The sequence below is a fragment of the Rhodococcus sp. 06-418-5 genome, from assembly GCF_002258285.1.
Lineage (GTDB): Bacteria > Actinomycetota > Actinomycetes > Mycobacteriales > Mycobacteriaceae > Rhodococcoides.
On sequence record NZ_NOYE01000016.1, the window covers coordinates 115,343 to 337,139 of the forward strand.

Consider the following 221,797-nt stretch of genomic DNA (forward strand, 5'->3'; position numbering starts at 1 on the left):
CAATGACCGACCACGTCCACAGGTCGCCGATGCGTCGCCCCTGAGGGGTGACGCCCGAGGCGAAACCGAAATTGAGTACGTTGTCGCTGCTGATGGAACAGCCCGACAGCATCAACGCGGCTACACCGAGAAATGCTGTCAGCCCCGCTCGCCGAAGGATCCGACTCTGCGCCACGTTCACGCCTTCCTGATTGCCCACCACTGAAGAATAAGGGCTTCCACATGGAGATGCCCGAGTACTACGCAGCGTAGACCAAAGCCGGAGGAGAACCACCCTTGGGTCGTTACCTACGTCCGAGCGTGTCTGCGGCATACTCGGATCCTGATCTACAGTCCCGCTGACGACGCTCGCGGAGACCAGGACCCCTGCACTGTCCCCAACTGCGAGAAGAGGTAGCAGACGCCGTGTGTGGACTGCTCGGAGTACTCACGTCTCACGGAACGACCGCCGCCGGAGTCGAACTCGTCGCTTCGGCGACCCATTGCATGCGACACCGCGGCCCGGACGAGCCCGGTGGCACCTGGCACGACGACGACGTCGTCTTTGGCTTCAATCGGTTGTCCTTCATCGATATCGAACACTCGCATCAGCCGATGCGTTGGGGTCCGCCGGAGTCGCCGAACCGGTATGCGCTCGTCTTCAACGGCGAGATCTACAACTATCTGGAACTGCGCGCAGAACTGGCACGCGACCACGGTGCCGAGTTCAGCACCGAGGGCGACAGCGAGTCCATCGTCGCAGCGTTTCACTACTGGGGTGCTGCCGCTGTGGAGCGGCTTCGGGGCATGTTCGCATTCGCCGTCTGGGACACCGAGACCCGTGAGATGTTCGTCGCTCGCGATCCGTTCGGCATCAAGCCGCTGTTCCTGGCCACCGGTCCGGGTGGCACCGCGTTCGGTAGTGAGAAGAAGAGCGTGCTCGAGCTGATGGAGTTGCTCGGTGTCGACACCGATCTCGACCCGCGCGCCATCGAGCACTACACCGTTCTGCAGTACGTCCCCGAGCCCGAGACCCTGCACGCAGGCGTTCGGCGGCTCGAGTCCGGTTGCTACGCCACCCTGTCCCCCGGTACGACGCCGAAGATCACCCGCTACTTCACACCGAAGTTCCCGGTGCAGCCGTTCACGCCGGGCACCGAGAAGGCGCGGTACCAGGAAATCGCCGAGGCACTCGAAGATTCGGTGGCCAAACACATGCGCGCCGACGTCACCGTCGGCTCGTTCCTGTCCGGCGGCATCGATTCGACGGCCATCGCAGCTCTGGCGATTCGCCACAATCCCGACCTGATCACGTTCACCACCGGATTCGAGCGCGAGGGCTACTCCGAGGTCGACGTGGCGGCGGAGTCCGCGGCCGCCATCGGAGCGAAGCACATCGTGAAGGTCGTGGGGCCCGAAGAATTTGCGGCATCCATTCCCGAGATCGTCTGGTATCTGGACGATCCTGTGGCCGACCCCGCCTTGGTGCCGCTGTACTTCGTCGCCAAGGAAGCACGCAAGCACGTGAAGGTCGTGCTGTCCGGTGAAGGTGCGGACGAATTGTTCGGCGGATACACCATCTACCGCGAACCGCTGTCGTTGAAGCCGTTCGAGTCGCTGCCCGCCTTCCTTCGACGAGCGGCCGGCTCGTTGTCCGAGCGAATCCCGGAGGGCACGCGCGGCAAGAGCCTGCTCAACCGCGGATCGATGACCCTCGAAGAGCGGTACTACGGCAACGCTCGCAGTTTCAACGACGCGCAGTTGCGCTCGGTGTTGCGCGAGTTCCGGTCCGAATGGACCCATCAGGACGTCACCGCCCCGATCTACGCACAGTCGCAGGGATGGGATCCGGTGGCTCGTATGCAGCATCTGGATCTGTTCACCTGGTTGCGTGGCGACATTCTGGTCAAGGCCGACAAGATCACCATGGCGAACTCACTCGAGCTGCGAGTCCCGTTCCTGGACTCCGAGGTCTACAAGGTTGCCGAAAAGCTCCCACTCGAGCAGAAGATCACCAAGAGCACCACCAAGTACGCTCTGCGTCAGGCGCTCGAGGGAATCGTTCCCGGTCATGTCCTGCACCGTGCCAAGCTGGGATTCCCGGTGCCACTGCGCCATTGGCTCCGCGGCACGGAACTCTTCGACTGGGCGCACCAGCAGATCGCCGATTCGCAGACCGATCACCTGCTGAACAAGGCAGCCGTCGTTGCAATGCTCGACGACCACCGCGCCGGCCGGTCCGATCACAGCCGTCGACTGTGGACCCTGCTGATCTTCATGGTGTGGCACGGGATCTTCGTGGAAAAACGCATCGTGCCGCAGATCGCCGAACCGGAGTACCCGGTCAACGTCTGATCGAGGTCACCTCGCCGCCCCGATGGCTCGGGGCGGCGAGATCGGCATCAGACGGGGAGCAATGCCCCGATCTCCTCGCCCGCGTCGGCACCGTACGCCGCGGTCAGACGTTTGATCGCGTCGTCGCGATTGAGCTCCCACTCCTGAGTGCCGGTGGTCTCCAGCACCAGCACGGCAACGAGCGAACCGAGTTGCGCTGCGCGTTCGATACTGGCTCCGGCCATGTGTGCCGTGAGAAAACCTGCCCGGAAGCCATCGCCGACGCCGGTCGGGTCGACCTTGCTCGTCTCGGGCACGACGCCGATGTGGGTGTGTTCGCCGCCCTTGGCCACGATGTCGACGCCGCGCTTACCCAGGGTGGTGACACGCAGCTCCACCTTCGCAGCGATGTCCGCGTCGGACATGCCGGTCTTCTGCTTCAGCAGTGCCCATTCGTACTCGTTGGTGAACAGGTACGCGGCACCGTCGATCAAGTCGGTCGCCTGCGCTGCGTCGAGCCGGGCGAGCTGCTGCGACGGGTCGGCCGCGAACGGGATACCCGCAGCGCGGCACTGGGACGTGTGCGCTGTCATGGTGTCGGGGTCGTTCGCGCCGATCAGAACCAGGTCCATCTCGTGCTGCGCCGCGAGCGTCTCGATGGAAATATCACGGGCCTCGCTCATCGCTCCGGGGTAGAAGGACGCGATCTGCGCCATGTCCTCGTCCGTGGTGCAGACGAAGCGGGCGGTGTGCGCGGTAGCGGACACGCTCACACCACTGCAGTCGACGCCGTGCTCCTCGAGCCAGGTCCGGTATTCGGCGAAGTCCGGTCCCACGGCCCCGACGAGAAGAGGCGCACCGCCGAGAACTCCGAGTGCGTACGCGATGTTTCCGCCGACGCCTCCCTTGCGAATCACCAGATCGTCGACCAGGAAGCTGAGCGAGATGTTCGAGAGCTGGTCGGCGACTATCTGCTCGGCGAACCGTCCGGAGAATCGCATCAGATGGTCGGTCGCTATCGAGCCGGATACCGCGAGAGTCACGAAGGAGGGCCTTTCGGTTCTTGAGTGCTGGAGAGCTGCTGGGCAGACACGGCTGTGACCGATACACGCACGCGTGTACCGGTCACAGTCGAGTACGAGTCAGCTCAGTTGAACGAGTCGCCGCACGCGCACGATCCCGTGGCGTTCGGGTTGTCGATCGTGAAGCCCTGCTTCTCGATCGTGTCCACGAAGTCGATGGATGCACCCTCCACGTACGGGGCGCTCATCCGGTCCACTGCGAGCGTGACGCCGTTGAAGTCGACCGCGAGGTCGCCGTCGAGGCTTCGGTCGTCGAAGAAGAGCTGGTAGCGCAGTCCTGCGCAACCACCTGGCTGCACCGCGATGCGCAGCGCGAGGTCGTCGCGGCCTTCTTGGTCCAGCAACGCCTTGGCCTTGGTCGACGCGGTCTCCGTCATGGTGACCTTGTGCGCTGTGGTTTCGGTCGTTGTGGCCTCGTTCGAGACGGTCATGGGCTCTCCCTATCAGTCGTACAAACCCGTGAACTACTCAACCGTACTCCCGGTGGCTCTATTCCTCACGCTCGCCGCCTCGGTTGTACGGCAGTGTCGTCCACGTCGGCCGCTACGCGCGCGGCCAGCTGTTCGAGCTGGTTCGCCGCGTCGGACATCGCCAGCTCCACCGATCCTGCGAACTCACTGATCGAGTGCGCAGCGGAGATACCCGCCGATTCCAGTTCGTCCTCGGACAATGTGACCTGTCCCGCGAGCACGATCGTGTCGATACCGGTCGCGCCGCCCGCGGCAGCGATTCTCGTCACCAGCTTGCCCCGCAGCGATTGCGAGTCGAATTTGCCCTCACCGGTGAGCACCAGGTCGACGGAGTCCAACAGTTCTTGCTGGCCGGTCCGCTCGGCCACGACAGCCGCCCCGGGCTGCTGCCTGCCGCCCAGTGCGAACAACGCCGCCCCGAGACCACCGGCGGCCCCGGCACCCGGCCGGTCCGCCACGTCGTGACCCGCGGCGGACAGGACCGCCGCCCAGTCGGCGTTCAGCTCCTCGAGCCGAGCAACGGTCTCTGCGTCGGCGCCCTTCTGTGGACCGAAGACTCGGGCTGCACCGGCGTCGCCCAGCAGCGGATTCTCCACGTCCGACGCGGCGACGAGGTCGATGTCGGACAACCGGGCGACTGCCGATCCGAGTCCGCCCAGCGCACGAATCATCGCGCGGCCACCGTCGCTGCAGCTACTTCCGCCGAGTCCGACGAATATCGTTTCGGCTCCGCTGTCCAGTGCCGCGCCGAGCAACTGACCGACGCCGTAGCTGCTCGCCTTCGATGCGGACAGTGGGGTGGGCGGTCCGTCGAGCAGATGCAGTCCGCAGGCCTGAGCCGATTCGATGTATGCCGCCGTGCCGTCGAGCAGCCATTCGGCTCGGACCGGGTTACCGAGCGGCCCGTCCACATCCGCGAACTGCGCGGTGCCGATGCGGGAAGCCAGTACTTCGACGAAGCCGGGGCCACCGTCGGATTGAGGGGCGAGTTCGAGCTCGTCGGTCTCCCGAACCGACGCCCATCCCCTGGCGATGGCGTCGGCCGCGGCCGCGGCAGTCAGGGTGTCTCCGAACGAATCCGGCGCAATCATCACTCGCATCGTCGGAAGTCTAGGGCTGCAGCGACGGAACGGCATCCGCTGTTTCGTCGCTGACCTGGCCGGTGTTCGAATCCGACGAGCCATCCCATACTCTGAGTGCGTGAAGCTGCTACGCCGTGGAAACTCTGACAATTCGGACGGAAACGACTCGAACGAATCCGAGTCGACGACGGCCGGGAGCGACGCGACCTCTTCGGTGTCTCTCGGTAAGGGCCGACCGACCCCCAAGCGTCGTGACGCCGAGGCGCGGCGTCGTGGACCGGTTGCTCCTGCTCCGCTGACGAGCAAAGAGGCACGCGAGCGCCGCAAGGCGAACAAGGGCAGCAAGGAAGACCGCAAGGCCGCCTCCAACGAGCGACGCGCCGCCGCAGCCGAGCGTCGCGCACGCATGCTCGCGGGCGACGACAAGTACCTGCTCCCCCGCGACAAGGGTCCGGTCCGCGCATACGTGCGCGACATCGTCGACGCGCGGCGCAACCTCGTCGGACTGTTCATGCCGCTCGCGTTGATCTTGATCTTCGCGTTGTTCCTGCAGCCTCAGGTGCAGCAGTACGTCACCCTCGGCATGTTCGTGATGATGCTCTTCATGGTCGGTGAGGGCATCTACCTCGGCAAGATGATCAACAACAAGATCCGGGTGCGGTTCCCCGAGACCACCGACGGTGGTTTCAAGATCGGGTGGTACGCATTCGTCCGCGCGTCCCAGATCCGCAAGATGCGCGCCCCCAAGCCGCGAGTCAGCGCCGGCGAGGCCGTCTGACGTCGGTGGGCGTACCGACTCGAACTCTCGTGCTCGGTGGGGCCAGATCCGGCAAGTCCGGGCACGCCGAATCGCTTGCCGTTCTCGAGCCGGTTCGCTACCTCGCCACCGGTAGGCGGGACGCCACCGACGAGGACTGGCAACGCCGTATCGACCTTCATCGCGCGTCGAGACCCAATCACTGGTCCACCGTCGAAACCGTCACGTCACTGGCCGGTGTCATCGCGCAGCCGTGGGACGGCACCACCGTCGTCGACGACCTCGGAACGTGGCTGACGGGAATGCTCGACGACGCGCAGGCCTGGGAGCTCCCCCGCGGCACCGTCGCACCGGCAGTCGACGACCTGGTCGGGGCGATCGCGCGATGCGCGTCGCCTCTCGTACTCGTCAGCCCCGAGGTCGGCCTGTCCGTGGTGCCCGAATCCCGTTCCGGTCGCCTCTTCCGAGACGAGCTGGGCTTGCTCAATTCTCGGCTCGCGACAGTGTGTGACAGGGTTCTGCTGGTCGTTGCGGGACTCGCGCTGACCCTCAAGGAACCTCCGGCGGACTTCACAACCGCGAAAGGCACAGTGTGACAATTCTTTCGGAAGAGGATTCGGCGACGCCGTTTCGTCCGGTGACGGCTCCGTCGGACTCGGCTCGATCGGCTGCGGCGGACCGGCAACGGGAATTGACCAAGCCCGCCGGCAGCCTCGGTCGCCTCGAGACGCTCGGTGAGTGGATCGCGGCCTGCCAGGACGCCTGCCCGCCGCGGTCTCTCGAACGAGTGCGTGTCGTCGTCTTCGCCGGCGATCACGGCGTCGCTGCGCACGGGGTCTCCGCCTACCCTCCCGAGGTCACGGCCCAGATGGTCGAGAACATCCGCGCCGGCGGTGCCGCGGTGACTGTGCTCGCCGATATCGCCGGTGCGGCGGTTCGGGTCGTCGACATCGCAGTCGACGCCGATACCGATTCTTCCGTGTCCGCGTTCAAGATTCGACGGTCCAGCGGATCCATCGACCGCGAGGACGCGCTGACCGAGGACGAGGTTCGGGCCGCCGTCGCTGCCGGAGCCGCCATCGCCGACGAGGAAGTCGACGCCGGCGCGGATCTTCTCATCGCAGGCGACATGGGCATCGGAAACACCACTCCTGCAACGGTTTTGATCGCCACCCTGACCGACACCGAACCGGTTGCCGCTGTCGGCCGCGGCACCGGAATCGACGATGCGGGGTGGATCAGGAAGACCGCGGCGATCCGGGATGCGATGCGTAGGGCTCGTCCGGTCGCGAAGAACCCCACCGACCTGCTCCGGGTCGCGGGCGGTGCCGACATCGCGGCTCTCGCCGGCTTTCTCGCCCAGGCTGCGCATCGGCGAACCCCGGTGATTCTGGACGGCCTCGTGGTGACCGCGGCCGCTCTGGTGGCCGAGGATGCAGCGGCCGGAGCGCGCAACTGGTGGGTGGCCGGACATCGTTCGGCCGAGCCTGCCCATTCACTTGCGTTGCGGCACTTGCGTCTCGAACCGCTCGTGGAGCTCGAGATGCGTCTCGGCGAGGGCTCGGGTGCGCTGGCGGCGTTGCCTCTGGTTCGTGCGGGTGTCGGCACCCTGAATTCGATGGCGACCTTCGCCGACGCCGGGGTCAGCACCGGCGACAGCGAAGGCCACAGCAGTACCGAAAATCCCTGACCGTGAGCAGGCGCGCCGATGGAGTATTGCTCGCGTTCTCCTGGCTGACGGTACTGCCCGTGCGCGGCCCGGAGAACGTCGACAGACACTCCGCGGGCCGCGCGATCGCGTTCGCGCCGCTCGTCGGCCTCGCCCTCGGTGGCATCTCCGCCGCGCTGCTGTGGGTGTCGATCGCGGCCGGACTGTCGCCGCTGCTCGGCGGACTGATCGCCGTCGGCGCCTCGGCATTGCTCACCCGGGGTATGCATCTCGACGGCTTGGCCGACACCGCAGACGGACTTGGCTGCTACGGGCCTCCCGAGCGCGCGCGAGAAGTCATGAAATCCGGCAGTGCAGGCCCGTTCGGTGTGGCAGCACTCGTTCTGGTGTTGGGGATACAGGCCGCAAGCCTGGGCCAGCTCGCGCAGTTGCACATGTGGTGGGCCATCGTGTGCGTCTCGGTGATCGCACGGGTGTCGGCAGTGGTCGCGTGCCGCCGAGGGATCGACGCGGCGACACCGAGCGGCTTCGGCGCGCTGGTGGCAGGCACTCAGTCGACCGCGGTGGTGGCGTTGTGGACAGGCGTGGCAACGGCCATGTTCACGTACATTTTGCCCGACCGACCGTGGCAGGGAGCGCTGGTGGTGATCGCCGCACTCGCCGTCGCGGTGATTCTCACTCGTCACTGCGTCCGACGCTTCGGCGGGCTCTCCGGCGACGTGCTCGGAGCCGGAATCGAGACCACCACCGCACTGGCCGCGGTCGGCCTGCTCCTGGGGAGCTAGCGGAGCGTGGTCATCCAGCCGTGAGTATCGGCGAACGTTCCGCGCTGAATGCCGGTGAGCGTGTCACGTAGTGCGAGAGTGATCTCGCCGGGCTCACCGCCTGCGATCTCGAACGTGCCCTCGGTGGACTTGACGCTGCCCACCGGTGTGATGACGGCTGCTGTGCCGCAGGCGAACACCTCGGTGATCTCGCCGGAGTCGGCACCCTTGCGCCACTCCTCGGTGGAGATCCGCCGCTCTTCGACGGGGATGCCTGCGTCGGTCGCCAGGGCCAGCAGCGAGTCGCGGGTGATGCCGGGCAGAAGCGATCCGGACAGCGACGGGGTCACCAGGCGTGCATCGGAGCCCGAGCCGAAGACGAAGAACAGGTTCATACCGCCCATTTCCTCGACGTAGCGGCGCTCGGTGGCGTCGAGCCAGACCACCTGATCGCATCCCTCGTCGCTGGCCTGTGCTTGCGCCAGAAGCGATGCGGCGTAGTTGCCGGCGAATTTCGCCGCACCGGTCCCGCCCGGCGCCGCCCGGACGTATTCGGTGGACAGCCAGACGCTCACCGGCTTGACGCCTCGAGGGAAGTACGCGCCGGCGGGCGAGGCGATCAACATGTAGCGGTACGAGTCGGCGGGGCGCACGCCCAGCCCGGCCTCGGTGGAGAACATGTACGGCCGGACGTACAGCGCGTCTTCGCCGCCTGCTGCGGGGACCCACTCGTGGTCGAATTCGAGAAGCTTCTCGATCGATCCGATGAACAGCTCGTCCGGCAACTCCGGCATCGCCAGGCGGCGGGCGGACGAGCGGAAGCGCTCGGCGTTGGAGTGCACCCGGAAGGTCGAGAGGTCGCCGTTCGGCTGACGGTAGATCTTGAGTCCCTCGAAGATGGCCTGGCCGTAGTGCAGCACCATCGCGGCCGGGTCGAGCTCGATCGGTCCGTAGGGCGCGATCGTCGCATCGTGCCATCCGCCGTCACGGGTGTAGTCGATGTACACCATGTGGTCGGTGAAGTGCTTTCCGAAACCGGGTGCAGCGAGCACCGCGTCGCGCTCCACCGGAGTGGCGGGAGAAGGATGCTGCACGTACGCGAACTCGGAAACACCTGTCATGCCGGAGATACTATCGTCAAGGTCGCTGCGCTCTCGCGCGGTCACCTGGTCTTCGCTGCGACGAACGGCAGCGCGACCACTTCGCAGCGCAACGCTCGCCCACGAACGTCGACCTCGACCTCCGTGCCCACCTCCGGAGCGGCTTGCGCGTCGAGCAGGGCGAGGGCGATTCCGATCTTCAGCGACGGCGAGAACGTTCCGGAGGTCGTCGTCCCGATGTCCTGCCCCGACACACGCACGGTGAGACCGGGGCGCAGAACACCGCGGTCGAGGGCCTTCAGTCCGCGCAGTACGCGCGCCGGCCCGCTCGCCTTCTCGGCGGACAGTGCTTCCTTGCCCCAGAACGCATCCTTCTTCCACCCGATCGCCCAGCCGCAGCGCGCCTCGAGCGGCGAGATGTCCAGTGCCAGTTCGTGTCCGTGCAGCGGGTACCCCATCTCGGTGCGCAACGTATCGCGTGCGCCGAGCCCGCACACCTGCCCTCCGCGCGATCGCACTGCAGCAACGAGTGCCCGAAAGAGAGGTTCCACATCTCCGGCGGGGGGAACGAGCTCGTAGCCGTGTTCGCCGGTGTATCCGGTCCGGCAGACCCGCACCGCCACCGAATTCCAGGTGGCGTCCTCGAACGCCATGTAGTCCATGTCGGTCGGCAGGCCCAGCTCCTGCAGGACCTCGCTCGATTTCGGTCCCTGCACGGCCAGCACTCCGAAGTCTCGGTGCTGGTTCACCACCGACACGCCTTCGGGTGCCTGCTCGGCCATCGCCGCGACGACGGCCGCAGTGTTGGCTGCGTTCGGCACCAGAAAGACGTTCTCGTCCGAGACGTAGTACGCGATCAGGTCGTCGACGACACCGCCGGATTCGGTGCAGCACAACGTGTACTGCGCCTTGCCCGGTTCGATTCGGTCCAGATCGTTGGTGAGCACGGAGTTCACGAACGCGGCGGCTCCGGGCCCGGTCACCGACGCCTTGCCGAGATGCCCCACATCGAACAGGCCGACGGCTTCTCGCACCGCCGTGTGCTCGACGACGACTCCGGCGTACGACACCGGCATCGTCCAGCCGCCGAAAGGTGCGAACGTCGCGCCCAATTCGGTGTGCACGGCGTGAAGTGGTCCCTCGATCAGCTCGGTGTCGGTCATGGCGGTCACGCTAGCTCACATCGCGGCCGTAGCGGGCCCGGCAGACCGACTGCGTCCCTCGACGCGTCGTCACTAGGATCGAGGTACGTACACGTCAACCCCTACAGGAGCAGCCACGTGCCTTCACCCTCGACGCCTTCCCGCACTCTCGGACCCGACCTGGTCCTCGCGGGCAAGCTCGGCAAGAAAGTCGACGTTCTCGTAGTCGCGCTGAGCACCAGTGACGACGGCCTCGAACTCGCCATCACCGACGACATTTCCGACGACGCCGTCGCCGCTGCGCTACTCGACGCCTTCGAATCCGTCGGTGCCACCGGAAAGGCCGACGAGCTGGTGCGCATTCCGGCGCCGTCCGGCCTGTCGGTGGACAGCGTGCTGGCGGTCGGCCTCGGCAGCGCCGCCGACATCGACAGCGAGCGGATCCGGCAGTCGGCCGGTACCGCGGCACGCTCGCTCAAGGGGGTCGACACTGCAGCGACCACGTTGTCGGCGCTCGATCTCGGTGCCGCCGCAGAAGGGTTCTTTCTCGGCGCGTATCAGTTCACCGAGTTCAAATCGGCACTCTCGGCACCGAAGTCCGACGCGCTCCCACTCGCGCGCGTCGAGTTGCTCGTTCCCGACACCCGCTCCAAGGACGCCAAGAACGAGCTGGCACGATCGCTCGCCATCGCCGAATCCGTCGCCGTAGCACGCGATTTCGTCAACACCCCGCCGAGCCACCTCTACCCCGAGGAGTTCGCCGCGCAGGCCAAGGCCCTCGGCACGGCAGCGGGCCTGAAGGTCGAGATCATGGACGACAAGGCACTGGAGAAGGACGGCTACGGCGGCATTCACGGCGTCGGCAAGGGTTCTTCGCGCCTGCCGCGGCTTGTTCGCCTGACGCACTCGGGTGGGAAGCGGGGCGCGAAGAAGGTCGCCCTGGTGGGCAAGGGAATCACGTTCGACACCGGCGGCATCTCCATCAAACCCGCTGCGGGCATGGAGAACATGACCTCCGACATGGGCGGTGCCGCTGCGGTCATCGCGACGGTGATCCTGGCCGCGAAGGTCGATCTGCCACTGGACGTCATCGCGACGGTGCCGATGGCCGAGAACATGCCGTCGGGCACTGCGCAGCGTCCGGGCGATGTACTGACCCAGTACGGCGGCATCACCGTCGAGGTCATCAACACCGACGCCGAAGGCCGCCTGGTACTCGCCGACGCGATCGTGCGGGCCTGCGAGGACGATCCGGATTACCTCATCGACACCGCGACTCTGACCGGAGCTCAGGTGGTCGCGCTCGGCAATCGAACGCCGGGAGTCATGGGCACCGAGGACTTCCGCGACCGCGTCGCGGAGATCTCCCAAGCCATCGGCGAAAACGCGTGGGCGATGCCGTTGCCGAAGGAGATTCGACGCGAACTCGATTCCAAGGTGGCCGATCTGGCGAACGTCACCAACGGCCGGGCCGGTGGAATGCTCGCTGCCGCTTTGTTCTTGAAAGAATTCGTCGCCGACGGCGTCGAATGGGCTCACATCGACGTCGCGGGCCCGGCGTACAACACCGGTGGCCCCTTCGGGTACACCGGCAAGGGCGGCACCGGCGTTCCCGTACGGACGATGTTCGCGGTCCTGGAGGACATCGTCGAGAACGGCTGATCACGAGAGTCCGTGCGTGCGGATTCGGCGTCCGCACGCACGGGCCAGGTCAGAGATCGCGTTGCTGCTGTTCGCGCTTCCTGATGACCTTCTGGCGGGCGTCGTGATCGCGCATGCGCTGGGGGTAGCCGGTCTTGCGCACGTCGTACACCGGGATCTTCAGGTCGGATCCGATCTTTCGTACATATTTTTCATCGAGCGGCCGACGGGTCCATTCGCCGTCGTTCGCGACCAGTACGACGGTCAGCGGGGTCACGGTCGTCTTCGGCTCGACGTAGGCCTCGACACCGATTCGCGCGTCGGTCCAATCGGCCAGGTACTGGGCAACCGACCCTTCCGGAGCCCGTTTCGCGCCCCCACCGCTTCGCTTGAGTCGATCGAACAATCCCACGAGAACATCCTTTTCGTACGGCCGATGGGTCACCGGTTCTGGTACCGGAATTTTGTTACCCGCCAGTTTGCCAGGCGTGTTGCACGCCCTAGGGGAACGGCGAGGCGATAACAATGGAAGGATGACATTAGAGGGTTCAGCTCTCTTGATAGTGAACCAAGGCTCGTGAAGTGAGTAAGTGAATTGCCGAGAGGGAGTGTCTACGTGGGCGCTGTGTCGAGCCGAGCACGCTCGATCGGTGCCGTGTGCACCGGCGCCCCCGTCGAACCGAATCACGCAACTCTCGTCCATGAACCCTGTTCCGCCAGCACAATGGTCTGCGACCACGAGTCGTCGAACTACATCACCCGCACACAACTGTCGAGGAGTCAACAGACATGGCCTTCTCCGTCCAGATGCCAGCTCTTGGTGAGAGCGTCACCGAGGGAACTGTCACGAGGTGGCTCAAACAAGAAGGCGACACCGTCGAAGTCGACGAGCCATTGCTCGAAGTCTCCACGGACAAGGTCGATACCGAGATCCCGTCGCCTGCAGCCGGTGTTCTGACCAAGATCGTCGCTCAGGAAGACGACACCGTCGAGATCGGTGGCGAGCTCGCCCAGATCGGTGACGCAGGCGAGGCCCCCTCGTCCGACGCACCGGCCGAGGACTCCGCGCCCGCCGAGGAAGCTGCGCCCGAGGAAGCTGCCGAGGAGCCCACTCCCGCTGCCGAACCAGAGCCGCAGGCCGAGGAGGAGGCACCCGCAGCGAGTGCATCGTCCGACTCGTCCGGATCCGGCACGCCGGTCACGATGCCCGAGCTGGGCGAGTCCGTCACCGAAGGCACCGTGACTCGATGGCTCAAGGCCGTCGGTGACGAGGTTGCTGTCGACGAGCCGCTGCTCGAGGTCTCCACCGACAAGGTCGACACCGAGATCCCGTCTCCGGTCGCCGGAACTCTGCTCGAGATCTCCGCAGAGGAAGACGACACGGTCGCCGTCGGTGGCCAGCTCGCCGTCATCGGTTCGGGATCGCCCGCCGAGAAGGCCCCCGAGCCCGAGGCCACCCCGGAGCCCGAGGCCCCGAAGGCCGAAGAGCCGAAGAAGGAAGAGCCGAAGAAGGAGGCTCCCAAGCAGGAAGCCCCGAAGGCCGAGCCGAAGCCGGAGCCCAAGCAGGAGGCACCCAAGGCTGCTCCCGCCAAGGAGTCGGCACCGTCGGGTGATTCCAGCCCGTACGTCACTCCCCTGGTGCGCAAGCTGGCGTCGGACAACGACGTCGATCTGTCGACCGTGAAGGGCACCGGTGTCGGTGGCCGCATCCGCAAGCAGGACGTGCTCGCCGCAGCCGAGGCCAAGAAGGCTCCGGCAGCACCGGCCGCCGCTGCTGCACCCGCCGCCGAATCCAAGCCCGCTGCCCCGGCGACCGCTGGTGTTCGCCCCGAGCTCGCGCATCTTCGCGGAACCACGCAGAAGATCAACCGGATTCGTCAGATCACCGCGAAGAAGACGCGTGAGTCCCTGCAGACTTCCGCACAGCTGACGCAGACCTTCGAGGTCGACGTGACGAAGATCGCCGGTCTGCGTACCAAGGCGAAGGCGAAGTTCGCCGAGAACGAGGGCGTCAACCTGACGTACCTGCCGTTCTTCGCCAAGGCCGTCGTCGAGGCTCTCAAGGCGCACCCCAACGTCAACGCGAGCATCAACGAGGACGCCAAGGAGATCACCTACCACGCCGACGTCCACCTCGGTATCGCCGTGGACACCGAGCAGGGTCTGCTCTCCCCCGTCATCCACAATGCGGGCGACCTGTCGCTCGCCGGACTGGCTCGGGCGATCAACGACATCGCCACTCGTGCACGCTCGGGTGGACTCAAGCCCGACGAGCTGTCCGGTGGAACGTTCACCATCACCAACATCGGCAGCCAGGGCGCGTTGTTCGACACCCCGATCCTGGTTCCGCCACAGGCGGCCATGCTGGGCACCGGAGCGATCGTCAAGCGTCCGGTCGTCGTCAAGGACGACTCGGGCAACGAGTCGATCGGTGTTCGCTCGATGTGCTACCTGCCGCTGACGTACGACCACCGTCTGGTGGACGGGGCCGACGCGGGTCGCTTCCTCACGACGATCAAGCAGCGTCTCGAAGTTGCGTCGTTCGAGGCCGATCTCGGCCTGTAGGCAACCGGCGAATCGCGCCGCTCACGTATTCTGGTGAGAGCGCGAAACATTCGCATCGGAGTCTCGAAAAGAGGGGCACGAACCGTGCATCCGGGGCATCATTCGTTCGCGAATGATGCCCCGTTTGCGTCAAGGAGGCTTTCGTTCACATGCGCGTAGTCATTGCAGGTTCATCAGGATTGATCGGCACCGCTCTCGTCGCAGCACTGCGGGGTCGTAGCCACGACGTCACCCGGCTCGTTCGACGCACGCCTGCCGGACCGGACGAGTCCCAGTGGGATCCGTCGCGCGGCAGCATCGACGCGGCCACGCTCGACGGTGCCGACGCCATCGTCAACCTCTGCGGCGTCGGTATCGGCGACAAGAGATGGTCCGGTGCATACAAGCAGTTGGTACGAGACAGTCGCATCGCCCCGACCGAGGTACTCGCTGCGGCTGCGGCCGACGCCGGGGTCCCCACCTTGATCAATGCCAGCGGCGTCAATTTCTACGGCGACACCGGCGACCGGGTGGTCGACGAGAGCGCACCGGTCGGTGAGGGATTTCTGGCCGAGGTCTGTCGCGACTGGGAGAACGCAACGTCGAAGGCGTCGGAGGCCGGTGTCCGAACCATCCTTCTGCGCAGCGGTGTGGTGCTGTCGCAGCGCGGCGGCATGCTGGGCAAGCTTCGACCGCTGTACCTGTTCGCCCTCGGCGGGCGGTTGGGCAGCGGCCGTCAGTATTTCCCGTGGATTTCGTTGGAGGACGAGATCGGGGCCATCGTGCACGGCATCGAAAACGACGCACTCCGGGGACCGGTCAACATGGTCGGCCCCACTCCGGTGACCAACGCCCAGTTCAACAGTGCGATGTCGCGAGCGGTACATCGACCGGCCCCATGGGTTGTGCCCGGCTTCGCGTTGAAGGCCGTGATCGGAGAGTTCGCCGAGGAGGCGATCCTGACCGGGCCGAGGGCGATCCCGAAGGCATTGGAGGACGCCGGGTACGCCTTCGAGCACAACACGATCGGGGAGGCACTGCGGGTAGCTGTCGGTAAGTGACTCGGCGTACCGTTTCGATTCATGAGTGACGCGAACTCTCCCACGGTCCAGGTTCCGGTATCGGCGCGCGCGAGCACCGAGCCGGTCGTGGTGCGCGAGTTGGGCACCGTCGAGTACACCGAGGCCTGGGCGCTGCAGCGCGAACTGGCCGGTGCCCGAGCGGACGACATCGGGTCCGACACCCTGTTGTTGCTCGAACATCCGTCGGTCTACACCGCGGGTCGACGCACGTCCGAGGAGGACATGCCGCGAGACGGTACGCCCGTCGTCGAGGTGGACCGTGGCGGCAAGATCACCTGGCACGGCCCCGGTCAATTGGTGGGCTATCCCATCGTCAAGCTGGCGCAGCCCATCGACGTCGTCAGATACGTACGTCGCATCGAAGAGGCGCTGATCTCCGTGGTGTCTGCCTACGGTATTTCCTGCGGCCGCGTGGACGGTAGATCCGGGGTATGGCTCGCCGCCGAGACCCGCGACGGAACGTGGCTGCCCGAACGCAAGATCGCTGCAATCGGGGTCCGCGTGCAACGCGGGGTCACCCTGCACGGCTTCTCACTGAACTGCAACGCGGCCATGACCGGTTTCGACGCGATCGTGCCGTGTGGCATCGCCGATGCCGGTGTGACGTCGCTGTCGCTGGAGCTCGGCCGAGAGGTCGGCACAGGTGAGGTCATCGCTGCGGTCACCGAGGCCGTTCTTGCCGCGCTGGACGGATCGTTGTCCGTACAGGATCACGAGATCGAGCATCCGTCGCCGAACGGCGCGTCTGTCAACCCGCAGTTCACCACGGTTCGCTTCGGCGCGTAGCATCGTTTCTGTGACTGTGGCCCCAGAAGGACGCAAGCTGCTCCGCCTCGAGATCCGAAACGCGGAGACCCCCATCGAACGCAAACCCAATTGGATCAAGACCAAAGCCAAGATGGGCCCGGAGTACACCGAGCTCAAAGGTCTTGTGAAGCGTGAAGGTCTGCACACGGTGTGCGAGGAAGCCGGCTGCCCCAATATCTACGAGTGCTGGGAGGATCGCGAAGCGACCTTCCTCATCGGCGGTGAGCAATGCACCCGCCGGTGCGATTTCTGTCAGATCGACACCGGCAAGCCGGAGGATCTCGATCGTGACGAGCCCCGCCGGGTCGCCGAGAGCGTGCAGGCCATGGGTCTGCGTTACTCCACGATCACCGGCGTGGCTCGGGACGATCTCGAGGACGGCGGCGCGTGGCTGTACGCCGAAACGGTTCGATACATCAAGAAGCTCAATCCGAACACCGGCGTCGAACTTCTGATCCCGGATTTCAACGCCAAGCCCGATCAGTTGGCCGAGGTGTTCTCGTCGCGTCCCGAGGTGCTGGCCCACAACGTCGAGACGGTGCCGCGCATCTTCAAGCGCATCCGTCCCGCGTTCCGATACCAGCGGTCGATGGACGTCATCACCGCGGCCCGCGACGACGGTCTTGTCACCAAGTCCAACCTGATCCTCGGCATGGGTGAGACGCCCGAAGAGGTGCAGGAAGCCATTCGCGACCTGCACGAGGCCGGTTGCGACATCCTGACCATCACCCAGTACCTGCGCCCGTCGCCGCGCCACCATCCGGTCGAGCGTTGGGTCAAGCCGGAGGAGTTCGTCGAGCACTCCGATTACGCAACCGAAATCGGTTTCGCGGGTGTGCTGGCCGGGCCGTTGGTCCGCTCCTCCTACCGCGCCGGACGCCTCTACGCGCAGGCCATGGCTCATCACGGCCGTGAACTTCCCGAGAGCATGAGTCACCTGACCGACGGTGGCGAAGCCTCTCAGGAGGCCAGTTCGCTGATGGCGCGTCTGGCGGCTCGCTGATCCTTTCTGCCAACCCGGCGCGGTGCACGTGAGCGTCGGCACAGCACGTATCCTGTGAGGTATGGCGAACGGCAGTAAGGCTGGCAAAGCAGCAAAGCCCAGCAAGGAAGCAAAGGCGGCTGCGAAAGCGGCGCGCAAGCAGGCATCGAGGGAACGGCGCAAGCAGCTCTGGCAGGCGTTTCAGATGCAGCGCAAGGACGACAAGGCACTCCTTCCGCTGATGATCGGGTCGGTGGTCGGGCTCGGACTCCTCGGGTTCCTCATCGGCCTGGCCTTCGGTTTCCAGTGGTTCCTGCTCCCCATCGGACTGCTCCTGGGCGTCCTGGTTGCGTTCATCATCTTCGGTCGCCGTGTGCAGAAGTCGGTGTACAAGAAGGCAGACGGGCAGGCAGGCGCGGCTGCATGGGCGCTGGACAACCTGCAGGGGTCGTGGCGGGTGACCAATGCGATCGCCGGAACCACCCACCTCGACGCCGTGCATCGTGTTATCGGCAAGCCCGGTGTCATTCTCGTTGCCGAGGGTGCACCGCATCGCGTGAAGTCACTGTTGGCTCAGGAGAAGAAGAAGACCGCCCGCCTGGTGGGCGACACTCCGATCTACGACATCATCGTCGGAAACGAAGAGAACCAGATTCCGCTCTCGGGTCTGCAGAAGTACCTGTCGAAGTTGCCGAAGAACATCGACGGCAAGCGCATGGACACCATCGAGTCGCGACTCTCGGCTCTGGGCACCAAGGGTGGACCTGCCATGCCGAAGGGACCCATTCCCGGCGGAGCCAAGATGAAGGGCGTTCAGCGGACCATGAAGCGCCGCTGACAACTCACGACCGCTCGAACAGCCCTGGTGCGCAGACCCTCAGCGGGTTCGCAGCAGGGCTGTTCCCGTTGCACGATCATGCATTCCCCGGCCGTCCATGTCGGTGACGACGGCCGGCACCACGAACAGCAGGATGAGCTGCCGAACGAGCGCGCGCACGAAGCCGACCCGCGCGGGTGCGTCGATGCGTGCCACCTGGATACCGGCGATGAATTGCCCCGGGGTGAACGAGAACAGCGAGACGCTCACCAGTCCGACGCCGAACCACACGGCCAGCACGATCGTCGAGATCAGTCCGCTCGTGGTGTATCCACCGAGAACGAGCGATGCCACGCCGGTGGCCATCGTCCAATCGAGCACCAACGCGAGAACCCGGCGTCCGGTACCTGCCAACGCGCCGACACCCTGCTGCGGTAGGCCCAACTCCTCCCCGCGGAAGTTCTGGGGTTCACGTGGGTTCGCGGAGGCCGGTCCGGACAACCAGGACCCTGTCATTCGTGCCATGATTTCCAGGATAGGCGCGGTCGGGCACACGGGAAAACACCTGGACGTACTGTTGTCCGTGCCAGTCGTGAGCCAGGACGCGTAACACGGGCGAAACACGAGCTTGACGGGCGGGCAACACCAAGTCCATACCGTCAGGTTGACGGACTCAACAAAGGAGCAAAAGCGTGGCGTTTTCCACGGCCCAAGAGGTCATCAAGTTCATCGCAGATGAAGGAATCGAATACGTCGACATCCGGTTCACGGATTTGCCGGGTGCACAGCAGCACTTCTCGATCGCCGCCAAGGCGTTCACGGCAGACACGCTCGAGGACGGCCTCGCGTTCGACGGTTCGTCGGTCCGCGGCTTCCAGTCGATCCACGAGTCCGACATGATTCTGCTTCCGGACTACGCCACCGCTCAGGTCGATCCCTTCCGCAATGCCAAGACGCTGAACATCGACTTCTTCGTTCACGATCCGTTCACGCGTGAGGCCTACAGCCGCGACCCGCGCAACGTTGCCCGTAAGGCCGAGGAGTACCTGGCCAGCACCGGCATCGCAGACACCGCGTACTTCGGTGCCGAGGCAGAGTTCTACATCTTCGATTCCGTGCGCTTCGATTCGCAGGCGAACGGTGCGTTCTACGAGGTCGATTCGTCCTCGGGTTGGTGGAACACCGGAGCCGAGACCGAGGCCGACGGCAGCCCGAACCTCGGGTACAAGGTGCGTTTCAAGGGTGGCTACTTCCCCGTCGCTCCGTACGACCACTACGTCGACCTGCGCGACCAGATCTCCACCAACCTGCAGAACGCCGGCTTCGAGCTCGAGCGTGCGCACCACGAGGTGGGCACCGGCGGCCAGCAGGAGATCAACTACAAGTTCAACACGCTGCTTCGTGCGGCAGACGACCTGCAGCTGTTCAAGTACATCGTCAAGAACACCGCATGGCAGAACGGCAAGTCGGCAACGTTCATGCCGAAGCCGCTCTTCGGCGACAACGGCTCGGGTATGCACGTGCACCAGTCGCTGTGGAAGGACGGCAAGCCTCTCTTCCACGACGAGGCCGGATACGCCGGACTGTCGGATCTCGCGCGCCACTACATCGGCGGCATCCTGCACCACGCACCGTCGCTGTTGGCGTTCACCAACCCGACGATCAACTCGTACCACCGTCTGGTGCCGGGCTACGAAGCCCCCATCAACTTGGTCTACAGCCAGCGCAACCGCTCCGCCGCGGTTCGTATCCCGATCACCGGCAACAACCCGAAGGCCAAGCGCCTCGAGTTCCGTGCGCCGGACTCCTCGGGCAACCCGTACCTGAACTTCGCCGCTCAGATGATGGCCGGTCTGGACGGAATCAAGAACAAGATCGAGCCGATGGCACCGGTCGACAAGGATCTCTACGAGTTGCCGCCCGAGGAAGCCAAGAACATTCCTCAGGCACCGACCTCGCTGAACGCGGTCATCGACCGTCTCGAGGCCGATCACGACTACCTCACCGAGGGTGGCGTGTTCACGACCGACCTGATCGAGACCTGGATCTCGCTCAAGCGTGAGCAGGAAATCGCTCCGGTGAACCTGCGTCCGCACCCGTACGAGTTCTCGCTGTACTACGACGTGTGATCGTCTGATTTCTCATCGACAACGCCCGGCCGAATCTTTTCGGCCGGGCGTTTCGCGTTCTTCGCCGCCGAATTCTCGTGCAGATCGGCAAAAAATCCGGACCGGTCGGCGTTTGATAGTTGGCACGGAGGGTAAAGGTATTTATCCGCTCACGGCGAACAGAGGACGACAACTGCATGGATGCACTGTGGGAATTCATCGTCGGACGGCGAAGACAGTTGGCGATCGACTCCTATCTGCATGTCTCGGCCGTCGTGCAGTGCGTCGTCATAGCGACGGTCATCGGCGTCGCGATAGGAGTTCTCGTCTACCGCAGCCCCGCTGGATCGGCGATCGCGACGGCTCTCGCGAGCACGATCCTGACCATCCCCTCGTTCGCGCTGCTGGGTGTCCTCATCCCCATCATGGGATTGGGCGTTCGACCCACGGTGACCGCGTTGGTCCTCTATTCCCTGCTGCCGATCATCCGCAACACCGTGGTTGGCCTGGCGGCCGTCGATCCCGCCGTCTCCGACGCCGCCCACGGAATCGGAATGAGCCGCACCCTGGTGCTTCGGCGCATCGAGATCCCACTCGCCTGGCCGTCCATTCTCACCGGAATGCGCATCAGCACTCAGATGGCCATGGGCATTCTCGCCATCGCCGCGTACGCCAAAGGACCGGGTCTGGGCAATCTGCTCTTCTCCGGTCTCGCTCGAGTCGGTAGCCCCACTGCGCTACCGCAGGCCCTCACCGGCACTGTCCTGATCGTCCTGCTGGCGTTGATCCTGGACGGGATCTACGTGTTGATCGGCAAACTGACCACCTCGAGGGGTATTCGTGAGTGACTCGACCCGTACATCGAACGTCTCCGGCGCGGAAATCGTGCTCGAGAACGTCACCAAGAGCTACCCGGGGCAAAAGCTCGCGGCCGTGGACAACGTGTCCATGACGATTCCGGCCGGCGAGGTCGTCGTATTGGTCGGGCCCTCGGGCTGCGGCAAGACGACGACGATGCGCATGATCAACCGGCTCATCGAGCCGACATCGGGCCGCATCACCATCGGTGGCAAGGACGCGCTCTCGATCGACCCCAACGAGCTGCGCCGCACCATCGGCTACTCCATCCAGCAGGCGGGCCTGTTTCCCCACATGACGATCGCGCAGAACGTCGGAATGGTGCCCGGGCTGATCGGGTGGGACAAGAAACGCATCAACTATCGCACCGACGAGATGCTCGATCTCGTCGGGCTCGATCCGGCGGTCTACCGCGAGCGCTATCCGCGTCAGCTCTCGGGTGGCCAGCAGCAGCGTGTCGGCGTCGCCCGCGCACTTGCCGCCGATCCCCCGGTGCTGTTGATGGACGAGCCCTTCGGCGCGGTCGATCCGATCACCCGAGGACTGCTGCAGGACGAATTGATGCGCCTGCAAGCCGAGCTGGGTAAGACCATCGTCTTCGTGACCCACGACTTCGACGAGGCCGTCAAGCTCGGTGACCGAATCGCAGTACTCGGGAACCAGTCCACGATCCTCCAGTACGACACTCCCGAGGCCGTCCTCGCCAACCCCGCGGACGACACCGTGGCGGGATTCGTCGGGGCCGGAGCCGCGTTGAAGCAGCTGACGCTGATGCGAGTTCGCGACATCGAGTTGTCCGATGTGCCGGTGTTCGGCGAGGACGACTCGGTGGAGTCGATGAACTCGGCACTCGGCTCCGATCCCGAGGCGTGGGGAATCATCCTCGACTCGCGCAAGCGCCCGCTTCGGTGGACCGATCGACGCCACCTCGTCGGAGTCGGGAGCCTGCGCGACGTCGGTGTGCCGATGGGCGAGATGGTCTCGACGCAATCGACCCTCCAGGACGCACTCGAAGCTCTGCTCTCCGAGGGCAACGCGACGGCCACCGTCACCGGTAATCGCGGCGAATACGTCGGCACCGTGACGATCGACGTACTGATCGACACCATCAAATCTCTGCGATCGCAGCACGCCAACGATCACGACGAGGCGCGCACAGACGTCGGGACTCCGTCGTGACGACCCTCGCCGATACCGGCGACGAGACCAAGGACGTTGCGCGCGCAGCCAAACGCGCAGAGCGAATTCGTCTGCTCATCCAACCGGCCGTCGTGCTGCTCATCGTGGCAATTCTGTTGGTCTATGCGTTGACCCGAGATCTCACCGCGACACAGGCCGAGACGATCAACATCAACACGATCTCCACCCGGGTTCTCGAGCACGTACTGATCACCTTCGTGGTTACGACGCTGGTACTCGTCATCGCCGTACCGCTGGGAATTCTGTTGACTCGCAACGGGTATCGCAAGGCCGCGCCGCTGTTCATCGGTATCGCGAACATCGGGCAGGCCGCGCCCGCCGTCGGACTTCTAGTGTTGTTGTTCCTCTGGACGGGCGCAACGGGCTTCTGGACCGGCGTGCTCCCTATCGCGTTCTATTCGCTGCTCCCGGTTCTGCGCAATACGATGTTGGGCTTCCAGACCGTCGAACCGACCTACATCGATGCAGCTCGTGGTCAGGGCATGTCGAACATGGGCATTCTGCGCCGCATCGAGTTTCCGCTTGCGGTGCCGTTCATACTGGCAGGCCTGCGTACCTCTCTGGTTCTCGCCGTCGGCACGGCGACGCTGAGCTTCCTTGTCGGTGCGGGTGGCCTCGGCGTCCTGATCGACACCGGCTACAAGCTCAACCAGCCACTCATTCTCGTGGTGGGTGCCGTTCTCGCGGTCGCACTCGCGCTGCTGGTGGATTGGCTGGGCGCACTCGCCGAGGCTTACCTCGGACCGAAAGGACTCCGCTGATGCGACGCACCACTCGACGACTCGCTGCGCTGTGCGCCACCACTGCTCTCGCGCTGACGGGGTGCGGGTTGCAGTCCGGCGGCGCTATGCCGTTGTCGGTCGAGGCCGGCAGCATCACACCGCTCCCCGGGCTGGAGGGTGCCGAGTTCACCGTCGGATCGAAGGACTTCACCGAGCAAATCATCCTCGGCTACATCCTCGAATTCGCTCTCAGTGCAGCCGGTGCCGACGTTCGGGACCTCACCAATATCGTCGGCTCGCAGAGCGTCCGGCTGGCCATGCAAAGCGGCCAGGTCGACCTTGCCTACGAGTACACCGGAACCGGGTGGATCAACTACCTGGGCAACGAGACACCCATTCCCGATGCCACCGAACAGTTCGAAGCAGTGCGTGACGCCGACAAGGCCAACGGTATCGACTGGGTCAATCCGGCGCCGATGGACAACACGTACGCCCTGGCCATGAATCAGCAGGTAGCACAGGAGACCGGCGTACGCACGCTCTCGGATTACGCCGCTCTGGTGAACCGCGATCCAGCCGCTGCCGCTCTGTGCGTCGAAACCGAGTTCAACAGTCGCCAGGACGGGCTCCCCGGCCTCGCCGCCACCTACGGTTTCGACGCCAACGCCATCCCGGTGCAGATCCTGCAGACCGGCGTCATCTATCAGGCGACCGCGGACGGTTCGCAGTGCCGGTTCGGCGAGGTGTTCACCACCGACGGCCGTATCAAGGGGCTGAATCTGACCGTGCTCGAAGACGACAAGTCGTTCTTCCCGCGCTACAACGCGACGGTCATCATCCGTCAGGAGGTCGCCGATCAGTACCCCGAGATCGCCGAGGTGACCGCCCCGATCTCGGCGGCACTGACCAACGAGGCCATTTCCGAGTTGAACAAGCAGGTGGACATCGACGGCCGCGAGCCCGCGGACGTCGCACGGGACTGGATGGTTCAGCAGGGGTTCGTCACCGTCGGAAGTGACTAGAGACGGGGACTAGCTTCCGCCGAAGGTCCGCTCCACCACTGCCTTCGCTCGACGTGTCACGCGCAGGTAGTTGTCGAGGAACGCTCCGGCGTCGCCGTTCTCCCAGCCCGCCACCTGCGCTACTGCGGAGAGCACAGCTCCCGGTCGCGGCAGCTGATCGGTGGGCTTGCCGCGGACCAGCACCAGCGCGTTGCGTGCCTTCGTCGCCAGGATCCAGGCTTCCCTGAGCAGTTCGACGTCGGTTTCGCTCATGAGCTCGGCCGCACCGATGGCGTCGAGTGACTGCAGGGTCGAGGTGTTGTGCAGCGCGAGGACCTTGTGCGCGTACCTGAGCTGGATCAGCTGAACGGTCCACTCGATGTCTGCCAGTCCCCCACGTCCGAGCTTGGTGTGGGTGGAGGGGTCGGCTCCCTTGGGCAGACGCTCGGAATCGATGCGCGCCTTGATGCGTCGAATCTCGCGGACCGCATCGGCGGACACACCGCCCTCGGGGTAGCGCACCTTGTCGGCCATCAGTAGGAATCGGATGCCGAGATCCTGGTCGCCGGCCACCTGGTGTGCGCGCAGGAGAGCCTGCACTTCCCAGGCCTGAGCCCACTGCGAGTAGTACGCGGCATAGGACGCCAGGGTGCGCACCACCGGGCCGTTGCGGCCTTCCGGCCGCAGACCGGTGTCGACCTCGAGCGGCGGATCGGTGCTGGGCGCGCCGAGCAGTTTGCGGATGCGATCGGCAATGGTGTTGGCCCACTTGACCGCAACGGTCTCGTCGACGCCGTCCACCGGTTCGCAGACGAACAGCACGTCTGCGTCGCTGCCGTAGCCGAGCTCACCGCCGCCCAGGCGTCCCATACCGATGACGGCGAGAGTTGCCGGTGCAGGTTCTCCGCGTTCCTTCTCGCTGGCTCGCACTGCAGCGGCGAGCGCTGCGTTGATCACTGCGGCCCAGACCGAGGACAGCGCGCGGCACACCTGAGGTACGTCGAGCATGCCGAGAATGTCTGCCGAGGCCACCCGGGCCAGTTCGTGGCGTCGTAAAGCCCTGGCGGCGTTGATCGCTCGTACCGGGTCCTCGTACCTGGCCGAGGACGACAGGATCGCGCGGTACGTCTCCTCCGGCTCGACGTCGAGCAGCCGAGGGCCGGTGGGTCCGTCCGCGAACAACCGAATGACCTCGGGGGCCTTGATCAGCAGGTCCGGCACGTACGCCGAGGAGCCGAGCACGATCATGAGCCGCTGAGCAACTGCGCCTTCGTCGCGCAGCACGCGCAGGAACCACGTCTGCTCCCCCGCCGATTCCGACAGCCTGCGGTAGTTGAGCAGTCCGGCGTCGGGATCGGGTGTGTCGGCAAGCCACTCCAGCAGCGTCGGCAGCAACACGGCCTGGATCTGACCACGACGGGTACCCGAGCCGACGAGCGCACGAAGGTGGCCCAATGCGTTCTGGGGAGTCGCGTAGCCGAGCGCTGCGAGCTGACGCGTCGCGGCGTCCGGCGTCAACCGCACTGTCTCCGAGTCGAACTTGACCACCGAGTCCAACAGCGGCCGGTAGAAGAGCTTGGCGTGCAACCGTCTGATGCGTTGTGCGTTGCGCTTGATCTCGGCGTTCAGCACCCCGAGGGAGTCGCGGTTGCCGTCCGGTCGCATGTGCGCCGACCGAGCCAGCCACCGCAGGGCTTCCTCGTCGTCCTGCGGAGGCAGGGTGTGCGTGCGCCGCATTCGCTGCAGCTGCAGGCGGTGCTCGATCAGCCGAAGAAACTCGTAGGAGGCCGTCAGATTCGCGGCGTCGTCACGTCCGACGTAGCCGCCCTCGGTGAGTGCGGTCAGTGCGTCGGTCGTGCCGAGTACGCGCAGCGACTCGTCGGTTCGACCGTGCACCAATTGCAGGAGCTGGACCGCGAATTCGACATCCCGCAGGCTTCCGCGGCCGAGTTTGATCTCGCGCTCGCGGAGCTCCGGCGGCACCATCTCCTCGACTCGACGCCGCATCGCGCGCACCTCGGGCACGAAGTCCTCGCGCTGGCTGGCCAACCACACCATCGGGTTGACCGCGTCGACGTAATCGTTGCCGAGCGCGATGTCGCCGGTCATCGGGCGTGCTTTGAGCAACGCCTGGAACTCCCAGGTCTTGGCCCAGCGCTTGTAGTAGGCCACGTGCGAGTCGAGGGTGCGGACCAACTCGCCGCGCTTGCCCTCGGGACGCAGCGCCGCGTCGACCTCGAAGAAGGCCGAGGATCCGATGCGCATCATCTCGCCGGCGATGCGACTCGCCTGCGAGTCGGCAGGCTCGGCGACGAACACGACATCGACGTCGGAGACGTAATTGAGTTCGCGCGCACCGCATTTGCCCATCGCAACGACGGCCAAGCGCGTGGGGCACGGGGCGTCGGGGCACACGGTCGCGACGGCGACGGCGAGTGCCGCAGTGAGCGCTGCATCGGCCATGTCGGACAGTTGCGATCCGACCACCGTGTACGGCAGGACGGGTTCGTTCTCGACGGTTGCGGCGAGGTCGTACGCCGCCAGGACCATGATCTGGTCGCGGTACTTCTTGCGCAGGGCGATCACGGCTGGCGGTCCGGTGGTCGACGCCCGGTACAGGTCGGGCGCGGCATTGGGTCCGGTCTCCGGCTCGGCCCCGACCACCTCGAGGAGTTCCGCGACCAATGTCGCCTTGCTGGGGAGTTCGATCTTCGCCGAGACCCCGGTGCCCTGACCTTCCTTGGTCAGCAGCAGACGCCACGTGCTGTCGTCGGCCACGAGGTGATCGGCGAGCGCACTCGAGGCACCGACGAGCCCGAGGATGCGCCCGCGGAATCCCTTGTCCGTGCGCAGCGCCGTGTCGAACTCCGACCAACCGGAACCGAGCAACTCGTACAACCGCACGAGGGTGCGGAGCGCGAGATCGGCATTGGGCGCACGCGAGAGCGACCAGAGCAGCTCGAGGCTGTCCTCGTCCGTCCAACCGAGAGTGCGCAGATCGGACGGCGCAGTTTCTTCGACCAGTCCGAGTCGGCCCGGTCCGGGAACGACGGATCTGGAAGTAGGAGGACGCACCATCTAGAATCCACCTCGCCGTGCCACAGTTTTACCCCGTCGTCAGAAATGCGACGCGAGGGTGCCCGCGCCGGCATCGGAACTACCATTCACGATCGACTAGAACGTAGCCCATGACGACGCCGTGCTGTTAAAGACCCAGGTAGGCCTTCAACTCGTACGGCGTGACGTGGCTGCGGTATTCCTCCCACTCGCGACGCTTGTTGCGGAGGAAGAAGTCGAAGACGTGCTCGCCCAGTGCCTCGGCGACCAGTTCGGAGCCTTCCATCGCGTTCAGTGCCTGATCGAGATTGCCCGGCAATTCCTTGTATCCCATGGCGCGACGTTCCGCGGAGGTCAGTGCCCACACGTCTTCCTCGGCCTCGGGCGGCAGGGTGTAGCCCTTCTCGATTCCACGCAGACCTGCGGCCAGCAGAACCGCGAAGGCGAGGTACGGGTTGCAGGCCGAATCAGGGCTGCGGATCTCGACTCGGCGTGAGGATGCCTTGTTCGGGGTGTACATCGGCACGCGGATCAGTGCCGAGCGGTTCGCCGGTCCCCACGACGCCGCCGTCGGTGCCTCGCCGCCGCGCACGAGCCGCTTGTAGGAGTTGACCCACTGGTTGGTCACGGCGCTGATCTCGTTGGCGTGTTCGAGGATGCCTGCGATGAAGGACTTGCCGGTCTCCGAGAGCTGCATCGGGTCGTCCGGGTTGTGGAAGGCGTTGGCGTCGCCCTCGAACAGGCTCATGTGCGTGTGCATCGCCGAGCCGGCCTGATCGCTGAACGGCTTGGGCATGAACGTCGCGCGCACGCCTTCTTCGATCGCGACTTCCTTGACCACGTAGCGGAAGGTCATGATGTTGTCGGCCATCGACAGTGCGTCGGCGTAGCGGAGGTCGATCTCCTGCTGGCCCGGTGCGGCCTCGTGGTGGCTGAACTCGACCGAGATTCCCATCGACTCGAGCGCGTCGATGGCGTGCCTGCGGAAGTTCGGGGCCGAGTCGTGTACGGCCTGATCGAAGTAGCCGCCGTTGTCGGCCGGGGTCGGCGGTGAGCCGTCCTGCGGAGCGTCCTTGAGCAGGAAGAATTCGATCTCGGGGTGCACGTAGCAGCTGAATCCCAGGTCCGCGGCCTTGCTGAGCTGGCGACGCAGCACGTGGCGTGAGTCGGCCCAGGACGGCGAGCCGTCGGGCATGGCGATGTCGCAGAACATCCGCGCCGAGTGCTGGTGCCCCTTGCTGGTGGACCACGGCAGAATCTGGAACGTCGACGGATCGGGCTTGGCCACGGTGTCGGCCTCGGACACGCGGGCGAATCCTTCGATGGCGCTACCGTCGAAACCGATCCCCTCGTCGAAAGCCCCTTCGAGCTCGGCGGGGGCGATGGCCACCGACTTGAGGTACCCGAGAACGTCGGTGAACCAGAGGCGGACGAAACGAATGTCGCGCTCTTCGAGGGTCCGGAGCACGAATTCCTTTTGACGATCCATGAACGCGAGAGTAAGCAAACGGAGTTAAATCTGTGTTACATCGTGAATTCGGTCTCACTTCGTGAAACTCTCTGCGCACTTCGCGGGACGTGAGCTAGCACGTCAACACCGCAGTCCGTCCTCCGGCGGCACCAGCTCGACGAGGTAGTTCACCAAAGGCTCGTCGATGCAGTCGACGCCGGAGAAGGCGACCGTGTGCTGCGTACCGTCGTACGTCACCAGATCCGCGCGCAGCTGCGCCGCCAGCTCGACACCTGCCTGGTAGGGCGTGGCCGGATCGTTGGTCGTCGAGACGACCACCAGCGTCGGCAGTCCCTCGACGTCGACGATGTGCGGATCACTCGTGTTCGGCACCGGCCAGAAGGCGCACAGGTCCAATGGCGCGCTGCCCGTCGCCCGACCGTCGTCCAGGTACGGCGCGGCGGCACGGAACCGGGCGTCCGCCTCGTCGGCCGCTGCGCGATCGGTGGTCGGTGGGCCGTCGACGCAACGCACCGCATTGAATGCGTCGTCGATGTTGGTGTAGCTACCGTCCTCGAGCCTGCCGGAGTAGGTGTCGGCGAGCCGGAGCAGCGTGTCGCCCCGACCATCGCGCAATTCGTTCAACCCGGCCCGGAGCAGACGCCACAGCTGCTGTGAATACAGCGCTTGCTGGGCTCCGGTGATCGCGTCGTCGTAGCTGAGGCCACGGGGATCGGTCGTGTCGGCGGGTCGGTCGATCAGTGGGTCCACCAGGGACCGGAACTGCGCGACGGCCTGCGCCGGGTCGGTTCCGAGCGGGCAGGTCTCGGTCTGTGCGCAGTCCGCGGCGAATGCGTCGAACGCGGTCTGGAATGCCGCCCCTTGGGCAACGGCCTCGTCGACGGGTGACTGGTCGGGATCGAGCGCACCGTCGAGCACCATCGCGCGCACGTTCGACGGGAACTCCTCGGCGTACGCGGTCCCGATTCGCGTGCCGTAGGAGTACCCGATGTAGGTCAGCTTCTCGTCGCCCAGAACTGCGCGGATGACGTCCATGTCCCGCACCACCTCGCGGGTGCCGACGTGCTCGAGCACGTCCGCCCCGGTCCGCTCCACACACTGCGCGGCGTAGTCCCGATGTTCGGCCTCGGTCGCTGCGATGCCTTCGGGGCTGACGTCCACATCGGGTTCGCGACGCTCCTGGTCGACCTCATCGGACGTCAGACAACGGACCTCCGGCTCGGATGCTCCGATCCCGCGTGGGTCGAAGCCGATGCGGTCGAAGCGTTCGGCGACGGCGGTGCCTTCGGCCTGCCCGGCGAGGTAGAGGCCCGACGATCCGGGCCCGCCCGGGTTCATCAGTACCGATCCGATCTTCTCGCCCGTCGCCTTCGTCCGTGAGATGGCGACCTCGATCGTCCTGCCCTCGGGGTCGGCGTAGTCCAACGGCACGGTCACCATCGCGCATTCGACGGCACTTCCCAGTTCGCCGCCGTCGGTGTTGTACCGGTCGCAGCTTTCCCACTCCAGCGTTTGGGTGTAGAACGTTTCGAGCCCCGAGGGGATCGGGCCGACGGCGGATGCCGATGAGGAGCTGTCCGACGCACCGGAGTTCTCGGGAGTGGCTGTCGGCTCGGACGTGGAGCAGCCGACGGCCAACACGGCGACCGCGGACAGTGCCACGGCCGTGCTCCTGGTGCGCGTTCTCATGGCACGATCGTGCCAGGTCTTTCGGGCCCTCCGCTCCCGCTGCCCGGCGGGGACGTCGTGCGAGCACTAGCGTGGATGCCGTGCAGGCACTTCGACTCGCCCTCGCCCAGATCAACTCCGTGGTCGGCGATCTTGCAGCGAATTCCGCAGCGATCGTCGAGTGGACGGTCCGCGCAGCTCACGACGGTGCCAACGTGGTGGTGTTTCCCGAGATGGCGCTGACGGGATACCCCGTCGAGGATCTGGCTCTGCGACCGTCGTTCGCCGCCGCGTCGGCGCACTGCCTCACCGAGTTGGCGACAGCCCTCGACGCTGCCGGGTGTGGCGATCGCATCGTCGTGGTCGGCTACCTCGATCGCGACGCCGAGGGCTCGCGGAACAGCGCGGCAGTGATCACCGACGGACGGGTGACGACTCGGTACGACAAGCACTCGCTCCCCACCTACCGAGTGTTCGACGAGGCACGCTACTTCGCTCCGGGATCCGGCCTGAGCATCACGACGGTGAACGGCCTGCGGCTCGGCGTCGTTGTCTGCGAGGACATCTGGCAACCGGGCGGGTCCGTGCCCGCCTATGCCACGGCCGGGGTGGACATGCTGCTCTGCCTCAACGCCAGCCCCTTCGAGCAGGGAAAGGACGAGGTGCGTCGCTCCATCGCCCTGCGACGGGCCACCGAGATCGGCGCTCCGATCGCCTACGTCAACGTCGTCGGCGGCCAGGACGAGTTGGTGTTCGACGGGGCGAGTTTCGTCGTCGGTCCGGACGGCTCCACCTGGGGCCGCTCCCCGCAATTCGTCGAGCATCTGCTGATCGTCGACGTCGATGCTCCGACGGCACCACATCCGGATGCCGCCGAGGTACCCGGCTGGACCATCGATCGGGTCACGCTCCCCGACGTGGCGGTCACCGGCTGGCAGCGAGCCGAGCCGTTCCTCGCAGAGATCGTGAGCACCGAGGAACAGGTGTGGGGCGCACTGGTGACGGGTCTACGAGACTACGTGCACAAGAACGGTTTTCGTTCGGTGGCTCTCGGATTGTCCGGCGGTATCGATTCGGCGGTGGTCGCCGCGATCGCCGTCGACGCCCTGGGCCACGATGCGGTACACGCAGTGTCGATGCCCTCGACGTACTCGTCGACTCACTCTCGCACCGACGCAGAGGATTTCGCGTCGCGCACGGGTGTTCATTTCCGCGTCGAGCCGATTGCCGACATGGTCGCCCGCTACGTCGACCAGCTGCATCTGACCGGGCTCGCCGAGGAGAACATCCAGGCGCGGTGCCGGGGCATGGTGCTGATGGCACTGTCGAACAGCTTCGGCCATCTGGTGTTGGCCACCGGCAACAAATCCGAACTGGCCGTTGGCTATTCGACGATCTACGGGGATGCCGTCGGCGGCTTCGCGCCGATCAAGGACGTGCCGAAGTCGCTCGTGTGGGATCTGGCGCGGTGGCGAAACAAGTCCGCGGCCGACCGTGGGGACATTCCTCCGATCCCCGAGTCGAGCATCGACAAGCCGCCGTCCGCAGAGCTCAGGCCGGGGCAACTCGACACCGACTCGTTGCCCGATTACGACGAGCTCGACGCCATCCTGTTCAGGTACGTCGACCACGACCAGGGCTTCGAGGACATCGTGGCGGCCGGATTCGAGGCCGCGGTGGTCGCGGACATCCTGCGCAAGGTCGACGCGTCGGAGTACAAGCGGCGTCAGTATCCGATCGGCACCAAGGTCACCTCTCGTGCGTTCGGACGTGACCGCCGCATGCCGATCACCAACGGCTGGCGGAACTACGCGGCGCGCGGCGGGGTGTGACGAATTGCACTGCCGGTAGCGGTCCGGCAGGTCGTGAGCAGTGGCAGACTTGCCCACGTCATCACACCCCATCCCGGGGACCCGCCGAGCGGGCCTCGAGGACCAGAAAGGGACAAAGATGTCCGAAACTGCTGTGTACGGCGGATCCGCTCAGGAAGCACCCTCCACCGCGCTGACCCGCAAGACCCGCACCCACCACCTTCTGCAGATGAAGGCCGACGGTGAGCGCTGGGGAATGCTCACCGCCTACGACTACTCCAGTGCCCGCATCTTCGAGGAAGCCGGAGTTCCGGTTCTCCTCGTCGGCGACTCGGCGGCAAACGTTGTCTACGGCTACGACACCACCGTGCCGATCACCGTCGACGAGCTCCTTCCGCTGGTCCGCGGGGTGGTCCGCGGCGCACCGCACGCCCTCGTCGTCGCAGATCTGCCCTTCGGCACCTACGAGGCCTCGCCGCAGCAGGCACTGGAAACCGCTGTCCGGTTCATGAAGGAAGGTCTCGCGGGCGCAGTCAAGCTCGAAGGCGGCGAGCGCGTGGCCGCTCAGATCGCCGCGATCACTGCCGCGGGCATCCCGGTGATGGCCCACGTCGGCTTCACCCCGCAGAGTGTCAACACCCTCGGTGGCTTCCGCGTTCAGGGTCGCGGAGACGCGTCCGAGCAGCTGGTGGCCGACGCCATCGCAGTCCAGGAAGCGGGAGCATTCGCCGTCGTCATGGAGATGGTTCCCGCCGACATTGCCGGCCAGGTCACCCGCAAGCTGACCATTCCCACGGTCGGCATCGGTGCGGGCAACGAATGCGACGCGCAGGTTCTGGTGTGGCAGGACATGGCCGGATACACCAACGGTAAGACCGCGAAGTTCGTGAAGAAGTTCGCCGACGTCGGCGATTCCTTGCGGACCGCGGCAACGACGTACCTGTCCGAGGTGCGGTCGGGTGTCTTCCCCGGGCCCGAACACAGCTACTGATCGTTACCGTCTCCGTCGGGTGCGGATGGCACACTCGGACCATGAAACTCAGACGAGGTTCGACCTTCGAGGCACGGAGAAGCGCAGTCGCAGTAGTCGGCGCGGCTGCGCTCCTCACGCTGATCGGTGCGTGCAGCACGGATACGACCAACACCGGTTCGTCGTCGTCGACGACGACTGTCGTGCCGACCACCACGGTCACCGCACCGCCGGCGGAAGCAGTGATCACCGATGCCCAGAAGCAACAGCTGTGCACCGATCTCGAGGCGCAGCTGTCCAATTGGCGCGTCCAGGGGCCGACGCTCGGCCGGGGCGGGCTCAACATACTGGTGCAGACCTGGGCGGCGCAGAGCGGCGTCATCAACCTGCAGGTGGTGCAGAACCGAGCGATCGTCGACGACATCACGACGGAGACGTGCTCGGACGTGCGGGACGAGGCCATCCGCTCGCTGGACATTCCGGACCTCGCATCCGGTCTGGTGGGCTTCTAGGATGCGTTCTCTATACCCCGAGATCGATCCTGTCGACACCGGACACCTCGATGTCGGCGACGGACAGCAGATCTACTGGGAAGTCTCCGGTAATCCCGACGGCGCTCCGGTGGTGTTCGTACACGGCGGTCCGGGCGGGGCCACCAATCCGTTGCAACGGCGGTATTTCGACCCGCAGGCCTATCGAATCGTGTTGTTCGATCAGCGGGGCTGCGGGCAGTCGACCCCGCACATCGCCGACGGCGCCGATCTGTCGGTCAACAGCACCGACCGGCTGATCTCGGACATGGAGAAGCTGCGGGAACATCTGAGCATCGACGCGTGGTTGGTGTTCGGCGGTTCCTGGGGCTCGACGCTGTCGCTGGCGTACGCACAGTCGCACCGGGATCGCGTGCGAGGACTGATTCTGCGGGGGATTTTCCTGGTGCGGCCGTCGGAGATCGACTGGTACTACGGCGGCGGGGCAGGCCACATCTTCCCCGATCTGTGGGAGAAGTTTCTCGAACCTGTTCCGGAGGACGAGCGCGGCGGCAATCTCGTCGAGGCATACCACCGGCAGTTGACGTCCGACGACCGCGAAGCCGCGACGAAAGCCGCGGTTGCGTGGTCCACCTGGGAGGCGGCGACGAGTTACCTGTTGCCCAAATCGGATGCAGTGCAAGACAACTCGGACCCGCGGTTCGCCCTGGCATTTGCCGGTATCGAGAACCACTACTTCCGTAACAACTGCTTTCTCGAAGAGAATCAACTGCTACGTGATGCCCACTTGCTCGACGGCATTCCGGGTGTCATCGTGCAGGGCCGCTACGACGTCGTGTGCCCGGCGACGAGCGCGTGGGCGCTGCACAAGGCCTGGCCCTCGGCAGATCTGGTGATCGTCGACGACGCCGGGCACTCTGCAGCCGAACCCGGCATCGTGCATCACCTCGTCGAGGCGACGGATCGTTTCAGGCAGTGACGGCCGGGTAGTCGAACCGGACTGTGCGCGAGTCGGTGTCGGCCCGGGTCAACCGGACCTTCACCGACTCCCCTGCGGGCGGTTCTCCGTCGCACTTGCCGAGAACTATCGGCTGCGACACCAACACCTCGGCGTCCCGCTTCCCCTCGGCACCGCGCAGCACGACGGCCGAGAAATGCTCGCCCACTCTGTTTTTCAGTACGTGCGCCTCGGTGAGGTCGATGCAAGCGCGGTCCACCTTCGACGCCGCGGAATCCGATCCGCGCATGATGGCGGGCAACTCCGGCAGCGCCTGCGCCACCCAGTCCGGTACCGGCACTTCGGCCACGACGGCCAGGCACACCTCGGTGGCGAAGCGATCGGACAGCCGCCGCAGTGGTGCCGTCACGTGCGCGTACGGCGCGCCGATTCCCGAATGCTCGACCGATGTATCACTGTCCACAGGGTTCGTCGTGCGGTCGAACGCGAGGTAGTCCGCACCGCGCAGCAAACCGGTCGCCTGTGTCATCATCGCCAGTGTCGACGGCTCGTCGGTGGGCAGACCCGCCAGCACAGACCCGGAGGATGCGCCTGCGGGCCAGTCGATCCCGAGGGCTGCTGCCGTCTTCTTCAGTGTGTCCACGGATTCGGACGAGGCAGGCGGGAGGGTGCGCACGATACCGATTCCGGCGTCGAGCATGATTCTGGCGGCGCACATTCCCGTCAGCAGCGATATTTCGGCGTTCCACCCGTCCACTGCGGTGCGTGGTTGCAGGACGATGCGCCAGCCTCGCCCGTCCGGCACCACTTCCTGCTCGGGCAGGGTGATGTCGACGGCTCCGCGCCGTCTCGCTGCAGCTGCGCGCTGTCTCCCGAATTCGGCCAACGCTGCGATGGACGGATGCGGTGTCCCCGCGTCCACATCGGCCTGCACTGCGGCGTAATCGAGCCGGGCGGTCGATCGAACGAGCGCGCGGGTGACGGTCCACGCGGCCGCCTCGCCGACGTCGTCGAGTTCGATGGTCCACAGCGCGGCGCAACGCGTCTGTCCCTCGAGCAGGCTGCCCGAGCCCTCCGACAGCTCTCGTGGATGCAACGGTACGGATCCGTCGGGAAGGTAGAACGTCTGACCGCGTCGACGGGTTTCGGTGTCGAGCGCTCCCCCTGGCGTCACCAGTGCGCCCACGTCGGCGATCGCGTAGTGCACCACCAATCCGTTGGACGTCTTCTCGATGTGTACGGCTTGGTCGAGGTCCTTCGAGCCGGGCGGGTCGATGGTGACGAACGGGATGTCGGTGCGGTCGATTCTGCTGTCGGCGTGCAGGTCTCGGGCTTCGACCGCCTCGCGCATCACGTCTGCGTCGAACGCTTCGTTCAGTGCGAACTCGGATCTGATGGCCTCGAAGTCGAAGCCCGGGGCCCTCAGCCGGGTGAGCAGCACCGTCAGTTGTTCCAGTCGTCGTCGGAATCGGCGGCCTTGTTGCGCGCCGCGGCGATCTTCAGCGCCTGCTCCGCGGTGGCCTTGTCCGGATACGGGCCCATGCGGTCGAGGGCATTGGTCTGCTTGCCCTGTACGACCTGCTTGGTGCTGATGTCGTAGTACCAGGAGGTGTCGTCGTCGGTCATGACTTCCAGTGTGCCCCATGGAGCGACACCGCAGGAGAACTGCGGAAGAAATAGTGAGTGCGAACGAGTCGGCCTGTAAGCCGGATCCTGTCTGCCGTTCCTGCTTTCGCGGGTTCGACGTCGACGACCATCCATCTGGGCACACCGTTGCCGGGTACCTCGAGCAGTCCACCCGCAGGCTCGGGCGAGCAGCCCTCGAGCACCTGCGCAGCTGCACCACTTTCGGGGTGCAGCCTTCGACCTTGCTCCGGGCGGGGTTTACCTAGCCATCCCAGTCACCTGGGATGCTGGTGCGCTCTTACCGCACCGTTTCACCCTGACCTGCCGTTCGATTCCGAAGAACCGATCCGCAGGCGGTCTGTTTTCTGTGGCACTGTCCCGCGAGTCACCTCGGGTTGCCGTTAACAACCGCCCTGCTCTGTGGAGTCCGGACTTTCCTCGGCTCGAAGCGCGACGACACTCGTCCGCCCGTCCTTCGAGCCGCAGCCGTCCGGCCAACTCGTTCGCGGTTGCGTACTCTACTCGGCGCTCCGTGGTCGCCGGAAACCGAACTACAGTTCCCTTCATGAGTGAGTGGGTCGTGTTGCTGCGTGGCATCAATGTCGGTGGCATCAACATCAAGATGGCCGATCTTCGTGCGGCCCTGACGTCGGCCGGCTTCACCGATGTCCGCACTGTTCTCGCGACCGGCAATGTCCTGCTGAACTCCCCGCTGACTTCCGTCGTCGTGAAGGAACAGGTGGAGAACACGCTTGCCCAGGCGTTCGGCTATCAGGCCTGGGTTGTCGTTCTGGACGTGCCGACACTTCGGGCGATCGTGGAGTGCTACCCGTTCGACGCCGAACGGCAAGGGTGGCATCCTTACGTGGTGTTCGGAACCGACCCCACCCATCTGACCGAATTGTCCGCTCTCGCAGACGAACTCGATGTCGAGCTCGAACGTGTCGCTGCCGGACGTGATGTCGTGTACTGGGAGGTCCGCGCGGGGAGCACGACGACGAGTCGCTTCGGGAAAGCGACGGCCAAGGCGAAATTCAAGCCGACGACCACCACTCGAAATCTGCGCACTCTCGTGAAGATTCTCGCGTGACCGTTCTCGCCGCGGCACTGGTCGCAGCTGTGCTCGTTTTCGCGATCGTCCGACCCCGGGGTCTGCCCGAGATCGTCGCCGCGCTGCCGGCTGCCGCGATCGTCCTGGTCGTCGGCCTCGTCAGCCTCGACGCCGCACGCGAGCAGGTACTCGAACTCGCTCCGACCGTCGTGTTTCTGGCGTTCATCCTGATCCTGGCGCATCTGTCGGACGCGCTCGGAGTGTTCACCTGGATCGCGGCGAAGCTGCGACGAGGTGCGAAGGGCAGCCCCCGCAGACTGTTGACACTCGTGTTCGCAGCAGCCGCATCGACCACGGCAGTACTGAGCCTCGACGCCACCGTGGTGCTGTTGACGCCGGCCATCATCGGTGCTGCTCGCGTTCTGAGAATGTCGCCGCGTCCACACAGTTACGCCACGGCGCACCTGTCCAATTCGGCGTCGACGCTGCTGCCGGTATCGAACCTGACCAACCTGCTCGCCTTCGCCGCGACCGGACTCACCTTCCTGCACTTCACCGCTCTGATGGCATTGCCCTGGATATTCGCGGTGGCCATCGAGTTGGCGGTGTTCCTGATCTTCTTCCGCAAGGATCTGACTCGCACCGCCACACCGCCGAAGAGCTCGACCCTGCAGAGCGCCGAGAACGTCCCTGCACCCCGGACCACGCTGGTCATCCTCGCCGCGACACTCGTCGGTTTCGCCGTGGCAGGGCTGTTCGACGTCGAACCGTTCTGGGTGGCCGCGGTGGGATCGGTGGCACTGGCCATCCCCGCACTTCGAGGACGCCACACCAGTGCTCGCGCCATTCTGCGCGGTGCCGATCTACCGTTCTGTGGCTTCGTCTTCTTGCTCGGCATCGTCGTTCTCGGTGTCACCACAGGCCCGATCGGCGACTGGCTGACCCGAATTCTGCCGTCCGACACCAGCTTCGCCTCGCTGCTGGCCGCGGCCGCCATCGCGGCGGTGGCGTCGAACATCGTCAACAACCTGCCCGCGACGCTGCTGCTGCTGGCCGCATTCGGGGCCGACGCTCCCCCGGCACTGTTGTTGGCCATGGTGATCGGGGTGAACCTCGGCCCCAACCTCACCTACGTCGGGTCGCTTGCGATCATGCTGTGGCGACGCGTCGCATCGGCCAACGACGAGCCGGCAGATCTGCGAACCTTCACCGTGTTGGGCGTCATCACGACGCCGCTGACGATCGTCGGTGCGGTGGCGGGCCTGTGGCTTGCACTGCAGGTTTGAGCCTCGGTCAGATCGAGCGCCGTACGCGGAGTGTCGTGACCGCCAGGCCCACAGCGAAGACCACGGTACCGACCACCGCCCCCACCACCGGCAACAGCAGCCCGGCATGCACGGTGTCGAACAGCGGCGGTCCACCGTAGATCTCCTGGCGTGCAGCGCCGGTCGGCCCGAGGTCATCGAAGTATGGATCCGCGACCATCCTGATGCGGATCTCGGGAGGTCGACGTCGTGCCCACCATGCTGCCCCCGCGCCTACGAGGCCACCCGCCACGAGTGGGGCTGCCATATGCAGTGCCCGGCCGTGAGATCGGCCGCGCAGAATCCATCCGACCGTGATCGAGACGACGGTCCCGACCAGAAGTGCCGCGACTGGAGCGACCAACGTGATCGGCCACCACGGCGGTCCCGACACGTATTGCACGTAGTCGTACACGCGAAAGTACCCGGATGTCCCGGCAGCCATCGGTGGTGGGACATCGGCATCGATCCACATCCGGGGCGCGCAGTATCGCCAGGTGAAGGCAACTGCCAGCCCGGCGGCGGCCGATGCCGGCAATGCGATTGCCATCCAGCGCGCCGCCGTGGGCTCGCGCTCGGCGTCAGTGAACACGCAACGCATCATCCCCCACTCGACCCGAGCGACACGCCGGTCCGACGCCTCGCCTGCCGGAAGGCGCACAGTGTCTTCTCGGTCGATGACTCACCAGCGAAGCAGACCCTGACTGTTTCCTACGGTGCCGGTCGGTCCGTCCTCGGCATTCGAAGCGAGTCGAACGATCTCGTCGGTGCCCTGCGTGACGTCGTGTGCACCCTTGCCGCCGTTCAGATCGGTACGGGTGTAGCCGGGGTCGGCAGCATTCACTCGCATCGTGGGGAGTGCGTGCGCGTACTTCACCGTGAGCATGTTGAGTGCCGTCTTGGACGACGCGTAGATCGGCGGCACCACCTGCCAGTCGAACCAGCCCTGCTCGATGGTGTCGTGGATGGATCCGACACCCGAGGAGACGTTGACGATTCGTGCGTTCTTCGAGATCTGCAGCAGTGGCACGAATGCGTTGGTCACTCGAATGACGCCGAAGACGTTGGTGTCGAAAACATCTCGGGCGTCGTCCGCCGATCCTTCCTCGAGCGGCACGAAGGCCCCGGTGATGCCGGCGTTGTTGATCAGGACGTCGAGCCGTCCGTGGTCCAGACGCACCTGGTGTGCGGCAGCGTCGACGCTGCCCTGATCGGTGACGTCGAGTTGGACGAAGGTGACGCCGAGGTCGGCGGCAGCGGCACGACCGAGCTCACGGTTGCGGGCACCGATGATCACGGTGTGGCCGGCACGCTGCAGGCGCCGTGCTGTCTCGTGGCCGATTCCCTTGTTGCCGCCGGTGATCATCGTGATTGTGCTCATGACGTCGACGCTAGGGCTCGGCGATCCGATCGAGAAGATGCCGATTGTCGGTAGGTCTGCCGGTACCACCCACGTCGTCGTCGAGGAGACGAAGTGGCCGAGTGGCACAGTGGGGAGATGACCGTAGAGCAGCAGGGACGCCGACCGGCGGGTTTCTCGTCGGTGCTCCGTGGCTGGCGTGACCGCAGCGCACCCGTTCCGTCCGACTCGACCGTCAGACCTCGGCGTTCGTCGGGTCTGCGCCGCGAAGAACTCGCCACCCTCGCCGGAATCTCCGTGGACTATCTGGTTCAACTCGAGCAGGGCCGTGCGTCGAATCCGTCGGCGGCGGTGGTCGCTGCTCTGGCTCGGGCCTTGGGTCTCGACCTCGCCGATGCCGGGGTGTTGTATCGAGCTGCCGGACTCGCGGCACCGTCGTCCGCTGTCGATCGATCGGTACCGGACAGTGTCGATCGACTGCTGGCCCGAGCCGACCACTGGCCTTCGGCGGTGTACGCGGCGGATTGGTGGCTGCTGAGATGGAACGCGGCGTGGTCCGCGCTGATGGGCGATCCGATGGACCTGTCCGGACATTCACGCAACCAGGTCTGGTTCGAGATGACCGAGGACACGTCGTCGATGTGGGTCGATCCCGCACAACGAGAGCAGTATCGGGACGCGCTGGTCGGGGACCTCCGTGTGGCACAGATATCGCATCCCGACGACGCCGAGCTCGACAGTCTGGTCCGTGACCTTCGGGCCCGCAGCAACGAATTCTCCGATCGTTGGCGCTCTGCACGTCCGACCGTCTACCGGGGAGCACGCAAGAGCATCGACCATCCCCTGGTTGGGTCGATGGTCCTCGATGGGGACGTGTTTGAGCCTGCCGGCTCCGACGTGCGAGTGATCGTCTACACCGCAGCACCCGGCTCGCGAGACGAGTCGAGACTGTTGTCGCTGTTGTCGCCCGGATCCCGTTAACGGAACCTAGCCGCGCTTCAGGCCGACGAGGCCAGGTGCGAGGTGTCGTTCACCAAGCGCACCGAAGCCCCGCCGTCGGGGTAGAACTCGGCGATGCTCAGCGACGCGAGATCCAAGTGCAGTCGGTACAGCAGCGACGGGCCGACGTCGAGTGCGAGTTGCAACAGCATCTTGATCGGTGTCACGTGGGTGACCACCAGAACGGTCTTCCCGGCGTACTCGGCGAGCAATCGATCGCGGGTCGCTTCGATGCGCGTGCGTACTGCGTCGAAGCTCTCACCGTTCGGCGGTGCAACGGAGGTGTCGCCTCGCCACGCCTTGTGGACCTCGGGGTGACGTTCCATGGCCTCGGTGAAGGTGAGCCCTTCCCAGTCGCCGAAGTCGGTTTCGATGAGACCGTCGACCGTGGTGACAGGCAAACCGAGACGGTCGGCTGTCGCCGCAGCAGTCTGTTGGGCGCGCGCGAGCGGCGAGGCAACGATGGCGTCGATATCCGTCCGTGCACCGAGAACCGTTGCGGCAGAATCTGCTTGGCGTCGACCCAGTTCGGTCAGGTCGGGATTGCCCCGGCCGGAGTATCGACGGTCGACCGACATGGGGGTCTGGCCGTGTCGCAACAGCAGCAGGCGGGTCGGCTCCCCCATCGCACCGGTCCATCCAGGCGACGCGGGCTTCGCTGCTACCGACTCGGCGTCGGGCCGATCCGACAGGTCCACGCCCTTGGCCGCCGCGTCCATCGCCTCGTTGGCCAGCGCATCCGCGTGCGAGTTCTGTGCACGCGGAATCCACTCGTAGGTGACGGAATCGAAGCCGCGGGCGAGTTCGGCCGCTTGTCGCTGAAGCGGAATCATGTCCGGGTGCTTCACTTTCCAGCGTCCGGACATCTGTTCGACGACGAGTTTGGAGTCCATCCGGACGGCAACCTCACGGGCACCGACATCGCGGGCCGCGGTCAGTGCGGCGATCAGTCCGTTGTACTCGGCCACGTTGTTGGTCGCCACGCCCAGCGACGCCCGACGCTCGGCGAGCACCTGCGAGCGATCTGCACTGAGCACCACCGCGCCGTAGCCGGCGGGCCCAGGATTTCCACGCGATCCACCGTCGGCCTCGGCAATGACCCTCGACACCTGACTCAAATTCCGGATTCCTTGGTGCGCACCAGGATTGCGTTGCACTCGGAGCAACGAATCAGAGCATCCGCGGGCTTGTTGGCGATGCTCGCGATCTCGTTGCGATCGAGTTCGATCCGGCACGCTCCACATCGACGAGCCTGCAGCAGTGCCGCACCGCGGCCGGTGAGCGCTCGCTGCTTCTCGTAGAGCGCAAGCAGATCCGCGGGCAATCCCGAGGCCAATGATTCGCGGCGCTCGGCGCTGCGCTTCTCGGCGACATCGAGGTCTGCGACGGCGTCGTCACGGCGGCGGCCGGCGTCGACCAACTCGTCCTCGATCTGCGTCAGTTGCGCACCGGCGTGCTGGTAGTCACGTTCGCTGGCCTCACGCTGCTCCATGACCTCGAGCAGTTCCTCTTCGAGGATGCCCTGACGACGTTCGAGGCTGCCGAGCTCGTGCTGCAATTCGGTCATCTGCTTCGGTGCGATGGTGCCGCTCTCGAGCATCTTCTTGTCGCGGGCTTCGCGTTGCCGAACCGCGTCGACCTCGCCTTCGAGTTTGCGAATGTCCCGGTCGAGGTCGTCCATCGAGATCTGCACCGTCACCGCGGCATCCTTGCGCGTGGTGCGCTCGGTCTCGAGCTTGTCCACCTCCTGCTGTTCGGGGAGGCTCTTGCGGCGGTGGGCGATCTGCGAGAGTTCGGTATCCACACCGGCCAATTCGAGCAGCGAGGCCTGGACTTTGGGATCGACGTTCACGCTTGATGACTCCTGCGACTATGGAAGTTGATTCGGATTACCCTACCGGCTGCAGGAAAATGAGTGAGCCGGATCCACTCGATGGCAGGTCGTGGGTTCGATGATCACAGTGTCCACGGGTCGGTACGCACCTCGGTGACCCAGCTGTTCCATCCCTCGGTGTCACCGAACGCGGCGTCGACGATGCCTCGCGCCTGTGCGCACCACGGGAACTCAGAGGCCCAGTGTGCGGTGTCGATCACCGCGGGGCCGCCGGCGCGCAGGTGCTCGTCGACCGGGTGGTGCCGCAGATCGGAGGTGACGTACACATCGGCGTCGGTGCGCGCCACCGCGGAGAGGAACGAGTCACCCGCTCCCCCGCACATCGCAACCACCGAAACCATGGCGGCGGGGTTTCCCGCTGCGCGTACTCCCCACGTCGTGGCGGGCAACGCCTCGCGGACGACCTCGGTGAACTCGGCCACTGTCATCGGATTCGGTAGTTTTCCGATGCGGCCCAGGCCGGTGCACGACGGTAGAGCCGCGGATTCGAATACGTCGAACGCGGGCTCCTCGTACGGGTGTGCCCGACGCATCGCCGAAAGTACCTGAGCACGTAGCCCTTTGGGGGCCACGACCTCGATGCGATCCTCCGCCTCGGTGTGCACCTCGCCGAGAACGCCGAGCGTCGGGTGTGCGTTCGGGCCCGGACGGAATCGGCCGAGACCCGCACTCTGCCAGCTCGCTTCGCTGTACTCGCCGATCTGCCCGGCTCCGGCGTCGAACAGGGCCTGTCGCACCGCCGCCGAGTCGGCGGTGGGCACGAAGACCACCCACTTGTCGTGTGCGGGAGACGGAATGGGATCGAGTGGCCGGGTGTCGATCACCCCGAGCGCGAATGCGAGTGCGTCGGAGACTCCGGGATCTGCGGAGTCGGCGTTGGTGTGGGCGGTGAACAGCGCGCAGTCGGCCTTGATCAGACGGTGGATCACCGATCCTTTCGCGGTGTCGGCCGCGACGGTGTCGACGCCTTTGAGCAGCAACGGATGGTGGGCGACGATGAGATCGGCACCGCGGGCGATGGCGTCGTCGACCACGGCGTCGGTGACGTCGACCGTGTACACGACCTGCTGCACAACAGCTTTCGGATCTCCGCACACCAGGCCCACCGAGTCCCAGCTCTCCGCAAGACGGGGTGGGTACGCGTCGTCGAGCACCTCGATGACGTCGGCCAGTGTCACTGCCATGTTCGCTGCTCTCCTCACAGAACGGTCTTCAACGCGTCCACCAGTATGTCGACCCGCTGCGAGTCCCGTACCGCGACGCGCAGGTGGTGCCGGTCGAGCCCCGGGAACGTGTCCGCGCGCCGCACCGCGATACCCATCGTGCGCAGACGTTCTCGAACAACATCGGCTCCGTCGACGCGCAGCAGCAGAAACGGCGCACGGGCCGGGCCGGTGATGTCCAGGCCCAAGGCCTTGAGGCGCTGGGTCATCGCGGTGCGTTCGCGGTGGATGCGCTCCGATTCGACGCGTGCCCGATCGACGGCGAACGGTTCGGTGCAGGCGCGTATCGCTTCGATCTGCAGACTCCCCAGGGGCCAGTGCGCACGGCCGTACTGCAGTCGCGCGAGGACGTCGGGGTGCCCCAGTGCGTATCCACACCGCAATCCCGCCAACGCCCACGTCTTGGTCAGACTGCGCAGAACCAGCACATCGTCCAGGCTCTGTGACGCCACCGATTCCCCCTCCCCGAGCACTGCGTCGGCGAAGGCCTCGTCGATCACCAGCATGCGTCCGGATCCACGCAGACTCAGGACCGCCTCACGGGGGTGCAGAACCGATGTGGGGTTGGTCGGGTTGCCGAGGATCACCATGTCGGCGGTGTCGGGTACGAGCGTCGGGTCGAGCTCGAAGGGTGGCGGCAGGATCACTCGGTGCACCGCAATGCCTGCCTGCTCCAGCACCCAGTCGGGCTCGGTGAACGACGGGTGGATCGTCGCCACGAGCTGGGGCCGAAGCCGCGGCAGCATCGAGAAACCCTCGGCCCCGCCGCTGAGCAGCAGTACCTCGTCCGGTGAGCGGCCGTGGTGTTCGGCCACCTGTTCTCGCGCGGCCGTCTCGGCGGCCGCGCTCGGGTACGAACCCAACGAACTCAGTGCCGCGCCGAGCCGATCGCGAAGCCATGCCGGCGGTCCGTCGCCGCGTACGTTGACGGCGAAGTCGACGAATCCGGAATCGACCTCGACGTCTCCGTGGTGACGGAGGAGCGCATCGGGATCGGCAGCTGTGTCGGACATCGCGACGAGCGTAGCCGCGCCGTCACCGAACAGCCCGCACCGATAGGCTCCGACCATGTCTGTCGATGCTCCCGCGTCCGTTGTCCTGTTCGATCTCGATGGGACGTTGACCGATTCCGCACCGGGAATTCACGCCGGTTTTCGCCACGCACTGGCGTCGGTGGATGCCCCCGAACCGACCGAGGAACAGCTGTCGATGGTCGTCGGACCACCGCTGATCGACACGTTGCGCGGCCTCGGCCTGAACGAGGATGCGGCGCAGCGTGCCCTGGCGGCGTACTTCCAACGTTACGACGAGCGGGGCTGGGCCGAGAACACCGCGTTCGACGGCATCGAGTCGGTGTTGACGCGATTGCAGGATCGCGGCGTCCGGCTCGGTGTGGCGACGTCGAAGTCGGAGCGATTCGCGGTCCGGATTCTGGACCACTTCGGTCTGTCGCGGTACTTCGAGTTCATCGGCGGTGCCAGCAACGACGGCACCCGACGGGCGAAGTCCGACGTGATCGCGCATTCGCTGACCAACCTCGGCATCGACCCGGTGGAGTCCGCCGACGGCGGCACCGCCGGGGTGATCATGATCGGTGATCGTGATCACGATGTGCACGGTGCCGCTCGATTCGGCATTCCCACGGTGTACGTCGAGTGGGGCTACGGCGTCGACGGCGAGAGCGACGACGCCGCGTTCACCGCGTCGAGCATGGACGAGCTGGCCACCGTGCTCGAGCAGAACACGGCGGCCGTGCGATGACCGAGCCACTGCACGTGACGTTCGTGTGCACCGGCAACATCTGCCGATCGCCGATGGCCGAGAAGGTCTTCGCCGGTCATCTACGCGACGCCGGTCTGAGCGAGGCGGTGCGCGTCTCGAGCGCCGGGACCGGCGGTTGGCATGTGGGCGACGGCGCGGATCCTCGAACCGTCGCCGAGCTCGATGCCCACGGATACGACAGCGAGCATGTGGCGGCGCAGGTCGGGCCGGATCATCTGGCAGCGGATCTGATCGTCGCACTCGATACCGGCCATGCTCGCGCCCTGTTGCAGCTCGGTGCTCCGGCCGATCGTGTCGCCTTGCTGCGGTCGTTCGACCCCGATGCCGAGGACTCGTCGGTGGCCGATCCGTACTACGCATCCGATTCGGCATTCACCGAGGTGCGCGAGCAGATCGAAGGTGCCGTGCCCGGCTTGCTGGACTGGGCACGGTCTCGGCTCCCTCGCTGACCCGGCTACCGTGGTGGCGTGGACAAGTTAGCGTTCTTGCTGCGACCCAAGTGGTTGGTGCTGGCTGCGGTGGTGCTGGCCTTCGCGTTCCTGTGCTTCAGCGTGCTCGCTCCGTGGCAGTTGGGAAAGAACACCTCGACGTCCGAGCGCAACGATCTGATCACCCGATCCGTCGACGCGGATCCGGTACCGATCTCGGACGTTCTCACCGCCGACGGGTTTCCGGCCGAGGACGAGTGGCGTCGGGTCATCGCCCCCGGGTCCTACGTCGCAGATTCCGACGTGCTGGTGCGGCTGCGCAGCATCCGTGATCAGCCCGCATACGAGGTCATCACCCCGTTCGTGATCGACGGCGGGCCCACCGTGCTCGTCAACCGCGGATACGTACTGCCGGTGGAAGGAACCAGAGCGCCCGAGTTCGAGGCGGCCCCCACCGGTGACGTGACACTGAACGCACGGGTACGACAAGCAGAGGGCACCTCGCGCGAGCCCGTCGAGGACGACGGTCGACTGCAGGTCTACAACATCAACCCGGAACAGATCGGCGCGGCGGTAGGAGTCGACGCCATCGACGGATACCTCCAGCTCGACGACGGTCAGCCGGGCGGTCTCGGCTTGATCGAACTGCCGCAGACCGACGCAGGCCCCTATCTGTCCTACGGTCTGCAGTGGCTGGCGTTCGGCATCATGGCACCGTTGGGTCTGGCGTATTTCGCTCGCGCGGAGATACGGGAACGCCGCAATGCGCGTGCACAACTCGCGGACGCGATCCCCGGCGAGCCGGATACCGAGCCCGAGGGCGAGAACGAGGCCGGTCCGGATCAGGCCGGTCCGGACGAGGAAGAAGAGTTCACCTTGCCCACGCGTCGCGAGAAGCGAGCCAGGGCGCGAGCGGCGTCACGCCAGACGACGCCGTCGGATCCTCGCCTGGCCGATCGCTACGGCAAGAATCGCTGACACGAAACCCGACAGTTCTTGTACTCGGCTCGACAGTGCGACCGATCGGCGAAGATCACGTGCGGTCGGCGCGTGTCCGTCACCGAGTGTCGGCCTGATCTCGACGCCGTGTCGGTACTGCGTTCTGCCACCCAGTTGCAGCCCCAGTGCCCCGGCAGCCGACGCCTCCGCGACACCTGCGTTGGGGCTGGGGTGCTGCGCGGCGTCGCGTCGCCACATCTTCAGGGCTCGGGCGGGCGAACCCTGCACCGACGGAGCTGCGACGACTGTCGCCAAGCCGGTGACGCGGGCCGGCAGCAGGTTCAGAGCGTCGTCGATTCGTGCTGCGGCCCAACCGAAGCGCAGATACTTCGGCGAGCGGTAGCCGACCATCGCGTCGAGCGTGTTGCTCGCTCGGTAGGCCAGAATTCCCGGCACCCCGGCCAGCGCTCCCCACACCAACACGCCGACCGTCGCATCGGAGGTGTTCTCCGCGATGGACTCGAGTGCGGCGCGTGCGAGACCGTCGGAGTCGAGTGGTTCCGGATCTCGACCGCACAGTGACGGCAGCAGTGCGCGTGCGCTCTCGAGGTCGTCGTTGTCGAGATGGTCGGCCATCTGCCGGCCCACCTTCGACAGTGACGTGCCTCCGAGCGCGGCCCAGGTAGCCGCCGCGACCAGAGCGACTTCAGCAGGTGCACCCACACGGGCGGCCACGCGACTCGACGCGACGCCGAGTGCGGTCATCGAGCCGATCAGCGCGGCCGCATGGACGACGCCCGAGGCTCGACTGTCGCGGTAGAGGGCGTGTTCGACGCGCAGTGCCGTGGTCCCGAATCCTGCGACCGGGTGCCAGCGTCTCGGGTCTGCGAACACTCGATCGAGGCCGTAGCCGACCAGTAAGCCGATCGCTCGGGGGTGTGTCCACATCTCACGAATCTTGCCAACTGCACACCGGGCTCAGGACACCGGACTGTCAGGCCCAGCGGTGACGGTACGCACCTGCCAGTTGACGGTTGCGGAAGTCGATGTCGCTTCCGTCGTTGAGCAAGGCGATTGCCATACCTACGAAGCCGACTGCTGCCATTACGAACATCGTCATGATTCCCCCAGAATCTCGTGTGGATCCGCCGAGCGGATGTGGGCGTAACAGATTGTTACCCGTGAGTAAGGCGATTCCCACGCCTTTGAGGTCGGCGTCACGTGTGTCCGTGGTCACGAGACGTCGGTCTCATCGGATCGTCCAAATATCAACGGCCACCGACACTCTCGGGATGTGCGTTTGTCCCGTCGTTACTGCGGCACAGGAAACAGATGCTGTTCGTCGGTCACGACCGACCGGAGAAATTCGTCGACGGCCTTCACCCGCGCGAGTCCGGTCAGCTCTCTCGGTACCACCGTCCAATACGTCCGCTCGACCGAGACGACACCGGGCAGGACCGACACGAGGGCCCCGTCCGGCTCACCGATATAGCTGGGCAGGGGCGCAATCCCCACACCGGATCTCGCCGCGATCCACTGCCCGGTGATGTTGTTGGTCTGAATCTGCGCGCGGCCCTCCGGCAGGATTGCATCCAGGATGCGCAGCGGTGCCACATCGAGTAGCGCGTCCACGTACGAGATCAGTGTGTGTTCACGCAGATCGTCGACGGTCCTGATCGGTGCCATCGCGGCAAGGTACTCGGCGGACGCATAGAGCTCGAGGGAGTACGTCGCCAACCTGCGGGTAGTGACGAACCTCGGTGACGGCCGCTCCAACGTGATTGCGATGTCGAACTCCCTGGTGGCCAGCGAGTTGTGCTCGGTGGCGGTGACCAGTTCGATGTCGAGATCGGGGTGCTTGTCTCGGAGTACTCCCAGTTTCGGTGTCAGCACGAACGCTCCGAAACCGTCCGGGGCCGCGATCCGCACGGTTCCTCGCAGGGAGCCGGTGTCCGAGGTCTGATCCTCGAACGCCGCGATGAGTGTCGACTCGACGGTCTCGGCGTATGCGACGAGGCGTCGACCCGCCTCGGTCAGTCGCCAACCCGACGGCGTTCTGTCGAACAGGCGCTGCCCGGCCGACTTCTCGAGAGCCGTGATGCGCCGACCGACGGTGGTGTGGTCGACACCGAGAGTGTGCGAGGCGTCGGTCAAACGCCCGGTCCTCGACACTTCGAGGAAGTAGCGGAGATGGTCTGCGTTGAACACCTACCGAGACTATCCCCGGTGTGCATTTCTGCACAGCGATCTGCGGTTTTGGCCTTTGACATGTGCATCCGTACAAGTGAGACTCGAGACACACCGATGGAAGGATCGAACGTGACCGACGTCATCACGCACTGGCTCGATGGAAAGACCTATTCCGGCGTCTCCGACCGGACCGCCCCCGTCACCAACCCCGCCACCGGCGAGGTCACCGGAACGCTCACCCTGGCCGACACAGACGATGCCCGTGCGGTCATCGACGCCGCCGCAGCCGCATTCCCGGCGTGGCGCGACACCTCACTCGCCAAGCGCACCTCCATCCTGTTCTCCTTCCGAGAGCTGTTGAACGCCAAGAAGAACGAGCTCGCCGCGATCATCACCGCCGAACACGGCAAGGTTCTCTCCGACGCCCTGGGTGAGATCGGCCGCGGCCAGGAGGTCGTCGAATTCGCCTGCGGCATGGCACATCTGCTCAAGGGCGGATACACCGAGAATGCGTCGACCGGCGTCGACGTCTATTCCATCCGTCAACCGCTCGGACCGGTCGGCATCATCTCGCCCTTCAACTTCCCCGCCATGGTCCCGATGTGGTTCTTCCCCATCGCCATCGCGGCAGGCAACACCGTCGTCCTCAAACCGTCCGAAAAAGACCCGAGCGCCAGTATCTGGCTCGCCGAGCTCTGGGCCGAGGCGGGCCTACCCGATGGCGTCTTCAACGTCCTGCAGGGCGACAAGGTTGCCGTCGACGAGCTCCTCGAGAACAAGAAGATCAAGTCGATCTCCTTCGTCGGCTCCACCCCCATCGCCCAGTACGTCTACGCCACCGGCACCGCCCACGGAAAACGCGTCCAGGCCCTGGGCGGTGCCAAGAATCACGCCGTCGTCCTCCCCGATGCAGATCTCGACCTCGCCGCCGACGCCATGGTCAACGCGGGCTTCGGTTCCGCAGGCGAACGCTGCATGGCCATCTCCGCCCTCGTCGCCGTCGGCAGCATCGCCGACGAACTCGTCGCCAAGATCGCCGAGCGGACAACACCGTTGGTCACCGGCGACGGCACCCGAGGGGCGGACATGGGTCCGCTCGTCACCAAGGCACACCGTGACAAGGTCGCCTCGTACGTCGATGCAGGCGAGGCGGCAGGCGCCACCCTCGTCGTCGACGGCCGCACCGTCCAGCCCGACGGTGGCACCGACGGATTCTGGCTCGGCCCCACCCTGATCGACCACGTGACTCCCGACATGAGCACCTACACCGACGAGATCTTCGGACCCGTCCTGTCGGTCGTTCGCGTCGACACCTACGACGACGCGCTGCAGCTGATCAACGACAATCCCTACGGCAACGGCACCGCCATCTTCACCAACGACGGCGGCGCGGCTCGACGCTTCCAGAACGAGGTCGAGGTCGGCATGATCGGCATCAACGTCCCCATCCCGGTTCCGATGTCCTACTACAGCTTCGGCGGTTGGAAGAACTCGCTCTTCGGCGATAGCCACGCCCACGGGACCGAGGGAGTGCACTTCTTCACCCGAGGAAAGGCCGTCACCAGCCGCTGGCTCGACCCGAGCCACGGCGGCATCAACCTCGGCTTCCCTGAGAACAGCTGAGCCCTGAGAACAGCTGAGCCCCGAAAACAGCCAGCCCATGTGCGCGGAACTTCGTAGCAGGTTACGAAGTTCCGCGCACATGGTCACCTCGCGAAGGAGCACACCATGGTTTCCAACATCTCGTTTCCTCGGTTCCTCAAGCTGGGCGGCGGTGCCGTCGAAGAGCTGGGCACGGTGCTGACAGATCTCGACGTGTCACGGCCGTTGCTCGTCACCGATGCGTTCATGGCCGGTAACGGCTCGGCGGATCGTTTGATGAAGATCGTGACCGAGGCCGGGAAGACCCCGGCTCTGTTCTCGGGCACCGTTCCGGATCCGACGACCGATTCGTTGGTCGCGGGCCTCGACGCGGTGCAGCAGCATTCGGCCGATTCGATCATCGGGTTCGGCGGCGGCAGTCCGATGGACACGGCCAAGGCGCTGGCCATTCTCGCGGTGCAGGGCGGCACGATGCGGGACTTCAAGGCTCCGGTGCTGTCGACCGGCCCCGCGCTTCCGATCATCGCTATCCCTACCACTGCCGGAAGTGGTTCGGAGGCAACTCAGTTCACCATCATCACCGACGTGGCCTCGGACGAGAAGATGCTGTGCCCGGGGCTGTCGTTTCTGCCGATCGCCTCGATCATCGACTTCGAGTTGACGATGTCGATGCCGGCGCGCTTGACGGCCGATACCGGCGTCGATGCGCTCACTCATGCCATCGAGGCGTACGTGAGCAAGAAGGCCAACCCCATTTCCGACGGTTTGGCGCTCAGTGCGATTCGTACGATCGGGACGTCGTTGCTGCGGGCCTATCGGGACGGCGACGACCGGCAGGCGCGCGAGGCGATGATGCATGCCTCGACGCAGGCGGGAATGGCGTTCTCCAATGCGAGCGTCTGTTTGGTGCACGGTATGAGTCGACCGATCGGCGCGCATTTCCATGTGGCACACGGGCTTTCCAACGCGATGCTGTTGCCTGCCGTCACGGCATTCTCGATCGACGGGGCCCAGGCGCGTTACGCCGATTGCGCCCGCGCACTGGGCGCGGCGTCGGAAAGTGACTCGGATCGGCTTGCCGGTGGCAAATTGCAGGACGCAATCGTCACACTGTGCCGTGAGGTGGAGGTTCCGACGCCGGAGACCTTCGGGATCGAGAAGGCGAAGTGGGACCAGCTGTTGCCGCTGATGGCCGAGCAGGCGCTCGCCTCGGGTAGCCCCGGCAACAATCCGGTGGTGCCTACAGCCGAGCAGATCGTCGACCTGTACCGGCAGGTGTACGCGGGAATCTAGTCGGGAGAACCGGATGCGCGGGCGGCCACGGTGTCGCGCCGCGCATTTCGGCGTTGCACCGCAATTCCACCGATCACGGTCACGGCCGCCAGCACTGCCGACAGCAGAATGGACGACCGCTGCTCCGGCCGCACCACCATCATCACCAGCACGAAGACGATGAACCCGATGGCAAGGTACGTCAGCCACGGGTAGAGCCACATCCGAACGGCGGGGCGTTCGCCGTCGCGGTCGAGGTGACGCCGCAGCACCAGCTGGCTACTGGCGATGGCCAGGTAGACGAACAGCGCGACGGCACCGGTGGTCGCCAGCAGGTAGGTGAAGAGCTTCTCGGGCAGGATGTAGTTTCCGACCACCGCGAGGAACCCGAGCACCATCGAGGCGATCACCGCAACCCACGGCACCCCGTTCGTCGTGATCTTCTTGACCGCCCTCGGTGCGTCACCTCGATCGCCGAGCGAATACAGCATGCGCGACGCGGTGTAGAGCGCCGAATTCAGGCACGACGCGACCGCGGTCAGAATGACGATGTCCATGATGGTCTCGGCGTGCGGGATCCCCATCTTGGACAGGACGAATTGGTACGAGCCCGTGTTGGGATCCAGTTCGTTCCAGGGCACCAATGCGACGATGACGAAGATGGAACCGAAGTAGAAGATCGAGATTCGCCAGATCACCGAGTTGGTGGCGCGGGTGATTCCCTTGGCCGGATCCTTGGATTCGGCAGCGGCGATGGTGACGATCTCCGAGCCCATGAACGAGAACATCGTCGTCAGCATGGCCGCGATCACCGCGCCGAAGCCCAGCGGCATGAAACCACCCGAGGCCCAGAGTTGGTCGACACCACTGACTTCCGAGTCGGGTAGCAACCCGAAGATCGCCGCGATCCCGAGGCCGATGAACGCGATGATGGCCACGACCTTCACCAGGGCGAACCAGAACTCGAACTCGCCGTAGTTGCCGACGCTGATCAGGTTGGTCGCGGTGAGGGCAACGACGATGAGCAGTGCCCACATCCATTGCGCGCCGCCGAGCCAGTTCGTGAGAATGGATGCAGCCGCGGTGGCTTCGACCGGGATCACCAACACCCAGAACCACCAGTACAGCCATCCGACCGAGAATCCGGCCCAATGCCCCAGGGCGCGAGTGGCATAGGTGGAGAACGAGCCGGTGTCGGGATTGGCCGTCGCCATCTCCCCCAGCATGCGCATCACCAGGATCACGAGTGTTCCCGCGAACAGGTACGCCAGCAGCACCGCTGGGCCTGCCGTCGCGATGGCGTTGGCCGAACCCACGAACAGACCTGCGCCGATGACTCCGGCTATCGAGATCATCGTCACGTGCCGTGGCTTGAGGCTGGTGCCGAGTCCGTTCTCGCCGGTATCCGGCTTCTCCGTAATGGCCATCCCTGTAGTCGAACACAAAGTGAACGCAGACGCAGCGGGTGACCGATATGTCCAGACAGCCGGTGGTACAGAGATATTCGGACGAATCCCGGCATACTGGACGGATGAACTCCGAAGCGGGCATCATCTCCGATCCGGTCACCATCATCGGTGCCGGCATAGCAGGCGCGGCCTGCGCGCGGGTTCTCCGCGACGCGGACGTACCGTTTCGCATCGTCGACCGAGGCCGCGCTCCGGGTGGGCGGATGTCCTCGCCCGAGTTGCACGGCCGTCGCGTCGATCTGGGAGCGGGCTACTTCACCGTCCGAGATCAAGAATTTGCGACGGTCGTGGCCGACTGGGAGTCGGGTGGATTGGCGCGTCAGTGGGCCAACACGTTCGGCATTCTCAAACCCGAAACGGTTCCGTGCACGACGACCGGCCCGGTTCGCTGGGCGACCCCGAACGGGCTTCGATCGTTGGTGCGAAACATGCTCGACGGCTTCGACATCGAACATTCCACGGAGCTGACCGACCTTCCCGACGGCCATGTCGTGGTGGCGATGCCGGATCCGCAGGCGACGCGACTGACCGCCGTTCCCGATGCCGTCGACTACGACCCGGTCATCGCGGTGGCGTGTGGATTCGACGGACTCGACATTCCCTTTCGAGACGCGGCGTTCGTCAACGATCATCCCGATATCGACTTCGTCGTCGACGACGGTGCCCGGCGCGGCGACGGCGCTCCGGTTCTCGTGGTGCACACGACGTCGGGGCGCGCGCAGCAGCATCTGGACAACCCCGACGGGGCGATCGCCCCGGTTCTCGACGCGCTACGCGAATTGTCCGTCGTCTCGGCGGACCCCGCGTGGACCCACGCCCACAGGTGGACATTCGCCAAGCCTGCGGCGCAACACGATTCCAACTTCGAGCTTCAGCACCGGGACGGACGCTTCGTCGGACTGGCCGGCGATCAGTGGTGCGAGTCCGGAGTGCCCCGGGTCGAGAGCGCCTGGCGTTCGGGGACGGACGTGGGCAGAGAACTCGTGCGCCGCCTTTCGCACTGACGTTTGCCCGGCGTCGGACCACGAGCCGGATTAGGATCGCCCGCGTGCTGTCCGTGAAGTCGTACTCCCGCGAATACATCGACGCCTGCCGTGCGCGCCTCGATTCTCAGCTCGCCGCATACCGTGCGGTCGCGTCGAATCGAACGACGACGACTGCCGTGGACGAGGCATTCGACGTCGCTTTCTTCAACAATCTCGTCCTGACGCTCGAGGTCTATTTTTTTGCACCGCATGCGCGGCCAGGAGAAGAAGAACGGCAATCCACTCAACGAGGTCCGAGTCCTGGCGGCGTCGATGACGACTGCCGACGACATCATGACCAGCGATCCGACCATAAATCTCGATCCTGCGAAAAGCATTCTCGGATACGCCGTCGGCGATCGAATCGCGCTCGACGAGAAGCAGTTCGTCGCATTGGCCGATGCGTTCTTCGCCGAGATCGAGACGAAGTTCGGCCCGCAGCTCGCTCCCTAGCTGCTGACGAATGTCACCGTCTCGTCCAGAGGCGCTCGGCTGGTACGGAATCCGTTGATCGGATGTGTGTCGTCGGGGTAACCGAAGGAGATGCCGGCCACCACTTTTCGGGTGTCCGGGATGTCGAACCATTCGTGCAGAAACGGTGAGTACGCCGCCAATGCTGCCTGCGCGATGGCCCCGAGACCGAGACTCTGCGCAGCAAGCAGGAAGGTTTGGAGGTACAACCCGCAGTCGACGGCCCCGTACACGCCCAGATCGGCGTCGGTGGTGATGATGGCCGCGTGCGGTGCGTCGAACAGCTCGTAGTTGCGGATGAACTGACGCGTCGTTGCCTCGGTGTCGGATTTGACCACCCCGATGCTCTCGTAGAGTGCGCCACCGCATTCGCGTCGTCTGGCTCGGTGCAGAGCGTTGTAGTTCGCCGGGAACGAGAAGTCCGGTTGCGGTGCCCCGGACGCCACGTGCTCGACCAAGGCCTCGGAGAACTTTCGGGTGGCATCGCCCTCGGTGACGATGATCTGCCACGACTGGGTGTTGGACCAGGAGGGAGTTCGCTGGGCGGCCGTGAGTAGCTGCTCGAGGACCTCGTGAGGGACCGGCTTCGGCAGGAACTGCCGGCACGAGTACCGCTCGTCGAGTAGTTCTGTCAGCGCGTCGTACCGGGTCACGTCGTCCGCCTCGTGTCAGTGCTGTCGGGTGCGGGTCGAAGGTAACACCACGGCTGCGCCCGACGGTCATGTGCTGGACCGTCGGGCGCAGCCCGGTCTACTGGAGAGGAAGCAGGATGTCCTTCACACGCGGGTCGGTCGCCAGGAATTCCTGCACCGCCGGGTCCTTGAATGCGGCGACGAGATTCTTGATGTTGTCCGTATCTGCCCACCGGCTACCGATGGTCAGCTGGCCTGCGAACTCGTCCGGTGCCGGCGGGGCGAAGATCTGCTTTTCGACGGGAATGCCTGCGGCGAGGTAGTACTCGGTGTAGCCCACCGCCGCATCGAGATCCGGCAGTGCCCTCGATTGCGCAGCGAAGTCCAGCAGCGTGAACTTCAGATTCTTCGGGTTTCCGACGATGTCCTTCTGCGTGGCCGTCGACTTGTCGACAGCGGGATCGAGCGTGATCAGGCCGGCTCGCTCGAGTACCCACAGGCCTTGGGCCTCGTTGGCCGGGTCGGAGTACAGCGAAACCGTTGCGCCGTCCGGCAATTGAGCTGGGTCCGAGTACTTGTCGGACCACAGGCCGAATCCCCACCGGAACACCGGCGTTGCGGCCTCCTCCTGGAAGTCGGGGTTCGCTTCGAGGACCTGACCGAGCCACAGCTTGTGTTGGTAGACGGTTGCGGCCACCTCACCTTCGCTGACGGCGCGGTTGATGGTGTTGCTGTCTGCGAGTCCGCGGAATGCGACCGTGATGCCGTATTTGGGGGCAACCTGGTCTGCGACGAATTCGACGAGCGCCTGTTCGGACGCATTGCCCTCTGCTGTGGCGACGACGAGTGTTGCTCCCTCGGTGTCGTTGGCCGATGCGGTGTCGCCGAAGAACGCGATGCGGACGATCACGGCGAGGGCGATCAGAACTACGACGGCAGCGATGATCCAGGGCGCTTTCCGGCGGTTCTTCAGCTCGAAGCCGTGCGCTTCGGTGGACGTTGTCATGGTGGATGGAACCTTTCGGGTGTGGTTCAGGCAGTGCGCACAGCGCGCTGATGAGGTGTGGTGAAGCGAACGAGTGCATCGCCGACGAGCTGTACGACGGCGACGGTGAGAATCAGGATGACGATCGTGGCGATCATGACGGTGTGATCGAATCGCTGGTATCCGTATGTAACTGCGACATAACCGATTCCGCCTGCGCCGATGGTGCCGGCGATGGCCGAGTATTCGATCATGGCAATGACGTTGATGGTCAGCCCGCCGATGATCGACGGAACCGCCTCGGACAGCTGCGTGGTGGTGACCTGCAGTGTGGAACCACCGGATGCCCGAGCGACGTCGACCACCGACGTCGGAACCGAGCGCAGAGAGTTCTCCACGATGCGGGTGAAGAAGGCGATGCCTGCCAACGACATCGGTACCACTGCCGCTGCGATGCCGATGTTGGTTCCGGTGATCCATCGGGTCACCGGAACCAGCGCGGCCATCAGGATCAGGAACGGCAACGATCGTCCGATGCTGACGATCCAGCTGACCGGCGTGTGCAGCACCGGGTTCTCGAACAGTCCGCCGGGACCGAGGTTGAACAGCACCGCTCCGAGTGGAACACCGACGATCACCACGATGGACATCACGATCCCGACCATCGTGAGGGTGTCGCCCAACGCGGGCGACAGTAGAGCCGGCAGTTCGTCGACCGGAACCTTGTTTCCTGCCGCGAGTACCGCGATCACGACGCGACTTCCAATACCGGATGATTCCCGTCGACGGAGCCGGACAACCCCAGCGCCGTGAGTGCATCAGGGACGCGTGCACTCAGGTGGCCACCGACGCCGATCGACGCGCTGCCGACCGTCACTCCGGCCACAACCTGCACGGACGCGCCCAACAACGCGACCTGCACGCCCAGATCCTGACCCAGCCTCCCGATCCAGTCCTGCGGAACATCGGGCGAATCGTAGGTGACCTTCCAGTGCACGTCGCCGGCTGCAGCCTGTGCGTCGTCACGCCGAGGGCGCAGCTCGTTGCCGAGCCGCGAGCGGTGGTCGGTCAACAGATCGACCAGCTTCCCCGATTCGACGATACGACCGTGATCGAGCCTGGCCACCGAATCCGCAGCTCGCAGAACGGTATCCATTTCGTGGGTGATGAACACGATGGCGAGGTCGAGATCACGACGCAGTTCACGCAGCAACTCGACCACCGATTCGGTGGTCTGCGGATCCAAGCCGGATGTCGCCTCGTCGGACAGCAACACCGACGGCCTGAGCGCCAGTGCGCGCGCGATTCCCACTCTTTGGCGTTGCCCGCCCGAGAGTTGAAACGGATAGCGAGCGGCTTTGTCGGACAGCCCTACTCGGTCGAGAAGCTCACCCACCCTTCGGGCCGTCTCGGCTTTAGTCGCCCCCAGGAAGTCGAGGGGCAATGCGACGTTCTCGGCCACGGTTCGGCGCGAGAGCAGACTCGACGACTGAAACACGGTGCCGATGCGCCGGCGCGCAACCCGAAGCTGCTTGGCGTTCAACTGCGCGAGATCGTCCCCGTTGACGATCACCGAGCCCGAGGTGGGCCGCGTCAAGAGGTTGATACATTGGGCCAGCGTGCTTTTGCCGGCACCACTGGGGCCGACGACGGCCAGGATCTCGCCGGACTGCACCGTGAAATCCAGCCGGTCGAGGACGACGGTCGTGTTCTCCCCCGTCCCGTACGTCTTGGTCAATTGCGCTATTTCGATCATGCTCCGACGCTCTTTTCGCTGATGTGACGGCGCAACGATGAGCTACCGGCGACTCGATGACCAGCTATCGACTCATCACGATCCGAACTGTTCCCACCGGCCTAGGTCGTCGGTAGCGTCGCACCGCTGTCGATATCGAAGACAGATCGTCCCGCCGAAGGAGTTCCCCCGTGTCACGCGAGATCCGTTTCAATGCCTTCGACATGAACTGCGTCGCGCATCAGTCCCCCGGTCTCTGGCGTCATCCGCTGGATCAATCGTGGCGATACAAGGAACTCGGCTACTGGACCGATCTGGCGAAGCTGTTGGAGCGCGGCCTGTTCGACGGTCTGTTCGTCGCCGACGTCCTCGGCACGTACGACGTGTACGGCGGTAATCACGACGCCGCCATTCGGCACGGCGCGCAGATTCCGGTGTCGGACCCACTATTGCTCGTCAGTGCGCAGGCCGCGGTCACCGAGCATCTGGGCTTCGGGATCACTGCGGGTACCGGATTCGAGCATCCGTATCCGTTCGCGCGACGGCTCTCCACGCTCGATCACCTCACCAACGGCCGGATCGGATGGAACGTGGTGACCGGCTATCTACCGTCGGCGGCGCAGAACATGGGACACGACGATCAGCTGAAGCACGACGATCGGTACGACCACGCCGACGAATATCTCGAGGTGCTCTACAAGCTGTGGGAGGCGTCGTGGGACGACGACGCGGTGGTCCGCGATCGTGAGACCGGTGTATTCACCGATCCCACCAAGGTGCATCGAATCAAACACCGCGGCAAGCACTTCACGGTGCCGGGCATTCATCTGGCCGAGCCGTCGCCGCAGCGGACGCCGGTGATCTTCCAGGCCGGCGCGTCGCCGCGTGGCGTACGGTTCGCGGCGCAGAACGCCGAAGCGATCTTCGTCGGTGCACCCACCAAGGAGATTCTGGCGCAGACGGTTTCGAATGTTCGTCGAGCATTGCGAGATGCCGGCCGCGATCCGTACTCGGCGCGCATCTATCAGCTACTCACCATCGTCACCGATGAGACATCCGAACTCGCCCATGCCAAGCACGACGAGTATCGGTCGTATGCCAGTGCCGAGGGTGCGTTGGTGTTCATGTCGGGCTGGATGGGCGTCGACCTGTCGCGGTACGCGCTCGACGAGCCGCTCGGCAATGTCGAGAGCAATGCGATTCAGTCGTTCGTCGCGTCGTTCCAGTCCATCGGTGCCGATGGCAAGGAGTGGACGGTGCGCGATATCGCCGAGTGGGGCGGCATCGGTGGTGCCGGTCCGCGCATCGTCGGCTCCCCCGGCGAAGTCGCGGATCAACTGCAGGAGTGGGTGGACGAGACCGACGTCGACGGCTTCAATCTCGCGTACGCCATCACCCCGGGAACGTTCGAGGACGTCGTTCGATTCGTCGTCCCCGAATTGCAGCGGCGGGGTGTCTATCGCACCGAATACACGCCGGGCACGTTGCGTCACAAGCTCTTCGGTAACGGTAATCGACTGCCCGAGGAGCATCGGGCGCAGCAGATCGTACGGGGAGTCAGGAGTCGTCGCGCGCAGGCGTGACCCACGACCGGACTCGTCGGGATGTGTGCGCATCCGTACCAGAACATCTGCACGCTCGTTCGATGCTGTTCGCCGATCTCGCGCTTGGATGAATTCTGTCGCCCCACTCGGACGAGAACGACTCTCGCTCGTGGGGGTACCTCGCGAGGTCACTGTCGCCCTCCGAGTCTCAGTGCCGCCGCGCATCGGCGGCTCAGCCATTTCGACAGGAGCGCCATGACCGTTTCATCGGTAGAAGACGTGCACGCCATCCAAGAACTGAACGCTCGGTACAACTTTGCGGTGGACGAAACCGACGGTCCTGCCTGGGCAGACTGTTTCACCGCCACGGGCGTGTTCAACGCCCTCCTTCCGGGCCAGACCCCCACTGGCACGGAGGAATTGCTCGGTTTCATGCCGATCGTCACCGAGGCATTCGGACGAATGCACCACCTCACGACCAACGAGATCATCACGGTGAACGGCAACGAAGCCACTCAGAAGTGCTATCTCCTCTTCTTCTCGGCGAAAGACGGACGCACCGAAGGGACGATCTGCGAGTACAACGACGCACTGGAAAAGACGGACAGCGGGTGGAAGTACTCGCGCAGAGACGTCACCGCGCACACCAAGATCGCTGACTTCACCGCCGTCACAGAAAACGTCTGACCACTCGCGAAACGAAGAAGGACAATCATGGATTTCGAAGACAAGGTCGTTCTGATCACCGGTGCAGCCGGCGGCATCGGCCATGCTGCGACAAAGGCGTTCGCCGAACAGGGCGCGACGCTGGTGTTGGTGGATCTGTCACTGTCGGCGCTGGAGCAGATCGCCGCCGATCTGGGCCTCCCCGAGAACCGATTGCTACTCGTGGCAGCCGATGTCAGGAGCGAAAAAGAGGTCGAAGGTTACGTCGCCAGTGCCATGACGCGGTTCGGCAGGATCGACGTCTTCTTCAACAATGCGGGCGTGGAAGGCAAGACCGGAGCCTTGGTCGATACCGACGCCGAGACCGTGGACACGATCCTCGACGTGAACGTGAAGGGATCTTTCTTCGGCATCAAACACGTCCTGTCGACGATGATCACACAGAAGTCGGGTGCCATCGTCAATACGTCCTCGATGGCAGGGTTGATCGGCTTTCCCGCCCTCGGCGTCTACACCGCCTCGAAGCACGCTGTCATCGGCCTGACGCGAGTGGCCGCGTTGGAAGCGGCAGACAGCGGTGTCCGAGTGAACGCAGTGTGTCCCGGTCCGGTTAACACTCGGATGATGCGAGGAATCGAAAACGGCATGTCGGCCGGCAACCCCGAGGCAGCGAAGTCTCAGTTCGCCGACAGCACCGCGATCAAGCGGTACGCCGAGCCCGAGGAGATCGCACATGTCGTGCTCTTCCTGGCCTCGAACAAGGCGTCGTATGTCACCGGCAGCATCTTCACTGCGGATGGCGGCATGACCGGGATGTAGCCGACGGACGCTCACCGCCCTGCAGGGCATGCTGTACCGGGCGGTGAGCACGTCCGCCGACGTCAGGACGACGCAGACGTGATCCTTCGACCGAGGTATTCCGAAGGCAGGCAACCTTTCTGCGTTCTGAAGACGCGATTGAGATGCGACAGGTCTGCGAAACCCCACCGAGCTGCAAGGGTGGACATCGACGTCGGCCGGGTCGCCGAGTCGAGATCTGCTGCGCACGCCTCGACTCGCGACTTCATGACGGTTCGGGCGTACGAGAGTTCGGTCTCCTCGTACAGCTGGTGGAGTTTGCGTACGGAGATGGAAAAACGCCGCGCAGTTTGCTCGGCAGGCACCGAACCACATCGAATCTGTTCTGCCACATAGGCGTTGATCGCGGCTCTCATCTCGGCCCGGAGGCTTCGGCTGTCGCAGCTCCGTTCGTTCTCGCTCGATCCGGCCGCTGATGCGATCAGTGTGAGCAAGGCCGAATTGGTGGCCAGGACATCCGCGCGCTCCATTCGATCGGCCCGTTGCCACACTGCACTCATCGCGGCACTGGCAACATGCGCGGACGCATTGGTCGGCGAGAACGATACTGCGGTTCTCCCGTCCGAATCCGTGATCAGTGGCGTCAACATGCCGTTGGGGACCTTCATCGACAGCACTCGCCACGTGCTCCGGTAATCGAGTCCGAACGGTCGAGTCGCATCGAACAACGCGAAGTCGCCCGCGTTCACGACACACGTCCGGCCTGCCTGCCGCCCGACGCAGGTGCCTTCGAGGACCAAGTTCACGAACGTCACGTCCTCCGTGGTTCTTGCTACCTCCGATCGGCCGTGAAGATGGAGCTGGGGCTCCGACGCGATTTCCGCGAGCCGGATGGAACCCACCGGTGCAGCGCGAACCCATCCGGTCATCCCGCCCGGTGACGACGACGCCGTGGCGTGTGCGGCGGGGCGGCGGGGAAACAACGGTGTGAACGCGTCGCAGATCGCGTCGCGCCAGTAGCCGAATTGATCCGGCACCGGCAGATCTTCGGTCGTCCAATGCTCCATGGTCAAGCCCCGCCGGTATCGAAGTTCGTGCTGGTCCCACCGATGATGCTGCGCAGTCGTTTCCGGACCGTTGCACGTGAGGCGTCGACGCGTAACCGTCACCTCACGGCGATGACGAACGGGCTGTGAACCATCGCGAGAGTGGACGGGCAACGCAGAAGAGCGCATGCCGAACACGGACGAAATTCACCGTTACCGATGATGACCGGCCGGCCGAATCAGGGCACCAAGACACCTGTGGCAGTCGAATCGAGGGTGGGCGCAGAGGGGTTCGAACTCTCTGCACCCACTTTCACCACCAGCACGGACTAGTCCGACTGCACCGCTGACCTGGTCGATTATCGGTTTCAGTGGGTGCTAGTCCGTGCTATTCCGTGGGTATATGTGGGCAGATTGTGGGCACCATACCCACTTCGACGTCGCTGGCCGACGTCCGGTTCCGGGAGAACCCATGTCCATATCGACAGCTCTGACGACGGCACGCCGAGGCACCGTCTTCCTGTCCCTCGTCTGCTTCGCGATCTCCTACATCGCCCTCGCAGACCTTGCTCGAATCGCCGGGCTCGGCCCAGAGGCGTACCTGTGGCCGATCATGGTCGACGGCACCATAGTCATCGGGACGGTCTCAGTCGTCGCGCTCAGTCAGAGCCGCGGCGCGTGGTCGCTGCTCATCGCCGGCGCGATCGTCTCCATCGCCGGGAATGCTGTCCACGCCTGGATCACCCACCACTCCTGGATCTCCGTCGGGGTCGCGCTGACTCCCCCGATCTTCCTGCTGTGGACCACCTCTGTGACCGTGGAGCTCGGGCGACGAGCGGAAGATACCGACCAAAAAGCCGACCAGGACGAACACCCTGAAATCCCGGATCCGCCGGATACATCCCAAATGGAGATCGACCCCCGTTCCCGGGCGCTCGAGCTCATCGCAGCAGGTGGCGTCCCGTTCCGTGAGATCGCCCGCCGCGTCGGCGTCGACGACCGCACTGTCCGACGGTGGCGAGACGACGCCAAACAGGAGACCGAACCTGAAAGTCTGGTAGGAGTAGCCACATGAAACGGACACTGATCGCTGCCACTGCACTCGTAGCCCTGACTGCGTGCACCACCGACAGCGCCGAACCGGAAGACTTGACGGCGGCAACCATCACCACCACATCCGCGGAGTCCACCACGACTACCGCGGCGACCGAGCCCGCGCCCGCCGGCGATCTGTACGAGGTCACCCCCGACGGCCTCACGACAGCAGTGAACGTGCCGACCACCCTGACCGACGACGAGTTTGCGGCCGGATGCGCGGAGGCGAAGGCAGCGCTCGAGACGTTCGGTAACAATGACCCTCAGGTTCTGCTGGCACTGATGCAGGCCGGGCCTGAGGATGCGTCGGGAAACGTGTCGGTCGACGACAGCGGGAGCTGGGCCAGTGAGACGCCAGAGGATCAGGCGAATCTGATTGCAACGGTCAAGGCCGCGGCCGCTGGTGAGTGCTGAATCAGGACATCAGATAGTTAGTTAGCGCAGCGATCTTGCCGAGCAGGGCGACGGACCAGTCCCCACTAGTGCGCTAGTATCGCCGCATGGACGAGACCGATATTCGTAGCACCCTCCGCCGCCTTCGTGACAAGCGCGAGCAGCTGACGGCCCGGATCGCCGAGCTGGACGTCGAGCGCGCCGAGGCAGTTGCTGCCGGATTCGACGCGGGCCTGTCCGCCTCAGCGATGATCGAGGATTCGGGACTCTCACAGCAGCGTCTGTCGCAGCTCAAGCGCGGCGGCGCTAAGGGTCGACGGTAGGAATCGTTAGTTCGCACAACGACTGAATTGTGCGAGACGGACTCAATCGCTGAATTCTCCTCTCCCCCAGGGGTTGTGCGCAGATTACTAGCGTGCTAGTATTAGGTACACCACAACGGAGGAGAAGAAAATGAACACCACCCACCAGATCATCACCAACCACCTCGAGGCCGCCATCGAGATGCACCAGAACCACACCGGAGACGCATGGGCCCAGGCAATCACCGCCCTCGCCCTCGCCTCCGCCGCCGAACTCCCCCTCCTCATCGAAGAAGCCGAAGGCATCATGGGCCGGATTGAGCACGACTCCAACTGCAAGTGGTGCGGCGGCGACCTGGACGCCGGCACCCCGCCCGAGAGCTGGTACTGCACCAACTGAGCCCGAAGGGGCCGGGGAAACCCGGCCCCTCGGCTGGCCGTGGCTCAAACGTCTAGTTCGCACGCGCAACGAACTATCTGCCCACCGACCCCAGAGCGGTCTATCCACCGAGTTGTGTTGACTCAGTTCGATGCTTCGCCTAACGAAAAATTTACCCTTTCGGCCCGACGAGCGAAGGTTTCGAAACGCGAAATGCTCCCCACCACCCGAGGGTGATGGGGAGCATTCCCGTGCGGTTGAGCTACGCGCCAGACAGGTCAGGCGGTGGGCTCTTCCGTGGTGACAGTCCCGTCGACGACCGGCCCTGTTGTGCGAGCTCGGCGACTCCGGGTGGTGTGCCGAGTTGCCGCCATATCCATTCGCGGATCATGGCGTGCCCCCTTTCGGTTGGGGATCTGTGAGCCCATTCGGGCATAGAAAAACACCCGCACTGTTCGCACGGGTGTTCGAGTTCTGTTAGCGTGATGGCAGCGGGACGCGGCCAGGAAGGGAAGCCTGGATCGCGTCCCGCACTCACGTTCGGGAGGCATGGTGGAGCTGTACCGGATCGGTGACAGATGGGCCGAGCCCGCACCTACACGCTGCCCGCGAGGGCATCGGCTGACCGGCGGCCGGGTGCTCGTCGGGTCGCAGGTCTGCTCCTGCGAGATCCACCACCACAGGACGCACGCATGCCGTGAGTGTGGCGCTGTCGTCTACACACCGCCGATAACGGAAGAGTGCACAGACAGCAGCTTCGACGGCCGTGGCCGCTAGGTCAGCGCGTTACCGCGAACCCCGCTGCAGTCAGGCACCGACCTATGAATCGAGCCATCTCTTTCGAGTCGTTGCCACCGGCTCCAAGGTATGTATTGCCGTCCAAGTGGAAGAGGCAGGCTTGCATGTAATGCTCGATTGCATCCTGAATAAGCCCGCGCGAGTCAGGACCTGTCGCGTAACGCGCGCCCAGCTCACGCTCCGACACCGCCAAGGCCTCATGCCAATCGCCCATTAGCTACTACTCCCCCGCGGATTCCTTGTGGATGATCACGTCGTCCGACCCCTCGTAGCGGTAAGCGCGGCGTCCGTCCGGGAGCAGTACCCACCCGGCCTGCCCCTCGTCGGCGGCCGGGGTGAACGTCGTGTCGTCGGCCACAGCTACTCGCCCTCGTCGAATGTCAGGTCAGCCAGGGAGATAGGTGCCCAGTCGTCGCGGCAAAACTCGACCCCTGGTTTGCCGCCGAACACGCGATGCGCCTCGGCGACATGCACGGCGATCTCAGGCAACTCGAAGTGATCCCCCGGCTGCGCGCCGGTCATGTCCTTCACGACAGTGAAGTCGCATCCCGTGTGACCACAGGACCACGTCACGCTGCGGCGGCCGGCGCGCGATTGCTGTACGAGCATGCCGGTCATGCTACCGACCCGAGGTACGCGGCCAGGCCGTGCGAAGCGTGGGTATCAAGATTGAGTCGGCCGCGGTCGTAGATCCGGATGGTCGTCGAGATGTCGCGATGCCGGGCCGCGAGCTGCACTTCCCGCAATGGGATACCCGCGTCGATGGCGTTGGCGATCGCACCGTGCCGCAGCGTGTGCGGCGAGACCACCATGTCGTTGATCGCTGCCTTGTTGGCGATCCGTTTCACAACCCTGTCTGCGGAACGGCGAGTCATCCTCGTGCCGTCGCGGCGGATGAACAGCGGCCCTTGCTTGTCCTCAAGGGACTCGATCACCGTGTCGAGTGCTCGCATGATGACCGGTGCCTGCGGAAGCGTGGCAGGGTCGCCGTTCTTGCCAACGAACGTCACCACACGGTGCCCTTTCGAGTATTGCAGGACATCTGGGACGTTCAGCTCGCACACTTCGCTCACTCGCATTCCGAGGTATGCCATCAGGGTGCACATCGCGTAGTCGGATGGCGAGCTGTCGTAGGCGGCCCGGAGGAACCTCTGCGTCTCCTCGCGATTGAGATGGACCTTCTTCGACAGATCGAGTTTCGGTCGAGCCATTCGCACATTGCGGCACGGGTTCTTCATCACGTAGTCGTCGTCGAGTGCGTACTCGAAAAACTGACGCAGTGAGATAAGCCGGCGGTTGACGCTGCGGGCAGCATTGCCCCGTTCGTCGGACAGGTAGCGGACGTACGCCTCGATCGTCATGCGGCGAGCATGGAACGGGTGGACGCCGTCGGCGTGCGTCTCGCACCACTGTCGAAACATGGCGATGTCGCGGCCGTACTCGTTGCGGGTCGATGTCCCATAACGGGAGAGGAAGGCGTCGATCAGCATCTCGAACTCGGTGTCATCCGGGATGGTGACGTTCGCGGGTAGACGGGTACCGTAATCGGCAGTCATGATCCAGGTCCATTCTGGTTGTGGCGAGGCCCCGGCTTACGGTGTTCCAGCACCTAGTCGGGGTCGACTTATCTCCAAGTCGCACACCAGCATACCTCTGAACTCGACCATTCGGTCCGAGAAATTGTGACCTGACGATTGGTGTTATGGGCGGGTACCGGGAGCGAGCAATCCGGTCTGGGAGGACCGATAGTCGTACGCCTTGCGTAGCGCCACACCCATCGCCAACCACAACGGAATCGTTCCGTTCAGCGCGCCGGCCGATTCGGAGAACAGGGCGGCGACGATCATCCCGATTCCGACCGCGGCCTCCCAGTTGCCACCCTGGCTGATCGTCAGGAACAGCTTCGCCAACAGCGCCGCGACGATCAGAACGGCCACGATGCCACCTGCCGCGAACGCGATACCGAGCAAACTCTCACTGGACCACGTCCGCCGCAGCGCCTTCAGGGCGTTGCCGGTGACCCCGAATCCCATACCGAACCCGTAGCTCTCGACGCTGAACCGCAGGCCGTCGATCAGGCCCTTCGCGTGGATCGAACTGTTACCGTCGTCGGCGAGCTGCGTGCCGATGAGATACGCGACAGGGCTCGCGATGACGATCGTCCAGAACTTCCCGAGCCCTCGGATCATTGCAGGCAGTGCGATAGCGCAGGCGGCGACGAGGATGCCGCCGCGGCCGAATGTGAAGGCCGTACTCACGGCCAGCAGGAGCATGAACAGTTTCCGGTTCCGGAAGTCCTTGGTCCACCACAGCAGCGCGAGCGCGCCACCAGTCACGAGGCCTGCGATGGGAGGGTTGAGCACCATCCCGCCCGCACGGAAGAACGGCTCGCTGCCGGTGAACTCGGAGTAGTAGAAGTAGTACGTCGGGACGCCGTCACGGATCGGCAGGTGGCTGCGGTCGTACGTCGCCAGAGTCACCGGGTCCAGGATGCGCACGCCGAGCAGCTCAACAATCATGTAGACCGCGTTCACGATGCCAATCCATATCGCGATGCGCACTATCCTGCGCCACTCGTACTGCGTGAGCGTGAGACCCACCAGCACGAGCAGCGCAGGGATGGTGACCTGCCGAAACAAGATGAACGTGATACCTGGTTCGACGAGGGACCGCACCGCGCCGAACACCATGAACATCATCCAGACGGCCACTACATAGGCCGTCCAGCCGGGAGCATGGGCCAACCGGAAGAAGATGCTAACTACCAGGACGACGACCACCGCATCATCCATCAGGGTCAGCCCAGGCACGCCCGGTTGTAGCGCGATCGCGATCGTTTGGAGCACAGCCGCGAACATCGCAGCCACCGCGAGGAGCCCTGTCAAACCCAGCTTTTCGCTGGTTTCCCGGCTGTCCGCTGAGATGATCATCCGTGGAGTGTAGGACGTAACGGCTGGTCTCTCAGATGGATGCATTCGTTTGAATGAACGCGCCGGTTATGCGGGAGTGAGCTGCACCCACGGATAGGTCGTCACTGCGAACGAGGCGACGCCTCCCAGGGTGGTCGGCAGCGGGCTCGCGGTCGTGACGTAGCCCGCCAACAGAAGATCGTCTGTCGTACCGGGAAGACTCGCGGCTGACGCCAATGCGAAGCTGCCTGCGTGCACCGAGAGCGTTCCCGCCGTCACGAACTGCACGGCCAACAGGTACCGCTTGCGCAGCAACGGTGTGAGCGTGAGTGTGGGCAGTGTCTTCACCCCGACGACGTCGAGTCCGACCTGAGGCCCGGTCGTGGCCAGTCGGTTTCGAGCAAGGTCGTAGACGGCGACTTCGACCGAGTCCGCCGCACCTCCTGCGATACCGACGAGGATCTTCGGCACGAACGACGTCCACGGCTGATCGTCCCGAATCTCCAACGGCGCGAGGTACACGCGCGTGGTTGTCGGCACCAGCGCAGACCGAACCGTGCTGGCTGCTGGTGTTTCGATGCGACGCGGCGAGAGGGCGTCGCTGAGTAGGTGCACATCGCCCACCACGCGAGATGTCGCATCGTTGCGGAGTGGTGACACCCGAACATCGGTGACGGTGGCTGCGGCCTTGATCCCGACCGCCGCCGACTCGATGGAAACACCGCGGTCGATCCGGTGGTTCGTCGACGTCCCCTGGTAGTCGATCGCGACGTTGGTGTCCGCGTTCGCGCGCTTGCCTGCGGTGAACGACCCCGACTTGATGCGCGAGCGGTTCGCAGCCGTCGCCACCAGAACGGCCTGGTCATCGCAGTCGATCCGTGGATCTCCGCTGATCACCACGTCATCGGCCTCGATCGAGACGCCGACCCCGGGGGAACCCTCGGACAGGTATCGGATGTCGCGGAGTTCACCGCCATGAAGAGAGCCGCCGAATGCAGTGGGTGCGAACCGGACACCGAGGCCGAGGCAGTTTCGGACCACGGGCTCGATCACCGACGAGTTCGGGGCGCGGTGCTTGATCGAACCGTTGCGGCAACCGAACGCCGTGACACCGCGGAAGTTGATGTACTCACCCTCCTCGTGGGTGTCCCATGCAGTGTTCGTGGTTCCCTCCGCGATGCCGTACACATCGATGTGTCGAGGGACTCCCGCGGTTGTCGCGCCCGATGTGGTGGTGAACGCGTGACGGCCACCGACCATGTCGACGTGTGCGCGGCCGTGGCAGGAAACGCCGAATGCTTCGACGCCGTAACCGAAGTTCCCGTTCGCCTCGTCGTTCAGAGATCCCCGGATTCGGGCGCGCACATCGAACAGGGTGTCCGCAGACAAGGTGATGCCTGGACCGCCTGCGTCCCTGATGGAGACGTCGACAGCGAGGTCGGCACATGCCGTGAACCGGAGCATCGGGAGCTTCATCGTTGCGCCGATGGTGTTGATGAACTCGCCGGAGCCGAGAAGCCGAACACCTTCGAGCATTCCGAACTTCACGACGCTCGAGGTAGTGATGGCGTAGGAGTGGTCGAGGTTGCTGATCGTCCGGAACTGAGTGGTGCCGTCGACCTGACGGACGCGGTGGAGTTCACCGATCTTGCTGCCCGCGGTCGAACCGGGGAACACCGCAGCGGATCGGATCAGCACCCAATCGCCAGCTACGAGGCCCACCGCGTTGCAGTTGATGATGTTCTGCCCTGCCGCTGCCGCCGACTGCAGGCCACGCGAGGTCTCCGAGCCTGTACCTGTCAGCTCGATCGCAGGCAGGTTCACGGTCTGCAAGATGCGGGCACCGGGCGCGAAGGTCAGGTTCACCTTGCCGGTGAGAGAACCGTCGAACAGGTAGTCACCTGGCGGGACGAACAGGGGCTTTCCGTTTGCGGCCGTGACCGCAGCCTGGAATGCCGAGAGAGCTGGGGTGACACCGTTGGTCGGCGCTTTCACAACCCCGGCGAATTGAGCCGTAACCACGGACGGAAGGTTGTTGCTGTCATCGAGGGTGACGAATCCTACTGCCATGTCAGGCCCCCATCAGGTAGATACCGGGACGGGTGGAGTCCTCGGTGAAAGTCGCGCCACCGCCGCCTGAGACCACGACGTTTCCGGCCCCGTCTGGAGCTGATCCGTTGACGGTTTTGACCACCTCGCCATCGAGACCAATGGGGGCATAACGAGTGTCGAGACCCTCCTCGAGCTTCGACCGCACCGCCTCCGGCAGCGTCGACGACTCGTCGACCGTGACAATCGCGTCAGCCATGTCAGGCACCTACTTTCATGTAGTCGAGTAGCAGATCAGCCATGGCGTCTTCGCCGGCTTCGTTGAAGTGGACGCCGTCCGCGACGTACAGCGACGAACTCGACAGTTGGCCCCGCAGATCGAGCGAGCGGACACCCAGAGTGGCCGCGGTCGAGATGATGTTGTTGCCGTACGCGGTCCACGCGGTATCGGGGTCCGGGCGGACGATGAAGACGATCTCCATCTGCGCGGACGCCGAGCGGAGTCGCTCGACGATCGTGGTCATCGCGGACGACATCTGCGCCTGTGTCCGACCGGTCGACTTGTCGTTCGAGCCGAGAGTGATCAGAGCAACGTGCGGGTCGTACGCATCGATGAGAGGCAACGTCGACTTGTCCGACTCCGACAGCCATCCCGCCACCTCGAACGCGCGGATCGAGGCCTGCGACAGATTGACCTGCGTGACCCCCGCGCCGTCGTCGCCGACATGCTCGATGATGCCGAGGATCGCAAGACCGACCCCGACATCACCGCGAATCGACACCGTCGCACCAGGATCGGTGATCCTGGTGACGATCCGGTCACCGACCGAGGACTTCGTGATCGACGACCCGGCATTGGCCGCGGTGATGATCATGTTGCCGCTGTAGCCGGTGGTGAGAACGTCGACCGCCGTCACACCCGGCGAGAGGGTGTAGAGCACCTCGTCGGCGTTGCTCGCATGTCCACGCTGCAGCCACAGCGAGCCCGGAATGCCCGTTTGAAAAGTCGGCACATTCAGCGTGTCGAGCGTGCGGCCGGCGGGCAACTGCTGCGCGGTGTTGAACGAATAGCTCCCCGGCCCGACCGGCGGCGACGGCGGAATCCAGCCCCGCCCACCGGCAGGACGACCGAGCTGAGACCGCAGGAGTTCGGCGAGTCGCTGCGGCCACACCTTCGCCCACGAACTCGGTCCACCCGGCGAGCCGAACCCGTCGTTCGTCGAGTCCCCCAACGTGAGCAGCTTGAGCCGAGTGGAACCCGACGCGAGCGCTGCGGACTTGTAGTAGCTGCTCGCGGCCGCCAACGCACCATCCGTCGCGACCGCACCGCTAAAAAAATAGAGACCGGGCCGAGACGAATCCGCAGTCAGCACCGGGGTGTAGCTATTTGCAAGTACCTGTCCGAGGGCTGTCTCGGCGTCCCCTGCTGCAGCTGCAATCTGCTCGACCGTCAGCCCTCCGCCAGCAGGAAGCAGAGCGCGTCCCGCTTCGAGCCACGCATCTGGGTCGTCCTGCGGTCCGGCGAAGAACACCAACTCGTCGGCCTCGGTCTGAACGTCGACGACACCGAAACCCCTCGGGCCCCGGGTGATCTGCACCGCCGTCGACGACGGTGCCGTGTTCACCTGATCGGCGAGATCGATGTCGACCCCGGCAACAGCCCAGAAAAAAATGTCGTTGATCTGGACGATCTTGTTGCCGTACTTCGGGTTCACGAAAATCGCCTGCCACTGCAGGGCTGCGATGTTCGTGTTCGACGCGTCCGGTGCCGGCACGGTGACGAAGTCGACTGCCCCGTTGACGATGTCACCGAAGGGCCCGATCTCGATGTTCTCGAGAGCCGTCAGCACCTTGAGCTTCTTCCGCCCGCCGTCGTCGTACTGCAGCGGTGTGCCGGGCTTGACCATCGGCACCAGCTTCAACTGCCCGGACAGTGCCTGCTCGTCGGGGGCGATATCGGAATCGTTCCCGTCCTTGACCAACGCGGTGATGTTCACCCGCACCTTGCAATATCCCAGCGGCATAGCTCAGACCTCACTTTCGATGTGCTCGGGTTCTTCACCGGCGTCGGCCTCGGGTTCGGGTTCGGGAATCGGCTCGGTCTGCAGCAGATCGAGTACCTCGGGTTCGAGCGGCTCGACGAACGCCGAGCTGATGGCACCGGTTGCCGTGCCGATGCTGAGCGTCCCCTCGTGGTAGGTGACGTACAGCTCCTCGGGAAAATCGTCGAACTGGATTGTCTTAACCTGCATGTCGGTCGCTCCCCTCTACTCCGGGTCGGGAATGTCCTGTGCGCGGAAGTACGTCCAGCCGCCCGAATTGACGCCAGGGAAGGCCCGGCTCGCAGACAACTGGACGAGTCTGTTGCTCGAGCCCTTCGGTATCGCGTTCGCGGTATCGACGTACTGGCAGAGCGTCGCGACCACGGTCTCACCGTTCATCTTGTTGACGGTGAAGACGTTTCCGTTCGCGATCAGACGCAGTACGTCACCGACTGCAGGGACAACGGCCGCAGTCGCGAGTACGGTCCCCGAGCTGCCACGTTGAATCGAGACGCCCGTGTTGTTCACCTTCAACGCCACACCGCTACGGACGTAGAGCCGCTGCGGCTGGGCAGTGACCGGGATCGCGATACCCGCCTCGACGAAGTGGTTGTCGCGATTCATCGTCGTGGTCGCTGTGTAGAGCGCTTCGCCGTCCGTGGTCCCGGAGAACACGAAGTTGCCGTCGACGATCCGTGCCGGCTGCCCGAAGAAGCTCTTCTGCAGAGTGGGCGGAATGACGTTGTCGTCGAACGGCTCGAAGATCACGACCAATCCCGGCAGCGGGATGTTGAGCGAAGGTCCGATACCGAGCCACGGCTTAAACGTGGTGTCGAACAACAGCGCGCCCGCCTCGAACGTGTTGCCTTCGACGAGCTTGCTCGAGTATCCGAATCGCCCCATCGACTTCGCCGGATACAGCAGACCCTGGCGGTCCGGGCCGCCGATGTTAATCCCCCACACCTGCCGGGCATTGCCCGTGCCGTACTGGTGAATCGCGAGAAACAGGTCGGTACGATCGGGCAGGATGAGCCCCTCGGGGATGTCCGGAGTGAACTCCCCCGGAGTGTTTCCGATGATGGGCGTCTGATCAGGTGAGGCCCACAGACAGGTGATCTGGCCCGCGGTCCCTTCCTCCCTGCTCATCTGGAAAACGACAACCTCAAGCGAGCAGGGGCTGCTGCCAGCACCGACCGCGTAGGTGAACGATTCCCTCAGCCCACCCCACGACGTACGGATGAACCCGCCGTACACGGTGTCCTTCGGTACCGTCTGCAGTTGCCCGATGGAAAAGGTGTGCGCGTGTATTCGCGAACCGATCGTGTGCGTGTGATTTTCGACTGCGCTCGTATTCGGTTGACCCGTGGTAGACGAGACGGTTCCGTTTGCGGTAGCCGTAGTCTCGACGATGAACATGTCCCGGTCGAACGTCATCTCCGAGTTCGTCATCGAGTGCGAGAACTTCTGCAGCGGCAGTCCATCCTGGATGCTGATCATCGACGCCTTCACGGCCTCGACCTTGACGCCCTGCGCACCGACAGCCGCGAGAGCGAGAGCCTGTGACGCTGCGATCTTCTCGTTGACGACACCGATGCTCGTCAGCTGTCCAGTCGGATTGAGTATGTTCTGGATGAAATCCGTTGCCGCACCGACGAGATCAAGTCCAGGCGTGGCGGCCTGAGATTTCGACAGACCGAGCAAGCTCAGGATGTTGTTGACCCACGAACCGATATCGTTGAGGTCACTGTCGGGGTTGCCGGTGAAGATCTCGGCGAGGTCGCCGAGAATCGGCACGTCTTCGATGAAGCTCTGCAAAGAATCGAGGCTGCCGCCGAACATGTCCAGCATCGTCGCGGGCAGCGAGGTCTTCCCCGCGGTTCCCTCGAAGATCGCACCGAAGACCAGATCAGCGGCCTCCTGCGTCGACTTGAGGTCGCCGCGGTTGCCGTAGGCGTCGAGTGCTTCACCTGAGGAGTAGAACGTGGGTAGGTTCTGTTCGTACCGATCCGAGGGATACTGCTCGTAGCTTTCGTTCCCGCCCCACGGATCGACCTCGAGCGACACCTACACCACCCGGGTCAGACGGATCCGCAGCTGCGCGAGGTCCGGGCGCACACCCCAGCCGAGCAGGTTGCCGACCTTCTTGACAGCGGTGACGTACAGCGTCGTCGCAGTGTTCACGGGAACCACTCCTTCCGTCGAGCCGGGCTGGATCGCAACGTCGGAGTGCGCGCGCAACGCGACCTCTCGCCAGCCCTCGCCGTCCTGTCCCTTGCCGTAGCCGACGATCTCGCCGGATGTCGCGTTGTCTCTGCGGATCTCGATGTCGATTTGGTGACCGGTCTTCGCCTGGACGTCGACGCCGCCGGCGAAGTCGAACCGGTATGCGTACGTCTTCGCCGGGATGGTGATCGCGACGAGCTGCGCACGCGTGTCCGTCGAGGCCTTGGTGAACGCGGCCGGGAAACCGTTCGGCGGCACCACATATTCTTCGATCGCCGTCGGAGGGTTGTACCAATGGAGCTTGTTGTCGGAAGTCTGGTGCCGCAGCGACTGGCCCTCCGTCGGCGTGCCCACCACATCGACGGAGGTGTAGATCGGACCCGACGGACCGGGATCGCCCTGCTCACCCTGCGGCGGCTCAGGCAGATCGAGGTGGATCGCATACGGGCCACCGTCCGGTCCGGTGACCTCCATGACCGCATCGCCCTCGACGACGCCGTCGTACTTCACCGTGCCAGGCTGGAGCACAGGCGCAGGTCCGACAAGACCTCGAGCTCCGTACGCGTTCTGGTACACGACGAACGTGGAGCCGTCCCATACGTACTGAGAGTTGTTGTCCACGTTGCGGTAAGACCAGTTCAGCTGATCCACACCGAGCGTCGACTGCAGCGCCACAAGCTGCGAGGTGGACCTGTCACCCTTGTGTATGGCACCCGGAATCCCCGCTGGACCGGGCCCACCCTGGTACGCAGGCAGGCCGAGTTTCGCCTGCTGCGCCGAACCGTCCTGACGACGCCGAACATGCAGATACGTGTCCGTCATCGGCGGCATGCCTGCTGCCTGCGGAATCCCGATGATCTCGAGATCGACGTTGATCGTCTCGATCGGGTCAGTCGCCATCGGAATCCCCCTTCACACGCGCATGAGCGCGAACCTTTTCCTTCAATGACCGCCACGCCATGTCGCGGGTTTCCTCGAGCGCGACGATTCCGGTGGCACGGTGCATCAGGCGATACGCCTCGTCCTGCCCGATCGTGCGGACCTCGACCTCACCGAAGTCGGGTGTGTTCTCGACGTCTTGACGTGAGACCCACTCCCCCTGGTCATAGACCACATTGGCCTGCCAATTCAGGATGGCCTGCGCCAGAACGTTCGTGACGCCGTTCTGTCCGCCGGGCAGGTTCGCAACGGTCCCGTTCGACAGAGGGGCCGCCTCAAGGAACTTTCCGAGATCGATTACTGCTGGATCAGTCGCCTTGAACTTCGGTTCCGGCATGCCACTTCCTATCGTGAATCGAAGAGATCAGAACCGCGGTCGGGTCGGAGGTGGCGGAAGTATCGGTCCGCCGGCGTCGCGACACGTCTGCACGACGAGAAGTTCCCAATCGACCTGCAAGTCGATGAACTCTTCCATCCGCTTGACCGTCGCCACGAGGTCGTTCACTTGATCCTTGTATGGAGAAATTAGGGTCAGCGCAGCAGCGGAAAGTGTTGCTGCACCTGATGCCTCACTGTTGCCTGCGTCAGCATTGACCTTCCGTTTCTGCGACGAAATCATCCACAGCTGCGCAGCTAACACTGCGACCGCAAGTGGAGTGATCACCGAGAAGACTTTCAGGACAGTGTCGAGCCATGTCATCGATCACCCTCACCCTCTGCCAACGCCGGCGGATCTGCGGGTCGGGGAATCATCAAGGCGCGGTTCATTCTGCGACGGTCTCGGACGATGTTCCAGATCCGTAGCCCCGCAGCGACGGTGATCGTCGCGCCCATGCTCCCGGCGGTCATCGCGCGGGTCCCCAACGCGAACGCGGCGATCCCGTACCCGAACCACAGGACTCCGATGATCGCCAGCGATGTGATCTCCGCTGACGTCTCCTGGCGGATCTGATGGGGTGTACGTGACCGGCTCGAGTTCCACGTCGCGATCAACCCGCCGAGACCACCTAACCCCATAATGGCGAAGTAGAAGTTCGATCCCGTCGGCCATGCTCGGTCGAGTGCCGACGAAATCTCGAATGGTGTTGCGACAGCGAGTATGCCGATCCACATCGAGAGCCCGAAAGTGGCCTTCTCGAAGGAGCCCGCTCTACGTACGACGAGCGGCTGCATCTGAGTCCCTTCGATCGGGAAAGTGGAGTAGAGCCGCCACCCGGTTGTGAAGGGCGAGGAGTGCGAATGCGAGGCGGCCGCGACTGTTCGCGGCGGCAGCGAGGATGTGAATCCATGCAACCCAGGTGTAGACGACGATGCCGGTCAGTCCACCCGTTTCGAGTTGCCGCGCAGCATCCAGCACTGCGAGTGCGAAGAGTGCATACCCTGTTGCCGCGGCCATGTACGCGTGAAACAGGACCCGAGCCGAGAACCTGGACGCCGCGAGGAGGATGACCGCGACCATGAGGAAGCCGATGCCCCAGATGATCTCGCCACCAAATTGGCGAAGTGTTGCGTAGGAAGGACCTGAAATTCGGTCGGGTCCACCGACGATGAAGGCGGTACCGAGGAAGAACGCGAGTACGGCGGCGCGGAACGGTGGCAGATATACGTCCGCTTCGCCCTGCCCCGGCACTATTGCACCTTCGGCGGTTTGATCGCCAACTTGTTCTGCAGATACGAACTCGCCGCGGTGCCTACCGCGCCGAGACCGAGGCCGATCGCGATTTTCCAGTCACTGAACTCGGTGAAGTCGAAGTTCGGGTCGGCGACCTGCTGGACTACCGCGGTCACGAATGCGATGACGACCGCTGCGAGACCACCCTGAACGAGAGTCCGGAGTGCCCTCGACTTCGCCTGCGACTTGATCCACCCGACTGGGTCGAAGTCACCGTCTTCGGTTATGACGGCGGCGGTAGGGATTTTCGAGAAGAGCTCGTCCATTCGGCGCTGCCCTTCGACCTCGAGGCGTGCAAACAGGGCGTCAGCTCTGGCCTGAGCCGCGACCACTTCTGCATCGAACTGGGCCACCGCGCCCTCGAACCGTGCGGTGATCTCGGCCGTGACGTTCCGGGTGATGATGTCGATCGCGTTATCGGCCATCACTTCCCCACCTTCGTAAGTGCGGCCTTCGCCCCGGCATCGCCCTTGTCCGCCTCGCGGCGAACCAGGTCGATCGCCCACTGCTGGCCCTTGGCCGCCTCGCGCTCGACGAACTCCTCGTGTATCCGGGCGTCGGTGTTGAGCACGAAGCCCGCGAGGGTATCGATGGGATCTTCGGTGGTGCGGTACTTGGAGCGGCTCGCGAACTTCTTGGTCAGTTCGTCGTCGGCGTACGACATGGTGGTGATCCTCTCGGGTAGGAGTGCGTCTCCCATGGAGTCGCAGAGGGCGTAGCGGCGCTGACGGTCGTCGAGTCCGTTGGTGCCGCCGTTGATGGCCCGAGTCGCGCCGATCAGGTCGCGGCGGTCGGACAGGCCGTTGAGTTCTCGTTGGGTCGTCCAGTACCAGACGGCCGGGAGGAAGACGTACTCGTCACGCTCGGCGGCCGCGGGGTCGTCGAGGAAGTACGTCGGCGTCGGGACAGCACCGCGGGCGTGCGCCCACTTCGAGCACTCGCGGTAGTTGTTCTTGCCGGTCATCTGGATGGCACCGCGGCCGCGATAGCGGAATCCGTCCCCCGGCTGGTCGTTGCCCATGCGGCCGTCGTACGTGCGCTGATCGGGGGTCGGGTCCCACAGCTCACGGAACGCCGACAGCCCGATCGACTCGTGGCCGAGTTGGGCAAACCACATCACCGCGCGGTTGCGGGTGGTGATCTCGGCCAGCAGCATTGCTTCGTTGAACGACGGAGCGAGGGCTGCGTACCGGCCTACCGAATTCGCCCCGTCGAACGCGCGATGCATCGCTGCTGCGGTGACCACTACTGCTCTCCGCGCTGACGCTCGACGGATCGCTCGTGGATTCGGCCGTCGGTGTTGAGGATGAACCCTGCGAGGGTGTCGATCGCGTCGTCGTTCGTGCGGTACTTCGACCGTGACTGGAATCGCTTCGAGAGTTCGATGTCAGCTGGCGAGCGCGTATCCACCGGCGGTGCCGGCTGCACGGGCTTCTCGTTCGGTGTTGCCGTGTAGCCCTTGCCCGCGATGCACGATGCGAGCTGGTCGACGGACATCCAGTACTCGAACGGGCGGAACCCGGAGTCGGCGACCAGGACCTCACGGGTGTCGGGATTGCACCCGACCACGGTGAAGTAGTGGTACACCGTCCCACCTGCGTAGGCCGGTTTCTCACCGCGGGTACCGCGCGGGTAGTTCGACGGCGGCACGACGACGTTGCAGACGACGCCGTACCCGCCGAGGATCGAGGCCTGCACGTCCTTCCACAGCAGATCCTTCTGCGCCTGCGTAGCGTCGTTTCCGGGGATCTGACGGGTGATGTAGTCCGCGGGAACGTTTCGGTTCAGCAGGTCGGTGATCAGACCGATGTGGCTGGTGCCGTTGCGCGTGGTGCCGAGCTGGCGTGCGAGGTCGGCTTCGGTGGAGTTGATACCGCGGATGTCGAATGCGACCTGGCACGATGCAGGCCCACACCAGTAGCTCGTCTCCTGCGGGATGATCGAAACATTGTGAGGCAGAATGATGTCGGCCATATCTTCTCCTTCGTTCGATTGGTTCTATGCGCCGAGCGCGACGCGTGTGAGCCAGCTACCGATCTTGCGGATTTTTCCGAGGGCCAACTGGCCCGGTTCGCGTTCTGCCTCACCGGATCCGATCTGCAACGTGAAGCGGCCACGGACAGTTCGGGAGTACTCGTAACTGATCTCGGTGAGCTTCTCGACGCGGATCTTCCCTGACGGGGTCTCGTACCCGCAGGGCTTGCCCTTCTTCAGGTCGCGGCCGACGTAATACGGTGCGCCGTTTGACACTTCGACCGACTGCGACACGTACCCGCGGTGATCGAACAGAGTGGTCTTCATTGACGCGTACGCGTTCAGTGACAGCCCGGTGACCGAAGATTCTCCGAACGCCTCCCGGAATCGCCACGGCCCAGCCTCTTTCGCGAGCCGCAGGTCTTCCTGGGAGTGGAACGCCATGACGACGTCCTTGACTTGATCCTCGAAGATGCCGAGCTGGAGCACCGGGAACCCGGGGATGATCGACGATGCGGCAGAGGAGATTACGCCCAACAAAAGGTTAGCGCCGGTAACAATCGCTTGATTTAGCCAGTCGGGAGATTTTCCACCTACGGTCGCCCTCGTGGCGAGGGGAATGTGGGTGACCTCTTCGCCGTGATCGATCGTCGAATGTTGACCGTTCCGATAGACCGGGATCCCCTCGAGCTCCGGGTCGGGATCGTTCGGATTCAGGATCGGGTACGTGATCCACTCGATCGCGTCCTTCGCCATCGCAATGCCGGTGCGGATGAGACCGCCGACAGCGTTGCCCTCGAACGCAAGCGGATCACCCATCGGCACGAAGTCGACGACCATCGTCGGACGAGTCAGAGTGACGAACTCGGGGAACGGTTGCGGATGCTCGCCCGGGTTGAACCATGTCATCGTCATCTCGAGGTTCTCGGTCTTACACACGTCCTGTGCAAAGTCCATGAACTTGTCCATCCGCGCGACACCCGCGGTCCACGGTGTGCCGTCGAACAGCCCCTTCTTGCGAGGGTTGACCATCAGAGGCCACATCGCATTGCGGAACAGGTTGTACGTCTGCGGGTCGAGAAGATCCCCCGAAGGGATCGACCAGAGGGGGGCCTGTAGCCGAATCAGGTTCGGCGTCAGGGCCATCGACAGCAAAGTTGCCGCCGGTGCGAAACCGCTCCATTCCTTCGGCCACTGGAACTCCGGGGGGAACCAAGCGTTGGGGAAAATCCGTACCCAATTCAAGAACTCAAGCGGTGAAACCGCGACGATCTGGATGAACTTCTTACGGGTACGCCGGTCCTGGACCCGCGCGAACGTCGTTGTGAACCAGACTGTCTGATACCCGGGAAGGTCGACGACGATCGGGCGGACCGCATACTGCGACTGCCCGTAGAAGTACTCCTCCCAGACTTCGTTGTCCGGCACCGTCATGGTCAGCGATCCCGGCACGTTCGACTTGTCGTTGAACTTGATCTCGCGGAAGTCACCGCAGCGCGCGAACAGCTCCATGTACTTGGACATGAACCGGATTCCCGGCTTCGGGTTTCCGTATAGCTCTTTGTCCTCGTCTGCCTCGGATTGGAACTGTGCGTAAGCCTCGCGGCTCACAGCAATCCCTCATGACGCTGAGGGACCGTCGCCCACAGTTTCGTCTGAGTCGATGCCCCCGCGACCTGGAATCGGATACGTGAGACCACCCCTCTCGGAATGGGATTCGGGAAGTGTTGCGCCTTCATCAACCCCCACAGATTCCGCCCACGATCAGCTGAGGTCGATGCGCGTTCACGGATCGTCTGAACGCGCTCGTCGGTGTCGATGAAGATTTCCCGGCCGGCAGCCAAGGTCACGGGGATGGTGACGTCCATGCCCTCGTACATCAGTCGGAGACGACCTGGTCCGGTGAACACGAACTTCGGCCACCCCGGCGCTTCAGGACCTGGATAGAGGTAGAGCACCCCCGACCCGGCACCGGTCTTGTTCTGCCACGAGTCCTCGTCGTCTTTGGTTCGCGAGTGCGGCTTGTCGGCGATGAACACCGTGTCGTACGTCGCGCCCCGTGCGATTGCCGGGTCGGATCCGAACGCGGGCTTGAAAGAACCGCGCCGGGTAGCGAGCATTCGCCACCCGGTCGACTCCGTGAACGCACAGAGCCAGCCCTGCCGGTCGCGAGGAATCAGCGCCTTGAAGAACTCCTTGCGCCGCTGAAAGTCCGCGTTCGACTCCCCGAGGATGTGGATCGGGATATCGAGTTCGGCGTGGTCGACGACTCCGCCGACGTAGTCCTCACCCTCATCGAGCGCACCTGAATCGAACAATGAGTCGACATCGATATGGCCGAGACCGTCCGGGCCGTTGCCGATCCAGAATCCCGGCTCGCCGATGACACCGTGTCCCGAGAGCGGGATGACGATGCCACCGGGCGAGACGTAATGGATGATCGACTTGCTCGGGCCGATCATCCGCCCCACCCGGAGGTCGAGACAGCGTCGGAACGAACCAGCCGATTCGCTTCCTGCCGCAACATCGCGAGGAACTCCTCGAGGTTGAAGGTGGTGACATCGCCGAACTGCATCAACGGACCCCCTCCTCCACCTGCTGGGAGCGACTCGCTGCCATCACTGCCGCCTACCGCGGTCGGTTGCGCAGCCAGATCCGGAGAGGGCTGTGCGACCGGGATGATGGGGAGGTCGGCGAGCTTGCCGAACCCGAAGAAATCGAGCGTGTCCTTGACCGTGCCGCTGGCGAAGTCCGACGCCGTCTGACCGGCGTAGTCCGACAACGACATCGACGACGCACCCGAACCCGAGGACGCCGACGATGACGGAACAGATGCTGCAGCCGACGCTGCTCCGGACGACGCCGACCCCGCTGCTTCAAGTCCGGCATCGGCCGTGCCCGAGGCGCTGGCCGGGAGTTCCTCCGGTGCCGGATTGCCGCCCGTGAAAGCGGACGCCGGCAGGTGCCAGAAATCGGTGAACTGCGAATCGTTGCCACCCACGGTGCCGCCGAACTTGCCCTGGCCGTATGCGCCGCCCATCTCGAAGTTCTCACCCGTCGGCAGAGTGGCCGCGGTGTGGCCGCCACCTGGTCCGCCGTTCTTGAATCCGACGAGCAGATCCCCAGCGCTGCCCTTGCCCTGGACGAATCCGCGAGCCGCAAGTTCCTCGGCTTCGTTGCCTGTGGCGAACCGAGATCCGAACGGATCGCGGCCGGTCGCGAAGTTCGCGATCGCCGAGACAGCGCCGGAGCAGTCACCCCAGTTGACGCCGCCCCACTCGTAGGGCTTGCCATCGACACCACGGGCAAAGTCCCGCAGCGCCTCGGTGGAGATCAGGCCGCCCTCGGCGAACCCGAGAAGTTCACGGCCACGCAGGATCGCGTCGACGAGAGCCGAGTCTTCCTCCTGGCCGAGGACGTTTCCGGTGTAATCGCCGGATCCGATCAGTGAACCGAATCCGCCGACCATCGAATGCAGGAAGTCAGCCGAAGGAACCCATCCGTCGTTGATTGCCTCGAGGATCGGCAAGGTCTCCGGGGTCACCGAGCTGGCGCGGGTCATGAACTCGCCGTTCGACGCGCGGATGAGCATCGAATCGGATGTTCCAGTTCCCGCACCGCGAAGCTTGCCGCCGTCCCGGAACATCGGAATGTTCGGTGTGCCGAGGGTGATCTGGGGGATGTCGACACCGAGCACAGTTCCGCCGCCGATCACCAGCTGGAAGTCGTTCCACTTGCGGATGATCCAGTTGATGGCGGCTTTGAAACTCTCTGTGATGCCGTCCCACATTCCCGACACCGCTGAGGTGATGCGTCCGGGAAGTTCGGTCACGAATCCGACGAGCTCTCCGAACTTGCCGACAACCCAGTCCTTGGCCTGGCCGGCCTTCTCGCCGATCCACCCGAGGGCAGTTCCGAACGCGGTGATGCCGGTCGAGACGAGATTCCACATGTAGTCCCAGCCGGCGCGGATTGCATCCCACGCGGCGGAGACGATCTTCTGCCCGATCTCCGTTTGGGTGAAGAACCAGATCAAGCCGGCGACGAGTGCTGTGACACCGGCGATGATCAGCCCGATCGGGTTCGCGGAGAGCGCGACGTTCAGCAGCCACTGTGCGGCGGTAGCCGCCGCGGTCGCGACCGTACTCGCTACGAGAGCAACCTTCTGTGCGACATACGAGATACCGGCGCGCGCCGCAGCTGCACCGTTCGCCGCCCACGCAGCGGTGTTCGAGGCGAGGGCTGCAGTACCGGACGCCACCGCGGTTGCCGCAGACTTCGCCGACGTAGCGGCAGTGGAGACAGCGGTTTTCGCCGCGCCGAATCCATCCTTGATGGCAGATGCGCCGGACTTCACGGAATCGATCGCGCCGGTGACGGTTTCCTTCGCCGACAGGAATCCGTCCTTGACGGAGGTGACCCCTTCGCCGACGGAATCAAACACGCCCTTGGCGGTCTCGAATCCAGCGACCGCGCCTCCGAGCCCGGTCATACCTGCGACTGCCCCGATCAGGGAGCCCTCGTTCTCGTCGAGCGCGCCGGTGAAGTCGCCGACCAGCGGCAGGACGTTGTCGCCGAGCAGGTTGACGAACGTCGATTCCATTCCGCGCTTGAAGGTTTCGAGCTTCGACGAAGCGTTGTCATTCAGTGTCGCGCCCATGGCGTCGGCCGAGCCCTCGAACCCGGCCATGGCGTTCTCGGCACCGGTGAGTCCGGACAGGAACGCAGGGATCTGGTCGATCGACAGATCCTCGAGCGGTGTGCCGAACAGGGCAATGGCGGCGTTCGCGCGCGCCGACGGGTCTTCGATGGCCAGAAGGCCGTTGGCAGTCTGCGTGAGGGCGTCCTTGGCGACGGCACCGCCGGTGGCGATAGCATTCGACATCGTTTGTGCATCGAGACCGATCGAGGCGTAGGCGTCGGCAGAGGCCTTGGACATGTCCGATCCGCGGATGGTGAATTCTTTGAGTGCGTCACCGGTCTTGTCGAGAGCGAACTTGCCGTTGCCCGCGGCGGCAACGAGCATGTTGAAGGCGTCCGGGCCCTCGATACCGAGTGCCCGGAAGTTGGTGCCGTACTCCTGCAGGATCTCCGGCAGTTCCTCACGCATCGCCTTCGGAACGCGCTGGAAGCTGGTCGTCATCAGATCGAACGCCTGCGTCGAGTCGACGGCGAGTCCGTTCTGCACGAGCTGGGCTGCGGTCTGAATCGCCGAGTCGACATCGGTGTCGAAGGTCTTCCCGAAATTGACGGCCCGGGTTGTGACCTGCTCGAGGCTGGCTTCGCCCTCGTATCCGAGTGTGGCGAACGAGGACTGCGCGGCGTCGATCGCGGAGGTGACGTCGGCCATCGAGTCGCCGAGTCCGGAGGCGTACAGCTTGCCCGCACGGACGCCGTACTCCTTGGCCAGCTCTGGTGATGCGCCCTGCGCGGCTGCGAGTTTGGAGTAGTCGGCCTGGTTGGCCATCGCCTTGCCGACACCGGCCATCGCCCCGGAGACGCCCGCTGCGCCAGCTGCGAGACCCGCCAGTTGCTTGATGCCGCCACCGAGTCCGCCGAACATGTTCTTGAGACCGCCGCCGGTCCGCTCGACGCTGACACCGAGATCATCGGTCGCCGACTCCGCTGCGGTCTCCGCAGCGGTGAGCTGGTCAGTAGCGGTCTGTGCGGCGCGGGTCGCGGCCGACACACCACGGTTCGCGCGTGAGACAGCTTCGAGAGCCGCCGCGTACCGGCCACCGCGGGTTATGCCGCGTTCCTGCATTTCGATCAGCTTCGCCTGCGCGACAGTCTGTTTGCCCGTTGCGTCGGCGACGCGGTCCTGTGCCTTCGCGACCAGAGCCGAGGCCTTCTCCACCGCAGCACGCGAAGAGGCGATCCCGCCTGCGATGCCCTCGCCGACGGCACGGCCGGCGCGCTCCCCCGCGCCGGCCGTGCCCCGGGTCAATGCTCCCGCGAAATCACGAAAGCTCGGGAGGATGGGAAGCCAGACCGTATCGCCGTCGTCAGCCATGCGGGCCACCACCCTTCGATTTCTTCGGGGGAGCAATCGATTCGAGATATCGGATCGCTGCTTCGTTCGATGCGCTGCCGCGGTCGCCGATCACAGCGCCGGACTTGGCCCACGGGAACGCCTTGAATTTCGGCCATTTCGGCTTCATACGTTTGGTCCACACGAGCCGCTGATCGAGCCAGTCGAGCTTGTGCCACAACCCCCAGAGCAACGCCTCGTTGTTGGTCCAGTACTGGCCGTCGAGCCCTGCCCGGTGCACGGCACTGCCATCGGGCAGATGCTCTTTCAGGACGCGTACCTGTCGGATCGAGATCTCGCCCTGCCAGAACGCGGCGATGACGTCGAAGTGGTACTCGGCGATCAGCGCCGCTTCGAGCGCCTCTGCATGCGGTTGGAGGACGGTGTACGTCGTGTAGGCCCCGACTCGTCGGTGTTGTGCTCGACCCACAAACGCTGCGCGTTCGCGACCTGAGCCGAACCGCCGCCCATCTCCCAGAACTTCTGGGCCTGGTCCTCACCGAGGAAGAACAGGACGTATCCCTCGAGGTCGTCGTTGTCGAGTTCCTGCAGCTCTGCCTTCAGATCGTCTGTCAGGATCAGCGGGTCGAGGCACTGCCAGGTTTCACCTTTGAAGACGAACGGGAATCGGTCCGTGGATCCGATCTCCTCTTCACGCTTGGCGGCGATTGCATCGAGGTCGATTTCGAAAGCCATGGTGGGCCTTTCTTTTTCAGCGAAGTGGTGGGTCTAGGGATGATGAAAGACAGCGGCGCGGGTGAAGACCCACCACGGACAACCCGCGCCGCCGTCGACTACGCGGGAAGTTCCCAGTTCTCCTTGAACAGGCGCTTGACCGACCAGCCCTCGGCACCGGGGTACGCGGTGATGGTGACCGGGTAGCCGATCAGCTCGCCCTTGGTGTACGTCTGCGAACCACGCTCGGTGACCTCACCGAGAGGCACGAGGAATCGGCGGGCGTAAACGCCGTCGATGATGTCGATGCCGAAGGCCCGCAGGTCCTGGTCCTTGATGTCGCCGTCGACGAACGAGACGACACCGTCGGTCTCGACCATGTCTTCGGCCTTGACCTTGTAGAACAGGCTGATCGTGTCGAAACTCGTTGTCCAGATGACGGTTTCCCACGAGATGGTCTCGGAGGTCGTCGCCACTCGGATCGGCGAGTTGGACTGCCATGGCACGAACGGTGTGGTGTCGGCGTCACGGTTCTCGGTGATGCCTTCGTCGGAGATCCAGCCTGCGTCGGCGAACGTGCTCGTCCACGCAGACATGAGGGTCGGGAAGACGGCACCCTTCGCGCCGAAACGCAGTGCACCGGTAACACCGATACGGGCAACGTCGCTGCCGTACGGAGAGGGAGATGTCATTACAAGCCCCTTTCATGGGCATGACGAAGTTGCCCTGAACCTGTTGGTGCAGAGCTGTTTACGTGGTGGATGTCAGATCGGCTTGCAGACGAAGTCGACGACCCCGCCGTACCTCAGGAACTTCGGGTTGTAGTCCGGACGACGGACCGGACGCGTTCTCTCGTCGACGGTGATCCCGTTGGGCTGCCAAGCATTGAGCCAACCGCTGCCTCGCTCGGCAAGCGCCCTGAGATGGGCCAACGGATCCGGACCGGACTTCGATCCGAAGTACAGGACGTCGACCGAGACGGTGGTGCGCAAATGCCTACCGTTGAACGGCTTGTCCCGCGGAATGTCGTCGATGGTGACGACCTGGATGATCGGCGGCGTGAAATCGGGGGGCAGGTCGGTGACTGTGCGTACCCCGAGTTCCGCAGACATGCTCTCGCAGAGCAATGCCAGTACGTCGGGGAACGCCATCTAGCTGCCCGACAGTTTCGGCTTCGCCCCTGCTGCTGGCTTCGCGTCTGCTCCCTGGCCGGGCTTGGACAGTGAGTTCGGGCCGTCCAGTACAGGCGCACCGGCGTCAGTGTCCGGGGCCCTGACGTCGGCCTTCGCGTCTGGAAGATCAACATCGGTGGAGTCAGCCGAGGGGGCGTCCGGTTCCACCCCTGGCTTCGGGTCGTCGACGTAGGTCGCCATGCCGGTGTCGACGTAACGCGCCGCAGCATGCTCGTCCTCGAAGTCCTCGGTCTTGTTGATCTTCGAGTCATCGCGGTGGAGCGACCATCGGATTGTCTTCATGCTGTGTGCCTTCCTATTTCGTCGCCCGCGCGGCGCGGCCGATCGCCCTGATTCGGGGAGTGGTTTCGGTTCCGTACTCTTCGTCTCTGCTGGACGAGACGACCTGCGCGAACGCGCGGCCGCCGGGCCTGATACCGGAGACGACGGTGATGCGGGCCGACCCGCCCTCGGAGTTGGTGATCGCCTGAGCCGTCGCCGCGATACGGCGGGCTTTCGCGATACCACGCTGCTGCAGGGCAGGCATACGGTTGATCTGCTTGTACATTTTCGGGGTCATGCGCACCATCAGCCGGTCACCTTCTCCAGTTGAATCTCGATGTGGTGCACTCCATTCAGAATCATGGGATGCGGCCACCGTGCGATCTGTGTGACGTCGTACGACTGCCCAGCCCACCGGATTCGGTCGGTGTCGAGCACATCAATATCGACACCCGCCTGCGAGATCACCCGAAACCCGGTGGTGACCGTCTGCCGGAATTCGTTGTCACCGGACTCCGTCTGGGACAGAGGCTGCATGGACACCGGCAATGGCACGGGTATGAGTTCGGCGTTGTCCCAGTCGAACGTGTCGTTGCCGTACGAATCCCTCGTGATCACAGGCCGTTCGATCTCGATCATGCTGGTATATCCGGCGACCATCAGCAATCACCGAAGTACCAGGCGGGGGCCGTCGCCGGCCCGATCCCGAACAGTGCCTTGTGGGCATCCGTGAAGAACAGGGTCGCCGACGGATTCAGCAACGTAGCGGAATCGGCGATACTCCCCACTGTCGTGGCGTACGACGACTTGCCGAACTGGTCATCGGTGACCGACAGCGCCGACTTCACCATGTCGATCGACACAGCACGGGCGATGAGCTCGCGGTCGTCGTTCATGTCGAGATCGGACATGTCGACGTTCCGACGAATCAGGATCGCAGCGAGCTCGAGTGCGGATATTGCCCGCACTCTCTGCTGATCGGTGAGGGGACGCCACTGCTCAATTAGTTGATCTACGGTCGCGTATACGACTGCCATGAACGTCCCCTCCCCCGCATCAGCTCAGTGCCGCGATGAGGTCGCTTTTCGACATCTTCTCGGCTTCCTTGCGGTCGAAGCCCTTCTCGACGGCGTAGTCCTTCCACACCTTCACCAGGTCGGTCGGCTTCGGCTTGGCCGGATCCGACTTCGGGGCAGGTGCAGGCTCGACCTCGGTGGCGACCGGTTGAGTCTCCGAGACAGGCTCCGGAACAACCGGTTCCGCAGCCGGTGTGACGGCGAGGGCACTGTCGAGTGCAGCCAGGATCGAATCCTGGTCGGCGTCTGAACCGAGGCCGAGGCGTTCGGCCAGCGCACCAGACAGCATGACGTCCTCGGGCTCGACGCCCTCCTCGACGTCGGGCGCGAACGCACCGTGGCGCTCGAACTTCTCGACCACAGCATCCGGAAAGTCGACCACGTCGCCGAGCAGGGATTCGCGGCGCACGCCGTTGATGTCAGTCCACCGGATGACGCTGTGCGCAACGGTTCGGATCGGCATGGTCAGCCCGCCAATCCGGTGACCTTGCGGATGGCGTAGGGGTTGGTGACGCCCATGACCGGCTGCACGTACGACTGGACCCAGTTCTTGCGGGTCTTCTGTTCGCGCCACGTTTCCGTGGTGAGACCGACCTCGTAGTCGAGGAAGCCGACCTGTCCGGTAGCTACCGCGTAAGCGGTTCCGGCGGGGATCTCGTTGGATGCGAACAGCGTGATGCCGTTCGTTGCGAGAATCTGTGCCAGCGCTGCACCGTAGGCGATCTCGATGTTCGTCTTCTCGATCGGGTTCAGCAGCCACAGGTCGTACTTGACGCCGAGCTCCTCCTGCGTTGCGAAGCGCTGCGCGAACGCAAGGTCCGCGTGCGGCAGGTCTTGGTTCGGAGTCGGGTTCGTGCCGCCGAGCTGAGCCGTGGCCCAGTTGTTTCCGACGAACGTCGTCGCGCCACCGAGTGCAGCGATCGCGGAGTCGAGAGTTGCGACGGCGCGGGTGTTCACCTTCTTGACGATGGTGTTCGACAGCTGAGTCGTCTGGATGTCGAAGTACGCAGCATCGTTGCGCTTGACCGCGTTGTCCGAGACCCAGAACTTGCCGCCCCAGTCCTCGACCAGCGCGACCTTCTCGTCCAGTCGTTCGGACCCGACGATCGGGTACTCGTCGGAGTCTCCGCGCTGTTCCACGTCATTGGCGAGGTACAGCTCGTTCTTGATGGCCTGCTGGTAGCGCATCGCGCCGCCGACCACCGGGACACCCGACGTCGCGAAGATTTTGTCGACGATGAACGAATGCAGGGTGATGTCCGCGATGCGGCGGCTGATGCGGTTGGGCTGCTTCAGTGCGGTATCGACGGTCAGCTGGTTGTTGACGATGGCGGGCGCGCCGAGCGGAAACGCCACCGGTGCCTGAGTCGGCATGGGTACCCCTTTCAGAGGTGGTTATGAGCGAGGTTCGCTCGACACGCGCCCGGGTGCGGGCATGAAAAAACCACCGGACCAAGGGGTCTCGGTGGTTGCGCGTTCGGAGTGGAGGTGGGTCAGTACAGGCTGATCTGGGCGTCGCTACCGGAGGTAGCTGCGGTGACGGCGTAGCCGACTGCAACTCCGGACGTCTTGGTCACTGCCTGACCGGCAGCACCGACCTCGACCTCCGCGAACGCAGCGATCGCGCCGGCCGCAGTCACGTACGTGACCCGGTCCTTTCCGCGGGCGATGCCGACGACGGCCCCGGAGGCCGCGTCGTACTTGGAGACTCCGCAGACGCGTCCGGCCGCGGTGGCATGCGCGACGGCGATGTTGCCGTTGCTGCGGTTGCCCGAGATCGCGAGGAACCGCTTGCCGGTGACCGCAGCGGTCGCCCGTCCGGTCAGATCCGTACCCGGGTAGTAGACGTCGATGTTTTCGTTCGCCATGATCAAACCTCCTTCGAGCGAGTGTTGAACCAGCCGAGGTCTTCCTCAGCGGAGTTCTCGATCGACTGACCGTGGCCAACCGCTTCGAGTGGAACGAGACCCTTCGGGAGCTGGTTGATCAGCGTCCGTGTGCCCTCGGGGTTGTCGGTGAGCAGATTCAGGAAGTGCTCGCGGTTCGCGGGTGCGATGCGTCCGTCCTTGATCGCGTCATCGAGGAACGAATCGTTCGAGTCGCTGATCTGCTTCTCGTACGCCTTGCGGCCCAGGCTTGCTTCCTGGACTGCGTTCTCGTACTGAACCTTGTCGACGATGAGCAGGCCGGCCTTGTTCGCGTAGGCGGCGATCTGCTCGGGTGTCGGCTCGGCAGGTTCGACCGTGGGTGCGACCGCAGGCACGACGGGCTCCACGGCCTGCTCGGCCAATGCTTCGTCGAGTGCGGCCAGGGCGGTGTCCTCGTCGGCGTCGGCGGGAATGCCGAGGCGCTCAGCGAGGGCTTCTTGCAAGGTAGCCATGTGGCTCTCCTTCTTGTCGGCCTCCGCCTCGGCGGCAGAGGGAGTAACACCCGAATCGAAGATCGGGGGCGTGGGGGCGGCCTGACGGCCGGCGTAATTGAAGATCGACAGATCGAACTTGTTCTTCGGGTCAGCAGCTTTCGACCCGGCATCGATCCGGTCGACGAGGCCAGCGTCGAGCGCTTCCTTGTCCGAGTACCAGGTCTCCGCGGTCATCGCGGTCCGCCACTTTGCGACGCCACCACCTGCACGATCGTTGTAGATCGATGCGATGTTGTCGCTGACCTGGTCGAGACGGTCAGCGAGTTCGCGCATGTCGGATGCGTTGCCGATGGCCACGGTCGACGCGTCGTGAATCATCAACTCCGCGTTGCGCTTCATCACGATCTCGTCGCCGCCCATCGCGATGAAACTCGCGGCGGATGCTGCGATGCCTTCGATGACGGTGGTGATCTTCGCCTTGTGTCCGCGGAGGGCATTGAGGATTGCGAGCCCGTCGAAGTAATCGCCGCCAGGACTGTTGATCCTCACGGTGATTGCGTCGGCGGTGATGTCATTGAGCTCGTTCACCAGGTTCTGGGCGGTGACACTGTCATCCCAGAAGCTGAATCCGATCTCGCCGTAGATCATCAACTCGGCGGTGGTTCCATCGGCTGCATTGCGGATCGTGTACCAATCGCGCGGCGCGGTCTTCAGCGCTGCACGGACCCGCTGACGGGGATCGCTCACGGTTCTCCTTCGGTCAGAACAGCGTCAGTGCGCCGTCGGGTTCGATGCGTGCCCTCGGTGGAGGCTTGTTCGATTGGTTCTCGGTCGCCGGTGGTGGCGGGAAGTCCTTCGCGGGGAGCCCGCTGGATTCACGGACGTACTCCTCGAGGCCACGATCCGGGAACAAGATCTTCGCGTCGACGAGGGTCTTCAACGCTGCCGCGGTCGCGTCCTGCCGAGATCCGATCTCGTCGAACACAATCCGAGGCGCAGGTGCATCCTCGCCGAAATTGATGTCGACGAGGTCCTCGACAATGTGAGCATTCGCCGTGTCCGCGATCTGCTCCGCAAGGGACTGAACCGACTGGGCGAACGTGTCGTTCAGAACCGAAGCGAGGGAGTAACTTCCACCGCGGTCCAAGTTCAAGAAATGCGCGAGGCCGGCGAGGGCGATCTGCTTGTCGTGGTACTCGATCGCCAACTGCATGTCCGGCAAGTTGCCCTGCACACCGAGCAGTTTCAGATCAGCACCGAATGGCAGACCGACACCGGAATTCGCGCCGCCTTTGTACGCCGACGCCATCTTCTGCAGCTTGACGATGTCTTCTTCGCTGGCACCCTCGGCACCAGTCGCGACGGGAACACCCATACCGTTACGGCGTGCCGTCCCGGCTTGGATCTTCATAAGCTCGTCTTTCAACAGCCAATGCTTGTACGCCGGGCGGAGAAGAGAATTGCCCGACCACTGACCAGGTTCCGGATCGCGAACGTACGCCACCAGACGAGATACCCCGATCTCGATGCCACCCGCCAGCATTCGCTCCAGGGTCAGTGCACCTTGGGGGGCGCGCTGCACGATCGAGTCCAGGCCGCCATCGAGCGCCACGTTGATCTTGCTGATCGTCTTTTGAGGGCGTGGTGCCAACTTGCGGAGGTGCGCACGAATGTTCGTGCCCTCACCCTCGATGCGATAGACCTGCTCGAAAAACGAGTGACCGTACGTCAACATCAGCAGAGCAGTCTGCAGATGCTGGTTCCACGAGAACCGACCTTTCGTCCGCGGCAAGGACAGCGCCGTCTCCGCGCCCTTGATCTTCAAACCCAAGTTGCGGGCAACGAACTCGGCCACCTCATCCGAGGCACCGTTCTGGTCGATCCGCCACGCCGTCTGCCGGATTGGGAGACCGATAGCCGAAATGACAGAGGACACGCGGCCGTCCTCACGCAACATCCGCGAGTACACGTCGATGCACTGGGGCCATTGCAGTTCCGGCAGCCGCTCGCTCTCATCCCATTGCTGGTAGTTCAACCCATCAGGGTTGACGTAGCCGGACTCCTCGAACGCGGGAGGAGGCGGCGGTTTCGTATCGACCATCAGCTACTCCTCCTCTCTCTCAAAATGCGCCCATGATGTCGAGCTCGTCGACGTCCATGAGGTCGGTGTCCATCGCCGGTGATGCAGGCGGCACCACGACTCGGCTACCGAAAGTCAGCAACCCGTAATGCGCCAGAGACGCAGCGACAAGCGGTGAAATCTGCGCCTGCCCTTTGCGGTTCCACGCCCGACCGCCCGCAAGATCGCGCCAGTGTGCGGCCTCGATCGCGCCGTACAGCAACGGGTCGCCGGTGTGCGACAGCTTCGCGTTGACGGCATCGTCGTAGAAGTTTCCGCAGGCCTGCACGAACTCGGTGGTGGTCGTGGTCTCAGCCTCGATACCGGCCTGCAACAGTGGATTCACCAACGTCATTGCGGGCGACTGCTTGTCGATCACCAGCGCGCACGGTTCCCACCGTTCGATCAGCCGGATGATGAACGGCACCACCTCGTCGGACGGTGCCTGATGGAACCCGACCTCGACATGCACAGCACCATCGGCCACGCGTTGCGCCGCGGCGATCGAACACCACTTGCGGTCCGGGGTCATGTCCACGGCAAGAGCAATCGAACCCGTCAACGCAGGTGCCGCTTTCCCCATGTCCGACCACTGCTCCAAGTCGATGACATGCTCGGTGTCGTCCGCATCTGTATCCGGCGGCCAGATCCCCATCGCCTCACGACGCCACGAATCCTCGTCCGGTATGTTCTCCCGCATTCGCAGCATCGCGTCGAGCGGAGTGCGGTGCGGATACGACGGATTGAACGTGTGGAACTTGGACTGATCGTCAGGCTCAGTATCGGGATCAGCCGAGATCTCGCAATACACCTGATGCAAGGTGAGACCGGCCAGCGCCTTCTTACGCTTCGACGTGAACGCATCACCGTCATCGGTTGGCCGCGGCGGCGTGCCGATGAAAAACACCAGACCGCCGTGCTCATGCCGAGCAGCGTTCGTCGCCGGCACCATATCCTCAAGCGCCTTCACACCAAGGATCTGTGCCTCGTCAAACACCTCGACGTCGATCGCATCCATACCGCGACCGAACCCCTGCTCACGCGCACCGAACATGATGATCGACCCATTGGCGAATCGAATCTCCTGCTCGCCGTTCGCAGTACGAATACCGTTCGGAGCGATGTGCGGCCACAGCTTCTCTCGTCGCACCATCGACTGCATCGAACGAAACGTGTTCGTCGTCGTGCGGTTATGGTGCGAAGTCCAGATCGCTCGCAGGTTCGGGAACTCCAAGCACAACCCGATGATGAGGTTGCCTACCGTGTAGGTCTTGCCGACCTGCCGGGGAATCGATGCAACAACACCACCGATGGACGCCGCATACTTCCCCGACTCACGGCACCCCAACGCGACAGTTCCAAACCCCTGCTGCCACTGGTCGAATGACACTCCGACGTCGAGCAGCCTGCGGTAGACCCGCGGAAACTGGGAGGTGACAATCCCCTCGGGAATGACAAGGTGGCGCGCGACATCAGATAGCCGACGCGTCGAACCGGTCATTGATCATTCCCATCAGCAGCTCATGCTCCGGGGCCACCTCACGAAGGGCGGACTCCAAAGCACGCACTCGACCGGGCACATCATCATCACGCGCGTCGATCGCCTCGATCTCGTTCGCGATGTCCTGCAACCGCTTCGTCAACGACGCCAGATCACGCGGCGGACAATTGGGATTCGACACCGCCCCAGCAATCCGATCCCGCATCGCCACCAGCAAAGCGCGATGAGAGCCGCTCATAGCCGCCACATCCACCGACTGTCCCTCAGTGAGGGCCGGAGCCGTCTCGTCAACGGACACAGCACGTAGAGGCTTCGCAGCGGTCATCAGGGACACCTCCTAGAGAGAAGCCGTGTGGAAAAGCAGTAGAGAGAGATGGTGACTAGCCGAAGCGTTGGGAGTCATACCCCCACCCCCCTCAGCAATCCTGGGGCTCTGACCTGCGGTTATACCCCCATAGCCGGTTAGGGCTCTGACCAGGCGTTATGCGGTCAGTGGTTGGTGGATCGGAAGTCGACTACGCCGGTGTCGTCGCCCCTCAGCGCTTCGACCAGTTCGGTGTTGGTGAATGGCATCAGTTCGAGTTGCACTGTGTGGCCGAGTACCGCGAGGTTGGCTTGAGGTGACGTCAGTTGGTCCATGACCCATCGGACGTCGTTGAGGTCGTCTGGGGTGCACATGAGGTTGAGGTCGGTGAGCCCGTCGAACGGGATTGCCTCGATGGTGATGCTGTGTCCGGCCTGCATCAGGGGTGTGGCTGCTGCGACGAGTTTCATCATCACGTCGTTGCGGTGATTGTCGTCGACTTGGAGTGCTGAGAGGGATACCGCGATCTGCTCAGTCATTGGTGTCCTATCGGTCGACGATGTCACCAGGCCATGGCGCACCATTGGCTGCGGTCGTCGACCTCGGTGTCGAGTGGTGCATCAGGTGGGTTGCCTGTGACCGCTGGACGTAGGTGGTCTTTGAGTCCAGCGCCGCGGCGTTTGTTGCAGATGCCGTGCAAGAGGCGGTCGGCCTTCGTGCCGGTATGCAGTGCGCGGGAACGGGAATGGTCACCGGCGAGTGTCTGCCCATCCCAGTTGCGTGCGTCGTCGAGCCACATCGGGAGTCCGCACCACCAGCACGGTGAACCGTCAATGTGCCGGGCCTTGAGGGACTTGACCTGTTGGCGGTGCGCGTGGCCAAGTCCGCGTTGGGTGGTGGTCTTCTTGGCGGCCATCAGAACTGGGTGGGTCTGGGTACGCGTTCGAGGAGTGCATCGACTCGGTCTCGGTGGATCTGGGCGGTGACCTCGTCGCCTCGTTCTTCAGCGCCGCGGGCGAGGAGGCGAGCGTCGGTGATCTGCTCGTGCAGGGTGGGGAGCATGCCTGCACCTCGCTTACCCGCCGGTGGCGGTAGTTGCCTTTGCACTGGTCAGCGAGTTGGCCTACTCATCACCCAACGGACGATGGAGGCGATGATCTCGGCCCACAGTTCGCCGATCATGGGCAGTGCCGAGTCAGTACGACGCAGCCACTCTTGCCATGGACCCGGCAGTCCGGCACACCCAGGAGCCGTACCAACCCCGTGCGCCAGTGCATCAGAACAGGGACAGCAGCGGGATGATCAGGCCAGCGATGCCGATGATCGCCTTGCCGACAGCGAGGTACGTCGAGAACGGGTATCCGAACAGCATGACAAGTGCCCTTCTGTCAGTGGGAAGTTGAGCCCTCGATGTGGGGCTGCAGCGTTGACCTAGCGCGGGAACGCATCACAGGGCGCTTTACCGGTGAGAAGTCGCGAAGAGCCGGCGTTCACAGCGGCATCGAGGGAGTTTGGTTGGCCGCGCTCCGTGTTGACACGGACACCGCCCGGATTCCGGGTGATGCTGGGGAAGTCGCGGCCAAGAATGTGGGCGTTATTCGACGGATGTTTCCGGAAACGCGTACACGTCTGTTACCTGCGGATCAGTGTGACATAGCGTTGTTAGCTATGCAAACCTTTGCGGTGGCGTGTCGCCTGAGCGATTCGTTCGACGTCGTAGAGGTTGACGAGATGACCCCAAGGCTGGCGGGTTACAACCGGTTTGAGCAGTCCCCTGCTGATCCACTTCCGCAGCACTACCTCTGTGCGTCCCACGTGCGAGGCAGCCAGTTTCAGCGTGAGCAGTTCCGGTTCCTCGAAGTCGATCGACGGCGGATTGAGTACATATCCGGATGATTGCCTGATTGGTGCCTCTACGTCCACGGAACCCTCTTCCACCACCGCAAGGAATGAGACCCGATTATCTTAGCAACGCTAATCGTCCGTTGCTGGTCGCTATGGACGAGGACCACTCGGAAAGCGGGCTGCCAGCTCATCCCGGAACTTGTCGCTGCTGTCCTTGATCCAATCCATCAGTTGCCTCATCCGCTGCTGTTGCCCGACTGCCACCGGACGTCGTTCATGTGGCTTGAACTGAAATTGCGGCACCTTCTGCTCGCCGTCCCAATTGTCGAACTTAGTTGCGAGGCGGTCGAGGAAAGTTGCAGCTCGCGCGGTATTCGAGTTGACGACGAAGCTTCGGTGTCGGCGGACAGTCCCAGGCGTAGAGCGCACATCTGAGAGGTCCTCCTTGAAACGGTCTAGCACTCGCACTCTGTTACGAATGACGGCTATCGCGTCACGGGTCTCAATGGACCAAACCCCTCGTCCCACTTGGGCTGCCAACGTATCTACAGCGCGTCGAGCATCGTTGAGCAGTTCGCGTGATCGTGCGATGTACAGGCCAACGTCGTCGACGCTTCGCCCACCATTGAATTCGTGGTCGAGGTCGCGCAGGTTGTAGGCGATCCGGCGCGCCTCCAGTGCGAATGCTGATGCGAACCCGATCTTGCGTTCGCGGGCGCGCTCTTTCCGGTCACGATCGGCCTGCTGTTTGTCGAGTTCGCGATCATGGGCCAGCTGATCAGTGAAGAACTTGTAGGCGATAGCGAGGCCCACGATGGTTATTGCTGTCGGCACTCCCGTGTCCGCCGCCCACTCTGCGCTCCACAGTTCCGACCAGAATCTCTGCCACCCATTCATGCGGGATAGTGGACCACATCGCAATCAGTGGGTGCCCGGACTTGCGACTTCTCCTCCGTCATTCGAGTGCTGCCACAGGTATTCGGCATCGGGGTAAGGGGTCTCCTGATAGTCGGGATGATTCGAGTACACCGATGCCAGGTGCCGCAATGCTTCCTCGGCGATGCCGTCCCATCCTGGCTCAGTGCAACCGTCGGCGATCTGCTGTAGACACTCGACGGCTTTCCGTTTGGCTGCGATATCCCGCAGTATCCGAGACGGATCATGTCGGGCGATGTGCTGCACGTCCGGTTCGTCGCTCATCCACTCCGCCGATGCCGGGAACTGGCCCTGATCGAAGACACACACAGCGATCTCCTCGTGCGGCCCGCCCCGGATTGTCAGGGAGTGGCCCCGGTCTACCAGTGCCCATGGTCCCGGTGTGGCCTTCCGTGCCTCAGCTTCGTCCTCGTCGAGTCGGCGGATGATGAACTCGAATCCCGTACTTCTTCTCTGCTCGTTCACTACTCGTCCTTGATGTCGTCGAGGCTGAACACGGTGGTGTTGGCCTTCGGCGGGTCCACGACGTAGATGGCGTCGGCGGGCACCAGGGTCGAGACGGTGACGGTCACATCGGCGACCATGTCGATGGACTCGAGCATGCTCCGCACCTTCGGTTCCATGCTCCGTGAGCAGATGATCGTTTTCGGTGTGGTGGTGAGTGCTCGCCGCCACCGTTCTGTGGAGCAGTTCAGGATGAACGCCGACATCGCGGCGGCACCGTCGTTGAGCATGTCTACGGTTTCCTGCGACACCTGACCGTGTGTGTTTCCTGTCATTGCGCTGCCCGCCGTGTCTTCGCCGGCCAACGCCAGGTGCCGTGCTCGTCGCGGCGGAGACCGACTCGCCGCAGCATCGCCGCCGTGTTCTCTTCTACGACCACCCGGGCGAATTCGTATACGGCTGGTAGCTGCTCGTCAGTGATCCCCACAGCCCGGAGCTTCCTATATTCGTTCTCGGCGTGGGCTTCCCGTTCCGCCGCACGGAACCGTTGCAGCTTCATCTGTTCGTCGAACATGGCTTGCAGTTCGTCTGGCGGGCTTGAGGGCTCAGTCATGCTGTTGCCCCTTCCGTGTTGGCGGCAATGATGTCGGCGATCTCGTCGAGATGCACAAGGCGGTTCCATGCATCCCATCCGACGTGGACATGTCTGCACCGAGGAGAGCTGGAGACGAGTTCCGCTCCCCGCCATGTTTCGACCGGAGCGGCCGAGGGCGCGAACGCTTCAGGACTGTGAGTGTGCCCGTGCAGGAGCCACTCCCCCTGATCCCGCAGGCGGTACTGGACACCACGGTCGTTCTCGCTGTGGTCGCCCTCGTAGGGGAAGTGGGACAGCAGGACTGGTTGTCCTGCGATCTTCCGGCGGGCGAACAGCTGCACCGACGCGATGTAGTCCAGGAACACGCGTTGCCGAGTGTGGCTGTTCCTGTTGGCCATCGGGTGGCATGAATCGTGGTTGCCTGCGATGAGATGTATCTCGAAGCCGCCCTGTTCACCGAGTGACGCCAGGCGGGTCAGCGCGACGCCTTCAGCTGCCGTACCCCCGGCCGTCAGATCACCCAGGATCCACAATTGGTCACCAGGCTTCACGGTCTCCTCGATCGACTCGAAGATCACCGCATCGTGCTCTGCCGTCCTGTCGAACCCACGAGACTCGGCGACCTTAAGATGCCCGAAATGGGTATCAGCCGTAAACCAGACGCTCATGCGATTCCCTGCCTGTTCGGTTGGTTGCGGTTCTTTCGGGGACGGCGTGATCGATTGACGTCGTTAGCCCACATCGGTGGAGTGGTGGACGGTTTCGGAATCCGCGGTTGCGATGTGCAGTCAGGCTCGCAATTGATCCACCCGCGGCCTGGAAATGGGTCGTCCGGGATGGGCCACACCGGCGCTGCGGGAGTGAACTCACGAATGAAATCGCATTCGTCCATCAGGGCGGCACGTGTAACGGGATCGAGTCCAAGGGCGTCGAGGCTGCCCTGTTCATCGAAATCAAATGCAGGGTATGCCACCTTCTGCCACACGAAGAATCGATGCTGCCTGATCGGATCCCGCACGGGGATCGGGTCGCGAGGGAACTCGTAAGGACCGACCGGTGCACCCGGGAGATAAGTAGTTGGGGCGGTCAGGCGCTGGATTAACATGAATATCGCTTGCCGTTCGCGGGCCCACTGTCGGCTGCCCATGCCCTCGCGTATGCGATGTCCAGAGCGTGATCGGCCTCGAGGAACGCAACATAGCGCCTGTTGCATTCGGCGACACCGTTCGCGATCCGGTTTGCGCACTCCCGGATCGCCTGCTCCACAGTCACAGGATTGAAGACGTCAGGCATCGGGTCCCCAATCCCCAACGTTGCGGCGGCGGACAGGATCGGTCGAAGGTGAGGGAAGGTGATACCCGACTGCGGGGGTGTAGTCGGCGATGCGTTCCGCCTCCAACTTGTCCGCCAACTCCTTCGCCTCCGCCGCCAGCTTCGCCAAGTGTTGCCGTTCCATACGCGACAACCCTCGCCCCTCCCGGACAGCACGCTGCCGGATACGTAACTCCTCGATATGGATGTCGTACGCCCGATCGGTCACAATACCTCCAACATTCGACGTTCAGGACTACCTGGTGCGTAACCTTGCGCACGGTCTGCATCCGACTCCTGCAACGCGTGGCGCAGGAGGTAGCAGGCAGCTGCGATGACTGTGGCACCGACTGCGGCGATAGTGATGAGGTGAAGGGTCACGGTATTGCCTCGCCGACTGCTGTTCGGTGCCAGCGCTCGTGGTGGTCTAGGTGCTCTCCCATGACCATTGCAACGCATCGGGGGCACATCCACAGCACGAGCGGAGGCATTGCCACGCCGTGATCGTCGACACCGCCGGCGATCGTCAGGCGGCGGGCCCACGGCAGGTCGAGTTCACTCATGGGCTCTCCCCTCCCCCTGGTCGAGGGCACTGCGGAGCTTCTGCGCGTAGAACCACCCGTTGGAGCCAATCGGCGCACATGCGGCCATCTCCGTAAGCACTGCCCGAACTGTCGCGATAGTTCCTTTCGCTTCTTCTAGTTCGCGGTACACCGGGAAGTCAGTGCGGGTGATGATGTCGATACGGCCAGGAATCGTGACGGTGGTGAATCCTGTTGCGGCCCCGGCTGTTCCTTCTGGGTGGATGGTCATGTCGGTGACGTGTTTGGCGGCGTCCTGGAGCCGGGTGATGGTCGTGTCCCGATCCCGCAACGCAAAGATGAGGCCGTCAACAACATCAGGCGACACAGCGCCCACGAAATCCCCGACAGGTCCGCCGAGCAACCCCACGAGATTCTCTGTCCACTCACCTGTGCCACCGAATGGCCAGCCTGGACGGAACGTGTCTTCCCTCGCCAATGCTGCTAGTGCTGCGATGCGGTCGTACTCGTCGGGGGTCATGATTCGACTACCGATAGACCCGGAGTGTGCCCTGCGCAGAAAACCGAGCAGGGCTGACCGTGTGGCTCAGCGTTGTACCCGTACGGCTCGATCTCGCACGTGTTTTTCCCGCGGAAGTTGCCGGGGTGGAACCATGCTTGCCCGTTCGCGTGCGGTGCGATCTCGATACCACAGTGCTTGCATTTCAACCCGCGCTCGGTGGGGCTCATCGCATGTTCTTTCCGTCGCAGAGTCCGGTGACGTGTCGGTGGAACAGATGAATAGGGGAGAACCGGAAACGAATGCAGGCGGGGCAGACCATCCAGTCCTGCAGTAACCGCGGCTTCAGCACCCCGACATTCCTCGTGCTGTGCTCGTAATCCCACTCGGCCGCGGTCTTGGCTTTCGGGTCGAACTCACCGCAGCGGAAAAACGCAATCAGGATGAAGATTGCGAGATTGCCTGCGCTCATTTGACGGACCGCCCTTTGCACCCGCATCGGATCGGTTCAAGCGGTGGATCGTTGATGACGGCATGTAGATATCTCATGGCTTCTCCCCCTCAGCGGCAGCAGGATTGGGTCGGTGTTCTCGACCGAGCCGGTTGGCGGTGGCCAGCAGTAGCGAGTTCTCGACGATGCTGTAGCCGGCGTCCGTCAGCACCTCGGCCAGTGCGTCGAATGCGAGTGAAACGCCTTCCCGGAAGTCCTCAGAGTGGTAAATCCCTCTACCTGCAACTGCCTCGAATGCCGCGCGTTTGGCCAGTACCAACACGTTGTCGGGGATGATGTGTGTGGGGTTCACTGCGCTCACAACACCACCCCCGAAACGAGTAGCGGGCAGTTGCGGTGCGGCGAAGCGTGATAGTCCGCTGTGCAGTAATCCGGCTCGACATCCTCGTGACGGACCTTCGCCCAAGTGCCCTGGCCCTTTTCGTTCGTGCGGCGCACTTCGAGCCAGCCGTTCTTGAACACGCGCGATAACCGCATCGGGAACATGCCACCCCACATCACGCCCTCTTTCAGGCGCACATCGTGACCTTGCTCAGGGGTGTAGCTCATAGTGTCTCCTGTGGGTCGAGGGCAGCGCGGAGGCCGCGTAGGCAGAGTTGGAACGCCGAGCGCATGTCGTCGCCCAACGGTTCTCGCGAGAGACCGTCGATGGCGTCGACTTCGGCTCGTACTCGTGCGATGGTGTTGTCCCGTTCCCGCAACACAGCCAACAACGCCGGAATGTCTACGCGGGCATGAGCAATGAACTCGCCGTCAGCGTGATCCTCTTCGATACGTGCGAGGCCTGTTGCCGTGATGTCGAAGCGGTCCAGGTCGAACTCAGGCCTCCCGCAGCGCGAGCAGCGGCGAGGAAAATGGCACCCTGGCGAGCGACATCAGCGACGGAAACCGAATGCTCGAAGTCGTCACGCAGGATGATTTCGTTCGCCTCGGGCCACGTCTGTACCGTTTGAAGCGGCCCGTCCCATACCTGCGTCTGAGTGCCGTCTGCCCACTCGAAGAACTCGCCCGTCTCCAAAGGCACGATGGCGATGTCGGGGAGGGCAGCAACCACAGACGCCACATGCGCCGGGTACGGCGAACCGTTCGCCCAAGGTCGCCGCGATTTCCACCCACAGCCGCAGTCGAACTCCAAGACCTCCGTATCGGGGCCAGTGCTCACGATGCGCGCGCCACCTTCGCAATGCTCTGCGAGTGCGGCCGCGATACGGGACTCCACCGCGCTCACGATTCACCCCGAGCTGCACGCCCCAGGGCAGCGAATGCGGCAATCATCTTTCGGCCCGCGATGACCGCACGCATACCCACAACCGCTATCCGCACATCGGGCAGACCCAACAGCTTCCGCTGCTCGTCGTACGTCATCGCCGCGTAGGTCTTCACTTGACATCCACATCAGGGATGAGCGTCGACGGGTTCACAACGACCCGGTACTGATCGACACTCACCGTCGCGGGGTCGAGCTGATCAACCTTGTACGTGGTGACCGCGTTCAACCCAACGAAGTTCTTGACGATGCCCATCGGGCTCTGGCAGGTGACCTCGAGCTGTGCGGGTTCGGCTTCGATGTTGCATCGGCCGGTGATGACTTGGAGGAAGTCGCCGGTGACGTTGTTGATTGTGGTTATCTCCCGGGCAATCTCGAAGTTGGCGGCGGCGGTCGAGATGTTCTCCGACGCGACGTCGGCGGTGTTCTGACTGCCGCAACCGGCGAGCACGATGGCTGCGGCGACGGTGGCGATAGCAATTCTCTTGGCGGTCATGATTCTCCTGATGTCCGGGTGGTGGTGCCGGTGGTCTTGTCCGTGTAGCTGTCGGTGATGGTGTACACGGCGGTGGTGCCGTCCAAGTCCTGAAATCCGACCTTGTCGCCCTTGTTCAGGTCGAGAAGGTCGCCGTATGGCCTACCGGAAACAGTTGCGTAACTGCCTGTTTCCTTCATGCGCGTCTCTTCATCTTATCGTTAGATTGTCTCACGAGTCGACCCCATTCCGCATCGGAAACCGTTGCGCGGCAGGAAGAATCACGACATTGCACCAACAACGGTGGCGCATAGTTCAACCGTTGGACGGTCGCCAACACCGGAGACCCATCCGCGTACCGTTTCGTCCGCTCCACCAGCTTCGACGAACGCGACACCGACCCATCCGAATTGATCACCCGCTCGTAGACATTCACTGTCTCCGTGACCTCGACAGGCTTGCCGTTCTTCAGCAACGGTTCCGTCGAGTACTTCGGGGCGAACGCCGGCGTGAACACCACAAGTGTGGTGTGACCACATTCGGGGCATTCGATGCCCTTCGCTGGTTTCGGGCGTTCCTCGTACGGCCACCGCGCCAGATTCGTTGCCCTTTGATCGCACAGTTCCGACGTGAAATCCTCGACCCAGTCGTGGGTGGCGATGACATCGATGCGCTCAAGCATCCACCGGGAGACCGAATCGACGGTGGCGATACCGTCCGATCGCATCCCCTGTACTCGCATCTCACCATCCGTCGAGTCGGCTGACGCCAACACCTTCCACGTGTTCGACATATCCGGTGCCGGCTGACCAATGGACTCCGCTGTGTACTCGGCCCACGAACACAGAAGACCGAGGGTTTCGTCGGCGGCGTCGACGGCGGCCGCGGAGATCGGCAACTTCGATGCGGCCTTCATCGGCGCGGTCTTCTCGAAATCACCCTTCACGGGTTCGAGTTGCTCCCGCATCCATGCGACAGCTTTCGGTGTTGTCGCGACGATCTCCCGCAACCTGGCGAGGTGGCCGTGGCACAGGTAGCTGGTGCCATCGTTCGCGCCCCTGCGTGGCTCCGTGTAATCCCACACCACATTGCCGTTGTCCAGAGTGTGGCGGTGCGGCAGCAAGCAATTTCGGTCAGCCATTCGTGTCCCCCTCCACAACAGGCGCGGCGGTGAACCATGGCGGTATGTCGCCGGTCCGATGCATGTACTGCCCGGCCGTTTCGTTCACATCCACCGGCTCCTCATGGGTAGCCGAAACAGCACCAGCGACTGGCGGGTTGGGCCACGGCATCAGTTCGAGATCGAGATTGCAGGTCTCGCAGTACGCCCGCCACGAATACCGGCGGTCGTCGTTGTCACGCATGTCGTAATCGTTCCGCTCCCATGCGACCGTCTCCTTGCACTGAGGGCAATCGTCGACTTCCCGGCTCGGGCCGATCATCTCGCGGATCTCGGCGTTCGAGACGATGCTGTGTCCGTGGGCAGCCAATGCTTCAACGACATGCGCAGCGTGGAGTTCGATGGACTGCTTGTGTGTCCCAACGAGGTGCTCGGACCAACCGCAGTAGCAGTACGCCCGATCCCAAACAGTGCTGTGATCCTGGCCCCGATACCGATGCTCCGCAATGATGGTTTCGGGCTTCGCAATATCAGACATCACTTACCCCACCCTCTATTCAGTTCCGCTGCGGCCCAATCGGTCCAGGTGACGTTGGTGCCGGGCACATGCTCGACGGCGTAGGCGGTGTGCTGTGTGCGGGGCGGGTTGCCGTAGGGCACGAGATACCCGAGCAATCCGGCGGCGGCCGCGGTGTAAGAACCGCCGCGGAGGCGTGCGAGCCAGTCCGTCGACCGCAACCCGTCGAGCCTCTTGAACGGATCAGATTCGTTGAGCTCGAGCGCTGCGTACGGCGACACTCCCGCTGCAATGCGGCGGGCCGGGCTGAACCGGTCAGCGCAGCAGATGATGTCCCGCGGATTCGCGAGCTCGTACACGACTGTGTTCGCCGGCCACTTCCCATGCGACGAATGCAGCCCGAAGCCCGGGGCGGGCACGATCGAATCTCCCGCAGCACGAGCCGGATTGGCGATGTTCACCACGAACGCGATGTCGAGCTTCGACCCGTTCCTGTTCAGCCACTCTCCCCGCTCGACCCGCTCGAGGAAACGGGACGCGACGATGCCACCGAGACTGTACGAGATGATGCCGGCGCGGTTCGGTGAGTTCAGGACCTGCCTCGCGAGGTCCTGGACGCCGATCTCGACGCACTGGTCCATCGGCACCCCGCGACCGTCCGATGCACCGATACGACCAATGGTGGCCGGGTAGTTCACATCGAACAGTCGAAACTTCTCAGGGTTCAGCTTGCGGGTGACAAGCCCGCACATGTCGTTCCGAGGGCCGGGCGCATTTCCGGTGCCGCGGGCGACGTACGTGTCGATGACGACGCTCATAATGCCTCTTCCATTGCCGCGTAGATGTCGTCGATCAGGACCGTTCTGGGGCTGTGCACCGTTCCGTCGATCACCTCGGCGTTGTCGCACAATGCCCGCACCCGAGCGAGCGCCAACCGCGTCAACGCCAACTCGTGTTTCAGACCGTCGATCTCATGCACCGTCGTGACAATGGTGCGTTCGCATCGCTGTTCGTGTTCGATGCTCATGCTGGTCGCACCGCAATCGACGCTAGGGCTTTGATCTTGTTTTCGCGGTGGTCACTCCACCGGTCCACACCGTCGGGCAGTTCGACTTCCACGACGGGTGTCGACTTGAAGCCGAGGGTCTTGAGGTGTTCCGCGGCCGTCGCGTCTTCTGAGACGTCGATGTCGGTGAACGGGACGTTCGCTTTCGTCAGTGCACGTTTCGTGGCTCGGCACGGCATGCAGTGCGGTGACGAGTAGACGGTGACCTTCATTCGGGTAGCTCCCTCGGGGAATCGAGAACAGTGATTTCGAGCCACATTCCGGGATTCCCGGACTTGTGGAGCACTACTTCGGGTTTCGACATCAGCTCGGGGATGTCGTCGGCGACTAGGCCGTGGTCCTGAGCCAATGAGTCGTAAATCGGCTTTGCGGTTGCTGCAACGTTGTCCGAGTCGCGGCGGCCCCTGTCTGCGGGCCGGTAGTGGACTTCGACGACTGCGTGCGGGACACCCGTCGGTAGCTTCGCGGCTTTCGCGAGCCACGCCACCGTCTGCCGGATCTCCCTGATGGTTCGGGCCTTTGCATACATCGCTCCCGCACTGGCACCGGAGTCGTTCAGGGACAGTGGAGGTCTCGCCCACGGCAGCTTCATGACGATCGAACTCATGGCTGAGCTACCGCAGTGGGTGTGCCGCCCCGCCACCCGCATTCAGTGAGAGCACCGATAATGTCCGGGCCCTGCCAGCCCTGCTCGATGGGCTTCATGATCTTCGACGCGAACGGACGCCCCGACCACAAGATGGGTCCATGCTTGCCGTTGACCTTGTCCAGGTTCGAGCGGGTCACCTCAGCAGCAGTGGTCTTCGAGCCGTCACTGCCCGCGGTCTCCAACGCCCCACCGTGCGCGACGACCGTGATGTCATGGAACGCGTCGATAGCTTCCGGAAGGTCGAAGGTACCGGCATCGATTGCGTCCTGAATGACGATGTCGGCTTCGTCGCCGTGTGCGCATTCCATGTAGTCGTACAGGTCCTTGAATCCGGCGGCCTGCACGAGCTCGGTCACTTCCTCGACCAGCAGCTTCAGGCGTTGAGTGACGACGGCAGCCGGCGGGATTGTCGGGACCACGGGAATGGGATGTCTCGCGGCCCGCAGGAACTGCTCGGTGCCGTCCAGCAGGTTGGTCATCGCTTCACCACCGCGGTGACGAACGCGACGACGGCAACGAACATGATCACGATGAGGAACAGCGCGAACGCGCCCCACAGTGGTGCAGTGACGGCCCACCATGACCACGTGATGACCCCCGTCAGCTTCAAGACGAGGAACACCAGGAACAGTGCCCCGGTGAAGCCGATACCTGTTGAGCGTGAACTGGACTGAGATGTAGTGCTCATGAAATCTCCTTTGAGTTAGTGGGATTTAAATGTGGGGCGAGCGGACGCGGGTACGGACTGAGCCGAGGAGGTCATCGCTCTCCTGCGATGGATGCGAGGCGCGCTCGCGCCTTCTCGAGTTCCCATTCGGCGTTCCGGATGGATGCCTCCGCTTTGCGGGCCTCAGCGATTGCCGCACCCTCATCAGTCCCCCGAACAGGCACGACGCCGTTCAGTGCGTTGACGCATCGAGCCACGAACTCGGCATCGTCCCGGGACCGTAGGTTCGATGCGAATGGATGACCGTGGTCGTCGACCACGCACCAGCCGTTGCCGCACGGCGACGAAACCCGGACCTCGTCTGGTCCCGTGAAGATCCGCTCGCCGCCCGATGTGAATCGCGGCTGATCATCGGAGACGAATGCGGTCAGGTCGACGGTCAGAGTTTTCTTCTCGGTCATTTCCCCTCCTCGGGGTGTAGCAGTTGAGGCTGAATTCGATTGGTGGCGTTCGGGCCCGGCTCGCAATGGCGGGGCCGTGGGACGCAGCAGCCGGAGCAGATCGACCACAGCCGATGCCGTGCGGTTGGTCCCGGGCAATCACCCTCGCGACTGCACTCGTACGTCCCGTCGCCGTGATTGACGAGATCACCGCCGCAGTGAAAGCGAAGTGGCCGGTCCGGATACTCGCGTGACCACTTCTGCTCGTACTCGTACGCGCCCCAGAAGCATTTGCTACGGAGGTGGAACGTGACGGGTGGCCCGAGGATCGCGACGACGTTCTCCTGCCACGTCACTGACTGCTGACGATGAGTGACGACTTCTTCGCAGGCCGGGCACACGCCGACCGTCTCGAAACGAGTCGCATTCTCGGCCGACTTCGCTGCCGTCTCCGTCGCGACGATCTCCCGGCACGGCGTGAGATCACCGCACTTCACGCAGATCGGGTAATGCTCACCAAGGATCGGCCACCGCATACCGACGACCCGGCCGTGGATGTCTTCGTCCATCGCGGTCCGCCACGTATCGAGATGGGCGGGGCGAAGGTGGAGCATGTAGGGCTTGTGCCAGGTCGATTCACCTTCTCGGAGTGGTGAGTCTCGGATTTCCATGACGCGCCACGGCTTGAAGTCGTGGCCGATGATGTCGCCGACATCCGGCCGGGCCTTCGCAGCACCGTGCTTGGCTCCGTCCGGCCACCATGTTCTGCTCATTGGTCCTCCATCGGATGAAGTGGTTCGGTGATGTCGCGCTCGGATACGTCGGAATCGAGCTGTGTGAGGCCGTCGCTGACGAACGACCCCATCCCGGTATCCGAGTGACAATCGGCTGCGTCGTAACGTTCAGCGGCCTTCATGCGAGCAAGGCACGGGAGCCGCCTCCGCTCCCCCGTAGACCACACACACGGCGTACGGGCCGCGGCATGGCATGTCGGGCAGGGAACGATCTCGGCGTCACGCCGAGCCGCCGTCACGGCTTTGCCTCGAACAGCGAGCACGCTGGCCACCACGAACGCATATCCGGTCCTGTCGACTGCACGTCGATCCGGATCGCCGCCTTCTTGCACTTGAGGAACGAGCCCTGAAAGTCCCCGGTCTTCGAGTACAGGTGAGCGCAGTCCCTGCAACGCAGGCCCTCACCGTCACGGTTCTCCGCAGCATCCCTGTGCAGTCGCATCCGAGTCCCCGGATTCATCCCAGCAGCGATGAGTTCGAGATTCTTCGCCGTCCGTTTCGCATCGTGACCCATGCCCGCATACCGATCTTCGACAGGAACGACTGCAGCAGGATCGACATCGAACAGACCTGGTTCGCTCATCGCTCCCACCCCGGCAGAGAAATTCTTGCTACGCGGGTGCGCACGTTGCTGAAGTGAGACGAAGAGATTTTCGGTGAGTGGCTCTTACGTAAAGTCCCGTTCCGTCCCGTGCACACCACGACAGCACCGCCCAAGCACCTGCTTGTAAGCACTGCCAGGTAAGCACTGCTCAAGCACTCACTCGTCTTTCCAACAGCCACAGTTGATTCCATGATTTTTGATGCACCCGCCCTTCCTCGCTCGTTGCCTTCGCTTCTGCCGTTCCTCGTCGTCGAGCTGGTATTCCTCCCAGCCGTGAATTCGCCAACCCGCTGCATCGATGTGCCACAGTTCGGCCTTGACGAGATCGGTCACGTCCATCGCGCGACCAGGAAGGACACGTAAAGCGACCTTCGGAATGTGCCCACCGGTGCCGTGTTTCCCCGCGTAACACATCGCCGCAAGGTGCAGAACGACCGCCTGATGCTTCTTCTCCGACAACATTTCGAGGATCTTCGGGTGCGAAAACGTGTCGGTATCGAGTCGAATCCATGGAAGTCCGGCCATCAGTCGGCCTCCTTCGGTGGCGACTCGATGCCACCGTGCTTCGTGAAAAACATGAACCGGCCCCCGACCCACACCGCCACGTCTTCCGGATTGTGCTGCTGCCGAACCAGATAGCCGAGGCGATACGACTCGTCGCGGTTGCTCTCGACGGTCGCGTGACACGGCGAGCACAGGGCCAGTCCGTTCGACGGGTACGCGGTCTCAGGGCGGCGAGTACCTCCACTGCCCCGCGGCCGCCGGTGGTGGAACTGCTGGATCGGTGCGTTTCCGCAGATCTCGCAGACCCCCATTGCTCGGGCTTCGATGATGAGACGGGTGTCGTTGGTGAACGCGCCGGGCCTCATGACACGAACCTGTTGGCGTAGTCGAGCAGCACGTCTGCATGGCAGGACTGGTTGGCGCTGCACCAGCAGGCGAGATTTCGACCCCGCAGCGGTTCCAACCATGCTGTGAGCCGGTCGCCTTCATCGCGTGCCCTGACCTGCATCAGTGTCTCGAAACGACGCACCACCTCTGACTGTTCGATCGGATGACTCGACGAGACGTACAGCGCGATCGGTACATCGGACCCGATGTGGCCCCACGTACCGCGGGCTACCGACCACGGCGGACCGACGAGGCTCCTTCCATCCATCACCCGAAATGGGTTGCCCCACCGGCTCGGACGACCGACATAGAATGTGTTTTCGGGCATCGTCCAGCCCTTCGTACGCTTACGTTGGATCCGCTGCGGGCTCACTGGATACCTCCGAAGTCGAACCCGACCTCGATCGGCTTGGACAAGCGAGCAACAATCAGCGGCAGATAGTCCGCCTCCCGCTCGATCGCGATACAGCGCATGTGCTCGTGCACGCACGCCTCAGCCGTCGTCCCCGAACCTGCGAACGGCTCCAGCACAACACCATTCGGAGGTGTTACGAGTCGGACCAGCCAACGCATCAGGTCGAGCGGCTTCACTGTCGGATGCTGAACGTCGTCGACAGACGGACGCTCACTGGCGGGTGCTTTCGCCTCGTAGCGGAAGGTGGGGAAGAACCTTGATGCGCCGCCGGTGTCGCCGTAGCCGGACCAGGCGGCCCGGTCGTAGTGCCCATAGATGCCGTTGTCACCAGTAGCTGATTGCTCGTCACCACTAACGTTCCCGCCGGCCGCGCGAGTGCCACTCTGCCGATCAAGCTCGTCTACTTGCGATTCATCGAGAGTGACATTCATAGGCCAGCGACCGGACACCTCCGATTCGACACCCACTGACGACGTGAGCGTTTCGCGATAGCCCTGTTCGACACGTGATACCCGGTGCAGAGAGCTTGCGGACCCGGCCGGATTCGTGCGCTGTTCGGTACCCACCCGACACGCATCAATGTTGAGAGCACCAGTGCCGTGTGCCAACACGTTCATCGCTACGGTTCCCGCAAGCTTTTTGCGGCCAACAACGATCGGCTCGAAGGCAGGCTTGAGTGCGGTCCCCAAACCTCCTGGCAGGTTCAATGACTTTGGGAACCCGGAGCCGTAGAGCCACGCGATCGAGTCCCGAATCTCGAAACCTGAGTCCTCGACGGCGGCGGCGAGGCGATGCCAGGTTCGCGAGCCACCGAAGGACACGAGATGTCCGCCGGGCTTGAGAACGCGTAGGCATTCGGTCGCCCACCCCTCGCACCACTCTTGAAACTCTCGCCCACCGCGAACCGGACCCGCGATGATGGCTTCATTTCCGTAAGCGGACGACGAGCGGGCTTTGGTTCGCCCAGGTCGAGATGCACTTTCTGGGCCCAGTGATCGACGTGTTTCACGATCACGCAACGCCGCCTCCCGAATGGCTGCACCGTCCCACTCCTTGCCCATGAACGAGATCCCGTATGGCGGATCCGTCACAACGGAGTCGACCGAGCAATCTTCGAGCGTGCGCAGAACATCAAGACAGTCGCCGTGATGCAGAGTGACTACGTCGTCGACATAGTGGATCGTCATGGGCGGACCTTCCGGAACAGTTCCCGGAAGCGTGGGAACGGCTTACCGCAGTCCGCACACACGGCACGGCCACTGACCGACTGTGCGACCATCGCCGTCCACGCCTTGTGGCCGGCGACGACGTGATCGACGCACACACGCACCCGGATCCACTCGCGTTCCGACTGATCGAGCAGGCAGCCGTGGATGTCGGCGACGTGCTCGGCTGGTTTCGTGCAGCGCGGGGTGCCGACCATGCCCTGAGGGAGCTCGCACGTTGGAGGAACGGACTTAGTCATGCCGCCACCGCCTGAGCGAGGAGTGATAAATACGCGGCGACGGCTTGCGGTGGGCAGACACCGTTACCGATCGCCTTGAGCTGATGCGCTCGCGAAATCGGCACGCTGGTGACATGGCCGGCCGGGACGCCCATCATCCATTCAGCGAACGCAGCATTCAGTCGCGCTCGTCCGTTCGAGTTCAGCTCGGTCGGGCTCGGCGCGGGTCGAGTTAGCCGTTCCCAACGCCGAACAGCGGGGGCATAGTTTCCCCACTCAACTCCGACACTGCATCGAGCAGCGTCGTCCCCGAGTGATGCTTCGAGTTCGGATTGCTCCGGTTCGCTGTCCGGTTCCTTGTGTCCTTCGAGTCCGTCGAAACCGGGGTTGGGAAGTGAACGGATACAGCTGAAATCGGAGGACTCTTCCTGCGCGCTTGAGCAGGGTTGTCCCGTTCCTTGTCTGCGTCGCTCGCCGTGGGCGTCGGTAGTGCCTTCAGTTCCTTCGTCAGGTTCCGGGCGTGTCCATTCCCGGTATCCGGCTGCGTCACCGGGGTTGGTAACAAGGATGAAGACACGCTCTCGGTGATGAGGGGCACCGATGTCGGAAGCTCGAATGCTTGTCCATCGGACATGCATCCCGTCCTCGGCCAAGTCTCCGAGTACTCGATCGAACCCCAAAGTCCGATGCCCGGCCACATTTTCCAGGAGTGTGAACCGTGGTCGTAGGTGGCGAATTGCCTCCCGGACATACGGCCAGAGGTGTCGTTCATCGTCGGCCCCTTTGCGTTGTCCCGCTGTAGAGAATGGCTGGCACGGGTAGCCACCGGTGAGGATGTCGACGGGTGGCATTGCGGCCCAGTCGACTTCGGTGACATCCCGCAAATTTGGGACTGTCGGCCAGTGATGGCTCAGGATCTTCGACGGGGCATCGTCCCACTCGCAGAACCATTCCCGCGTATTGCCGGGGAACAATTCGTCGACGGCGAGACCGAGACCGTCGTAGCCGCTGAACAGTGAGCCGGTCTTCATGGTCGCTCCCTGTTCGCGGCCAGCTCTGCAGCCCGCTCCCGCAACCGATCCGAACGCTCCTGCTCCCGATCCCACTCCGACAAATTCGCCGGCACACGATCCTTCCACCGGGCCGCGTAATGCCCGCCATCCATCGGCTGCTCGAACTCATCAATCCGTCTCGTCATGCCGCCACACCCTTCTCAAGATTCGAATAACGTTCTGCCGTACGGGGACTGATATGTGCCATATCCGCGGCCGCATTCACCGACATGCCGGACTCGCGGAGCATGAAGAACGCGGCCTTCCGCTCCTCGCGGGTCGCATTCGTCGGCTGGCCAGCCATCAGCCGCTCCACCACCACCGGATCCGGAAGCCCCGATTCCTCCGGTGCCGAGGGCACCTCGAACGGGTCGTCGATATCTGTCCACTCAAACGGGTGCACCCACCCCTTGCGGATGGCCCGCTGCCGAGCAATCTCCGAACCGCCATCGATGCCTAGGCGGTTGAACACATCACGAACCGCGACATGGGTCTCCCACAACACAGCCCCCGTCGAGCACCTCACCCTCGACAGAGACGACCAAGACATCCCCACCTCGGTGGCGATCTGCTCCAACGTGTAACCGATACGCGCCAGACCCTGCAGACGGCGCACCGAACCCACGGCCAGCACATACGCTTGATGCTTCGACGGACGCCCATCAACCGCCAACACTGCAGCGGCATAGCCCCTTCGGGTCGACGGCTGTCCTGACTTGTACAGGCTGATCTGGGTATCGGTGATCCCAGCAGCCCGGGCGATCATCGCGATCGACATCCCGACCGATTCCAACCGCGCAATGTGTTCACGGACCGCAGTGGTATCGACTAGGTCGGCTCGGGAGCTGCGACGGATTCGAGAAACAGGGAATCCCAGCCCTTCTCCGCGCATCACTTCACCCCCCGGTAATGCTGAGTGAGCGCCTTGATCGCGACGTGGTCTTCGGTGGTCTCCAGATCGGTGCCGGTGTCAGCCAAGAACTTGTTGACGGCATCGCCCCATGCGATTCCCTTGAACTGCAACGACGCAGCGAGTGCGGCTCGTGCCTCACCGGCCGGCGTCGCAGGTTCCTGCACGGGATTCGAGGGAGCCTTCTTCGCGGCCTCCCTCAGCGCCAGACCGCGGGCCTTCACGAGCTCACCGAGAACAGTCGGGGTGTCATGCTCGTCGACCGTCGGTGCCGACAACAGCTGCAGCCCCTCGAGATCCCGGTACAGCTGCAGCAACCGGTCCGGATCGTTCTCTGCCAACGCAGCTTCGCGATACTCGCCAACAGTGAGACCGGACAGCCCGTCCTCGAGCCATGCACGGATCTCGGCGGCCAACTCCAGACCGGGCTCCTGAATGGAGCGCTTCGCCAAAGATGACAGGCGAGTCTTCGAGATCGTCAGCGTGTTGTTGAGATCCAGGTCACCAACCACGTCGAATTCGTATTCAACTCCGTCACGCTGGATCGGCTTCAAACCGACCTTGACCGGAACTTTCTTGCCGCGGTCGTTCTCCTCGACGGCGTATTCCACCTTGGATCGGAGAGTCACTATGAGGTGCCCAGGGAAGGACAGGAGCGCGTCGATCATGCGGCGTTCGTCCGGCCGCGCCTCCTTCCATCCAGAGAATGTGTTCGATCCTGACTTGCGGCGGTCGACCTGCTCGAGCATCCCGTCTGTGCCCTCCCAGTAGTGAGACCACGAATCGAGGATCAGGACATCGAAACCTTCACCAGACGCGGCACCGAGAATCTCGACGAGAGACTTCGGCGAGTACGAGACAGCGTTGAATCTCTTGAACTGCCAGCCGTTCTCGCCGACGTACTTCGATGCCGAGCCACGTTCTGTGTCGACGACGACGACGTTCTTTCCCAGCCCGAACGCCAGCGACAGCGCTGTGTACGTCTTGCCCGATCCGGGAGGGCCAGCGAGCGCAATGCGCGCCTTCGCTTCGGCCTTGGTTGCGTCCTCGAATTCGATCTTCATGCGGCCACCCGCTTCGACGCGGTGCGCAGAGCATCGGCGACTTCCTGCTGAGTCCGATCCGGTTTCGCGTTCCACTCCACCAACGAGCCGCCGGGCATCATCAGTGAGTTGACGGGCAGGCCGGTGACGACGGATTCCACGACAGCGATAGCGTCTGTGACCGCCCAGTCGTCACCGTCGGGGCCGTTGAAGTCGTCGGGCTCGTCCCGGTCGGCTTGGTAGGTGAATGTTCCGCCTGCTGCGAGGACGATCGCGCCGATTGTGCAGAGACGGCCGTCGGCGGTCTGGTAGTGGATGGTCGAGTGGCCTTTGCGGTCGATGAGATCGGCGGCGTCGGCGAGGATCTGAGAGGTGATCATGCTGCGTCACCTGGCTCTGGTCGAGTCTCGATCGCCAACACGTCCACGAGGTCGAGTTCGCCGGACTGCCACATCCCACGCACGAGCGGAACCAGATTCTTCGACGGCGTGAACCGTGCCGACGCCGGCCGTGCCGCAGGAACGACGACATCGATGCCAGGCTTCTGCGGCTCCCCCGCCTTATGAGCGGCCAACGCCGCGGCTTCCAGATCCTTGCGTGCCCATTCCTTGATCACGTACCGCACCTCGACGGCATCCTCGTTCTCCTCGAGGAGCCACGGCAGGATCTCCTCGTCCCGCAGTTCGGGTTTCGGTTTCGGCTGCGTCGGTTTCGGGACCGTCGCGTAGCCGAGCTCCTCCCGGGTCTCGGGATCCGCGGACGTGTACAGGTACTCGGTGCCGCGCGGCAGGTCGGCCTGCAGTGCTTTCTTCGCCGCGTTGATCGCCTCGTCTGCGATCTGCTTCACCGCGGTCCCCGCCGCGATGGTCCGCAACAACTTCTGTCGATCGTTCACAACTGCTCCTCGGAAATGCTCTGAGTAGGAATGGTTTCGGTGTCCCACCGTGAAGCGGGATCCTCGAAGGGGTCGAAGTCAGACGGCACGGGTGACCACCTCGACCGGAAGTTCGACCACAGCGACCGGGCAGGGAGTGGAGCCGAGCCACAGGACACCCGCGCGGTGGTCATCGACGACGAATTCGCGGCCCAGGCGGCCGATCTCACGGAAGTGGGTACCCGCCGGCAGCCGCCACAGGGACTGCTCATCCCAGACCATCGGCCCCGTCATGGCAGCCACAGGATCGTGATCGGGTAGCCGTCCAACTCGTCCGGCCGCAGTGGCGTGGAGTCGCCAGTCTCGAACCACTCCTCTGGGCCTTCGTCATCGCCCATGAACGCCTTTACTGCGACCTGCGCTGTGTCGGTTCGGATCACAGCCCCGACTGGAAGCGCGGGGAGGATGTCGACGGTGATGGTGTCGCCGGCGTTCACAGGGTGCCTCCGGCCCACACGTAGTGGATCGCCCAGCACACCAGGACGAGGCAACCCCAGATGACGAACTTCGACCACGGATCAAGACGGTCGTCTTTCGGGAACGCGGCATCAAACACATCGACCTCGTACGGGTCTTCGTCAGCTTCCGTGTACGTCGGACCGGTGGTGGAGGACACGAGCCGCAGGTGCCGCGGCACCGCGGTGATCACGCCGCGATCCACCTCGAGGAAGTCGCTCATGCTGCGGCCTCCGCATCAAGACCCAGCAGGTAGCGCTCGAATGTCTCGTTGCACAGGCACGCCGGCGACCGCTTCTCGCGGATAGTCGCGATAGCGTCAGCCGCAGTTGCCCCTTCGAGCATCAGTGCCCGCGCCACGACGAGGCTCGACCGATTGAGACCGGCCTGGCAATGGACGAGGACCGCACCACTCTTGCGGCACGTGTTCACCCATGCGGCAAGCGAATCGACCTGCTCGATCCCCTGCTCGTGACTGTCGTACATCCGGACATTGATCGCACTGTCGATGTCGTGCTCGTAGGTGTACGCCTCCCACGGGTAGAGCGACACGAGATGAGTGATGAACTCGGGCAGAACCAGGCCGCGGCGGCAGCCGCCCTGCCACAGGTTCGGTGCGATCTCACTGATGAACGGGACATCGAACGGGGTGTTGCCGTGGAATGCGACGCCCGACATGCGCTGTTGCTGCGGATCGAAATCGATATCGATCGCGGTGGGGTCTTCGTTCATGCTGCTTCTCCTTCGGACCATGCCGCGGCGACAGGACCGACAGCTTCGATGTCGAGAGGGGCACGCCGCGTCCTCGGCGGCAGCCCGCCGTAACGCCGCACCGCGGACCGCGGCACCCGAGCCAACAGGCGGTTACGGGGCAGGTCAGCGAGGACGATGACGTACTCGGTGTCAGTCGATTCGGCAATGTCGACGGGTGTGCCGTGGGCGTAGATCCCCCACTGCGTCGTCACATCGACAGCGAGGACCTGGGCGCTCATGCCGCCACCGCCTGCAGCGACTTCGCGTATCGGTCATGCATCACCAAAGTCCCGGCGACAGCGACGTTCATCGACTGCACCGACGGTGTCGGGATCTGCACGATCCGATGGCACCGATCCAGCACCGCCGGCGGCAGACCGTGATCCTCAGCGCCGAGCAGGTAGAGGGCGCGTTCGTCGTGGTGGAACGATTCGTCGAGCAGTTTCGCGCGCGGGTCGAGCTCGACGCCGATGATCGGGCAGCCGAGCGGCAGGTGCCGCACCAAGTCGTCGAGGTCCGTGTAGTGGATCAGTGGGATGCGACGGTCCACCTTGCTGGTGTCCGATGCCTGATGCCGATACCGGAGTCCGACGGTTCCGACGAACGCTGCGCCGTAGAGATTGGCGTGCCGCCACAGAGTGCCGACGTTCGACTCCGTTTTCGGATGCCACACCGCGATCCCGAAGTAGCCGTTCATGATGGCACCTCAGCTGGAAACCATTCCTCTGCCAGATCTTTGAAGATGAGCGCTTTCCCGGTGTCGACGTTGGCGATGCCGACCGCGATCTGCCCGAGGTGGATGTGCGACTCACTGTGCGGGTACAGCACCAGGACGCGGCTACCGGGCAGCTGCTCCCAGCGATCGACACCAACTGTGGCCATGACCTGCATCAGCCATTCCAGGCCGAACGCATGACCGACGCGGCGTCCCTTGGCCTTGTCAAACTGATCGAGGCCGTAGCCCCCGACTCCTGTCCCGCCGCCATCGCCTTTGCAGTGCAGCATTGCGGACATGATGCCGTGGTCCTCGATGCCGAGACGGGTGGATTCGATCGTCATCACGTCGGCGCTGTACGTCACGCCTTCGTGAACGACGTTGACCTTCAGTGCATTCATTCGTTTCTCGTTTCGTTTGGGGTGCCGGGAGCGGGACCGCTCACCGGCACCGGGGAACCCGCGCCACCCAGCCCGGCGGCAGCAGGAAGAACAGGGAGGAGACCGGCCGCCACGGAGAAGGCCGCAGTGAAGGCGTCTGAGATCAGGCCGGGGACGTAGCGCTGACGGAAGTTCTCGTACCGCCGGGCGATCAGGGCGTCCCAGTCGCAGTCCGCGCCCATCGGGTAGCCGTCGTAGACCTCGCCTCGGGAGATGAAGGTCATCACTTCTCCGGCCACTCGGAGATCGCGATGTACGCCGACGAGCAGAACAGGAGAATGCAGACCGGCAGATTCGCCGCGCTGGCGAGAAGTAAATCTCCTGTCTGCGTTGCGATCATGAACACCGACCACGCGACACCGAGGGCCATGACGATGGCGCTGACGATTCCGAACAGGCACCAGCCATTCACGGGATCACCTGCCAGAGTGGCGAGGCGGCCAGGCCGCCGAGGAGGATGCCCGCGAGGATCAGGTGGGGACGGAAACGGCGGATCATCGGATAACCCCGAACTCGAGCTCGTCCGCTGCGTATGTCCAGCGGTCGACTCCCCTGACCCGAAAACGCCCGTCCGGCAGTGGGTCGGCAACGTGTACGGTCTCGTCGTCTTCATCCCGATCGATGAAGCGAACGACCACGCCGCCCTCATGCGTGACGATCATGCGATCACCTCGATGGGTGTCTCATCGCGGGCGATGTTGTCGGAGGACAGCGATCCGTAGTAGCCGGTGATCTTCCATCCGCGCGAGAATCGGATTGCGAGTGCCGGCAGATTGTCCATGCCTGTCGTCCAACGGATCTGCGCACCTTCCGGCAGTGCGTCCAGTGCATCCCGGACCGTCTCCCAATCCCCCTCGAGCACGCGGGGAGTCAGCTCTCGAACGCGAGCGATGAGCGCTGGGATGTCGGTGCGGGCGTGGGCAATGAACTCGGCATCATCACGGTGCTGCTCTGCGAACTCAGGCTTCAGGTCGCCGAGTTTGTCGCCACTCATGTGCACGATTTCCCAGAGACCGTGTTGTCGCCCATCGGCACGGTTGCCCACGAACGCCTGGTTGATTCCATCCGAGTCGAGAAACCATGGACCGCTGGTCGCTGCCCGCGTACGTGCCTCGATCGCGTCGAGGTCCAGTTCGCTCATGGCCGCATCACCGACACCGCAGTCACAACCACAATCACGACGACCATCACCGACGCGAAACCCAACGCCAGAATCCGGTGATCCGACTCATGCCGCGGCCACGGATCGTTACGGATCTCGCGGCGATGACGGGTGCGGACATCGGAGTAATCGGGGGTATTCATGCGGAGTCACCGCCTCGGATTGGTCGGACAATCGCAAGCGCGGGTCGCGCAGCGCCACCAGGAATCTCGGAGCCGTCCGGCCCGAAGTCCTCCAGTAAGTGCCTGCCGAGAAGCCGAGCCTCTGAACGTGTGAGCATCAACTCGGCCCGTTCGTGCGTGTCATACACGGACAGCAGAATCTCTTCACCTCGGTCACCGGAGGCCAAACCGGTAGCGACCGTCGGCATGCGACTGAAATCGTCACCGAGAACCACGACCGGCTCGGCGTAGAACGTGAAGTCCTTCGTTCGCGCATCTCTCATGCCGTCCTCCTGAGGCGATCGGGGAATTTCGGCGCACCCTTGTTGATCCAGTCAGCGACATGCGTCTCGGTGAACATGTGCCGACGGCCCCCTCGCGGAAGAGACTCGAGCGCACCACTGTTCGCAGCATCCCGAACCCAATCGGCAGTGTGTGGAACCATCGCCGCGACATCGGCGACAGTGAGTGGTTTGCGTATCTCCATCAGGAATCAGCTCCCGCAAGCGCACGGGCACGCGCATCCGTCTTGTATCGACGAACCGCACCCTTCTTCTCTCGGAGCCGGCGCGCGGAGTCCAGGTTGCAGATCCGGCAGTTGCGCATTTCTCCGCCCGACGTGCGGCGCTTCACGATCAGGTTGGTGCCTGAGAGCGGGTGGCCATTCACGCAGTGAGTCTTGGTAGCCGCTGCAGTGCGAGAGTTGTTGACCTGGCAGGTGACCGGCTCCAGATGTGACGGGTTAACGCAGTTTTTATGCTCGCAGCCACGGGCACGCACATGGTCCAGTTGCAGACCTTCTGGGATCGGACCGATCAGCAGTTCGTATGCGACACGATGAGCCAACTTCACTCGCCCGCCTACGCCTACTTGGCCGTAGCCCTTGTTGTTCAGCGAGCCAGTCCAAAGCCAGCAGCCATTCATCACTGTGACCTTTGCCGCCATCGATTCCGGAAGACGGACGACGCTCCAGTCGTTGCCTGCGCCGGTCATGCCGAGGCCTCCAGGCGCTCAAGCAACCGCGACATCCCCTTCGGGGTGACCCGGACCTGTGGGCAACGAATGTGAACTCCGCCGTCGTCATCGACCCACTCGCCGGTCGGCTTCTCGGCAAGCAGTCCTTGATCTTTGATGGGCTGATACACACGTGGCCGGCCCTTGTGGTCCTGAAATGTCCAGCGCATCATCCGTAGCGTCTCGAACAGTCGCTTCTCGCCGGTCTCGATGCCCGCGCGGTTCAGCACTCCCGCGCACTCGGAGACTGAATAGTCGCCGTCGGCGGAAAGAAAGTTGTCGAACTTGGCCGCTTTTGGCTCCAGCTCGACGATGCGTGAATCCCGGGCCGCCAACAGTTCCTGTGCGGCTTGCAGTCCAATCGCCAGCCGATCCTCGCGCGACAGTTCGGCCGGAGCCGTCTCTGCCTGGCGGGTGCGAATTGCGAAGTAGGACTGCGCCGCTGCGATGGGAGTCTTACTCGGATCGCCGTTCATCACCGTCAAGTACGAGCCGAAACGTGACAGCTCGACATCATCAACGGCCCGACGTCCACCCTTGCCCAGCTCGATCATCTTGCTGGTGTCGACAAAATGATCCTGAGCAGCAGATCCGCTGTTCTCGCATGACATCTTCGCGCGGTCGATAGCGGCAGCAAAGTTGCGCCAAGTCTCGTATTCCAGAGCCTTCGACAGCTCGCGTGCGGACCAGTACTCCGAGCCGTCTGGTCGGACGCGACGAATCGCGTCGAACGGGGATGACTCCCCGTGTCGTACGATGGGTACTGACATTCGATCTCCAATCATTTGTCGTCACGCCGTCCCGCTGACTCGGGGCGGCGTTTTCTATGCGCTGAGACGGGTGTCGTTTGGCAAACCGCCAACCAACTGGGCCGAAAAAAGAGACCCCGGCGGCGCGTTGAGCGCAACCTCGATAGCGCGCGCATTACTGGGCTTGCAGCTCCATCGCGCGGCCTTCTTCTCTGAGCGCAACAGCGCGATGAGTGCCGGAGACACCTTCGCCTTGCGCGCCAGAGAAGCGTTCGTCTCACCGCGGAAGTCGATGTAGTCGCGGAACGCTCGCTTGCTGATGAGCTTCACCCACAACCTCCTGGTGTCGTTTTGAAGTGCCGCAGTCACTGTAACCCCAATGTTTGTCGGTTGTCCATACGCCAACCACTGTAACTGAGGTTAGTTACAGCGTCCAATCGGGCGTAACCGCCTTGACCAGTGCTCGCGCGAATTACACCGGACGTATTCGTAACCGCTACGGTTACGATCGGAGTATTCGAACATCCTGCGACTAGGGAAGTCTTTGCAACTGTGAGCGCCTTATCCGAACTGCTGAAGAGCAACCGCTACGGGATCGAAGCCCGTCAGGCAGCTGCGAAAGCCGCCGAACTCGGTGTCGATCTGAAGCAAGGAACCATCGCCGGCTACTTCGCTGGGACCAACAAGTCTCGGCCTAGTGAGAAGACGATGAAGGCGCTTGCGGAAGTGCTAGCGATTCCGCTCGAGAAGATTCGCGAGGCAGCGGGAGTGCCGATCGGAGAAACCGATCCGTACATGCCGCCGCCGGAAGCCAATCGACTCTCGTCGAATCAACGGCAAGCAATCGATCAACTCATCAGAGCCATCGTTCGTCCCGTCTACGAGGTAGAAGCAACCGCCTCGGGAGAGGGGACGGCGACGGCCACCGTCGCAGTCGTAGGAGAAACACATGAAGACCAGGGCACGCAGGACGCGACGAGCGATCCGCAGATTGATGGAGAAGCTGGGTCTCGCCGAGCCTCCATAGCGGCCGTCAAGTCCACTGACAGGACTGACGGCAATCAAGGCAGCAACGTTGTCCGACCCGCCCACTGGGGCGACAGCAGCGTCCCACCGCCCAGCCTCAAAGAAGCGGACGCGGCGGACGCCGACTTCCCGAACGACGACGAATAACATTGCTGTAATACGCATTTCGGGCAAACATGTCGTAGGAGACCGATAGGTTCCCAGACATGAGCAGAGACTGGCATCCATGGCGGCACATGGCTGAACGTTTCCCGCACATCATCATCTGCACCAGCTACGAACTGCCCGACGGCGTGCGCGGACTCATTAGAGGTGACCGAATCTGGCTGTGTCGAACACTCGACCAGGCAGGACGACGCACTGTGCTCAGTCACGAGATCGGGCACCTCGAACTCGGAATGCCGATCTACCCGCGACACCACATGTACGGCATCCGGGAAGAGCGCCTTGTCGACGACATGGCGTCTCGACGCCTCATTCCACTGCACAAACTCATCGACGCCATGAAGTGGTCCACCCACCCGGCCGAACTCGCCGAGACGCTGTGGACCACCGAACGGATGGTGCAGTGCCGCCTCCACAACCTCGACCCCATCGAAGTTGCCGAACTCGAATACCACCTCGACGGAGAATGGTCATGACCGAACAACAGCTAGCGATCCTCGCCTTCGAGAAACGGTTCTACCGCCACGCCGCCTCGAAAGAGCAGGACGTGAAAGACGAACTCGGCCTCACCCCCGTGCAGTACTACACTCGGCTCAACTCGCTGCTCGACGACCCGGACGCCATGCAGGCCGAGCCAGTTCTCGTCAAACGACTGCGCCGTATCCGCGACAGTCGAGCGGCATCCAGAAGGGCGGGGTGATGGCAACCGTCAGACCGTACGAGACCGCGAAGGGCAAGCGGTACCGCGTTCGCTACCGGACGCCCGAAGGCCGGCAGACCGACAAGCGTGGGTTCACCACGAAGAAAGCCGCAGAATCGTTCGCCGCGAACATCGAGGTGGCGAAGGAGCGCGGCGAGTTCATCGCCGCATCCGAAGGCAAGGTGACAGTCGGCGAACTCGGCCCCGACTGGCTCAACCGTCAGTCACACCTCAAGCCGTCCGCATACCGGCCGCTCGAGATCGCATGGCGATTGCGCGTCGAACCGAAATGGGGCCAGCGAGCGGTGAAGTCGATCGTGCCGAGCGAGGTGCAGCAGTGGATCGCCGACATGACTCGCGGCGTGAACGCACCACAGGCGCTCGGTGCCACCGTCGTCGGCCGGACCCACGGCGTGCTCGCGGGGATCCTCGACGACGCGGTGCGGGACCGGTTGATTCACACGAACCCCGCGCGGTCGAAGTCGAGGAAGGGAGACGCCATCAAGCTCCCCCGCAAGACGCGGAAGCGAAACGTCTACCTCACACACCACGAGGTCGACCTGTTCGCCGAAGCGGCCGGCGAGAACGGTGACCTCGCGCTCTTGATGGCGTACTCCGGTGCCCGGTGGGGCGAAGCGACTGCGCTCAAACGCCGCGACTTCGACCTCGGCCGCCGCCGGGTGCTGATCGACGAGAACGCCGTCGAAGTCGGCAAGGAGATCATCGTCGGCACCACGAAGGGCCACAAGCGCCGGACGGTACCGATCGTCGACTTCCTGATCCCCCGCCTCGAGCAACGCCTGCGCTCGCTCCGGCCGACCGATCTCGTCTTCCCGGGTGAGGATGGCAACTACATGCGGCGGCCGCACAACGTCAGCGGATGGTTCGATCTGGCGGTCGCCAAGGCCGAGGTTCCGCGGGTCACCCCGCACGATCTCCGGCACACCGCGGCCAGCCTCGCAGTCGCGGCCGGGGCCGACGTGAAGGTCGTGCAGAAGATGCTCGGTCACGCATCGGCAGCGATGACCCTCGACGTCTACGCGGACCTGTTCGACGACGACCTCGACACTGTCTCGAAGGCCATGAGTGAAGCGCGGACGAAACAGGGTGTGGGCAAATTGTGGGCAGTTCCGAATCTACCTGCCGAGGACGATCGACCTACTGGTACCTGACCTGCACTGCAAGCCTTCGATCTGCCGCATACGATGGTGGGCGCAGAGGGGTTCGAACCCCCGACCGCTGGTGTGTAAAACCAGAGCTCTACCGCTGAGCTATACGCCCGAGTACCGGTGGCCTGGGTACAACCCCGGGCCACCGGAACGCTTGGAGAAATTTATCGTGTCTGATCTCTAACTACAATTCCGCAGGTCAGCTCACCTGTGCGAGAGCCTCGGCCCACGACGAACTGTCGCGAGCCTCACCGGGTCCGTTCATTTCGGCGAACCGGATGATTCCGGATTTGTCGACCACGAACGTTCCACGATTGGCGAAGCCGGCGCTGTCGTTGAACACGCCGTACGCCTGAGCAACCTCACCGTGCGGCCAGAAGTCCGACAGCAGCGGAAAGGTGTAACCCTGTTCTGCAGCCCAGATCTTGTGGGTCGGAGGCGGACCCACCGAGATTGCCAAGATCGCAGTCTCGTCGTTCTCGAATGTCGGCAACTCGTCGCGTACTTTGCACAGCTCGCCCTGGCACGTGCCGGTGAAGGCCAGTGGATAGAACACGAGCAGAACGTTTTTCACGTTCCTGTACGACGACAACGTGACCAGTTGGTTGTTCTGATCCTTCAGAGTGAAGTCGGGCGCAACCGCGCCAACCTCGATCGGCATCTAGAACCGTCTTCCTGTATCGAGCATCGACCTACCGCTTGGTGGCAGGGGTCTTGGGCTGAACCAGACGACTTCCGATCCAGTCACCGAGGTTTGCCGCAGAGGTCTGCGTCAATCCTGCGGTCGGGGCGGACTCGGCGATCTCGCTGGGTTCGACGTGACCGGACAGGCCGGTCTTGGGGCTGAGGACCCACACGATTCCATCGTCCGAGAGTGGCCCGATGGCATCCATGAGTGCGTCGACCAGGTCACCGTCTCCGTCGCGCCACCACAGCAGTACGACATCGATCACCTCGTCGGAATCCTCGTCGAGGGTCTCGCCACCGATCGCATCTTCTACGTCGGCGCGCAGATCATCGTCGGTGTCCTCGTCCCAGCCCAGCTCCTGTACGACCATGTCGCGAGTGATGCCAAGTTTCTGAGCGTAGTTCTGAGCGTCCGCCGCGGCGACCACGGTGGTGACCTCCTTGAATTGTGGGTGCAGTAGACAAAGCGAACAGGGTCGGAGCCGTTCGCGCAAGCTGACCGCGCCGAAATTGCGTACATAAATTTCTACTGGTGGGTATCGGACCTCTGTACTACCAGAACCGAGAAGATGTAGCAGGATTGGGAGGAATCACGAGAACGAGGAAAGTAGAGCGCCGTCACAGGGGCGCGCTACCGGACCGGACGCCACACCGAGCGTCCGCCACATTGAGGAGTGCACACGTTGTCCGAAGTGAACAGCGGCGAACGGCAGAACACATCGTCTGCAGGCAAGAAGGGCTCTGACGGCCGGGTCCGCGTCATCCGCGAGGGTGTCGCGTCGTACCTGCCCGATATCGACAACGACGAGACCAACGAATGGATCGAGTCGTTCGACGGCTTGTTGGAGAGGTCCGGCCCCAACCGCGCTCGCTACCTGATGCTCAGGTTGCTCGAGCGCGCCGGTGAGCGCCGCGTCGCGCTGCCGTCGCTGACGTCGACGGATTACGTCAACACCATTCCCACCGAAAACGAGCCGTGGTTCCCCGGCGACGAGTCGATGGAACGCCGCTACCGCGCCTGGATCCGCTGGAACGCAGCCATCATGGTGCACCGCGCGCAGCGCCCCGGCGTCGGCGTCGGTGGCCACATCTCCACGTACGCCTCGTCGGCTGCGCTGTACGAGGTCGGCTTCAACCACTTCTTCCGCGGCAAGGACCACCCGGGCGGCGGCGACCACATCTTCATCCAGGGTCACGCCTCCCCCGGCATCTACGCCCGCGCCTTCCTCGAGGGCCGCATCCCGGCCGAGCGCATGGACGGCTTCCGTCAGGAGGCCAGTCACGTGAACGAGGGCGGCGGACTGCCGTCGTACCCGCACCCCCGCCTGATGCAGGACTTCTGGGAGTTCCCGACGGTGTCGATGGGTCTCGGCCCGATGAACGCCATCTACCAGGCCCGCTTCAACCACTATCTCAACGACCGCGGCGTCAAGGACACCTCCGATCAGCATGTCTGGGCATTCCTGGGCGATGGCGAGATGGACGAGCCGGAGTCGCGTGGACTCGCGCACGTGGCCGCGACCGAGGGTCTGGACAACCTGACGTTCGTCGTCAACTGCAACCTGCAGCGCCTCGACGGCCCGGTCCGCGGCAACGGCAAGATCATTCAGGAGCTGGAGTCGTTCTTCCGCGGCGCGGGCTGGAACGTCATCAAGGTCGTCTGGGGCCGCGAGTGGGATTCACTGCTGCACGCAGACCGTGACGGTGCACTCGTGAACCTGATGAACACCACTCCCGATGGTGACTTCCAGACGTACAAGGCCAACGACGGCGGGTACGTCCGCGATCACTTCTTCGGTCGCGATCCGCGCACCAAGGAACTGGTCAAGGATCTGTCCGACGACGAGATCTGGAACCTCAAGCGCGGCGGCCACGACTACCGCAAGGTGCACGCTGCCTACGCGGCGGCGATGTCGCACAAGGGCCAGCCGACGGTCATCCTGGCGCACACCATCAAGGGCTACACCCTCGGCAAGCACTTCGAGGGCCGCAATGCCACGCACCAGATGAAGAAGCTCACGCTCGACGATCTCAAGACGTTCCGCGATCTCCAGCACATCCCGATCTCGGACGAAGAGCTCGAGAAGGATCCGTACATGCCGCCGTACTACCACCCCGGCCCGGATGCTCCCGAGATCCAGTACATGCTCGATCGCCGCAACAAGCTCGGCGGATTCGTCCCCGAGCGGCGGGTCGACGTCAAGCCGCTCCCGCAGCCCGGCGACGACACGTACAAGACGCTCCGCAAGGGCTCCGGCAAGCAGGAAGTCGCCACCACCATGGCGCTCGTGCGCGTCATGAAGGAGTTGTTGCGAGACAAGGAGATCGGCCACCGAATCGTGCCGATCATCCCCGACGAGGCCCGCACGTTCGGTATGGACTCGTGGTTCCCGTCGCTGAAGATCTACAACCGCAACGGCCAGCTGTACACCTCGGTGGACTCGGAGCTGATGCTCGCCTACAAGGAGAGCTCGGTCGGCCAGATCCTGCACGAGGGCATCAACGAGGCCGGTTCGACGTCGTCGTTCACCGCGGTCGGTACCTCGTACGCCACGCACGGCGAGGTCATGATCCCGCTGTACATCTTCTACTCGATGTTCGGCTTCCAGCGCACCGGCGACGGTCTCTGGGCGGCAGCAGACCAGATGGCTCGCGGATTCGTGCTCGGTGCCACCGCAGGTCGCACCACGCTCACCGGTGAGGGTCTGCAGCACGCCGACGGTCATTCACTGCTGTTGGCCTCGACCAACCCGGCGGCCGTGGCCTACGACCCGGCGTTCTCGTACGAGATCGCGCACATCGTCAAGGACGGTCTGCGACGGATGTACGGCGGAACCGAAGGTGTCGAGGGCTTCGGCGGCGAGAACATCTTCTACTACATCACCCTCTACAACGAGCCGTACGTACAGCCGGCCGAGCCGGAGAACCTCGACGTCGAGGGTCTGCTCAAGGGCATCTACCGGTTCGCCGAGCCGCAGGAGGGCGACGGACCCGAGGCGCAGCTGCTGGCGTCCGGCGTCGGCATCGTGTCGGCCCGTAAGGCCCGCGAATTGCTGTTCGAGGAGTGGGGCGTTCGTTCGGCCGTCTGGTCGGTGACCTCGTGGGGCGAACTGCGCCGCGACGGTGTCGAGGCCGAGCAGGAGTCCCTGCGCAACCCCGGTGCCGACAAGCGCGTTCCGTTCGTCACCTCGGCCCTGGCCGACACCAACGGCCCGGTCATCGCGTCCTCGGATTGGATGCGTGCGGTTCCGGACCAGATCCGTCAGTGGGTTCCGGGCGATTACGTCACTCTCGGTACCGACGGATTCGGATTCTCCGATACCCGTCCGGCCGCGCGCCGGGTGTTCAACGTCGACGCCGAGTCGATCGTCGTCGCCACGTTGTCGGCTCTGGCGGCATCCGGTGAGGTCGACCGCTCCAAGGCCGTCGAGGCCGCGGAGAAGTACAAGATCGACGACGTCACCGCCGCTCCCACGTCGTACGCCGATACCGGTTCGGCGTAGGTTCGACCCCTGATCACCCGACCCCCGTTCCACCTCGCGCGGCACGTCCAGCGCGAGGTGGGCGGGGGTCGGGCGTAGGTTCTCCTTATGTCCGATGCGAAGCCCGGTTCCCCGGACAGTGCGTCCACACGCGAAGTGTCCCGACGCGACGCCTATCGTGAGGCGTTGCGTGAGTCGTTGACCTCGGACAACGAAGTGCATCTTCCGGTCGCCTCACTGGCTCCCTCACGCCAGAAGCGCGATCCCCTGCCCGATGCCCTGCTGCGGCGGGTCAAACAGTTCTCCGGCCGACTCTCGACAGAAGCCGTCACCACGATGCAGGGCCAGTTGCCGTTCTTCGGCGATCTCGACGCGGCCCAACGCGCAAGCGTGCAGTTGTTGATTCAGACAGCCGTCGACAACTTTCTCGAATGGCTCAAGAACCCCAACAGCGATATCCGCTTCAGCCTCGACGCATTCCAGGTCATCCCCCAAGACCTGGCCCGCCGCCTCACTCTGCGCCAGACCGTCGACATGGTCCGGGTGGCGATGGAGTTCTTCGAGCAGTGGCTTCCGGCGCTGGCTCGCAACGATCAGCAGCTGGTGGCCCTGACCGAGGCCGTCCTGCGGTACGGCCGCGAGCTCGGCTTCGCGGCCGCGTCGGTCTACGCCAGTGCGGCCGAATCTCGCGGTGCCTGGGACACCCGCCTCGAAGCTCTCGTCGTCGATGCCGTCGTGCGTGGGGACACCGGCTCGGACATGCTCTCGCGTGCCGCAACGCTGAACTGGGACGCCACGGCCCCCGCGACGGTGTTGGTCGGTACTCCCCCGGACGATCGGGGCGTCTCGGTGGTCGGAACAGTGCACGCCGTGGCGCAGAAGCACGGCCGCGCGGCACTCGCCGTGGTGCAAGGCACTCGGCTGGTGATGGTGGTCAGCGGCCAGATCGAGGACACGCCGGCCCACCACGCGTTCATCGAGGACATGTTGCAGAACTTCTCCGACGGGCCCGTGGTCATCGGCCCGACCACTCGCACCCTGGGCGCGGCGCACTCGAGCGCGGTGGAAGCCTTCGCCGGCATGCAGGCCGTCGCCGGCTGGCGTGGTGCACCGCGTCCGGTGCACGCTGGCGAGTTGTTGCCCGAACGCGCACTGCTCAACGACAGTGCGGCTATATCGGCGTTGAACGATCACGTGGTCGTTCCATTGGCGGCGGCCGGTTCTGGACTTGCCGACACCCTCGATGCGTATCTCGACTGTGGCGGAGCCGTCGAAACCTGCGCACGGCAGCTGTTTGTTCATCCAAATACCGTTCGGTATCGGCTCAAGCGCATCGCAGAGGTCACCGGTCGCGACCCCACTCACCCGCGCGACGCGTACGTGCTCAGGGTCGCGGCAACGGTAGGTAGGTTGGCTCGAACGCATCACGAACCGGCACATCCAGCCCCATATGTCACACAGGTCACATTCGGAGAAGTGGTTACGTAACGCTCCACCACCCTCCGGCGATAGCGAGTCCCCACGAGGCGATTTGTAGGGTTCCCACAAATTGCCTGTCGAGAGTTCATCGAGCGCGACATCACTCAATCGGCACCCGACAGTGTTCTCTTAACCCTGTGATTGCGTTGCTTGCGCCCGGTCAGGGCTCTCAGACTCCCGGCATGCTGTTGCCTTGGCTCGAATTGCCAGGTGCGACAGACCGGCTCGCACTGTGGTCGAAGGCCTCGGGTCTCGACCTCGTCCGCCTCGGCACCACAGCAACCGCCGAGGAGATCACCGACACCGCGGTGACCCAGCCCCTGGTCGTGGCGTCGGCCCTGCTCGCCTTCGAGGAGATCGCATCGCGGGGCCTGTTCCCCGAGGACGCCGTCGTCGCCGGGCACTCCGTGGGCGAACTCGCCGCCGCTGCCATCGCCGGCGTCATCTCCTCCGACGACGCCGTATCACTCGCCGCCGTCCGTGGCGCAGCAATGGCCAAGGCGTGTGCACTCGAACCGACCGGCATGTCCGCCGTGCTGGGCGGAGACGAGGCTGCCGTCCTGGCCCGCCTCGAAGAACTCGACCTCGCGCCGGCCAACGTCAACGCTGCAGGTCAGATCGTCGCAGCCGGCCTGCTCACCAAACTTGCCGAGCTGGCCGAGAGCGCGCCGGAGAAGGCTCGGGTTCGCGCACTGCCGGTCGCAGGCGCGTTCCACACGAAATACATGGCACCTGCCGGCGACACCGTTGCCGCGGCCGCTGCCGCGATCACTCCGTCGGAGCCGACGCGGACGCTGCTGTCCAACTCGGACGGTCAGCCGGTCGCCTCGGGTGCCGACGCACTGAACAAGCTTGCTGCTCAGGTCACTCGCCCCGTGCGATGGGATCTGTGCACTGCCTACCTGCGCACCGCGCAGGTCACCGGACTTGTCGAACTGCCCCCGGCAGGCGCACTGGTCGGCATCGCCAAACGCGAACTGCGTGGCGTTGCCAACCTCGGCCTGAAGACACCGGCGGACATCTCCGCAATGGCCGAGCTCGGTTAGCTCGCCCCACACACTCCGCCGTCACACACTGCGGATCGCACTTCCACTCCCCGAGTGGCAGAAATGCACAATCGCGTCTCGAAGCACATGACTTCGGCGTTCTACACAGAAGAGAAGGGAGCCACAACAGTGGCCAGCCAGGAAGACCTCATCGCCGGACTTGCAGAGATCATCGAGGAGGTCACGGGCATCGAACCGTCCGAGGTGACCATCGAGAAGTCCTTCGTGGACGACCTCGACATCGACTCGCTCTCCATGGTCGAGATCGCAGTGCAGACCGAGGACAAGTACGGCGTGAAGATCCCCGACGAGGACCTCGCAGGTCTGCGCACCGTCGGTGACGCCGTCAACTACATCCAGAAGCTCGAAGCGGAGAACCCCGAAGCCGCAGAAGCTATCAAGGCCAAGCTCGACGACTCCGCGAGCGAGTGACAGGGCCCATGACCAACCCATCCACCGCCAACGGACGCTTCCCCAGTGTCGTCGTCACCAGCCTCGCTGCGACCACGTCACTTGCGGGTGACGTCGATGCCACGTGGAAGGGTCTGCTGAACGGCGACAGCGGAATCGCAAAGCTCGAAGACGATTTCGTCGCCGAGTACGACCTGCCTGTGCGGATCGGCGGACACCTCGCGGTGAACCCGCAGAGCCTGCTCTCGCGGGTCGAGATTCGTCGCCTGAGCTATGTCGAGCAACTGTCGACGGTCCTCGGCCGCGAGGTCTGGAAGAACGCCGGAACCCCCGACGTCGATCCCCTTCGCCTCGGTGTGTCGATCGGTACCGGCCTCGGTGGCGGAGATTCGCTGATCGACGCCAACGACAAGATGAAGGCAGGCGGCTACCGCAAGGTGTCTCCGCTCGCCGTTCAGATGGTCATGCCGAACGGCCCCGCAGCGGTCGTCGGACTCGAGCTCAAAGCACAGGCCGGTGTCATCACTCCCGTCTCCGCCTGCTCCTCGGGATCGGAAGCCATCGCACACGCGTGGCGGATGATCGTGATGGGCGATGCGGACATGGTCGTCACCGGCGGCGTCGAGGGCTATATCGACGCGGTTCCGATCGCCAGCTTCTCCATGATGCGGGCGATGAGCACCAACAACGACAACCCGAAGGGTGCGTCACGTCCGTTCGACAAGGACCGTGACGGCTTCGTCTTCGGTGAAGCGGGTGCGCTCATGGTCATCGAGACCGAAGAGCACGCCAAGGCTCGCGGCGCAACGATTCACGCCCGCCTGCTCGGTGCCGGAATCACCTCCGACGGGTTCCACCTGGTGGCTCCCGATCCGGAGGGCAAGGGTGCCGCGCGTGCGATGCAGCGCGCCATCGAGACCGCAGGCCTGCAGAAGTCCGACATCACCCACGTGAACGCCCACGCAACGGCAACTCCCATCGGAGACACCGCCGAGGCGCTGGCGATCAACAAGGCCGTCGGAAATCACGCAGCGGTGTACGCACCGAAATCCGCTCTGGGCCACTCGATCGGTGCCGTCGGCGCTCTCGAGTCGGTACTGACGGTGCTGGCAGTGCGTGAGGGAATCATCCCTCCCACACTGAATTTGGAGAACCAGGATCCCGAGATCGATCTCGACGTCGTCAAGGGCGAGCCCCGCGTCGGACAGATCGATTACGCGATCAACAACTCGTTCGGATTCGGTGGGCACAACGTAGCGCTCGCCTTCGGAAAGGCGTGATGCACTGAGTCGTTTCTTCGACTCGGTCGATCTCGCTCTCGCAGTGCATGATCCGGACCGGGGCCGTTCTCAGGGAACGGTTCCGGTTCGGGCCTCGCCCCCTCAGGGGCCCTGAAGAAGGACAAGCGATGACTATTCTGGCCCCTGTCACACGATCCGGTACCTCGACCGATCCCCGCGATCCACTCGCCCGCCTCGAGAATCTGTTCGACGCCGGAACCACTGTCCCGCTGCACGATCGGGACAAATCCGGCATCCTCGCAGCGTCCGGCGAGATCGACGGCGTCCACACCATCGCGTACTGCTCCGACGCCACCGTCATGGGCGGCGCCATGGGGGTCGACGGCTGCAAGCACATCGTCGCCGCCATCGACACGGCCATCGAGCAGCGCGCTCCGATCGTCGGCGTCTGGCACTCCGGAGGCGCTCGCCTCGCCGAGGGCGTCGAAGCTCTCCACGCCGTCGGACTGGTCTTCGAGGCCATGGTTCGAGCGTCCGGCCTCGTCCCCCAAGTTTCCGTCGTCCTCGGCTTCGCAGCCGGCGGCGCCGCCTACGGTCCTGCGTTGACCGACGTCGTCATCATGGCTCCCGAGGGACGTGTCTTCGTCACCGGTCCCGACGTCGTCCGCAGCGTCACCGGCGAGCAGGTCGACATGGCCTCGCTCGGCGGCCGCGACACCCACCACAAGAAGTCCGGCGTGTGCCACATCGTCGCCGACAGCGAGATGGACGCGTTCACCCGCGCCCGCCGTCTGGTGTCCATGTTCTGCGAGCAGGGCGACTTCGATATCGCCGCTGCCGAACACGGTGACACCGACCTCCGGGCACTGATGCCCGAATCGAACCGTCGCGCATACGACGTCCACCCGATCGTGCACGAGTTGCTCGACAACGTCGAAGGCGAGTCGACCTTCGAGGAATTCCAGGGCGGCTGGGCTCGCAGCATCGTGATCGGCCTCGGCCGTATCAGTGGCCGCACCGTCGGGGTCATCGCCAACAACCCCATCCGACTCGGTGGTTGCCTGAACTCCGAAAGCGCCGAGAAGGCAGCACGTTTCGTTCGGTTGTGCGATTCGTTCGGCATACCGCTCGTCGTGGTGGTCGACGTACCCGGATACCTCCCCGGCGTCAGCATGGAATGGGAAGGTGTCGTGCGTCGTGGCGCAAAGCTGTTGCACGCCTTCGCGGAAGCCACGGTCCCCCGCGTCACCCTCGTGACCCGCAAGATCTACGGCGGTGCGTACATCGCAATGAACGCTCGCGCGCTGGGTGCCACTGCGGTCTACGCCTGGCCCGGCTCCGAGGTCGCCGTGATGGGCGCGAAGGCAGCCGTCGGCATCCTGCACAAGAAGGCTCTCGCGGCCGCTCCCGAGGAGGAGCGCGAAGCACTGCACGATCGGCTTACAGTCGAGCACGAAAGCATCGCCGGTGGCGTCGAGCGTGCTGTGGCCATCGGTGTCGTCGACGAGGTCATCGAACCGAGCAAGACCCGCAGCACCGTCGCCAAGGCTCTCGCGGCCGCGCCCGCGGCACGCGGAAACCACAAGAACATTCCGCTCTGATCAACCACCCTCGCCTGCGGCCCTGACTCAGCCCCCGCCCCGTCCTCCCCCGTCCGCGTGAATGGACCCTTGCAGCGCCCAGACGTATGTAATGGTCCATTCACGGTGTGGATCAGTAGCGCTCCGAGTGCAACGAAGCCACATTCATCCGGAACCGAGCGGGCTGCAGGGCGGGATGAAGGGGATACGCGTCGGTCAGTTCTCGATCCACTTGTGATCGTGAGCCACTCGCAGCATCGCTGATCGGATGTCGAGAATCTGCGCTGCCGTCACGGTTCCGTTGGACGTCAGCAGTGCCTCGGTCACCTCGGCAGTGAAGTCCGCCTCGGACAGGACGTCGCAGATGACGTCTTCGAGGTTCTGATGGTCGGTCACCGGCACGGTGTGGTGGTACGGCACGTCGGGCTTGTGTCGGGTCACCAGCGCGGTCGATGCCGGACCGTCGATTATCTGTACCTGGGTGGCCTTGAGCCCTCGGTCACCGTCGACGGCGACGTACTCGACGCGAACACCCGGTGCCAACAGCCTCTTGTCGAAATCCAGATCGTTGACGTGAATGAACACGTCCTCGCCGCCCTCGTCCGGCGCTACGAATCCGTACCCCTTGAATTCGTCGAATCGAATCACTTTTCCGGTCGACAACATCGAACTCACCACTCCACGGTCGTTCCCACATGCCTACCCCAGGCACGCCCGCGAAACTACCGCGACACCGAACCCCCAGCAACTCTCACCACTAGCCCACGTTGCGGCTCAACCACGTCACTTCGGCTCCGGCTCCCCCGGTGCGGTACGGCTCGAGGGCGGCGTCCCAGTCCGACCCGAGAGCGTGCTCCACGGCCGCGGTGAGGTTGCCCTGGTTGTTATCCATGAGGGCGCGCAAACGCATCTCGCCGAGGACCACGTCACCGTTCGCGCTCGTCGATCCACGCCACAGCCCCAGACCGGGTACGTGCGAGAATCGTTCGCCGTCGACGCCTTCGCTGGGGTCTTCGGTCACCTCGAAGCGCAGCATCTGCCACGAGCGCAGGATGCCGGCGAGGGTCGCTCCGGTGCCGACCGGGCCTACCCAGTCGGTGGTGGCGCGCAGCTGCCCGTCGGAGGCCGGCTGCGCAGACCACTTCAAATTCGCACGGCAATCGAGGGCGTCGGACAACGCCCATTCGACATGCGGGCACAACGCAGCGGGCGACGAGTGGATGTACACGACACCCGACGTCGCTTCTGCGAATTGATTCGATCCACGCATTGCACTACCTCCAGCTTCGACGAGGGACGTCTTCCCCAACGACCTCGACATGCTTCGGCTGGCTGCAGTCAATCAACACGTATGTGTACTAGTGTGCCCCGAGTTACCCCTGTTGCGCCAGTGCAATCTGTGAACGATCGGCATTCACCCTGCAAGAACGGCATCGGAGAGTTCCGGCCACAGCGGTTTCGCCCAGTCTCCGAAGGCCCGGTCGGTCAACACCACGCATGCCGTGCGCACGGACGGGTCCACCCACAGGAACGTTCCGGCCTGACCGAAGTGACCGAACGTGGCCGACGAGTTGCCGCTTCCGGTCCAGTGCGGGCTCTTCTCACCCCGCAGCTCGAACCCGAGTCCCCAGTCGCACGGCCTGTGCGATCCGTACCCGGGCACGATGCCGTTGAGGCCGGGGAACTGCACGGCCGTCGCCGACGAGAGGGTCTGCGACGCGAGGAGCGTGGGTTCCAACAACTCCGCCGCGAACTTCTTCAGGTCCGCCAGGGTGGAGCTGGCACCGTGGCCTGCCGATCCCGGTAGCGCGGTATTCGTCATCTGCAGTGGCCTGCACACGGCCTCGTCGAGGTAGTCCGGGAAGGCGATGCCCGCTTCGGTCTCGATCAGTTCGGCCAGTACTTCGAACCCGGTGCTCGAGTAGATCCGCTTGGTGCCGGCCGGTGCCTGGACCGTGCGGTCGCCGAACGCCAGGCCCGACGCGTGTGCCAGCAGGTGACGCACCGTCGACCCTTCCGGCCCTGCGGGTTGATCGAGCTCCACCGCACCTTCCTCGACGGCGACGAGGACTGCGTAGGCACTGAGCAGTTTGGTGACCGAGGCCAACTCGTAGACGCGATCGGTGTCGCCGACCTGCTCACGAACTCCGGAGTCGGTGACGACTGCTGCACTGACGTGGTCGACGGGCCAGGAGGACGTGAGATCGAGGGTGGTCACGATTCACGAGCCTAATTGTCGGTCGATGACGGTGCCCCGGTCCCCCGCCGGGCTACGCTCGCAGCACATGAGTGGGAGGAATGCGATGTCGGTTGTGTATGGCTCGTGCAATCTGTGCGAAGCGATCTGTGGGCTCGAGTTCACGGTGGAGAACGATGCGGTCACGTCCGTCCGCGGTGACGAGAAGGACCCGCTCTCGCGCGGTCACATCTGCCCGAAGGCTCTGTCGCTGATCGACCTGCACGCCGATACCGATCGACTCACCACACCGGTCAAACGTGTGGGTGAGAAGTGGGAGAAGATCGGCTGGGACGAGGCATACGACCTCGTGATCGACGGCCTGATCTCGACGCGCAAGAAGTACGGGCGCAACGCGGTCGGTCTCTATCAGGGCAACCCCAACGTCCATTCGATGGGTGCGATGACCCACGGCATTCCCTTCACCTCGCTCCTGCGAACGCGTAATCGATACTCCGCCACCTCGCTGGATCAGCTCCCGCATCAGCTCGTCGATCACCTGCTGTACGGGCATCAACTGCTGCTGCCTATCCCCGACATCGACCGCACCGACTTCTTTCTCGTACTCGGCGGCAATCCGATGGCGTCGAACGGCTCCATGATGACCGTCCCCGATTTCGCCAAGAGAGCGCGGGCACTGCGTAAACGCGGCGGACGCCTGGTCGTGGTCGATCCGCGCAAGACCGAGACCGCCGACATCGCCGACACGCACTTCTTCGTGCGTCCCGGCACCGATGCATTGCTCCTGCTCGCGATGATCCACGTCATCGTCGCCGACGGCACCGTGCGCGTGGCCGACTACATCGACGGCGCCGATCGCATCGCCGACCTCGTCGCCGAATTCACCCCCGAATCCGTTGCTCCGGTCGTGGGGATTGCCGCGGAGGACATCTCGGCCCTGGCACGTGATTTCGCGTCGGCGAAGTCCGCGGTGGCATACGGCCGAATGGGGGTCTCGACCCAGCAGTTCGGCACCGTGTGCCAGTGGGCGATTCAGGTACTGAACATCATCACCGGCAATCTCGACCGCCCCGGCGGTGCCATGGTGACCGATCCCGCGATCGATCTGATCAAGCAGGGCATCGTCGGCCGCGGACATTTCGACAAGTGGCGCAGCCGCGTTCGCGACCTGCCCGAGTTCGCAGGCGAATACCCCTGCTCGACGCTCGTCGACGAGATCACCACCGAGGGCAAGGACCAGATCCGCGCGATGGCGGTTCTGTCCGGCAATCCGGTGCTGTCGATGCCCGGCGGTACCACCCTGAACGACGCGTTCGCGGGTCTCGATTTCATGGTGTCGTTCGACTTCTACATCAACGAGACCTCGCGTCATGCACACGTGATTCTGCCGCCGACGATGTCTCTCGAACGCGACCACTACGACCTGATCTTCAATTCCTTCGCGGTACACAACACTGCCAAGTACATGCCGGCGGTCCTGCCCAAGAAGGCCGACGCAAAGCATGATTGGGAGATATTCCGAGACCTGTCACTCCGCTACAAGAGCGCGATGGCCGGTTCGACGATCGGTCGAGTGAAGTCGCGATTGACTCCGAAGAGCGTGATCAGCGAGGCGCGCCTGCGCCTGTCCCCCGCGCGCACCCTGGACATCCTGCTCCGCAGCCAACGAAAAGGGTTGTCGCTCAAGAAGCTTCGAGCCAACCCCCACGGTGTCGATCTCGGACCCCTGCGGCCCGGCTTCCCGCAGAAGCTGAAGACGCGGGACAAGCGGGTACAGCTGATTCAGGACATCGTTGTTGCCGAACTTCCCGCGTTGGTGGACCTGATGCACTCGAGCGCCGTTGCGACCGGTGACGAGTTGTTGCTGATCGGTCGGCGACACCTGCGCAGCAACAACTCCTGGATGCACAACACCGCCCGGCTCACCAAAGGCAAAGCGAGACATCAGCTTCTGGCCCACCCGGACGACCTGGAACACCGCGGCATCGAGGACGGGGCGATGGTGTCGGTGACCTCCGCCGCCGGAACCGTCGACATCGAGGTGGCGGCATCGGACAAGATGATGCCGGGCGTGGTGAGCATGCCGCACGGCTTCGGGCATCAGCGCCCCGGCGTGGAGCTGTCCGTTGCCACGACGGTGACGGGCCCCAGTGTCAACGACATCACCGACCCGGGCCGAGTCGACGCCGTCTCGGCCAATGCGATCCTGAACGGGGTCCCGGTGCAGGTGAGGGCGAAATAGCGCCCCGATGAACCGTCGAGGCGACGCGATTCTGTACGATTCTGCAGGCTCGTACCTGGTACGGGCATGGGGCGGTAGCTCAGTCGGTTAGAGCCGTGGACTCATAATCCATTGGTCGCGGGTTCGAGCCCCGCCCGCCCCACGACGAGGTCCGGTGTTCGCGATCTTCACCCGACAATGAGACAGCAGATTTCCTCGACGGCGAGCACACTGAAGCAATGTGGAACCGCGGCGAGGTGGCACCGGCAGCAGTAGATTGCGCGAGCACGTGACGTCACCGGAGCCGCCGACGGCATCCGACCACCCGCCGACGTGGAAGTTCGAGTACCCGATTTTTCACGCCGAGACTCGGACACAGTGGCGTACTTGGCTCGAGCTCCATCATGCATCCACCCGTGGCGTGTGGCTGTGTTCGTGGCGCAACACCACCACCCGGCCACGGTGCCCGTACCCGGACGCCGTCGAGGAAGCCATCTGCTTCGGTTGGATCGATTCCACCGGCAGCAACCTCGACGACGAGCGCAGCGTGCAGATGTTCACGCCACGCAGGCCCAAGAGTCCGTGGACCCGGCTCAACCGAGAACGCGCAGCCGATATGGAAGACAGCGGCCTCATGACCGAAGCAGGCCGACGTGCCATCGCTGCCGCGAAGGCCAACGGCTGGTGGACGATTGCCGATCAGGTCGAAGACCTCGAGGAACCACTCGAACTGGCAACTGCCCTGAACCGAGACCCGAACGCCCGGAGCACCTGGGACGGTTTTCCGCCCAGTGCCCGCAAACAGATGCTGTGGTGGGTCGTCAGCGCTGCGCGAGACGCCACTCGCTCAGCTCGAATCGCGCACATCGTCGCCGAGGCCGCGGCCGGTCGGCGAGCCCGCGGCTGAGTGCAGTCGAAGCATCGCCGCCCTTCGATACAGCCGCGACCAAAGGATTAGCAACGCAGCGGTAATCGCCCCGAACCACAGCCACGTGACGAACGCGGCCACAACACCGGTGACGAAGAAGCCCAGTACCAGTGCCACGACCCAGGCGAGGACGTAGGCAACAATCGTGACGACTGCCGCGATTGCGCACCGCCCCGGGGACTGCCGGACAGTCGCCGACGCTGCGCGGAACGGATTTTGTTGCCCGTCGGCCACGGCCGGAAGCACCAGCAGCGCAACCAGAATCACGATGATCGGAAGCAGTGGGAACAGAATCGCCAGCGCAACGGCCACCAGAGTCAACGCCACGCACCACATCAGGACACGCGGCCGTCGCCACGCCCGACCCAGTGCATCGGACGCTTTGCCGTCCGCCACGTCGAGTGCCGTCGATGCGGTGATCCACAGTGCGATCACCAGTGCCGCGGCGGAGGCCGCAACCAGCCCCGCGAAACCGAGGGATGACGTCGGAACCGGATCCCCCAGCACGGTCAGCGCCTGAACCAGTGCCGACACGACCACCACGGCAGCGAGAACCGCACTCCCCCTCACGGTGCACCGACCGTCGAATTGCGATCGAGCACGTCCTGCACCGATCCCGAGTACAGGACCTCCGTACCGACCTTGACCTCGACGGTGCTCGCGTCGTCCGAGGTGGCCGAACCGGTGATCGCCTCGTTGTCGGTTGTCACCCCGGCACATTCGATATCGGCTCCGGTACCCGAGCACACCGGTGCGACCAGGATCTCGATCCCCTTCTCGAACAAGACGTCGTTCACTGCGTAGCGGAGGTCACCGAGCTCGGCACCACCGACCGGGGCGAGTGCGGCGGTCTGCGAGCACCCCGCGCACGCCACCAGCACAGACAACAGCAGGATCGTCCTGCGAACACTGTTCATCGGCCCTGCCTCGTCTCGTAGGCGATCAGTCTCGCGTGCTCGTCCAGGTGTTGCTGCTCGAGCGCGGCGTCGGTGATGCTGCTCAGATCGAACGGTGCAGGCAGGAGCAGCTCGGTGTTGCGATCGAGGCGCGAACCCCTCCGCATCAGCGGATTCTCGGCCCAGTCGTTGGCCGCCAACTCACGGCTACGGGACGCCAGATCCAGGTAGCTGCCGCTGTTTCCGGGCGTGACCGGAGATGCGTGATCGAGAACGGTGGTGAACAGCGACAGTGTCCCGTCTCGGTTGTCGACGATCTCGACCACCTGCTGCTGCTGCGGGAAATCGATGCACGACGCGGTGGTGATCTCCCAGAATCCTCGTCCGTCTCGCGAGTGCGCCAGAATTTGGTTCTGGTGGGTGTGGCCGTTGAGCCAACCGATCACCACCGGATACTTCAGCAGCAGATCGACGAATTCGTCTGCGCCGTAGAGCTTCACCGATTGCCCTGGCCGCTGTGCTCGGTTCTCCAGTGTCAGGCTGTTGTGGTGCGTGTAGATCAGTACGAGCTTGTTCTCGGCCTGCGCCCGCTCCAATTGCTGGGTGAGCCACGCGAATTGGTTCTCCGGAACCGCACCGTCGGGACCGGCGACGGCATTGCACGTGTCGAGCCCGAACGTGCGAATGTTCGGTGTGGGGTCTGCGGTCCACCAGGTCTCGCCGGAGTCGAGGTTGTGTTGGGTGAAGCCGTGACCGATCGGACCCGGCGTCGGGGTGGTCTCGAAGTGCTCCGCCATGAACTCGCGTTGCTCGAACAGATATCGAGCCGGATCGGCGGACACCGCGCGAAACCCCGGTCGCGCACCGGATCCCACGCCGAGCGCATCGACCACTCGTTGCAGCGGACTGGCAGTCGAGGCATAGCCGGCGAGGGCCGAGGTGGCTGTCGCCTCGAGCGTGTACGCCTTGCGACCACCGACAGCGAGCGCGTGGAGTTGCGAGGACAGATCGAAGGTGCCGAGCAACAGGGTGTCGTGGTTGCCGTACACCGAGTACCACGGCACGGGTAGACCCACCGATTCGACGGTGCCCGATATCGCCTGGTCGAGAAGGTCGGGAAGCGTCGGGAATCCGTATTCGCCGAACGATCCTCCCGACGAGTCACCGGGCCGATAGGCCCACTGCGCCTCCGGCCAGGCCTGAACACCCTCGAAGACGTTCGCGGCCCCGCTCGTCGGCCGAACCGGGACTCCGTCGAGAACGTCTATGTACCAGCGTAGTTCGAGATGAGAATGCATGTCGGCGCTGTCCCCGGTGACCACGGCCGCCCCCATCGGTGCGCCGGTGACCGGGCTGATCCGCGCATCCGCGAACGCCTTCACCATCGCCGCGGTGACGTGCACGGTCAGCGGATCCTGCGGATGGAACGCCGAGCCCCAGGCGGCGTGGTCGGAAACGATCATGGGCTCGATGCGTCCGGGCGACTGCGCGTCGATGACGTGCATGTCCGAGAGGTGTCCGAGGTAGAGCAGCGACCGGCGCGCCTGCACTCTCGATGGACTCGGTGCTCGTCCGAGGACGTCGAGGCGAGCGACGTAGGGCTCCCCCGGTCCGGTACCGAGTACGCGGTACTTGCCCGGCCCGGTCGAGGTTCGCAGGATCGTCTGCGCCAGTGTTCCGGTCCCGTCCGCCTCCACAGGTTGGGCGCGCGCAACGAGAGCCTGACCCAGCACGTGGGGTGCAATTCCCCAGGCCGCCGCGAGCGCGCCCACCCGAGTGATGAATTGTCGACGCGACAGCCCAGCCATGGAACTCCTCGGATCCTCGAGAACGGCACCACGTCCGCCTCGCATCCGACGAGGTGACTGCCTATTTTTACAGGGCCGACGGCAGACAGGCTCGATTTCGGATCGTTCAGGGCACCACGGTCACCGGCCAGCGGCCTGCTTTGACCAACCGCACCGCCACCGAACCTGCGATTCGGTGGCCCGCAGTCTCGGACGCCCCCACCACGACCGCGTCGGTGCGCAGTTGCTCTGCCACGGCGATCAGCCCGTTGTACGGGTCGCCCTGCGCGGTCCGGAACTCCCACCGCACGTGTTCCCGATCCCCGAATCGTGCAGCGGAGGCACGGACGTACTCGAGCAACTCGTCGGCGATCTGCTGGCCGGTTTCGACGAGAGAGATGCCGGCCTGGCCCCACGACGCCGTCGCAATGGGTTGCACGTACACCAGCACCAGCAGAGACCGCTGCCTACGAGCGAGCCCTGCCGCATAGGCGGCGGCGCGCCAGGAGGAATCGGAACCGTCGACACCCACCACGATCGACTTCGGACCGTCGTGGCCGTACTCGAAACCGGTGGATCCTTGTGCGTCGCTCACCAGTCGAGGCTACTGCCGAGACCCGTCCTATCGGCCACCCGATCCGGTGACGGTACGGTTGATGCACTCCGAGTCCCGGTCACTCGATGCTCACACACTGGACGGAAGTAACCAATGAACGACGAATCGCAGCCGAGCGGACCTCCAGCCGTTCCTGCAGGCTCCACCGACGGCCCGGTGACCGACCCGGCCACCGTGTTCGCCGCACTGGCCGACATCGTGTACCGAGGCAGCAGCGCGGAAGAGATCTACACCGCGATCTGCAATGCCGCCGTGCTGATCGTTCCCCACTGTGATCACGCCAGCCTGATGCTGATGCGTCACGGAAAGCCCGTCACCGTCGCGGCCTCCGACGACGTCGCTCGTGTCATCGACGACATCGAGCGCGCCACCGGCGAAGGCCCGTGTCTGGACGCGATCACCAGCGAGGCGGCGCAGCTCGAGGCCGACTTCCGGACACCGACGCAGTGGCCCGCGATGGCTCGCGGTGTGTTGAACCGCACGCCGGTGCGAGGGGCCATGGGATTTCGCCTGAAGGTGGACGATCAGAAGGTGGGCGCGCTCAACCTGTTCACCGACGAGCCGGGTGTGTTCGACGCCGACAGCGCGAGCAAGGCGATCATTCTGACGGCGTTCACGGCCGTCGCCGTTGCTGCGGTCATGAACGGTCAGGAGGCGTCGACTCTGCGTGACGGACTCGAGAGCAACCGTGAGATCGGCAAGGCGATCGGCCTGATCATGGCTCTGCACGATGTGTCCGGCGACGAGGCGTTCGCCCTGTTGCGTAAGTCCTCTCAGGACCTGAACGTCAAGATCGCCGACCTCGCAGCAACCGTGGTCGATCGGCACAGCAAGGGCCTGAAGTCCTGAGCTGTGCGCTCAGTGCCCACTCTGGACCTTCTTGGGGAGCGCGAACACCAACGCCAGTGCCACGAGACTGAACGCGGCACTCACGGCCATCGCCATGGCCGCGCCGTGCAGAAAGCCGGAGCCGACGGTATCGGGGCCGGTGATGGTCAGAGATCCGAACAGCACACTACCGATGACGGCGATGCCGATCGCGGAGCCGACGCGCTGCATGGTGGAGATGACCCCGCTCGCGGCTCCCGCGTCGTCGCGATCGACGGTCGCGACGATGAACTGCGCGTTGGGTGCGATGAACGCGCCGTTGCCCAGACCTGCGATGAACAGTGGAACCAACAGCGTCCAGTGCGAGATCGTGTCGGCGGAGCTGGTCGCAAGGATGATCCACAGCCAGATCAGCCCGATCGAGACGAGCGAGGCCCCGAGTACGAGAACGGTACGACCGAGCCGGATCGTCAGCCTGTTGCTCTGCGAGGCGGCAATGATGCTGCCGATGGCGAACGGTATGGACACCAGTCCCGATGCCAGTGCCGTGTTGCCCAGCCCGGTCTGCCACAGCAGCGAGATGGTGAAGAAGATGCTCGTGAAGGCGGCGAAGTAGACGAGCGCGAGGATCACACCTCCGGTGAACGCGGGACGGGTGAACAATCGAGGCGGCACCAACGGATTCTGTCCGCGGCCGCTCCGGATCACTTCCCACCGGCCGAACAGCGCGATGAGGCCGAGGCCTGCGGCGATCGTCAGGTAGGTCCACATCGGCCAGCCCGATTCCTGGCCCTCGATCAGCGGAACGAGCAGTGCGATGAGTCCTGCCGAGATGAGCAACAGTCCGAGCCAGTCGATTCCGGGGCGGGCCGTCGGTTCGGTGTCGGTCTTGCTCGGGAGCAGCACTGCAGCCGCGACGAGACCGACGATTCCGATCGGTAGGTTGACCCAGAAGACCAGCCGCCAGCCGTTCTCGTCGCCGAAAGCCTGGATGATGAGGCCGCCCGCGATCGGTCCGAGCGCCGTCGAGACGCCGATGACCGCGCCCATGATGGCGAATGCCTTGCCTCGCACCGGACCTGGAAACAGCAGTTGAATGAACGCCGTGACCGCGGGGACGAACATACCGCCGGCCAGACCCTGCACGACTCGAGCGACGACCAGCTGCAGATCGTCCTGAGCCAGCCCACACGCGAAACTCGCGAGGGTGAAGAGGGCGAGCCCGGTGAAGAAGACCCACTTGTGGCCGATCCGGTCGCCCACCTTGCCTGCCGGGATGAGAGCCAGGCCGAAGGCGAGTGCATACCCCGAGATGATCCACGACAGAACCGATTCCGACGCTTCCAACGTGGTGCTGATCGTCGGGAGCGCCACGTTGACGATCGTGGTGTCGAGCAACGCCATGAACATTCCGAGCAGAAGGACCACGAGCGCCTGCCAGGCGCGTTTGGGAACCTCTGTTGCCGGTGGGGTTGCAGAGGCGATGCCGTCGGTCACTGTGTTGTCCTTCGTCGTTGTCGCCGGGCGGTATCGGCCGACCGATCCTCGGTCACTGGCCGATCATTGCCGTTGCGACGAAGACCCACGACAGTCCGCCGGCCAGAACCACGAACGCCGATGCGACGATTCGGCCACCCCACTGAGTCTCCACGAGGGATGTCTCCACGACCGATGTATCCAAGACCGAAGTCTCGGCACGAGTTCCCTCCGAGACGGTTTTCGCGCCCGCCGTATCCATCGTCGTCATGATTCGATTCCCACCCTGCATCCGCGACCCTCGTCATTTCCGGCCGGTGGATACCCTGGGAACCCGCGCCGAAACTATCGTGCCGGGACAACTGCCTCCAGCGCGTCCAGAAATGGGTGCTGCGAGGCGAGCAACTTCGCTCTCGCCTGAGCCAGTGGAAACCACTCGACGCGGTCGACCTCGGGAAACGATGTCATGATGCCGGATTTCGGAGGCCATTCGATCTCGAATGTGTTGCTCACCGCATTCGACACATCCAGATCGCACTCGACGCCGAACGCGGTGACGATCTTCCCGCCGCGCTGCATGACCGTGCCGAGTTCGATGTGATCTCCCGCCGGAACGTCGATCCCGACTTCCTCGCGAAATTCTCGCTGCGCCGCCGTCCACGGGTCTTCGCCGTCGGTGATCAGACCTTTGACGATCGACCAGGCTCCGTCGTCCTTGCGAGCCCAGAACGGTCCGCCGGGGTGAGCGATCAGCACATCCGGACCGTCGACTCCGACGCGGTACAACAGAATTCCTGCGCTCGTATCGACCATGGTCTCAGCCTGCCATCAATCCGGAGGAGAATGTCTTGCTGCACGCCGTGCCGCGAACCCGGGTAACAGTTATTGTCGACCGATGCAGGAGCGTGCAGCGTCCACCAGGCAGGCCGTACTCGAAGGTGCTGCCGCCAGTTTCGAGAAGTTCGGTTACGGCACAGCAAGTTTGAGCACCATCATCGCGCATGCCGGGGTCAGCAAAGGCGCGATGTATTTCCATTTCTCGTCCAAGGAAGATCTGGCGCAGGCCGTGATCGACGCGCAACTGGCCATGGCGGCGAGTGCGAGCGCCATCGTCATCGAGCGGACGCCGAAAGCGTTGGACGCCTTGATCCTGGTGAGCAAGGAGTTGGGACGCCAACTGCAGACCGAATCGATCGCCCGCGGGGGTATGCGGTTGACGTTGGAGTCGGCCATCGTGGGCAGTCCCAATGCGCAAGCGTTCGAGGACTGGGTCGGCAAGATGGGCGATCTGGCCGCACGCGCTCAGGCCGAGGGCGACATCGTCGACGGTATGGACGCACTCACGCTCGGCCGCTACATCGTTGCGTCGTTCACCGGCGTGCAGACGGTCTCGGAGATGCTGACCGGACGTGCCGATCTACAGCAGCGGCTGACCGAGATGTGGCAGATGTTGCTGCCCGCGGTGGTGCCGCGCCGACGCCTCCCGCGGGCGATGGCAGTTGCCGAGGACGCCCTTATCGACTGGAGCGATCGGTAGGAGCCAACCACGGTTCGGACGTCGCCGTGACGGACATCGCCGACAGCACCGCGCCGTCGTGCTCGAACTGAATACGGAAGACGCCGTCGGTGGAGTCCGTGTCGACGATCACCGAGCACGGGTTGGTCCACTCGGCGAATCCCATGAACCTCACCTCGCAGGAGGTGAAATCCAAGGCCGGTGTTCCGGTGGCCAAGCGGAGAGCCTGACGGGCCGCCTCGAGCATCGTGACGCCCGGCAGGTACTCGACCGAATGGTCGAACATCGCCAGGTTGCGCGGATCCGGCGCGACGACGATGGTTCCGTCGGATGTGTGCCGCGCCAGCACCACGTCGGACGGATCGAGGCGTCCGACGGAGGACGGCGGTACCACCTCGGTTCCGGCCGGCAGGAAACGGAAGTGGGGGTCGGCAACGGTCGACTTCCGAACCTGCGAATACACCTCGGGTCCGATGGTCCGGACCGACGCCGTCCCCGACGCGACGAGGTGGGTGCCGTTCAGGAGTCGGGCCGAGAGCTTCATGTTGTCCAGCGACTCGTTCTCGAACGTCACGTCGGTCGTGATCGACTCTGCGACAAGCGAGTCTTCGATGTCGTCGACCGACAGCGGGTCCAGGATCTCGAAGCGAGAGTGCTCGATGAACACCACGTGATCGAGTGGCACGCCGTGGTTGACGTGAGAGAAGAGGCTGATTGCCTGGCGTAGAGCCTCGGCCACCATCAACGAGTCGTGGGTTCGGCGAACCGGCGCGAACATGCGATGCGACGTGGGGAACTGGACCGCCGCCCGATGGGTGCCGTCGACGGTCTCGTAATCGGTCAACAGAACGTCGGCCGGAGACCGCCGATGCACGAGGTGTCGTGGAACGGTTGCTGCGTAACTCAAACTCATGAAGCCCCTTAAAACCGACCGACCCGGTTTTTAACAGCACTGTCGAGCCACCGGGATCGCTCGTTCAGTATGTCGCGGACGACCGACAAAACTGACATCGGTCGACGGGATTCATTCATTCGATATACAGAAATAACCGTCACGATCTGTTATCTAGCTCGAACTCGCGGTACCACATGTCCGGTACGTTCCTGCGCCGCGCCTTGGCTCCGGTGGCCTACCCCCGACAGCAAAAATCCCCACCCGGCGAACCGGACGGGGACTGCGCTCCCCCACCTGGACTCGAACCAGGAACCCTTCGATTAACAGTCGAATGCTCTGCCAATTGAGCTATGGGGGATTACCTCGCGGCGTCACACTCTCGTGCGAGCCGTTGGAAACAATAGCGCACACCCCCTTGCTACTACCAAATCGGGTTCTGCCGAGTACCAAATCGCCCTGCTAGAGGTTCGTCGGGCAAGATGGAAGAACAGCCGCACGCCCTATGGGAGGACCTACTGATGATTCGTTTGGTACTGGCGGCCGGAGCTGCTTACGTACTCGGTGCCAAGGCGGGACGTGGCCGGTACGAGCAGATTCGCAAGACGGCGAGCGCCGTCGCGTCGAGCCCGGCCACCAAGAAGGCGATCGAGGTCGGCCGTCAGAAGCTGTCCGATTCCCTGAACACCCAGCCACGACTGGAACCGATGAAGCCGATCGACGACGAGACCCAGGTCTTCGTTCCCCGCGATCAGCTGCGGCGCTAACCGACCTCGGCCACACTCCCGACGGCGAGCTCGAGCAGACTGCGGCGGTACTGCTCGAGGGCGATGAGGTCGCCGAACAGCGCGTTGTAGTCGTCGGGCTTCTCCACCGGCGACATGCGCTGCAGTTTCGATTTGAGTTCCGCCACCTGTTGGCCGACCCATACCTCCTGGAGTCGCGCGAGCACGCCCGAGATGTAGCGGGTGAGGGCGTCGTCGGCCACGCGCATCGGATCGACGGCGAGCTCGGTGACCAACGACACGACAACGGCGTCCTTGGCCTGTTTGGCCACGGCGTCGACCCACTCCCCTCCGCCCAGCCCGGCCGCGGTGCCGCCGGCAGCGGCCACTGCGTCGCGCACAGCCGCGTACGCCGGGTGATGGAAGCTTTCCGGCGGGAGCGAATCGAACACCGTTCCTGCCATCGCGGGCATCTGCAGTACCGCCTTGAGCGCTTCCCGTTGCGGCCACAGGGACGGATCGGTGGGATTGGGGCGCGGCGGCCCGGCGGGGGCCTCGGCGGGCGCTGCCTGACGCTTCTCGAACGGCACGCGTTTTCCACTCGAGTCGCCTCGGGCACCCTTCTTCGCCTCGTCGCGCACGCGGGCGAGCACCATCGCGGTGTCGTCCCACCCGGTCCAGCCGGCGAGCTGCCGCGCGTACTCGTCCCGCAGCGACGCATCCTTGATGCGGGCGACCACGGGGACGGTTCGCTTCAATGCTTCGACGCGCCCCTCGGGCGTATCGAGATCATGTTCTCGAAGCAGCGATTTGACGACGAAAGCGAACATCGGAGTGCGCCTGGCCACGAGATCGCGAACGGCGTTGTCGCCGGATTTCAAGCGCAGATCGCACGGGTCCATTCCGTCCGGCGCGACGGCGACGAACGTCTGACCGGCGATCTTCTGATCACCCTCGAATGCCTTCATCGCGGCGGCCTGGCCGGCCTCGTCGCCGTCGAAGGTGTAGATCACTTCACCGCGAAAGTAGCTGTCGTCCATCATCAATCGACGCAGCATCGCCAGGTGATCCTCGCCGAATGCGGTTCCGCAGGACGCCACCGCAGTCTTGACGCCTGCCAGGTGCATCGCCATCACGTCGGTGTAGCCCTCGACGATGACGGCCTGATGCGATTTCGCGATCTCCTTGCGCGCCAGATCGAGGCCGAACAACACCTGAGACTTCTTGTACAGCATCGTTTCCGGGGTGTTGATGTACTTGCCAGGCATCGTGTCGTCGTCGAACAGCTTGCGCGCGCCGAAGCCGATGACGTCGCCGCTCTGACTGCGAATGGGCCACACCAGCCGACGCCGGAAGCGATCGATCGGCGTCCCCCGCTTACCGGGTGTCGCCAACCCCGCGTCGACTATTTCCTTGGCCTCGAAGCCCTTGCCCAGCAGGTGTTTGGTGAGCGTGTCCCAGCCGTCGGGCGCATAACCACAGCCGTATGCCAGGGCGGCATGCCCGTCGAAGTTGCGCTCGGTGAGGTAGTCCCGCGCAGCCTGGGCGTCGGGACCGCCGAGCCTGCCCGCGTAGAACTCCTGCGCGGCCGCGTTCGCGGCGATCAGGCGCGCTCGGGTGCCGCGATCGCGTTGAACCGACGGCCCGCCGCCCTCGTAGGAGATCGAGTAGTTCAACCGATCGGCCAATTGCTCGACGGCCTCGACGAAGGAGATGTGCTCGATCTTCTGGAGGAAGGAGTAGGCGTCGCCTCCCTCGCCGCAGCCGAAGCAGTGATAGTGACCGTGGTTGGGACGGACGTGGAACGACGGAGATTTCTCGTCGTGGAAGGGGCACAACCCCTTCATGGAGTCGCCGCCCGCGCGCTTGAGAGAGACGTAGTCGCCGACTATGTCTTCGATCCGTGTGCGTTCGCGAATGGCGGCGATGTCGCGTTCAGGAATTCGGCCGGCCACGAAGGGCAGTCTAGTCCCGATCCGGACCTACCCACATTCGGTCGCGGAGCGGTCAGCCCCAGCTGGCCTGAGCTCCGAGCGAACGCTTGTCGATCAGTTCGAGTCGGCTCTCGGTGTACGACGCGATCTGGTCGACCACCACTCGGGTCCGTTCGGCATCGCTGTCGGCCCGCTGCCAGGCGGGCACCAGGATGGGGTCCAGCTCGCCCGGAGCCGAGCGCATCAACCACTCGGCGACACGGTGGATGCGATCGCGCTGACGCTCCTGGCGGATCTTGTGTCCGGCGTCGGACATCACGTACCGCAGGGCCATGGTCTTGAGCAGCGCAACCTCCGAGCCGACGATCGACGGCACCACCAGGTCGGCGTCGTAGCGACTCAACGGCGCGGTGCCGTACTTCTCGTGCGTGCCCTCGATGGCGGCGGTGGCGAAGCGGCCGACGAGTTCACTGGTCATGTGCTTGAGCGCCACCGATGCGGCGAGAGTTCCGTCGTAGCGTCCGACCGCGACCACGACGGGCATCCTCGACAGTCGATCCGCGGCCTCGATCAGTTCGTCGACATCGAGTCCGCGAAATTCGGAGACGCCGAGTTCTGCGAGGGCGCGTCGCTCGATCGGATCGGACAGCGCCCGCAGGTCGATTCGAGCGTCGATCACACCGTCCTCGACGTCGTGCACCGAGTACGCCACGTCGTCGGACCAGTCCATGCTCTGCGCTTCGAGGCACTTGTGTTCGTCCGGAGCGCCGTCACGCACCCAACCCAGAATGCCGGAGTCGTCGTCGTAGGCACCGAATTTCGCGCCCGGGGCTGGTCGGATCCAGGGGTACTTGGTGGCGGCATCGAGCGAGGCTCGAGTCAGGTTGAGCCCGACGCTGCGACCGTCGGCATCGAGGATCTTCGGCTCGAGTCCGGTGAGAATGCGCAGGTTCTGCGCGTTGCCCTCGAACCCACCGCAATCCTGGGCCACTTCGTCGAGGGCGCGTTCGCCGTTGTGCCCGTACGGCGGGTGGCCGATGTCGTGCGCCAGCCCGGCCAGGTCCACCAGATCGGGATCGCTGCCGAGTCCTTCGGCGATGCTGCGGCCGATCTGGGCAACTTCGAGCGAGTGCGTCAACCGCGTGCGTGGGGTGTCTCCGTCTCGCGGTCCGGTGACCTGGGTCTTGTCGGCGAGCCTGCGCAGTGCGGCGCAGTGCAACACGCGCGCTCGATCGCGCGCGAAGGCGCTTCGGTGAGAGGCGTTGTCTGCCCCGGCCCGCAGTCCCGCGGTCTTGGGCGGTTCGGGGACGAATCGTTCGACGTCGTGGGCCGAGTATGTGCCGGTCATCTACTGGCCTGCCGTGTAGGAGAAGTCCGCGGTGAAGTGGGTCAGCTGATACCACAGCAGAGCGCCTGTCTCCCTGGCGATTCCGTGCGCCTGGGATTCTCTGGTGTAGACGGCCGGACCGGTGCGCGTCGGCGAGGTCCAGGCGTCGAGGCCCGCGTCGCGCGCCATGGTTCGGGTGCGAAGTGAATGCCACGGATCGCTGACCAACACCACCGACGACTTGCCCTGCTCGCGCAGGGTGTTGCTCACGGCCTCGATGCTCTCCAGTGTGTCCGAGCCGGTCTCGACGGCAACGATGGCGTCGGCGGGAACGCCCTGATCGATCAGATAGTTGCGGCCCGACGCGGCCTCGGTGAACAGGTCCCCCTCCTGCTTGCCGCCGACGGTGACGATCTCGGGGGCTATACCCTGCTCGTACAGCGACGCGGCCTGGGACAGTCGTGCCTCGAACACCGTCGAGGGGGTGCCGCTGTACTGCGCGGCACCGAGCACCACGATGGCGTCCGCCTTGGAATAGTCGTCGATGCGCGCCACCTGCCACACCCGCACTGCTGTTCCTGCGACCAGCACCAGCGACATCAGCACCACTCCCGCGAGGAGCCGACCGGTCCAGCGTCCGAGCGTTCCGAAGAAGCCCAGGCGCTCGGGACCGGGGTCCGGGGCATACCGATCGTCGTACGCATCTCCGTACGAATCTCGGTCGAGAGTTGAATTCACCCCTCGAGTTTGCCAGGCCTGCTCGTCGGCGTGGTCACGGCGCGCCCCGAACGACCTACAGCCACCCTCTGTCCTCGGCCACCCGTACCGCCTCGGCCCGGGTACTGGTGCCGGTCTTACCGATGGCCGACGACAGATGATTGCGTACCGTGCCCTCCGAGAGGTGGACCTGAGCAGCGATGGATCCCGCCGTCCCGCCCTTGGCGGCCGCCCGGAGAACCTCCTGCTCTCGGGCCGTCAGTGGAGAGATGCCGTCGGTGAGGGTTTCGGTCGCCAGCGTCGGATCGACCACGCGAAGCCCCATGTGCACGCGCCGAACGGCGTCGGCCAACTGCTTGGCTGGGGTGTCCTTGACCACGAAACCCGACGCACCCGCATCGATCGCGCGCCGCAGGTAGCCGGGTCGCCCGAATGTGGTGACGATCAGCACTCTCGACTCCGGTGCGATCAGGGCCAGTTCGGCGGTGACCTCGATACCGTTCTTGCCGGGCATCTCCACGTCGAGCAGGACGACGTCGGGTCGATGTTCGAGAACGGCAGCGGCGACCTCGTCCCCGCGTCCCACCCCGGCGACGACGTCGAGATCCTGTTCGAGCCCCAGCAGAGCTGCCAGCGCTCCCCGCACCAGGGCTTGGTCGTCCGCCAGCAGGAGTGTGATGGTCATTGCGCCTGCGTCCTATTCACCGTGTACCTCCACCCTGAAACCACCGGTCGGCACCCGGGCGATCGTCAGTGCACCACCCGCGGCGGCCACTCGTTCTCCCAGACCCCGCAGACCGTTGCCGCCGGAATCCTTGTCTGCCGGTCCCACTCCGTCGTCGACGATGGAGATGCTCGACGCCGTCAGCGTCACTCGGCAATGTCGTGCGCTCGAGTGGCGGACCACATTGGTCACCGCCTCCCGGATCACCCAACCGAACAGTTCTCGATGTCGCAGTGGCACCACGTCGGCGTCATCGGGAAGATCCGCATCGATTCCCGCAGCGGTCAATGCGGTTCGTGCACTGGCCAACTCGGATCCGATGTCGACCTGTCGCATGCCCCCGACGGTGCTGCGCACATCGGCAAGTGCTTGCCGGGCAAGGGTTTCCAGTTCGGCGATCTCGACGGCCGCTCGGGCGGGGTCGATCTCGATGAGCCTGCCGGCCAGTTCGCTCTTGACGGTGATGACGGTCAGGGAATGACCGAGGATGTCGTGCACGTCCCGGCTCATGCGCTCGCGTTCGGCCACGATGGCCAGGTCTGCCAATTGTTGCCTGGCCACGGCCAATTCGTGATTGCGCTGGAAGACCTGAGTGATTCCCCAAGCCGCGGCCGCGCTGATCAGCAGCTGGAAGGCGAAGAAGTTGTCGGGCTCCCAGGAATCGACGAAGCGTGGCGCCGCTTCGACGATCACCACCATCGCCGCCACCAACGCCCAGGCCTGCCGGACCGGCAGGGTCATCATCGCCAGCACCGCTATGTAGACGGTCGCGCCGAAACCGGTGGTACCGACCAAGGCACTCATCGCGAAAGTCAGGGCCACCATCACCCCGAGCGCGATCCATGCCTGCGACGTGGGCAGTGGATGTCCTCGGCGGTGTCCGTTGCGGAAACGCCAGAAGGTGGATGTGAAGACGACACCGAAGCCGAGAATCACGACGATCCCGAAGACCCGGGCCGGCACGGATTCCAGAGACAGAATCTCGTTCAACGGATAGATCAGATAGATGAGCCAGATGGCTCCGAACATCCAGCCGTACCGCCAGACCCGGCCCTCGGGGAGATCGGCGGTGAACGTGGTCATGTCGCCCACGGTATCCCTGTGGGCGACACGATCAGTGGCTTCGGTCTCAGGCACGCTTGGTGTCTCTCCGGAACAGCATCGCCGCGCCTGTGACGAAGATCGTCGCCCAGACCACCAGATTGATCACGGCGACCAGCAACGTTCCGGTTTCGGTCCCGGCGAACGCGGCCCGGGACACGGTGGCCAAGCCGTAGAGCGGGGTGAACTGGGCCAACATCGGGAACCAGCCGCTGTCACCGAGGGGAACGAAGAGTCCGCCTGCCAGCGCCAGGAACGCGAGCACGGGTCCGAGGATCTGCATCACGTTCTCCGAGGGCAGCAGGTAGCCCATGAACAGTCCGAACGCGGCGAACACCGCCGAGCCGATCCAGCCGATCAGGCCGCTGACGATCCACACCCAGATCGGCATGTCCGCCCCGAGGAACTTCGCGACGACGAACACCACCACGATCGAGGCCGCGCCCATCGTCATGGCCACGAGCACCTTGGTGACGATGTAGGCGACGGGCCTGAGCGGCGTCAGGCGAAGCTGTCGGCTCCACCCCTGTGCCCGCTCGACCGATACCATCGCTCCCCCGCTGGTCGTTGCCAGCATCGCTCCGTAGACGGCCATGCTGATGGCGATGTAACCGGTGACGTTGCCGTGCGCAAAGGGATAGTCGGTGCGGTAGTCCGACTGCGTGCCGAAGATGACGAAGAACACCGGCGGCATGACCAACGTGAAGATCAGCGTGCGCTTGTTTCGGAACAGTCTGCGGATTTCGAGTCCGAGGAACGTGGTCGAGAATCCGCCCCAGGCAACGGCTCTGCCAGATGTGCGGGTGGTTGTGGACTGCGTGGTCGTGGTCATCGGATGCTCCCGGCGAGGTTGTTTTCGGAGTCGGTGGTCAGGGCGAGGAATGCGTCCTCGAGGTTGCGCGAGACGATTTCGAGATCGGTCGCGTGTGCGTCGTTGAGCAGGTACCGGGCCACCGCGTCGGAGTCGCGTCCGTGGACGATCACCTTGTCGCCACGCGTGTCGACGCGGTCCACTCCCGGCAGAGCCAGCAGCACCGACTGGTCGACGCCGGGCAGCGTGGCGGTGACGGTGCGCCCTGCCGCCAGGTTCTTCACCTCGGCGGCGCTGCCGTCGGCGACGATCTTGCCGTGCCGCACCAGCACGATGCGGTCCGCGTACGCGTCGGCCTCGTCGAGGTAGTGCGTTGCGAACAGCACCGTTCGGCCGGTGCTGGCGTCCTGGCGAATGGCGTTCCAGAAGTCGCGACGTCCTTCGACGTCCATTCCGGTGGTCGGCTCGTCGAGCACCAGCAGGTCCGGATCGGGTAGCAGTGCCAGCGCGAATCGCAGTCGCTGCTGCTGTCCGCCGGAGCATTTGGCCACTCGGCGATCTCCGATGTCGGCGATGCCGGCCCGGGTGAGGACTTCCTTCACCGACCGTGTGCGGGCGAACAGTGCCGACGTCAATTCGACGGTTTCTCGGACGGTCAGGTCGCGAAGCAGACCGCCGGTCTGCATGACGGCCGAGATGCGGCCCTGGGCGATCGCGTCCGCGGGTGTTCCCCCGAACACCGACACCGACCCGGTGGTGGGTGTCGCCAGGCCGAGCATCATGTCGATGGTGGTCGTCTTTCCCGCTCCGTTCGGTCCGAGAAATGCGACGACCTCGCCCGGTTCGATGGACAGGCTGAGCCCGTCGACCGCCCGGACCGAGCCGTAGGTCTTGGTGACGTTTCGCAGTTCGACTGCCTTCGTTGTGGTCATGGGAATCACTCTGCTGCGATCGAGCAGCGTCGACCTCGTTCGAGCGTCACGATTGCGAGGTGACAACTGTCATGCATCCACATCGACCTGCTCGATCTCCTCGCCGCCCAGCCGGTAGATTTCAGCGCATGGCAGTCCAGCACCGGCGGCACAGCAGCGCCACAGTCGTTCGAAAGTCAGCCGCCCGAAGCTCGGTCCATCGATTTCGTCGTCTCGCCGCCGTGGGTGCCCTGACCCTGTTCGCGGCGGTCCTGCTCGCGCCGGGGGTCGCCTCCGCAGAGGCTCCGTCGCGCCTGCCCACGCAGATCACCGACAACGTCCAGGCACTCGACCCCGACTCGATGGCCGAGGTACAGACCTCCGTCGACGACCTCTACGGCAGCAGCCAGCTTCGGTTGTGGGTCACGTACGTCGCGGACTTCGACAACATGTCGGCGGCGAGCTGGGCCGAGCAGACTGCATCGAGGAGCGATCTCGGGCAGCGCGACGTTCTGCTCGCGGTGGCGACCGTGGACCGTTCGTACTACCTCGGTGTGAACACCGGACTGTCGCAGATCACCTCGTCCGAGCAGGAAGATATTCGGGTCAATGACGTCGAACCCGCACTGCGCGAAGAAGATTGGTCCGGTGCGGCCATCGCAGCAGCGGGTGCGCTCGGCGACGCGTATGCCTCGAGCGGCAGCGGCGGCTCGTCCGCACCCCTGCTGATCGGCGTCGGCGTACTGGCCGTGGCCGGTGGCGGAGCCGTCGTCTACTCGTCGCGGCGCAAGAAGGCCCGCGTCGCCGCCGAGGTCGAGGCCGTGGCGAAGATCGACCCGAGCGATCCGGCCGCACTGGCCGCCTTCCCCATCGACGTACTCGACACCCGTGCCAAGGAAATCCTGGTCGAGACCGACAATGCAGTACGCGCCAGCGAAGAGGAATTGAACCTCGCTCGTGGAGAGTTCGGAGATTCTGCGGCCGCACCCTTCATCGCCGCCCACGACAACGCCAAACGGGCCCTCGCGTCCGCCTTCGAGATCCGCCAACGCCTCGACGACGCCATTCCGGAAACTCCCGATCAGCGTCGCGCGATGCTCGTCGAGATCATCTCCTCCTGTGGCCAGGCCGATCGCGAACTCGATTCGCGGGTGGAGGAATTCGACGGATTCCGCGATCTCGTGATGAACGCAGACGCCCACCTCGACGAGCTGACCCAGGCGGTCGTCGGCTTGACGGTGAGAATTCCGCAATCCGAGTCGGTTCTCGCGCAGCTGCATTCGGAATTCGCCGCCTCCGCCCTGGCCTCGATCGCAGACAACGTCACGATGGCCAAGGACCGAATGGCCCTGGCCGAGGACAACATCGAAGCCGGCCGCAAGGCGGCAGCACTCCCGCCCGGTAAGCAGGGACCTGCTGTGACCGCCATTCGAACGGCCGAACGAGCCGTCGACCAGGCCAAGACCCTGCTCGACGGCGTCGACCATGCGCGAGACGACATCCGGCATGCCATCGCCACCCTGCCCGACGCCATCGCGGACGTTCGCCGCGACATCGAGCAGGCTCGTGGTTTGGCCGAACACGGTGGGGCCGAACTGCAATCGGCCATGACGGCGGCGCAGGCGGCTCTGGAGAACGCAGAGACGGCGCAGTCTTCGGACCCTCTCGGCAGTTACACCGCGCTCGCGGCGGCCGACGCCGAACTCGAGAAGATCGTCGACGAGGCCTCGGCGGACAAGGCTGCCGAGGATCAACTGCGGGCCCGTCTGGATCGCGATATCGCGGCCGCTCAGGCGCAGATCACCGCAGCCGCGGACTACATCTCGACCCGCCGTGGCGGTGTGGGGGCCGACGCCAGAACGCGCCTGTCCGAGGCCGAACGCCACCTCGGCGCGGCTCGGCAGCTGAGCCAGGACAACCCCGACGAAGCCCTCAAGCATGCTCACGCTGCCAGCCAATTGGCCTCGCGCGCATCGCAGATCGCCCAGTCCGATGTCCAGAACTGGGAGAATCGTCACGGTCCTCGCGGCGGCGGCAGCGGCGGCAACATCGCCGGCGCAGTGCTCGGCGGCATTCTGATCAACAGTGTGCTTCGCGGCGGCGGGGGATTCGGTGGTGGTGGCGGCCGCTTCTGACCCACCCCTCGACAGCCGACAGGGCCCGATCTCATCGCGAGATCGGGCCCTGTCGGGTGAGTGAGGTTCTTACGCGCCGATCAAACGGGAGGCGATGTAGCCCTCGACCTGATCGAGTGCCACGCGTTCCTGCGCCATCGTGTCGCGCTCGCGGATGGTGACTGCGTGGTCGTCGAGGGTGTCGAAGTCGACGGTGATGCAGAACGGGGTGCCGATCTCGTCCTGTCGACGGTAACGGCGACCGATGGCTCCGGCGTCGTCGAATTCGACGTTCCAGTACTGACGCAGTTGCTGCGCAAGGTCTTTCGCCTTGGGCGTCAGGTCTGCGTTACGCGAGAGCGGAAGCACCGCGACCTTCACCGGTGCCAGGCGACGATCGAGCTTGAGCACGACGCGCTTGTCGACGCCGCCCTTGGCGTTGGGGGCCTCGTCCTCGGTGTACGCGTCGACGAGGAACGCCATCAGCGAACGCGTCAGACCGGCCGCAGGCTCGATGACGTACGGGGTGTAACGGGTGTCGGTGGCCTGCTCGTAGTAACTCAGGTCCTGGCCCGACGCCTTGGAGTGCACCGAGAGGTCGTAGTCGGTGCGGTTCGCCACGCCCTCCAGCTCGCCCCACGCACTGCCCTGGAAGCCGAACTTGTACTCGATGTCGACGGTGCGCTTGGAGTAGTGCGACAACTTTTCTTTGGCGTGCTCGTAGAGCCGCAGGTTCTCCGGATCGATACCGAGATCGGTGTACCACTTCATGCGGTAGTCGATCCAGTACTGATGCCACTCGTCGTCCTCGCCGGGCTTGACGAAGAATTCCATCTCCATCTGCTCGAACTCACGGGTGCGGAAGATGAAGTTTCCCGGAGTGATCTCGTTGCGGAAGCTCTTGCCGATCTGGCCGATGCCGAACGGTGGCTTCTTGCGTGAGGTGGTCAGCACGTTGGCGAAGTTGACGAAGATGCCCTGTGCGGTCTCGGGACGCAGGTAATGCAGTCCCTCTTCGTTGTCGACCGGGCCGAGGAAGGTCTTGAGCAGACCCGAGAATGCACGCGGTTCGGTCCAGGAGCCGGGTTCACCGGTTTCCGGGTCGCGGATGTCGGCGAGGCCGTTCTCCGGCGGGTGGCCGTGCTTCTCCTCGTAGGCCTCGATGAGGTGATCGGCGCGGTACCGCTTGTGCGTGTGCAGCGACTCCACCAGCGGGTCGGAGAACGTCTCGACGTGGCCCGACGCCTCCCACACCTGCCGGGGCAGGATCACCGAGGAGTCCAGCCCGACGGTGTCGTCGCGGCTGGTGATCATGTTGCGCCACCACTGCTTCTTGATGTTCTCCTTGAGCTCGACGCCCAGCGGGCCGTAGTCCCAGGCCGACTTGGTACCGCCGTAGATCTCGCCGCACGGGTAGACGAGGCCTCTGCGCTTGGCGAGGTTGGCGACGGTTTCGACTTTGGACTTGGGTGCCACTGGCGGAGCTCTCCATCTTCGGTTACATCGTGTAAGAGGTGACGGGCGGTTTTCGCCCTGATCAGACTATCTGGCTCGGCGGGCGAAACCGAACAGCGGTCGGGTGCGGAAGTTGACATGCGCACCTGTGCATATCACAATGAATACGATTTGCAATAACAACTACTGCACTAACCTGGTTTCATGACGTCGCTCGTGCAGGGAGAGTCCGCCGACAACGAACCGGCGATCGAAGGAGCCGCAACCGTGTCCACGGATTCGACAGTGGAAGCAAGTTCGACCCACCGGCAGGACCCGGAGCACCCGTTGCACTCCGGCGATCCGTTCGCCGCCGCTCCCCCGGCTCACATCCCGCCGAAGGAGACTCTGACCGCGGCGGGCGACATCCTCCGGGCACTCGCGGCCCCGGTGCGCATCGCCATCGTGCTGCAGCTGCGTGAGTCCGAGCGGTGCGTACACGAACTCGTCGTCGCCCTCGGCGTCACGCAACCGTTGATCAGCCAGCACCTTCGAGTGCTCAAGGCAGCGGGTGTGGTGCGCGGAGAACGCAACGGACGCGAGGTCCTCTACCGATTGGTCGACGATCACCTCTCCCATATCGTCGTCGACGCCGTGGCCCACGCCGAGGAAGGCCGGAACCTGTGACCGACAAGTCCACCGACACCGCGACATCGCGACGACCCGTCGTCGTCGGAGTGCGGGCCACCAAGCAGCGCAGTGCCATCTCCGATCTGCTCGACACCATCGAGGAGTTCAAGTCCGCACAGGATCTGCACGACGAATTGCGCAAGCGCGGTGAGGGTATCGGGCTCACCACGGTGTATCGGACGCTGCAGACCTTGGCCGACGCCGGGACGGTCGACGTTCTGCGCACCGACAACGGCGAGTCGGTCTACCGGCGCTGTTCCTCCGGACATCACCATCACCTGGTGTGTCGCTCGTGCGGTTTCACCGTGGAAGTGGAAGGCCCCACCGTCGAGAAGTGGTCGCAGAGCGTCGCCGAATCCAACGGCTTCAGCGACGTGAGCCACACGATCGAGATCTTCGGCACCTGCAGTCAGTGCACCGCAGCCACGCGGTGACGCAGCTCAGGCGACGACCTCTGCGATGCGAGGTACCAACGCGTCGATGGCGAACGGAATCGACAGCACCGAGTTGTACGTGATCGCTCCACGCTGATCGGTGGACAACGGCACGATCGCATCGCGCCGAGCAGCATCGAGCGTTCCGAAGATCGGGTTCTCCGCCACCACGTCGATGTCGGCACCGGTACCGAGATAGAGCACCAGGTCCGCATCGAGCATCGAAATGTTCTCGGACGAGACCGGAACGAAGAAGTTGGTGCCGTCGTCCTGGGCGCGGATCGATTCCGGGACCTCGAAGCCCAGTGAGGTGACGAATGTGCCGCGGGCATCACCGGGCAGATATGCGCCGAACTGGCCGTCGTACGGAAGCACCACTGCTGCAGTCTTGCCCGCGAACTCCGGATGTTCGTTTCGAACCTGCTCGAGCGCGGCGTCGGTCTGCGCGTTCAACTCCTCGCCGCGGTCGCGTTCACCCATCGCGCGAGCGATGGTGTCGGTGGCAACCTCACGATCGACGGCATAGGCAGCAGATCCTGCAGGTCGGGCGACCGTCGGCGCGATGCCGCTGAGCCTGTCGTACGTCGCCTCGTCGAAACCCGCGTTGAGTCCGGTGATGAGATCCGGTGCCAGCGAGGCGATCAGCTCGAAGTTCGGCTCGGACTCCGAGCCCAGCAGCGTCAACGGCGCGTCACCGACCAACTCATCCGTCCAGGGACCGAGTCCGGTCTCGTAGAACGTGTACCCGGTGTTCCCGACGGGAACGGTGCCGAGCGCGATGACGGCATCGGCGTCGGACACCCCGAGGGTGACGATGCGCGTGGGCTTCTCGGCGATGGTCGTGCTGCCGTAGATGTGGTCGATGACAACCGGGAACGCACCGTCCGCCGACTGCGTCGCCGTGTCGACGTCGTCGGTGGTCGAACAGGCCGTCACGGCCGCACCGAGGGTGATCACCGCCACCACTACCGTGAGCATTCGGGTCCACCGCACAGTCATCGCATCCACCTCTACTAGAAACTAAGTACAGGCAAACCTTAGCTGACGAGTCAGGGAAGTAGGCCCTCACGCGCCTTCTCGACTCCGGCGAGCACCAGAATGAGCATCGTCAACATCGCCTCGTCGTCCAGACCGTTCGCGGGAAAGGTGTAGCGCAACAACACATCCGCGAGCTTGCCGTGGGTGTTGACCGAGATCGCGCCGAATTGCGAGTCCGCATTGCGGTCGGCAACTTTCTTGTGCAGAGCCGGCTTCAGCGGCCGGTCCCAAGCCAAGACCGCGGTGAGCGAGAGCACCTCGAGTTCGGGCGAGAGTCGGACGGCACGCAGCGAGCACAGAGCGCCCGCGTAGTCGAAACCGAGAGATCCCTCGTCGCCGAGTGTCACCGTCGCGAACTGCGAGAGCGCCAACTGGGCGCGGGCCTGCAACGAAAGCCCCTCGTCCGGCGTCCCGTTCGCGTCCTCACTCATATTTGACTCCACCGAATCGTCGGTCCCGCGAGGCGTATTCGATACACGCCTCCCACAGATCCCGACGGTCGAAATCCGGGAAGAGCTTCTTCTGGAACACGAACTCCGCGTACGCCGACTGCCACAGCAGGAAGTTCGACGTCCGCTGCTCCCCCGACGGACGCAGGAACAGATCCACGTCCGGCATGTCCGCCTCGTCGAGGTACTTGGCGACGGTGGCCTCGGTGATCTTCTCCGGGTTCAGCTTGCCCGCGGCCACCTGTCGAGCGATTTCCCTTGTGGCATCGGCAATCTCGGCTCGGCCGCCGTAGTTGACACACATCGTCAAGGTCATCACGGTGTTGCGTTTCGTCAACTCCTCGGCAACCTCGAGTTCCTTGATGACACTGCCCCACAACCTCGGGCGACGGCCGGCCCAGCGAACCCGGACGCCCATCTCGTTCATCTCGTCGCGGCGACGACGAATGACGTCCCGGTTGAAGCCCATCAGGAACTTGACCTCGTCGGGGCTGCGCTTCCAGTTCTCCGTCGAGAATGCGTACGCGGACAACCACTGCACACCGATCTCGATGCAGCCACAGACGGCGTCCATCAGTACCGCTTCGCCCTGCTCGTGCCCTGCGGTTCGCGGCAATCCACGATCCTGTGCCCACCGACCGTTGCCGTCCATGACCAGAGCGACGTGACGAGGAATCAGTTCCGGCTGCAGGATCGGTGGCCGCGCACCCGAGGGGTGCGGGTCCGGCGGGCGCACCGCCGGCCGTTCGTCAGGCCGGGGTTGCGGCTCGCGTCGTCGAATCACGGTCCCCATCCTGCCCGACGGTGTCGGCGAACACGGAGTCAGGTTGGGCCAGCGGCACCTGGTGCGGGTGCGAGCGTTCGATGAGCGGAAGGGTGCGCAACTGTCGTTCGAGATGCCACTGCAGATGAGCCGCCACCAGGCCACTGGCCTGCTTACGGACGGCATCGGAGGTGGTGACGGTGTAGTCCCACTCGCCTCGCTCGAGCGCCACCATCAGGTCGAGTACCCCGGTCGACGGCGTCGCCGAGCCCGGCGGTCGGCAATGCACGCACACCGCACCACCGGCAGCGACGTGGAACGCACGGTGCGGCCCCACCGCGGCGCACCGCGCGCAATCGGTCAGTGCGGGTGCCCATCCGGCGAAACCCATCGCGCGCAGCAGGTATGCGTCGAGCACCAACTCGGGCGGCCGCACGTGCTGCGCGAGGGCGCGCAGGGCACCGACAGTCAGCTGATGCAGCCGCTGCGCGGGCGCGTGTTCCTCACCGGCCAGCCGTTCGGCCGTTTCGAGAACCGCACAGCCGGTGGTGTAGCGGCCGTAGTCGGCGACGATGTCTCCACCGAACGCGTCGACGGTGTGCACCTGGGTGACGATGTCGAGGTTGCGTCCCGGATAGAGCAGCACGTCGATGTGCGCAAACGGCTCCAGCCGTGCACCGAACTTGGATTTGGTGCGGCGAACCCCTTTTGCGACGGCCCGCACGATGCCGTTCTCCCTGGTCAACAACGTGACGATACGGTCGGCCTCGCCCAGCTTGTGCTGGCGCAGGACGACTGCGTTGTCACGGTATGGCCTCACGTCGTCCAGTGTCCCACGCGCGCAGCGGCGGCGACCGTTCCCGCGCTGACGAGAAGTCGATACTGTGCAGGCGTGGATTTCCATCGGTCGACTCTCGTTGCCCAGGCCGCCGCTCTCGCGTCGGGTCGCATCACCTCGGTACAGGCGGTCACCGAATCGCTCGATCGGATCGACAAGAGCCAACCCACGCTCAACGCGTTCCGCCTCGTGCGCCGCGACGCCGCCCTCGCCGAGGCCGCCGAAGCGGACCGGCTGCGCGCCGCCGGCACCACCGCTCCCCTGCTCGGCGTTCCCGTTGCCGTCAAGGACGACGTCGACGTCACCGGGGAGCCGACCGCCTTCGGCTGCGCGGGCAACTTTCCACCGGCCACCACGGATTCGGAGGTGGTGCGCAGACTGCGTGCGGCCGGGGCCGTCATCGTCGGAAAGACCAACAGCCCCGAACTCGGCCAATGGCCCTTCACCGGCGGCACCTTCGGGCACACCCGCAATCCATGGGACCGCGAGCGCACCCCCGGCGGCTCCTCGGGTGGGAGCTCTGCCGAATTGGTCTCTGCCGCTCTCGGTTCCGACGGTGCCGGCTCGGTGCGAATTCCGGCCTCCTGGACCAATCTCGTGGGGATCAAGCCGCAACGCGGACGCATCTCGTCGTGGCCGGAGCCCGAGGCGTTCAACGGCATCACCGTCATCGGCCCGCTCGCACGTACCGTGGCCGACGCGGCACTGCTCCTCGACGTGGTCTCGGGTAGTCACGACGGAGATCTCCATCGTCCGAAACCATTGACCGTCTCCGATGCCGTCGGACGCAACCCCGGCTCGCTGCGCATCGCGCTCAGCCTGCGTAAGCCCTTCATCCCGACGCCCGCACCCCTGGACCCCGAGATCGCGGCTGCCGCGTACGAGATGGCCGCGGTGCTGCGACTGCTCGGACATCGAGTGGTCGTCGACGACCCCGCCTACGGAATGCTGTTGGGGCTCAACTTCTTACCCCGCTCGCTGGCCGGTGTGGCGGCCTGGGTAGACCGTCTGCCGGATCCGTCTCTCGCCGACCCGAGGACCCGAGCCAATGCCAGGAGCGGCCGAGCTCTCGCCGGAGCGCCGCTCCGTGCAGCCCGCGCCGCCGAGCCGCGCATCGGGCGTCGTATCGGCCGATTCTTCGACGAGTACGACATCGTGCTCGCCCCGACGACGGCCACCCCACCGCCGCGGATCGAGGCCATCGACGGCATCTCCAATGCCGACACCGATCGGGTGATCACCGAGCACTGTCCCTACACCTGGCCGTGGAACGTGCTTGGCTGGCCGAGCGTCAACGTGCCGGCAGGGTTCACCACCGCCGGCCTTCCGATCGGCCTGCAACTGATGGGCCACGAATCCTCGGAGCCGCTACTGGTGTCGGTGGCCGCTCAGCTCGAGAACGTGTTGCAGTGGCACCGCAAGCGCCCCGATCCCTGGTGGACCCAGGTGAGCGAAACTTCGTAGTCTGCTACGAATTGTCGTGCACGTGCGGCGAAGCCGCTCCGGTCAGAAGCCGAGCTTGCCCATCTGCTTCGGGTCGGTCTGCCAGTCCTTCGCGATTTTGACGTGCAGGTCCAGGTAGATTCTGGTGCCGAGTAGCTTCTCGATCTGCAGTCGCGACGCCGTGCCGACCTCTTTGAGTCGCGAACCACCCTTGCCGATGATGATCGCCTTCTGGCTCGATCGCTCCACGTACATGATGGCGTGCACGTCGAGCATGTTGTCGTGACCCTCGCGGGGGGTGACCTCGTCGATGACGACGGCCAGCGAGTGTGGCAGCTCGTCGCGGACGCCTTCGAGCGCGGCCTCACGGATGAGTTCGGCCATGAGGATTTCCTCGGGCTCGTCGGTGAGTTCTCCGTCGGGGTAGAACGCCGGGCCCTGCGGCAGTTCGGAGGCCAGCAGATCGACGAGCTTCTCGATCTGCTCGCCCGATTCGGCCGACACCGGGATTACGTGCGAATTCTCACCGAGCAGCTTCGACAGCGACATCAGCTGCTGTACGACGCGTTCCTTCTTGACCTTGTCGATCTTGGTCACGATGCCGATGAGCGTCGTCTTGGGCGCGATGTGCCGCACCTGTTCGAGAATCCACCGGTCGCCGGGCCCGATCTTCTCGTCCGCGGGGATGCAGAGTCCGATGACGTCGACCTCGGAGTAGGTGTCCTGCACCAGGTCGTTGAGGCGTTGACCAAGTAGCGTTCTCGGTCGGTGCAGGCCCGGCGTGTCGACCAGGATCAGCTGGGCGTGCTCTCGGTGCACGATGCCGCGGATGGTGTGCCGCGTCGTTTGGGGACGTGAGGACGTGATGGCGATCTTCGATCCCACCAACGCATTGGTCAGCGTGGATTTGCCGGTGTTGGGTCGACCTACGAAACAGACGAATCCGGATCGGAACTCACCGTTGTTCTGCTCTGACACAAGAGCACCTCCAGATTTCAGTGTTGGCGAGTGACGTCCGACGAGTCGTCGTCCTCGGTGGTTTCTTCGTCCGGTTCGAGCTTCTCGACCAGGACCGTGGCAATACGGACGCGCCCCTTCGGGTCGGCTCCACCTTCTCCGCGCAGCAGGAGTCCGTGGGTGATCACCTGCGAACCGGGCAACGGCACTCGGCCGAGTTCGTAGCCGAGGAGTCCACCGACGGTGTCGACTTCCTCGGATTCGATGTCGATGCCGAAGATCTCGCCGAGGTCCTCGAGCGGCAACCGCGAGGACAGCCGGTAACGTCCGTCGTCCAGTTCCTCGATGGGCGCAACCTCGTCGGAGTCGTATTCGTCGGCGATCTCGCCGACGATTTCCTCGATCACGTCCTCGATGGTCACCAGTCCGGCGATGCCTCCGTACTCGTCGACGAGCAGGGCCATGTGGTTGCGATCGCGCTGCATCTCGGCGAGCAGACTGTCGAGCGCCTTGGAGTCGGGAACGAAGACGGCCGGACGCATCACCTCGGACACCTGCACTCCGCGGCCACCGTCGGTGGAGTGATACGTCTGCTGCACAAGGTCTTTGAGGTAGACGACCCCCACCACGTCGTCCACGTTCTCGCCGATCACCGGGATGCGGGAGTGGCCGCTGCGCACGGCCAACGACGTGGCCTGTCCTGCTGATTTGTCGGACTCGATCCACACCATCTCGGGGCGCGGAACCATGACCTCACGGGCGGAGGTGTCTCCGAGTTCGAACACCGACTGGATCATCCGCCGTTCGTCGTCGGCCACGACACCGCGCTCGCGGGCCATGTCCACCAGTTCACGCAGTTCGATCTCGGAAGCGAAGGGGCCGTTGCGAAATCCCTTACCGGGGGTGATCGCGTTACCGATGAGAATGAGCAGGCGGCTGATCGGCCCGAGGAGCCACCCGAGTGCACGCAGCGGCAGTGCTGCCGCCAACGCGATCGAGTACGCGTTCTGCCGACCGAGGGTTCGCGGACCGACACCGATCACGACGTAACTGACCAACACCATCGCCACCGCGCTGATCACCAGTGCCGTGGTGGAGTCGATCAACTGCGTCAGGCCACCCGCGAGCAACACCGTGCCGCCGATTTCGCACAGAATGCGCAGCAGCACCATCAGGTTGACGTACCGCGGGCGGTCGCCGACCACCACGACGAGGCCGGCGGCACCGGGGCGCTCGTCCTTGACCATGTCGTCGATTCGCGCCCGCGACACCGTGTTCAGCGCGGAATCGACGGCAGCGAACAGGCCTCCGAGAGGCACCAGAAGGACAGCGAACACGATGAGCGCAGCAGCACTGCTCACGCGCTACGACCCCACACTTCCACCTGTTCGACGACGCAGCTCATCGATCGAGTCCATCGACGAAACCGGCCTTGCCGAGGAGCCGGGCATCGCGGGCGGCCTGTTCGGCAGCCTGTTCCGCTCGCCTTGCGTCCTCGTACCATTCGGCCAGCAGACGGTTCTGCAGCTCGAACATTTCCTTCTCTTCGTCCGGCTCGGCGTGGTCGTAACCGAGCAGGTGCAACACACCGTGCACGGTCAGCAACGCCAACTCGTGCTCGAGCGAATGTCCCGCAGCTGCAGCCTGATCCGCGGCGAACGACGGGCACAGCACGATGTCGCCGAGCATCGCCGGTCCTGGCTCGGGCGCATCGGGACGACCGCCCGGCTCGAGCTCGTCCATCGGAAACGACATCACGTCGGTGGGGCCGGGCAGATCCATCCACCGCATGTGCAGATCGGCCATCGTGGCCGAATCGACCAGCACCATCGACAGTTCCGCGGCGGGATGCACGTCCATGCCGGCGATCGCGAACCGTGCGACCGAGACCAGCTCGGGTTCGGAGATGTCCATCCCCGACTCGTTGGACACTTCGATACTCATCTAGCCACTACCCACGCTCTCGTTGCCTGCATCTGTCGTTCCGTACGCCTGAATCATCTTCTCGCCGAACGCGGTCCACCGGTCCGCCGTTGCGCCCGATTGGCAATGACGCCTTCCGACGTCGACTCGAACCGCTCGTACGCGTCGACGATCTCCGAAACCAACCGGTGCCGCACCACGTCGCTGCTGGTCAACTGCGCGAAGTGGATGTCGTCGACGTCGGTGAGGATCTCGGACGCCGCGCGCAGCCCGGATCGCGCGCCACCGGGAAGGTCCACCTGCGTCACGTCGCCGGTGACGACGATCTTCGACCCGAATCCGAGTCGCGTCAGGAACATCTTCATCTGCTCGGCGGTGGTGTTCTGTGCCTCGTCGAGAATGATGAATGCGTCGTTGAGCGTGCGGCCGCGCATGTAGGCGAGCGGGGCGACTTCGATGACCCCCGCCTGCATCAGCTTGGGGATCGCTTCGTCGTCCATCATGTCGTGCAACGCATCGTGCAGCGGGCGCAGGTACGGGTCGATCTTCTCGTGCAGCGTTCCGGGCAGGAAGCCGAGGCGCTCCCCCGCCTCCACTGCAGGACGCGTCAGGATGATGCGGCTGACCTGCTTGGTCTGCAATGCCTGCACGGCCTTCGCCATCGCCAGGTACGTCTTGCCGGTACCGGCCGGGCCGATGCCGAACACGATGGTGTTGGCGTCGATCGCATCGACGTACCGCTTCTGGTTCAGCGTCTTGGGCCGGATCGTCTTGCCGCGGCGCGAGAGGATGTCGAGGCTGAGCACCTCGGCCGGTGAATCCGACACGCCCTCGGTGAGCATGGCGATCGATCGGCGCACCGCATCGGGAGTCAGTGGCTGAGCACGCTTGGCCAGCGCGGCCAACTCGGAGATCACCCGTTCGGCCAGCGCCACATCCGCCACTTTTCCGGTGAGCGTCACGGCGTTTCCTCGTACGTGGATGTCTGCCGTCAGCATCTGCTCGAGCGCCCGCAGATTCTCGTCGGACTGTCCCAGCAGTGGCATCACCGCTTCGGGGGCGAGTTCCAAGGTGGACCGAACGTCACGCTCGGCGGGAAATTCGCTGTGTTCACTCACGTGGTGGCTATGGCCTGCTCTCTGGTGTCGGCTGCTCGGATGTGCACTTGCTATGGATGGAGTTTAACGCCGCAGCAACGATGCGCATTCCCATTAACCGGCGGTGGCACCGAGCACGGCGTCGAGCGAGAGCGCCCAACACCGCGAATCGGGGTTCAGGAAAGCGAAGTGGTCTTCCCCAGGCACGATCGTCAGTCGGGCGTCGTCTCCGGCGGCTCGCGCCAGCGCGACGTACCGCTCGCTCTGCGCGGCGGGCACCTGGACGTCCTCGGCCCCGTGCAGGCAGATCGTCGGGATACCGATGGGTGCACGGGCAGCAGGCGAGGCGGATCGGTACGGCGCGGGGTCGTCCTGGTACCGGGCCTGCAACAGCGCCTCGACCGCCGGGTTGGTGCGTCCCGACGCACCTCGCGGTTCGAGATCGAGAACGCCGGCCTGCGAGACGATGCGTGACGGGCGGACCTTCGTGCCGGTCTCTCCGCCGAGCCACACGGCCAGGTGCCCGCCTGCGGAGTGCCCGATCACGCGCACGTCGTCGATCCCGACCGGGGCGTGGTGCTGCAGTTCCCCCGCGACCACGTCGAGTGCTGCGGTCACGTCGGACTGCATCTCCGGCCAGTGTCCGCCTGCGCCGACGCGTCGGTACTCGATGTTCCACGCCACCGCTCCGGCTCCGGCCACGGCGCGGGCGAACTGGGTACCCAGATTGGATCCGTACTGTCCGCTCCAGAACCCGCCGTGCACCACCACGACCACCGGGGTCGTGTCGTCGACGGGTTCGGCCGGCAGGTAGAGGTGGCCGAACTGCTCCGGGTGTTCGCCGTAGGCGATCTTGATCCGTGCGCTCATGCGTTCTGGAAGTCGGGCGGCAACTGTGCCCACCGCGAGGTCAGAACCCCGAGCGCGCCGAGGGCCACCGCTCCTGCCGTCGAGGTCCGCAGCACCGTAGGGCCGAGCACGACCGGGGTTGCACCCGCCTCGGTCAGGGCGGTCACCTCTCGGTCGTCGAGGCCACCCTCGGGTCCCACGACGATCGCGACCTCGGGCACCGAGTCGAACGGCAGGTCTCGGAACGCCGAGGTGGCCGCCTCGTGCAGGACCGCCACGATTCCACCGCGCTCCACGACGCCGCGCACGAAGGCGTCGACCGCACGCGAATCGTGCAGCTCGGAGACTTCGGGGATGAATGCCCGACGCGACTGCTTGGCGGCCTCGGCCGCGGTACTCCGCCACTTCGCGACGCCCTTGGATGCCTTCGGGCCCTCCCACCGGGCGACGCATCGCGCGGACTGCCAGGGAACCACGGCGTCGACGCCTGCCTCGGTGGCCAGCTCGACGGCCAGTTCCGATCGGTCCGCCTTCGGCAATGCCTGCACCAGCGTCACCACCGGAGTGGGACGTGGCATCTCGCTGCGTGCTTGGACTGTCAGCTCCAGTCGGTTCTTCTCCGCTGCGGCCACGACCGTGTCGGCCAGACCGCCCGCTCCGTCACCGAGCAGCACCCGCTCGCCGACGCGGATGCGTCGCACCGTCGCGGCGTGATGACCTTCTTTGCCGTCGAGCACCGCGACCTCGCCGACGTTCGGCAGCGGGGAGAGGTAGAAGACCGTGGGGGCCATCGATCAGCGACCGCTGAAAGCTTCCCGCAACCGCGAGAACAGGCCACCGCTGTGCGCCGAGCCGGTGGTGACCACCTCCGCCGAGTCGCGGTCGCGCATCGACCTGAGCTGTTCGAGCAGATGGGTCTGCTTGCTGTCGAGTTTGGTCGGCACGATGACCTCGAGGTGCGCGTGCAGATCGCCGCGAATGCCCGACCGCAGCTTGGGCATACCGTGACCGCGTAGCACCGTGGTCGAATTCGGTTGTGTGCCTTGCTCGATCGAGATCTCGGTGGGTCCGTCGATGATCGCGTCGACGGTGACCGAGGTGCCGAGTGCCGCGTCGACCATCGGGACGCGAACGGTGCAGTGCAGGTCGTCACCGTCGCGCACGAACACCTCGTGCTGCTGTTCGACGATCTCCACGTACAGGTCACCCGCGGGTCCGCCGCCCGGACCGACCTCGCCCTGCGAGGCCAGTCGGATCCGCATACCGTTGCTCACGCCGACCGGCACCTTGACCGAGATGTCGCGACGCGACCGGACGCGACCGTCGCCGCCGCACTTGCGGCAGGGGTCGGGGATGGTCTCGCCGGCGCCGCGGCAGGTGGGGCACGGACGGCTGGTCATCACCTGGCCGAGGAACGAGCGCTGTACCGATTGCACTTCGCCGGCACCTCCGCAGGTCTCGCAGCGGACCGGCTTGGAGTCGCCGTTGGTGCCCGAGCCCGTGCACAGGTCGCACAGGATCGCCGTGTCGACGGTGATGTGCTTGGTCACGCCGGTGGCGCACTCGTCGAGGGTGAGCTTGGTACGCAGCAGCGAGTCCGCGCCCGGCTGCACACGGCCCTTGGGCCCGCGCTGGGAGCCGCCCGCGCCGCCACCGAAGAACGCTTCGAACACGTCCCCGAGGCCGCCGCCGAATCCGGCTCCGCCGAATCCACCGCCGCCTCCGCCGCCCTGCTGGAGCGGGTCGCCGCCGAGGTCGACGATGCGACGCTTCTCCGGATCCGAGAGCACCTCGTATGCGGTGGAGATGTCCTTGAACCGTGCCTGAGCGGCCTCGTCCGGGTTGACGTCCGGGTGCAGTTCTCGCGCCAGTTTGCGGTAGGCGCGCTTGATCTCCTGGTCCGTCGCCTGCTGGCCGACGCCCAAAGTCCCGTAATAATCCCGTGCCACGTCGTCTCTTTCGTCCTAGAAGATGAATCTCGTTCGATAGTGCTGTGTGCGGCCGCCCGCGCCCCCGCGGCCGTCGTTCGATCGGTTCTCGCTCGTCGTCAGCGTTCGGCCAGGACCTCGCCGATGTACCTGGCAACCGCGGCGACCGACGCGATTGTTCCTGGGTAGTCCATTCGGGTCGGCCCGAGAACACCCATTCCTCCGAGGACCATGCCAGCCGACCCGTACCCGGTGGAAATCACCGACGTTCCGCGCATCTCCTCGACCTGCGTTTCCTCGCCGATCCGCACCGTGACCGTTCGGGTGTCCTGTGTCACGGCGAGCAGCTTGAGCACCACCACTTGCTCTTCCAGTGCCTCGAGTACCGCTCTGAGCGACCCGGGAAACCCCGCGTCGCCCGCGAAGTCCGCGGCGTTGCGCGTCAGGTTCGCCGTGCCGCCGAGTACCAGGCGTTCCTCGGGGTGCTCGACGAGTGATTCCACCAGCACCGTTGCCGATCGAATCATCGCGTCGCGCAGCGCGGGCGGGGCGTTCTCGGCGAGTTCGGCCACCGCAGCCGACGCCGCCGCCAGCCGCTTGCCTTCCAGCGCACCACCGAGGAGACGCCGCAGCTGAGCCAAGTTCTCGTCGTCGATCACGTCACCGAGTTCGACGATGCGCTGATCGACTCGACCGGAGTCGGTGATGAGCACCAGCAGCAGCCGGGCCGGGGTGAGCGCCACCACTTCCAGGTGGCGCACCGAGGACGCCGACAGCGTGGGGTACTGCACCACGGCCACCTGGCGGGTCAACTGGGCCAGTAATCGAACGCCGCGTCGCAACACGTCGTCCAGGTCGACGCCGTTCTCGAGAAACTCCAGGATGGCGCGACGTTCGGCAGCAGACAGTGGCTTGACGTCGGCTATCCGGTCGACGAACTGCCGATAGCCCTTGTCGGTCGGCACCCGACCGGAGCTGGTGTGCGGCTGGGCGATGTAGCCCTCGGCCTCGAGCACAGCCATGTCGTTGCGCACTGTTGCACTGGACACTCCCAGGTTGTGGCGCTCGACCAGCGCACGCGAACCGACGGGTTCCTGGGTGGACACGTAGTCCGCCACGATCGCTCGTAGAACCTCGAACCGCCTGTCGTCGGTGCTCGACATCGGTGCCCACCTCCGTTCTCGTTTCCAATCGTCGCTCGAGTCTAGTAGCCGGCGAACACATGCTCGTGCAAGGCCTTACTGTGGTCCGAGTGGAAACGTTCTTTCGATTCGGTCCAGCGGCTCGAGGCTCGCGATGATCTTCAAGGGTGTTCGTGACGGAAAGCCGTACCCCGAGCACGGCCTGTCCATCCGAGACTGGTCGAGAATCCCGCCGCGCCAGCTCCGCCTGGACGAGATCGTCACCACCACCAAGGTGCTCGAGCTGGACAGATTGCTGTCCGAGGACTCCACCTTCTACGGTGATCTGTTTCCCCACGCGGTGCAGTTCCGCGGCGTCATCTATCTCGAGGACGGCTTGCACCGCGCTGTGCGTGCGGCACTGAGAAATCGAACTGTGTTGCACGCCAGGGTGTTCGACTACGACGCCCTCGGAGCCTGAGCCAGGTTTTTCAGGCGGCTGCGATGGTGCGCACCACCGCGTCGGCCAGCAGTCTGCCTCGGTCGGTCAGCACGAGATGGTCACCCCGGGCCACCATCAACCCGTCCGCGACGGTCTGCTCGGCAGCGGCGCGCTCGGCCGGCCCCAGCAGAGTTCTCGGCACTCCCGAGCGAAGCCGCACGGTCAACATCAGCTCCTCGAGGTGTCGATCCTCGGCGCTGAGCAGTTCGCTGCCCATCACCGGTAGGTGACCTGCGGCGAGGCGATCGGCGTATGCGGCCGGGTGCTTGACGTTCCAGAACCGGGTGCCGCCGATGTGACTGTGTGCACCGGGTCCCGCGCCCCACCAGTCGCCGCCGTCCCAGTAGCCGATGTTGTGGCGGCACTGCGCTGCGGTGTCGGTGGCCCAGTTCGACACCTCGTACCAGGACAGGCCTGCGGCGTTCAACGCCGTGTCGATGCGCTCGTATCGGCTCGCCAGTACGTCGTCGTCGGGGGCAGGCAGCTCACCTCGGCGAACCTTGCGGGCCATGGCGGTGCCGTCCTCGACGATCAGCGCGTAGGCCGAGACGTGGTCGACACCGGCGTCGAGAACCGCGGCGAGAGACTGGTCCAGGTCACTGTCACGCTCGCCCGGGGTGCCGTAGATGAGGTCGAGATTGACGTGCTCGAATCCCGCCGCACGTGCTTCCTTGGCTGCGGCGACCGCGCGACCGGGCGTGTGCGTGCGATCGAGCACGGCGAGCACGTGTGGCGCAGCGGACTGCATTCCTAGCGAGATACGAGTGAAGCCCGCATCACGGAGCCGGTCGAAGAATCGAGGCGACGTCGATTCGGGGTTGGATTCCGTGGTCACCTCGCCGCCGTCGGTCAGGCCGAAGCTGGACCGCACCGCCCCCAGGACGTCGGCCAACCCGTCGCCCCCGAGCAATGACGGCGTGCCACCGCCGACGAAGACGGTGTCTGCCGTCGGAACGCGGCCCGTACCGGCCTGGATCAGCCCAGCAGCGATGTCCAACTCACGTCGCAGGCCCTCCAACCAGGACTGCGGTGACGCCGACGTTCCCAGTTCACCGGCCGTGTAGGTGTTGAAGTCGCAGTACCCACATCGGGTGGCGCAGAACGGGACGTGCACGTAGATCCCGAATGCGCGGTCCCCCACCCCGTCGAATGCCTCGGTCGGCAGCTCGAAGGTGGACGGGACGGGTAGGACGGTATTCACGCCCTCCAGTGTCCCAGAGTCCAGGCCCACCCGATCCCACTCGCCCTGCCAGCCTATTTACCCCGAAATCGGGGTAAATAGCTGCCGCCGTCGTCCGTCGCCGCGATGACGTGGCACAATGGCTCCCGTGACCGACTCAGGAATTCGACTCGTGGCGCGCCGCCACGTCGATCTCGGCCGTGTCTGCAGCGCGTCGTGTCGACACGCGACCGGCTGCTGACCAGCCCTCCTTCGAGCACGTCCATTCGATCCACCGGTTTCCCGCTGTCGTCGAAAGCGCAGATGTCCGCGGTTTCGTCCCGGTTACCGGCCAGCACAAAGATGCAGGAGCAATGCATGTCGTCGACCAGCGACGCGACCACCGACGCTGTCCCCGCCACACCACGGGAGCGCACGCCGCGGCCGACCAAGCGTCGGGCCGAGGGCCAGTGGGCACTGGGTTACCGGGAGCCACTGAACGCCAACGAGCAGTCCAAGAAAGACGACAACCCGCTCAACGTGCGTGCCCGCATCGAGAACATCTACTCCAAGCAGGGTTTCGACAGCATCGACAAGGGCGATCTTCGCGGCCGTTTCCGGTGGTGGGGCCTCTACACCCAGCGCGAACAGGGCTACGACGGCACGTTCACCGGTGACGACAACATCGACCTGCTCGAGGCCAAGTACTTCATGATGCGCATTCGCTGCGACGCGGGCGCGTTGAATCTCGAGCAGCTTCGCACACTGGCGCAGATCTCCCAGGACTTCGGCCGCGACACCGCCGACCTCTCCGATCGGGAGAACGTGCAGTTCCACTGGATCGAGGTGGAGAACGTCCCCGAGATCTGGCGTCGAATCGAAGCGGTCGGTCTGAGGACCACCGAAGCGTGCGGCGACTGCCCCCGTGTCGTTCTCGGCTCCCCGCTCGCAGGTGAGGCCGTCGACGAGATCCTCGACCCCACCTCCGCCATCGACGAGATCGTCGAGCGCTACATCGGCAAGCCCGAGTACTCCAATCTGCCGCGCAAGTTCAAGACGGCGATCTCCGGCCTGCAGGACGTGGTGCACGAGATCAACGACTGCGCCTTCGTCGGCGTGGTGCATCCCGAGCACGGACCGGGTCTGGACCTGTGGGTCGGCGGCGGACTGTCCACCAACCCCATGCTCGCGCAGCGCGTCGGCGTCTGGGTCCCGCTCGAGGACGTTCCCGATGTGTGGGAGGGCGTCGTCTCGATCTTCCGCGACTACGGATACCGCCGGCTTCGCACCAAGGCGCGCCTGAAGTTCCTCATCAAGGACTGGGGCATCGAGAAGTTCCGCCAGGTCCTCGAAGACGAGTACCTGCACCGCAAGCTCATCGACGGCCCGGCTCCCGAGAAGCCCGCTCGGCCCCGCGACCACGTCGGCATCCAGAAGCTCAAGAACGGCCTCAACGCCGTCGGCGTCGCACCCATCGCGGGCCGTGTCTCGGGCACTGTCCTCGCCGCCGTCGCCGACGCCGCCGAGAAGGCCGGATCGGATCGCGTGCGATTCACGCCGTACCAGAAGCTGATCGTGCTCGACGTTCCCGACGAGACGCTCGAACAGCTGATCTCCGATCTCGATGCGCTGGGCCTTCCTGCCCGGCCGTCGCACTGGCGCAAGAACCTGATGGCCTGCAGCGGCATCGAGTTCTGCAAGCTCTCGTTCGCCGAAACCCGCAAGCGTTCACAGGTTCTGGTGCCGGAGCTCGAAGAGCGCCTGTCCGACATCAACAGTCGACTCGACGTTCCGATCACGATCAACATCAACGGCTGCCCCAACTCGTGCGCGCGGTCGCAGATCGCGGACATCGGCTTCAAGGGGCAGTTGGTCGACGACGGAGCCGGGAATCAGATCGAGGGTTTCCAGGTTCATCTCGGAGGCAGCCTCGGTCTGGACAGTGCGTTCGGCCGAAAGTTGCGCCAGCACAAGGTGAACAGCTCCGAGCTGGGAGATTACATCGACAGAGTGGTGCGCAATTTCGACAAGCACCGCGAGGACGGCGAACGGTTCGCTCAGTGGGCCGTGCGAGCAGACGAGGCGGATTTGCGATGAGTACCAGGCTGAATTTGACGGTGGAGGAACTGAAGGACATCGCCGAGCGCGGTGCCCGCGAACTCGACGGGGCGAGCCCACTGGAGCTGCTGCAGTGGACCGAGGACACCTTCGGTAACGACTTCATCGTTGCCTCCAACATGCAGGACGGGGTTCTCGTTCACCTCGCCGCACAGGTTCACCCGGGTGTGGACGTGCTGTTCCTCGACACCGGCTACCACTTCGCCGAGACCATCGGAACGCGCGACGCCGTCGAGGCCGTCTACGGCGTCAATGTCGTCAATGCCCGCGCCGAGAAGACTGTCGCCGAACAGGATTCGATCGAGGGCAAGGACCTGTTCGCCCGCGAGCCCAATCGGTGCTGCGCGATGCGCAAGGTCGCACCCTTGAAGAAGGAACTGGCGAACTACAGCGCCTGGGTCACCGGTATCCGGCGAGTGGAGGCCCCCACCCGTGCCAACGCTCCGCTGATCTCGTTCGACGACGCTTTCGGCCTGGTCAAGATCAACCCGATCGCACCGTGGTCGGACGAGCAGATGCAGGCCTACATCGACGAGCATTCGATTCTGGTCAATCCCCTCGTCGACGAGGGCTATCCGTCCATCGGGTGCGCACCGTGCACCGTCAAACCTGCCCCCGGAGCCGACCCGCGCAGCGGTCGTTGGGCCGGCAAGGCCAAGACCGAATGTGGGTTGCACGCCTCATGACACTCGACCTCACCTCGGCAACCGTCGGTCGAACCCATCTCGATGCAGATCGGTTCGACACCCTCGACGCACTCGAATCCGAGGCCATCCACATCTTCCGCGAGGTGGCGGGCGAGTTCGAGCGCCCCGTCATCCTGTTCTCCGGCGGCAAGGACTCGACCGTTCTGCTGCACCTGGCGATCAAGGCGTTCTGGCCCGCTCCCCTGCCGTTCGCGCTGCTCCACGTCGACACCGGCCACAACCTGCAGGAGGTGCTGGACTTCCGCGATCACGTGGTCGCCAAGTACAACCTGCGCCTGCACGTGGCCAGCGTCGAGGAGTACCTCGCCGACGGACGCCTCACCGAGCGTCCCGACGGCATCCGCAACCCGCTGCAGACCGTGCCTCTTCTCGACGCGATCTCCGAGAACCGGTTCGATGCCGTGTTCGGTGGTGCTCGACGCGACGAGGAACGCGCCCGCGCCAAGGAACGAATCTTCTCGCTGCGCAACGCATTCGGCCAATGGGAGCCCAAGAAGCAGCGCCCCGAACTGTGGAACCTGTACAACGGCAAGCACTCTCCCGGCGAGCAGGTGCGTGTGTTCCCGCTCAGCAACTTCACCGAACTCGATATCTGGCGCTACATCGCCCGTGACGATGTGGAGTTGGCCAGCATCTACTACGCCCACCAGCGCCCGGTGTATCAGCGCGACGGCATGTGGATGACGCCCGGCGTCTGGGGCGGACCGGCCGAGGGCGAAGAGCTGCAGACCCTGTCGGTGCGCTACCGCACCGTCGGCGACGGATCCACCACCGGTGCCGTGCTGTCCGAGGCCGCCGACAACCAGGCAATCCTCGCCGAGGTAGCGGCGTCACGACTGACCGAACGCGGAGCCACCCGCGGAGACGACCGCGTCTCCGAGGCTGCCATGGAAGATCGCAAACGAGAAGGATACTTCTGATGAGCAGCACGGGAACGCAACTTCTTCGCCTCGCCACCGCAGGTAGCGTCGACGACGGTAAGTCGACCCTCGTCGGACGGCTGTTGTACGACACCAAATCCGTTCTGGCAGACCAGATCGATGCCGTAACACGGGCCTCGGTGGACAAGGGACTGGCGACACCGGATCTGTCGCTGCTCGTCGACGGCCTACGCGCCGAGCGCGAACAGGGCATCACCATCGACGTCGCCTACCGCTACTTCGCGACGCCGCACCGCTCCTTCGTGCTCGCCGATACCCCCGGCCACGTGCAGTACACCCGCAACACCGTCTCCGGCGCGTCGACGGCTCAGCTGGTCATCCTTCTGGTCGATGCCCGCAAGGGTGTCATCACCCAGACTCGTAGGCACGCAGCGGTTCTCGCCCTGCTCGGCGTTCCGCGCCTGGTGCTCGCGGTCAACAAGATCGATCTGGTCGAGGACCCGGCAACGGTGTTCGCCGAGATCTCGGCCGAGTTCAACTCGCTGACCTCCTCGCTCGGGTGGTCCAGCGAGGACGTCATCGAGATCCCGGTGTCCGCACTGCACGGCGACAACGTCGCGGTGAAGTCCGACAAGACCCCGTACTACGACGGTCCGACCCTCATCGAGCACCTCGAGTCGGTTCCGGTCGATGCCGAACCGCACCGGGTCGGACTGCGTTTCCCCGTGCAGTACGTGATCCGGCCCCGCACCGCGGAATTCCCGGACTATCGCGGATACGCAGGGCAGGTCGCAGCGGGCTCCGTCGACGTCGGCGACGAGGTCGTCATCCTGCCCTCCGGCACCCGAACCACTGTCGAGCGCATAGACACCGCCGACGGCGAGTTGCGTACCGCTCATGCCGGACGCAGCGTCACCCTCGTCCTGGCCGACGACGTCGACGTCTCCCGCGGCGACACCATCGCCTCACCGCAGGATGCGCCCGAGCCGATCGGCGACTTCGAGGCCACTGTGTGCTGGCTCGCCGAGAAGCCGCTTCGCCCGGGTGCTCGTCTGTTGCTCAAGCACGGCACTCGCACCACCCAGGCCATCGTCGGAACACTGGTCGAACGGTTCGACGAGCAGGAGCTCATCGCGCACGAAGGACCGGAGTCGTTGGAGCTCAACGAGATCGGCCGCATCTCCGTGCGCGTCGCCGAGCCGATCGTGGCGGACGACTACGCCGTCAACAGGCACACGGGCAGCTTCCTGCTGATCGATCCGGCCGGTGGCAACACGTTGGCTGCCGGACTCGTGGGTAACGCTCTGGCTGCCGTCGAGCTGGGGTCGGCAGTTCCGGCGTGAGCGCACTGATCGCGGTTGCCCACGGCAGCCGTGACCCGCGCTCGAGCGCAGCGGTCCACCGCGCCGTCGACGTCCTGCGTCGGCGGCGACCGGACCTGGACGTGCGTGTCGCGTTTCTCGATCTTTCCGAGCCCCGCGTCGATCAGATGGTCGACGACCTGGCCGCTGCCGGTCACAGCCGTATCGTCGCCGTTCCGATGTTGCTGGGCAAGGCTTTCCACGCGAAAGTCGATCTGCCCGAGCTGTTGGACGCAGCGAGGACGCGACACCCTCTCGTGTCGATCGGGCAGGCCGACGTTCTGGGAGACGACCGACTCCTCATCGAGGCGGTCCGTGATCGGATCGCCGATACCGGTGTCGGAGTCTCCGATTCGACGGTCGGCATCGCCCTGGCCGCCGTCGGCTCCTCGGTGGCACCGGCGAATCAGCGCACCCGTGTGATCGCACAGAAGCTGCTCGCCGGGACGCACTGGGCCGGAGCCGTGACCTGCTTCGCCACATCGGTCTCCCCGTCCCCCACCGACGCGATCGCACAGCTGCGCGCGCTGGGAGCCGACCGCATCGTCGTGGCACCTTGGTTCCTGGCCCCGGGACTGCTCACCGACCGGATCGAAGCGTCGGTGGCAGGCCTACCGGACGTGGTGCACGCCGAGGTCATCGGCGCGCACCCGGCCGTGGCCGAACTGGCCTCGCGCCGCTACGACTCCACCGTCGCACGCGAGTCGGTGGCGTCGGCGATCGTGGGCACACGGGTGGCTCGTACGTAGACGGTCTCGCCCTCGCGCAGGCCGAGAGCCTCGCTGTCTCCGCGGGTGATCTGGGCCGCGAACAGTTCACCGGTTGCCGCGTTCTTCAATTCGACCTTCACCTCGAAGCCGAGGTGCACCACCCGCTCGACGACGGCACGCGTCACACCGGCCGATTCGGCCGTCCCGCTCGCCTGAGCCTGCGCCAACGACGGGTCGCGTCCGACGCGAATGTCGTGCGGCCGCACCAGAAGTCCGTTGAGCCTGGCCACCTGACCGAGGAACGACATCACGAAGTTGTTGGCCGGGCGATCGTAGAGATCCTCCGGGGTGCCGACCTGTTCGATTCTGCCCTTGTTCAGCACCGCGATCCGGTCGGCGACGTCGAGCGCCTCCTCCTGATCGTGGGTCACCAGCACGGTGGTGACGTGGACCTCGTCGTGCAGCCGACGCAGCCACGTCCGCAGATCGGCACGCACCTTCGCGTCGAGCGCGCCGAAGGGCTCGTCGAGCAGCAGCACCTGCGGGTCGACGGCGAGAGCGCGAGCCAGTGCCATGCGCTGGCGTTGTCCACCGGACAGCTGCGCCGGGTAGCGGGTCTGGAAACCGGCCAGCCCCACGATCTCGAGCAACTCGTCGACCTTCTTGGCGATCTCGGCCTTGGGCCGCTTGCGAATCTGAAGGCCGAACGCGACGTTGTCACGCACCGTCAGGTGTTTGAACGCCGCGTAGTGCTGGAAGACGAATCCGATCTCGCGGCGCTGCGGACTCACCCACGTCACATCCTGGCCTGCGAGCACCACTCGACCGGAGTCGAGCTGCTCGAGTCCGGCGATGGAGCGAAGCAGAGTGGACTTGCCCGAACCACTGGGTCCGAGCAGCGCCGTCAGCGATCCCTTGGGAATGTCGATGCTGACGTTGTCGAGCGCGGCGAAATCGCCGTAGTGCTTGTTGCCGCCAACGACGGAGATCTCGATCTCGGGGGATGCCTCGGTCATTGTTTCGTCCTCTTCTTGTCGAGGGCAGTCATCAACAGCAGCACGATGACGGCGATCGCCATGAGCAGTGTGGACGCGGCGTACGCGCCCTGTTGGTTGAAGTCCTCGTATCGTGAATTGACCAGCAGCGTCAGTGTTTGAGAGATGCCGGGCAGGTTGGTCGAGACCATGATGACGGCACCGAACTCGCCGAGCGAACGCGCGACGGTGAGTACGACACCGTAGGTCAGGCCCCACCGGATCGCCGGAAGAGTGATGCGCCAGAACGTCTGCCACGACGACGCACCCAGCGTCGAGGCGGCCTCTTCCTGCTCCTCACCGATTTCGTAGAGCACGGGTTCGACCTCGCGCACGACGAACGGAAGCGTGACGAAGATCGTCGCGATGACCATGCCGGGAAGTGCGAAGATGACCTTGAAGCCGAGGCTCTCGACGCCACCGAACCATCCGTTGGCTCCCCACAACAGGATCAGCGCAACGCCCGTGATGATCGGCGACACCGCGAACGGCAGATCGACGACGGCTTCGAGTACGCCCTTGCCGCGGAACCGTCCTCGCACGAGCGCCAATGCAGTGATGACGCCGAACACGATGTTGATCGGAACCACTATCGCGACGATGAGCAGAGACAACTGCAGGGCGGATTGAGCTGCAGGCGTGGTGATCTGCTCGAAGAACGTCACCACGCCGTTCTCGAAGGTGCGATAGAGAATTGCCCCGAGGGGGAACAGCACCAGAACGGCGAGGTAGAGCAGAGCCACGGTGCGCAGCGTCAATTTGATCGGCAGGCCGATTTTCACGAGATCTGCTCCTCACGTCGGGCCAGCCGATTGCCCACCACGCGAAGTACGAACAACACTGCGAACGCGATCGCCAACAGCACCACCGAGATCGCGGCGGCATCGGTGGGCCGGTCGTATTCGATGAGTTCGCGGATGTACTGCGACGCCACCTGCGTGTCGTTCGGGATGTTGCCTCCGATGAGCACCACCGATCCGAATTCGCCGATCGCGCGGGCGAACGCGAGACCTCCTCCCGACAGCACGGCGGGCAACAGCACCGGCAGCACGATGCGCCGGAAGATGGTCCAGTTGTTCGCACCCAGTGAGGCGGCCGCCTCCTCGACGTCCTTGTCCAGCTCGATCAGCACCGGTTGCACCGCACGCACCACGAACGGCAACGTGACGAACAGCAGCGCGACGATCACCGCGGGCTTGGTTGCGTTGAACACCAATCCGATCGGACTCGCCGGTCCGTAGAGAGACAGCAACACCAGGCTGGCCACGATGGTCGGCAGCGCGAACGGCAGATCGATCAGGGCGTTGACGAATCGCTTACCCGGGAATTCGTCCCGCACCAGGACCCACGCGATGAGGGTTCCCAGGAACAGATTGATCACCGCCGCCGCCACGGACACCAGGAGGGTGACCTTGAACGTGGCCAGTGCACGCGGCACGGTGACCGCATCCCAGAAGCCGGCCAGACCGCCGTCGAACGACTGAACCGTCAATGCTGCCAACGGAAGCAGCACGATCACGCTGAGCCACAACACGGCGACTCCGAGGCCGAACGGCCCCACCGATCCCGGACCCCTGAACTTTCGGCCTTCCCGCCCGGCACGAAACCGTGGTCTCGTGCCGGGCGAGACGGTCGAACCCGCAGCTGCGGCTTCGGTGGTCGAAGATGACATCGATCGCTACCGAGTACTTTCCTGATAGATCGTCGTGATCGCACCGCTGTCACCGAACAGATCGGCATCCACCTGGGTCCAACCACCGAGATCATCGATGGTGTACAGCTGTTCGGGGGTGAAGAACTTGTCGGAGTACTCCGACGCGATGTCGGGGTTCGTCGGTCGGAAGCCCGACTCCGCCCAGATCCTCTGCCCCTCGTCGGTGTAGATGAAATCGTTCAGCGCATTGGCGCGGTCGAGGTTGGCACTGCTGTTGATCACGGCCACTGGATTGTCGATGCGGAACGTGACGGGAACGTCCACGTGCTCGACGTTCTGTCCCTGCTCCTCGATGAGCAGCGCCTCGTTTTCGTAGCTGAGCAACGCATCACCCTGGCCCTGCAGGAAGGCTTCGGTTGCGGCGCGGCCGGATTCGGGCTGAACCGGGAAGTGATCGGCGACGAGGGTGCGAACGAAATCGAGACCGGCCTGCCTGTCCTGGCCGCCGTTGCTCTTCGCCGCGTACGGGGCGAGCAGGTTCCACTTGGCCGAGCCCGAGCTGAGCGGGCTGGGGCTGATCACCTGAACGTCGGGCTTGATCAGATCGTCCCAGGTACGAATGTTCTTGGGGTTGCCCTCGCGCACGACGATGGTCACCACGGAGCCGAACGGCACTCCGCCGTAGGCATTCTGGTTCCAGTCCTCGTCGACCTTGCCCGCCTGCACCAGACGGGTGATGTCGGGTTCGACCGAGAAATTGACGATATCGGCGGGTGCGCCGTCGGCCACCTTGCGAGACTGATTGCCCGATGCGCCGTAGTCGGCGTTGATCGCCGTGCCCTCGCCGTCCTCGGTGGCTGCGAACGCCGGACCGATTGCGTCCCAACCGTTCTTGGGTACGGCGTACCCCACGAGAGTCAATGCGGGACCGCTGGCGGTGTCCGGCTCACCGCCGACGACGTCACTCGATCCACCCCCGCATGCAGTGAGGAGAAGGGTTCCCACGGCCGCGAAGGTGGTCAGTAGGTAGCGAGAGTTGTGCCTCATCGAGAGAGGACCTTTCGTGATGATGTGCAGTGAATGCGAGCTGGGCAGAAGTCGACATGGCCGAAGTCGAACCGGAGCACCACCGTGTCCGCGTGCCATCGCGAGATCACCGTGAACCACAGAGGGTTCGCCACGAACCCGACCGCGAGATGCAGGCGCGCGGGCAACGGATCGACGGAACCGATTCGACGAAGGAAGAAATCAACAACAGTCGATATCGGCGACTGCCAGGATGCCGACAGCAATCAACGCCAACTGATGGCGGACGCGGTACTCGGCGGCAGAAGACACGGTCAGGAATCTAGCAGAGGATCCGGACCGACTCTAATCGGCTAGCGAGTCAGCAACCAGGCGATGACAACCAGCACCAGGAGCGCGATGAGCGCCAACGTGACCCGAGACCGAGGCATTACTGTCCATCCTTCGTCGTAGCGGTGGTCGCACCCGTCAGCTCCGCGTCGCGAGCAGCCCGTGCATCACGCCCGAGCAGGTGCAGAACCACCGCGAGCACGCGATCGAAGACACGTGCCAGCAGGAACGCGGTAGGCACGATGACCAGCAGCACGACTATCGACTGTGGCACGAACGGCAAACCCGTCACCCACAGTTCGACGCCGTCCCACCAGCGTGCGATCGATTCCACCCTCGCAGCTTAAACCAGCTCGTTCCGCTCTCACGCCACGCCGACCGACGACCAGCAGTGGACGCATGCCGTGGATCGGTCGATGATTACGCCATGACGGCATACGAAGATGTTTCGCCAGTGCCCCCGGTGGCCGACGAGCCCGCCATGGGGTCGGGGCATCCAGGTCTGGGCGGGGTCGAAGTTCAGGGAGCGTTGGGCAGCACCGACGCACCGGTGTCCACCCTGACGTCCTATCGCAGTGCCTTTCCGCCGATCGACGACTACGCGTTCCTCTCGGACTGCGAGACGACCTGTCTGATCGCTCGCAACGGATCGGTCGAGTGGATGTGCGTGCCTCGCCCTGACTCCCCCAGTATCTTCGGCGCGGTCCTCGATCGCAGCGCGGGACACTTCCGGGTCGGGCCGTACGGTCAATCGGTGCCCGCAGCGCGGCGATACCTGCCCGGTGGCCTGATCGTCGAGACGACGTGGCAGACCGAAACCGGCTGGCTCGTGGTGCGCGATGCACTCGTCATGGGACCGTGGCACAACACCGACCAGCGCTCTCGTACTCACAAGCGCGCACCGAGCGACTGGGACGCCGAACACATCCTGCTGCGCACCATCAAGTGCGTCAGCGGAACGGTCGAACTCGAGATGAGCTGCGAGCCGGCCTTCGACTACCACCGCGCGCCCGCGAAGTGGGAGTACACCGGCAAGGTGTACGAGGAAACCACCGCCACCTGCGAGGCCAGCGCGGGCGGTGATCAGCCCACGTTGAAGCTGACCACCAACCTCCGCATCGGCATCGAAGGACGCGAAGCCCGCGCCCGCACCCGAATGACCGAGGGCGACAACGTCTTCGTTGCTCTCTCGTGGTCGGATCTGCCTGCGCCGCAGACGTTCGACGAAGCCGCGGACAAGATGTGGCGCACCTCCGAATGCTGGCGGCAGTGGATCACGATCGGCCGATTCCCCGATCACCCGTGGCGAGGCTACCTGCAGCGCAGCGCCCTGACACTCAAGGGTCTGACCTACGCCCCCACCGGTGCCCTGCTGGCTGCGTCGACCACGTCGCTTCCGGAAACCCCTGGTGGAGAACGTAACTGGGACTATCGCTACACCTGGGTGCGTGATTCGACGTTCGCGCTGTGGGGCCTGTACACACTCGGACTCGACCGCGAGGCCAACGACTTCTTCGCGTTCATGTCCGACGTGGCGACAACGGCGAACGGCGAGGTCAATCCCCTCCAGGTCATGTACGGCATCGGTGGCGAGAAAACGCTCGACGAGAGCGAGCTGCCGCACCTGTCCGGATACGACGGCGCACGTCCGGTACGTATCGGCAACGGAGCCTACGACCAGGAGCAGCACGACATCTGGGGCACGATGCTCGATTCGGTGTACCTGCATGTCAAGTCGCGCGAGCACGTGCCCGAATTCCTGTGGCCCCTGCTCAGGCGACAGGTGGAGGAGGCGATCGCCAACTGGCGCAAGCCCGATCGCGGCATCTGGGAGGTGCGCGGTGAACCGCAGCACTTCACCTCGTCGAAGCTCATGTGCTGGGTTGCGCTCGACCGAGGTGCCAAGCTCGCCGACATCCACGGCGAGACGGAGTATTCGGCCAAGTGGAACGAGATCGCCGACGAGATCAAGGCGGACATTCTCGAGAACGGCACCGACTCTCGGGGTGTTCTCACTCAGCGCTACGGTGACCCGTCGCTGGATGCGTCACTGCTGCTGGCACCGCTGCTTCGGTTCCTGCCTGCCGAGGACGAACGCATCCGTGCGACGGTGCTGGCCATCGCCGACGAGTTGACCGAGGACGGCCTGGTCCTGCGCTACCGAACCGACACCACCGACGACGGTCTGGCGGGCGAGGAAGGGACGTTCACGATCTGCTCGTTCTGGCTCGTGTCGGCGCTGGTCGAGATCGGCGAACTTCCTCGCGCCAAGCACCTCTGCGAGCGTCTGCTCGGGTATGCGAGCCCACTCAAGCTCTATGCCGAGGAGATCGACCATCGCACCGGCCGCCATCTCGGCAACTTCCCGCAGGCGTTCACCCATCTCGCGTTGATCAACGCGGTGGTGCACGTCATCCGCGCCGAGGAAGCTCAGGTGGCAGGGCACTTCCAGCCCGCCCACTCCAACCCCTGAGCGGGAGGGCTCAGCGGCCGAGTTGCCTCGCCCATTCGGCGATCAGCTCGGCCGCGGGCTTCGCCTGTGCCCGGCGAAAACCGGTGCCGGCCCACATCGAGAGTCCGGACGGATCACCCGCAGCCGCGGCCTTCGCCCGCATCGGCGCGGTCAGGTAGTGCAGATCGGGATACGCCAGTGGTGCGGCCTCGGAGTTCTCGCGCATGAACTCGTTCACCAACCCCCGCGCAGGTCGGCCGGAGAACGCCCTGGTCACTGCAGTGTCGGAAGCGACGGTCAGTTGCTGTCGATGCACCGGCTTGGTGCCGGCCTCGGGTGTGTTCAGAAACGCGGTTCCGAGCTGCGCGGCATGTGCGGCACCCGAATCGAGCAGTGGCGCCATGGCGTTGCCGTCCATCAGTCCGCCGGCGGCGATTCGCGGTAGATCGGATATCTCACGCACCGCGGTCAGCAGTTCGGTCAGCGGCTCGTCGGGGGCCGAGCCGTCGAAGGTGCCGCGATGCCCGCCCGCTTCGGGTCCCTGCACCACGAGAGCGTCCACACCGTTGGCGGTGGCCACCGATGCGTCCGACGGGGTGGCGACGGTGGCCCACACCTCCGTTCCTACGGCGTGCAGTTGCGCGACTTCGTCCGCGTCGAACGTCGCGAACGTGCTCGACACCAGCGGTACCGGGTGCGCGAGCAACCAGGCGAACTTCTCGGCGTAGAAGTCGTCGCGTCGGACCAGCTCTCCCGGCTCCGCGTCGAAACGCTCGAACCAGGACGCGAGGTGCTCGGCGTAGGACTTCACGTCCGCACCCGATGGCTCCTCGGGCAGGAAGAGATTGACTCCGAACAGCAGATCGCGGACCGAATCGATCTGCGCCGCAAAGGCGTCGGGCGTCAGCAACGCACCGGCGATCATGCCGAGCCCACCCGCCTCCGAGACTGCACGGGCGAGTTCGGGAGTACTCGGGCCGCCTGCCATCGGCGCACCGACGACGGGAACACGTAGCTGCTTCAGAATCGGGGTCGTCACAGTTTCGAAATGTACTCGCGCGCCGTTCGTGACCGGATTCGGTGGGGACCGCGCGTCCCTGCTGACAACTGCGCGCCCCTGCTCCGAGGTGAGCGGGGGCGCGCAGTCGACAGAAAGTGTGTGAGGTCGCTGCCGGCAACCGGGAGCTGCTCTACTTCTTCGGCTTGTCCGACGAGGATTCCGAGGACAGAGCGGCGACGAAGGCTTCCTGCGGCACCTCGACGCGACCGATCGTCTTCATCCGCTTCTTGCCTTCCTTCTGCTTCTCGAGCAGCTTGCGCTTACGGCTGATGTCGCCGCCGTAGCACTTGGCCAGCACGTCCTTGCGGATCGCGCGGATGTTCTCGCGAGCGATGATGCGAGAGCCGATGGCGGCCTGGATCGGTACCTCGAACTGCTGACGCGGAATGAGTTCCTTGAGCTTGGTGGTCATCTTGTTGCCGTAGGCGGCAGCAGCGTCCTTGTGCACGATTGCCGAGAACGCATCGACGGCTTCACCCTGCAGCAGGATGTCGACTTTCACCAGCGCGCCGCTCTGCTCGCCGATCTCCTCGTAGTCGAGGCTGGCGTATCCACGCGTCCGGGACTTCAGGATGTCGAAGAAGTCGAAGATGATCTCCGCCATGGGGATCGTGTAGCGCAGCTCGACTCGGGTCTCGGACAGGTAGTCCATACCGCCGAGTTCTCCGCGTCGTCCCTGGCAGAGTTCCATGATGGAGCCGATGAACTCGCTCGGCGAGATGATGGTGCACTTGACCATCGGCTCGAACACTTCCCGCGCCTTGCCCTCGGGCCAGTACGACGGGTTGGTGACGATGTGTTCGGCACCGTCTTCCATTTCGACGCGGTAGACCACGTTCGGCGAGGTCGAGATCAGGTCCAGGTTGAACTCCCGCTCGAGCCGCTCGCGGGTGATCTCCATGTGCAGCAGACCGAGGAAGCCGCAGCGGAAGCCGAATCCCAGCGCGACGGAGGTCTCCGGCTCGTAGGTCAGGGCCGCGTCGTTGAGTTGCAGCTTCTCGAGTGCGTCGCGCAGGTCGGGGTAATCCGAGCCGTCGAGCGGGTAGAGGCCCGAGTACACCATCGGACGGGGTTCGCGGTAGCCGGTCAGCGGCTCGGTCGCGCCCTTGCGGAAGGTGGTGACGGTATCGCCGACCTTGGACTGGCGGACGTCCTTCACACCGGTGATGAGGTAGCCCACTTCGCCGACGCCGAGGCCCTTGGTCGCCTTCGGATCGGGAGAGACGATCCCGACCTCGAGCAGCTCGTGCGTCGAGCCGGTCGACATCATCGTGACCTTCTCGCGCGGGTTGAGTGCACCGTCGACGACGCGGACGTAGGTGACGACTCCGCGGTAGGTGTCGTAGACCGAGTCGAAGATCATCGCGCGGGCCGGGCCGTCGGGATTGCCGACCGGGGCCGGAACCAGCTTGACGACCTCGTTCAGCAGTTCCTCCACGCCCACACCGGTCTTGCCGGACACGCGCAGCACATCGTCGGCCTCGCAGCCGATGATGTGGGCGATCTCGGCGGCGTAGCGATCCGGGTCGGCAGCGGGCAGGTCGATCTTGTTGAGCACCGGAATGATGGTGAGCTCTTTGTCCAGGGCCAGGTACAGGTTCGCGAGCGTCTGCGCCTCGATTCCCTGCGCGGCGTCGACGAGCAACACCGCACCCTCGCAGGCCTCGAGTGCGCGCGACACCTCGTAGGTGAAGTCGACGTGGCCTGGCGTGTCGATGAGGTGCAGAACGAACTCCTCACCGTCGACGACCCATGGGAGCCGGACGTTCTGCGCCTTGATGGTGATGCCGCGCTCGCGCTCGATATCCATCCGGTCGAGGTACTGAGCGCGCATCGACCGGTCGTCGACGACGCCCGTGAGCTGCAACATCCGGTCGGCCAGCGTCGACTTGCCGTGGTCGATGTGGGCGATGATGCAGAAGTTCCTGATCCTGGACGGATCGGTGAACGTCGTGTCGGCGAAGCTGGGCACTCGTATCCTTCGGCTGGCGTGTTCGAAATGAGCGAACGGGTTTCCCTATCGTCCCACGCCGAGAACGGTGCGCCGTCCCCGGCTGTCCGAGTCGGGTGTTCACGTTGCCGCGGTTCGGGCGATGAGCAGCAGCGTCTGCATCGCTACACTCGCCGCATGGCTGGCAACTGGAGCAGATTCGGCAAGGAACTGGGCAAGATCGCGATGCGCGAGGGACCTCGGCTGCTGCGTCAACTGCAGAAGTCCGGAGCCCTGCAGAAGGGCAAGGACGCGATCAGCGGAACGGCCGCGCGCACGTCCGCTCCGGCACCTCGTCCGGGGCGTCCGGTGGCATCGCAGACCAGACCTACAGCGCAGCGCGCCCGCACCATCGAGTACTCCCCCGACCTGGACGGCAAGGCCGACCCCGGTGAGATCGTCTGGACCTGGGTCACCTACGAGGAAGATGCCAGCCAGGGCAAGGACCGCCCGGTGCTGGTCATCGGACGCGAGGGCAACGACCTGCTCGGCCTGATGTTGTCGAGCCAGAGCAGCCGCGACGGAGACCGTGACTGGCAGTCGATCGGGTCCGGGTCCTGGGACGCCGAGGGCCGACCGAGCTGGATTCGACTGGATCGAGTGCTCGACGTGCCCGAGGACGGCATCCGCCGCGAGGGTGCGATTCTGAGCAAGCCCCAATTCGATTCCGTCGCAAACAGATTGCGTCGCGACTTCGGCTGGAACTGATGCGCGCGCGTTGTGCGTCCCGCGAAGGACGCACAACGCGCATCGGGCTCACGCCAACCGGGTGATTTCCACGACCACGTCGAGAGCCGTCGAACCGCCGCCGGAGAAGATGCCCTTCAGCGGTGGCACGTCGGCATAGTCACGGCCGAGTCCGACCGACACGTGCTGCTCGTTGACGGCGATCGCGTTGGTCGGGTCGTAACCCCACCAGGCACCGGTCCACGCCTCGATCCAGGCGTGGCTCTGGCCCTCAACGGTCGCACCGATCGCGGCCTGCTTCTTCGGGTGCAGGTAGCCCGAGACGTACCGGCTGGGGATGCCGATGCTGCGCAGCATCAACAACGTCAAGTGGGCGTAGTCCTGGCAGACGCCCTTCTTCTCCGACCACGCCTCGACGGCCGAGGTGTGCACGCCGGTGGTCCCCGGCACGTAGGACATCTCCTGGTTGACCCAGTTGGCGATCTCCACCACCGATTCCTGCGGCGGTAGGCCCTTGGACAGCTTCTTCGCCACCGACGCCAGTTGCCTGTTCTTCGGCACGTACTCGGTGTTGTCGAGGACCTCGTTGAAGCGATCGATCACCTGCTCGCTCGCGAGCTCCTCCCAGGAGGCGTTCTCGTCCGGGTAGACGAAGGGGTCGGTCTCGACCACCGACGATCCGGTGACCTCGAGCTCGGTGTGCGGTGCGTGCAGGTCGAACGCCGTTACCGCTGTGCCCCAGTAGTCGGTGTAGCGGTAGGAACGCGTCACCGGGTCGGTCTCGACTCGGTTCAGAATCACGTTCTGCCGGTTGTCACTTCGCGGCGTCAACCGAGCCTCGTTGTACGACGACGTCACCGGTGCGTCGTACTGATAGCCCGTGGTGTGCACGACACGCATACGCCAGCTCACAGTTCACCTTCCAGTTGATCTTCGAATGTTCCCGAGCCGGCGTCCGTCCACGCAACCCACGGAGCTGCATGGAAATACTGCTTGGAGATCGCGTCACCGAGTTCACGGCAGGTTTCCTGCAGGGAGAGCAGGCGCTCCTGCAGATCGTCGAGAATTTCACCGGGACGGAGGAATTCGAGTTCGCTACGAGCGCGGCCGAGTAGGCGCTGCGCTTCGGCGCGTGCACCGACTCGACTGTTGGGCTGATGGTCGAGTTGATCGAGCGAACGTTCCGCCTCGTTGAGTGCGTAGAACACCGAGCGCGGAAAGAGCCTGTCCAGCAACATGAATTCGAGAACTCGCTGGGCGTCGAGCGCGCCGCGGTAGGTGCGCAAGTAGGTGTCGTGAGCACCGGCGGAGCGCAGCACCGTGACCCAAGCCGGCGACGACGGACGGTCACCGGCTCGCGAGAGCAACAACCGAACGATCATGTCGATGCGCTCGACCGAGCGACCGAGCAGGAGGAAGCGATAGCCGTCGTCGTGACTGAGGGTGGAGTCCGCGAGACCGGCGAACATCGCGGCGCGCTCCTCGATGTAGCTGAAGAACTCGGCCGGGCCGGTGCGCTTGGACGCCCTGATGCGCTCGTTCAAACCGTTGTACGTGGTGTTCAAGCACTCCCACATCTCACTGGACGTGACTTCTCGTGCACCACGGGCGTTCTCACGTGCGCTGGACAGTGAGTCCACGATCGAACCCAACCCGTCCCGGCTGAAGGCGACGACCTCGGTGAGCGACCACACGTCGAGCGAGACGTCCGGCTCGTGCTTGAAGCCGAGCACTCGCAACAACACTCGCGACGTGTGGTCCGGATCGACCGTGGCGTCCTCGAGAAGCTGGTGGACGGTGACATCGAGAATACGGGCGGTGTCGTCCGCTCTCTCGACGTACCGTCCGATCCAGTAGAGCGACTCTGCGTTGCGCGCGAGCATTTACTGTCCACCGCCGTTCGAGTCCGAGTTCGTTGCCTGCTGTTGCTGCTGCTGTTGTTGCTGTTGCTGATTCATCTGCTGGTCCATCGTCAGCTCCGGGCCCTGTTCGGCCATCGGCGACTCCGGTGGAACGCTGACGATCTCCTCGCCGGCGAGCTCCTGCTCCTCCAGAGAGGTTCGGGTGGCGAGTACCCAGGTGTCCTTGCTGCCGCCGCCCTGGCTCGAGTTGACCACCAGGGATCCCTCCGGCAACGCGACCCGGGTCAAGCCGCCGGGCAGCACCCAGACGTCGTCGCCGTCGTTGACGGCGAACGGCCGCAGGTCGACGTGGCGCGGTACCAATCGATCGCCGATCTTGGTCGGCACCGTCGAGAGCTGCACGACGGGCTGGGCGATCCAACCGCGCGGATCCGCGCGAACCTTCTTGCTGATCGTGGCGAGTTCCTTCGGCGAGGCGTCGGGCCCGAAGACGATGCCGTAGCCGCCCGAGCCTTCCACCGGCTTGATGACCAGTTCGTCGATGCGGTCGAGAACTTCCTCGCACTCGTCGTCGAGCCAGCACCGGAACGTGTCGACGTTGGCCAACAGCGGCTTCTCGCCCATGTAGTAATCGATGATGGTCGGCACGTAGGTGTAGACGAGCTTGTCGTCGCCGACGCCGTTCCCGACAGCGCTCGAGATGACGACGTTGCCTGCCCGAGCGGCATTGACCAGACCTGCAACTCCCAGCACCGAGTCGGGACGGAACTGCATGGGGTCGAGGTAGTCGTCGTCGATGCGTCGGTAGATGACGTCGACCTGACGCTCGCCCTCGGTGGTGCGCATGTAGACGATGTTGTCTCGGCAGAACAGGTCGCGTCCTTCGACGAGCTCGACGCCCATCAGTCGCGCGAGCAGCGAGTGCTCGAAGTACGCCGAGTTGGCGACGCCAGGAGTGAGAACCACCACGGTCGGGTCGGCCTCGTTGAGGGCGGCCGACGCGCGCAGTGCCCGCAGCAGATGCGAGGCGTAGTCACCGACGGCGCGGACGCGGTGGCTGGCGAACAGATCGGGGAACACCCGGGCCATGGTGCGACGGTTCTCCATGACATAGGACACGCCCGACGGTGACCGGAGGTTGTCCTCGAGGACACGGAACGTGCCCTGCGCGTCGCGAATGAGGTCGATGCCCGCGACGTGGATACGCACACCGTTGGGCGGTGTGATGCCGACCGCCTCTCGGTGGAAGTGCTCGCAGGAGGTCACCAGCCGCTTGGGTACCACTCCGTCGCGCAGGATCTCCTGGTCGCCGTAGATGTCGGCGAGGAACATCTCGAGAGCTTTGACGCGCTGCTTGATGCCGCGCTCGAGACGTGACCACTCGCCCGCCGCGATGACACGGGGTACCTGGTCGAGCGGGAAGGGGCGTTCCTGGCCGGACAGAGAGAAGGTGATGCCCTGGTCGATGAAGGCTCGTCCCAGCGCATCGGATCTCGCATCCAGGTCCACCGCGTTCGCCGGGGCGAGTGCGGTGTGGATGCCCTTGTACGGAGTTCGGGTGCGCCCGTCGGCGTCGAACATCTCGTCGAAGGCGAGACTGTACTTTCCGACGTCGGAATACCCGCCGAACACTCCGTCGGCTTCGGGTTCGTCACGATCCGCTGACTTGGTTTTGGTCGCTTTGGCCTTGGTGGTGGCATGCGTTGCCGATCGCGGACTCATTCTGGCCATGTTGCTACAGAGACAGGAGTTAGGCGCGGTAGAAGCGTTAATTTCTTGAAACGCATCGTCACCCCGGTCCGGATTGGGTTCTGGCCGATCGTGCTGGTATTCTCGATCTTCGGCGCAGGGCTCCAACGCTCAGCAGCAGACTTCGGGCATTCCAGCATGGATCGCCCTGACCGGAATACCGACGAAGACGACAAGGATTTTACGCGTGGCCAATATCAAGTCCCAGAAGAAGCGGATTCTCACCAACGAGCGTGCACGCCTGCGCAACCAGTCGGTGAAGTCCTCCCTTCGTACCGTCATCCGCTCGTTCCGCGAGGCACAGGCTGCGGGCGACAAGGACAAGGCTTCCGAGATTCTTCTCGATGCAGGCCGCAAGCTCGACAAGGCCGCCAGCAAGGGCGTCATCCACAAGAACCAGGCAGCCAACAAGAAGTCGGCACTGGCTCTCGCAGTCAACAAGCTCTGATACCTCTCTGAGCTCGATCGAGCCCGCCGCATCCGAGAAGGACGCGGCGGGCTTTCTCGTGCGCCGAACTTCCAGTGCGCAGGGCTTGTCCTGCGCTCTGCGGTCGGTCGACGCTACCTGCCCAGTGATGCGACCTCGGCCACCGCTTTCTCCACTGCATAGTCCGCGTCCGCTGCCTGACCCTTGACGTCGGCGTTCAACTGCGCCACCACACGCAGCGCCTGGGCGATGGATCGACCGTTCCACCCGCGCGCCTGACCCTGCGCCTTCTTGATCTTCCACGGCGGCATGCCCAACTCCCCTGCCATGCGGAAGGGGTCGCCGCGGCCCGCCGAACCCACCAGCGCGATCGTGCGGACGGCGTCGGCCAACGCATCGGCGAGCAACACGTGCGCCACGCCCCGGTGCATGGCCCACCGCAGAGCCTCCAGCGCGCCGGCTCGGTCTCCGATCACCGCCTTGTCTGCGACGTCGAACCCGGACACCTCGGCCTTGCCGGAGTAGTACCGACGTACCGCGGCGAGATCGACCTTGCCCCCGGTATCGGAGACCAACTGCGAACAGGCCGACGCCAATTCGCGAAGCTCGTTGCCCACCGACTCGACGACCGCCTCGATCACGTCGCCGCTCACCCGGACGTCGGCGGTACGGAACTCTCCGCGTACGAAGTCGATACGTTCGGCGGGCTTGGTGAGCTTGGCGCACTCGTGCACCTGAGCACCGCATTTCTGCAGCGCACCGACCATCGCCTTGGCCCGGCCGCCGCCGGAGTGCATGACAACCACCACTGCACCCTCGGGCGGATCGGTAGCGGCGTCGAGTACCAGAGCAGCAGCGTCCTTGCCTGCCTCGGCCGCGGCCTCGAGCACCACGACGCGATCCTCGGCGAACAGCGAGGGACTGAGCAGTTCGGCGAGTTCCGGGGCACTGGCATCACCGGTGCGCAACCGCGTGACCGGCAGGTCCTCCCCCGGAATCGCAGCATTCGCACGCACCTGAGCCACGATCGCGGCTACCGCGCGATCCATCAGAAGTTCCTCGTCGCCGAGGACCAGATGCAGAGGAGCCACACTCGAAGTCACGACCATGATCGTGCCATGTGCGACCGACACTGCGAGCATCCGCTCGAAGACCGAGCGGTCACCACAGAACGTGCGCCGTCCACATCGCGAGTGTCGCCATCGTTACGGCCGCGGCCGTCCACCGAAACACCTTGAAGCGCAACGCCGTCAGCAGCGCGGTCGTCGAGAACGCTGCCAGTGCTGCGCCCCCGACGCCATCGGGGACCACGACGCCCGCGCCCGGCACCGACGCGGCCCTCTCTGCCACCGTGATCAGCCACCACAGCGGTGCCGACACCAACTGCGCGATCAGCTCCGCGAGCGAGGTGCTGGCGGTGGCGGTCACCGCCGTCAGAAAGCCCACCACGGTGATCGGAGCGACGACCGGTGCCACCAGCACGTTCGCGGCCACTCCCACTACGCTGAACGTTCCTGACACGGCTGCGACCATCGGCGCCGTCACCGCGTGCGCTGCCGCGGCGACCGCCACCACTTCCGCTGCAGCTCTCGGCCAGCCACGGGCCCGAAGCCAGTCGACCCAGATCGGAGCGACGAGTACGAGCCCGGCGGTGGCGAACACCGACAGCACGAACCCGACGTCCACCGCGAGCCTCGGCCACCACGCGAGTAGCCCCAACACCGCACCGCACAGTGCCGGTACCGCTTGCCTGCGCCTGCCGGTGACCAACGCCACCAAGCCGATCGACCCCATCACTGCCGCCCGCAGCACACTCGGCGACGGCCGGGCCACGATCACGAACGCCACGAGGACGACGAACGCCACCGCGACCGTGGTGCGGGGTCCGACCCCGACACCTCGCAACACCAACAGAATCGCACCGATCAGGATCGAGAAGTTCGCTCCGGACACAGCCGTCAAATGTGTGAGGCCTGCCGCCCGAAAATTGTCCGATACCGTCTCGTCCAGCCGCGACACGTCGCCGACCACGAGACCGGGCAGCAGACCCGCACGATCGGGTGGCATCGAATTCTGCGCCACCGCAGCCAAATTCGATCGGAAAGTGCCGGCCGCAGCAGAGATCGTTCCAGGCTCGTCCACGGTGACCGGCGGACCCGAAGTGCGGATCACGGCCACGGTCATGTCCGACCGAATCGGCTCGCCGAGCCTGCCCCGCACGGTGACCACCTGGCCCGGCAGCAATGCCGACCAACTGGACTCCGGTGCGATGATCGACACCATTCCACCGACGTTCCACGCCTCGCCGCCCACGTCGACGCGCGTCATCGCGGCCCTCACCATCACGGTCGCGGGCCCGGGAGCCGTCAGACGGCGCGGGTCCTCCGCCGGCCGCACCGTCGCGGTGATCCAGGCTCCGTTCTCTGCCGCCGCCGCCACGGGATGCTCTGCCAGCGAGCGCATCTGAAGCCAGATCGCTCCCCCGAAGCACAGCGCCAGCACGATCACCGCCGCCACACCGGACCGACTCGGACCCGGCCAGGCACGCCGAACAGACAACCCGTGCAGTACCACCGCGAGGAGCAGGACCACCGCAACCGCCGAGGCGGTAGCAGCCAGGGCAGCAGCGGGTCCTCCGAGAATTCCGACCGCGGTGATCGACCAGCACACCGCAGCGGCCGGAACCAGTCGCACGTCGAACGGCAGAAGATCCTCGGTCTGTGGCGCAGGGGCGGACGCGGCACCGGTGGTCATCCGACGTGCACCAGGTCGCGGATCTTCGCCAGTCTGCCGGGCCCGATGCCGTCCACCTCCGACAACTGATCCACGGATGTGAAGCGGCCGTTGATCTCTCGCCACTTCACGATCGAAGTCGCGGTGACCGGCCCTACCCCGGGCAACGCGTCCAGTTCTGCCACGGTCGCGGCGTTGAGGTCCACCGTCCCGCCGGGCGCGGAACCTCCGACCCCGGCCGGTACGCCGCTACCGTCTGTCGATGCCTCGATCTCCGATGTCGTACTGCTGACCGGTGGAGCTGCCTCGGGCGGCACGACGCCGACGACGACCTGATCACCGTCGGCGACTCGCGCGGCCATGTTGAGCGCCAGCAGGTCGGCACCCTCGACAGCGCCGCCTGCCGCGGCCAGCGCGTCGGCAACTCGCGAACCCGGTTGCAGCCGAACCAATCCGGGACGCGTCACGAGCCCGACGACGCTCACCACGAGTTCGGCCTCGGCGGTCGGCACAGAATCCACCGTGCGATCGGTATCCACCGTGCCATCGGTGTCCGAGCTCTCGGTCGCGACCACAGCGAGGGGTGGTGCCGGTGCGGGACTCGGTGCGTCCCTGGCCACCGCGAATCCCGCGACCAGCACGACGAAGACCCCGGCCGCCGCCATCGCCAGCGCCCCCTGTTTCCCCGGGTTCACGCGGGCGGATCGCCACCGCGCCGGCAGCAGGGCCGACCACGGGGCACCTTCTCGTTGTGCTTCCGGCAGCATCCAATCCGGATCCGTGGACTCGGCGTCGGGTCGCACGCCCTCGGGCACGGCACGATCGCGGGAGGAATCGTGTTGTCTGCGCACGGAGTTCAATCGCGCCACCGTGTGCGCCCGATCGTCGTTGCCGCCCATGCTCGAGGACGCTAGTGCGCACGATCGGTTCGTTCACCGAGGACTGCAGGTCGCAGACTGCCCTGTGCACGAACCCGGAGGCTGTGGATGAACGCGGGACGCGACGCGCCTATCGACGTCCGGACGCCACGACGACACCGACCGCGCCCGGGCCTACGTGAGCACCCAGAACGGCACCGAAAGGATAGACGTCGATGCTGGTCGAATGCGGTATCCGGGAGGTCAGCATCGCGGCTACGTCCTCGGCCCGCTCGGGGCACTGCATGTGGTGCACCGCGAGCGCAACCCCCGATTCGTCACCGACCTCCTCCGCGGCAGCGACGGCTGCATCGACCAGCTTGGTCAGCGCCTTGGACGAGGTCCGCGTCTTCTCCCGCAACACGAGTTTGCCGTCGGTGATGTGCAGGACCGGCTTCATCGCCAGCGCCGTGCCGAGCAATGCGGCAGCGGCACCGATTCGGCCGCCGCGTCGCAGGTGGTCGAGTCGATCGACGACGATGAAGCATCGCGACGTCGTCGACGCGGCGACGGCGTCGCGGTACACCGCGTCCAGTTCTGCTCCCCCGGCGGCGGTGGCTGCCGCAGCCAGCACTGCGAAGCCCAGTCCCATTCCGGCCGAGGCGGAATCGACGACTCGGACGGCCGAGCCCACGTGATCTGCGGCCTGGCGCGCAGCTTCCCAGGTGCTCGACAGTCCCCGAGAGATGTGCAGTGCCACCACACCGGCACCTCGACTGCGTTCGAGAGCCGCGGCGTAGACCTCGGTGAGCTCACCCGGAGAGGCCCCCGCAGTGGTCACCTGCTTGCCCGAAGAGGACTGATCGGGAATCTCGTCGATACCCTCACGGTGGTCGATTCCGTCGACCAGCACGTGCAGTGGCACCAGCGTGATGCCTCGCTCTGCGGCGAGTGAGGCCGGCAGGCAGGAGGAGGAGTCGGTGACGACGGCGACGGTCACGGCGTTTCGGTCATCGATCGGGCGGCGGCGACGGGTCGCAGCACCTCGAGCATCGCATCGGCGACTGCGATGTGGGCGTCCCATCCCCAGTGGATGCCGTCGGGGTTCGCGTCCTCGGACTCGATGTTCGGTCGTACGGCGTCGGCGAGGTCGACCATGGGGACGTTCCTGTCCAAGCTCCACGCACGCAGTGCGCGTACGGCGGGTTCGCGACCGGAGTGCACCTTGCCGTACGCATCGCAGCGGTGCACCGATGGATAGGTTCCGATGACGGGAAGTTCGGGACGCACGTACGCCAGTGCCGCACGGGTCTGTTCCAGATACTCGACGCTGAGCCGCGGCGGCAGCGCGACGGGCCAACCGAGATGCGACAGAACGGGTTGCACCGCTTGGTATCCCGCGCGAACCACGCGCCGCAGGGCAGGCGGTCGGACGTATCTGATCTGCTCCCGGAGCGCAGTCGGCAGCGGTGACGGGAGCGAATCCATGCCGCCGATTCCGAGCACGACGGCACCGGCACGGGGAATGGCTGCCCACACTCGCGGATCCTGGGTCAGGGCCCACCACGCGTCACGACTCGTCCAGCCGATGCGCGCAACCAACTCGACCGTCCAATCCAGTTCCGCTGCAACGAGATTGGGCCACAGTCTCGGGTCGTCGACGGGCAGTCCGCCCTCGGGTCCGTAGTAGCTCAACGAGTCCGCGAGGACGAGCAGCGCGGGCCGCGCCGTCTCAGAGGACGTCACTGGCCACCCGCGCGGAGGCGTTCCACACGTCCAGTCGCCAGGACGGGTTCTCGCCGGGGCCGTGCGCGCCGAGCTGAACCCAGCTGGTGTTCGCGAGGCCTCCGAGTACCGGCCAGCGATCGGTCGGTAGATCGAGCAGCGCGGCGGTGAGCGCCGCGATCAGACCTCCGTGCGCGACGAGGACGAGCGGTCGCTCGCTGCCGCCTGCACCCCACTCGGGGACGCCTGCCGTGAGTTCACGAACCAGCGGCACGCTGCGTCGGGCAACGTCGATGCGGCTCTCCCCACCGGGTGGGGCAATGGTGGCGTCCGCGCGCCAGGCCGGTCGTGCCCCGGGAGCGATGTCGTCGACCTCGGTGTGGGTGAGCCCTTGCCACTGACCGAGATGGGTCTCGCGCAGACGCTCGTCCGTCGACACCGTCACACCGGCTGCGTCTCCGAGCGCGTTCGCAGTGTCCAGAGCTCGCCGCAGATCCGAGGAGACGATCCTGATCGGATCACGCGTCGCCAGCTCGGCGGCGGCCGTCTTCGCCTGGCTGCGGCCGAGCTCGGACAGATCGGTGTCGAGCTGACCCTGCATGCGGTCGGTGGCGTTGTACTCCGTCTGACCGTGCCGAAGCAGGATGAGCCGTCTGATCATTGCTCCGATTCCGGAGCCGGATGCTGTCCGAGACCGGGAACCTCGATGGTCGGGCAGTCCTTCCACAACCGCTCGAGTGCATAGAAGTTCCGCTCCTCGTTGTGCTGGACGTGCACGACGATGTCGGAGTAGTCCAGCAGCGCCCAACGGCCTTCTCTGGTGCCCTCGCGGCGGACCGGCTTGTGTCCGGCCTCACGCAGCTGGTCCTCGATGTTCTCGACGATCGCGTTGACCTGACGCTCGTTGGGCGCGGAGGCGATGACGAAGCAATCGGTGATGTAGAGCTGATCGGAGACGTCCAGAATCACCACGTCGCCGGCCAGTTTGTCGTCGGCTGCGAGCGCGGCGATCCGCGCCATCTCGGCGGCTTCGGCTGTTGCAGTCACTTCGGTGTACTCCCACTCGTATGGCTCGGGTTCTCGGTCATTGCGCTGGTGACCGACCCTGCCGGTTGCTTCTTCTGGGGCGCTGGTTCCGACATGGTGACGGATCCGTCGAGACGCTGAGCGCCTCGTGGTCTGTAGAGATTCCTCTTCGAGATGTATTGCACGACGCCGTCCGGTACGAGGTACCAGACCGGCCGATTCTCACCGGCTCGAAGTCGACAGTCCGTCGACGATATCGCGAGTGCAGGGATTTCCATCAATGTGAGAGTGTCCGCGGGTAGCGATCGAAGGTGGTTGGCCAGATGTTCGACGCCGAGCTCGAACCCGGGACGCGAGACGCCGACGAACTTGGCGAGCTCGAACAGCTCCTCCCAGTTCTGCCACGTGAGGATCGACTCGAGCGCGTCGGCGCCGGTGATGAAGAACAGCTCGGCATTGGGATGCTGCGATCGCAGATCGCGCAGGGTGTCGACGGTGTAGGTGGACTTCTCCCGGTCGACGTCCACCCGGCTGACCGAGAATCTCGGATTGGACGCCGTCGCGATGACGGTCATCAGGTAGCGATCCTCTGCCGGGCTGACCGACTTGCCTTCCTTCTGCCACGGGTTTCCGGTGGGGACGAAGATCACCTCGTCCAGAGCGAACTTGTTCGCCACTTCGCTGGCGGCGACGAGGTGCCCGTGATGAATCGGGTCGAAGGTGCCGCCCATCACGCCCAAACGGCGGACGGACTGCCTACCGGTATCGTCGCCGGGTTCGGATTCGCGCTGCACAACCGCCGATTCTACGTCCGGGTTGCCGCTGGGCGTCACACGCCTCACACCGGAAGCAGACGCGAGACCACGGTGGCGAGCTGCTGAGCCGATCGGCACTCGTGCATCGCGATCACGTCGGAGTACACCTTGGCCGCCGAATCGCCGGAACCCCACTGCGATTTCGGTTCCGGATTGAGCCAGTACGCATGCTTGGCCACCGACACGATGTGCGCCAACGCCGGCAGCTTCGGCTCGCGGTAGTTGGTGCGGGCGTCACCGAGAATCAGCACCGAACTGCGACTGGTGACCGCATGGGCGTACTTCTCGTCGAACGTCGTCAGTGCATGGCCGTAGTCCGAGTGTCCGTCGTACGTCACGAGATCGGATTCGCCGATGATTCGGCTCATCGCGGCTCCGAGATCGGAACCGGAATCGAAGAATCGCGTCACCTCGTCGGTGGAGTCGATGAACGCGAAGATGCGCACGCGCGAGAACTGCTCGCGTAGTGCATGCACCAGCAGCAGAGTGAAATTGCTGAATCCTGCCACCGAGCCCGAGACATCGCACAGCACAACGAGTTCGGGGCGTGCTCTCCGAGGCTTGCGCTCGACCAGGTCGATCGGGACGCCGCCGGTTGACATCGACTTGCGCAGCGTGCGACGCAGATCGATCGAGCCGTGTCTGCTTCGGCTGCGCCGCACCGCAAGTCGCGACGCCAGCAGCCGGGCGAGAGGGGTGACGTTACGCCGCAGCGCCGCCATCTCGGTGTCCGAGGCCCGCAGGAAGTCGACTTCCTCGGCGAGCTTGGGCACCCCGTAGCTCGCTACCCGCTCACGGCCCAGCTTCTCTGCCGAACGACGCCTCGTCTCGCTCTCGACCATCTTGCGTAGGTCTGCGATACGTTGCGCGGCAGTGCGTTTGGCGACCTCGGACTCGTAGTCGTCGGTGGGGCGATCGGGCGCGTCGTCGCTGCGCCCGAGCAATCCGTCGAGAATCTTGCGCAGCAACGTTTCGGGCGCAACGTCGCGCAGGGCCTGATACGCCGAGAACGAAGGCCCGTTGGAGGACTTGTACTGTCCGAGTTCCTCGACCATCTGCGCAGCCAGCATCTGGGTCAACTCCGCGGCCTCGGCCGAGTCGTCCGAGAGCAGATCCACCAACAGCTCGCGGAGCGCATCGATGTCGACGTCGCCGGCGTCGGTGCGAGGCAACGCGGTATCGATCTGCCCCGAGTCCCTGGTGCCCGATGCCACCGGAAACCACAGGTCGAACAGGGCGTCGAAGACTCCGCGATGCGTCGGCCGGCGCAACAGTGCACAGGCCAGACCCTCGCGCACGGCCTCCCGATCGAGCAGGTCGAGAACCGACAGGACGCGTCCGGCATCGACCGTCTCCGACGGCCCGACCGAAATTCCACGCCGACGCAGCGCATCGACGAAACCGACGAGGTGACCGGGAATTCCGTGCGGGGCCTGCATGTCAGTTGAGCCGGAGTTCGGCTGCCGCGCGGACCTGGTCCGACTGATGCTTGAGCACCACACCGAGTGTGGAGCGAACCGCATCGTCGTCGAGGGTGTCCATACCGAGCGCCAACAGAGTGCGTCCCCAGTCGATGGTCTCGGCCACCGAGGGCAACTTCTTGAGCTGCATCGCGCGCAGTACCCGCACGGTCTTGATCATCTGCTCGGCGACGGCCTCGGGCAGTTCGGGAACCCTGCTGGCGAGAATCCGGCGCTCGAGGTCGGCGTCGGGAAAGTCCAGGTGCAGGAACAGGCAGCGACGCTTCAGGGCCTCGGACAGTTCACGGGTGGCATTGGAGGTGAGCACCACGAACGGCGTCCGCTCGGCCACGATCGTGCCGAGTTCGGGAATGGTGATCGCGAAGTCGCTGAGCACCTCGAGCAGCAGACCTTCGATCTCGACATCGGCCTTGTCGGTCTCGTCGATGAGCAGAACCGTGGGATCGGTCCGACGAATCGCCTGCAGCAGCGGCCGCGCCAACAGGAATTCCTCGGAGAAGACATCGAGCTTGGTCGAGTCCCAATCGGCCGCGGTACCGGACTGGATGCGCAGGATCTGCTTGGCGTGGTTCCACTCGTACAGCGCGCGAGCCTCGTCCACACCCTCGTAGCACTGCAGCCGCACCAGTTCGGCACCGGTCGTCTGCGCGACGGCACGGGCCAACTCGGTCTTGCCCACTCCCGCCGGACCTTCGATCAGCAGCGGCTTGCCGAGGCGATCGGCGAGAAACACCGAGGTGGCGGTGGCCTTGTCGGCCAGATAGCCCGTCTCGGCCAGGCGCCTCTGGACGTCGTCCACGCTGGCGAACAGCGGGGGTGTCGTCGGTAGGGCACGATCCATGTCACAGCTCCTGATGATCGGGTCTGGCCGGTACTTCGAGGGGTGTCAGTCTCGGACGTGTCCGTCGCCCCACACGGTCCACTTGGTCGAGGTCAATTCGGGCAATCCCATGGGTCCACGCGCGTGCAGCTTCTGAGTCGAGATACCGATCTCGGCTCCGAAGCCGAATTGCTCTCCGTCGGTGAACGCCGTGGACGCGTTGACCATCACCGCGGACGCATCGACCCGCTGGGTGAACTCGCGCGCGGCACCGATGTCGGCGGCGACGATCGCCTCGGTGTGGCCGGTGCCGTATCGGTCGATGTGCTCGATCGCCTCGTCGATACCGCCGACGACCTTCAGCGCGATGTCGAGGGAGAGGTACTCCTGCGACCAGTCCTCGTCGTGCGCAGGCACGAGCCCGGGCAGGTCCCCGTGCACAGTGACGCTGTGCATCTGGAACGCCTGGAGCAGCCGGGGCACCATGGTCTCGGCGATCGCGGAGTCCACCAACACGGTCTCGGCGGCGTTGCAGACGCTGACCCGCCGGGTCTTGGCGTTGAGCACGATCTTCTCGGCCGTCTCCGGATCGGCAGAAGCATGGATGTACACGTGGCAGTTTCCGACGCCGGTCTCGATGGTGGGGACCGTTGCGTCGCGCACGACCGCAGCGATCAGTCCTGCTCCACCGCGCGGGATCACCACGTCAACCAGTCCGCGCGCCTGGATGAGGTGGGTGACCGTGGCACGGTCGGCGCTTCCGAGAAGTTGCACCGCGGCCTCGGGCAGACCGTGACCGCGTAACGCTCCCTGCAGTGCCTCGACAAGTGCCGCGTTGGACCGTGCCGCCGACGACGAACCACGAAGCAGCACCGCGTTGCCGGACTTGAACGCGAGACCGAACGCGTCGACGGTGACGTTGGGCCGAGCCTCGTAGACCATGCCCACCACGCCGAGCGGAACTCTCAGTTGCCGAATCTCCAGCCCGTTGGGCAGCGTCGAACCACGGATGATCTCGCCGATCGGATCGGGCAGCCCGGCCACCTGTCGCAGACCGGCGGCGATGCCGTCGATGCGCGACGCGGTCAGCCGCAGGCGGTCCAGCAGCCCCTCGTCGGTACCGGCCGCTCGCGCGTTCTCGATATCGACTGCGTTCGCGGCGAGTACCGACTCCGTTGCAGCGACGACCGCGTCGGCCGCGGAATGCAGCGCAGCGTCCTTCTCTGCAGTCGTCAGCAGCGCGAGCGCGCGTGATGCGGTGCGCGCTCGGCGGGCTGCGGCGTGCACGTTCTCTCGCTCGTCGGCAGTCGTGGTCACCGGTTCGGCCGAGACGGAAGCTGTCATGAACTACACACTAATAGGGGCCGGGAATGAAGCTGCATCGCCGCGTCGTTGCAGCACAGCGTGAAGATCGTCGACCGACCGTCGACGCCGCCCGAAGACCGGAGGAACCACTTGTGAGTGCGCTGTTCGAGCCTCTGACCCTGCGTGAGGTCACCTTCCCGAACCGGGTGTGGATGGCACCGATGTGCCAGTACTCGGCCGACGAGGCGGGTGACAGTGTCGGCGTCGCCGGCAACTGGCATCGCACCCACCTGGTGAGCCGGGCGATCGGCGGTGCCGGGTTGATCATCACCGAAGCCACCGCGGTGAGCCCCGAGGGTCGCATCAGCCCGTCGGACCTGGGTATCTGGAACGACACTCAGGCCGACGCATTGGCGGCGATCGTCGCCGAGATCGAATCCTTCGGAACCGTGCCGGGTATCCAGCTGGCACACGCGGGCCGCAAGGCGTCGACCGCGGCTCCCTGGTCGGGTGGCAAGTCCTTGCCCGCCGAGGATCCCCGAAGCTGGGAGACCGTCGGCCCGAGCGCGGTTGCGTTCGGTGACTACGCGACCCCGAAGGAGGCCACAGCCGAGGACATCGCGAAGATCGTCGACGACTTCCGGACTGCCGCTCAGCGGGCGCTGAAAGCAGGATTCCGGGTTGTCGAGATACACGGCGCACACGGCTACCTGCTGCACCAGTTCCTGTCCCCCGCCAGCAACACGCGGACCGACTCGTACGGCGGCGACTTCTCGGGTCGCACGCGGCTGCTGATCGAGGTCGTCGACGCGGTGCGTGAGGTGTGGCCGGCCGAGCTTCCGGTCTTCGTTCGCCTCTCGGCGACGGATTGGCTCGACGAGCCCGAGAATGCTGCAGGAGTGGAGTCTGCGGAACGACCCGGTGGGGAGGGCACGCCCGCATTGGAGGCTCCGAGCTGGACGTCGGATCAGACGGTGGCCTTGGCGCAGATCCTCACCGAGCACGGGGTGGATCTGGTCGACACCTCGACCGGCGGAAACGTGCACGCCAAAATTCCGGTCGGTCCCGGCTACCAGGTTCCGTTCGCGCGGCGCATCCAGAACGAGACGACCATGCCCGCTGCCGCGGTCGGCATGATCACCGAACCCAAGCAGGCGGAGGACATCGTCTCGCTGGGCGAGGCGACGGCCGTGCTGCTGGCGCGCGAGCTACTGCGGGATCCGTACTGGCCGCGACGCGCTGCCCGCGAACTCGGCGTCGAGATGCTCCCGGCCGTGGCACCGCAGTACGAGCGGGCCTACTGAGAGTTCAGACCACGAAGCCGAGCTTCTTGTCCACGACATTGAGCAACGGTTCTCCGCGGAAGTATCGACGTGCGTTGTCGGCGAACAACTCTGCCAGTCGCAGCTTCCACCCCGACGCGTCACCGCTCATGTGCGGTGTGACGATCACGTTCTCGGCCGTCCACAACGGATGGTCGGCCGAGAGCGGTTCGGTCTCGAACACGTCGAGTGCGGCACCTGCGATGTGCCCGGTGGCCAGGTGCGCCAGCAGTGCCTCGGTGTCGAGCAACTCCCCGCGGCCCACGTTCACGACGCGTGAACCGGGTTTCATCGCGGCCAGCACCGAATCGTCGACCATTCCTCGCGTCTGTTCGGTCAACGGGGCGACCAGCACCAGGTAGTCGGCCCGCGCCACTTCGGCTGCCAGATCATCACTGGCGTACACGGTCCCGAAGTCTCGGTCGCCTTCTCGTGCTGTTCGACCCACGCCGGAGATCGACATTCCCACTGCATTCAACAAGGTGGCGATAGCCCGGCCGATCGCGCCGGTACCCACGATCATCGCGTGAGCACCATCGATGCGCTCGGTCTCGCGGTGCTGCCAGATCTTCGAATGCTGCAGTGCACGTGAACGTTCGGAGTCCTTGGCGAAGGCGAGGATCTGCGCAAGCACGAACTCTGCGATCGGTCGGTCGAAGACTCCCCGCGAATTGGTCACGACCACATCGGATTCCACCAGATCGTCGAACATCAACGAGTCGACGCCTGCGGCGGCGATGTGGATCCATTTCAGCGAACTGCAGCGCGGCCACGCGGATTCGACTGCAGGCGAGAAGAAATCCCACAGCAGCAACGCGTCGGCACCGTCGACCGCATCACCGAGTGTGTCGGAAGTGGCGTACCGGACGTCGGCGACCTCCTCGACGGATTCGAGTCCGTCGGGGAGGTCGCCGGCGTGCAGAACGACGAGAACCGGTGCCACTACTTCTTCTTGTAGCCGACGAGCTCGACGCCGGAGGCAGCGACCTCGTCGTCGTTGTCGCCGGGGCACTGGGTGCCGCGCAGCGAACGGCCTGCGGTTTCCGGCATCAGCAGAATCGGCACGAAGGCGATGGCGGCCGCGATCATCATGTACCAGCCCGGGACCAGGTTCGAGCCCGTCCGATCGATGAGGAACGTCAGGATCAGCGGAGCGGTACCGCCGAAGAGCGCCGTCGAGACGTTGTATCCGATGGCGAACGCTCCGTAGCGCACCTGAGTGGGGAACAGTGCGGGCAGTGTCGACGACACACACGAGCACATGATGACCAGCAACACTCCGAGACCGAGCAAACCGATGCTCTGCCCGACCAGTCCGGTATTGATGATCAGCAGGAACAACGGCACGCTGAGCACGAAGTACCCGACGCAGGCCGCCAGCAGCAGCGGCTTTCGGCCCACCCGGTCGGACAGAGCGCCGATGGGGTTGATGATCGCCATCATGACGATCATGATGGCCACGAGAGTGAAGTTGGACTGAGTCGTGCTGTGGCCCAACGTGTCGCTCAGATACGAGGGCAAGAACGTCAGCACCGTGTAGTAGGCGATGTTCAGAAGCAGCACGAATCCCATGAGGATCAGGATTCGCTGCCAGTACGTCATGGTGGTCTTGAGCGAGGCCATGGCCCCACCCGAACCCTCCTCCACCGTGCCGCCGTCTTCCTTGGCCTCGGCGAACACGGGAGAATCTTCGAGGCGGGTCCGCAGCCACAGCGCAACGATGCCGAGTGGCAACGTCACGAGGAACGGGATTCGCCAGCCCCAGGCCTCCATCGTCTCGTCGCCGAGACCCACGTTGAGCAGGGTGCACAGCGTGGCACCGCCCACGGTGCCGGCGAGAGTGCCAAATTCGAGGAACGACCCGAAGAATCCGCGGCGTTTGTCCGGCGCGTATTCGGCCATGAACACGGCTGCGCCGCCGTACTCACCACCGGTGGAGAAGCCCTGCACCAATCGGCAGACGAGCAGCAATAGCGGTGCGGCGATGCCGATCGTGTCGAACGTCGGCAGCACGCCGATCGTCGCGGTGGCCAGCGTCATCATCGTGACGGTCAGAACCAGGACTTTCTGACGCCCGATTCGGTCACCGAGGGGGCCCAGAACGATGCCGCCGATGGGCCGGATGATGAACGACGCGGCCAGCACGGCGAATGTGGAGAGCAGGCTCGCTCCCCCGTCCTCGGACGGGAAGAAATTGGCGGCGATGTAGACGGCCAGATAGCCGTACACCGCGTAGTCGAACCACTCGACTGCGTTGCCGAGTGCGGATCCGCCGATGGCCCGGTGCAGAACTTTGGTCTCGTCCGGGCTCAGAGTGTCGGTACTCGGTGCATATCCGGTCGGCGACGATGCCGACCCTGAATTTTCGGTCACGGTCGAAATACCTCTCGCTTTTGTGAACAACATGGAGCGTCGGTGTGGTACTTCGCAGCGTTCGACTTTACGACGACGCGCAACGTTCGATTCGGCCAACCCCCCGGTGCGGCGCTAAAGCCCAGGTGGCGCAGCGATTCTGGTGGCGATCAGCGCGTACGCCCTTGCGCTGTCGGTCAATTGCCGCACGGCCACGGATTCGTCCGGCCGATGTGCCTGGTTTTCGATCTCCCCCGGACCGAGCACGACGGTGCCGATACCCATCTGCTGTGCCACGAAACCACCATCGCACGAAGCAGTCCAGATGTCAGTCGAACTCGCAGATCCGGTGTCGAGGACCGATTGCACTGCGGTGCTGACCAATCCGCTGTCTGCGCTGGTCAGGAAGCCGGGCATCTCCATCGCGACGTCGATTGTCACCTCGATACCGGATCCGGTCACATCCGCTGCTTCGATACGTGAGCGCAATTCGTCGACGACATCGATGGCCCGCTCGCCGGGAAGCAGTCGCCGATCGACGGTGAGCGTGCAGCGATCGGCGACCATCGAGGTTCCCGTCCCACCGGAGATGGTTCCCACGTTCCAGGTGGCGGGGCCCAACTCGGGATCGGGTTTGCCGTCCAGCTCGATCTGCCAGTCTTCGATGATCGCGATGATGCGCGCAGCAGCCGCTATGGCATTGGCTCCGTTACGAGGTTGTCCCGCATGTGCGGAGCGGCCGCGAATCTCGATCTCCAGATTGGCGGCGCCTCGGCAACCGACAATGGTGACCAGATCCGTCGGCTCGGCCACCACGCAGTGGCTGTGGTTCCGCAGTGGTGGGTCGGCCACGAACGCTCGGATGCCGAGACCGGTGTCCTCCTCGTCGACCAGGCACGCCAACGTCATCGGATGCTCGTCGGCAAGACCGGCGCGCTGCACCGCGGTCATCGCGGCCACGACGGCGGCGAGGCCGCCCTTCATGTCGCAGGCCCCACGGCCGACGATGCGGCCGTCTCGAACCACGGCGGAGAAGGGGTCGGTGGTCCAGCCCGTTCCCGCGGGGACCACGTCCGAGTGCCCGACGAAGAGGACTCCCGGGCGATCGTCGGATCCGATCGAGACGATGACGTTGGGCCGACCCGGAACCACCTCGACGGTTCGAACGTCGAATCCCAGTGCGCGACAGTGCTCGGCGAGGACCTTTGCAGTCTTCTCCTCCGTGTCGCCGGGGTTTTCGCCGCCCGCGTCGATCAATGCCGCTGTCAGAGTCACGATCTCGTGCTCGTCGATCGAATCCAGCAGAGCGCGTTCGGAATCCGAGACGGTCATCGGGTGGGATCGGAGGCGAGCAGATGCTTGGACTTCTCCACCGCTGCCGCCAGCCGCCTGATCCCCTCGTCGATACGTTCGGGCGTCGACGAGGCGAAGCACAGCCGTAACGAGTCGTGGAACTTCCCACCCACCGACAATGCCGGCCCCGGTATGTAGGCCACGCCCTCGGCCAGCGCCGTCTCGAACAGGTCCTGCGTCGAGAAGTCGACATCGTTGCCGCGCAACGTCGCCCAGAGAAAGAAGCCTCCCTCGGGATCCGTCGTCGACATCGACTCGCCGAAGTACCTCTCGATGCTGTTCTGCATCGCGACCTTGCGGGGCAGGTACACCGAGGCCAACGATCGAAGATGCTCGTCGAGCAGGCCGCGCCGGATGTACTCGGCCACCATCCGCTGACCGGGCAGGTTGGTGCACGTATCCATGGCCTGTTTGGCGTTGACGATCAGTTGCCGAGCCTCGGGGGCGGCGTCCACCCACCCCACTCGCAGGCCTGGAGCGATCATCTTGGAGAAGGTCCGAACCGAGAAGATCAGCGGGTCGTTCGGACTGAGCGTGCCGAAACTGGGAATCGGATCCCCTGAGAAGCGCAGCAGGCCGTACGGATCGTCGTCGAGAATCACCGATCCCCACCGGTGTGCCAGCTCGATGAGCAGCTGACGCCGCTCGAGCGACAGGGTGACCCCGGACGGGTTCTGGAAGTTGGGAATCACGTAGATCATCTTCGGCACTCGACCTGCGCGCTCGACGAGCTCGGGCAACGCCTCGACGATGAGGCCGTCACTGTCCATCGGAGCTTCGAGAATGTCACCTCCGTAGCTGAGTACGGTCGCGGTTCCGTTGGTGTACGTGGGACTTTCGACGATCACCAGGTCGCCCGGGTCGATGAACAGCTTGCACGCGATGTCGAGGCCCTGCATTCCGCCTGAGGTGATCACCACCCGCTCCTCGGTCGTGGGTTCGCCCACCGAGTCGAGGTATGCGAGCAACGCGTCGATCAAACCCGGATCACCCTCGGTGGCACCGTAATCGAATGCGTCCGCGGTGAGTACGCTGCCGGCGATCTCGGTGAACGCAGCGGCCGGAACCGTCTCGGCTGCAGGAGATCCCATGGCGAATCGAACGATGTCGTGTTTCTGCGCGGCGAGGAGCGATGTCGACGAATCGATCACCGATCCCACCAGCTTGTCGGTTCGTAGCGCCCAGGGGATGGCAGGAGTGGAGCCTGCGGAACGACCCTTCGTAACAGGAGTGGAGCCTGCGGGGCGACCTTGTGCGGTGGCGGTCATGCTCACTCCTTCGTCAGTAGTTCTCGGGGGTATGCGGTGAAGGTTTCGAGGCCGTTCTCGGTGACACGAACGGCCTCGGATACCTCGTATCCGTAGTCGTCCATCCACATTCCGCCGATAATGTGGAACGTCATGTTCTCGGCGAGTACCGTCTCGTCGTCGGTGCGCAGGCTGACGGTGCGCTCACCCCAGTCGGGTGCGTAGGCGATGCCGATCGAGTAGCCGATGCGCGACGGTTTGTGCAGTCCGTGCTTGGCCAGGCTGGTGTTCCACACCTGCGCCAGCTCGGTGGCGGTGACGCCTGCCCGTACGGTTGCGAGCACGTCGTTCAGGGCTTCCCCGGTGGACTTGGCGAGGTAATCCAAACGTGGACTTGGCTTTCCGAGAACGATGGTGCGCGCCATCGGGACGTGGTAGCGCCGGAACACTCCGGCCAGTTCGACGACGGTGGTCTCGCCCCGCACGAAGCGCTGATGCGACCAGGTCAGGTGAGGGGTGTCGGCTCCGGCACCGGTGGGCAGCATCGGGACGATGGCGGGGTGGTCGCCGCCGAACTCCTCGGTGCCGCGTACCTGTGCGTTCATGATGGCAGCAGCTGCGTCGCACTGCCGTTCACCGACCGAGATCGACCGGTACGCGGCCGACATCGCCGACTCGCACACCTGGGCGGCACCGCGCATCAGGGCGATCTCCGCCGGCGACTTGACCACTCGCACCCAGTTGATCAGTTCGTAGGAGTCGGTGAAGCGGTATTCGGGTAGCGACTTCACCAGTGCCTCGAATGCCTTCGGGCTGAAGTAGTACGAGTCCATCTCCAACCCGACCTGGCCGTGCTCGAAGTTGTTCACCAGTCCCAGTTCCCGCAGCTTTGCGGCGACCCAGACGAACGGGTGGGTGTCCTTGCGCTGTACGAATGTTTCGGGGTAGCCGAACGTTCGATCCTGCGGCAGCCATGACGTCCGAAACGCGCCGTTGGCGTCCATCTCGCGGGCGAAGAAGTACATCTCTCCGTCGAGGGGCACGTACAGCATCTGCGGGGTGTAGAAGGAGAGGGCGTTGTAGCCGAGCAGGTAGTACAGGTTCGCGGGATCGGTGACGATGAGCGCGGTGAGGTTCTGCGCTGCCATCCGCTCTCGGACGGCAGCGAGCCGGGCGGCGTACTCCTCGTCGGTGAAGGTGATCGGCGTGCTGTTCGGAACATCGGGGTACCGAGCCAGGCCTGGAGCGGCCCGTCCTGTGGTCTCGTCGGGTCCGAGTGCGGTGACGTAGGCGGCGTCGGGTGAGTCGTTCACGGGCACCCCCTTCAAGGAAGTCGTTTTAGTAGATTGTTGACAATCAGGCTAAGCGCTGGCGCGAGAGGTTCGCAAGACTTCGGATGTAAATGCTGTGTTGCGGGCAGGCGACTAACCCGGAGTGGCCAGCGCCGAGTGTTCTGCCTGCTCCTCGACCATGGCGCGAGTCAGATCGTGGATAGCGGTGTCCATGTGCTCGTGCACGCCCTTTTCCAGTGCGTCCCAGTCGGATCCGAGCAGGAGGTCGACGATCAGCTGGTGTTCCTCCACCAGCGCCTCGGGCCGGTAGTACGCGGTTTCGAGGTTGGCCATGCAGATTCGCGCCTCTGCAGCGAGCGTGGCGTACATTCGCGACATTCGGCTGTTGCGCGTTGCCGCGACCAGGGCGGTGTGAAACGCCAGATCCCGTTCGGCAAGACCTCGCCAGTCCGCCCGATCGATGAACGGCTGCATCTGCATCACGATGGCCGAGAGCTCATCGGCAGCCGAAACCAAACGAGCGCGATCGCCGTGCACCAGAGTCCACGCGGCACCGACCTCGATCGCCGCGCGGGATTCGTAGATCTCGGTGACATCCTCGCTGCTCAGCTCGACGACGAACACGCCTCGATTCCGGTAGCTGACGAGGAGCCCCTCCTGATTGAGACGCTGCAACGCCTCCCGGACCGGTCCCCGCGAGATCTCGAGTTCCGCGGCGACGTTGGCCTCGTTGATCTGTTCCCCTGGGGCGTAGGACCCGTCGATGATGCGGTCGCGAATCTGGTCGGCAATGACCATCGACGTGTTGCGTGCGTCGATGGGCGTCAGTCGTCTCGAACTGGGCATGATCGAAAACCTCTCTCAGCCTCGGGGAATGGCGAAATATTTGTACTCCAGAAATTCGTCTATGCCGACTTTTCCGCCCTCGCGGCCGAGTCCGGACTGTTTGACGCCACCGAACGGCGCAGCCGGATTGGACACCAGCCCCGTGTTGAGGCCGACCATGCCCACCTCGAGGCGCTCACCCATCCGAAGAGCACGGTCGATGTCCTGGGTGAAGACGTATCCGACGAGTCCCCATTCGGTGTCGTTCGCGAGGGCGATCACCTCGTCCTCGGTGTCGAACGGAACGATTGCTGCCACCGGCCCGAAGATTTCCTGTGACATCAGATCCGACGTCGCGTCGACGTCCGTGAGGACCGTCGGTGGGTAGAAGTAGCCGGGTCCGTCCGGGGCCACTCCCCCGACGATCGCACGTGCGCCGCGCCCGAGGGCGTCGTCGACGAGTGTCTGCACCTTGGTGCGGCCCGCGTCGTCGATCAGTGGACCCACCTCGGTTCCGGGTGCACTTCCGGCCCCGACCGACAGTGCACCCATCCGCTCGGCGAGCGCCTCCGCGAACTGCGCTGTGACGCTGCGGTGTACGAAGAATCGGTTGGCGGCGGTGCACGCCTCACCCATGTTGCGCATCTTGGCGACCATCGCACCGTCGACGGCGCGCGTGAGATCGGCGTCGTCCATGACGATGAAGGGTGCGTTGCCACCGAGCTCCATCGAGGTGCGCATCACCGTCGATGCGGCTTGTTCGAGCAGGATCTTGCCCACCGCCGTCGACCCGGTGAAGCTGATCTTGCGGGCCGAACCGCTGCTCATCCACGAGCCCACGACACCCGACGCGTCGGTGGTGGTCACGACATTGACCACTCCCGCCGGAACACCGGCGTCGCGCAGGATTTCGGCCAGGGCCAGTGCCGTCAACGGAGTTTGCTCGGCCGGCTTGAACACCACGGTGCATCCTGCCGCCAATGCAGGGCCGATCTTGCGAGTTCCCATGGCCAATGGGAAGTTCCACGGAGTGACGAGAATGCACGGTCCGACGGGTGCTCGGGTGACCACGATGCGGTTCTTGCCGTCTCCGGTGAGGGTGTGATCGCCCGAGATGCGCACCGCCTCCTCGGAGAACCAGCGGAAGAACTCGGCACCGTACGCCACCTCACCCCGCGCATCGGCCAGTGGCTTTCCCATTTCCGCGGTGATGATCGCAGCGAGCTCCTCCGACCGCGCCATGATCAGTTCGTATGCCGTGCGGAGGATTTCGCTACGTGCACGCGGCGGCGTCGCGGCCCAGTCGGCGGCGGCGTCGACCGCTGCGGCCATGGCGTTCTCGGCATCGGCGATGCCGCCGTCGGCGACGCTGGCGATGACCTCACCGCTGGCGGGATCGATGACATCGAACCGGGCGTCCGACGCTGCGGCGGTCCACGTGCCTGCGATGAACAGGTCGGTCGGAGCCGTGATCGTGGGACGCGTGAGGCTGGTGGTCGAACTGGCGGTCATGGCCGCGGTCCTTTCGTCGAACGTGGATCGAGTATCTGTGCCAGGTGTACGGACGCGTCACCGGTCAGGTCACCGGTGAGTTGACGCACCTGCATGTGGCAGGAGAATCCGTCGGTCAGAATCGGAGTGTCCGGCTCGGCGTCACGGAGCGCCGGCGCGAGGGCCTGCTCGGCGACCGCCATGCTCAGCTCGAAGTGCCGAGACTCGAAGCCGAAATTGCCTGCCACGCCGCAGCATCCGGTGGCCTCCCGCACCGCGTCGATACCGACGGAGGCCAATGCCGTGCGCTGGGTGGCGTTGCCGAACACCGCATATTCGTGGCAGTGGGTCTGTACGGTCACCGAGTCGGGAATCTCCGCCGTGGGCACCCACCCGGCCGCGGCCTGATCGATCACCGCGCCCGCGAAACTCTGTACTCGCGCCGCGACTCGTCTCGCGGCCGGGGTGGGAACCAACTCCGGCATGTCCTTGCGGAACGCCGCCGCGCAGCTCGGTTCGGTGACGACGATGGGCCGGTCGGTGCCGTCGTCCAGTGCTGCAACGGCTTTCGTGAGGTGCGCGCGGGCGGCCTTCAGCTGGCCCGTCGAGATCCAGGTCAGACCACAGCACACGTCGGTCCGGCATTCGGTGCTGCGTCCCGAGTCCTCGAGCACGCGCTGAGCCGCGCCCGCGACCTCGGGACGAAAACCCTGAGTGAAGGTGTCGACGACCAACACGACGTCCGCGTCGCGGCCGCCGCCGAGCCGGACTTCTCGCGCCAGTTCCTTCGCCGATGCGAATCGTGGCAACGGCCGCTCGGTGGTCAGCCCACCGAGCCGAGCCGCCAGTGCCGCGATGCGCGGGGTGAGCAGACGGTTGAGCAACGGTGCCGTTCTCTTCGTCACCTTCAGCCAGCGGGGCAACCAGCCAAGCGAATAATGCGAGAGCGGCCGCAGTCGCCCCGCGTAATGATGATCGAGGAACTCGGACTTGTACGTCGCCATGTCCACTCCGACAGGACAATCCGACGAACAGGCCTTGCAGGACAGACACAGATCGAGCGATTCGGCCACGTCCTTCGAGGCCCATCCGTCGGCAACTGTCGGCGAACTGCGCACCATCTCCTGCAGCACTCGTGCTCGACCCCGCGTCGAATCCTTCTCGTCGCCCGTGGCGCGGAAACTGGGGCACATGACGCCTCCGGACGCTGTGCGGCATTTACCGACACCGACACACGACTGAGTTGCGTGTACGAAGGGATCCAGGTCTGCCCGCGTCCCGATCTGGTGCAGATCGAAGGTCGTCTTCCATTCCCGCTGTGGGATGCCCTGCAGCATCAGGTTGTCCATCATCGGTTCCGGATCGGTGATCGACCCCGGGTTGAGGATGCCGCCGGGATCCCAGATGCGCTTGAATCGTGCGAACGCGTCGAGCATGCGGGGCGAGTACATCACCGGCAGCAGTTCCGAGCGTGCCCTGCCGTCGCCGTGCTCACCGGACAGGCTGCCGCCGTGCTCGACCACCACCCGCGCGGCGGCGCGCAGGAAGTCGTTCATCACTCGTCGTCCGGCGTCGGTGCGCTGATCGAACGTGATGCGCACGTGCATGCAGCCGGCACCGAAGTGTCCGTACATCACCCCCGTCAGATCGTGTTCGGACAGAAGCACGTTGAGGTCGGCGAGATAGGCGGACAGGTTCTCGGGTGCGACGGCGGCGTCCTCCCAGCCGCCCCAGGACTCGGCTCCGCCGGCCAGGCGGGTCGCGAGCCCCGCGCCGTCCTCACGTACTCGCCACAGCGCTGTTCGATCGGCAGGGTCGGTGACGATGCGGCCCTCCTTGACGCGGCCGAGAAGACCGAGCGCCTCGAGCAGACGGGCGGCCTTGTTCTCCACTTCGGCGGTATCGGCACCGTCGAGGTCGACGTAGAGCCAGGCGTTTCCCGCGGGCAGACCGCGGACGGAGTCCGGTCCGCGGCGGTACTCCATCGTCCGGGCGATGTTGTCGTCGATACCCTCCACCGCGGCAGGCGAGAACTCGAGAATGGCCGTCACGTCGGCCGCGGCGGCCACCACGTCGTCGTAGCCCAGGCAGAGCAACAGCGCGGCCCGCGGTACGGGCACGACGGCGACGGTGACCGAGACGATCACCGCGCAGGTGCCCTCGCTTCCGACGAGTGCACGAGCGACGTCGAACCCGTTCTCGGGCAGCAGATGCGACAGGTGAAATCCGGAGACCTGTCGCGGTATGCGGCCCAGCTCGACTCTGAACAGGGCGAGGTTGTCCGCCGCCAGCGACTGCAGCTCACGCGAGATACGTTCGGCCGCATCGGTTGCCGCGGAATCCTGCGAATGCACTGCCGCCACACCGCTACGAGTCACTCGAAGCAGGTGCCCGTCGGCGGTGACCACGTCCATCGCCACCGTGTGGTCCGCTGTTCGTCCGTAGCGCACCGAATGATTACCGCATGCGTCGTTGCCGACCGCCCCGCCGACCGTCGCGCGTGTCTTGCTGGACGGGTCGGGGGCGAACGTGAATTCCCCGGCTGTGCGCGCCACCAACTCTCGCTGCAACTCCGAGATGACGATTCCCGGTTCCACCACCGCCGTTCGCGAGTCGGTGTCCACCGAGATCACGCGATTCATGTGGCGAGAGAAATCGAGCACGATGCCGCGACCGATCGCGTTGCCCGCCATGGATGTTCCGCCGCCTCGGCCGATGACCGCAATTCCGGCAGCGGCGCACCGCGAAACCACGGTCGACACGTCATCGGCATTGCGCGGAAACACAACGGCGGCAGGCGGAATTCGGTAGTTCGAGGCGTCGTAGGAGTACTCGGCGAGCCGCCGATCCGAGTCGTCGATCTCGATGCCCAGTTCGCGTACTTCCTGCACGAGCGCAGGAACCGGGGACCGAACGGAAGCAGCCGTCACAGCACATTCTTCAGTGTGCGCGACAACGCGTCGAGGCCCTGCCGCATTTCGTCGTCGCTCACGATCAGCGCCGGGATGATCCGAACCACGTTGCCGAGCGCGCCACAGGTGAGCAGCAACAACCCCTCGTCGATCGCGCCCTGTTGTACGCGCAGAGCGGCCGCAGCATCGGGATTGCCTGCGCTGTCGACGAATTCGAGTGCCTGCATCAAGCCGAGTCCACGTGCATCACCGATTGCAGAGTGCTCGGACTTCAGTGCGAGCAGGCCGTCGAGCAGAACTCGGCCCTGCGCGGCAGCGTTGGCGACCAGACCTTCCTCACGCACGACGTCGAGCGTCGCGACACCCGCCGCAGCGGCGACGGCATTGCCGCCGTACGTGCCGCCCTGCGATCCGGGCCAGGCCTTGCTCATCAACTCGGTCGATGCCGCGATCGCCGAGATCGGAAATCCGCTGGCCAGACCTTTCGCGGTGATGACGATGTCGGGAGTGATCGACGAGTGCTGATGACCCCAGAATTTCCCGGTACGGCCGACCCCCGCTTGCACCTCGTCGACGATGAGGACGATCCCGTGGGTGTCCGCGCGTTCGCGCAGGCCCTCGAGAAACTCCGGAGGCGTGGGCAGATAACCGCCGTCACCGAGTACCGGCTCGATGATGAACGCAGCGGTGTCGGCGGGGCTCGACATCGTCATCAGCAGGTAGTCGAGTTCCTTCAACGCGAAGGCGACGGCGGTGTCCATGTCCCAGCCGTATCGGAACGCGTACGGGAACGGCGCGATGTGCACACCGCCCATGATCGGTGAGAATCCGGACCGAAACTTGGTGCCCGCGGTGGTCAACGACGCGGCCGCCACCGTGCGTCCGTGGAACCCTCCGTGGAACGCGATGATGTTGGGCCGTCCGGTCGCCATGCGCGCCAACCGAATCGATGCCTCGACGGCCTCGGAGCCGGAGTTGGCGTAGAAGACGCTGTCGAGACCGGGCGGTAGTACCTCGCCGAGCTTGTCGGTCAGCGCCAGCAGCGGCTGATGCATGACTGTCGTGTACTGAGCGTGGATGATCTTGCCCACCTGCTCGCGGGCGGCCTCGACCACGCGGGGATGGCAGTGCCCGGTGCTGGTGACGCCGATACCGGTGGTGAAGTCGAGGTACTTGCGCCCGTCCGTGCCGATGATCCAGCTGCCCTTTCCGTGATCGACGACGATCGGGGTCGCCTGCTTGAGTGCCGGGCTGAGGTGGGTGCGAGTCGACGCTGTCATGGCTGCCATCGTCACCCACCGAATTAGGATTGTCAACAATCTGCAATTGGCAGTTCGGGGACGAGTGCATCCGCCCGAGCGATACAGTTCGTCGGTGTCCGCCTCGAACCCTCGCATCGCCGTGCTCGGCAGCATCAACATGGATCTGATCACCCGGGCACCGTCCCTGCCCGAACCCGGCGAAACCGTGCTGGGCACATCGTTCACCACCTCGCCGGGCGGCAAGGGCTCCAATCAGGCCATCGCCGCCGCCAAAGCCGGCGTTCCTGTGTCGTTCATCGGAGCGGTCGGAGACGACGAGTTCGGGAAGACACTGCGCCGGACCCTGTCGAGCGCGGGAGTCGACGACCGCGCGCTGCGCACCACAGCAGGTTCGAGCGGCATCGCCGCCATCACCGTCGACGATCACGCCGAGAACAACATCGTCGTGGTCCCCGGGGCCAACGAACGCGTTCGCGACCTCACCGACGACGACCTGACCGTCATCTCCGACGCCGACATTCTCCTGTGTCAGTTGGAGATTCCCCTCGCCACCGTGGTGACCGCATTCGAGTACGCACGCTCTCGCGGTGTGGTGACGATGCTGAACCCGTCACCGGTTCAGGATCTGCCCGACGCCCTGGTGGCGGCAACCGACGTGCTCGTGGTCAACGAAGCCGAGGAAAGCCGACTCGGAAACCGGCTGAACGAGGTGACGCACGTGATCACCACACTCGGTGCCCGAGGCGCTCGGTACCGCGGCTCGGAATCGTTCGAGGTCCCTGCTCCGCGCGTCGACGCCGTCGACACCACCGGGGCCGGCGACGCATTCGCCGGAGCACTGGCTGCGTCCTGGTTCGACGGCCCGCGCAAGGCAGTCGAATGGGCCTGCGTTGCAGGATCTTTCGCCGCGACGAGGCCGGGTGCGAGCACGTCCTCGGGTACTCGCGAGGACATCGACGCACTGCGAGATGCGGCCACTGGATGAACACCCCCGACCTCGACGAACTCCGACGTCTGCGCCGCGCGCGCGACCGAATGGATCGCGAATTCGCCGAGCCACTCGACGTTCCCGCTCTGGCCCGCACGGCATCGATGTCCACCGCGCACTTCAGTCGCCGTTTCCGCGAGGCCTACGGTGAGACGCCGTACGCACATCTGATGACCCGCCGAATCGAGCGCGCCAAGGCCCTGCTGCGCCGCGGAGATGTCAGCGTCACCGAGGCCTGCTTCGCAGTGGGCTGTACCAGTCTCGGATCCTTCAGCTCCCGGTTCACCGAGATCGTCGGTGAGACACCCAGCGCGTACCGCGCCCGTGATCACAGCGACAGCCAGGGGATGCCGAGTTGCGTGTCCCTGGCGGTGGGCCGACCGATACGGACCGCGATCTCCGTGCAATCGAGCAGAATCGAAGAAGCGATGTCGTCCGACGCGTCCTAGCCTTGCGACATGACACTTTCCCTGAGCCACGGCCACATCTACACCGACGACCCCGATGCCTCTCTGGCCTTCTATCGCGACACCCTCGGACTCGAGGTGAAGAACGAGGTGGTGCACGACGGCTTCCGGTGGATAACCCTGTCCACCGCCGATCAACCCGAAATCGCGATCGTACTGTCACAGCCGCATGCGGGACGGTCCCAGGAGCTCGGCGATCAGATCGCTGCGCTGCTCGCCAAGGGTGAACTGCCCGGTTTGTGGTTTCGCGCAGACGACCTCGACGGCGCGTTCGAGAAGATCCGCGCGGCAGGCACCGCCGAAATTCTGCAGGAACCGACCAGTCAGCCGTGGGGAGCGCGCGACGCGGCATTCCGCGATCCCGCCGGGAACATGGTTCGCGTCAGTCAGGCGTGAGTGGAGCCCGCGGAACGAACCATCATGGTTTCCGACCTCACATCGACGCGAGAGCCAGACCACCGCCGCATGCGAGGACGGACGCCAGCAGCGAGACGATCGCGTTGACTGCGGCATCGCGTCGACGCCCGTGCTGTAGCAACCGGACGGTCTCGACACTCGCCGTGCTGAACGTGGTGTACCCGCCGCAGAACCCGGTGCCGATGACGGCTTGGGCGTCGGTCGAGCCGGCTCGGAACATCACCCATCCGGCCAGCACCCCCAGCAGGAACGACCCGGACACGTTGATGCCGAGTGTCGCCCACGGAAAGCTCGTCCGTGCCGCGAGACGTGACTTCACTTCCGCATCGACGACGAAGCGAACGACTGCCCCCAGCCCGCCGGCCACTGCGATCCACAGCGCGATCATCGAACCACTCTGC

General features: G+C 64.6%; 257 protein-coding genes, 3 tRNA genes and 1 other RNA gene (2 of these 261 cut by a window edge). 71 read left to right on the plus strand and 190 right to left on the minus strand.

The genetic code is table 11. The features are described 5' to 3' along the window. Window positions 1–181 carry the 5' end (the start) of an aa3-type cytochrome oxidase subunit II gene (ctaC, locus tag CH274_RS12785; RefSeq protein ID WP_032394712.1) on the minus strand. Its footprint begins 899 nt before the window's first position, so 181 of the gene's 1,080 nt are visible here — the first part of the coding sequence; its start codon is at window positions 179–181; its stop codon lies off the left edge, out of view. Between the two features lie 224 nt (window positions 182–405). On the opposite strand from ctaC, the gene asnB reads away from it, so the two are divergent. Then, window positions 406–2,334 (plus strand): asparagine synthase (glutamine-hydrolyzing), encoded by a 1,929-nt coding sequence (asnB, locus tag CH274_RS12790; protein WP_094657648.1) that lies wholly within the window; start codon window positions 406–408, stop codon window positions 2,332–2,334. Between the two features lie 47 nt (window positions 2,335–2,381). Here the strand turns inward: asnB and CH274_RS12795 are convergent, their stop codons facing one another. The 3 genes from CH274_RS12795 to CH274_RS12805 all read right to left on the minus strand — a co-directional run bounded on the left by CH274_RS12795 (window position 2,382) and on the right by CH274_RS12805 (window position 4,965). Further along, a complete protein-coding gene (locus CH274_RS12795; protein ID WP_094657649.1) occupies window positions 2,382–3,356 on the minus strand; it encodes a carbohydrate kinase family protein in 975 nt (324 codons plus the stop codon). Between the two features lie 104 nt (window positions 3,357–3,460). Then, on the minus strand, window positions 3,461–3,826 hold the full coding sequence (locus CH274_RS12800) for a HesB/IscA family protein (protein WP_032394417.1): 366 nt from the start codon (window positions 3,824–3,826) through the stop codon (window positions 3,461–3,463). A gap of 65 nt (window positions 3,827–3,891) precedes the next feature. Further along, a complete protein-coding gene (locus tag CH274_RS12805) occupies window positions 3,892–4,965 on the minus strand; it encodes a glycerate kinase family protein (RefSeq protein ID WP_094657650.1) in 1,074 nt (357 codons plus the stop codon). Window positions 4,966–5,065: 100 nt separating this feature from the next. Here CH274_RS12805 and CH274_RS12810 point away from each other — a divergent pair, with 100 nt between their 5' ends. From CH274_RS12810 to CH274_RS12825, 4 genes are read left to right on the plus strand one after another with little or no spacing between them, the layout of a single operon-like run. Beyond that, entirely contained in the window at window positions 5,066–5,725 is a 660-nt protein-coding gene (locus CH274_RS12810; protein ID WP_032394419.1) for a DUF3043 domain-containing protein, read from the plus strand. Between the two features lie 5 nt (window positions 5,726–5,730). Beyond that, complete coding sequence (gene cobU / locus CH274_RS12815; RefSeq protein WP_094657651.1) at window positions 5,731–6,300, plus strand: bifunctional adenosylcobinamide kinase/adenosylcobinamide-phosphate guanylyltransferase; 570 nt, start codon at window positions 5,731–5,733, stop codon at window positions 6,298–6,300. Between the two features lie 2 nt (window positions 6,301–6,302). Then, window positions 6,303–7,394, plus strand: a complete 1,092-nt coding sequence (cobT, locus tag CH274_RS12820) for a nicotinate-nucleotide--dimethylbenzimidazole phosphoribosyltransferase (protein WP_373453930.1) — start codon at window positions 6,303–6,305, stop codon at window positions 7,392–7,394. Window positions 7,395–7,396: 2 nt separating this feature from the next. Continuing rightward, window positions 7,397–8,158: an adenosylcobinamide-GDP ribazoletransferase gene (locus CH274_RS12825; RefSeq protein ID WP_094657653.1), complete on the plus strand. Its 762-nt coding sequence runs from the start codon at window positions 7,397–7,399 to the stop codon at window positions 8,156–8,158. On the opposite strand, the gene CH274_RS12830 is transcribed toward CH274_RS12825, so the two are convergent. Further along, on the minus strand, window positions 8,155–9,258 hold the full coding sequence (locus CH274_RS12830; RefSeq protein ID WP_032394421.1) for a branched-chain amino acid aminotransferase: 1,104 nt from the start codon (window positions 9,256–9,258) through the stop codon (window positions 8,155–8,157). The two genes, CH274_RS12825 and CH274_RS12830, sit on opposite strands and share 4 nt — an antisense overlap. A gap of 41 nt (window positions 9,259–9,299) precedes the next feature. After that, on the minus strand, window positions 9,300–10,400 hold the full coding sequence (gene gcvT, locus CH274_RS12835) for a glycine cleavage system aminomethyltransferase GcvT (RefSeq protein WP_094658016.1): 1,101 nt from the start codon (window positions 10,398–10,400) through the stop codon (window positions 9,300–9,302). Window positions 10,401–10,517: 117 nt separating this feature from the next. Between gcvT and CH274_RS12840 the strand changes: the two genes are divergently transcribed. After that, entirely contained in the window at window positions 10,518–12,041 is a 1,524-nt protein-coding gene (locus tag CH274_RS12840) for a leucyl aminopeptidase (protein ID WP_094657654.1), read from the plus strand. Between the two features lie 49 nt (window positions 12,042–12,090). On the opposite strand, the gene CH274_RS12845 is transcribed toward CH274_RS12840, so the two are convergent. Beyond that, window positions 12,091–12,432: a hypothetical protein gene (locus CH274_RS12845; RefSeq protein WP_032394423.1), complete on the minus strand. Its 342-nt coding sequence runs from the start codon at window positions 12,430–12,432 to the stop codon at window positions 12,091–12,093. A 377-nt stretch (window positions 12,433–12,809) separates the two neighbouring features. On the opposite strand from CH274_RS12845, the gene sucB reads away from it, so the two are divergent. The 5 genes from sucB (at window position 12,810) to CH274_RS12870 (ending at window position 18,273) form a co-directional block, all read left to right on the plus strand. Then, window positions 12,810–14,585 carry a 2-oxoglutarate dehydrogenase, E2 component, dihydrolipoamide succinyltransferase gene (gene sucB / locus CH274_RS12850; RefSeq protein WP_045194858.1) on the plus strand — a complete coding sequence of 592 codons (1,776 nt, stop codon included), beginning with the start codon at window positions 12,810–12,812 and terminating at the stop codon, window positions 14,583–14,585. 149 nt (window positions 14,586–14,734) lie between these two features. Next, a complete protein-coding gene (locus CH274_RS12855; RefSeq protein ID WP_032394425.1) occupies window positions 14,735–15,625 on the plus strand; it encodes a TIGR01777 family oxidoreductase in 891 nt (296 codons plus the stop codon). A gap of 21 nt (window positions 15,626–15,646) precedes the next feature. Further along, window positions 15,647–16,432, plus strand: coding sequence for a lipoyl(octanoyl) transferase LipB (gene lipB / locus CH274_RS12860; RefSeq protein ID WP_032394426.1), 786 nt, complete (start codon window positions 15,647–15,649; stop codon window positions 16,430–16,432). A 10-nt stretch (window positions 16,433–16,442) separates the two neighbouring features. Continuing rightward, a complete protein-coding gene (gene lipA, locus CH274_RS12865; RefSeq protein ID WP_176459221.1) occupies window positions 16,443–17,456 on the plus strand; it encodes a lipoyl synthase in 1,014 nt (337 codons plus the stop codon). Window positions 17,457–17,517: 61 nt separating this feature from the next. After that, entirely contained in the window at window positions 17,518–18,273 is a 756-nt protein-coding gene (locus tag CH274_RS12870) for a DUF4191 domain-containing protein (RefSeq protein ID WP_032394428.1), read from the plus strand. Between the two features lie 39 nt (window positions 18,274–18,312). Here CH274_RS12870 and CH274_RS12875 read toward each other — a convergent pair whose 3' ends face one another. Beyond that, window positions 18,313–18,777, minus strand: a complete 465-nt coding sequence (locus CH274_RS12875) for an RDD family protein (protein WP_032394429.1) — start codon at window positions 18,775–18,777, stop codon at window positions 18,313–18,315. Between the two features lie 167 nt (window positions 18,778–18,944). On the opposite strand from CH274_RS12875, the gene glnA (CH274_RS12880) reads away from it, so the two are divergent. The 5 genes from glnA (CH274_RS12880) to CH274_RS12900 all read left to right on the plus strand — a co-directional run bounded on the left by glnA (CH274_RS12880) (window position 18,945) and on the right by CH274_RS12900 (window position 24,162). Continuing rightward, window positions 18,945–20,381: a type I glutamate--ammonia ligase gene (glnA, locus tag CH274_RS12880; protein ID WP_032368128.1), complete on the plus strand. Its 1,437-nt coding sequence runs from the start codon at window positions 18,945–18,947 to the stop codon at window positions 20,379–20,381. A 176-nt stretch (window positions 20,382–20,557) separates the two neighbouring features. Continuing rightward, a complete protein-coding gene (locus CH274_RS12885; protein WP_094657655.1) occupies window positions 20,558–21,208 on the plus strand; it encodes an ABC transporter permease in 651 nt (216 codons plus the stop codon). Then, window positions 21,201–22,397 (plus strand): ABC transporter ATP-binding protein, encoded by a 1,197-nt coding sequence (locus tag CH274_RS12890; RefSeq protein ID WP_094657656.1) that lies wholly within the window; start codon window positions 21,201–21,203, stop codon window positions 22,395–22,397. The genes CH274_RS12885 and CH274_RS12890 overlap by 8 nt, the downstream gene beginning before the upstream one ends. Then, window positions 22,394–23,179, plus strand: a complete 786-nt coding sequence (locus CH274_RS12895) for an ABC transporter permease (RefSeq protein ID WP_032394432.1) — start codon at window positions 22,394–22,396, stop codon at window positions 23,177–23,179. Before CH274_RS12890 ends, CH274_RS12895 begins: the two co-directional genes overlap by 4 nt. After that, entirely contained in the window at window positions 23,179–24,162 is a 984-nt protein-coding gene (locus CH274_RS12900) for a glycine betaine ABC transporter substrate-binding protein (protein WP_045194853.1), read from the plus strand. Before CH274_RS12895 ends, CH274_RS12900 begins: the two co-directional genes overlap by 1 nt. 9 nt (window positions 24,163–24,171) lie before the next feature. On the opposite strand, the gene CH274_RS12905 is transcribed toward CH274_RS12900, so the two are convergent. From CH274_RS12905 to CH274_RS12915, 3 genes are all read right to left on the minus strand, one after another. After that, complete coding sequence (locus CH274_RS12905; protein ID WP_094657657.1) at window positions 24,172–27,219, minus strand: bifunctional [glutamine synthetase] adenylyltransferase/[glutamine synthetase]-adenylyl-L-tyrosine phosphorylase; 3,048 nt, start codon at window positions 27,217–27,219, stop codon at window positions 24,172–24,174. A gap of 127 nt (window positions 27,220–27,346) precedes the next feature. Then, complete coding sequence (gene glnA, locus CH274_RS12910) at window positions 27,347–28,687, minus strand: type I glutamate--ammonia ligase (protein ID WP_032379097.1); 1,341 nt, start codon at window positions 28,685–28,687, stop codon at window positions 27,347–27,349. A gap of 102 nt (window positions 28,688–28,789) precedes the next feature. Further along, a complete protein-coding gene (locus tag CH274_RS12915) occupies window positions 28,790–30,358 on the minus strand; it encodes an alpha/beta hydrolase (protein ID WP_094657658.1) in 1,569 nt (522 codons plus the stop codon). Window positions 30,359–30,438: 80 nt separating this feature from the next. Here CH274_RS12915 and CH274_RS12920 point away from each other — a divergent pair, with 80 nt between their 5' ends. From CH274_RS12920 to pip, 4 genes are all read left to right on the plus strand, one after another. Beyond that, on the plus strand, window positions 30,439–32,169 hold the full coding sequence (locus CH274_RS12920) for an NAD+ synthase (protein ID WP_094658017.1): 1,731 nt from the start codon (window positions 30,439–30,441) through the stop codon (window positions 32,167–32,169). 118 nt (window positions 32,170–32,287) lie between these two features. Continuing rightward, window positions 32,288–33,139 (plus strand): 3-methyl-2-oxobutanoate hydroxymethyltransferase, encoded by an 852-nt coding sequence (gene panB / locus CH274_RS12925; protein ID WP_094631656.1) that lies wholly within the window; start codon window positions 32,288–32,290, stop codon window positions 33,137–33,139. A gap of 41 nt (window positions 33,140–33,180) precedes the next feature. Then, window positions 33,181–33,630, plus strand: coding sequence for a hypothetical protein (locus tag CH274_RS12930; RefSeq protein WP_094657659.1), 450 nt, complete (start codon window positions 33,181–33,183; stop codon window positions 33,628–33,630). Between the two features lies 1 nt (window position 33,631). After that, window positions 33,632–34,588: a prolyl aminopeptidase gene (gene pip, locus CH274_RS12935; RefSeq protein WP_094657660.1), complete on the plus strand. Its 957-nt coding sequence runs from the start codon at window positions 33,632–33,634 to the stop codon at window positions 34,586–34,588. On the opposite strand, the gene CH274_RS12940 is transcribed toward pip, so the two are convergent. The 3 genes from CH274_RS12940 to rnpB form a co-directional block, all read right to left on the minus strand. Further along, window positions 34,578–36,008 carry an RNB domain-containing ribonuclease gene (locus tag CH274_RS12940; protein ID WP_094657661.1) on the minus strand — a complete coding sequence of 477 codons (1,431 nt, stop codon included), beginning with the start codon at window positions 36,006–36,008 and terminating at the stop codon, window positions 34,578–34,580. The two genes, pip and CH274_RS12940, sit on opposite strands and share 11 nt — an antisense overlap. A gap of 2 nt (window positions 36,009–36,010) precedes the next feature. Then, window positions 36,011–36,193, minus strand: a complete 183-nt coding sequence (locus CH274_RS12945) for a hypothetical protein (protein ID WP_045194843.1) — start codon at window positions 36,191–36,193, stop codon at window positions 36,011–36,013. 60 nt (window positions 36,194–36,253) lie between these two features. After that, window positions 36,254–36,695: RNase P RNA component class A (rnpB, locus tag CH274_RS12950), an RNA gene on the minus strand. Window positions 36,696–36,758: 63 nt separating this feature from the next. Between rnpB and CH274_RS12955 the strand changes: the two genes are divergently transcribed. Together CH274_RS12955 and CH274_RS12960 are read left to right on the plus strand one after the other, a co-directional pair. Further along, window positions 36,759–37,283, plus strand: a complete 525-nt coding sequence (locus CH274_RS12955; RefSeq protein WP_094631652.1) for a DUF1697 domain-containing protein — start codon at window positions 36,759–36,761, stop codon at window positions 37,281–37,283. After that, a complete protein-coding gene (locus CH274_RS12960; protein WP_094657662.1) occupies window positions 37,280–38,530 on the plus strand; it encodes an SLC13 family permease in 1,251 nt (416 codons plus the stop codon). Before CH274_RS12955 ends, CH274_RS12960 begins: the two co-directional genes overlap by 4 nt. A 7-nt stretch (window positions 38,531–38,537) precedes the next feature. Here the strand turns inward: CH274_RS12960 and CH274_RS12965 are convergent, their stop codons facing one another. Then, window positions 38,538–39,140, minus strand: a complete 603-nt coding sequence (locus CH274_RS12965) for a hypothetical protein (RefSeq protein ID WP_143546552.1) — start codon at window positions 39,138–39,140, stop codon at window positions 38,538–38,540. A gap of 90 nt (window positions 39,141–39,230) precedes the next feature. Continuing rightward, on the minus strand, window positions 39,231–39,929 hold the full coding sequence (locus tag CH274_RS12970) for an SDR family NAD(P)-dependent oxidoreductase (protein ID WP_179275724.1): 699 nt from the start codon (window positions 39,927–39,929) through the stop codon (window positions 39,231–39,233). On the opposite strand from CH274_RS12970, the gene CH274_RS29675 reads away from it, so the two are divergent. Beyond that, window positions 39,928–40,050, plus strand: coding sequence for a hypothetical protein (locus tag CH274_RS29675; RefSeq protein ID WP_256980521.1), 123 nt, complete (start codon window positions 39,928–39,930; stop codon window positions 40,048–40,050). The genes CH274_RS12970 and CH274_RS29675 overlap by 2 nt on opposite strands. Further along, on the plus strand, window positions 40,047–40,889 hold the full coding sequence (locus CH274_RS12975) for a helix-turn-helix domain-containing protein (protein WP_094657665.1): 843 nt from the start codon (window positions 40,047–40,049) through the stop codon (window positions 40,887–40,889). Before CH274_RS29675 ends, CH274_RS12975 begins: the two co-directional genes overlap by 4 nt. 17 nt (window positions 40,890–40,906) lie before the next feature. Here the strand turns inward: CH274_RS12975 and CH274_RS12980 are convergent, their stop codons facing one another. The 4 genes from CH274_RS12980 to cobC form a co-directional block, all read right to left on the minus strand. Next, complete coding sequence (locus CH274_RS12980) at window positions 40,907–42,016, minus strand: bifunctional RNase H/acid phosphatase (RefSeq protein WP_094657666.1); 1,110 nt, start codon at window positions 42,014–42,016, stop codon at window positions 40,907–40,909. A gap of 5 nt (window positions 42,017–42,021) precedes the next feature. Next, window positions 42,022–42,759: a zinc ribbon domain-containing protein gene (locus CH274_RS12985; protein ID WP_045194834.1), complete on the minus strand. Its 738-nt coding sequence runs from the start codon at window positions 42,757–42,759 to the stop codon at window positions 42,022–42,024. A 104-nt stretch (window positions 42,760–42,863) separates the two neighbouring features. After that, a complete protein-coding gene (locus CH274_RS12990) occupies window positions 42,864–43,985 on the minus strand; it encodes a Nif3-like dinuclear metal center hexameric protein (RefSeq protein ID WP_094657667.1) in 1,122 nt (373 codons plus the stop codon). A gap of 14 nt (window positions 43,986–43,999) precedes the next feature. Next, window positions 44,000–45,037: an Rv2231c family pyridoxal phosphate-dependent protein CobC gene (gene cobC / locus CH274_RS12995; RefSeq protein ID WP_094658018.1), complete on the minus strand. Its 1,038-nt coding sequence runs from the start codon at window positions 45,035–45,037 to the stop codon at window positions 44,000–44,002. A 55-nt stretch (window positions 45,038–45,092) separates the two neighbouring features. Between cobC and CH274_RS13000 the strand changes: the two genes are divergently transcribed. The 3 genes from CH274_RS13000 to CH274_RS13010 are packed head-to-tail and all read left to right on the plus strand — an operon-like array spanning window position 45,093 to window position 47,212. Continuing rightward, complete coding sequence (locus CH274_RS13000) at window positions 45,093–45,785, plus strand: HAD-IA family hydrolase (RefSeq protein WP_094657668.1); 693 nt, start codon at window positions 45,093–45,095, stop codon at window positions 45,783–45,785. Then, window positions 45,782–46,255, plus strand: coding sequence for a low molecular weight protein-tyrosine-phosphatase (locus tag CH274_RS13005; protein ID WP_179275725.1), 474 nt, complete (start codon window positions 45,782–45,784; stop codon window positions 46,253–46,255). Before CH274_RS13000 ends, CH274_RS13005 begins: the two co-directional genes overlap by 4 nt. An 18-nt stretch (window positions 46,256–46,273) precedes the next feature. Next, on the plus strand, window positions 46,274–47,212 hold the full coding sequence (locus CH274_RS13010; protein ID WP_094657669.1) for an SURF1 family cytochrome oxidase biogenesis protein: 939 nt from the start codon (window positions 46,274–46,276) through the stop codon (window positions 47,210–47,212). Here CH274_RS13010 and CH274_RS13015 read toward each other — a convergent pair. The 3 genes from CH274_RS13015 to CH274_RS13025 all read right to left on the minus strand — a co-directional run bounded on the left by CH274_RS13015 (window position 47,153) and on the right by CH274_RS13025 (window position 49,381). Next, window positions 47,153–48,121, minus strand: a complete 969-nt coding sequence (locus tag CH274_RS13015; protein ID WP_094657670.1) for a cobalamin biosynthesis protein — start codon at window positions 48,119–48,121, stop codon at window positions 47,153–47,155. The two genes, CH274_RS13010 and CH274_RS13015, sit on opposite strands and share 60 nt — an antisense overlap. A 46-nt stretch (window positions 48,122–48,167) precedes the next feature. Beyond that, entirely contained in the window at window positions 48,168–48,293 is a 126-nt protein-coding gene (locus CH274_RS29680; RefSeq protein WP_256978899.1) for a hypothetical protein, read from the minus strand. A 191-nt stretch (window positions 48,294–48,484) separates the two neighbouring features. Continuing rightward, on the minus strand, window positions 48,485–49,381 hold the full coding sequence (locus tag CH274_RS13025; RefSeq protein WP_094647628.1) for a LysR family transcriptional regulator: 897 nt from the start codon (window positions 49,379–49,381) through the stop codon (window positions 48,485–48,487). Window positions 49,382–49,477: 96 nt separating this feature from the next. Here CH274_RS13025 and CH274_RS13030 point away from each other — a divergent pair, with 96 nt between their 5' ends. Both CH274_RS13030 and CH274_RS13035 read left to right on the plus strand, forming a co-directional pair. Beyond that, window positions 49,478–50,986 (plus strand): CoA-acylating methylmalonate-semialdehyde dehydrogenase, encoded by a 1,509-nt coding sequence (locus CH274_RS13030; RefSeq protein ID WP_094657672.1) that lies wholly within the window; start codon window positions 49,478–49,480, stop codon window positions 50,984–50,986. A 105-nt stretch (window positions 50,987–51,091) separates the two neighbouring features. Continuing rightward, entirely contained in the window at window positions 51,092–52,258 is a 1,167-nt protein-coding gene (locus CH274_RS13035; protein ID WP_094657673.1) for an iron-containing alcohol dehydrogenase, read from the plus strand. Here CH274_RS13035 and CH274_RS13040 read toward each other — a convergent pair. Beyond that, the gene (locus CH274_RS13040) at window positions 52,255–53,664 is read right to left on the minus strand and encodes an amino acid permease (RefSeq protein WP_045194817.1); all 1,410 of its coding nucleotides are present in this window, start codon (window positions 53,662–53,664) and stop codon (window positions 52,255–52,257) included. The two genes, CH274_RS13035 and CH274_RS13040, sit on opposite strands and share 4 nt — an antisense overlap. A gap of 104 nt (window positions 53,665–53,768) precedes the next feature. On the opposite strand from CH274_RS13040, the gene CH274_RS13045 reads away from it, so the two are divergent. Next, window positions 53,769–54,710 carry an NAD(P)/FAD-dependent oxidoreductase gene (locus CH274_RS13045; RefSeq protein ID WP_094657674.1) on the plus strand — a complete coding sequence of 314 codons (942 nt, stop codon included), beginning with the start codon at window positions 53,769–53,771 and terminating at the stop codon, window positions 54,708–54,710. Window positions 54,711–54,941: 231 nt separating this feature from the next. Then, window positions 54,942–55,184 carry a hypothetical protein gene (locus tag CH274_RS13050; RefSeq protein ID WP_094657675.1) on the plus strand — a complete coding sequence of 81 codons (243 nt, stop codon included), beginning with the start codon at window positions 54,942–54,944 and terminating at the stop codon, window positions 55,182–55,184. On the opposite strand, the gene CH274_RS13055 is transcribed toward CH274_RS13050, so the two are convergent. From CH274_RS13055 to CH274_RS13070, 4 genes are all read right to left on the minus strand, one after another. Then, window positions 55,181–55,855: a nitroreductase gene (locus CH274_RS13055; RefSeq protein WP_094631636.1), complete on the minus strand. Its 675-nt coding sequence runs from the start codon at window positions 55,853–55,855 to the stop codon at window positions 55,181–55,183. The two genes, CH274_RS13050 and CH274_RS13055, sit on opposite strands and share 4 nt — an antisense overlap. A 97-nt stretch (window positions 55,856–55,952) precedes the next feature. Further along, window positions 55,953–56,840 (minus strand): MetQ/NlpA family ABC transporter substrate-binding protein, encoded by an 888-nt coding sequence (locus CH274_RS13060; protein WP_094631635.1) that lies wholly within the window; start codon window positions 56,838–56,840, stop codon window positions 55,953–55,955. A gap of 26 nt (window positions 56,841–56,866) precedes the next feature. Beyond that, the gene (locus tag CH274_RS13065) at window positions 56,867–57,484 is read right to left on the minus strand and encodes a methionine ABC transporter permease (protein WP_217901425.1); all 618 of its coding nucleotides are present in this window, start codon (window positions 57,482–57,484) and stop codon (window positions 56,867–56,869) included. Between the two features lie 83 nt (window positions 57,485–57,567). Next, window positions 57,568–58,575, minus strand: coding sequence for a methionine ABC transporter ATP-binding protein (locus CH274_RS13070; protein WP_094631634.1), 1,008 nt, complete (start codon window positions 58,573–58,575; stop codon window positions 57,568–57,570). 170 nt (window positions 58,576–58,745) lie between these two features. On the opposite strand from CH274_RS13070, the gene CH274_RS13075 reads away from it, so the two are divergent. The 3 genes from CH274_RS13075 to CH274_RS13085 all read left to right on the plus strand — a co-directional run bounded on the left by CH274_RS13075 (window position 58,746) and on the right by CH274_RS13085 (window position 61,583). Further along, window positions 58,746–60,137 carry an LLM class flavin-dependent oxidoreductase gene (locus tag CH274_RS13075; protein WP_094657677.1) on the plus strand — a complete coding sequence of 464 codons (1,392 nt, stop codon included), beginning with the start codon at window positions 58,746–58,748 and terminating at the stop codon, window positions 60,135–60,137. 216 nt (window positions 60,138–60,353) lie between these two features. Then, complete coding sequence (locus tag CH274_RS13080; protein ID WP_094647608.1) at window positions 60,354–60,785, plus strand: nuclear transport factor 2 family protein; 432 nt, start codon at window positions 60,354–60,356, stop codon at window positions 60,783–60,785. A gap of 27 nt (window positions 60,786–60,812) precedes the next feature. Continuing rightward, complete coding sequence (locus CH274_RS13085) at window positions 60,813–61,583, plus strand: SDR family NAD(P)-dependent oxidoreductase (protein WP_094657678.1); 771 nt, start codon at window positions 60,813–60,815, stop codon at window positions 61,581–61,583. A gap of 62 nt (window positions 61,584–61,645) precedes the next feature. On the opposite strand, the gene CH274_RS13090 is transcribed toward CH274_RS13085, so the two are convergent. Then, a complete protein-coding gene (locus tag CH274_RS13090) occupies window positions 61,646–62,629 on the minus strand; it encodes a helix-turn-helix domain-containing protein (RefSeq protein ID WP_256993595.1) in 984 nt (327 codons plus the stop codon). Between the two features lie 451 nt (window positions 62,630–63,080). Here CH274_RS13090 and CH274_RS13095 point away from each other — a divergent pair, with 451 nt between their 5' ends. The 4 genes from CH274_RS13095 to CH274_RS13110 all read left to right on the plus strand — a co-directional run bounded on the left by CH274_RS13095 (window position 63,081) and on the right by CH274_RS13110 (window position 64,798). Further along, a complete protein-coding gene (locus CH274_RS13095; protein WP_179275727.1) occupies window positions 63,081–63,683 on the plus strand; it encodes a DUF2637 domain-containing protein in 603 nt (200 codons plus the stop codon). Then, a complete protein-coding gene (gene lpqV, locus CH274_RS13100; protein WP_094657681.1) occupies window positions 63,680–64,117 on the plus strand; it encodes a lipoprotein LpqV in 438 nt (145 codons plus the stop codon). The genes CH274_RS13095 and lpqV overlap by 4 nt, the downstream gene beginning before the upstream one ends. Window positions 64,118–64,203: 86 nt before the next feature. Next, window positions 64,204–64,419: a hypothetical protein gene (locus CH274_RS13105; protein WP_094657682.1), complete on the plus strand. Its 216-nt coding sequence runs from the start codon at window positions 64,204–64,206 to the stop codon at window positions 64,417–64,419. 130 nt (window positions 64,420–64,549) lie between these two features. Next, window positions 64,550–64,798, plus strand: coding sequence for a hypothetical protein (locus tag CH274_RS13110; protein ID WP_094657683.1), 249 nt, complete (start codon window positions 64,550–64,552; stop codon window positions 64,796–64,798). Window positions 64,799–65,795: 997 nt separating this feature from the next. Here CH274_RS13110 and CH274_RS29185 read toward each other — a convergent pair. The 92 genes from CH274_RS29185 to CH274_RS13555 form a co-directional block, all read right to left on the minus strand. Continuing rightward, window positions 65,796–65,933 (minus strand): hypothetical protein, encoded by a 138-nt coding sequence (locus CH274_RS29185; protein ID WP_179275728.1) that lies wholly within the window; start codon window positions 65,931–65,933, stop codon window positions 65,796–65,798. Window positions 65,934–65,935: 2 nt separating this feature from the next. Then, window positions 65,936–66,193: a hypothetical protein gene (locus CH274_RS13115; protein WP_094657684.1), complete on the minus strand. Its 258-nt coding sequence runs from the start codon at window positions 66,191–66,193 to the stop codon at window positions 65,936–65,938. Beyond that, window positions 66,190–67,131 carry a tyrosine-type recombinase/integrase gene (locus tag CH274_RS13120; RefSeq protein WP_094657685.1) on the minus strand — a complete coding sequence of 314 codons (942 nt, stop codon included), beginning with the start codon at window positions 67,129–67,131 and terminating at the stop codon, window positions 66,190–66,192. Before CH274_RS13120 ends, CH274_RS13115 begins: the two co-directional genes overlap by 4 nt. Window positions 67,132–67,275: 144 nt before the next feature. Further along, window positions 67,276–68,505, minus strand: a complete 1,230-nt coding sequence (locus CH274_RS13125; protein WP_094657686.1) for a hypothetical protein — start codon at window positions 68,503–68,505, stop codon at window positions 67,276–67,278. A 66-nt stretch (window positions 68,506–68,571) separates the two neighbouring features. Beyond that, window positions 68,572–70,554: a hypothetical protein gene (locus CH274_RS13130; protein WP_094657687.1), complete on the minus strand. Its 1,983-nt coding sequence runs from the start codon at window positions 70,552–70,554 to the stop codon at window positions 68,572–68,574. A 1-nt stretch (window position 70,555) separates the two neighbouring features. Beyond that, window positions 70,556–70,792, minus strand: a complete 237-nt coding sequence (locus tag CH274_RS13135) for a hypothetical protein (RefSeq protein WP_094657688.1) — start codon at window positions 70,790–70,792, stop codon at window positions 70,556–70,558. A 1-nt stretch (window position 70,793) separates the two neighbouring features. Then, window positions 70,794–72,557, minus strand: a complete 1,764-nt coding sequence (locus CH274_RS13140; protein ID WP_094657689.1) for an SGNH/GDSL hydrolase family protein — start codon at window positions 72,555–72,557, stop codon at window positions 70,794–70,796. Window positions 72,558–72,560: 3 nt separating this feature from the next. Further along, window positions 72,561–72,785: a hypothetical protein gene (locus CH274_RS13145; RefSeq protein WP_094657690.1), complete on the minus strand. Its 225-nt coding sequence runs from the start codon at window positions 72,783–72,785 to the stop codon at window positions 72,561–72,563. A gap of 15 nt (window positions 72,786–72,800) precedes the next feature. After that, window positions 72,801–74,639: a hypothetical protein gene (locus tag CH274_RS13150; RefSeq protein ID WP_094657691.1), complete on the minus strand. Its 1,839-nt coding sequence runs from the start codon at window positions 74,637–74,639 to the stop codon at window positions 72,801–72,803. After that, window positions 74,640–75,698, minus strand: a complete 1,059-nt coding sequence (locus CH274_RS13155; RefSeq protein WP_094657692.1) for a hypothetical protein — start codon at window positions 75,696–75,698, stop codon at window positions 74,640–74,642. It lies immediately after the preceding gene. Then, window positions 75,688–76,074, minus strand: coding sequence for a hypothetical protein (locus CH274_RS13160; protein ID WP_094657693.1), 387 nt, complete (start codon window positions 76,072–76,074; stop codon window positions 75,688–75,690). Before CH274_RS13160 ends, CH274_RS13155 begins: the two co-directional genes overlap by 11 nt. Before the next feature lie 27 nt (window positions 76,075–76,101). Beyond that, entirely contained in the window at window positions 76,102–76,437 is a 336-nt protein-coding gene (locus CH274_RS13165) for a hypothetical protein (RefSeq protein WP_094657694.1), read from the minus strand. Beyond that, on the minus strand, window positions 76,434–76,910 hold the full coding sequence (locus CH274_RS13170) for a hypothetical protein (protein WP_094657695.1): 477 nt from the start codon (window positions 76,908–76,910) through the stop codon (window positions 76,434–76,436). Before CH274_RS13170 ends, CH274_RS13165 begins: the two co-directional genes overlap by 4 nt. Further along, complete coding sequence (locus CH274_RS13175) at window positions 76,888–77,367, minus strand: hypothetical protein (RefSeq protein WP_094657696.1); 480 nt, start codon at window positions 77,365–77,367, stop codon at window positions 76,888–76,890. Before CH274_RS13175 ends, CH274_RS13170 begins: the two co-directional genes overlap by 23 nt. Further along, window positions 77,367–77,834 (minus strand): hypothetical protein, encoded by a 468-nt coding sequence (locus CH274_RS13180; protein ID WP_094657697.1) that lies wholly within the window; start codon window positions 77,832–77,834, stop codon window positions 77,367–77,369. The genes CH274_RS13175 and CH274_RS13180 overlap by 1 nt, the downstream gene beginning before the upstream one ends. Continuing rightward, complete coding sequence (locus CH274_RS13185; protein ID WP_094657698.1) at window positions 77,834–78,655, minus strand: glycoside hydrolase family 19 protein; 822 nt, start codon at window positions 78,653–78,655, stop codon at window positions 77,834–77,836. The genes CH274_RS13180 and CH274_RS13185 overlap by 1 nt, the downstream gene beginning before the upstream one ends. Beyond that, on the minus strand, window positions 78,655–79,383 hold the full coding sequence (locus CH274_RS13190) for a C39 family peptidase (protein ID WP_094657699.1): 729 nt from the start codon (window positions 79,381–79,383) through the stop codon (window positions 78,655–78,657). Before CH274_RS13190 ends, CH274_RS13185 begins: the two co-directional genes overlap by 1 nt. A 24-nt stretch (window positions 79,384–79,407) precedes the next feature. Beyond that, a complete protein-coding gene (locus CH274_RS13195) occupies window positions 79,408–80,994 on the minus strand; it encodes a Gp37-like protein (protein WP_094657700.1) in 1,587 nt (528 codons plus the stop codon). Further along, the gene (locus CH274_RS13200) at window positions 80,991–81,845 is read right to left on the minus strand and encodes a hypothetical protein (RefSeq protein ID WP_094657701.1); all 855 of its coding nucleotides are present in this window, start codon (window positions 81,843–81,845) and stop codon (window positions 80,991–80,993) included. Before CH274_RS13200 ends, CH274_RS13195 begins: the two co-directional genes overlap by 4 nt. Further along, a complete protein-coding gene (locus CH274_RS13205; RefSeq protein ID WP_143546554.1) occupies window positions 81,842–85,396 on the minus strand; it encodes a phage tail tape measure protein in 3,555 nt (1,184 codons plus the stop codon). The genes CH274_RS13200 and CH274_RS13205 overlap by 4 nt, the downstream gene beginning before the upstream one ends. After that, complete coding sequence (locus CH274_RS13210; protein WP_094657703.1) at window positions 85,389–85,844, minus strand: hypothetical protein; 456 nt, start codon at window positions 85,842–85,844, stop codon at window positions 85,389–85,391. Before CH274_RS13210 ends, CH274_RS13205 begins: the two co-directional genes overlap by 8 nt. Continuing rightward, a complete protein-coding gene (locus CH274_RS13215) occupies window positions 85,757–86,110 on the minus strand; it encodes a hypothetical protein (RefSeq protein WP_094657704.1) in 354 nt (117 codons plus the stop codon). Before CH274_RS13215 ends, CH274_RS13210 begins: the two co-directional genes overlap by 88 nt. Window positions 86,111–86,208: 98 nt before the next feature. Continuing rightward, on the minus strand, window positions 86,209–86,781 hold the full coding sequence (locus CH274_RS13220; protein WP_094640275.1) for a phage tail tube protein: 573 nt from the start codon (window positions 86,779–86,781) through the stop codon (window positions 86,209–86,211). Window positions 86,782–86,853: 72 nt separating this feature from the next. Then, window positions 86,854–87,240, minus strand: a complete 387-nt coding sequence (locus CH274_RS13225) for a hypothetical protein (protein WP_094657705.1) — start codon at window positions 87,238–87,240, stop codon at window positions 86,854–86,856. Further along, on the minus strand, window positions 87,241–87,564 hold the full coding sequence (locus CH274_RS13230; protein WP_094657706.1) for a hypothetical protein: 324 nt from the start codon (window positions 87,562–87,564) through the stop codon (window positions 87,241–87,243). It abuts the gene before it with no gap. A gap of 13 nt (window positions 87,565–87,577) precedes the next feature. Next, window positions 87,578–87,850 (minus strand): hypothetical protein, encoded by a 273-nt coding sequence (locus CH274_RS13235; RefSeq protein ID WP_179275729.1) that lies wholly within the window; start codon window positions 87,848–87,850, stop codon window positions 87,578–87,580. Continuing rightward, window positions 87,850–88,182: a phage head completion protein gene (locus CH274_RS13240; protein WP_179275730.1), complete on the minus strand. Its 333-nt coding sequence runs from the start codon at window positions 88,180–88,182 to the stop codon at window positions 87,850–87,852. The genes CH274_RS13235 and CH274_RS13240 overlap by 1 nt, the downstream gene beginning before the upstream one ends. 20 nt (window positions 88,183–88,202) lie before the next feature. Beyond that, window positions 88,203–88,580, minus strand: coding sequence for a hypothetical protein (locus CH274_RS13245; RefSeq protein ID WP_143546555.1), 378 nt, complete (start codon window positions 88,578–88,580; stop codon window positions 88,203–88,205). Between the two features lie 19 nt (window positions 88,581–88,599). Beyond that, window positions 88,600–89,082 (minus strand): SPOR domain-containing protein, encoded by a 483-nt coding sequence (locus CH274_RS13250; protein ID WP_094657709.1) that lies wholly within the window; start codon window positions 89,080–89,082, stop codon window positions 88,600–88,602. 2 nt (window positions 89,083–89,084) lie between these two features. Next, window positions 89,085–89,993 carry a major capsid protein gene (locus tag CH274_RS13255; RefSeq protein WP_094657710.1) on the minus strand — a complete coding sequence of 303 codons (909 nt, stop codon included), beginning with the start codon at window positions 89,991–89,993 and terminating at the stop codon, window positions 89,085–89,087. Window positions 89,994–90,112: 119 nt separating this feature from the next. Beyond that, window positions 90,113–90,487, minus strand: coding sequence for a capsid cement protein (locus CH274_RS13260; protein ID WP_094640282.1), 375 nt, complete (start codon window positions 90,485–90,487; stop codon window positions 90,113–90,115). 2 nt (window positions 90,488–90,489) lie between these two features. Further along, on the minus strand, window positions 90,490–91,728 hold the full coding sequence (locus tag CH274_RS13265) for a head maturation protease, ClpP-related (protein ID WP_094657711.1): 1,239 nt from the start codon (window positions 91,726–91,728) through the stop codon (window positions 90,490–90,492). Window positions 91,729–91,741: 13 nt separating this feature from the next. After that, window positions 91,742–93,082, minus strand: coding sequence for a phage portal protein family protein (locus CH274_RS13270; RefSeq protein WP_143546556.1), 1,341 nt, complete (start codon window positions 93,080–93,082; stop codon window positions 91,742–91,744). A gap of 19 nt (window positions 93,083–93,101) precedes the next feature. Continuing rightward, window positions 93,102–94,118, minus strand: coding sequence for a hypothetical protein (locus CH274_RS13275; RefSeq protein WP_256993569.1), 1,017 nt, complete (start codon window positions 94,116–94,118; stop codon window positions 93,102–93,104). Between the two features lie 454 nt (window positions 94,119–94,572). Continuing rightward, window positions 94,573–94,926, minus strand: coding sequence for a hypothetical protein (locus tag CH274_RS13280; protein ID WP_094658021.1), 354 nt, complete (start codon window positions 94,924–94,926; stop codon window positions 94,573–94,575). Window positions 94,927–95,090: 164 nt separating this feature from the next. Then, a complete protein-coding gene (locus tag CH274_RS13285) occupies window positions 95,091–95,444 on the minus strand; it encodes a hypothetical protein (RefSeq protein ID WP_094657713.1) in 354 nt (117 codons plus the stop codon). Between the two features lie 23 nt (window positions 95,445–95,467). After that, on the minus strand, window positions 95,468–95,821 hold the full coding sequence (locus CH274_RS13290; protein ID WP_094657714.1) for a hypothetical protein: 354 nt from the start codon (window positions 95,819–95,821) through the stop codon (window positions 95,468–95,470). Next, window positions 95,821–95,967 (minus strand): hypothetical protein, encoded by a 147-nt coding sequence (locus tag CH274_RS29190; RefSeq protein ID WP_179275731.1) that lies wholly within the window; start codon window positions 95,965–95,967, stop codon window positions 95,821–95,823. The genes CH274_RS13290 and CH274_RS29190 overlap by 1 nt, the downstream gene beginning before the upstream one ends. A 933-nt stretch (window positions 95,968–96,900) precedes the next feature. Next, window positions 96,901–97,647, minus strand: a complete 747-nt coding sequence (locus CH274_RS13300) for a hypothetical protein (RefSeq protein ID WP_094657716.1) — start codon at window positions 97,645–97,647, stop codon at window positions 96,901–96,903. Window positions 97,648–97,671: 24 nt separating this feature from the next. Next, window positions 97,672–98,151 (minus strand): DUF6221 family protein, encoded by a 480-nt coding sequence (locus CH274_RS13305; protein ID WP_094657717.1) that lies wholly within the window; start codon window positions 98,149–98,151, stop codon window positions 97,672–97,674. Continuing rightward, window positions 98,151–98,465, minus strand: a complete 315-nt coding sequence (locus CH274_RS13310; protein WP_094657718.1) for a hypothetical protein — start codon at window positions 98,463–98,465, stop codon at window positions 98,151–98,153. The genes CH274_RS13305 and CH274_RS13310 overlap by 1 nt, the downstream gene beginning before the upstream one ends. Next, on the minus strand, window positions 98,462–98,743 hold the full coding sequence (locus CH274_RS13315; RefSeq protein WP_094657719.1) for a hypothetical protein: 282 nt from the start codon (window positions 98,741–98,743) through the stop codon (window positions 98,462–98,464). The genes CH274_RS13310 and CH274_RS13315 overlap by 4 nt, the downstream gene beginning before the upstream one ends. Then, a complete protein-coding gene (locus tag CH274_RS13320; protein WP_094657720.1) occupies window positions 98,740–99,393 on the minus strand; it encodes a metallophosphoesterase in 654 nt (217 codons plus the stop codon). Before CH274_RS13320 ends, CH274_RS13315 begins: the two co-directional genes overlap by 4 nt. A 617-nt stretch (window positions 99,394–100,010) precedes the next feature. After that, entirely contained in the window at window positions 100,011–100,181 is a 171-nt protein-coding gene (locus tag CH274_RS29195) for a hypothetical protein (RefSeq protein WP_179275732.1), read from the minus strand. A gap of 232 nt (window positions 100,182–100,413) precedes the next feature. Beyond that, complete coding sequence (locus tag CH274_RS13335; RefSeq protein ID WP_094657723.1) at window positions 100,414–100,599, minus strand: hypothetical protein; 186 nt, start codon at window positions 100,597–100,599, stop codon at window positions 100,414–100,416. Then, window positions 100,592–101,098: a hypothetical protein gene (locus CH274_RS13340; RefSeq protein ID WP_094657724.1), complete on the minus strand. Its 507-nt coding sequence runs from the start codon at window positions 101,096–101,098 to the stop codon at window positions 100,592–100,594. Before CH274_RS13340 ends, CH274_RS13335 begins: the two co-directional genes overlap by 8 nt. A 205-nt stretch (window positions 101,099–101,303) precedes the next feature. After that, the gene (locus tag CH274_RS13350) at window positions 101,304–101,549 is read right to left on the minus strand and encodes a hypothetical protein (RefSeq protein ID WP_143546557.1); all 246 of its coding nucleotides are present in this window, start codon (window positions 101,547–101,549) and stop codon (window positions 101,304–101,306) included. 73 nt (window positions 101,550–101,622) lie between these two features. Then, window positions 101,623–101,889 carry a hypothetical protein gene (locus CH274_RS13355; protein WP_094657727.1) on the minus strand — a complete coding sequence of 89 codons (267 nt, stop codon included), beginning with the start codon at window positions 101,887–101,889 and terminating at the stop codon, window positions 101,623–101,625. Then, window positions 101,886–102,137, minus strand: a complete 252-nt coding sequence (locus tag CH274_RS13360; RefSeq protein ID WP_094657728.1) for a hypothetical protein — start codon at window positions 102,135–102,137, stop codon at window positions 101,886–101,888. The genes CH274_RS13355 and CH274_RS13360 overlap by 4 nt, the downstream gene beginning before the upstream one ends. A gap of 175 nt (window positions 102,138–102,312) precedes the next feature. Next, the gene (locus CH274_RS13365; protein ID WP_143546558.1) at window positions 102,313–102,651 is read right to left on the minus strand and encodes a hypothetical protein; all 339 of its coding nucleotides are present in this window, start codon (window positions 102,649–102,651) and stop codon (window positions 102,313–102,315) included. A 161-nt stretch (window positions 102,652–102,812) separates the two neighbouring features. Next, on the minus strand, window positions 102,813–102,971 hold the full coding sequence (locus CH274_RS29200) for a hypothetical protein (protein WP_179275733.1): 159 nt from the start codon (window positions 102,969–102,971) through the stop codon (window positions 102,813–102,815). Further along, window positions 102,968–103,351, minus strand: coding sequence for a hypothetical protein (locus CH274_RS13370; RefSeq protein WP_094657730.1), 384 nt, complete (start codon window positions 103,349–103,351; stop codon window positions 102,968–102,970). The genes CH274_RS29200 and CH274_RS13370 overlap by 4 nt, the downstream gene beginning before the upstream one ends. Then, entirely contained in the window at window positions 103,348–103,530 is a 183-nt protein-coding gene (locus CH274_RS13375) for a hypothetical protein (RefSeq protein WP_094657731.1), read from the minus strand. The genes CH274_RS13370 and CH274_RS13375 overlap by 4 nt, the downstream gene beginning before the upstream one ends. After that, a complete protein-coding gene (locus tag CH274_RS13380; protein WP_143546559.1) occupies window positions 103,527–104,471 on the minus strand; it encodes a hypothetical protein in 945 nt (314 codons plus the stop codon). The genes CH274_RS13375 and CH274_RS13380 overlap by 4 nt, the downstream gene beginning before the upstream one ends. Then, complete coding sequence (locus CH274_RS13385; protein ID WP_143546560.1) at window positions 104,464–104,820, minus strand: hypothetical protein; 357 nt, start codon at window positions 104,818–104,820, stop codon at window positions 104,464–104,466. Before CH274_RS13385 ends, CH274_RS13380 begins: the two co-directional genes overlap by 8 nt. 167 nt (window positions 104,821–104,987) lie before the next feature. Continuing rightward, window positions 104,988–105,785 carry a hypothetical protein gene (locus tag CH274_RS13390; protein WP_094657734.1) on the minus strand — a complete coding sequence of 266 codons (798 nt, stop codon included), beginning with the start codon at window positions 105,783–105,785 and terminating at the stop codon, window positions 104,988–104,990. After that, entirely contained in the window at window positions 105,782–105,994 is a 213-nt protein-coding gene (locus tag CH274_RS13395; RefSeq protein ID WP_094657735.1) for a hypothetical protein, read from the minus strand. The genes CH274_RS13390 and CH274_RS13395 overlap by 4 nt, the downstream gene beginning before the upstream one ends. Beyond that, the gene (locus tag CH274_RS13400) at window positions 105,991–106,245 is read right to left on the minus strand and encodes a glutaredoxin domain-containing protein (protein ID WP_094657736.1); all 255 of its coding nucleotides are present in this window, start codon (window positions 106,243–106,245) and stop codon (window positions 105,991–105,993) included. Before CH274_RS13400 ends, CH274_RS13395 begins: the two co-directional genes overlap by 4 nt. Then, a complete protein-coding gene (locus tag CH274_RS13405) occupies window positions 106,242–106,640 on the minus strand; it encodes a hypothetical protein (protein WP_094657737.1) in 399 nt (132 codons plus the stop codon). The genes CH274_RS13400 and CH274_RS13405 overlap by 4 nt, the downstream gene beginning before the upstream one ends. Further along, complete coding sequence (locus tag CH274_RS13410; protein ID WP_094657738.1) at window positions 106,637–107,161, minus strand: hypothetical protein; 525 nt, start codon at window positions 107,159–107,161, stop codon at window positions 106,637–106,639. Before CH274_RS13410 ends, CH274_RS13405 begins: the two co-directional genes overlap by 4 nt. Then, entirely contained in the window at window positions 107,158–107,370 is a 213-nt protein-coding gene (locus CH274_RS13415; RefSeq protein WP_094657739.1) for a hypothetical protein, read from the minus strand. Before CH274_RS13415 ends, CH274_RS13410 begins: the two co-directional genes overlap by 4 nt. A gap of 71 nt (window positions 107,371–107,441) precedes the next feature. Further along, the gene (locus CH274_RS13420; RefSeq protein ID WP_094657740.1) at window positions 107,442–107,810 is read right to left on the minus strand and encodes a hypothetical protein; all 369 of its coding nucleotides are present in this window, start codon (window positions 107,808–107,810) and stop codon (window positions 107,442–107,444) included. Then, window positions 107,807–108,562 (minus strand): hypothetical protein, encoded by a 756-nt coding sequence (locus tag CH274_RS13425; protein WP_094657741.1) that lies wholly within the window; start codon window positions 108,560–108,562, stop codon window positions 107,807–107,809. The genes CH274_RS13420 and CH274_RS13425 overlap by 4 nt, the downstream gene beginning before the upstream one ends. Beyond that, window positions 108,559–108,915: a zinc finger domain-containing protein gene (locus CH274_RS30070; RefSeq protein ID WP_441346936.1), complete on the minus strand. Its 357-nt coding sequence runs from the start codon at window positions 108,913–108,915 to the stop codon at window positions 108,559–108,561. The genes CH274_RS13425 and CH274_RS30070 overlap by 4 nt, the downstream gene beginning before the upstream one ends. Next, window positions 108,819–109,166 carry a hypothetical protein gene (locus tag CH274_RS13430; RefSeq protein WP_143546562.1) on the minus strand — a complete coding sequence of 116 codons (348 nt, stop codon included), beginning with the start codon at window positions 109,164–109,166 and terminating at the stop codon, window positions 108,819–108,821. Before CH274_RS13430 ends, CH274_RS30070 begins: the two co-directional genes overlap by 97 nt. Window positions 109,167–109,343: 177 nt before the next feature. Further along, entirely contained in the window at window positions 109,344–109,712 is a 369-nt protein-coding gene (locus tag CH274_RS13435; RefSeq protein WP_094657743.1) for a hypothetical protein, read from the minus strand. Next, complete coding sequence (locus CH274_RS13440; protein WP_094657744.1) at window positions 109,712–110,056, minus strand: HNH endonuclease; 345 nt, start codon at window positions 110,054–110,056, stop codon at window positions 109,712–109,714. Before CH274_RS13440 ends, CH274_RS13435 begins: the two co-directional genes overlap by 1 nt. Further along, a complete protein-coding gene (locus tag CH274_RS13445) occupies window positions 110,053–110,406 on the minus strand; it encodes a DUF4326 domain-containing protein (RefSeq protein ID WP_094657745.1) in 354 nt (117 codons plus the stop codon). The genes CH274_RS13440 and CH274_RS13445 overlap by 4 nt, the downstream gene beginning before the upstream one ends. 41 nt (window positions 110,407–110,447) lie before the next feature. Further along, window positions 110,448–111,680, minus strand: coding sequence for a DNA-methyltransferase (locus tag CH274_RS13450; protein WP_094657746.1), 1,233 nt, complete (start codon window positions 111,678–111,680; stop codon window positions 110,448–110,450). Then, window positions 111,677–111,958 carry a hypothetical protein gene (locus CH274_RS28885; RefSeq protein ID WP_143546564.1) on the minus strand — a complete coding sequence of 94 codons (282 nt, stop codon included), beginning with the start codon at window positions 111,956–111,958 and terminating at the stop codon, window positions 111,677–111,679. Before CH274_RS28885 ends, CH274_RS13450 begins: the two co-directional genes overlap by 4 nt. Further along, window positions 111,955–112,968 (minus strand): DNA cytosine methyltransferase, encoded by a 1,014-nt coding sequence (locus tag CH274_RS13460; protein WP_094657748.1) that lies wholly within the window; start codon window positions 112,966–112,968, stop codon window positions 111,955–111,957. Before CH274_RS13460 ends, CH274_RS28885 begins: the two co-directional genes overlap by 4 nt. A 163-nt stretch (window positions 112,969–113,131) precedes the next feature. Continuing rightward, entirely contained in the window at window positions 113,132–113,767 is a 636-nt protein-coding gene (locus tag CH274_RS13465; protein ID WP_094657749.1) for a hypothetical protein, read from the minus strand. A gap of 113 nt (window positions 113,768–113,880) precedes the next feature. Then, complete coding sequence (locus tag CH274_RS13470; RefSeq protein WP_094657750.1) at window positions 113,881–114,963, minus strand: ATP-binding protein; 1,083 nt, start codon at window positions 114,961–114,963, stop codon at window positions 113,881–113,883. After that, entirely contained in the window at window positions 114,960–115,322 is a 363-nt protein-coding gene (locus CH274_RS13475) for a DUF6197 family protein (RefSeq protein ID WP_094657751.1), read from the minus strand. Before CH274_RS13475 ends, CH274_RS13470 begins: the two co-directional genes overlap by 4 nt. Then, window positions 115,319–115,837, minus strand: coding sequence for a hypothetical protein (locus CH274_RS13480; protein ID WP_094657752.1), 519 nt, complete (start codon window positions 115,835–115,837; stop codon window positions 115,319–115,321). Before CH274_RS13480 ends, CH274_RS13475 begins: the two co-directional genes overlap by 4 nt. Before the next feature lie 78 nt (window positions 115,838–115,915). Further along, window positions 115,916–116,110, minus strand: coding sequence for a hypothetical protein (locus tag CH274_RS13485; protein WP_143546565.1), 195 nt, complete (start codon window positions 116,108–116,110; stop codon window positions 115,916–115,918). Continuing rightward, on the minus strand, window positions 116,107–116,313 hold the full coding sequence (locus CH274_RS13490; protein ID WP_094657754.1) for a hypothetical protein: 207 nt from the start codon (window positions 116,311–116,313) through the stop codon (window positions 116,107–116,109). The genes CH274_RS13485 and CH274_RS13490 overlap by 4 nt, the downstream gene beginning before the upstream one ends. Then, window positions 116,310–116,555 (minus strand): hypothetical protein, encoded by a 246-nt coding sequence (locus tag CH274_RS13495; protein ID WP_094657755.1) that lies wholly within the window; start codon window positions 116,553–116,555, stop codon window positions 116,310–116,312. The genes CH274_RS13490 and CH274_RS13495 overlap by 4 nt, the downstream gene beginning before the upstream one ends. Continuing rightward, on the minus strand, window positions 116,552–117,064 hold the full coding sequence (locus CH274_RS13500; protein ID WP_094657756.1) for a dual specificity protein phosphatase family protein: 513 nt from the start codon (window positions 117,062–117,064) through the stop codon (window positions 116,552–116,554). The genes CH274_RS13495 and CH274_RS13500 overlap by 4 nt, the downstream gene beginning before the upstream one ends. Beyond that, window positions 117,061–117,324: a hypothetical protein gene (locus CH274_RS13505; RefSeq protein ID WP_094657757.1), complete on the minus strand. Its 264-nt coding sequence runs from the start codon at window positions 117,322–117,324 to the stop codon at window positions 117,061–117,063. Before CH274_RS13505 ends, CH274_RS13500 begins: the two co-directional genes overlap by 4 nt. Further along, complete coding sequence (locus tag CH274_RS13510) at window positions 117,321–117,782, minus strand: RNA methyltransferase (RefSeq protein ID WP_094657758.1); 462 nt, start codon at window positions 117,780–117,782, stop codon at window positions 117,321–117,323. The genes CH274_RS13505 and CH274_RS13510 overlap by 4 nt, the downstream gene beginning before the upstream one ends. Next, window positions 117,779–118,201: a hypothetical protein gene (locus tag CH274_RS13515; RefSeq protein ID WP_094657759.1), complete on the minus strand. Its 423-nt coding sequence runs from the start codon at window positions 118,199–118,201 to the stop codon at window positions 117,779–117,781. The genes CH274_RS13510 and CH274_RS13515 overlap by 4 nt, the downstream gene beginning before the upstream one ends. Further along, window positions 118,198–118,464: a hypothetical protein gene (locus CH274_RS13520; RefSeq protein ID WP_094657760.1), complete on the minus strand. Its 267-nt coding sequence runs from the start codon at window positions 118,462–118,464 to the stop codon at window positions 118,198–118,200. Before CH274_RS13520 ends, CH274_RS13515 begins: the two co-directional genes overlap by 4 nt. After that, entirely contained in the window at window positions 118,464–118,652 is a 189-nt protein-coding gene (locus CH274_RS13525; RefSeq protein ID WP_094657761.1) for a hypothetical protein, read from the minus strand. Before CH274_RS13525 ends, CH274_RS13520 begins: the two co-directional genes overlap by 1 nt. Before the next feature lie 82 nt (window positions 118,653–118,734). Further along, the gene (locus CH274_RS29210) at window positions 118,735–118,902 is read right to left on the minus strand and encodes a hypothetical protein (RefSeq protein ID WP_179275735.1); all 168 of its coding nucleotides are present in this window, start codon (window positions 118,900–118,902) and stop codon (window positions 118,735–118,737) included. Then, entirely contained in the window at window positions 118,899–119,381 is a 483-nt protein-coding gene (locus CH274_RS13530) for a hypothetical protein (RefSeq protein ID WP_094657762.1), read from the minus strand. The genes CH274_RS29210 and CH274_RS13530 overlap by 4 nt, the downstream gene beginning before the upstream one ends. Next, entirely contained in the window at window positions 119,378–119,545 is a 168-nt protein-coding gene (locus CH274_RS29215; RefSeq protein WP_179275736.1) for a hypothetical protein, read from the minus strand. Before CH274_RS29215 ends, CH274_RS13530 begins: the two co-directional genes overlap by 4 nt. Continuing rightward, window positions 119,542–119,847 (minus strand): hypothetical protein, encoded by a 306-nt coding sequence (locus tag CH274_RS13535; protein ID WP_094657763.1) that lies wholly within the window; start codon window positions 119,845–119,847, stop codon window positions 119,542–119,544. The genes CH274_RS29215 and CH274_RS13535 overlap by 4 nt, the downstream gene beginning before the upstream one ends. Continuing rightward, entirely contained in the window at window positions 119,844–120,050 is a 207-nt protein-coding gene (locus CH274_RS29990) for a helix-turn-helix domain-containing protein (protein WP_094657764.1), read from the minus strand. The genes CH274_RS13535 and CH274_RS29990 overlap by 4 nt, the downstream gene beginning before the upstream one ends. Continuing rightward, window positions 120,050–120,556 carry an HNH endonuclease gene (locus CH274_RS13545; RefSeq protein WP_094657765.1) on the minus strand — a complete coding sequence of 169 codons (507 nt, stop codon included), beginning with the start codon at window positions 120,554–120,556 and terminating at the stop codon, window positions 120,050–120,052. The genes CH274_RS29990 and CH274_RS13545 overlap by 1 nt, the downstream gene beginning before the upstream one ends. After that, window positions 120,553–121,347, minus strand: a complete 795-nt coding sequence (locus tag CH274_RS13550; protein ID WP_179275737.1) for a phage antirepressor KilAC domain-containing protein — start codon at window positions 121,345–121,347, stop codon at window positions 120,553–120,555. Before CH274_RS13550 ends, CH274_RS13545 begins: the two co-directional genes overlap by 4 nt. Window positions 121,348–121,401: 54 nt before the next feature. Then, window positions 121,402–121,656, minus strand: coding sequence for a hypothetical protein (locus CH274_RS13555; protein ID WP_143546566.1), 255 nt, complete (start codon window positions 121,654–121,656; stop codon window positions 121,402–121,404). A gap of 222 nt (window positions 121,657–121,878) precedes the next feature. Here CH274_RS13555 and CH274_RS13560 point away from each other — a divergent pair, with 222 nt between their 5' ends. The 4 genes from CH274_RS13560 (at window position 121,879) to CH274_RS13575 (ending at window position 124,389) form a co-directional block, all read left to right on the plus strand. Further along, window positions 121,879–122,499 (plus strand): helix-turn-helix domain-containing protein, encoded by a 621-nt coding sequence (locus CH274_RS13560; protein WP_094657768.1) that lies wholly within the window; start codon window positions 121,879–121,881, stop codon window positions 122,497–122,499. Window positions 122,500–122,588: 89 nt separating this feature from the next. Beyond that, window positions 122,589–122,993: an ImmA/IrrE family metallo-endopeptidase gene (locus tag CH274_RS13565; protein ID WP_256993570.1), complete on the plus strand. Its 405-nt coding sequence runs from the start codon at window positions 122,589–122,591 to the stop codon at window positions 122,991–122,993. Further along, window positions 122,990–123,217, plus strand: coding sequence for a DUF3263 domain-containing protein (locus tag CH274_RS13570; protein ID WP_094658023.1), 228 nt, complete (start codon window positions 122,990–122,992; stop codon window positions 123,215–123,217). Before CH274_RS13565 ends, CH274_RS13570 begins: the two co-directional genes overlap by 4 nt. After that, window positions 123,217–124,389, plus strand: coding sequence for a site-specific integrase (locus tag CH274_RS13575; RefSeq protein WP_094657769.1), 1,173 nt, complete (start codon window positions 123,217–123,219; stop codon window positions 124,387–124,389). The genes CH274_RS13570 and CH274_RS13575 overlap by 1 nt, the downstream gene beginning before the upstream one ends. A gap of 34 nt (window positions 124,390–124,423) precedes the next feature. Here CH274_RS13575 and CH274_RS13580 read toward each other — a convergent pair. The 3 genes from CH274_RS13580 to CH274_RS13590 all read right to left on the minus strand — a co-directional run bounded on the left by CH274_RS13580 (window position 124,424) and on the right by CH274_RS13590 (window position 125,501). Next, window positions 124,424–124,498 (minus strand) — tRNA-Val (locus CH274_RS13580). An 87-nt stretch (window positions 124,499–124,585) separates the two neighbouring features. Next, window positions 124,586–125,047 carry a peroxiredoxin gene (locus tag CH274_RS13585; protein ID WP_032394459.1) on the minus strand — a complete coding sequence of 154 codons (462 nt, stop codon included), beginning with the start codon at window positions 125,045–125,047 and terminating at the stop codon, window positions 124,586–124,588. Between the two features lie 31 nt (window positions 125,048–125,078). Next, entirely contained in the window at window positions 125,079–125,501 is a 423-nt protein-coding gene (locus CH274_RS13590; protein WP_032394460.1) for a DUF3052 domain-containing protein, read from the minus strand. A gap of 255 nt (window positions 125,502–125,756) precedes the next feature. On the opposite strand from CH274_RS13590, the gene aceE reads away from it, so the two are divergent. The 6 genes from aceE (at window position 125,757) to CH274_RS13620 (ending at window position 134,333) form a co-directional block, all read left to right on the plus strand. Beyond that, on the plus strand, window positions 125,757–128,576 hold the full coding sequence (gene aceE, locus CH274_RS13595) for a pyruvate dehydrogenase (acetyl-transferring), homodimeric type (protein WP_094658024.1): 2,820 nt from the start codon (window positions 125,757–125,759) through the stop codon (window positions 128,574–128,576). Between the two features lie 87 nt (window positions 128,577–128,663). Then, window positions 128,664–130,043 carry a PucR family transcriptional regulator gene (locus CH274_RS13600; protein ID WP_230596653.1) on the plus strand — a complete coding sequence of 460 codons (1,380 nt, stop codon included), beginning with the start codon at window positions 128,664–128,666 and terminating at the stop codon, window positions 130,041–130,043. A gap of 128 nt (window positions 130,044–130,171) precedes the next feature. Continuing rightward, complete coding sequence (locus CH274_RS13605; protein ID WP_094657770.1) at window positions 130,172–131,080, plus strand: ACP S-malonyltransferase; 909 nt, start codon at window positions 130,172–130,174, stop codon at window positions 131,078–131,080. A gap of 87 nt (window positions 131,081–131,167) precedes the next feature. Then, complete coding sequence (gene acpM / locus CH274_RS13610; RefSeq protein ID WP_045199610.1) at window positions 131,168–131,512, plus strand: meromycolate extension acyl carrier protein AcpM; 345 nt, start codon at window positions 131,168–131,170, stop codon at window positions 131,510–131,512. 8 nt (window positions 131,513–131,520) lie between these two features. Next, window positions 131,521–132,771, plus strand: a complete 1,251-nt coding sequence (locus CH274_RS13615; protein WP_032394462.1) for a KasA/KasB family beta-ketoacyl-ACP synthase — start codon at window positions 131,521–131,523, stop codon at window positions 132,769–132,771. A gap of 128 nt (window positions 132,772–132,899) precedes the next feature. Further along, on the plus strand, window positions 132,900–134,333 hold the full coding sequence (locus CH274_RS13620) for an acyl-CoA carboxylase subunit beta (protein ID WP_094657771.1): 1,434 nt from the start codon (window positions 132,900–132,902) through the stop codon (window positions 134,331–134,333). Window positions 134,334–134,528: 195 nt separating this feature from the next. Here CH274_RS13620 and CH274_RS13625 read toward each other — a convergent pair whose 3' ends face one another. From CH274_RS13625 to CH274_RS13635, 3 genes are all read right to left on the minus strand, one after another. Then, window positions 134,529–134,978, minus strand: coding sequence for a cold-shock protein (locus CH274_RS13625; protein ID WP_094629932.1), 450 nt, complete (start codon window positions 134,976–134,978; stop codon window positions 134,529–134,531). Window positions 134,979–135,069: 91 nt separating this feature from the next. Beyond that, window positions 135,070–135,582, minus strand: a complete 513-nt coding sequence (locus tag CH274_RS13630; protein ID WP_094657772.1) for a DUF3145 domain-containing protein — start codon at window positions 135,580–135,582, stop codon at window positions 135,070–135,072. A gap of 144 nt (window positions 135,583–135,726) precedes the next feature. Continuing rightward, window positions 135,727–136,530 carry a serine hydrolase domain-containing protein gene (locus tag CH274_RS13635; protein WP_094657773.1) on the minus strand — a complete coding sequence of 268 codons (804 nt, stop codon included), beginning with the start codon at window positions 136,528–136,530 and terminating at the stop codon, window positions 135,727–135,729. Between the two features lie 85 nt (window positions 136,531–136,615). Between CH274_RS13635 and CH274_RS13640 the strand changes: the two genes are divergently transcribed. The 3 genes from CH274_RS13640 to CH274_RS13650 all read left to right on the plus strand — a co-directional run bounded on the left by CH274_RS13640 (window position 136,616) and on the right by CH274_RS13650 (window position 139,637). Further along, window positions 136,616–138,751, plus strand: coding sequence for a molybdopterin-dependent oxidoreductase (locus CH274_RS13640; protein ID WP_094657774.1), 2,136 nt, complete (start codon window positions 136,616–136,618; stop codon window positions 138,749–138,751). A gap of 68 nt (window positions 138,752–138,819) precedes the next feature. Next, window positions 138,820–138,893, plus strand: a tRNA-Ile gene (locus CH274_RS13645). A 126-nt stretch (window positions 138,894–139,019) separates the two neighbouring features. After that, a complete protein-coding gene (locus tag CH274_RS13650; protein ID WP_094658025.1) occupies window positions 139,020–139,637 on the plus strand; it encodes a YdeI/OmpD-associated family protein in 618 nt (205 codons plus the stop codon). Here CH274_RS13650 and CH274_RS13655 read toward each other — a convergent pair. The 4 genes from CH274_RS13655 to CH274_RS13670 all read right to left on the minus strand — a co-directional run bounded on the left by CH274_RS13655 (window position 139,578) and on the right by CH274_RS13670 (window position 142,936). Next, entirely contained in the window at window positions 139,578–140,228 is a 651-nt protein-coding gene (locus tag CH274_RS13655; RefSeq protein WP_094657775.1) for an EI24 domain-containing protein, read from the minus strand. The genes CH274_RS13650 and CH274_RS13655 overlap by 60 nt on opposite strands. Next, a complete protein-coding gene (locus CH274_RS13660; protein WP_094657776.1) occupies window positions 140,225–140,575 on the minus strand; it encodes a hypothetical protein in 351 nt (116 codons plus the stop codon). Before CH274_RS13660 ends, CH274_RS13655 begins: the two co-directional genes overlap by 4 nt. Beyond that, window positions 140,572–142,362 carry a TIGR03767 family metallophosphoesterase gene (locus CH274_RS13665; RefSeq protein ID WP_094657777.1) on the minus strand — a complete coding sequence of 597 codons (1,791 nt, stop codon included), beginning with the start codon at window positions 142,360–142,362 and terminating at the stop codon, window positions 140,572–140,574. Before CH274_RS13665 ends, CH274_RS13660 begins: the two co-directional genes overlap by 4 nt. Before the next feature lie 106 nt (window positions 142,363–142,468). Beyond that, window positions 142,469–142,936 carry a universal stress protein gene (locus CH274_RS13670; protein ID WP_032394471.1) on the minus strand — a complete coding sequence of 156 codons (468 nt, stop codon included), beginning with the start codon at window positions 142,934–142,936 and terminating at the stop codon, window positions 142,469–142,471. A 114-nt stretch (window positions 142,937–143,050) separates the two neighbouring features. Between CH274_RS13670 and CH274_RS13675 the strand changes: the two genes are divergently transcribed. Further along, window positions 143,051–143,806, plus strand: a complete 756-nt coding sequence (locus tag CH274_RS13675) for a GAF and ANTAR domain-containing protein (RefSeq protein ID WP_032394472.1) — start codon at window positions 143,051–143,053, stop codon at window positions 143,804–143,806. Window positions 143,807–143,815: 9 nt separating this feature from the next. Here CH274_RS13675 and CH274_RS13680 read toward each other — a convergent pair whose 3' ends face one another. From CH274_RS13680 to CH274_RS13690, 3 genes are all read right to left on the minus strand, one after another. Further along, window positions 143,816–145,282 carry an MFS transporter gene (locus CH274_RS13680; protein WP_094647593.1) on the minus strand — a complete coding sequence of 489 codons (1,467 nt, stop codon included), beginning with the start codon at window positions 145,280–145,282 and terminating at the stop codon, window positions 143,816–143,818. Between the two features lie 52 nt (window positions 145,283–145,334). Beyond that, window positions 145,335–145,532, minus strand: coding sequence for a hypothetical protein (locus CH274_RS13685; RefSeq protein WP_094657778.1), 198 nt, complete (start codon window positions 145,530–145,532; stop codon window positions 145,335–145,337). 74 nt (window positions 145,533–145,606) lie between these two features. Further along, on the minus strand, window positions 145,607–146,074 hold the full coding sequence (locus tag CH274_RS13690; RefSeq protein WP_094657779.1) for an NUDIX domain-containing protein: 468 nt from the start codon (window positions 146,072–146,074) through the stop codon (window positions 145,607–145,609). Between the two features lie 82 nt (window positions 146,075–146,156). On the opposite strand from CH274_RS13690, the gene CH274_RS13695 reads away from it, so the two are divergent. After that, on the plus strand, window positions 146,157–146,798 hold the full coding sequence (locus tag CH274_RS13695; protein ID WP_094657780.1) for a ScbR family autoregulator-binding transcription factor: 642 nt from the start codon (window positions 146,157–146,159) through the stop codon (window positions 146,796–146,798). Here CH274_RS13695 and CH274_RS13700 read toward each other — a convergent pair. Both CH274_RS13700 and CH274_RS13705 read right to left on the minus strand, forming a co-directional pair. Then, window positions 146,776–147,690, minus strand: a complete 915-nt coding sequence (locus CH274_RS13700) for a ScbA/BarX family gamma-butyrolactone biosynthesis protein (RefSeq protein WP_045194788.1) — start codon at window positions 147,688–147,690, stop codon at window positions 146,776–146,778. The two genes, CH274_RS13695 and CH274_RS13700, sit on opposite strands and share 23 nt — an antisense overlap. Window positions 147,691–147,957: 267 nt before the next feature. Then, a tRNA-Asn gene (locus CH274_RS13705) sits at window positions 147,958–148,030 on the minus strand. A 160-nt stretch (window positions 148,031–148,190) separates the two neighbouring features. Here CH274_RS13705 and CH274_RS13710 point away from each other — a divergent pair. Then, window positions 148,191–148,436 (plus strand): hypothetical protein, encoded by a 246-nt coding sequence (locus tag CH274_RS13710; RefSeq protein ID WP_032394749.1) that lies wholly within the window; start codon window positions 148,191–148,193, stop codon window positions 148,434–148,436. Here the strand turns inward: CH274_RS13710 and dnaG are convergent. Genes dnaG through CH274_RS13745 form a run of 7 tightly spaced genes read right to left on the minus strand, consistent with a single transcriptional unit; the run spans window position 148,433 to window position 155,940 of the window. Then, window positions 148,433–150,349 (minus strand): DNA primase, encoded by a 1,917-nt coding sequence (dnaG, locus tag CH274_RS13715; protein ID WP_045194694.1) that lies wholly within the window; start codon window positions 150,347–150,349, stop codon window positions 148,433–148,435. The genes CH274_RS13710 and dnaG overlap by 4 nt on opposite strands. A 52-nt stretch (window positions 150,350–150,401) precedes the next feature. Next, window positions 150,402–151,676, minus strand: coding sequence for a deoxyguanosinetriphosphate triphosphohydrolase (locus CH274_RS13720; RefSeq protein WP_094657781.1), 1,275 nt, complete (start codon window positions 151,674–151,676; stop codon window positions 150,402–150,404). Next, entirely contained in the window at window positions 151,677–152,393 is a 717-nt protein-coding gene (locus CH274_RS13725; RefSeq protein ID WP_094657782.1) for a YdcF family protein, read from the minus strand. Window positions 152,394–152,448: 55 nt separating this feature from the next. Then, a complete protein-coding gene (locus CH274_RS13730) occupies window positions 152,449–153,057 on the minus strand; it encodes a response regulator transcription factor (RefSeq protein WP_094657783.1) in 609 nt (202 codons plus the stop codon). Between the two features lie 12 nt (window positions 153,058–153,069). After that, a complete protein-coding gene (locus tag CH274_RS13735) occupies window positions 153,070–154,179 on the minus strand; it encodes a sensor histidine kinase (RefSeq protein WP_094658026.1) in 1,110 nt (369 codons plus the stop codon). 46 nt (window positions 154,180–154,225) lie between these two features. Further along, window positions 154,226–155,029 carry an ABC transporter permease gene (locus CH274_RS13740; RefSeq protein ID WP_094657784.1) on the minus strand — a complete coding sequence of 268 codons (804 nt, stop codon included), beginning with the start codon at window positions 155,027–155,029 and terminating at the stop codon, window positions 154,226–154,228. Further along, entirely contained in the window at window positions 155,026–155,940 is a 915-nt protein-coding gene (locus tag CH274_RS13745; RefSeq protein ID WP_094647581.1) for an ABC transporter ATP-binding protein, read from the minus strand. Before CH274_RS13745 ends, CH274_RS13740 begins: the two co-directional genes overlap by 4 nt. 221 nt (window positions 155,941–156,161) lie before the next feature. Here CH274_RS13745 and CH274_RS13750 point away from each other — a divergent pair, with 221 nt between their 5' ends. Beyond that, window positions 156,162–158,054: a TPM domain-containing protein gene (locus tag CH274_RS13750; RefSeq protein WP_256993571.1), complete on the plus strand. Its 1,893-nt coding sequence runs from the start codon at window positions 156,162–156,164 to the stop codon at window positions 158,052–158,054. 69 nt (window positions 158,055–158,123) lie between these two features. On the opposite strand, the gene CH274_RS13755 is transcribed toward CH274_RS13750, so the two are convergent. After that, complete coding sequence (locus CH274_RS13755) at window positions 158,124–159,509, minus strand: glycine--tRNA ligase (RefSeq protein WP_032379159.1); 1,386 nt, start codon at window positions 159,507–159,509, stop codon at window positions 158,124–158,126. Window positions 159,510–159,692: 183 nt separating this feature from the next. On the opposite strand from CH274_RS13755, the gene CH274_RS13760 reads away from it, so the two are divergent. Both CH274_RS13760 and CH274_RS13765 read left to right on the plus strand, forming a co-directional pair. Further along, window positions 159,693–160,154 (plus strand): ArsR/SmtB family transcription factor, encoded by a 462-nt coding sequence (locus tag CH274_RS13760; protein WP_306436606.1) that lies wholly within the window; start codon window positions 159,693–159,695, stop codon window positions 160,152–160,154. Continuing rightward, the gene (locus CH274_RS13765) at window positions 160,151–160,591 is read left to right on the plus strand and encodes a Fur family transcriptional regulator (protein WP_045194682.1); all 441 of its coding nucleotides are present in this window, start codon (window positions 160,151–160,153) and stop codon (window positions 160,589–160,591) included. Before CH274_RS13760 ends, CH274_RS13765 begins: the two co-directional genes overlap by 4 nt. 6 nt (window positions 160,592–160,597) lie before the next feature. On the opposite strand, the gene CH274_RS13770 is transcribed toward CH274_RS13765, so the two are convergent. Genes CH274_RS13770 through recO form a run of 4 tightly spaced genes read right to left on the minus strand, consistent with a single transcriptional unit; the run spans window position 160,598 to window position 163,661 of the window. Further along, complete coding sequence (locus CH274_RS13770; RefSeq protein ID WP_094658028.1) at window positions 160,598–161,590, minus strand: iron-siderophore ABC transporter substrate-binding protein; 993 nt, start codon at window positions 161,588–161,590, stop codon at window positions 160,598–160,600. A 50-nt stretch (window positions 161,591–161,640) separates the two neighbouring features. Continuing rightward, window positions 161,641–162,060 (minus strand): hypothetical protein, encoded by a 420-nt coding sequence (locus CH274_RS13775; protein WP_045194679.1) that lies wholly within the window; start codon window positions 162,058–162,060, stop codon window positions 161,641–161,643. Next, the gene (locus CH274_RS13780) at window positions 162,053–162,871 is read right to left on the minus strand and encodes an isoprenyl transferase (RefSeq protein ID WP_045194677.1); all 819 of its coding nucleotides are present in this window, start codon (window positions 162,869–162,871) and stop codon (window positions 162,053–162,055) included. Before CH274_RS13780 ends, CH274_RS13775 begins: the two co-directional genes overlap by 8 nt. Then, window positions 162,828–163,661 carry a DNA repair protein RecO gene (gene recO, locus CH274_RS13785; protein WP_008715506.1) on the minus strand — a complete coding sequence of 278 codons (834 nt, stop codon included), beginning with the start codon at window positions 163,659–163,661 and terminating at the stop codon, window positions 162,828–162,830. Before recO ends, CH274_RS13780 begins: the two co-directional genes overlap by 44 nt. 72 nt (window positions 163,662–163,733) lie before the next feature. Here recO and CH274_RS13790 point away from each other — a divergent pair, with 72 nt between their 5' ends. After that, the gene (locus CH274_RS13790; protein WP_094657785.1) at window positions 163,734–165,143 is read left to right on the plus strand and encodes an amidase; all 1,410 of its coding nucleotides are present in this window, start codon (window positions 163,734–163,736) and stop codon (window positions 165,141–165,143) included. Window positions 165,144–165,185: 42 nt separating this feature from the next. Here the strand turns inward: CH274_RS13790 and era are convergent, their stop codons facing one another. The 8 genes from era to hrcA form a co-directional block, all read right to left on the minus strand. After that, window positions 165,186–166,100 carry a GTPase Era gene (era, locus tag CH274_RS13795; protein ID WP_094612778.1) on the minus strand — a complete coding sequence of 305 codons (915 nt, stop codon included), beginning with the start codon at window positions 166,098–166,100 and terminating at the stop codon, window positions 165,186–165,188. Window positions 166,101–166,117: 17 nt separating this feature from the next. After that, entirely contained in the window at window positions 166,118–167,440 is a 1,323-nt protein-coding gene (locus tag CH274_RS13800) for a hemolysin family protein (protein WP_032394542.1), read from the minus strand. A 40-nt stretch (window positions 167,441–167,480) separates the two neighbouring features. Then, window positions 167,481–168,023 carry an rRNA maturation RNase YbeY gene (gene ybeY / locus CH274_RS13805; protein ID WP_032394543.1) on the minus strand — a complete coding sequence of 181 codons (543 nt, stop codon included), beginning with the start codon at window positions 168,021–168,023 and terminating at the stop codon, window positions 167,481–167,483. A gap of 53 nt (window positions 168,024–168,076) precedes the next feature. After that, window positions 168,077–169,120: a PhoH family protein gene (locus tag CH274_RS13810; protein ID WP_094657786.1), complete on the minus strand. Its 1,044-nt coding sequence runs from the start codon at window positions 169,118–169,120 to the stop codon at window positions 168,077–168,079. 93 nt (window positions 169,121–169,213) lie between these two features. Next, window positions 169,214–169,969 (minus strand): alpha/beta hydrolase family protein, encoded by a 756-nt coding sequence (locus CH274_RS13815; protein ID WP_094657787.1) that lies wholly within the window; start codon window positions 169,967–169,969, stop codon window positions 169,214–169,216. Continuing rightward, entirely contained in the window at window positions 169,966–170,739 is a 774-nt protein-coding gene (locus tag CH274_RS13820; protein ID WP_094647575.1) for a 16S rRNA (uracil(1498)-N(3))-methyltransferase, read from the minus strand. The genes CH274_RS13815 and CH274_RS13820 overlap by 4 nt, the downstream gene beginning before the upstream one ends. Window positions 170,740–170,742: 3 nt before the next feature. Next, entirely contained in the window at window positions 170,743–171,897 is a 1,155-nt protein-coding gene (gene dnaJ / locus CH274_RS13825) for a molecular chaperone DnaJ (protein WP_094657788.1), read from the minus strand. A 98-nt stretch (window positions 171,898–171,995) separates the two neighbouring features. Then, window positions 171,996–173,039 (minus strand): heat-inducible transcriptional repressor HrcA, encoded by a 1,044-nt coding sequence (gene hrcA, locus CH274_RS13830; protein ID WP_027497502.1) that lies wholly within the window; start codon window positions 173,037–173,039, stop codon window positions 171,996–171,998. Between the two features lie 133 nt (window positions 173,040–173,172). On the opposite strand from hrcA, the gene CH274_RS13835 reads away from it, so the two are divergent. Further along, the gene (locus tag CH274_RS13835) at window positions 173,173–173,478 is read left to right on the plus strand and encodes a type II toxin-antitoxin system VapB family antitoxin (RefSeq protein ID WP_008715485.1); all 306 of its coding nucleotides are present in this window, start codon (window positions 173,173–173,175) and stop codon (window positions 173,476–173,478) included. Window positions 173,479–173,488: 10 nt separating this feature from the next. On the opposite strand, the gene hemW is transcribed toward CH274_RS13835, so the two are convergent. After that, complete coding sequence (gene hemW / locus CH274_RS13840; RefSeq protein WP_094657789.1) at window positions 173,489–174,700, minus strand: radical SAM family heme chaperone HemW; 1,212 nt, start codon at window positions 174,698–174,700, stop codon at window positions 173,489–173,491. Window positions 174,701–175,036: 336 nt separating this feature from the next. Here hemW and CH274_RS13845 point away from each other — a divergent pair, with 336 nt between their 5' ends. Genes CH274_RS13845 through CH274_RS13865 form a run of 5 tightly spaced genes read left to right on the plus strand, consistent with a single transcriptional unit; the run spans window position 175,037 to window position 180,474 of the window. Then, on the plus strand, window positions 175,037–176,755 hold the full coding sequence (locus CH274_RS13845; protein WP_094658029.1) for a nitrite/sulfite reductase: 1,719 nt from the start codon (window positions 175,037–175,039) through the stop codon (window positions 176,753–176,755). Next, on the plus strand, window positions 176,752–177,462 hold the full coding sequence (locus CH274_RS13850) for a phosphoadenylyl-sulfate reductase (protein WP_032394757.1): 711 nt from the start codon (window positions 176,752–176,754) through the stop codon (window positions 177,460–177,462). The genes CH274_RS13845 and CH274_RS13850 overlap by 4 nt, the downstream gene beginning before the upstream one ends. Next, window positions 177,459–178,403 (plus strand): sulfate adenylyltransferase subunit CysD, encoded by a 945-nt coding sequence (gene cysD, locus CH274_RS13855; protein ID WP_032394549.1) that lies wholly within the window; start codon window positions 177,459–177,461, stop codon window positions 178,401–178,403. The genes CH274_RS13850 and cysD overlap by 4 nt, the downstream gene beginning before the upstream one ends. Continuing rightward, on the plus strand, window positions 178,403–179,707 hold the full coding sequence (locus tag CH274_RS13860) for a sulfate adenylyltransferase subunit 1 (RefSeq protein WP_045194662.1): 1,305 nt from the start codon (window positions 178,403–178,405) through the stop codon (window positions 179,705–179,707). The genes cysD and CH274_RS13860 overlap by 1 nt, the downstream gene beginning before the upstream one ends. Continuing rightward, on the plus strand, window positions 179,704–180,474 hold the full coding sequence (locus CH274_RS13865; protein WP_094657790.1) for a sirohydrochlorin chelatase: 771 nt from the start codon (window positions 179,704–179,706) through the stop codon (window positions 180,472–180,474). Before CH274_RS13860 ends, CH274_RS13865 begins: the two co-directional genes overlap by 4 nt. Here CH274_RS13865 and CH274_RS13870 read toward each other — a convergent pair. From CH274_RS13870 to CH274_RS13895, 6 genes are all read right to left on the minus strand, one after another. Beyond that, window positions 180,405–181,451, minus strand: a complete 1,047-nt coding sequence (locus tag CH274_RS13870; protein WP_094647570.1) for a sulfate/molybdate ABC transporter ATP-binding protein — start codon at window positions 181,449–181,451, stop codon at window positions 180,405–180,407. The two genes, CH274_RS13865 and CH274_RS13870, sit on opposite strands and share 70 nt — an antisense overlap. Then, window positions 181,448–182,251, minus strand: coding sequence for a sulfate ABC transporter permease subunit CysW (gene cysW, locus CH274_RS13875; RefSeq protein ID WP_032394553.1), 804 nt, complete (start codon window positions 182,249–182,251; stop codon window positions 181,448–181,450). Before cysW ends, CH274_RS13870 begins: the two co-directional genes overlap by 4 nt. Beyond that, window positions 182,248–183,141 (minus strand): sulfate ABC transporter permease subunit CysT, encoded by an 894-nt coding sequence (gene cysT, locus CH274_RS13880; protein WP_032394554.1) that lies wholly within the window; start codon window positions 183,139–183,141, stop codon window positions 182,248–182,250. Before cysT ends, cysW begins: the two co-directional genes overlap by 4 nt. 6 nt (window positions 183,142–183,147) lie before the next feature. After that, window positions 183,148–184,170 (minus strand): sulfate ABC transporter substrate-binding protein, encoded by a 1,023-nt coding sequence (locus tag CH274_RS13885; RefSeq protein WP_094657791.1) that lies wholly within the window; start codon window positions 184,168–184,170, stop codon window positions 183,148–183,150. 201 nt (window positions 184,171–184,371) lie between these two features. Next, window positions 184,372–184,461, minus strand: a complete 90-nt coding sequence (locus CH274_RS29995) for an Ms4533A family Cys-rich leader peptide (protein ID WP_327205197.1) — start codon at window positions 184,459–184,461, stop codon at window positions 184,372–184,374. 118 nt (window positions 184,462–184,579) lie between these two features. After that, window positions 184,580–184,813 (minus strand): hypothetical protein, encoded by a 234-nt coding sequence (locus tag CH274_RS13895; protein WP_094657792.1) that lies wholly within the window; start codon window positions 184,811–184,813, stop codon window positions 184,580–184,582. A gap of 147 nt (window positions 184,814–184,960) precedes the next feature. Here CH274_RS13895 and CH274_RS13900 point away from each other — a divergent pair, with 147 nt between their 5' ends. Then, window positions 184,961–186,952, plus strand: coding sequence for a glycoside hydrolase family 15 protein (locus CH274_RS13900; RefSeq protein ID WP_373453500.1), 1,992 nt, complete (start codon window positions 184,961–184,963; stop codon window positions 186,950–186,952). A 10-nt stretch (window positions 186,953–186,962) separates the two neighbouring features. Here the strand turns inward: CH274_RS13900 and CH274_RS13905 are convergent, their stop codons facing one another. Next, on the minus strand, window positions 186,963–187,970 hold the full coding sequence (locus tag CH274_RS13905; protein ID WP_094657793.1) for an NAD(P)H-dependent flavin oxidoreductase: 1,008 nt from the start codon (window positions 187,968–187,970) through the stop codon (window positions 186,963–186,965). Between the two features lie 151 nt (window positions 187,971–188,121). Beyond that, entirely contained in the window at window positions 188,122–189,969 is a 1,848-nt protein-coding gene (lepA, locus tag CH274_RS13910; RefSeq protein ID WP_045194648.1) for a translation elongation factor 4, read from the minus strand. A gap of 150 nt (window positions 189,970–190,119) precedes the next feature. On the opposite strand from lepA, the gene CH274_RS13915 reads away from it, so the two are divergent. Then, on the plus strand, window positions 190,120–190,689 hold the full coding sequence (locus CH274_RS13915) for a type II toxin-antitoxin system PemK/MazF family toxin (RefSeq protein ID WP_032394560.1): 570 nt from the start codon (window positions 190,120–190,122) through the stop codon (window positions 190,687–190,689). A 48-nt stretch (window positions 190,690–190,737) separates the two neighbouring features. Here CH274_RS13915 and CH274_RS13920 read toward each other — a convergent pair whose 3' ends face one another. Genes CH274_RS13920 through CH274_RS13930 form a run of 3 tightly spaced genes read right to left on the minus strand, consistent with a single transcriptional unit; the run spans window position 190,738 to window position 194,111 of the window. After that, window positions 190,738–191,568, minus strand: a complete 831-nt coding sequence (locus CH274_RS13920) for a transglutaminase family protein (protein WP_032394561.1) — start codon at window positions 191,566–191,568, stop codon at window positions 190,738–190,740. Window positions 191,569–191,576: 8 nt separating this feature from the next. Continuing rightward, a complete protein-coding gene (locus tag CH274_RS13925) occupies window positions 191,577–192,551 on the minus strand; it encodes an alpha-E domain-containing protein (protein WP_032394562.1) in 975 nt (324 codons plus the stop codon). Further along, window positions 192,552–194,111 (minus strand): circularly permuted type 2 ATP-grasp protein, encoded by a 1,560-nt coding sequence (locus CH274_RS13930; protein ID WP_254924288.1) that lies wholly within the window; start codon window positions 194,109–194,111, stop codon window positions 192,552–192,554. Window positions 194,112–194,466: 355 nt separating this feature from the next. Between CH274_RS13930 and rpsT the strand changes: the two genes are divergently transcribed. Then, the gene (gene rpsT, locus CH274_RS13935; protein ID WP_027497522.1) at window positions 194,467–194,727 is read left to right on the plus strand and encodes a 30S ribosomal protein S20; all 261 of its coding nucleotides are present in this window, start codon (window positions 194,467–194,469) and stop codon (window positions 194,725–194,727) included. A gap of 113 nt (window positions 194,728–194,840) precedes the next feature. Here rpsT and holA read toward each other — a convergent pair whose 3' ends face one another. The 11 genes from holA to CH274_RS13990 all read right to left on the minus strand — a co-directional run bounded on the left by holA (window position 194,841) and on the right by CH274_RS13990 (window position 205,507). After that, window positions 194,841–195,809 (minus strand): DNA polymerase III subunit delta, encoded by a 969-nt coding sequence (gene holA / locus CH274_RS13940; RefSeq protein WP_371828359.1) that lies wholly within the window; start codon window positions 195,807–195,809, stop codon window positions 194,841–194,843. Between the two features lie 58 nt (window positions 195,810–195,867). Further along, entirely contained in the window at window positions 195,868–197,460 is a 1,593-nt protein-coding gene (locus CH274_RS13945) for a ComEC/Rec2 family competence protein (RefSeq protein ID WP_094657794.1), read from the minus strand. Beyond that, window positions 197,457–198,338: a ComEA family DNA-binding protein gene (locus CH274_RS13950; protein ID WP_094657795.1), complete on the minus strand. Its 882-nt coding sequence runs from the start codon at window positions 198,336–198,338 to the stop codon at window positions 197,457–197,459. Before CH274_RS13950 ends, CH274_RS13945 begins: the two co-directional genes overlap by 4 nt. 109 nt (window positions 198,339–198,447) lie before the next feature. Then, window positions 198,448–199,296, minus strand: coding sequence for a DegV family protein (locus tag CH274_RS13955; protein WP_094647560.1), 849 nt, complete (start codon window positions 199,294–199,296; stop codon window positions 198,448–198,450). Then, a complete protein-coding gene (gene octT, locus CH274_RS13960; RefSeq protein WP_094657796.1) occupies window positions 199,293–200,042 on the minus strand; it encodes a diglucosylglycerate octanoyltransferase in 750 nt (249 codons plus the stop codon). Before octT ends, CH274_RS13955 begins: the two co-directional genes overlap by 4 nt. Next, window positions 200,029–200,682, minus strand: coding sequence for a histidine phosphatase family protein (locus CH274_RS13965; RefSeq protein WP_094657797.1), 654 nt, complete (start codon window positions 200,680–200,682; stop codon window positions 200,029–200,031). Before CH274_RS13965 ends, octT begins: the two co-directional genes overlap by 14 nt. Next, window positions 200,679–201,068, minus strand: a complete 390-nt coding sequence (gene rsfS / locus CH274_RS13970; RefSeq protein WP_032394567.1) for a ribosome silencing factor — start codon at window positions 201,066–201,068, stop codon at window positions 200,679–200,681. The genes CH274_RS13965 and rsfS overlap by 4 nt, the downstream gene beginning before the upstream one ends. Further along, the gene (gene nadD / locus CH274_RS13975) at window positions 201,065–201,778 is read right to left on the minus strand and encodes a nicotinate-nucleotide adenylyltransferase (protein ID WP_045194641.1); all 714 of its coding nucleotides are present in this window, start codon (window positions 201,776–201,778) and stop codon (window positions 201,065–201,067) included. The genes rsfS and nadD overlap by 4 nt, the downstream gene beginning before the upstream one ends. Window positions 201,779–201,885: 107 nt before the next feature. Beyond that, on the minus strand, window positions 201,886–203,301 hold the full coding sequence (locus CH274_RS13980) for a vWA domain-containing protein (protein ID WP_045194639.1): 1,416 nt from the start codon (window positions 203,299–203,301) through the stop codon (window positions 201,886–201,888). Window position 203,302: 1 nt separating this feature from the next. Beyond that, on the minus strand, window positions 203,303–204,184 hold the full coding sequence (locus CH274_RS13985) for an AAA family ATPase (protein ID WP_032394569.1): 882 nt from the start codon (window positions 204,182–204,184) through the stop codon (window positions 203,303–203,305). Window positions 204,185–204,229: 45 nt separating this feature from the next. Next, on the minus strand, window positions 204,230–205,507 hold the full coding sequence (locus tag CH274_RS13990; protein ID WP_094657798.1) for a glutamate-5-semialdehyde dehydrogenase: 1,278 nt from the start codon (window positions 205,505–205,507) through the stop codon (window positions 204,230–204,232). 113 nt (window positions 205,508–205,620) lie between these two features. On the opposite strand from CH274_RS13990, the gene CH274_RS13995 reads away from it, so the two are divergent. Next, the gene (locus CH274_RS13995; protein WP_179275739.1) at window positions 205,621–206,772 is read left to right on the plus strand and encodes an NADH:flavin oxidoreductase/NADH oxidase; all 1,152 of its coding nucleotides are present in this window, start codon (window positions 205,621–205,623) and stop codon (window positions 206,770–206,772) included. Window positions 206,773–206,776: 4 nt separating this feature from the next. Here the strand turns inward: CH274_RS13995 and CH274_RS14000 are convergent, their stop codons facing one another. From CH274_RS14000 to CH274_RS14040, 9 genes are all read right to left on the minus strand, one after another. Then, window positions 206,777–207,733, minus strand: coding sequence for a D-2-hydroxyacid dehydrogenase (locus CH274_RS14000; protein WP_094657799.1), 957 nt, complete (start codon window positions 207,731–207,733; stop codon window positions 206,777–206,779). Next, window positions 207,733–209,163 carry an MFS transporter gene (locus tag CH274_RS14005; protein ID WP_256993572.1) on the minus strand — a complete coding sequence of 477 codons (1,431 nt, stop codon included), beginning with the start codon at window positions 209,161–209,163 and terminating at the stop codon, window positions 207,733–207,735. Before CH274_RS14005 ends, CH274_RS14000 begins: the two co-directional genes overlap by 1 nt. Before the next feature lie 114 nt (window positions 209,164–209,277). Next, window positions 209,278–210,474 (minus strand): M20 family metallopeptidase, encoded by a 1,197-nt coding sequence (locus tag CH274_RS14010; protein ID WP_032394572.1) that lies wholly within the window; start codon window positions 210,472–210,474, stop codon window positions 209,278–209,280. Continuing rightward, the gene (locus CH274_RS14015) at window positions 210,471–211,763 is read right to left on the minus strand and encodes an aminotransferase-like domain-containing protein (protein WP_179275740.1); all 1,293 of its coding nucleotides are present in this window, start codon (window positions 211,761–211,763) and stop codon (window positions 210,471–210,473) included. Before CH274_RS14015 ends, CH274_RS14010 begins: the two co-directional genes overlap by 4 nt. Before the next feature lie 2 nt (window positions 211,764–211,765). Beyond that, window positions 211,766–212,944, minus strand: coding sequence for a M24 family metallopeptidase (locus CH274_RS14020; RefSeq protein WP_176459079.1), 1,179 nt, complete (start codon window positions 212,942–212,944; stop codon window positions 211,766–211,768). Window positions 212,945–213,166: 222 nt separating this feature from the next. Next, the gene (locus CH274_RS14025; protein WP_230596661.1) at window positions 213,167–213,880 is read right to left on the minus strand and encodes a GntR family transcriptional regulator; all 714 of its coding nucleotides are present in this window, start codon (window positions 213,878–213,880) and stop codon (window positions 213,167–213,169) included. Window positions 213,881–213,895: 15 nt separating this feature from the next. Beyond that, window positions 213,896–215,371, minus strand: a complete 1,476-nt coding sequence (locus CH274_RS14030; protein WP_094657800.1) for an NAD-dependent succinate-semialdehyde dehydrogenase — start codon at window positions 215,369–215,371, stop codon at window positions 213,896–213,898. Continuing rightward, on the minus strand, window positions 215,368–218,280 hold the full coding sequence (locus CH274_RS14035) for an FAD-binding and (Fe-S)-binding domain-containing protein (RefSeq protein ID WP_094657801.1): 2,913 nt from the start codon (window positions 218,278–218,280) through the stop codon (window positions 215,368–215,370). Before CH274_RS14035 ends, CH274_RS14030 begins: the two co-directional genes overlap by 4 nt. Then, a complete protein-coding gene (locus CH274_RS14040) occupies window positions 218,277–219,542 on the minus strand; it encodes an aspartate aminotransferase family protein (RefSeq protein WP_032394574.1) in 1,266 nt (421 codons plus the stop codon). The genes CH274_RS14035 and CH274_RS14040 overlap by 4 nt, the downstream gene beginning before the upstream one ends. A gap of 139 nt (window positions 219,543–219,681) precedes the next feature. On the opposite strand from CH274_RS14040, the gene CH274_RS14045 reads away from it, so the two are divergent. The 3 genes from CH274_RS14045 to CH274_RS14055 are packed head-to-tail and all read left to right on the plus strand — an operon-like array spanning window position 219,682 to window position 221,375. Beyond that, entirely contained in the window at window positions 219,682–220,509 is an 828-nt protein-coding gene (locus CH274_RS14045; RefSeq protein WP_373453931.1) for a ribokinase, read from the plus strand. Beyond that, window positions 220,506–220,961 carry a helix-turn-helix transcriptional regulator gene (locus tag CH274_RS14050; protein ID WP_094657803.1) on the plus strand — a complete coding sequence of 152 codons (456 nt, stop codon included), beginning with the start codon at window positions 220,506–220,508 and terminating at the stop codon, window positions 220,959–220,961. Before CH274_RS14045 ends, CH274_RS14050 begins: the two co-directional genes overlap by 4 nt. A gap of 9 nt (window positions 220,962–220,970) precedes the next feature. Beyond that, the gene (locus tag CH274_RS14055; RefSeq protein ID WP_094657804.1) at window positions 220,971–221,375 is read left to right on the plus strand and encodes a VOC family protein; all 405 of its coding nucleotides are present in this window, start codon (window positions 220,971–220,973) and stop codon (window positions 221,373–221,375) included. Window positions 221,376–221,412: 37 nt separating this feature from the next. Here the strand turns inward: CH274_RS14055 and crcB (CH274_RS14060) are convergent, their stop codons facing one another. Beyond that, the gene (gene crcB / locus CH274_RS14060) at window positions 221,413–221,784 is read right to left on the minus strand and encodes a fluoride efflux transporter CrcB (RefSeq protein WP_094657805.1); all 372 of its coding nucleotides are present in this window, start codon (window positions 221,782–221,784) and stop codon (window positions 221,413–221,415) included. Further along, window positions 221,781–221,797: the 3' portion of a fluoride efflux transporter CrcB gene (gene crcB / locus CH274_RS14065; RefSeq protein ID WP_045199560.1), read on the minus strand. Its footprint extends 403 nt past the window's final position; only the last 17 of its 420 coding nucleotides appear in the window; its start codon lies off the right edge, out of view — the gene reads right to left on this strand; it ends in the stop codon at window positions 221,781–221,783. The genes crcB (CH274_RS14060) and crcB (CH274_RS14065) overlap by 4 nt, the downstream gene beginning before the upstream one ends.

Coding starts and splice junctions, on each gene's coding strand:
- CH274_RS12800 (WP_032394417.1), bottom strand. CDS start 3,826: ATGACCGTCTCGAACGAGGCCACAACGACCGAAACCACAGCGCACAAG.
- CH274_RS12805 (WP_094657650.1), bottom strand. CDS start 4,965: ATGCGAGTGATGATTGCGCCGGATTCGTTCGGAGACACCCTGACTGCC.
- CH274_RS12830 (WP_032394421.1), bottom strand. CDS start 9,258: ATGACAGGTGTTTCCGAGTTCGCGTACGTGCAGCATCCTTCTCCCGCC.
- gcvT (WP_094658016.1), bottom strand. CDS start 10,400: ATGACCGACACCGAGCTGATCGAGGGACCACTTCACGCCGTGCACACC.
- sucB (WP_045194858.1), top strand. CDS start 12,810: ATGGCCTTCTCCGTCCAGATGCCAGCTCTTGGTGAGAGCGTCACCGAG.
- CH274_RS12855 (WP_032394425.1), top strand. CDS start 14,735: ATGCGCGTAGTCATTGCAGGTTCATCAGGATTGATCGGCACCGCTCTC.
- lipB (WP_032394426.1), top strand. CDS start 15,647: ATGAGTGACGCGAACTCTCCCACGGTCCAGGTTCCGGTATCGGCGCGC.
- CH274_RS12870 (WP_032394428.1), top strand. CDS start 17,518: ATGGCGAACGGCAGTAAGGCTGGCAAAGCAGCAAAGCCCAGCAAGGAA.
- CH274_RS12875 (WP_032394429.1), bottom strand. CDS start 18,777: ATGGCACGAATGACAGGGTCCTGGTTGTCCGGACCGGCCTCCGCGAAC.
- CH274_RS12885 (WP_094657655.1), top strand. CDS start 20,558: ATGGATGCACTGTGGGAATTCATCGTCGGACGGCGAAGACAGTTGGCG.
- CH274_RS12900 (WP_045194853.1), top strand. CDS start 23,179: ATGCGACGCACCACTCGACGACTCGCTGCGCTGTGCGCCACCACTGCT.
- CH274_RS12905 (WP_094657657.1), bottom strand. CDS start 27,219: ATGGTGCGTCCTCCTACTTCCAGATCCGTCGTTCCCGGACCGGGCCGA.
- glnA (WP_032379097.1), bottom strand. CDS start 28,687: ATGGATCGTCAAAAGGAATTCGTGCTCCGGACCCTCGAAGAGCGCGAC.
- CH274_RS12915 (WP_094657658.1), bottom strand. CDS start 30,358: ATGAGAACGCGCACCAGGAGCACGGCCGTGGCACTGTCCGCGGTCGCC.
- panB (WP_094631656.1), top strand. CDS start 32,288: ATGTCCGAAACTGCTGTGTACGGCGGATCCGCTCAGGAAGCACCCTCC.
- CH274_RS12930 (WP_094657659.1), top strand. CDS start 33,181: ATGAAACTCAGACGAGGTTCGACCTTCGAGGCACGGAGAAGCGCAGTC.
- pip (WP_094657660.1), top strand. CDS start 33,632: ATGCGTTCTCTATACCCCGAGATCGATCCTGTCGACACCGGACACCTC.
- CH274_RS12945 (WP_045194843.1), bottom strand. CDS start 36,193: ATGACCGACGACGACACCTCCTGGTACTACGACATCAGCACCAAGCAG.
- CH274_RS12955 (WP_094631652.1), top strand. CDS start 36,759: ATGAGTGAGTGGGTCGTGTTGCTGCGTGGCATCAATGTCGGTGGCATC.
- CH274_RS29675 (WP_256980521.1), top strand. CDS start 39,928: ATGACGTCGACGCTAGGGCTCGGCGATCCGATCGAGAAGATGCCGATT.
- CH274_RS12970 (WP_179275724.1), bottom strand. CDS start 39,929: ATGAGCACAATCACGATGATCACCGGCGGCAACAAGGGAATCGGCCAC.
- CH274_RS12975 (WP_094657665.1), top strand. CDS start 40,047: ATGACCGTAGAGCAGCAGGGACGCCGACCGGCGGGTTTCTCGTCGGTG.
- CH274_RS12990 (WP_094657667.1), bottom strand. CDS start 43,985: ATGGCAGTGACACTGGCCGACGTCATCGAGGTGCTCGACGACGCGTAC.
- cobC (WP_094658018.1), bottom strand. CDS start 45,037: ATGTCCGACACAGCTGCCGATCCCGATGCGCTCCTCCGTCACCACGGA.
- CH274_RS13000 (WP_094657668.1), top strand. CDS start 45,093: ATGTCTGTCGATGCTCCCGCGTCCGTTGTCCTGTTCGATCTCGATGGG.
- CH274_RS13005 (WP_179275725.1), top strand. CDS start 45,782: ATGACCGAGCCACTGCACGTGACGTTCGTGTGCACCGGCAACATCTGC.
- CH274_RS13015 (WP_094657670.1), bottom strand. CDS start 48,121: ATGTGGACACACCCCCGAGCGATCGGCTTACTGGTCGGCTACGGCCTC.
- CH274_RS29680 (WP_256978899.1), bottom strand. CDS start 48,293: ATGACGATGTTCGTAATGGCAGCAGTCGGCTTCGTAGGTATGGCAATC.
- CH274_RS13030 (WP_094657672.1), top strand. CDS start 49,478: ATGGAAGGATCGAACGTGACCGACGTCATCACGCACTGGCTCGATGGA.
- CH274_RS13035 (WP_094657673.1), top strand. CDS start 51,092: ATGGTTTCCAACATCTCGTTTCCTCGGTTCCTCAAGCTGGGCGGCGGT.
- CH274_RS13040 (WP_045194817.1), bottom strand. CDS start 53,664: ATGGCCATTACGGAGAAGCCGGATACCGGCGAGAACGGACTCGGCACC.
- CH274_RS13045 (WP_094657674.1), top strand. CDS start 53,769: ATGAACTCCGAAGCGGGCATCATCTCCGATCCGGTCACCATCATCGGT.
- CH274_RS13050 (WP_094657675.1), top strand. CDS start 54,942: ATGCGCGGCCAGGAGAAGAAGAACGGCAATCCACTCAACGAGGTCCGA.
- CH274_RS13060 (WP_094631635.1), bottom strand. CDS start 56,840: ATGACAACGTCCACCGAAGCGCACGGCTTCGAGCTGAAGAACCGCCGG.
- CH274_RS13065 (WP_217901425.1), bottom strand. CDS start 57,484: ATGGTCGGGATCGTGATGTCCATCGTGGTGATCGTCGGTGTTCCACTC.
- CH274_RS13070 (WP_094631634.1), bottom strand. CDS start 58,575: ATGATCGAAATAGCGCAATTGACCAAGACGTACGGGACGGGGGAGAAC.
- CH274_RS13080 (WP_094647608.1), top strand. CDS start 60,354: ATGACCGTTTCATCGGTAGAAGACGTGCACGCCATCCAAGAACTGAAC.
- CH274_RS13085 (WP_094657678.1), top strand. CDS start 60,813: ATGGATTTCGAAGACAAGGTCGTTCTGATCACCGGTGCAGCCGGCGGC.
- CH274_RS13090 (WP_256993595.1), bottom strand. CDS start 62,629: ATGGAGCATTGGACGACCGAAGATCTGCCGGTGCCGGATCAATTCGGC.
- CH274_RS13095 (WP_179275727.1), top strand. CDS start 63,081: ATGTCCATATCGACAGCTCTGACGACGGCACGCCGAGGCACCGTCTTC.
- lpqV (WP_094657681.1), top strand. CDS start 63,680: ATGAAACGGACACTGATCGCTGCCACTGCACTCGTAGCCCTGACTGCG.
- CH274_RS13105 (WP_094657682.1), top strand. CDS start 64,204: ATGGACGAGACCGATATTCGTAGCACCCTCCGCCGCCTTCGTGACAAG.
- CH274_RS13110 (WP_094657683.1), top strand. CDS start 64,550: ATGAACACCACCCACCAGATCATCACCAACCACCTCGAGGCCGCCATC.
- CH274_RS13115 (WP_094657684.1), bottom strand. CDS start 66,193: ATGACCGGCATGCTCGTACAGCAATCGCGCGCCGGCCGCCGCAGCGTG.
- CH274_RS13120 (WP_094657685.1), bottom strand. CDS start 67,131: ATGACTGCCGATTACGGTACCCGTCTACCCGCGAACGTCACCATCCCG.
- CH274_RS13125 (WP_094657686.1), bottom strand. CDS start 68,505: ATGATCATCTCAGCGGACAGCCGGGAAACCAGCGAAAAGCTGGGTTTG.
- CH274_RS13130 (WP_094657687.1), bottom strand. CDS start 70,554: ATGGCAGTAGGATTCGTCACCCTCGATGACAGCAACAACCTTCCGTCC.
- CH274_RS13135 (WP_094657688.1), bottom strand. CDS start 70,792: ATGGCTGACGCGATTGTCACGGTCGACGAGTCGTCGACGCTGCCGGAG.
- CH274_RS13140 (WP_094657689.1), bottom strand. CDS start 72,557: ATGCCGCTGGGATATTGCAAGGTGCGGGTGAACATCACCGCGTTGGTC.
- CH274_RS13145 (WP_094657690.1), bottom strand. CDS start 72,785: ATGCAGGTTAAGACAATCCAGTTCGACGATTTTCCCGAGGAGCTGTAC.
- CH274_RS13155 (WP_094657692.1), bottom strand. CDS start 75,698: ATGGCGACTGACCCGATCGAGACGATCAACGTCGATCTCGAGATCATC.
- CH274_RS13160 (WP_094657693.1), bottom strand. CDS start 76,074: ATGCCGGAACCGAAGTTCAAGGCGACTGATCCAGCAGTAATCGATCTC.
- CH274_RS13165 (WP_094657694.1), bottom strand. CDS start 76,437: ATGACATGGCTCGACACTGTCCTGAAAGTCTTCTCGGTGATCACTCCA.
- CH274_RS13170 (WP_094657695.1), bottom strand. CDS start 76,910: ATGCAGCCGCTCGTCGTACGTAGAGCGGGCTCCTTCGAGAAGGCCACT.
- CH274_RS13180 (WP_094657697.1), bottom strand. CDS start 77,834: ATGGCCGATAACGCGATCGACATCATCACCCGGAACGTCACGGCCGAG.
- CH274_RS13190 (WP_094657699.1), bottom strand. CDS start 79,383: ATGGCCGACATCATTCTGCCTCACAATGTTTCGATCATCCCGCAGGAG.
- CH274_RS13200 (WP_094657701.1), bottom strand. CDS start 81,845: ATGATCGGCCCGAGCAAGTCGATCATCCATTACGTCTCGCCCGGTGGC.
- CH274_RS13205 (WP_143546554.1), bottom strand. CDS start 85,396: ATGGCTGACGACGGCGATACGGTCTGGCTTCCCATCCTCCCGAGCTTT.
- CH274_RS13215 (WP_094657704.1), bottom strand. CDS start 86,110: ATGGCTTTCGAAATCGACCTCGATGCAATCGCCGCCAAGCGTGAAGAG.
- CH274_RS13220 (WP_094640275.1), bottom strand. CDS start 86,781: ATGACATCTCCCTCTCCGTACGGCAGCGACGTTGCCCGTATCGGTGTT.
- CH274_RS13225 (WP_094657705.1), bottom strand. CDS start 87,240: ATGGCGTTCCCCGACGTACTGGCATTGCTCTGCGAGAGCATGTCTGCG.
- CH274_RS13230 (WP_094657706.1), bottom strand. CDS start 87,564: ATGAAGACAATCCGATGGTCGCTCCACCGCGATGACTCGAAGATCAAC.
- CH274_RS13235 (WP_179275729.1), bottom strand. CDS start 87,850: ATGGTGCGCATGACCCCGAAAATGTACAAGCAGATCAACCGTATGCCT.
- CH274_RS13240 (WP_179275730.1), bottom strand. CDS start 88,182: ATGATCGAGATCGAACGGCCTGTGATCACGAGGGATTCGTACGGCAAC.
- CH274_RS13245 (WP_143546555.1), bottom strand. CDS start 88,580: ATGGCAGTCGTATACGCGACCGTAGATCAACTAATTGAGCAGTGGCGT.
- CH274_RS13250 (WP_094657709.1), bottom strand. CDS start 89,082: ATGCCGATCCGAACCGTTGCGCACAGCGTCATCCGGTGGACTGACATC.
- CH274_RS13255 (WP_094657710.1), bottom strand. CDS start 89,993: ATGCCGACTCAGGCACCGGTGGCGTTTCCGCTCGGCGCGCCCGCCATC.
- CH274_RS13260 (WP_094640282.1), bottom strand. CDS start 90,487: ATGGCGAACGAAAACATCGACGTCTACTACCCGGGTACGGATCTGACC.
- CH274_RS13270 (WP_143546556.1), bottom strand. CDS start 93,082: ATGGTCGATACGAAACCGCCGCCTCCTCCCGCGTTCGAGGAGTCCGGC.
- CH274_RS13275 (WP_256993569.1), bottom strand. CDS start 94,118: ATGGATGCGATCGACGTCGAGGTGTTTGACGAGGCACAGATCCTTGGT.
- CH274_RS13280 (WP_094658021.1), bottom strand. CDS start 94,926: ATGACCGCTGCGAAGCCTCTACGTGCTGTGTCCGTTGACGAGACGGCT.
- CH274_RS13285 (WP_094657713.1), bottom strand. CDS start 95,444: ATGACTGAGCAGATCGCGGTATCCCTCTCAGCACTCCAAGTCGACGAC.
- CH274_RS13290 (WP_094657714.1), bottom strand. CDS start 95,821: ATGGCCGCCAAGAAGACCACCACCCAACGCGGACTTGGCCACGCGCAC.
- CH274_RS29190 (WP_179275731.1), bottom strand. CDS start 95,967: ATGCTCCCCACCCTGCACGAGCAGATCACCGACGCTCGCCTCCTCGCC.
- CH274_RS13300 (WP_094657716.1), bottom strand. CDS start 97,647: ATGAATGGGTGGCAGAGATTCTGGTCGGAACTGTGGAGCGCAGAGTGG.
- CH274_RS13310 (WP_094657718.1), bottom strand. CDS start 98,465: ATGACAGGAAACACACACGGTCAGGTGTCGCAGGAAACCGTAGACATG.
- CH274_RS13315 (WP_094657719.1), bottom strand. CDS start 98,743: ATGACTGAGCCCTCAAGCCCGCCAGACGAACTGCAAGCCATGTTCGAC.
- CH274_RS13320 (WP_094657720.1), bottom strand. CDS start 99,393: ATGAGCGTCTGGTTTACGGCTGATACCCATTTCGGGCATCTTAAGGTC.
- CH274_RS29195 (WP_179275732.1), bottom strand. CDS start 100,181: ATGGAACGGCAACACTTGGCGAAGCTGGCGGCGGAGGCGAAGGAGTTG.
- CH274_RS13335 (WP_094657723.1), bottom strand. CDS start 100,599: ATGAGTGAACTCGACCTGCCGTGGGCCCGCCGCCTGACGATCGCCGGC.
- CH274_RS13340 (WP_094657724.1), bottom strand. CDS start 101,098: ATGACCCCCGACGAGTACGACCGCATCGCAGCACTAGCAGCATTGGCG.
- CH274_RS13350 (WP_143546557.1), bottom strand. CDS start 101,549: ATGAGCGCAGGCAATCTCGCAATCTTCATCCTGATTGCGTTTTTCCGC.
- CH274_RS13360 (WP_094657728.1), bottom strand. CDS start 102,137: ATGAGCTACACCCCTGAGCAAGGTCACGATGTGCGCCTGAAAGAGGGC.
- CH274_RS13370 (WP_094657730.1), bottom strand. CDS start 103,351: ATGACCGCCAAGAGAATTGCTATCGCCACCGTCGCCGCAGCCATCGTG.
- CH274_RS13375 (WP_094657731.1), bottom strand. CDS start 103,530: ATGAAGGAAACAGGCAGTTACGCAACTGTTTCCGGTAGGCCATACGGC.
- CH274_RS13380 (WP_143546559.1), bottom strand. CDS start 104,471: ATGGCTGACCGAAATTGCTTGCTGCCGCACCGCCACACTCTGGACAAC.
- CH274_RS13390 (WP_094657734.1), bottom strand. CDS start 105,785: ATGAGCGTCGTCATCGACACGTACGTCGCCCGCGGCACCGGAAATGCG.
- CH274_RS13395 (WP_094657735.1), bottom strand. CDS start 105,994: ATGAGCATCGAACACGAACAGCGATGCGAACGCACCATTGTCACGACG.
- CH274_RS13400 (WP_094657736.1), bottom strand. CDS start 106,245: ATGAAGGTCACCGTCTACTCGTCACCGCACTGCATGCCGTGCCGAGCC.
- CH274_RS13405 (WP_094657737.1), bottom strand. CDS start 106,640: ATGAGTTCGATCGTCATGAAGCTGCCGTGGGCGAGACCTCCACTGTCC.
- CH274_RS13410 (WP_094657738.1), bottom strand. CDS start 107,161: ATGACCAACCTGCTGGACGGCACCGAGCAGTTCCTGCGGGCCGCGAGA.
- CH274_RS13415 (WP_094657739.1), bottom strand. CDS start 107,370: ATGAGCACTACATCTCAGTCCAGTTCACGCTCAACAGGTATCGGCTTC.
- CH274_RS13420 (WP_094657740.1), bottom strand. CDS start 107,810: ATGACCGAGAAGAAAACTCTGACCGTCGACCTGACCGCATTCGTCTCC.
- CH274_RS13425 (WP_094657741.1), bottom strand. CDS start 108,562: ATGAGCAGAACATGGTGGCCGGACGGAGCCAAGCACGGTGCTGCGAAG.
- CH274_RS13430 (WP_143546562.1), bottom strand. CDS start 109,166: ATGAGCGAACCAGGTCTGTTCGATGTCGATCCTGCTGCAGTCGTTCCT.
- CH274_RS13435 (WP_094657743.1), bottom strand. CDS start 109,712: ATGGCCGGACTTCCATGGATTCGACTCGATACCGACACGTTTTCGCAC.
- CH274_RS13440 (WP_094657744.1), bottom strand. CDS start 110,056: ATGAGGCCCGGCGCGTTCACCAACGACACCCGTCTCATCATCGAAGCC.
- CH274_RS13445 (WP_094657745.1), bottom strand. CDS start 110,406: ATGCCCGAAAACACATTCTATGTCGGTCGTCCGAGCCGGTGGGGCAAC.
- CH274_RS13450 (WP_094657746.1), bottom strand. CDS start 111,680: ATGACGATCCACTATGTCGACGACGTAGTCACTCTGCATCACGGCGAC.
- CH274_RS28885 (WP_143546564.1), bottom strand. CDS start 111,958: ATGACTAAGTCCGTTCCTCCAACGTGCGAGCTCCCTCAGGGCATGGTC.
- CH274_RS13460 (WP_094657748.1), bottom strand. CDS start 112,968: ATGAAGACCGGCTCACTGTTCAGCGGCTACGACGGTCTCGGTCTCGCC.
- CH274_RS13465 (WP_094657749.1), bottom strand. CDS start 113,767: ATGTCGATCGCGATGATCGCCCGGGCTGCTGGGATCACCGATACCCAG.
- CH274_RS13470 (WP_094657750.1), bottom strand. CDS start 114,963: ATGAAGATCGAATTCGAGGACGCAACCAAGGCCGAAGCGAAGGCGCGC.
- CH274_RS13475 (WP_094657751.1), bottom strand. CDS start 115,322: ATGATCACCTCTCAGATCCTCGCCGACGCCGCCGATCTCATCGACCGC.
- CH274_RS13485 (WP_143546565.1), bottom strand. CDS start 116,110: ATGACGGGGCCGATGGTCTGGGATGAGCAGTCCCTGTGGCGGCTGCCG.
- CH274_RS13495 (WP_094657755.1), bottom strand. CDS start 116,555: ATGAGCGACTTCCTCGAGGTGGATCGCGGCGTGATCACCGCGGTGCCG.
- CH274_RS13500 (WP_094657756.1), bottom strand. CDS start 117,064: ATGAACGAAGACCCCACCGCGATCGATATCGATTTCGATCCGCAGCAA.
- CH274_RS13505 (WP_094657757.1), bottom strand. CDS start 117,324: ATGAGCGCCCAGGTCCTCGCTGTCGATGTGACGACGCAGTGGGGGATC.
- CH274_RS13510 (WP_094657758.1), bottom strand. CDS start 117,782: ATGAACGGCTACTTCGGGATCGCGGTGTGGCATCCGAAAACGGAGTCG.
- CH274_RS13515 (WP_094657759.1), bottom strand. CDS start 118,201: ATGAATGCACTGAAGGTCAACGTCGTTCACGAAGGCGTGACGTACAGC.
- CH274_RS13520 (WP_094657760.1), bottom strand. CDS start 118,464: ATGACCTTCATCTCCCGAGGCGAGGTCTACGACGGCTACCCGATGGGC.
- CH274_RS29210 (WP_179275735.1), bottom strand. CDS start 118,902: ATGATCGTCACGCATGAGGGCGGCGTGGTCGTTCGCTTCATCGATCGG.
- CH274_RS13530 (WP_094657762.1), bottom strand. CDS start 119,381: ATGAGCGAACTGGACCTCGACGCGATCGAGGCACGTACGCGGGCAGCG.
- CH274_RS29215 (WP_179275736.1), bottom strand. CDS start 119,545: ATGAATACCCCCGATTACTCCGATGTCCGCACCCGTCATCGCCGCGAG.
- CH274_RS13535 (WP_094657763.1), bottom strand. CDS start 119,847: ATGAGAGATGCGCGAACGAAGGACTTCACGTTCTACGCCGAGCCGGTC.
- CH274_RS29990 (WP_094657764.1), bottom strand. CDS start 120,050: ATGGAGATACGCAAACCACTCACTGTCGCCGATGTCGCGGCGATGGTT.
- CH274_RS13545 (WP_094657765.1), bottom strand. CDS start 120,556: ATGACCGGCGCAGGCAACGACTGGAGCGTCGTCCGTCTTCCGGAATCG.
- CH274_RS13550 (WP_179275737.1), bottom strand. CDS start 121,347: ATGTCAGTACCCATCGTACGACACGGGGAGTCATCCCCGTTCGACGCG.
- CH274_RS13565 (WP_256993570.1), top strand. CDS start 122,589: ATGGCTGAACGTTTCCCGCACATCATCATCTGCACCAGCTACGAACTG.
- CH274_RS13570 (WP_094658023.1), top strand. CDS start 122,990: ATGACCGAACAACAGCTAGCGATCCTCGCCTTCGAGAAACGGTTCTAC.
- CH274_RS13575 (WP_094657769.1), top strand. CDS start 123,217: ATGGCAACCGTCAGACCGTACGAGACCGCGAAGGGCAAGCGGTACCGC.
- CH274_RS13585 (WP_032394459.1), bottom strand. CDS start 125,047: ATGCCGATCGAGGTTGGCGCGGTTGCGCCCGACTTCACTCTGAAGGAT.
- CH274_RS13600 (WP_230596653.1), top strand. CDS start 128,664: ATGTCCGATGCGAAGCCCGGTTCCCCGGACAGTGCGTCCACACGCGAA.
- acpM (WP_045199610.1), top strand. CDS start 131,168: ATGACTTCGGCGTTCTACACAGAAGAGAAGGGAGCCACAACAGTGGCC.
- CH274_RS13615 (WP_032394462.1), top strand. CDS start 131,521: ATGACCAACCCATCCACCGCCAACGGACGCTTCCCCAGTGTCGTCGTC.
- CH274_RS13620 (WP_094657771.1), top strand. CDS start 132,900: ATGACTATTCTGGCCCCTGTCACACGATCCGGTACCTCGACCGATCCC.
- CH274_RS13625 (WP_094629932.1), bottom strand. CDS start 134,978: ATGTTGTCGACCGGAAAAGTGATTCGATTCGACGAATTCAAGGGGTAC.
- CH274_RS13630 (WP_094657772.1), bottom strand. CDS start 135,582: ATGCGTGGATCGAATCAATTCGCAGAAGCGACGTCGGGTGTCGTGTAC.
- CH274_RS13640 (WP_094657774.1), top strand. CDS start 136,616: ATGTCGGTTGTGTATGGCTCGTGCAATCTGTGCGAAGCGATCTGTGGG.
- CH274_RS13660 (WP_094657776.1), bottom strand. CDS start 140,575: ATGAACAGTGTTCGCAGGACGATCCTGCTGTTGTCTGTGCTGGTGGCG.
- CH274_RS13665 (WP_094657777.1), bottom strand. CDS start 142,362: ATGGCTGGGCTGTCGCGTCGACAATTCATCACTCGGGTGGGCGCGCTC.
- CH274_RS13675 (WP_032394472.1), top strand. CDS start 143,051: ATGAACGACGAATCGCAGCCGAGCGGACCTCCAGCCGTTCCTGCAGGC.
- CH274_RS13685 (WP_094657778.1), bottom strand. CDS start 145,532: ATGACGACGATGGATACGGCGGGCGCGAAAACCGTCTCGGAGGGAACT.
- CH274_RS13690 (WP_094657779.1), bottom strand. CDS start 146,074: ATGGTCGATACGAGCGCAGGAATTCTGTTGTACCGCGTCGGAGTCGAC.
- CH274_RS13695 (WP_094657780.1), top strand. CDS start 146,157: ATGCAGGAGCGTGCAGCGTCCACCAGGCAGGCCGTACTCGAAGGTGCT.
- CH274_RS13700 (WP_045194788.1), bottom strand. CDS start 147,690: ATGAGTTTGAGTTACGCAGCAACCGTTCCACGACACCTCGTGCATCGG.
- CH274_RS13710 (WP_032394749.1), top strand. CDS start 148,191: ATGATTCGTTTGGTACTGGCGGCCGGAGCTGCTTACGTACTCGGTGCC.
- CH274_RS13720 (WP_094657781.1), bottom strand. CDS start 151,676: ATGACCGGCACATACTCGGCCCACGACGTCGAACGATTCGTCCCCGAA.
- CH274_RS13730 (WP_094657783.1), bottom strand. CDS start 153,057: ATGACCATCACACTCCTGCTGGCGGACGACCAAGCCCTGGTGCGGGGA.
- CH274_RS13735 (WP_094658026.1), bottom strand. CDS start 154,179: ATGACCACGTTCACCGCCGATCTCCCCGAGGGCCGGGTCTGGCGGTAC.
- CH274_RS13740 (WP_094657784.1), bottom strand. CDS start 155,029: ATGACCACGACCACGCAGTCCACAACCACCCGCACATCTGGCAGAGCC.
- CH274_RS13745 (WP_094647581.1), bottom strand. CDS start 155,940: ATGACCACAACGAAGGCAGTCGAACTGCGAAACGTCACCAAGACCTAC.
- CH274_RS13760 (WP_306436606.1), top strand. CDS start 159,693: ATGACGTCGCTCGTGCAGGGAGAGTCCGCCGACAACGAACCGGCGATC.
- CH274_RS13770 (WP_094658028.1), bottom strand. CDS start 161,590: ATGACTGTGCGGTGGACCCGAATGCTCACGGTAGTGGTGGCGGTGATC.
- CH274_RS13775 (WP_045194679.1), bottom strand. CDS start 162,060: ATGAGTGAGGACGCGAACGGGACGCCGGACGAGGGGCTTTCGTTGCAG.
- CH274_RS13780 (WP_045194677.1), bottom strand. CDS start 162,871: ATGGGGACCGTGATTCGACGACGCGAGCCGCAACCCCGGCCTGACGAA.
- ybeY (WP_032394543.1), bottom strand. CDS start 168,023: ATGAGTATCGAAGTGTCCAACGAGTCGGGGATGGACATCTCCGAACCC.
- CH274_RS13815 (WP_094657787.1), bottom strand. CDS start 169,969: ATGAGCGCACGGATCAAGATCGCCTACGGCGAACACCCGGAGCAGTTC.
- CH274_RS13820 (WP_094647575.1), bottom strand. CDS start 170,739: ATGGCCCCCACGGTCTTCTACCTCTCCCCGCTGCCGAACGTCGGCGAG.
- hrcA (WP_027497502.1), bottom strand. CDS start 173,039: ATGTCGAGCACCGACGACAGGCGGTTCGAGGTTCTACGAGCGATCGTG.
- CH274_RS13835 (WP_008715485.1), top strand. CDS start 173,173: ATGATCTTCAAGGGTGTTCGTGACGGAAAGCCGTACCCCGAGCACGGC.
- CH274_RS13845 (WP_094658029.1), top strand. CDS start 175,037: ATGTCGTCGACCAGCGACGCGACCACCGACGCTGTCCCCGCCACACCA.
- CH274_RS13850 (WP_032394757.1), top strand. CDS start 176,752: ATGAGTACCAGGCTGAATTTGACGGTGGAGGAACTGAAGGACATCGCC.
- cysD (WP_032394549.1), top strand. CDS start 177,459: ATGACACTCGACCTCACCTCGGCAACCGTCGGTCGAACCCATCTCGAT.
- CH274_RS13860 (WP_045194662.1), top strand. CDS start 178,403: ATGAGCAGCACGGGAACGCAACTTCTTCGCCTCGCCACCGCAGGTAGC.
- CH274_RS13870 (WP_094647570.1), bottom strand. CDS start 181,451: ATGACCGAGGCATCCCCCGAGATCGAGATCTCCGTCGTTGGCGGCAAC.
- cysT (WP_032394554.1), bottom strand. CDS start 183,141: ATGTCATCTTCGACCACCGAAGCCGCAGCTGCGGGTTCGACCGTCTCG.
- CH274_RS13885 (WP_094657791.1), bottom strand. CDS start 184,170: ATGAGGCACAACTCTCGCTACCTACTGACCACCTTCGCGGCCGTGGGA.
- CH274_RS13900 (WP_373453500.1), top strand. CDS start 184,961: ATGGGGTCGGGGCATCCAGGTCTGGGCGGGGTCGAAGTTCAGGGAGCG.
- CH274_RS13915 (WP_032394560.1), top strand. CDS start 190,120: ATGGCTGGCAACTGGAGCAGATTCGGCAAGGAACTGGGCAAGATCGCG.
- CH274_RS13920 (WP_032394561.1), bottom strand. CDS start 191,568: ATGCGTGTCGTGCACACCACGGGCTATCAGTACGACGCACCGGTGACG.
- CH274_RS13925 (WP_032394562.1), bottom strand. CDS start 192,551: ATGCTCGCGCGCAACGCAGAGTCGCTCTACTGGATCGGACGGTACGTC.
- CH274_RS13930 (WP_254924288.1), bottom strand. CDS start 194,111: ATGTTCGACGCCGACGGGCGCACCCGAACTCCGTACAAGGGCATCCAC.
- CH274_RS13945 (WP_094657794.1), bottom strand. CDS start 197,460: ATGACCACCGGTGCCGCGTCCGCCCCTGCGCCACAGACCGAGGATCTT.
- CH274_RS13950 (WP_094657795.1), bottom strand. CDS start 198,338: ATGGGCGGCAACGACGATCGGGCGCACACGGTGGCGCGATTGAACTCC.
- CH274_RS13965 (WP_094657797.1), bottom strand. CDS start 200,682: ATGATCAGACGGCTCATCCTGCTTCGGCACGGTCAGACGGAGTACAAC.
- nadD (WP_045194641.1), bottom strand. CDS start 201,778: ATGGGCGGCACCTTCGACCCGATTCATCACGGGCACCTCGTCGCCGCC.
- CH274_RS13980 (WP_045194639.1), bottom strand. CDS start 203,301: ATGCAGGCCCCGCACGGAATTCCCGGTCACCTCGTCGGTTTCGTCGAT.
- CH274_RS13985 (WP_032394569.1), bottom strand. CDS start 204,184: ATGGATCGTGCCCTACCGACGACACCCCCGCTGTTCGCCAGCGTGGAC.
- CH274_RS13990 (WP_094657798.1), bottom strand. CDS start 205,507: ATGACAGCTTCCGTCTCGGCCGAACCGGTGACCACGACTGCCGACGAG.
- CH274_RS14010 (WP_032394572.1), bottom strand. CDS start 210,474: ATGACCGTCTCGGATTCCGAACGCGCTCTGCTGGATTCGATCGACGAG.
- CH274_RS14015 (WP_179275740.1), bottom strand. CDS start 211,763: ATGACCGCCACCGCACAAGGTCGCCCCGCAGGCTCCACTCCTGTTACG.
- CH274_RS14025 (WP_230596661.1), bottom strand. CDS start 213,880: ATGCCCAGTTCGAGACGACTGACGCCCATCGACGCACGCAACACGTCG.
- CH274_RS14030 (WP_094657800.1), bottom strand. CDS start 215,371: ATGACCGCCAGTTCGACCACCAGCCTCACGCGTCCCACGATCACGGCT.
- CH274_RS14040 (WP_032394574.1), bottom strand. CDS start 219,542: ATGACAGCGTCGACTCGCACCCACCTCAGCCCGGCACTCAAGCAGGCG.
- CH274_RS14045 (WP_373453931.1), top strand. CDS start 219,682: ATGGATCTGATCACCCGGGCACCGTCCCTGCCCGAACCCGGCGAAACC.
- CH274_RS14050 (WP_094657803.1), top strand. CDS start 220,506: ATGAACACCCCCGACCTCGACGAACTCCGACGTCTGCGCCGCGCGCGC.
- CH274_RS14055 (WP_094657804.1), top strand. CDS start 220,971: ATGACACTTTCCCTGAGCCACGGCCACATCTACACCGACGACCCCGAT.
- crcB (WP_094657805.1), bottom strand. CDS start 221,784: ATGATCGCGCTGTGGATCGCAGTGGCCGGCGGGCTGGGGGCAGTCGTT.